This is a genomic window from Ruegeria sp. BI11, assembly GCF_056538005.1.
This window is the reverse complement of sequence record NZ_JBQFSM010000010.1, coordinates 1-186,314: the sequence shown is the minus strand read 5'-3', so window position 1 is coordinate 186,314 and position 186,314 is coordinate 1. Positions and strand designations below refer to the sequence as shown.

The 186,314-nt window shown below is 56.4% G+C and carries 136 protein-coding genes, 1 tRNA gene, 2 pseudogenes and 1 riboswitch; of the genes and pseudogenes, 66 read left to right on the top strand and 73 right to left on the bottom strand.

The window, feature by feature from the left end:
• The 5 genes and pseudogenes from glyA to ACR0DT_RS19310 all read right to left on the bottom strand — a co-directional run.
• Positions 1–184, bottom strand: a pseudogene (gene glyA, locus ACR0DT_RS19330) (serine hydroxymethyltransferase); the annotation flags it as partial.
• 79 nt (positions 185–263) lie between these two features.
• On the bottom strand, positions 264–1,235 hold the full coding sequence (locus ACR0DT_RS19325) for a 2-hydroxyacid dehydrogenase (RefSeq protein ID WP_480712325.1): 972 nt from the start codon (positions 1,233–1,235) through the stop codon (positions 264–266).
• Positions 1,235–2,122 (bottom strand): succinate--CoA ligase subunit alpha, encoded by an 888-nt coding sequence (gene sucD, locus ACR0DT_RS19320; RefSeq protein WP_480712322.1) that lies wholly within the window; start codon positions 2,120–2,122, stop codon positions 1,235–1,237. Before sucD ends, ACR0DT_RS19325 begins: the two co-directional genes overlap by 1 nt.
• Positions 2,122–3,318 (bottom strand): malate--CoA ligase subunit beta, encoded by a 1,197-nt coding sequence (locus ACR0DT_RS19315; protein WP_480712321.1) that lies wholly within the window; start codon positions 3,316–3,318, stop codon positions 2,122–2,124. The genes sucD and ACR0DT_RS19315 overlap by 1 nt, the downstream gene beginning before the upstream one ends.
• 15 nt (positions 3,319–3,333) lie before the next feature.
• A complete protein-coding gene (locus ACR0DT_RS19310; protein WP_480712320.1) occupies positions 3,334–4,575 on the bottom strand; it encodes a pyridoxal-phosphate-dependent aminotransferase family protein in 1,242 nt (413 codons plus the stop codon).
• A 220-nt stretch (positions 4,576–4,795) separates the two neighbouring features.
• Between ACR0DT_RS19310 and ACR0DT_RS19305 the strand changes: the two genes are divergently transcribed.
• From ACR0DT_RS19305 to ACR0DT_RS19285, 5 genes are all read left to right on the top strand, one after another.
• A complete protein-coding gene (locus ACR0DT_RS19305; protein WP_480712319.1) occupies positions 4,796–5,425 on the top strand; it encodes a response regulator transcription factor in 630 nt (209 codons plus the stop codon).
• A gap of 91 nt (positions 5,426–5,516) precedes the next feature.
• Positions 5,517–6,065 (top strand): RNA 2',3'-cyclic phosphodiesterase, encoded by a 549-nt coding sequence (gene thpR, locus ACR0DT_RS19300; protein ID WP_480712318.1) that lies wholly within the window; start codon positions 5,517–5,519, stop codon positions 6,063–6,065.
• Positions 6,066–6,778: 713 nt separating this feature from the next.
• Complete coding sequence (locus tag ACR0DT_RS19295) at positions 6,779–15,982, top strand: beta strand repeat-containing protein (protein WP_480712317.1); 9,204 nt, start codon at positions 6,779–6,781, stop codon at positions 15,980–15,982.
• Between the two features lie 54 nt (positions 15,983–16,036).
• Complete coding sequence (locus tag ACR0DT_RS19290; RefSeq protein WP_480712316.1) at positions 16,037–19,660, top strand: hypothetical protein; 3,624 nt, start codon at positions 16,037–16,039, stop codon at positions 19,658–19,660.
• An 18-nt stretch (positions 19,661–19,678) separates the two neighbouring features.
• On the top strand, positions 19,679–20,158 hold the full coding sequence (locus tag ACR0DT_RS19285; protein WP_480712315.1) for an invasion associated locus B family protein: 480 nt from the start codon (positions 19,679–19,681) through the stop codon (positions 20,156–20,158).
• Between the two features lie 91 nt (positions 20,159–20,249).
• Here ACR0DT_RS19285 and thiC read toward each other — a convergent pair whose 3' ends face one another.
• Complete coding sequence (thiC, locus tag ACR0DT_RS19280; RefSeq protein ID WP_480712314.1) at positions 20,250–22,040, bottom strand: phosphomethylpyrimidine synthase ThiC; 1,791 nt, start codon at positions 22,038–22,040, stop codon at positions 20,250–20,252.
• A gap of 108 nt (positions 22,041–22,148) precedes the next feature.
• Positions 22,149–22,268, bottom strand: a riboswitch (TPP riboswitch).
• A gap of 332 nt (positions 22,269–22,600) precedes the next feature.
• On the opposite strand from thiC, the gene ACR0DT_RS19275 reads away from it, so the two are divergent.
• The 4 genes from ACR0DT_RS19275 (at position 22,601) to ACR0DT_RS19260 (ending at position 27,458) form a co-directional block, all read left to right on the top strand.
• Entirely contained in the window at positions 22,601–23,806 is a 1,206-nt protein-coding gene (locus ACR0DT_RS19275; RefSeq protein WP_480712313.1) for a YcaO-like family protein, read from the top strand.
• Positions 23,803–25,113: a TfuA-like protein gene (locus tag ACR0DT_RS19270; protein ID WP_480712312.1), complete on the top strand. Its 1,311-nt coding sequence runs from the start codon at positions 23,803–23,805 to the stop codon at positions 25,111–25,113. The genes ACR0DT_RS19275 and ACR0DT_RS19270 overlap by 4 nt, the downstream gene beginning before the upstream one ends.
• 43 nt (positions 25,114–25,156) lie before the next feature.
• On the top strand, positions 25,157–26,452 hold the full coding sequence (locus tag ACR0DT_RS19265) for a gluzincin family metallopeptidase (RefSeq protein ID WP_480712311.1): 1,296 nt from the start codon (positions 25,157–25,159) through the stop codon (positions 26,450–26,452).
• Positions 26,453–26,603: 151 nt separating this feature from the next.
• Entirely contained in the window at positions 26,604–27,458 is an 855-nt protein-coding gene (locus tag ACR0DT_RS19260; RefSeq protein ID WP_480712310.1) for a hypothetical protein, read from the top strand.
• A gap of 58 nt (positions 27,459–27,516) precedes the next feature.
• Here the strand turns inward: ACR0DT_RS19260 and ACR0DT_RS19255 are convergent, their stop codons facing one another.
• Both ACR0DT_RS19255 and ACR0DT_RS19250 read right to left on the bottom strand, forming a co-directional pair.
• Complete coding sequence (locus ACR0DT_RS19255) at positions 27,517–29,286, bottom strand: adenylate/guanylate cyclase domain-containing protein (RefSeq protein WP_480712309.1); 1,770 nt, start codon at positions 29,284–29,286, stop codon at positions 27,517–27,519.
• A gap of 92 nt (positions 29,287–29,378) precedes the next feature.
• Positions 29,379–30,023 (bottom strand): GNAT family N-acetyltransferase, encoded by a 645-nt coding sequence (locus tag ACR0DT_RS19250; protein WP_480712308.1) that lies wholly within the window; start codon positions 30,021–30,023, stop codon positions 29,379–29,381.
• Between the two features lie 138 nt (positions 30,024–30,161).
• Here ACR0DT_RS19250 and ACR0DT_RS19245 point away from each other — a divergent pair.
• From ACR0DT_RS19245 to ACR0DT_RS19235, 3 genes and pseudogenes are all read left to right on the top strand, one after another.
• Positions 30,162–30,351 (top strand): annotated as a pseudogene (locus ACR0DT_RS19245) (aldehyde dehydrogenase (NADP(+))); the annotation flags it as partial.
• Positions 30,352–30,466: 115 nt separating this feature from the next.
• Positions 30,467–30,697 (top strand): SDR family oxidoreductase, encoded by a 231-nt coding sequence (locus ACR0DT_RS19240; RefSeq protein ID WP_480712324.1) that lies wholly within the window; start codon positions 30,467–30,469, stop codon positions 30,695–30,697.
• Between the two features lie 18 nt (positions 30,698–30,715).
• Positions 30,716–31,558, top strand: a complete 843-nt coding sequence (locus ACR0DT_RS19235; protein ID WP_480712307.1) for a fumarylacetoacetate hydrolase family protein — start codon at positions 30,716–30,718, stop codon at positions 31,556–31,558.
• Positions 31,559–31,573: 15 nt separating this feature from the next.
• Here the strand turns inward: ACR0DT_RS19235 and phnY are convergent, their stop codons facing one another.
• Entirely contained in the window at positions 31,574–33,034 is a 1,461-nt protein-coding gene (phnY, locus tag ACR0DT_RS19230; RefSeq protein WP_480712306.1) for a phosphonoacetaldehyde dehydrogenase, read from the bottom strand.
• A gap of 165 nt (positions 33,035–33,199) precedes the next feature.
• On the opposite strand from phnY, the gene ACR0DT_RS19225 reads away from it, so the two are divergent.
• Entirely contained in the window at positions 33,200–33,874 is a 675-nt protein-coding gene (locus ACR0DT_RS19225) for a GntR family transcriptional regulator (protein WP_480712305.1), read from the top strand.
• A 6-nt stretch (positions 33,875–33,880) separates the two neighbouring features.
• Here ACR0DT_RS19225 and ACR0DT_RS19220 read toward each other — a convergent pair whose 3' ends face one another.
• From ACR0DT_RS19220 to ACR0DT_RS19190, 7 genes are all read right to left on the bottom strand, one after another.
• Positions 33,881–34,837, bottom strand: coding sequence for an ABC transporter ATP-binding protein (locus ACR0DT_RS19220; RefSeq protein WP_480712304.1), 957 nt, complete (start codon positions 34,835–34,837; stop codon positions 33,881–33,883).
• The gene (locus ACR0DT_RS19215; protein WP_480712303.1) at positions 34,834–35,811 is read right to left on the bottom strand and encodes an ABC transporter ATP-binding protein; all 978 of its coding nucleotides are present in this window, start codon (positions 35,809–35,811) and stop codon (positions 34,834–34,836) included. Before ACR0DT_RS19215 ends, ACR0DT_RS19220 begins: the two co-directional genes overlap by 4 nt.
• A gap of 4 nt (positions 35,812–35,815) precedes the next feature.
• Complete coding sequence (locus ACR0DT_RS19210; protein ID WP_480712302.1) at positions 35,816–36,718, bottom strand: ABC transporter permease subunit; 903 nt, start codon at positions 36,716–36,718, stop codon at positions 35,816–35,818.
• Positions 36,718–37,725, bottom strand: coding sequence for an ABC transporter permease subunit (locus ACR0DT_RS19205; RefSeq protein WP_480712301.1), 1,008 nt, complete (start codon positions 37,723–37,725; stop codon positions 36,718–36,720). The genes ACR0DT_RS19210 and ACR0DT_RS19205 overlap by 1 nt, the downstream gene beginning before the upstream one ends.
• Entirely contained in the window at positions 37,725–38,819 is a 1,095-nt protein-coding gene (locus tag ACR0DT_RS19200; protein ID WP_480712300.1) for a M24 family metallopeptidase, read from the bottom strand. Before ACR0DT_RS19200 ends, ACR0DT_RS19205 begins: the two co-directional genes overlap by 1 nt.
• A 67-nt stretch (positions 38,820–38,886) precedes the next feature.
• Positions 38,887–40,470, bottom strand: a complete 1,584-nt coding sequence (locus ACR0DT_RS19195) for an ABC transporter substrate-binding protein (RefSeq protein WP_480712299.1) — start codon at positions 40,468–40,470, stop codon at positions 38,887–38,889.
• Between the two features lie 293 nt (positions 40,471–40,763).
• Positions 40,764–41,684, bottom strand: a complete 921-nt coding sequence (locus ACR0DT_RS19190) for a LysR family transcriptional regulator (protein ID WP_480712298.1) — start codon at positions 41,682–41,684, stop codon at positions 40,764–40,766.
• Positions 41,685–42,024: 340 nt separating this feature from the next.
• Here ACR0DT_RS19190 and ACR0DT_RS19185 point away from each other — a divergent pair, with 340 nt between their 5' ends.
• Genes ACR0DT_RS19185 through ACR0DT_RS19175 form a run of 3 tightly spaced genes read left to right on the top strand, consistent with a single transcriptional unit; the run spans position 42,025 to position 48,398 of the window.
• Positions 42,025–45,228: a beta strand repeat-containing protein gene (locus ACR0DT_RS19185; protein WP_480712297.1), complete on the top strand. Its 3,204-nt coding sequence runs from the start codon at positions 42,025–42,027 to the stop codon at positions 45,226–45,228.
• A 60-nt stretch (positions 45,229–45,288) separates the two neighbouring features.
• A complete protein-coding gene (locus ACR0DT_RS19180) occupies positions 45,289–47,031 on the top strand; it encodes a type I secretion system permease/ATPase (protein WP_480712296.1) in 1,743 nt (580 codons plus the stop codon).
• Entirely contained in the window at positions 47,028–48,398 is a 1,371-nt protein-coding gene (locus ACR0DT_RS19175) for an HlyD family type I secretion periplasmic adaptor subunit (protein WP_480712295.1), read from the top strand. Before ACR0DT_RS19180 ends, ACR0DT_RS19175 begins: the two co-directional genes overlap by 4 nt.
• 76 nt (positions 48,399–48,474) lie before the next feature.
• On the opposite strand, the gene ACR0DT_RS19170 is transcribed toward ACR0DT_RS19175, so the two are convergent.
• The gene (locus tag ACR0DT_RS19170) at positions 48,475–49,092 is read right to left on the bottom strand and encodes a TetR/AcrR family transcriptional regulator (protein ID WP_480712294.1); all 618 of its coding nucleotides are present in this window, start codon (positions 49,090–49,092) and stop codon (positions 48,475–48,477) included.
• A 183-nt stretch (positions 49,093–49,275) separates the two neighbouring features.
• Between ACR0DT_RS19170 and ACR0DT_RS19165 the strand changes: the two genes are divergently transcribed.
• The 5 genes from ACR0DT_RS19165 (at position 49,276) to ACR0DT_RS19145 (ending at position 53,819) form a co-directional block, all read left to right on the top strand.
• Positions 49,276–50,205: an AEC family transporter gene (locus ACR0DT_RS19165; RefSeq protein ID WP_480712323.1), complete on the top strand. Its 930-nt coding sequence runs from the start codon at positions 49,276–49,278 to the stop codon at positions 50,203–50,205.
• A 101-nt stretch (positions 50,206–50,306) separates the two neighbouring features.
• Positions 50,307–51,140 carry an S-formylglutathione hydrolase gene (gene fghA / locus ACR0DT_RS19160; protein WP_480712293.1) on the top strand — a complete coding sequence of 278 codons (834 nt, stop codon included), beginning with the start codon at positions 50,307–50,309 and terminating at the stop codon, positions 51,138–51,140.
• 3 nt (positions 51,141–51,143) lie between these two features.
• The gene (gene sthA / locus ACR0DT_RS19155) at positions 51,144–52,601 is read left to right on the top strand and encodes a Si-specific NAD(P)(+) transhydrogenase (protein ID WP_480712292.1); all 1,458 of its coding nucleotides are present in this window, start codon (positions 51,144–51,146) and stop codon (positions 52,599–52,601) included.
• Positions 52,598–53,053 (top strand): YaiI/YqxD family protein, encoded by a 456-nt coding sequence (locus ACR0DT_RS19150; RefSeq protein ID WP_480712291.1) that lies wholly within the window; start codon positions 52,598–52,600, stop codon positions 53,051–53,053. The genes sthA and ACR0DT_RS19150 overlap by 4 nt, the downstream gene beginning before the upstream one ends.
• 145 nt (positions 53,054–53,198) lie before the next feature.
• Entirely contained in the window at positions 53,199–53,819 is a 621-nt protein-coding gene (locus tag ACR0DT_RS19145; protein WP_480712290.1) for an HAD family hydrolase, read from the top strand.
• Position 53,820: 1 nt separating this feature from the next.
• Here the strand turns inward: ACR0DT_RS19145 and ACR0DT_RS19140 are convergent, their stop codons facing one another.
• A complete protein-coding gene (locus tag ACR0DT_RS19140) occupies positions 53,821–55,062 on the bottom strand; it encodes an MFS transporter (RefSeq protein ID WP_480712289.1) in 1,242 nt (413 codons plus the stop codon).
• Positions 55,063–55,213: 151 nt separating this feature from the next.
• Between ACR0DT_RS19140 and zapE the strand changes: the two genes are divergently transcribed.
• A complete protein-coding gene (gene zapE / locus ACR0DT_RS19135; RefSeq protein ID WP_480712288.1) occupies positions 55,214–56,272 on the top strand; it encodes a cell division protein ZapE in 1,059 nt (352 codons plus the stop codon).
• Positions 56,273–56,350: 78 nt separating this feature from the next.
• Here the strand turns inward: zapE and ACR0DT_RS19130 are convergent, their stop codons facing one another.
• The 4 genes from ACR0DT_RS19130 to ACR0DT_RS19115 are packed head-to-tail and all read right to left on the bottom strand — an operon-like array spanning position 56,351 to position 62,603.
• On the bottom strand, positions 56,351–57,625 hold the full coding sequence (locus tag ACR0DT_RS19130; protein ID WP_480712287.1) for a bifunctional folylpolyglutamate synthase/dihydrofolate synthase: 1,275 nt from the start codon (positions 57,623–57,625) through the stop codon (positions 56,351–56,353).
• Positions 57,622–58,554 carry an acetyl-CoA carboxylase, carboxyltransferase subunit beta gene (gene accD, locus ACR0DT_RS19125; RefSeq protein WP_480712286.1) on the bottom strand — a complete coding sequence of 311 codons (933 nt, stop codon included), beginning with the start codon at positions 58,552–58,554 and terminating at the stop codon, positions 57,622–57,624. Before accD ends, ACR0DT_RS19130 begins: the two co-directional genes overlap by 4 nt.
• 58 nt (positions 58,555–58,612) lie before the next feature.
• Entirely contained in the window at positions 58,613–59,503 is an 891-nt protein-coding gene (locus tag ACR0DT_RS19120) for a CPBP family intramembrane glutamic endopeptidase (RefSeq protein WP_480712285.1), read from the bottom strand.
• Positions 59,496–62,603, bottom strand: coding sequence for an ABC transporter transmembrane domain-containing protein (locus tag ACR0DT_RS19115; protein WP_480712284.1), 3,108 nt, complete (start codon positions 62,601–62,603; stop codon positions 59,496–59,498). The genes ACR0DT_RS19120 and ACR0DT_RS19115 overlap by 8 nt, the downstream gene beginning before the upstream one ends.
• 242 nt (positions 62,604–62,845) lie before the next feature.
• On the opposite strand from ACR0DT_RS19115, the gene ACR0DT_RS19110 reads away from it, so the two are divergent.
• The 3 genes from ACR0DT_RS19110 to ACR0DT_RS19100 are packed head-to-tail and all read left to right on the top strand — an operon-like array spanning position 62,846 to position 65,578.
• Complete coding sequence (locus ACR0DT_RS19110) at positions 62,846–63,607, top strand: DUF6478 family protein (protein WP_480712283.1); 762 nt, start codon at positions 62,846–62,848, stop codon at positions 63,605–63,607.
• Between the two features lie 11 nt (positions 63,608–63,618).
• Positions 63,619–63,972 carry a hypothetical protein gene (locus ACR0DT_RS19105; protein WP_480712282.1) on the top strand — a complete coding sequence of 118 codons (354 nt, stop codon included), beginning with the start codon at positions 63,619–63,621 and terminating at the stop codon, positions 63,970–63,972.
• 52 nt (positions 63,973–64,024) lie between these two features.
• On the top strand, positions 64,025–65,578 hold the full coding sequence (locus ACR0DT_RS19100; protein ID WP_480712281.1) for an MFS transporter: 1,554 nt from the start codon (positions 64,025–64,027) through the stop codon (positions 65,576–65,578).
• Between the two features lie 43 nt (positions 65,579–65,621).
• Here the strand turns inward: ACR0DT_RS19100 and ACR0DT_RS19095 are convergent, their stop codons facing one another.
• The 7 genes from ACR0DT_RS19095 to ACR0DT_RS19065 all read right to left on the bottom strand — a co-directional run bounded on the left by ACR0DT_RS19095 (position 65,622) and on the right by ACR0DT_RS19065 (position 72,989).
• Positions 65,622–66,962, bottom strand: coding sequence for a S41 family peptidase (locus ACR0DT_RS19095; protein WP_480712280.1), 1,341 nt, complete (start codon positions 66,960–66,962; stop codon positions 65,622–65,624).
• Between the two features lie 6 nt (positions 66,963–66,968).
• Positions 66,969–68,099 carry a murein hydrolase activator EnvC family protein gene (locus tag ACR0DT_RS19090; protein WP_480712279.1) on the bottom strand — a complete coding sequence of 377 codons (1,131 nt, stop codon included), beginning with the start codon at positions 68,097–68,099 and terminating at the stop codon, positions 66,969–66,971.
• Positions 68,096–69,613: a 2,3-bisphosphoglycerate-independent phosphoglycerate mutase gene (gene gpmI, locus ACR0DT_RS19085; protein WP_480712278.1), complete on the bottom strand. Its 1,518-nt coding sequence runs from the start codon at positions 69,611–69,613 to the stop codon at positions 68,096–68,098. The genes ACR0DT_RS19090 and gpmI overlap by 4 nt, the downstream gene beginning before the upstream one ends.
• A gap of 88 nt (positions 69,614–69,701) precedes the next feature.
• Positions 69,702–71,390: a sulfatase-like hydrolase/transferase gene (locus ACR0DT_RS19080; RefSeq protein ID WP_480712277.1), complete on the bottom strand. Its 1,689-nt coding sequence runs from the start codon at positions 71,388–71,390 to the stop codon at positions 69,702–69,704.
• Between the two features lie 64 nt (positions 71,391–71,454).
• Complete coding sequence (gene nqrM / locus ACR0DT_RS19075; protein ID WP_480712276.1) at positions 71,455–71,697, bottom strand: (Na+)-NQR maturation NqrM; 243 nt, start codon at positions 71,695–71,697, stop codon at positions 71,455–71,457.
• Between the two features lie 15 nt (positions 71,698–71,712).
• The gene (locus tag ACR0DT_RS19070; protein ID WP_480712275.1) at positions 71,713–72,738 is read right to left on the bottom strand and encodes an FAD:protein FMN transferase; all 1,026 of its coding nucleotides are present in this window, start codon (positions 72,736–72,738) and stop codon (positions 71,713–71,715) included.
• 65 nt (positions 72,739–72,803) lie between these two features.
• Positions 72,804–72,989, bottom strand: coding sequence for a hypothetical protein (locus ACR0DT_RS19065; RefSeq protein ID WP_058281551.1), 186 nt, complete (start codon positions 72,987–72,989; stop codon positions 72,804–72,806).
• A gap of 123 nt (positions 72,990–73,112) precedes the next feature.
• Here ACR0DT_RS19065 and ACR0DT_RS19060 point away from each other — a divergent pair, with 123 nt between their 5' ends.
• A complete protein-coding gene (locus ACR0DT_RS19060; protein WP_480712274.1) occupies positions 73,113–73,637 on the top strand; it encodes a CBS domain-containing protein in 525 nt (174 codons plus the stop codon).
• A 74-nt stretch (positions 73,638–73,711) separates the two neighbouring features.
• On the opposite strand, the gene nqrF is transcribed toward ACR0DT_RS19060, so the two are convergent.
• From nqrF to ACR0DT_RS19030, 6 genes are read right to left on the bottom strand one after another with little or no spacing between them, the layout of a single operon-like run.
• Entirely contained in the window at positions 73,712–74,935 is a 1,224-nt protein-coding gene (gene nqrF / locus ACR0DT_RS19055) for an NADH:ubiquinone reductase (Na(+)-transporting) subunit F (protein ID WP_480712273.1), read from the bottom strand.
• 10 nt (positions 74,936–74,945) lie between these two features.
• Positions 74,946–75,554 carry an NADH:ubiquinone reductase (Na(+)-transporting) subunit E gene (nqrE, locus tag ACR0DT_RS19050; protein WP_058281554.1) on the bottom strand — a complete coding sequence of 203 codons (609 nt, stop codon included), beginning with the start codon at positions 75,552–75,554 and terminating at the stop codon, positions 74,946–74,948.
• Positions 75,554–76,207, bottom strand: coding sequence for an NADH:ubiquinone reductase (Na(+)-transporting) subunit D (locus ACR0DT_RS19045; RefSeq protein WP_480712272.1), 654 nt, complete (start codon positions 76,205–76,207; stop codon positions 75,554–75,556). Before ACR0DT_RS19045 ends, nqrE begins: the two co-directional genes overlap by 1 nt.
• A complete protein-coding gene (locus tag ACR0DT_RS19040) occupies positions 76,207–77,034 on the bottom strand; it encodes a Na(+)-translocating NADH-quinone reductase subunit C (protein ID WP_480712271.1) in 828 nt (275 codons plus the stop codon). The genes ACR0DT_RS19045 and ACR0DT_RS19040 overlap by 1 nt, the downstream gene beginning before the upstream one ends.
• Positions 77,027–78,235 (bottom strand): NADH:ubiquinone reductase (Na(+)-transporting) subunit B, encoded by a 1,209-nt coding sequence (locus ACR0DT_RS19035; RefSeq protein ID WP_480712270.1) that lies wholly within the window; start codon positions 78,233–78,235, stop codon positions 77,027–77,029. The genes ACR0DT_RS19040 and ACR0DT_RS19035 overlap by 8 nt, the downstream gene beginning before the upstream one ends.
• Positions 78,236–78,240: 5 nt before the next feature.
• On the bottom strand, positions 78,241–79,584 hold the full coding sequence (locus ACR0DT_RS19030; RefSeq protein WP_480712269.1) for a Na(+)-translocating NADH-quinone reductase subunit A: 1,344 nt from the start codon (positions 79,582–79,584) through the stop codon (positions 78,241–78,243).
• A gap of 288 nt (positions 79,585–79,872) precedes the next feature.
• Here ACR0DT_RS19030 and ACR0DT_RS19025 point away from each other — a divergent pair, with 288 nt between their 5' ends.
• Positions 79,873–80,988, top strand: a complete 1,116-nt coding sequence (locus tag ACR0DT_RS19025; RefSeq protein ID WP_480712268.1) for a THUMP domain-containing class I SAM-dependent RNA methyltransferase — start codon at positions 79,873–79,875, stop codon at positions 80,986–80,988.
• Positions 80,989–81,103: 115 nt separating this feature from the next.
• Positions 81,104–81,180 (top strand) — tRNA-Pro (locus ACR0DT_RS19020).
• 217 nt (positions 81,181–81,397) lie between these two features.
• On the opposite strand, the gene ACR0DT_RS19015 is transcribed toward ACR0DT_RS19020, so the two are convergent.
• Both ACR0DT_RS19015 and ACR0DT_RS19010 read right to left on the bottom strand, forming a co-directional pair.
• Positions 81,398–84,598, bottom strand: coding sequence for a DUF3857 domain-containing transglutaminase family protein (locus ACR0DT_RS19015; protein WP_480712267.1), 3,201 nt, complete (start codon positions 84,596–84,598; stop codon positions 81,398–81,400).
• A gap of 458 nt (positions 84,599–85,056) precedes the next feature.
• Positions 85,057–85,590, bottom strand: a complete 534-nt coding sequence (locus ACR0DT_RS19010) for a helix-turn-helix domain-containing protein (RefSeq protein ID WP_480712266.1) — start codon at positions 85,588–85,590, stop codon at positions 85,057–85,059.
• Between the two features lie 195 nt (positions 85,591–85,785).
• Here ACR0DT_RS19010 and ACR0DT_RS19005 point away from each other — a divergent pair, with 195 nt between their 5' ends.
• On the top strand, positions 85,786–86,979 hold the full coding sequence (locus ACR0DT_RS19005; protein WP_480712265.1) for an MFS transporter: 1,194 nt from the start codon (positions 85,786–85,788) through the stop codon (positions 86,977–86,979).
• A gap of 570 nt (positions 86,980–87,549) precedes the next feature.
• On the opposite strand, the gene ACR0DT_RS19000 is transcribed toward ACR0DT_RS19005, so the two are convergent.
• From ACR0DT_RS19000 to ACR0DT_RS18985, 4 genes are all read right to left on the bottom strand, one after another.
• Positions 87,550–88,656 (bottom strand): lyase family protein, encoded by a 1,107-nt coding sequence (locus ACR0DT_RS19000; RefSeq protein ID WP_480712264.1) that lies wholly within the window; start codon positions 88,654–88,656, stop codon positions 87,550–87,552.
• Positions 88,649–90,163 carry a tripartite tricarboxylate transporter permease gene (locus ACR0DT_RS18995; RefSeq protein WP_480712263.1) on the bottom strand — a complete coding sequence of 505 codons (1,515 nt, stop codon included), beginning with the start codon at positions 90,161–90,163 and terminating at the stop codon, positions 88,649–88,651. Before ACR0DT_RS18995 ends, ACR0DT_RS19000 begins: the two co-directional genes overlap by 8 nt.
• A gap of 6 nt (positions 90,164–90,169) precedes the next feature.
• Positions 90,170–90,637, bottom strand: coding sequence for a tripartite tricarboxylate transporter TctB family protein (locus ACR0DT_RS18990; RefSeq protein ID WP_480712262.1), 468 nt, complete (start codon positions 90,635–90,637; stop codon positions 90,170–90,172).
• Positions 90,638–90,704: 67 nt separating this feature from the next.
• The gene (locus ACR0DT_RS18985) at positions 90,705–91,658 is read right to left on the bottom strand and encodes a tripartite tricarboxylate transporter substrate binding protein (protein WP_480712261.1); all 954 of its coding nucleotides are present in this window, start codon (positions 91,656–91,658) and stop codon (positions 90,705–90,707) included.
• A 103-nt stretch (positions 91,659–91,761) separates the two neighbouring features.
• On the opposite strand from ACR0DT_RS18985, the gene ACR0DT_RS18980 reads away from it, so the two are divergent.
• The 3 genes from ACR0DT_RS18980 to ACR0DT_RS18970 all read left to right on the top strand — a co-directional run bounded on the left by ACR0DT_RS18980 (position 91,762) and on the right by ACR0DT_RS18970 (position 96,245).
• Positions 91,762–92,679, top strand: coding sequence for a LysR family transcriptional regulator (locus ACR0DT_RS18980; protein ID WP_480712260.1), 918 nt, complete (start codon positions 91,762–91,764; stop codon positions 92,677–92,679).
• Positions 92,680–93,208: 529 nt separating this feature from the next.
• Entirely contained in the window at positions 93,209–94,939 is a 1,731-nt protein-coding gene (locus ACR0DT_RS18975; protein ID WP_480712259.1) for a type I secretion system permease/ATPase, read from the top strand.
• Positions 94,929–96,245, top strand: a complete 1,317-nt coding sequence (locus ACR0DT_RS18970) for an HlyD family type I secretion periplasmic adaptor subunit (RefSeq protein ID WP_480712258.1) — start codon at positions 94,929–94,931, stop codon at positions 96,243–96,245. The genes ACR0DT_RS18975 and ACR0DT_RS18970 overlap by 11 nt, the downstream gene beginning before the upstream one ends.
• A 12-nt stretch (positions 96,246–96,257) precedes the next feature.
• On the opposite strand, the gene ACR0DT_RS18965 is transcribed toward ACR0DT_RS18970, so the two are convergent.
• Positions 96,258–98,297: a dockerin type I domain-containing protein gene (locus ACR0DT_RS18965; protein WP_480712257.1), complete on the bottom strand. Its 2,040-nt coding sequence runs from the start codon at positions 98,295–98,297 to the stop codon at positions 96,258–96,260.
• 155 nt (positions 98,298–98,452) lie between these two features.
• Here ACR0DT_RS18965 and ACR0DT_RS18960 point away from each other — a divergent pair, with 155 nt between their 5' ends.
• The 5 genes from ACR0DT_RS18960 to ACR0DT_RS18940 all read left to right on the top strand — a co-directional run bounded on the left by ACR0DT_RS18960 (position 98,453) and on the right by ACR0DT_RS18940 (position 108,002).
• Positions 98,453–102,334, top strand: coding sequence for an adhesin (locus ACR0DT_RS18960; protein WP_480712256.1), 3,882 nt, complete (start codon positions 98,453–98,455; stop codon positions 102,332–102,334).
• 60 nt (positions 102,335–102,394) lie between these two features.
• Positions 102,395–103,213 (top strand): SapC family protein, encoded by an 819-nt coding sequence (locus ACR0DT_RS18955; RefSeq protein WP_480712255.1) that lies wholly within the window; start codon positions 102,395–102,397, stop codon positions 103,211–103,213.
• A gap of 106 nt (positions 103,214–103,319) precedes the next feature.
• The gene (locus tag ACR0DT_RS18950) at positions 103,320–104,564 is read left to right on the top strand and encodes a TolC family protein (protein ID WP_480712254.1); all 1,245 of its coding nucleotides are present in this window, start codon (positions 103,320–103,322) and stop codon (positions 104,562–104,564) included.
• Positions 104,561–106,708 carry a type I secretion system permease/ATPase gene (locus ACR0DT_RS18945; protein ID WP_480712253.1) on the top strand — a complete coding sequence of 716 codons (2,148 nt, stop codon included), beginning with the start codon at positions 104,561–104,563 and terminating at the stop codon, positions 106,706–106,708. The genes ACR0DT_RS18950 and ACR0DT_RS18945 overlap by 4 nt, the downstream gene beginning before the upstream one ends.
• The gene (locus ACR0DT_RS18940) at positions 106,692–108,002 is read left to right on the top strand and encodes an HlyD family type I secretion periplasmic adaptor subunit (protein WP_480712252.1); all 1,311 of its coding nucleotides are present in this window, start codon (positions 106,692–106,694) and stop codon (positions 108,000–108,002) included. The genes ACR0DT_RS18945 and ACR0DT_RS18940 overlap by 17 nt, the downstream gene beginning before the upstream one ends.
• Before the next feature lie 71 nt (positions 108,003–108,073).
• Here the strand turns inward: ACR0DT_RS18940 and ACR0DT_RS18935 are convergent, their stop codons facing one another.
• The 4 genes from ACR0DT_RS18935 to ACR0DT_RS18920 all read right to left on the bottom strand — a co-directional run bounded on the left by ACR0DT_RS18935 (position 108,074) and on the right by ACR0DT_RS18920 (position 114,303).
• Positions 108,074–109,840, bottom strand: a complete 1,767-nt coding sequence (locus ACR0DT_RS18935; RefSeq protein ID WP_480712251.1) for an ABC transporter ATP-binding protein — start codon at positions 109,838–109,840, stop codon at positions 108,074–108,076.
• 269 nt (positions 109,841–110,109) lie between these two features.
• A complete protein-coding gene (locus tag ACR0DT_RS18930; protein WP_480712250.1) occupies positions 110,110–110,811 on the bottom strand; it encodes a response regulator transcription factor in 702 nt (233 codons plus the stop codon).
• Entirely contained in the window at positions 110,811–112,712 is a 1,902-nt protein-coding gene (locus ACR0DT_RS18925) for a PAS-domain containing protein (protein WP_480712249.1), read from the bottom strand. Before ACR0DT_RS18925 ends, ACR0DT_RS18930 begins: the two co-directional genes overlap by 1 nt.
• Positions 112,713–112,770: 58 nt before the next feature.
• Positions 112,771–114,303 (bottom strand): sulfatase-like hydrolase/transferase, encoded by a 1,533-nt coding sequence (locus ACR0DT_RS18920; RefSeq protein WP_480712248.1) that lies wholly within the window; start codon positions 114,301–114,303, stop codon positions 112,771–112,773.
• A 262-nt stretch (positions 114,304–114,565) separates the two neighbouring features.
• Between ACR0DT_RS18920 and ACR0DT_RS18915 the strand changes: the two genes are divergently transcribed.
• The 4 genes from ACR0DT_RS18915 to ACR0DT_RS18900 are packed head-to-tail and all read left to right on the top strand — an operon-like array spanning position 114,566 to position 118,476.
• Entirely contained in the window at positions 114,566–115,690 is a 1,125-nt protein-coding gene (locus tag ACR0DT_RS18915; RefSeq protein ID WP_480712247.1) for an ABC transporter permease, read from the top strand.
• Position 115,691: 1 nt separating this feature from the next.
• Complete coding sequence (locus ACR0DT_RS18910; RefSeq protein ID WP_480712246.1) at positions 115,692–116,507, top strand: ABC transporter ATP-binding protein; 816 nt, start codon at positions 115,692–115,694, stop codon at positions 116,505–116,507.
• A 5-nt stretch (positions 116,508–116,512) separates the two neighbouring features.
• A complete protein-coding gene (locus ACR0DT_RS18905) occupies positions 116,513–117,829 on the top strand; it encodes an MlaD family protein (protein WP_480712245.1) in 1,317 nt (438 codons plus the stop codon).
• Complete coding sequence (locus ACR0DT_RS18900) at positions 117,826–118,476, top strand: ABC-type transport auxiliary lipoprotein family protein (RefSeq protein WP_480712244.1); 651 nt, start codon at positions 117,826–117,828, stop codon at positions 118,474–118,476. The genes ACR0DT_RS18905 and ACR0DT_RS18900 overlap by 4 nt, the downstream gene beginning before the upstream one ends.
• Before the next feature lie 43 nt (positions 118,477–118,519).
• On the opposite strand, the gene ACR0DT_RS18895 is transcribed toward ACR0DT_RS18900, so the two are convergent.
• From ACR0DT_RS18895 to ACR0DT_RS18885, 3 genes are all read right to left on the bottom strand, one after another.
• A complete protein-coding gene (locus ACR0DT_RS18895; RefSeq protein ID WP_480712243.1) occupies positions 118,520–120,472 on the bottom strand; it encodes a vWA domain-containing protein in 1,953 nt (650 codons plus the stop codon).
• Positions 120,469–121,008 (bottom strand): RNA polymerase sigma factor, encoded by a 540-nt coding sequence (locus ACR0DT_RS18890; protein WP_480712242.1) that lies wholly within the window; start codon positions 121,006–121,008, stop codon positions 120,469–120,471. The genes ACR0DT_RS18895 and ACR0DT_RS18890 overlap by 4 nt, the downstream gene beginning before the upstream one ends.
• Before the next feature lie 61 nt (positions 121,009–121,069).
• Positions 121,070–122,650 (bottom strand): FMN-binding glutamate synthase family protein, encoded by a 1,581-nt coding sequence (locus ACR0DT_RS18885; RefSeq protein WP_480712241.1) that lies wholly within the window; start codon positions 122,648–122,650, stop codon positions 121,070–121,072.
• Positions 122,651–122,847: 197 nt separating this feature from the next.
• On the opposite strand from ACR0DT_RS18885, the gene ACR0DT_RS18880 reads away from it, so the two are divergent.
• Together ACR0DT_RS18880 and ACR0DT_RS18875 are read left to right on the top strand one after the other, a co-directional pair.
• Positions 122,848–123,255: a fluoride efflux transporter FluC gene (locus ACR0DT_RS18880; RefSeq protein ID WP_480712240.1), complete on the top strand. Its 408-nt coding sequence runs from the start codon at positions 122,848–122,850 to the stop codon at positions 123,253–123,255.
• On the top strand, positions 123,252–123,614 hold the full coding sequence (locus ACR0DT_RS18875) for a fluoride efflux transporter FluC (protein WP_480712239.1): 363 nt from the start codon (positions 123,252–123,254) through the stop codon (positions 123,612–123,614). Before ACR0DT_RS18880 ends, ACR0DT_RS18875 begins: the two co-directional genes overlap by 4 nt.
• On the opposite strand, the gene ACR0DT_RS18870 is transcribed toward ACR0DT_RS18875, so the two are convergent.
• The 6 genes from ACR0DT_RS18870 to ACR0DT_RS18845 are packed head-to-tail and all read right to left on the bottom strand — an operon-like array spanning position 123,611 to position 130,092.
• Positions 123,611–125,134 (bottom strand): DHA2 family efflux MFS transporter permease subunit, encoded by a 1,524-nt coding sequence (locus ACR0DT_RS18870; protein ID WP_480712238.1) that lies wholly within the window; start codon positions 125,132–125,134, stop codon positions 123,611–123,613. The two genes, ACR0DT_RS18875 and ACR0DT_RS18870, sit on opposite strands and share 4 nt — an antisense overlap.
• Positions 125,131–126,114 (bottom strand): HlyD family secretion protein, encoded by a 984-nt coding sequence (locus ACR0DT_RS18865; protein ID WP_480712237.1) that lies wholly within the window; start codon positions 126,112–126,114, stop codon positions 125,131–125,133. The genes ACR0DT_RS18870 and ACR0DT_RS18865 overlap by 4 nt, the downstream gene beginning before the upstream one ends.
• 22 nt (positions 126,115–126,136) lie before the next feature.
• Positions 126,137–126,463, bottom strand: coding sequence for a cytochrome o ubiquinol oxidase subunit IV (locus tag ACR0DT_RS18860; RefSeq protein WP_480712236.1), 327 nt, complete (start codon positions 126,461–126,463; stop codon positions 126,137–126,139).
• Positions 126,456–127,088 carry a cytochrome c oxidase subunit 3 gene (locus ACR0DT_RS18855; protein ID WP_480712235.1) on the bottom strand — a complete coding sequence of 211 codons (633 nt, stop codon included), beginning with the start codon at positions 127,086–127,088 and terminating at the stop codon, positions 126,456–126,458. Before ACR0DT_RS18855 ends, ACR0DT_RS18860 begins: the two co-directional genes overlap by 8 nt.
• The gene (locus tag ACR0DT_RS18850) at positions 127,085–129,169 is read right to left on the bottom strand and encodes a cbb3-type cytochrome c oxidase subunit I (RefSeq protein ID WP_480712234.1); all 2,085 of its coding nucleotides are present in this window, start codon (positions 129,167–129,169) and stop codon (positions 127,085–127,087) included. Before ACR0DT_RS18850 ends, ACR0DT_RS18855 begins: the two co-directional genes overlap by 4 nt.
• Positions 129,166–130,092 carry a cytochrome ubiquinol oxidase subunit II gene (locus ACR0DT_RS18845; protein WP_480712233.1) on the bottom strand — a complete coding sequence of 309 codons (927 nt, stop codon included), beginning with the start codon at positions 130,090–130,092 and terminating at the stop codon, positions 129,166–129,168. Before ACR0DT_RS18845 ends, ACR0DT_RS18850 begins: the two co-directional genes overlap by 4 nt.
• Positions 130,093–130,301: 209 nt before the next feature.
• On the opposite strand from ACR0DT_RS18845, the gene ACR0DT_RS18840 reads away from it, so the two are divergent.
• The 7 genes from ACR0DT_RS18840 to ACR0DT_RS18810 all read left to right on the top strand — a co-directional run bounded on the left by ACR0DT_RS18840 (position 130,302) and on the right by ACR0DT_RS18810 (position 139,780).
• Positions 130,302–131,537 carry a lytic murein transglycosylase gene (locus ACR0DT_RS18840; protein ID WP_480712232.1) on the top strand — a complete coding sequence of 412 codons (1,236 nt, stop codon included), beginning with the start codon at positions 130,302–130,304 and terminating at the stop codon, positions 131,535–131,537.
• Positions 131,538–131,939: 402 nt separating this feature from the next.
• Positions 131,940–133,568, top strand: a complete 1,629-nt coding sequence (locus ACR0DT_RS18835) for a peptide ABC transporter substrate-binding protein (protein ID WP_480712231.1) — start codon at positions 131,940–131,942, stop codon at positions 133,566–133,568.
• Between the two features lie 66 nt (positions 133,569–133,634).
• Positions 133,635–134,558, top strand: coding sequence for an oligopeptide ABC transporter permease OppB (gene oppB / locus ACR0DT_RS18830; protein WP_480712230.1), 924 nt, complete (start codon positions 133,635–133,637; stop codon positions 134,556–134,558).
• Positions 134,559–134,568: 10 nt separating this feature from the next.
• Positions 134,569–135,498 carry an ABC transporter permease subunit gene (locus ACR0DT_RS18825; RefSeq protein ID WP_480712229.1) on the top strand — a complete coding sequence of 310 codons (930 nt, stop codon included), beginning with the start codon at positions 134,569–134,571 and terminating at the stop codon, positions 135,496–135,498.
• Position 135,499: 1 nt separating this feature from the next.
• Positions 135,500–137,305, top strand: coding sequence for an ABC transporter ATP-binding protein (locus tag ACR0DT_RS18820; protein ID WP_480712228.1), 1,806 nt, complete (start codon positions 135,500–135,502; stop codon positions 137,303–137,305).
• A gap of 298 nt (positions 137,306–137,603) precedes the next feature.
• Positions 137,604–138,497 (top strand): UTP--glucose-1-phosphate uridylyltransferase GalU, encoded by an 894-nt coding sequence (gene galU, locus ACR0DT_RS18815; protein WP_480712227.1) that lies wholly within the window; start codon positions 137,604–137,606, stop codon positions 138,495–138,497.
• A gap of 206 nt (positions 138,498–138,703) precedes the next feature.
• On the top strand, positions 138,704–139,780 hold the full coding sequence (locus tag ACR0DT_RS18810; protein WP_480712226.1) for a DUF2793 domain-containing protein: 1,077 nt from the start codon (positions 138,704–138,706) through the stop codon (positions 139,778–139,780).
• 32 nt (positions 139,781–139,812) lie between these two features.
• Here ACR0DT_RS18810 and fcl read toward each other — a convergent pair whose 3' ends face one another.
• The 3 genes from fcl to ACR0DT_RS18795 form a co-directional block, all read right to left on the bottom strand.
• Positions 139,813–140,790, bottom strand: coding sequence for a GDP-L-fucose synthase (fcl, locus tag ACR0DT_RS18805; RefSeq protein WP_480712225.1), 978 nt, complete (start codon positions 140,788–140,790; stop codon positions 139,813–139,815).
• A gap of 10 nt (positions 140,791–140,800) precedes the next feature.
• Positions 140,801–141,925, bottom strand: a complete 1,125-nt coding sequence (gmd, locus tag ACR0DT_RS18800) for a GDP-mannose 4,6-dehydratase (protein ID WP_480712224.1) — start codon at positions 141,923–141,925, stop codon at positions 140,801–140,803.
• Positions 141,926–142,134: 209 nt separating this feature from the next.
• Complete coding sequence (locus ACR0DT_RS18795) at positions 142,135–143,016, bottom strand: phytanoyl-CoA dioxygenase family protein (protein WP_480712223.1); 882 nt, start codon at positions 143,014–143,016, stop codon at positions 142,135–142,137.
• Positions 143,017–143,119: 103 nt separating this feature from the next.
• On the opposite strand from ACR0DT_RS18795, the gene ACR0DT_RS18790 reads away from it, so the two are divergent.
• Positions 143,120–144,010, top strand: a complete 891-nt coding sequence (locus ACR0DT_RS18790) for a LysR family transcriptional regulator (protein WP_480712222.1) — start codon at positions 143,120–143,122, stop codon at positions 144,008–144,010.
• On the opposite strand, the gene ACR0DT_RS18785 is transcribed toward ACR0DT_RS18790, so the two are convergent.
• The 3 genes from ACR0DT_RS18785 to ACR0DT_RS18775 are packed head-to-tail and all read right to left on the bottom strand — an operon-like array spanning position 143,983 to position 146,430.
• Positions 143,983–145,062: a helix-turn-helix domain-containing protein gene (locus tag ACR0DT_RS18785; RefSeq protein ID WP_480712221.1), complete on the bottom strand. Its 1,080-nt coding sequence runs from the start codon at positions 145,060–145,062 to the stop codon at positions 143,983–143,985. The two genes, ACR0DT_RS18790 and ACR0DT_RS18785, sit on opposite strands and share 28 nt — an antisense overlap.
• Before the next feature lie 58 nt (positions 145,063–145,120).
• Positions 145,121–145,861 (bottom strand): hypothetical protein, encoded by a 741-nt coding sequence (locus ACR0DT_RS18780; RefSeq protein WP_480712220.1) that lies wholly within the window; start codon positions 145,859–145,861, stop codon positions 145,121–145,123.
• A complete protein-coding gene (locus ACR0DT_RS18775) occupies positions 145,858–146,430 on the bottom strand; it encodes an RNA polymerase sigma factor (protein ID WP_243470750.1) in 573 nt (190 codons plus the stop codon). The genes ACR0DT_RS18780 and ACR0DT_RS18775 overlap by 4 nt, the downstream gene beginning before the upstream one ends.
• 48 nt (positions 146,431–146,478) lie before the next feature.
• Here ACR0DT_RS18775 and ACR0DT_RS18770 point away from each other — a divergent pair, with 48 nt between their 5' ends.
• The 4 genes from ACR0DT_RS18770 to ACR0DT_RS18755 all read left to right on the top strand — a co-directional run bounded on the left by ACR0DT_RS18770 (position 146,479) and on the right by ACR0DT_RS18755 (position 152,321).
• Complete coding sequence (locus ACR0DT_RS18770; RefSeq protein WP_480712219.1) at positions 146,479–147,417, top strand: c-type cytochrome; 939 nt, start codon at positions 146,479–146,481, stop codon at positions 147,415–147,417.
• Between the two features lie 85 nt (positions 147,418–147,502).
• On the top strand, positions 147,503–148,534 hold the full coding sequence (locus tag ACR0DT_RS18765) for an Ldh family oxidoreductase (protein WP_480712218.1): 1,032 nt from the start codon (positions 147,503–147,505) through the stop codon (positions 148,532–148,534).
• Positions 148,535–148,598: 64 nt separating this feature from the next.
• The gene (locus ACR0DT_RS18760) at positions 148,599–150,902 is read left to right on the top strand and encodes a Tex family protein (RefSeq protein WP_480712217.1); all 2,304 of its coding nucleotides are present in this window, start codon (positions 148,599–148,601) and stop codon (positions 150,900–150,902) included.
• Between the two features lie 504 nt (positions 150,903–151,406).
• Complete coding sequence (locus tag ACR0DT_RS18755) at positions 151,407–152,321, top strand: LysR family transcriptional regulator (protein WP_480712216.1); 915 nt, start codon at positions 151,407–151,409, stop codon at positions 152,319–152,321.
• A 24-nt stretch (positions 152,322–152,345) separates the two neighbouring features.
• Here ACR0DT_RS18755 and xylB read toward each other — a convergent pair whose 3' ends face one another.
• Positions 152,346–153,782 (bottom strand): xylulokinase, encoded by a 1,437-nt coding sequence (gene xylB / locus ACR0DT_RS18750; protein WP_480712215.1) that lies wholly within the window; start codon positions 153,780–153,782, stop codon positions 152,346–152,348.
• 122 nt (positions 153,783–153,904) lie between these two features.
• Here xylB and ACR0DT_RS18745 point away from each other — a divergent pair, with 122 nt between their 5' ends.
• From ACR0DT_RS18745 to ACR0DT_RS18715, 7 genes are all read left to right on the top strand, one after another.
• The gene (locus ACR0DT_RS18745) at positions 153,905–154,930 is read left to right on the top strand and encodes a LacI family DNA-binding transcriptional regulator (protein WP_480712214.1); all 1,026 of its coding nucleotides are present in this window, start codon (positions 153,905–153,907) and stop codon (positions 154,928–154,930) included.
• A gap of 94 nt (positions 154,931–155,024) precedes the next feature.
• Complete coding sequence (locus tag ACR0DT_RS18740) at positions 155,025–156,329, top strand: ABC transporter substrate-binding protein (protein WP_480712213.1); 1,305 nt, start codon at positions 155,025–155,027, stop codon at positions 156,327–156,329.
• Between the two features lie 106 nt (positions 156,330–156,435).
• The gene (locus ACR0DT_RS18735) at positions 156,436–157,302 is read left to right on the top strand and encodes a carbohydrate ABC transporter permease (protein ID WP_170448183.1); all 867 of its coding nucleotides are present in this window, start codon (positions 156,436–156,438) and stop codon (positions 157,300–157,302) included.
• A gap of 12 nt (positions 157,303–157,314) precedes the next feature.
• Positions 157,315–158,145 carry a carbohydrate ABC transporter permease gene (locus ACR0DT_RS18730; protein ID WP_480712212.1) on the top strand — a complete coding sequence of 277 codons (831 nt, stop codon included), beginning with the start codon at positions 157,315–157,317 and terminating at the stop codon, positions 158,143–158,145.
• 12 nt (positions 158,146–158,157) lie between these two features.
• Positions 158,158–159,162, top strand: a complete 1,005-nt coding sequence (locus ACR0DT_RS18725; protein ID WP_480712211.1) for an ABC transporter ATP-binding protein — start codon at positions 158,158–158,160, stop codon at positions 159,160–159,162.
• A complete protein-coding gene (locus ACR0DT_RS18720; RefSeq protein ID WP_480712210.1) occupies positions 159,159–159,932 on the top strand; it encodes an L-iditol 2-dehydrogenase in 774 nt (257 codons plus the stop codon). The genes ACR0DT_RS18725 and ACR0DT_RS18720 overlap by 4 nt, the downstream gene beginning before the upstream one ends.
• Complete coding sequence (locus ACR0DT_RS18715) at positions 159,932–161,428, top strand: mannitol dehydrogenase family protein (RefSeq protein ID WP_480712209.1); 1,497 nt, start codon at positions 159,932–159,934, stop codon at positions 161,426–161,428. Before ACR0DT_RS18720 ends, ACR0DT_RS18715 begins: the two co-directional genes overlap by 1 nt.
• 222 nt (positions 161,429–161,650) lie before the next feature.
• Here ACR0DT_RS18715 and ACR0DT_RS18710 read toward each other — a convergent pair whose 3' ends face one another.
• From ACR0DT_RS18710 to ACR0DT_RS18660, 11 genes are all read right to left on the bottom strand, one after another.
• On the bottom strand, positions 161,651–165,337 hold the full coding sequence (locus ACR0DT_RS18710; protein ID WP_480712208.1) for an AMP-binding protein: 3,687 nt from the start codon (positions 165,335–165,337) through the stop codon (positions 161,651–161,653).
• A gap of 113 nt (positions 165,338–165,450) precedes the next feature.
• On the bottom strand, positions 165,451–166,518 hold the full coding sequence (locus ACR0DT_RS18705) for a polyamine ABC transporter substrate-binding protein (RefSeq protein ID WP_480712207.1): 1,068 nt from the start codon (positions 166,516–166,518) through the stop codon (positions 165,451–165,453).
• A gap of 765 nt (positions 166,519–167,283) precedes the next feature.
• Positions 167,284–168,639: a TRAP transporter large permease gene (locus tag ACR0DT_RS18700; protein ID WP_480712206.1), complete on the bottom strand. Its 1,356-nt coding sequence runs from the start codon at positions 168,637–168,639 to the stop codon at positions 167,284–167,286.
• 1 nt (position 168,640) lies between these two features.
• Positions 168,641–169,159, bottom strand: coding sequence for a TRAP transporter small permease (locus ACR0DT_RS18695; RefSeq protein ID WP_480712205.1), 519 nt, complete (start codon positions 169,157–169,159; stop codon positions 168,641–168,643).
• Positions 169,160–169,162: 3 nt separating this feature from the next.
• Positions 169,163–170,212, bottom strand: a complete 1,050-nt coding sequence (locus ACR0DT_RS18690) for a TRAP transporter substrate-binding protein (RefSeq protein ID WP_480712204.1) — start codon at positions 170,210–170,212, stop codon at positions 169,163–169,165.
• Between the two features lie 321 nt (positions 170,213–170,533).
• The gene (locus tag ACR0DT_RS18685) at positions 170,534–172,258 is read right to left on the bottom strand and encodes a thiamine pyrophosphate-requiring protein (RefSeq protein ID WP_480712203.1); all 1,725 of its coding nucleotides are present in this window, start codon (positions 172,256–172,258) and stop codon (positions 170,534–170,536) included.
• Positions 172,251–172,502 (bottom strand): ketopantoate reductase C-terminal domain-containing protein, encoded by a 252-nt coding sequence (locus ACR0DT_RS18680; protein WP_480712202.1) that lies wholly within the window; start codon positions 172,500–172,502, stop codon positions 172,251–172,253. The genes ACR0DT_RS18685 and ACR0DT_RS18680 overlap by 8 nt, the downstream gene beginning before the upstream one ends.
• Before the next feature lie 258 nt (positions 172,503–172,760).
• Positions 172,761–174,455, bottom strand: coding sequence for a D-lactate dehydrogenase (gene dld / locus ACR0DT_RS18675; protein WP_480712201.1), 1,695 nt, complete (start codon positions 174,453–174,455; stop codon positions 172,761–172,763).
• A gap of 18 nt (positions 174,456–174,473) precedes the next feature.
• Complete coding sequence (locus ACR0DT_RS18670) at positions 174,474–175,625, bottom strand: alpha-hydroxy acid oxidase (protein WP_480712200.1); 1,152 nt, start codon at positions 175,623–175,625, stop codon at positions 174,474–174,476.
• Between the two features lie 12 nt (positions 175,626–175,637).
• Positions 175,638–177,701, bottom strand: coding sequence for a TRAP transporter large permease subunit (locus ACR0DT_RS18665; RefSeq protein ID WP_480712199.1), 2,064 nt, complete (start codon positions 177,699–177,701; stop codon positions 175,638–175,640).
• 118 nt (positions 177,702–177,819) lie between these two features.
• Positions 177,820–178,869 (bottom strand): TRAP transporter substrate-binding protein, encoded by a 1,050-nt coding sequence (locus ACR0DT_RS18660; RefSeq protein WP_480712198.1) that lies wholly within the window; start codon positions 178,867–178,869, stop codon positions 177,820–177,822.
• 333 nt (positions 178,870–179,202) lie between these two features.
• Here ACR0DT_RS18660 and ACR0DT_RS18655 point away from each other — a divergent pair, with 333 nt between their 5' ends.
• The 4 genes from ACR0DT_RS18655 to ACR0DT_RS18640 all read left to right on the top strand — a co-directional run bounded on the left by ACR0DT_RS18655 (position 179,203) and on the right by ACR0DT_RS18640 (position 186,244).
• The gene (locus tag ACR0DT_RS18655; protein WP_480712197.1) at positions 179,203–179,997 is read left to right on the top strand and encodes a FadR/GntR family transcriptional regulator; all 795 of its coding nucleotides are present in this window, start codon (positions 179,203–179,205) and stop codon (positions 179,995–179,997) included.
• A 944-nt stretch (positions 179,998–180,941) separates the two neighbouring features.
• The gene (locus tag ACR0DT_RS18650; RefSeq protein ID WP_480712196.1) at positions 180,942–181,244 is read left to right on the top strand and encodes an SH3 domain-containing protein; all 303 of its coding nucleotides are present in this window, start codon (positions 180,942–180,944) and stop codon (positions 181,242–181,244) included.
• Between the two features lie 297 nt (positions 181,245–181,541).
• Complete coding sequence (locus tag ACR0DT_RS18645) at positions 181,542–184,862, top strand: ATP-binding protein (RefSeq protein WP_480712195.1); 3,321 nt, start codon at positions 181,542–181,544, stop codon at positions 184,860–184,862.
• A gap of 530 nt (positions 184,863–185,392) precedes the next feature.
• Positions 185,393–186,244: a Rossmann-like and DUF2520 domain-containing protein gene (locus ACR0DT_RS18640; protein ID WP_480712194.1), complete on the top strand. Its 852-nt coding sequence runs from the start codon at positions 185,393–185,395 to the stop codon at positions 186,242–186,244.
• Positions 186,245–186,314 lie beyond the last annotated feature (70 nt).

Genomic DNA, 186,314 nt, shown 5'->3' with positions numbered 1-186,314 from the left:
ATTTGTTGGTCATCACCGAGCCCTGCGCCTCCATCACGGCGGCAGAAACGATGTTCTCGGACGCGATCAGCTCGATCTCGTCGCGCTGGCGACCCAGCTCGGATGTGATCGAGCCAAAAAGCTCAGGATCACGCTCGGATAGGGACTGGGTGAAAAAACCGTCTGTACGATGCGGGGCATTCACGGGGCAAATCTCCTGTAGACGAGGGCCGAAGCAGCGGCTGTGGCCGCATCGGCAGTCATTGTTCATAGCGAAAAGGGTGTCAGATCACCCGGTCGCGGGGCTCACGGCCTTGGAAAAAGTCGCTTAGGTTGTCCAGCACGCGGAACCCCATCGCTTCGCGCGCCTCGCGCGTTGCGCTGCCCAGATGTGGAAGCATCACGAGGTTGTCACATTGCAGCAGATCCGGGCTGATGCGGGGCTCGCCGTCGAACACATCCAAAGCTGCGCCACCAATCATTTCAAACATCAGCGCCTGAATCAGGGCACGCTCATCAATGATTTCACCCCGCGCGGTGTTGATCAGGAACGCGTTGGGCTTCATCAGGTCCAGCCGACGTGAATTGATCAGATGACGGTTTGCGGCCCCACCGGGGCAGTGGAGCGAAACGAAATCACACTGTGGCAGCAACTCGTCGATTGTGTCGACCTGCGTTGCGTTGCATTGGGCCAGAACATCGGGCAAAACTTGGCTTCGATTGTAGACAAGAATGTCCATGCCGAACCCGTGATGGGCGCGGCGTGCCATTTCCTGTCCGATACGCCCATACCCGATGATACCCAGCGTTTTACCGCTGACCTTGGTGCCAATCAGATGCGTGGGCCGCCATCCGGTCCAGCCCCCGGCGCGCAGCTCACGCTCGCCCTCGCCGGCACGGCGCGCCACCATCAGCATCAGAGTCATAGCAATATCGGCAGTACATTCGGACAAGACATCCGGTGTATTCGTTACCGTCATACCCAATTCACGCGCTGACGGTTCGCAGATATGGCTGTAGCCGACCCCGTAATTGGCAAGGATCTTGGTTTGCGCGCCGGGCACATCCAATGCCTCAGCGCTGAGTGTATCAGTGACTGTGGGCAGGACGGCATCATAGGTTTTCAATGCCTGTCGGATGTCTGCCGGGGACATTGGCTTGTCCCCGGTATTCAGTACGGCGTTGTAGTTTTCGGCCAGTTGCGCCTCGACGGCGGCAGGCCAGCGACGGGTGACTAAGACCGAAGGTTTGACCATCATGCAGCCTCCATCACACGCGCGATTGTCTCACCAATCACGGCAGGGTTTTCGGCCACGTTCACACCGGCAGCGGACAGGATTTCAACCTTTTCGCTGGCGCTTTCGCCAAAGGCCGAAATGATCGCACCGGCGTGGCCCATAGTGCGGCCTTTCGGAGCAGTCAGGCCCGCAACATAGGCAACCACCGGCTTGGTGATGTGGTCGCGAATATACTCCGCCGCTTCGGCTTCCTGCGGACCGCCGATTTCACCGATCATTGCGATGATGTGGGTATCTTCGTCCTCTTCAAACCGTTGCAGGATATCCTTGAACGAGGACCCGTTGATTGGATCACCGCCGATACCGACGCTGGTCGACACGCCGATCCCACGCTCTTTCAATTGCGCCGCAGCTTCATAGCCCAACGTCCCCGAGCGCCCGATTATGCCCACATGACCAGGCAGATAGATATGGCCGGGCATGATCCCTAGTAGAGCCTTGCCGGGCGAGATTGTACCCGCGCAGTTCGGTCCGGTCAGAACCATGCGCTTTTCTTTCGGGTAGCGGTACATGTATCGTTTGACCCGGATCATGTCCTGCGCGGGAATGCCGTCGGTGATGCAGACGCAATAGCGGATACCGGCATCTGCGGCCTCCATGATTGAGTCAGCAGCGAAGGGAGGCGGCACAAACACAAGGCTCGCATCCGCGCCGGTTGCCTCGACGGCTTGTTTGACCGTGTCAAACACCGGCACACCCTCGACGGTTTCACCGCCTTTACCGGGCACGACGCCGCCTACAACATTGGTCCCATAGCGCAGCATGTCTTTGGTATGGAACCGGGCCATCCGCCCAGTGATACCTTGCACGATGACGCGCGTTTCACGATCGAGAAGAATGCTCATTACACAGCCCTCATCTTGGTGCCTTGAGTAAGGTCGTTTTTCCATGCGCCGACCACGCGTTCGGCGGCTTCGATCAGTGTAGTTGCGCGAATGATGGGAAGGCCCGATTTCGCCAGTATTTTCTGGCCTTCCTCTACGTTCGTGCCCGCAAGGCGCACGACAACCGGAAGGTCGAGATCCAGTTCTTTCAACGCCTGCACAACGCCTTCAGCCACCCAGTCGCAGCGGTTTATGCCCGCAAAGATGTTGACCAGAATGGCCTGCACGTTGTTGTCCGACAAAACCAACCGGAACGCTTTGGCCACACGTTCGGGCGATGCGCCGCCGCCGATGTCGAGGAAGTTTGCGGGCTCGCCCCCGGCCAATTTGATGGTGTCCATCGTAGCCATGGCCAGCCCGGCGCCGTTGACGATACAGCCGATATTTCCGTCCAAACCGACGTAAGATAGCCCACGGTCCGCTGCGCGGCTTTCACGCGGATCTTCCTGGCTTTTGTCCCGGAGTTCAGCGATTTGCGGATGACGGAACAGAGCGTTGTCGTCAAAGCTCATCTTTGCGTCCAGTGCCAACACCCGGTCGTCGCCAGTGATAACCAGCGGATTGATTTCAACCATGGTGGCGTCCAGATCGCTGAAGGCGGCATAGCAACCCTGCAGGGTGCGCACCATCTGCTGCACCAGTTTCGGCTCAAGGCCTAGCTGGAACGCAATTTCGCGTGCCTGGAACTCCTGCAGACCAACCGCAGGTTCAACTATCGACCGGACGATACTGTCCGGGCGGTCGGCCGATATATCCTCGATCTCCATTCCGCCTTCGGACGAGGCAACGATCATCACCCGCTGGCTTGAGCGATCAAGCACGAAACCAAGGTAAATCTCGCGATCAATCGGCACGGCAGATTCGACGTAGACGCGATAGATGCCTTTGCCTTCGGGGCCGGTCTGATGAGTTACCAATTTGCGCCCGAACAGGTCATCGCAGGCCTGATAAATCTCGTTTTCGGTGTTGCACAGCTTGACCCCTCCGGCCTTGCCACGCCCGCCTGCGTGGACCTGCGCCTTGACGATCCACTTGTCACCGCCCAGCTCACGGGCCCGATAGGCCGCTTGTTCCGGGCTGTAGGCAAGTGCACCTGATGGCACGTCGACGCCAAAGTTCGAAAGGATTTCCTTCGCCTGATATTCGTGGATATCCATGTGATCCGCTCCTGTTTATGCAGCGATTGAAGTGCCGTAACGGCTGTCCAACAAAGCTTCGATTGCGTCCTGGTCGACTTCTGCGCCCAACTCGCGCAGAGCCTGGGCGAACAATCGAACAATCTGGCTGATAGCATCTCGGTTGAGTTGGTTGAGAATGCCGATGCGTACCTGCACCGGCGCGCTGAGCGTCGGCCAGAGGCCGAAGCCCTGCGCCCGGCAGTTTTGCACCAATTCCATTTCGCGCCCCGCCAGCTCGGGCGGCAGGTTGAGCACAACAAGGCTGGGCATGTCCGAGGTGACCTGGCATCCCATCTCGGTCACAGCATCCCGCAGGACCTTTTCATGAGTCCGATACGACATCGACCGTCTAGCCAGACCTTCTTGCAGGGTCAGGCGTAGGGATTCATGGAAAGCGGCAACGGCGTATCCTGAATGGGTCCGGTGATAGGTTCCCTTTTCGACGTCCTGTCCGTCGGCGATGCCCCAGTGGCGCGCCTCGAAAATCGGGTTGTGCACATAGGTATAGGCCCCGGTCGTTTTCAGGGTTTCGATATAAGCATCCGTGAAGCTGACTGGCGCATAGGTCAGGGGCAGACAGCACAGGCCTTTCTGCGGACAAGAGGCCCAGCCTGCGACACCCGGATAGTCATCAATCGAAAAGTCATCGACGCCGAGGGATGAGACGGCATCGATCAGCCCCAATGCTCCGTGGCGTTCGCAGGCATCCGAGAAGCCGCGCAGGTCATTAATGCGACCCGACCCGGTTTCCCAATGCGCCATGAAAGCCCATTTGGGTTTGTGCTCTGCCAAAGCGGCCTCGACCATTTCGCCGGTCACAGGCTTGCCATGCGGAACATCGATAACAGTGACACTGGTCGCCTTTGGATCAAGCGGATCGGCGGCGTGTTCTACAGGCGTGGCCGCTTTGATCCGAAGGGTCAGCGCGTCAATGCCGGAAAACGTGCCATTGGTGAAAGCAACCACTGTGTCGCCAGGCATGACGGCCGAGAACATGGTGTCCAGCGCGCTCCAACCGGTACCGGCAACCGCGAAGGTATAGATGTTCTCGGTGCCCCAGATTTTGCGCAGCATGTGCTTGCATTCGACCATCCCGCGCAGGACGTCGCCCTGCATGTGATCGGCGACACCCGCACTAGCAAAGGCACGCAGGACGCGGGCATCGGTATTGCCTGGCCCCGGACCCGCGGCCAGAGTCTCGGGGATCTCAAGCGGTGGGAAAATCTGAAAAGTCATCGTCTGACACCCTCGGCTGTTGAGCGGGCAAAGCGGCCCGTTGTGTTGCATTGCCGAATAGAAAACGCTGGCTTGTCTTGCGACGCAACGTAACTTACTACTGCTTTAGGATGGCTAAAAGTATGGGAAAATACCCACCCATAAATATAAAAATACCGCAGTATACAGAATTTTGACCCACCTAGAAGGGTAGTTTTTGATAAAAACAAGGTAGAAACAGATGGTTGATGCCTCAGGTGTTCCAATTGATGTCATGCTCGCGGACAGCAATCCGCTGGTCCTGTCCGCCATGTCCGAAATCTTCGAACGCGACTCGCGATTCTCTCTTGTGGCGACGTCGGCCACGGCCGAGGGGTTTCTTGGAACCGTGATGCGGGTTCCTGTTCAGGTCGGGGTGATCGACTGGAATTTACCCGTGCTTGGGGCGGCCAAACTGATCGAGGTACTGCGCGAACAGGCCAACGCCCCGCGGCTTGTGGTCTATGGCGATGCGACGGGCGATATACCGCGACTGGCGATGCAAGCCGGGGCCGCGGGCTTTGCCGCCCGGTCCGGCGAGGTCGAGGGCCTGCTGGAAACTTGCGCCAATGTGGCGGCAGGCAAGATGGTTTTTCCGTTTATCGACGTTCGGAAAATGCAACAGGACCCGATTCAAAGTCTGTCCCGCAAAGAACGCGCCATTCTTGAGGCGCTGGCGCAGGGAATGTCGAATCGAGACTTGTCGAAAGAGCTGCAGATTTCGACCAACACCGTCAAATTTCATCTGTCGAACATCTATGAAAAACTGGGCGTGAAGAACAGAACGCAGGCAATCGCCCAATTCTACTCGGCGCGGATCGCCAGAGAATAATCTTGTTCAAGGTGGCCAGTCGTCAATTCGAACCGGTCATGTGTATAGAGAGCAGGACCGACAGCGCTGACCTGGACGGTTAACGTGATGCATGCTTATTAATGAACTGCAAGAGGATCAGTTGCGCTCCTTTGTTGCCATATCGCTCAACCGAGAGGTGAAGATGGCTCTTGAACCTCTGCAGCGCAGTTTGCCTGTTGGACGCCCGGTGCTATCTGAGAACCTGCACCTGACACTGGCATTTTTGGATGATCAGCCCGATCAGGTTTTGGAAGCCCTGCACGATGAACTATTAGTGCTTTCTGCAGACCCATTCTGCATCACCTTTTCTGGGATCGAACGCTTTGGGCGCGTTTTGGCGGTCGGGGTAAAAGACTGCGCTCCACTTTTGACTCTGCATCGCAAGGTGCAGGCTGCAGTTCGCCGGGCCGGGATCGTTTTGCCTCGACGGCGTTTCTGTCCGCATGTCACGATCGCCCGTCTAAAATCTGCTCAACATGAGGTTGTTCAGCCGGATCAGAACCTTTGGCCTGTAGCGGCGTTGCCGGAAATGCAGGTAATCGGTTTGACCCTATACGAATCAACGCTGCGGTACCAAGGGGCCCGGCATCACGCGTTGGCGCACTACTCACTTCTGTAAAGAATCTCGTAATGAGAGTTCGGTGATTGCTAAATATATTTTTGTCCTGAAAATTGCTGTGTCAGCCAATTGGCGCATTGGAAATGTTGCATTTGAGCAATAACAATAACGAAACTGTTAACGAGTGAATTTTAGGAAATTTATCTCCTTTAGCTTGAGCGTATTCTGCCTGAAATGGTGATGGGGTCACGTCGAATTACAGGTTGCTGTTCTTCGGAGCTGCGTCCGATTGCCATGTGTTCTGACTGGGTCGGTTGTGAGGTTCGAGGGTGACGATGAAATCAAATTTACTATGCATGGTCTCATTTTGCGTATTGATTTCAAGTCCTTTGCTTGCCGCGCCAACAGCTGCTTCAAAAGTCGGTGATACCGTCACCAACCCAGTGACCGGTCTTGATACCACCGTAAGCGCTCTGATTGTAGATCCAGCCTCGACGCCGACAGCGGGTACAACCGCCTTTGTGGAAACGGCTGACGGGTATGTTTTTCTCGTTAAAAGTGCAGGCGACACAATCTATAATTCGGACAATCCTCCACTTGCTTTTAGTATTGTCTCAATTAGCGGAACAACGGCCCAAATCAGTAATTCCGGGGCGACGGGAACGTCCAGCCTATCAACACAGCTGACGCTGTCTCAATACAATAGCAACTTCAACAGCTCGGGAACGCCGGGCACCGTGACTCCGCCCGTGAATGTCTCGGGACCCAACGGCGTGAACCAAGTCGTTTACGGAAGCAACGGCAGCAACGGGCGCGACGGAGCGCTGTTTGTACCACCAAGCTCGGGTGGTGATGGTGATGATGGCCCAACGCAGACTCAGTCTTTGTCCAGCAATGTCAACGCGACCAGCAATGTTGGATGGGAGATTGGCAGCGTCGGCGGTGATGGGGGTAACGGCGGTGACTCGTATCTGAGTTTCTGGGATGGACGTGACGGCGGCGATGGCGGCAAGGGCGGTACGGTCAACGCGACGCAGAACTCCAGCAGCACAATCCAGACATCAGGCAGCTATAACGACGGAATTTTTGCGTTTAGCCGTAGTGGTGAGGCCGGAAATGGCGGCAGCGGTTTCGCCGCGCCGGGCGGTGGCACCGGTGGGCACTCGGCCGACGGAGGCAATGTAACAGTCAACCAGAGCGGGTCTATTTCAACGACCGGAGACTCGGCCGATGGCATCTATGCGCTGAGCGTGTCGAACAATGGCGGTAATGGTGGGTCGCAATGGGGATTGGTCGGCGCATCAGGGGACGGCGGCTATGGTGGCAGCGGCGGCACGGTTGTCGTCAACACAACATCAAGCGGTAGCATTCTGACGACAGGCGATTACGCCAACGGCATTTATGCCCAGTCCATTGGAGGTTCGGGCGGGTCAGCGGGGACAAGCGGCAACTTGCTGGTTTCGTTGATCGGTGGCGCGGACAACGGCGGCAACGGCGGTGCGGTTTCGGTCTCGCACGGTGGAGCAATCGAAACGCGGGGTGATTTTGCGCGCGGGATCGTGGCCCAGTCCATTGGCGGCGGTGGCGGTTCGGGGGGTACTGCAGGGGGGCTGGTTGCACTGTCTCTGGGTGGTGTCGGCTCAAACGGCGGTAGCGGGGATACTGTTAGCGTCACGGTTCAAGGTACTGGCACCATTCTGACTTCTGGCGAGGGTGCTGACGGGGTTATGGCACAGTCCATTGGCGGCAGCGGTGGCACGGGTGCGAATTCCTATGGTCTGGTTGCCATCGGCGGCACCGGGTCCCGGGGTGGCACGGGGTCTGCGGTTAGTGTGAAAAATTATGGGAGCATTGTGACCGGAGGCGACGGAGCCCGTGGCATCATTGCTCAATCCATTGGCGGCGGCGGCGGTGATGGCGGATCTTCCGGCGGCATGGTCTCTGTCGGCGGCAACGGCAATGGCGGTGGCAGCGGTTCAACCGTGACTATTGTGAACGACGGCATCATCACCACAACCGGCGACGACGCGATGGGCATCCTGGCCCAGTCTATTGGCGGTGGAGGCGGCAATGGGGGTTCGTCCGGGTCTGTTGGTGCGTTTGTGGGTGTGGCCATCGGTGGCGATGGCGGTGCTGGTGGTACAGGTGGTGACGTCGACGTCACCCTCTCCAATACCGACAGCAGTCAGCCTTCGGCGATCCAGACGTCGGGCGACCGCTCGGCAGGTGTGTTTGCCCAATCCGTTGGTGGCGGAGGCGGCAATGGTGGCGGCGCTGTATCCGTTGCTGTCGGGGCCTTTGGCGCGGCATCGGTTTCGGTCGGCGGAGCGGCAGGCAATGGCGGCGACGGTGGCGACGTAACACTCAGCGGTAGCGGCTCAGCGTCGGTGCAAACCGGTGGGGACGATTCCATTGGCGTCATGCTGCAATCGGTTGGCGGCGGCGGCGGTAACGGCGGTTATGCCGTTTCGGTCGCAGTTTCCGGCGGCCCGGTTTCTGGCTCACTGGCTGTTGGTGTCGGTGGTGACGGTGGCACGGGTGGCAAAGGCGGCGACGTAACCGTCGGCCAGTTCGATGGCAGCGGCGCTGCCACAGTCGCAGGTTTTGAAGGCACGGTTGTTACCACCGGGAACCGCTCGACAGGGATGCTGTTCCAATCGGTTGGTGGTGGCGGTGGCAATGGTGGTCTGGCTGTTGCTGCAACCGGCGGTGCTTCGGCGCTGTTTTCCGGCAATGTCTCGGTTGGGATCGGTGGACAGGCGGGCAGCGCCGGCGACGGAGGGACCGTGCAGGTCTACACCAATGCGGATGTGACCACGACCGGTACAAACTCCAGCGCGATCATTGCGCAATCAGTTGGTGGCGGCGGCGGCAACGGTGGCGGCAGCATCGCTGCTGGCGTAAGTGCCAGTGGTGTTGCGGCGATTGGGATCAATGTTGGCGTTGGTGGAGACGGTGGCGGCGCGGGGATCGGAGGCGATGTGACTCTGGTTGCGGGCGGAACGTCGATTGAGACCAGCGGCGCGTTCTCAAGCGGCGTTGTCGCGCAATCGGTTGGCGGCGGCGGTGGCAATGGCGGTTATAGCATCGGGGCCAGCGCCGATCTTGGCGGTGCGGCAGCGGGGTCTGTCAGCGTGGGTCTTGGCGGTAAATCCGGCGGCGGTGGAGCAGGGGGAGTTGTAACCGCCGAGGTTGATGCAGACGTCACGACGCGTGGAGATGATTCTGGCGCTGTGGTCGTACAATCCATCGGCGGCGGTGGTGGTAATGGCGGCTTCAGTGTAGCGGCAGGTCTGGCCGCGGGGGGCGCAGGGGCCGGGACCATCGATGTGGGCCTTGGCGGTGATGGCGGCAGCGGTGGCGTTGGCGGAACCGTCACAGGTGTCCGCGTCAACGGAGACGTTCGCACCGAGGGTTTGCGGTCCACGGGTGTGGTGATCCAGTCCATCGGTGGTGGTGGAGGTAACGGCGGCTTTAACGTCACCGCAGGTGTTGCCGCGGCGGGTGCCGGGGCCGGAACGATCGGCGTCGGGCTGGGTGGCAATGGCGCCACCGGCGGCGATGGCGGTGTGGTGGAAGGCGAGGTTGCCGGTAACGTCATCACTTTGTCTGACAATTCAAGCGGCGTAGTGTTCCAGTCCATTGGCGGTGGCGGCGGTAATGGCGGGTTCAACGTCACGGCGGGGATCGCCGGAGCAGGTGCGGGCGGCGGGGCCGTCACGGTTGGTCTTGGCGGCGGCGGCTCGGGCGGCGGGATCGGGAAATCGGTCACCGGTACTGTCACCGGCACTGTCACCACGGGCGGGGCAGACTCGACTGCCGTTCTGGCGCAGTCTGTTGGTGGCGGCGGCGGCAATGGCGGATTCAATGTCAGTGCCTCTCTGGCCGGTGCGGGTGTTGGCAGCGGCGCTGTCAGTGTTGGGCTTGGCGGTGACGGCGGCAGCGGCGCAGATGGGGGAACAGTCAACCTGACCACTACCAATTCCATTGTGACTGCTGGTGACCGGTCATCCGGCGTGGTCGCGCAATCCATCGGTGGCGGTGGTGGTAATGGCGGCTTTAATGTCTCTGGCACCGGTGCTGGCGCGGGTGTCGGCTCGGGCGCGGTCAGTGTAGGGCTTGGCGGTACCGGCGATGGTGGCGGTGACGGTGGCGCGGTCACCCTGACATCGGGTGGAACAATCCTCACACAGGGCGATTCAGCCACGGCCTTTCTGGCGCAATCCATCGGTGGCGGTGGTGGCAACGGTGGCTTTAACGTCAGCGCGGCGGTTCAGGGATCGGGCACTGCAGGCGGCGGAGTATCCGTTGGCCTGGGTGGTGACGGCGCAGGCGGGGGAGACGGCAGCACCGTTATCGCCACGTCTAACAATGCGGTGGAAACACGCGGTGACCAGTCCTCGGGCGTTGTGGCGCAATCCATTGGAGGTGGTGGCGGCAATGGCGGTTTCAACGTGGCTCCGGTTCTGTCGGGCGCAGGAACGGCGAGCGGAGCGGTCAGCGTTGGCCTTGGCGGTTCGGGTGATACAGGCGGGCAGGGTGGCAACGTCACTCTGACCTCGAACGGAACCATTCTGACCGACGGGTTTGCCTCAAGCGGTTTCGTAGCTCAGTCCATTGGCGGCGGTGGCGGTAATGGTGGGTTCAACGTCTCTCCGACAGTTTCGGGTGCTGGTACGGGCGCAGGCTCGGTCTCTGTCGGGCTGGGTGGCTCGAGTGCGGGCGGGGGTGACGGCAGCCAGGTCACGGCGAACACCACGGCCAATGTGGTGACCAAAGGCGACGCTTCCGTTGGAATTTTGGCGCAATCCGTCGGCGGCGGTGGCGGCAATGGCGGCTTTAATGTCTCGCCAGCCTTGGCGGGTGCTGGCACCGGCTCGGGTGCGATCAGCGTTGGCCTAGGCGGGTCAGGTGGCAGCGGCGGTACTGGTGGCATCGTCGGCCTGACCGTTGCAAATGATGTTCAAACCGAAGGCGCGCAATCCAGCGCGGTTGTTGTCCAATCTATCGGTGGTGGCGGCGGCAATGGCGGGTTCAATGTCTCGGCCTCCGTGGGCGGTGCGGGGACCGGATCTGGCGCGGCAGCTGTAGGGCTGGGTGGTCGCGGTACTGGTGGCGGCGATGCTTCGGCAGTCACGGCAAAAGTCACAGGGAATTTGGTGACATTGGGCGACACGTCGACCGGCTTGTTGACGCAATCCGTCGGCGGTGGTGGCGGCAATGGAGGCCTGAATGTCTCGGTTGCGATTGCAGCCGCAGGAACAGGGTCGGGCGGTGCATCGGTCGGTCTCGGTGGTGCGTCCGGAACGGGCGGCAACGGTGGTACAGCCGAAGCGACACTGACCGGAGACGTGTCGACTCAAGGAAACGAATCCAGCGGCGTCATCGTGCAGAGCCTTGGCGGCGGCGGTGGCAATGGCGGCATGAATGTGTCGGCAACAGTCACGGTTGCTGGCACCGGCAGCGGCGGTGCATCGGTCGGCCTAGGTGGCAGCGGTGGCGATGGCGGCAACGCGGATACGGCGAATGTTACGGTGGTTGGTAATGTCTCCACAGCAGGCGACAATTCCGGCGGCGTTATGGTGCAATCCGCAGCGGGCGGCGGCGGTAACGGAGGGCTAAATGTCTCGGCTGCCGTGAATATCTCGGGCACCGGTGGCGGCGCGGTTGGCGTTGGTATTGGCGGATCCGGCGGGAGCGGCGGCAAGGCAAGTACGGCCACCGGATCGGTTACGGGCGACATCATCACGGCGGGTGAAAACGCAACCGGCGTTCTGGTGCAATCCGTCGGTGGTGGCGGTGGCAATGGGGGCGTGAACATTTCGGGTGCGCTGAGCATTGCGCGTACTGGTTCGGGTGCTGCAGGTATCGGCGTTGGAGGCTTTGGCGGCAGCGGCGGCACCAGTGGTGTGGTCGACAGTACTTTCGCGGGCAATGTCAGCACTTCGGGCACGCGCTCGGCAGGTATTGTCGCGCAGAGCCTTGGCGGCGGCGGCGGCAATGGCGCCACGAATATCTCTGGTGCAATTTCCGTTGCCAGCAATTTCTCGGGCGGTCTCGGGATCGGCGTTGGTGGATTTGGCGGCAGCGGTGGTGCGGCGGACAGCGTCACGCAGCAGGTCACTGGCAATGTCACCACGACCGGCGATGACTCGGTCGGCATCCTGACGCAGAGCCTGGGTGGCGGCGGCGGCAACGGCGGCACCAACATCTCGGCCGCGTTGTCCCTGTCGCGGACGACGAATGCGGCTGTGGGCATCGGAGTCGGCGGTTTTGGCGGCGGTGGCGCAGATGCTGGTGCACTGGTTCAATCGACCGTTACGGGCGGCGTTGGTACTGCTGGTGACCGCAGTACGGCTGTTCTGACGCAAAGCCTGGGTGGCGGCGGCGGCAATGGCGGCACCAACATATCGGCCTCGCTGGGCATCAGCCAGGAAAACGGCGGTTCGGTCAGTCTGGGCGTGGGTGGCTTTGGCGGTGGGGCTGGCAATGCCGGTGACGTGATCAGTACCTTGCGGTCCAGCACGGACAGCAGCGGCACGACCTCAGTGGTCACGGCGGGTGCGGACAGCATCGGTGTCATGGCCCAATCCGTTGGTGGTGGAGGCGGCAATGGCGGTCTGAACGTCTCGGGTGCTGTGAACCTGACGGGCAAGTCCGGCGCGGCGGTTGCTTTGGGCCTAGGCGGCTTTGGCGGTGGAGGTGGCGATGCCGGAGCGGTGACGCTGGATGTTGAAAGCGACGTCGTGACCGCGGGCGACGGGTCGCATGGCCTGTTCGCGCAGAGCCTTGGCGGCAGTGGCGGCACCGGTGGTGTGAACATTTCGGGTTCACTGGCGCTGACCAAACCCTCGGGATCGGACACGATCTTTTCGGTCGCGGCTGGGGTTGGCGGCTTTGGCGGATCGGGTGGCGACGCCAGCGATGTCGATCTGGACTACACTGGCAACCTGCAAGCGGTGCCAATGGTGCAACAGCCCGACGGCACTTTTGCTGTCGATGAAAGCAAGGGCGCCAGTGGCATTATCGCGCAATCGCTGGGCGGCGGCGGTGGTTACGGCGGCACTAATGTGTCCGGCGGTATCGCGATCAGCGGCAAACCTGGCGCAGGTCAAACGGACAGCAGCAAATCCTATGCCGTTGTCGTAGGTGTGGGCGGGTTTGGTGGCGGTGGTGGTGATGCCGGTGACGTCAATGTCAACATTGGCGCGGGCAGCACAATCATGGCGCACGGAACCGGGCAGTCCGGTCTGCTGGCTCAGTCAGTCGGCGGCGGTGGCGGCAACGGTGGTATGAACGTTTCTGGCGGGATCGTATCCGACAGCTCGCTAATCGTAGGCGTTGGTGGTTTTGCGGGCAATGGAGGTGAAGCAGGCGACGTTACGGTTACGTCACAGGCCGACATCACGGTCACGACGAACCCGGACGATATCTCGATCCCTGACACTACAACTTTTGAAGATAAACTGCGTGATTTCCTGGGCGACACGATCGTTGATCAGACCGAGGAACTGGCCTCGACCTACGGGTTGGAGCGGCTGTTCATCGACATGGGTGTTTTCAACGAAGACAAGCCGGATACCGATGGATCGGCTGGTCTGCTGGCGCAATCCATTGGCGGTGGCGGTGGTAATGGTGGCCTGAACGTTTCAGGCGGTATTGCACTAAGCAAAGACGGCAAGATCCCCTCAGTTACCTTCGGGGTCGGCGGTTTTGGTGGCGACGGCAATGTATCCGGCGATGTAACCGTGGATCATGCGGGCACCATTTCGGTGGCGGGTAACTGGAAACACGGTGTTCTGGCTCAATCCATTGCGGGCGGCGGCGGCAACGGTGCGCTGAATGTGACCGGGCAGCTGAACTATGGCGATTCCAACAATTCTAACGGCAAAACCGATCTGAGCATCGTTGGTGGTCTGGGTGGTCATGGCGGTACGGGCGCAGATTCAGGCAACGTGATTGTCACGCAAACGGGCGATATCTCGACAAACGGCTATCACGCGCGCGGTATCTTTGCCCAAAGCATTGGCGGTGGCGGCGGCACTGGCGGGATTAATGCCACGTTCGTCGGCACCAAGGACAGCTCTCCCATTGCAATGGGTATTGGCGGATTTGGCGGCGGTGGCGGTGATGCTGGTGATGTGACCGTCGCGAGCGGGACTGCGCTAGCGGCAGCAGGCACCATCACGACGGACGGTGTCGGCGCGCACGGGATTGAAGCGTCCAGCATAGGTGGCGGCGGCGGCGACGCTGGGGTCAACGCAGTTGTGGGTATCAGCAAAACAACGGGCAACCAAAGCAACGGTGGCACCGGTGATTCAACCGACCGAAAGACGCCGACCAACACAGGCGTGGATGACTCGGTAATTGCCAATTACAACGCCGTTTTGGATGAGCTTGAGGGTAAGGTTAATCCGGCAGATTCATCTGGGAACAAAACCGGCATGTCGGCCGTGGTTGCTATTGGTGGTGACGCCGGAACCGCGGGAGATGGTGGTACGGTCGATATTGATCACTACGGCGATATCCTCACCAAGCAGGACAGCAGCCACGGGGTATTCGGCCAATCCATTGGCGGCGGCGGTGGTAATGCAGCTCTGAACCTGGCTTTTGCATATGAACTTGCCTCGGACCAAACCAACAAAGGTTTTGGCCTGGCTATAGGCGGCGGGACGGGTGAGGGCGGCATCGGCGGAACAGTCGATGTACGTAATACCGGCAATATCTCTACACTCGGCGCGGATTCCCACGGGCTGTTCGCGCAATCCGTTGGTGGCGGGGGCGGCAATGCGGGCTACAACTCGGCCTCGACATCGGTGGATGGCGGCAACGTCAACATCCAGATCGGCCGAACCGGCGGCACTGGCGGCAGCGGTGGTGATGTTTTTGCCAGCTCTGACGGTATTGTCAGCACTGCTGGCGACCGCTCTTACGGGTTCTTTGCCCAGTCCATCGGGAATGGCGGCGGCAACTCGTCCTCGACCTCTGTCAGCATTGGCACGCCGAAAACCGGCGACAGCAAAGGCAACAAGGCCAGCGTGTCGGTCGGCCTGGCGGGCGGCACGGGCGGCGCAGCGGGTGACGTGACCTCTGTGGTTGCGGGCACCGTAGTCACGCAGGGCGACGACGCGCATGCGGTGTTTGCTCAATCCGTCGGCGGCGGCGGCGGTAATGGTGGCAAGGCCAGCAACTCGGCCGGTGGCGGCATTTCTGCATCACTTTCCATAGGCGGCACCGGAGGGTCCGGAGGCGTTGGTGGCAAGGTCGATGTGACCAGTTCTGCACGGATCGCAACGCTAGGGGAGCGCTCGATCGGACTGCTGGCGCAATCGATTGGCGGCGCAGGGGGTACTGGCGGCATGGTGCAGGCGGGTCAGGGAAATCTTGATACGATCAAATCCATCGTGAACCCATCAACCGTGGGGACGGCAGCCTCGATCAACATCGGAGGCACCGGCGGCGATGGCATGACCTCGGACACAGTGACCGTTGTGAATGATGGCATGATCACCACGGCGGGAACGATGGCGCATGGTATCTATGCGCAATCCGTCGGCGGCGGTGGCGGTATGGGCGGTCTGGTGGAAAATCGTATCATCAACCTGCGCAAAGAGATCGGCAACACAGCGACCATTTCAATTGGTGGAAATGGCGGCACCGGAGCGGTGTCTGCGGCGGTTTCGGTCACCAACCGGAATGTAATCGCAACTACGGGTGAAAAATCCATCGGCATTTATGCGCAATCCGTCGGCGGTGGCGGAGGTGATGCACAACAGGTGCGCAATATCATCCTGGGCCGGTCCTCGGACGGGTCGACGACTAACGCTATTTTGATCGGTGGCACCGGTGGCACTGGCGGGGCAGGTAGCACGGTGACTGTCGCCAACGAAGCGGATGCCACAATCTTGACCGATGGCGCGGAAAGCCACGGTATCTTTGCCCAATCCGTCGGTGGTGGTGGTGGCAATGGCGGCTAAACCATCTCGGTTGACGGGCGTTATGGTGGGGCCGAGGCCAGCACGCGGCGGGCCTTGCAATTCGGTCTTGGTGGCGCGGGTGGCACAGGGGGCACGGGCGGCAACGTCTCGGTCACCAATGCCGGTACAATCGTTACCACCGGGGCGGGTGCGCATGGTATCTTTGCGCAGTCCATCGGTGGTGGTGGCGGCAATGGCGGCAGCTCGATCACGGGGACGGTGCGCCTCAAGACTGGCGACAGCAGTTCTCCGACTGCGCAGCTGAACATTGGTGGTTCAGGTGGCAGCGGCAATGTCGCCGGCAACGTGGTCGTCACCAACAGCGGTGATATTCAGGTTGATGGCACGGGCGCCTATGGCATCTACGCGCAATCTGTCGGCGGTGGCGGCGGCAACGGTGGATTGGCTGTTGCCATGGATGTGAATGACCTTAAGAACACCATGACCGGCAAGTCCTATTCAAAGATCGCCATTGGCGGGTCGGGCGGATCGGGTTCGGATGGCGGAAACGTTACGGTCAACCACACCGGCACCATCATTGTGAACGCTGACAATGGGTTTGGTATCTACGCCCAATCTGTTGGCGGCGGCGGCGGCAACGCCGGCTATTCAGTATCATCCCCGCTGGTCTCGGTGCTAGACTACACGATTTCGCAGGCGCTGGGGGCCCGTGAAGGATCCACCGGTTCGGTGGGCACCGTAACCGTCAATTCGACCGGAGACATTCTGGTCAATGGTACGAACAGCGAAGCCGTATTTGTTCAGTCGGTAAATGGCGGCGGCGGCAACGTTGATACATCGGTCGATTTCACTACGACAACCGCTGGCGCGACCGGCTCGGTCGTTAGCAGCGATATCTCCCTTGGTGGCGATGACGTGTCGGGCATGGTTGGAAACCAGATCACCCAGGCTCATAACGGTAACATCGCCACAACAAGCGACCGGTCGACTGGCCTGTTATTGCAGAGTGTCGGTGGCGGCGGCGGAACTTCTGCAACCACGGTGGACGTTCAGGATGGCGACGGTATCGACATCACCGCGCGGCTGGGAGCGATTAACACGGACGACGCCAGTGGTGGCGATGTGGATGGCAACCGGGCCGGAGATGTTGGCACCGATGGGGCGTTTTCGTCAGCCGGTGCGGCACAGTCCATCGGCGGCGGTGGCGGCAAGCTTGTGCTGAACAGCAACAGCGACGGTGTTGCCGGCATCGAAAAGGCTGCTTCGGTAATCCTGGGCTCCGATCCCAGCTTTAACAACGACGGCGGCGATATCGACCTGTCGTTGGACGGTAACGTTTTCACTAGCGGCGACCGATCCTATGGCCAAAGTGTTCAAAGCATCGGCGCGGGTGGTGGCGAAGTTGTCATCTCGGGTCTTGGGCGTGCAGATGTGATGCTGGGTGCGCAGGACGATTCAACCGGCGACGGTGGCAACGTTAACTTCGCGAATGTTGGAGACATGAGCACCAGTGGGACCGGATCGCATGGTTTCGTCATCCAGAGCATCGGCGGCGGCGGTGGCCTTGTTTCAACTGATATGGAGGCCAGCCGGATCACAGTAAATCTGTCTGCTGCTAATGGCGGTGACGGCGGTAACATCGGGTTTTCGCAGTCAGGCAATATCGTCACGACAGGTGAAAACGCGATCGGTGTTGTGGCGCAGTCGCTGGGCGGCGGCGGTGGCATAGTAGATTCGGTCTTCCGCGGGGCTGCGGGTGGTGCGGGGTCCGGCGGTGCCATCGACATGGCACTGGACGGCAATATCCTGTCGGTCGGCGAAGGTGGCATAGGTGTTTTTGCCCAATCAGAAGGGCGAGACGGCGCGGACGCGATCACGCTTGGGTTTAATGGTGTTGTCATGGGCGGCTCAGGTGAGACGGATGAGGTCGCATCAATTGTTGTGAAGGGCGGCACCGACAATATGCTAACCCTGTCAGAAGACACTCTGCTGATTGCCGGAAACGATCAGTTGGTAAATGGCAGTGACGGCAACGACCAGATCTCACTGTCGGGTGCGGCGCTTGGCAACATGGATCTTGGCACAGGTACCAATGGATTTACCGTTGAAGATGGCGCGGCCTTCTATGCGCTGGATACGGTCAATCTGGGTTCCGGCGGATTTATGCAAGTGAACGGTGATTTCGTCTTGGGGTCAAACCTGGGTCTGGATGGGGATTTGAGCGCAACAGTTCAGGCGAGTGACTTTACCTTTAGCGGAAATGTTAGCCAGACCCTGGGCGTTACCGGAAGCCTGGCCTTTGGTGCTACTGCGACATCAACCTTTGACGTGTATTTCCTGACCTCTGGTGCATCAGGCGGTAGCAGCGATCTGGTCAATGTTACCGGAGACGCCACCATGGGCGGCACACTGGTTCCACAGCTTAATACGCTGGAACGGGCCTTGCCCCTTGTCATCATCAATCCTGATGGAAACGCAGCAGATGCGGGCACAATGATCGAGGACACTGTGGTGCTGGATTATTCCATCGGCCTGAATGGTTCCACCTCTGACGGTAGTTCGATTGATCTGGTGATCACGCCGGATTACTCGACCCAAGGCATGAACGCCAACCAAGCCGCCATTGGTGATTATATAAATCAGGTGCTGAACGGGCAGGGATCGGCTGAACAGGGCCAGTTGTTCGCCTTGATCGGCAATATGCAGTCAGAGGCAGATGTCATTGCTGCAATCGAGAGCCTCTCGACGGCGGACTATGCTGCGGACGCGGTGGATGCCCTTTACGGCACCCGGGTATTCGCGGACACGCTGCACAATTGCGAACGGTTTACCGACTATCAGTTCGGGGATGACCCGCGCAATTGTGTCTGGTTCTCTGGCGGCCGGTCCTTCTACGACCGGGATCAGACCGGCATTTACGAAGAATTGGACATCAACAACACCAACTTCTCGACGGGTGTCCGTCTGCCGGTTGGGGATGAGCTGTTCGCCGGATTTGCTTTGGGTTATGACGAAATGAGCCTGCGGAACGGATCGAATTACAATGCGACCGGTGACCGGTTCAATCTGGGTGCATCGTTGACAAAATATACCGGTGCTTGGGAGTTCGCAGCCCAGCTTTCCGCCGGATGGTCAGAGTATGACACGCTCAGCGCTGGTGGGATCAGTGGCGTGCTGCCCAACGGCCAAGTCGTAAGCACTGTTGGTGTCAGCGAGATCAAGCATAAGATGAACCATCAAAACTTACGGTTCAGCTTCGCCTATGATCACCGGTTCGCAGGTGGCAGTGCGTACCTGCGTCCCGAGGTTGCCGTTGATGCCACGCGACTGGCGACTGAAAGCAATGGTGATGCGACCCTTGCGGGGGTTGTTCTGCAGGACGATAGCGAGATGATCTATTCGTTTACGCCATCGTTGGAGATCGGAACGGAGCAAATCCTGAGTGCCTCGCAGAAACTTCGTGCGAGCCTGCGGGCCGGTGCTATTTTGTCATCGGATGATACCGTATCGGTGACCGCCGGATTCAACGGTGCCAGCTCGGCCGACGGTGGGTTTTCCAACACCAGCTTTATCGGCGACGCTCATGGAGTGGTCTCGGCCCGCTTGGGGCTGTTCGCGCTGGATGATAGCAGCTTTATAAACCTGAGCCTCGATCATATGTTCGGAGACTCGACCAGGGCCCTGCAGGTTGGTCTTGGCCTTGGAATACAATTCTAATCGATGAGGGACAGCAGAATGAAAACGTGGATTTGCGCCTTGGGGGTCACATTGGGCTTGGCACTCCCTATTGCCGCGCAGGAAGGCGAGGCGCCGCCTTGGTCAGTCAATTGCAACAACCTGATCAACGGGTCCGAGTTGATTTGCGAGATGACCCAAAGCATCGTGTTAACCGAAAGTAATCAGCGGCTTACATCCATCGCATTTATCAAGCCCGCAGGTAAGGACGAAATCGAAACCGTGCTGACCTTGCCCTTCGGTTTGCTGTTTTCGGAGAGTCTGGTTGCAAAGGTCGATGATGCCGAGGTCGCCCGTTTGGAGTTTCTGACATGCGAGGCACAAGGTTGTTTTGCCCGTTCACCGGTTTCGCCGGAATGGATGTCGGCGATGCGGGCGGGCAAACAGTTGCAAATCGACGCCACAAACAGGATCGGAGAGCCGATCTCCTTTGGCTTCGATCTGGCCGGATTCAGTAAAGTATCAGATCTATTACCCTGACACTTGGGCAAGTTACAGTCGAACCCGTTGGGTGCAGACTTTTAGAAATGCGTGAAAGCGCGGAGCCGAAAGGATCGGCTCCGCAGCGAGTTCAGTCTTCTACGGGCATATAAAGGTCGCCGCCTTCGCGGAACTTGGCGGCCATCGCTTCCATGCCTTCTTTTTGCGCTTCAGTTCGAATGTCATGGCTAATCCGCATCGAGCAGAATTTCGGCCCGCACATCGAACAGAAATGCGCCACCTTATGTGCCTGCTTAGGCAAGGTTTGATCGTGGAATTCACGCGCCGTTTCAGGGTCTAGGGAAAGGTTGAACTGATCTTCCCAGCGGAATTCAAACCGGGCACGGGACAACGCATCATCGCGGCGTTGCGCGCCCGGCAAACCCTTGGCCAGATCGGCGGCATGAGCGGCAATCTTATAGGTGATAACCCCGGTTTTCACATCATCCCGGTCCGGCAGCCCCAGATGCTCTTTGGGTGTGACGTAGCACAGCATCGCACAGCCAAACCAGCCGATCATCGCCGCACCGATACCACTGGTGATGTGGTCGTATCCCGGCGCGATATCGGTGGTTAGGGGGCCAAGCGTATAAAACGGCGCTTCGTGGCAGCACTCCAATTGCTTGTCCATGTTTTCCTTGATCTTGTGCATGGCCACATGGCCCGGGCCTTCGATCATCACCTGACAATCCTTGGCCCACGCGATTTTGGTCAGCTCACCCAGCGTCTCCAACTCGGCGAATTGAGCTTCGTCATTTGCGTCGGCGATCGAGCCGGGGCGCAGCCCGTCACCCAAGCTGAACGACACGTCATAGGCCCGGCAGATGTCGCAAATCTCGTCGAAATGCTCATACAGGAAGCTTTCCTTGTGGTGATGCAGGCACCACTTTGCCATGATCGACCCGCCGCGCGAAACGATCCCGGTGACCCGTTTCACCGTCATCGGCACCATATGCAGGCGCACGCCCGCGTGGATGGTGAAATAGTCCACGCCCTGTTCGGCCTGTTCGATCAGGGTGTCACGGAACACCTCCCAAGTCAGGTCCTCGGCAATACCGTTTACCTTTTCCAAGGCTTGATACAGAGGCACTGTACCGATGGGAACCGGGCTGTTGCGGATGATCCATTCGCGAGTGTTGTGAATATTACGTCCCGTCGACAGATCCATCACAGTGTCCGCGCCCCAACGGATCGACCAGACCATCTTGTCCACTTCCTCTTCCATCGAAGAGGTCACGGCCGACGTGCCCATATTGGCATTGATCTTGACCAGGAAATTGCGCCCGATGATCATCGGCTCACTTTCTGGGTGGTTAATATTGGCGGGGATAATGGCGCGCCCGGCGGCGACCTCATCACGCACGAATTCCGGAGTCACATAATCGGGAATGCTTGCACCCCAATCATTGCCCTCGCGTTGTTCGGTGACGGCTTCGCGCAGCTGGTTTTCGCGAATGGAAATGAACTCCATTTCCGGAGTGACGATACCAGCGCGGGCATAAGCCAGTTGCGTTACGGCTTTGCCATCCTTTGCACGCAAAGGACGAGGACGTACCGGAAACTCGGGCGTCAATCGGTCGCCTTCAACAAAGCCGTTGTCCTCAGGTTTGATCTGACGACCATCATATTCTTCGACATCTGCCCGTGCTTCGATCCACTTGCGGCGCAGAGGTGCCAGACCCTGCCGAATGTCCGTCATCACCTGCGGGTCAGTATATGGCCCCGAGCTGTCATAGACGGGCAGGGGCGGTTCCCCGGCAGTGGGATGGACCGATATTTCACGCATCGGCACGCGCACGTCCGGGTGCAAAGTACCATCCACATAAATTTTGCGCGAAGCGGGCAGTTCACCCGTGGTGATCTTGGGATTGGGGATATTCATGTTGGTGCTCCTCAAGCAGTTCAACTCAAAAAGACACCAGATGAGTTTTGGCTTGGGGAAACGAGAAGGCGGAAAGCCCTCTGTTCGGAGTGCGCCCACCGGTTCCTTGGCCTGCGCGCCCTAGCTTCCTACGCCAGTATCAACTGGGTCAGGTTCAAAGGGTCGCATCGCCGGGCATTGCCCCGTCAGCCTCTCAGTCCCCTTGGTGGGACTCCCCTGCGTGCTGCAGGTTTAGCTTGAGGTTCGCACTTAAAACAAGCTCAGAATTTCATTTGTTTCAGAGTTTTTTATCAATCCTTGGGCGTTTCGATTGCTCAATTCAGCAACTAACATTTTGGATAAATTTAGGACATTGGATTTAAACCAGTTCTTCATCAAACCATAAAGACGATAAGGATTGTTATGTTAAATTAAAACCCCGGGCCGCGACGGATCCTCTTTAGGTCTGAGCACCACAGCGGTTGACCGATAGGGTTCGATCCATCATCCTGCGTCGTAACAGACTGACCCGGCGAAGTTATTTTTACGTTGCGGTCAAATTTTTCAGCAAGGCCCGTAACATGCCAGATGGATCGCAGAAGCAATATGTGCTGGATACGCATCGGCTGCGCGACCCTGAGCAGACCTTGCAAATTGTTAAGCCATTTCTGAAAGACATGGGCATCACCCGGATTGCAAACCTGACGGGTTTAGACCGGATCGGTTTGCCCACAGTGATGGTCGCCCGACCCAATTCCCGATCAGTTGCGGTGTCTCTGGGCAAAGGGCTGTCACTGCGAGCGGCCGAGGCCTCGGGCGTGATGGAGGCAATTGAATCGTGGCATGCTGAACGGGTTCAACTGCCACAGCGTTTGGCCAGGTATGCCGAACTTGCCAATGAAACGGCGGTGGTCGACGTAGCGGGCTTGCCGTGTGTGACCGGTGGGCGGTTTGATCCGCATGCTAATATTCTGTGGGTGCAGGGACATGATCTGGCTGTCGGTCAGGCATGTTGGGTCCCGCTTGAAATGGTCGATACTGACTATACAAGTGCGCCAGTCGGTGGTCACGCTGCCTTTCCGCGCACCACCAACGGGTTGGCGTCGGGCAACAACGTGATTGAGGCCAGCTGTCACGCCATCTGCGAGTTGATCGAAAGGGATGCCACGACGCTGTGGCACCACCGCGCAGGAGCGCCCCGCCTTGATCCGGATAGTGTTGAGGATCCACGCTGCCGACAAGCCATCGGGATGATTACCGCGGCCGGGTTAGAGATCGGGTTGTGGAACACAACGTCGGATATCGGTATTGCCAGTTTCCGTTGTGTGATTTGCGAAGACGGTGGGCAACCCGGCCATATTGGCATCGGGGATGGCTGCCATCCGGACCGGGCGATCGCCCTACTGCGAGCCCTGACCGAGGCGGCACAAACACGGCTGACCTATATCTCGGGTGCGCGGGATGACCTGGACCCCGAGGAGTTCACCGATCAGGCCAAAACAGATCGGTGCAGCTATGTGCGTGATCTGATTGACAGTGCAGCCGCGGCTCAAAGCTTTGGCGATTGTCCGTCTCATGTCACCGGCTCCTTCGAAGAAGATTTGGAACTGCTGCTGCAGCGACTTGCAGCCGTGGACATCCGTCAGGTGGTAACACTCGATCTGTCGCGTCCTGAAATTGATATCGCCGTGATCCGCGCCGTGATCCCCGGGCTGGAAGCGCCACATGACGAACCGGATTATATTCCCGGTCCACGGGCACAGCGCGTAGTGGAAGGGTTGGCATGACAGCAGTTGTTTTTGTGGGCCCAACTCTGACGCCAAAGGCGGTGACCGAACGTCTGGACGCGACCATCTTGCCACCCGTCCGACAAGGTGATGTCTATCGTGTTGCGCGCGAAAAACCGACCGCAATCGGGATTATTGACGGGTTTTTCGAAGGGGTTCCTTCGGTCTGGCACAAGGAAATCCTCTGGGCGATGGAACAGGGCATTCCGGTCTTTGGCAGTGCAAGTATGGGGGCTTTGCGGGCGGCTGAACTGGCTGACTTCGGAATGATCGGTGTCGGGCAAATCTTCGAGGACTATTACAACGATGTCTTGCAGGATGACGATGAGGTCGCTGTGTTGCACAGCCCCGCTGAACTGGGGTTCAAACCACTCAGCGAACCGATGGTTTCGATCCGCGCAACCGTGAAACAAGCGCAGGCCGAAGGTGTCTTGCCACCAGACACAGCTACCGAGATGCTGCGCAGTTCTAAAACCATGCATTATAGCAAGCGTATCTGGTCAGATATCGTCTCTGCAGCACGGGAAATGCCCGGAATCTCTGAATTCTCTAGTTGGCTGCTAACGGGTCGTATCGACGCCAAGGCAGATGATGCCCTTGCCATGTTGATCCGCATGTCAGAGCATCTGGCCGAGGCGCCTCATCCCGTGCCCGAGGCGACGCGCACCGAACCCACCTTGATGTGGAAATCATTGCGCGCGCGCGTGGATGCTGAGGGCCCAACTGCCGACCGAGCGGTTGTCGACGAGTTGCGACTGACCCCTGCCCTGTACGCGCAATTGAAAGATCGCGCCGCACTGGCTCTGTTGTCGCGCGAGGATGCTACCAGACAGCATCACACTCCCGCGCGCGCTGATCTGATACGGCAGATGGACAATCACAGGGCGGCAGCGGGCCTTTCACGGCGGGCGGACCTGATGGAGTGGATCGAGGCGAATGGCTTGGATCCGGAAAGTTATGAAGCAATGTTGGCCGACGCGGTACGGATTGACGCTGCCATAGTGTCGCGTACTGGTAAGCTAGATGCACAATTGGTGTCAGAACTACGCCGAACCGACCAATATACCGAGTTCCGGGATCGGGCCGTCAGCAAGGCAAAGCAGGCCATCCCGGAAGGCTCATCCGGGGTGAATCGTCTACGTGTACTGATGTGGTATTTTGAATCTCGCCTTGACCAAGAGGTGCCTGATGATCTTGACTCTTACGCAATGGCGCTTGGTCTGACCGGGCGCGATGCGTTTTATGATCTGATAGAAGCCGAGTTTTTGTATTGCCAAAAAAGTGCCGACGCCGGAGCCGCCGAATAGCAGGCCGCCGGAATTGACCGGGCACGACACGGGAGGACGTTTTGTGAACTACCCCGAACAGACCGAAGACGAAGAACCCGGCACCCGATTTTTGCTGTATCCGCAGTCGCCCTTTCTGGAACCAGACGCCCCGCTGGAATTGATCGAGATATCCGCTCCTCAGGGCAGTATTGGTCCCGGACCGTCAGGGCCGCGCATGTACACGGTGAACCCAGTGGGGAAAACCACCCCCTATGGCGCGATCGTGCCGGGGCCGAATGGGCCGGGCATGTATCTGCCGCCCTGGGATGGGTATATTCATCCCCCCGCCATGCCGGATGAGCTCGGCAATTTCATCCATATTGACCCATCGGATCCGGCTTTCGAAGCCGCGCACCTGTACGGTTCGGCCCATTTCACCATGGATGTCTGGCAAGGGTATTTCGACCGTCCGATCCCGTGGCACTTCGCTCGGGATTTTGATCGATTGGAATTGTCGCTGCTTCCGAGCCTCGACAACGCGCATATCGGCTGGGGGTTTCTGGAAACCGGCGGCACGCATGAGCACGGGGATGAATACCGTCCCTACAGTCTGAACTTCGATGTGGTCGCGCATGAGATCGGGCACGCTATCATCTATAGCGTGATCGGGATGCCATCTGATGGGGATTCTTCGGGCGAGTATTACGGGTTTCATGAATCCGCCGCCGATCTGGTGGCCTTGCTGGCGTCACTACATTTCGGTTCGGTGGTAGACGATCTGCTCGAAAATACGCGGGGCAATCTCTATACTTTCAACCGCCTCAGCCGTTTTGCGGAACTGTCGGAAAACGCGCAGATCCGAATTGCTGCAAATGATCGGTCATTGTCGGAATTCGCCGCTGGTTGGTCCAGCGAACACGCCCTTTCCGAACCTCTGACCGGGGCAATGTTTGACGTTTTCGTCGATATCTATCACGAGCGATTGCTGCTGCACGGCTTGATCACCCCCGAAGAAGAGGAACTGTCCGATCAATTGGAAGGCACACCCGAGTACAGCCAGGTAATGCAGGGCATTTTTGACAAGCGATACACCCAGAACCCCGAGGGATTCCGCATTGCTTTGCTTGAGGCGCGCGACTATCTGGGCACCTACTTGGCCGACGCATGGGAAAGGCTGGACGCAGATATGCTGAGCTATTTCGGGGTTGAGAAAGCTCTGCTGACCGTCGACCAAGAGATCACGGGCGGCGCATTCCGTCGTATCATCGAGGGTAATTTCCGCATGCGTGACATCGGACTGACAACGGCCGGCCCACGTGTGCCAGACCCCGATGAAGACAGTCATTCACACTCAGTTCGCACGCAGGTGCCGGATTAATGCCTAAAATCCTTTATTTTTACAATGTTTTATGGCATGCAATCTTGGGATGATTTTTGGAACGTATTTGCTCGAATTATTTGTTCGAGTTCTTTTAAGGGGGGAGATGAGGGCTCTGACTCCATCGATCCCATAGTTGGGAGAATATGAGATGTCAGAATCCTTGCTCAGTTTTTCAGAAGTGTTGTTATTCGGCCGCGAGGTCAGAGACCTTGAAATCAAGCAAGTTAAAGTACGACTGGCAGACGAGATTGGTGCAACTGACAGTCTGCCGACAGGCATTACCCGAGTTGATGGGGTCAAGCTGCGTGACGGTGACCGGATTCTGATCCAAAAGGGTGACACTGAAAACAATGTCTCTGGAATTTATAAGGCCGTAAAACAAGCGGATGACACGTTCAATCTAGAGGACAGAAAGACAGTCGAACTAGATGCCAGTGTTTTTGTAAAGCGCGGCAAGGAGTTCAAACGCACATTTTGGGTCCAAAAGAAAGAGGCGCCCGAACAGCTGTTCAAAGAAAAACGCCAGCGTGGGCAGGGCGTTAACAACTTCATCGGTGACCAGTTTGGCGGCGATGCCCGTTTGGCACGTATTTACGGCTTTGCTTATGAAGGTACGTATTATGAGCTACCTGAACCGACGATTTTTCTGGTGCATGGTGAGGGCGATGATGCGGCGGCTGAAAGCGGCAGCAGCGGCGCTGATGCTCGTGCGCCCTTGGACCCATCGTTAAGCGGTGTCGCCGCAGCAGATTATCAGGTTTCGAACGGCGTAAAGGTCTGGAACTATGACAAGGCCGATTTCACCATCCGAATGGATGTGATGACGGGTCAGTTCGAACAGGTACTGTTGGATATCTATTTCGGCTTTGACAGCCCGGCGATCAGTGGCGCGAAAGTTTCAGGCGCCAAGGTAAGCGGGGCGAAAGTCTCGGGTGCCAAAGTCAGCGGCGCCAAGGTTAGCGGAGCAAAAGTCAGCGGCGCAAAAGCCCGCGGTGGCGATTGAGTCCGAACCTCTATCCAGCAAACAAGGGCGCGCAATGAACGCGCCCTTTTTCTGCCGATCAGAACCCGGCTTTTTTCAGACCTTCAACAAAATGCTGGGTGTCTTCTTCCAGCTTGTCCGGTTGAACAGTTTCCCAACGTGCCAATGAAAAGTTTGGGTGCGCCACACGATGTTTGTCCGCGATCTGGCGGGCCAAATCGATTTGGCCAAGCTGGGCATAGCTTGCGGCCAGCATCCGTTGACCCTCGGTTGGGTTGTTCATCTTGTTGACGACTTCGATGACATCGTCATACCGGCGTAGGTTGTAATACGCGCCCCCCAGATGCCACAGATATTGGTCCGGGAAATATGGGTTCAGGCGCATTGCCTGTTGGAGATGGGTGATTGCCGTTTCATTGTCACCGTAATGCGCCAGCGCGTCGGCAAAGTCTGAATGCATGTCTGCATCATTAGGGTTCAACGCCAAAGCCCGTTTGTAAGACTGCAGCGCGGCGTCATGTTCTTTGCGGTACAAGTGCACATATCCCAACTCACCAAATCCGCGCGCATCAGTCGGGTCCAGTTCGATGGCGCGTTGCGCGAAGGTCAGTGCCTGATCCAGGGCACTTGATGGATCCTCGGACCAGGAATAACGCCAGTCGATATTCATTGTTCGTGATAGGGCGGCGGCGGCACGCGCATAGCGCCCATCTCTTTCAAGTGCGTTCTGATAGAAGTTTTGCGCCTTCCGGTTGTCATTTCTGGTGTATTTAAAGATGTGATGCTGGCCTTGCAGCACAGCGCCATAGGCCTCAAGGTCGGACGGAATCGACTGGACCATCCGTTGCTTCTCATGTGACTCGATCATCACTGCGGTTGCCGCCACGATGCATTCGGTGACCTCGTCCAGAATGTCGAAGATATCGTCGATCTTGCGATCAAATCGCTCGCCCCAAATGGTGCGCTCGGTTGTGGCATCGATCAGTTCCGCCGTGATCCGAATACGGCTGGCCGAACGGCGCACACTGCCTCGCGCGATATATCGGACGTTCAGTTTTTGCGCAGCCTCTTTAGGGGGCATGCCCTGGGTCTTAAAGAAAAAGGACGAGTTCCGCGCGATCACGAACAAATTGCGGAACTTGGACAGATTCATGATGATGTCGTCGGTCAGCCCTTCGGCAATCCAACTGTCGGATTCATCCCCACCTTGGCTACTAAATGGCAGAATGGCCACCGAGGGCGTATCGGGGCGCTCCAGAAGGTTACCAGGCATGTCAGGCCGCATCGTTCCAGCCATGGTGGCGCCCGCAACCTCGCTGCGAACACAATAGGTCGAGATAGGCGAAAGGATATTCTTCAGGTGCTTGGGCCCAAGAAACTCATACCCGTAGCGCAGCCGATTGCACACCTGATCATAAACGGCGGAGCTGACGTAAACCCTTTCGGGTTCTGCAATTTCCTGAAGTCGCGCTGCTATATTTACGTTGTCGCCATGTATGCCGCGATCGTCGATTAGGATTTCGCCGAGATGAACACCGGCCCGAAAATTGATTCGTTGATTTTCGGCGCGATCCTGATTGTGCTGACTGGCGATGCGGTGCAGTTCGACACCGAATTCCACCGCGCTGGTGGCCGTTTCGAACAGGGCCAGAATACCGTCACCGCGCACCTCGACCACCCTGCCCTGAAAGCGCGCGCAGGTTTCTTCGAGTTGATAAATTAACGATTTCAAAGCGTTGTATGTATCCAACTCATTCTCGCTCATCAGACGAGAATACCCGACGACGTCGGCGAACAAAACTGCGCCCAGCTTCTGCGTTATGGAAGGGTTTGGACTCGTGGTGCTCACATTTATAACTCGTCTAAGGGGCTGCGCTCCAACCCAATTATCACCTTATAGCAAAATGGGCTTTTGCGCTCGGAGAGCAATAGCACACCCCGTTAGTCACACTTATCAACCTGTGGTGGCCAAGACCAGCTTGGACACCCGTTTGTCCCAAAGGTCACAACTGTTTCTGGGCTAGTCTCTTTTGCTAGGATCAAACGTTGGCTCATCCAGTCCTGTCTTAGAAGGCCGACCACGATCATGTCATGAAATGTCCCGTCTGCGTACCAGGCTTGTCGCATGCTCCCTTCGACCTGACATCCAAGCCTTTCCACCAGATCGCGACTGATATGATTATCCTGGCGGTAATACGATGTAAGCCGATTCAGACCAAGCTGACGGAATGCAAAATCTGCAACCAGCGCCGTTGCCCTGATTGCAAGTCCCAGCCTCCGCACCGATTTTTCGACAAACATGGCGATAACCGCATCCCGGTTCACCAGGGAAATCGCTTCGAGCCCGACAATTCCCAAGACCTTCCCGCTATCGGACTCGACGACGAACCAGCAATTCCCGTTATTGCCTCTGGCACTGAAAGCCTCGCGCCAGATGTCTTCAGTCTGGGCAAGGTTAAACGGAATCCGCGATGTGCGGTCAAACCTTCCGAGGTCCTCGATATCCTGAAACCAGGGTGTGATGACCTCCAGATCTGCCTTTTCAAGTGGACGCAGCTTGAATACGCTGTGGGGCTTGTCTGGCAATGGATCAACTACCTTTAACTAAAGTCGGAAAAATATACATCCCAGAGACTAACACACATATGCATTAAATATGAAATGAGAAAACAGCCGATCTGCGGATATGTACCGATGGCAGTGACCGCGCGGAATGCGGCCCGCCAGAAACAGGTGGGCCGGTTACTGGCCAATAGCTTTACCACTGGTGTCCAGGTCTGTGACAGCATGGTGGCCCGACCCAGCCTCGAGCAATTTCGGAGCATCTTCCGTTGGCAACCTGTCGACCCGGCGCTTTCTGCGCCCGGTTTACTATCAGAATATCCCCACTGACCTGCTACCAGAAAAACTGTGAGGGCCAATATGATCAACTTCCTGTCGTCGAAGCGATTGTCCGGTAAACTGCATTGATTACTGCTGTGAATCTGAGGATAGGACGGGCCTCGGTCGATCTGGAATAAGTTCCAAGCATCCGGTGCAACGCGATCTGCCCCCGCACGATCGACCGCCCCAACCTGCATAATCGGCTGCGCGCCACGAATGACAATGATCAAGCCATGACCGACTTCATTACGCGCCAACCAATGGGCCAGATCGGAACCGCCGAGGAAATGGCTGTGCTTGCACTTTATCTAGCCAGTGATGCGAGCAAATATACCATGGGACAGCCTTTTGCCAGCGACGGTGACTGGACCATCTGAATTGAAAAGGATCAGAATATGAAGCTGTTACGCTATGGACCTTCTGGCGCTGAAAAGCCCGGCATATTGGATGAAGGCGGTAAAATTCGTGATCTGTCGGAGGTCGCCGATGATATCTCGGGCCCGGTGCTAGGCGACGAGAGTCTGGCACGGCTGCGCGCGCTCGGTCTTGAATCGTTACCTGTTGTTGAAGGTGATCACCGTATCGGAGCTTGCGTGGGGAATGTTGGCAAATTCGTCTGTATCGGCCTGAACTATGCCGATCATGCAGCTGAAAGCGGTTTGGACCTGCCCGCCGAGCCGGTGGTCTTTTTCAAGGCAACCTCCGCGATCATGGGTCCGAACGACACGGTCGAAATCCCGCGCGGTTCGGTCAAAACCGATTGGGAGGTCGAGCTGGGCGTCGTTATTGGCAAGCACACCAAATACGTTTCCGAAGCCGAGGCTTTGGACCATGTGGCCGGGTATTGTGTGATCAATGATGTGTCCGAGCGTGATTTTCAGCTCCACCGCTCGGGTCAATGGGTCAAAGGTAAGTCATCCGACACGTTCGGCCCGATCGGACCTTGGCTGGTGACCCGGGATGAGATCGCCGATCCGCAGAAACTGCCCATGTATCTTGAGGTCAATGGGCACCGCTATCAGGATGGCTCAACCAACACGATGCATTTCAGCGTGGCAACGGTCATCTCACATCTGTCGCAGTTCATGTCGCTGCAGCCGGGGGATGTGATTTCAACTGGGACACCGCCGGGTGTTGGTATGGGACAGAACCCACAGGTCTATCTGAAACCCGGTGACAAAATCGAACTGGGTATCGAAGGGCTTGGGGTGCAGCGTCAGGACGTGGTGCAGGGCTGAGCCCATTTCTGGGCACTACTCCGGCCAGGGCAAGGAATAGGTCTTGACGTTGGTGAAGAACTTCATCGCCTCGATGACCCCTTCCTTGATCCCGTTGCCGCTGTCCTTGATGCCACCAAAAGGCGACATTTCGATCCGGTAACCGGGTTGTTCCCAGATGTTGCAGGTGCCGACATTCAAGCCATTGATATAGGCAATCGCGCGATTCAGATCGTTGGTACACACGCCCGAGGACAGGCCAAACGCGGTCCCGTTCGAGATTTCCATCACTCTGGCGTCATCATCCGGCACGCGGACAATGGGAATGATGGGGCCGAAAGTTTCCTCCATCACCAACTTGCTGGTATGTGGAACCTTGTCGACAACTATCGGCGGCAAAAGCGCGCCCTGACGACCGGGGTGATAAAGTATTTCCGCGCCTTCATCCTGAGCCATGTAAACACGTTTTTCGAACAGTTCCGCGGCCTCGGCATGGATCACGCAGCCCAGTTGCGTTTCCGGGTCCTGCGGATCGCCAAAGCGAATGGACCTGGCCTTTTCAAGAACTAGCGGCACGAATTTCTCTGCAACGCTGTCCTGCACGAGAATACGTTTGATCGCGGTACAACGCTGACCGGAATTGCCCGTGGCTCCTGCCACGGCAATGGCGGCTGCCTTGTCCAGATCGGCGTCGCCTAGGTCGTTCAGAACGATAAGAGGATCGTTGCCACCCAGCTCAAGCGCCTGACGTTTGAAACCTGCTTTTTCAGCAATCATCTTGCCGACAGACACCCCGCCGGTGAAGGTGATGATATCGATGTGTTCATTGGTGACCATCTCATCGCCAATATCCTTCGGCCAGCCGGTGACCACCTGGAACATCTCGGGCGGCAACCCTGCCTCGTACAGGATATCAGCCAGCGTCAGCGCCGTCAGAGGGGTCAATTCGGTTGGTTTGCAGACCATGCAATTGTTGGTGGCAATTGACGGAGCAATCTTGTGGCTAACCATGTTCAGCGGATGGTTGAAGGGCGTGATCGCGCTGATGGCTCTGACTGGCTCACGTTTGGTGAAAATCTTCCGTTCTTTGCCGTTATGGGTCAGATCGCACGAGAATAGCTCACCATCATCCTTCAGCGCCTCAGCAGCGGCGAATTGAAAGACATCCTGCGCCCGCTTGGTTTCGTAAATCGCGTGCTGGTGGCAGATGCCCAGTTCCAGCGTTAGCCATTTCGCCAGATAATCGCGTTTTTCACCGATCAACTCGCCAGCACGCTGCAGAATTTGGCTGCGCTCGTACCGGGTCAGCTTTGGGGTATAGTTCGCGGCGATCTCGAAAGCATTGCGCGCATGTTCGGCAGTGCCCGCGGGCACCGTGCCAATAACCTCGTCGGTATAGGGATAGCGCACAGGCACCGTGGCCTCGGTGAAAACGATCTGCCCCCCGATGCGCATGCCTTCGGTGCGGATGTCGAACGGGTTCATGATTTTGTTCATACTCCAGTGCTGTCAGGAAAACCTTTCTGTTGCCAGTGAATTTCGCACATATAATTGCCGGGAGTCTGTGCGACACCTAATTGTTATCCTTTTCGCAAGGGGCTTGGAAATCAGTCAGTCATTTTGTATTTTGGATACAAGTTTCCAACACCCGAGACGAACCGTATGCCCAGAACGCGCGCGATCCCCCGACAAAGCTTGCCCGACGTCATCACAAACGATCTGCGTGAGCGGATTCTGAGTGGTGAAATGGCCGAAGGCGAAACCATTCGGCAAGAGGCCTTGGCTGAGGACTACGACGTCTCGCGCATGCCGATCCGCGAGGCGTTGAAGCGGCTGGACGCCGAGGGCCTCGTACAATTAACCAACAACCGAGGCGCGGCGGTCACGTCGCATTCTCTGTCCGAGATCGGTGAAATTTTCGACCTGCGTGTCTTGCTGGAGGTTGACCTGTTCAAACGTGCCATTAAGCAGATGACCACAGCCGACTTCGCTGAATGCGAGCGGATTCTGGATGAGATGGAAAAGTCCTATGACGCCTATGATGTTGGCCGGTGGGGCAGTCTGAACAATGAATATCACATGGCGCTCTATGCGGCCGCCAGTCGTGGGTTGAGCAACGAAATCCTGCAGCGAGTCAACGTGCAGTCCGACCGTTACGTCCGCATGCATCTAAGCGTTATGGAACAGCGCGAACCGGCCAAGAAAGACCACCGCGAGCTGCTATCTCTGGCCCGGGCCGGTCAGGTTGAAGACGCATGTGACCTGCTGACCCGGCACATTCAACGCACCAAGGAACAATTGCTGACCATGATTACCACCACGCGCAAAGGCGAATAGGTGCGGTCATTCCAGCGGGTGCAGACATGCCACCTGATGCGTGTCACCGCTCAATTCGGGCGGTGCGGCGCGGCATTCTTCGGTAGCCAGCCAACACCGCTGAGCAAAGGCACAGCCCTTGGGGATATTCATCGGTGATGGCAATTCGCCTTCGAGCTTGATCCGCTCTTTACGCGCTTCGGGATCAGCACGTGGGGTCGTCGACAGTAGTGCCTTAGAATAGGGATGCCGGGGGGCAGCAAACAGCATCTCCTTCGGGGCTTTTTCAACTGCACGGCCCAGATACATGACGATCACATCATCGGCAAAATGCTTCACCACCGACAAGTCGTGCGAGATGAACAGATAGGCAAGATTCAAACGCTCTTGCAACTCGACCAAAAGGTTCAGAATCTGCGATTGAATCGACACATCCAACGCCGAGACCGGCTCGTCCAACACCAGCACCTTAGGGTTCAGCATTAGCGCGCGGGCAATGGCGATGCGCTGACGTTGGCCGCCCGAGAACATGTGCGGATAGCGGTCGTAATGTTCGGGCCTCAAACCAACAAGATCGATCATTTCACGCGCGCGGGCCTCACGATCAGCGGCGGACATTTCGGGGCGGTTGATGATCAGCGGTTCCTGCAGGATCTGCCCGATCCGCTGGCGCGGATTGAGCGAACCATAAGGGTCCTGAAACACGATCTGCACGGTTTCGCGCATTTGCGCCCATTTTGATGGTGTGATGTCTACGCCATCAATGGTCAGGCTGCCCGAGGTCGGTTCCTCGATCATCGTTACCACCCGCGCCAGAGTAGACTTCCCGCAGCCGGACTCACCGACAATGGCAAGTGTCTTGCCGGCTTGCAGGTCGAAATCCACCCCCGATAGGGCTTTGACCGTTGCCGGCTTCGACAGCAACCCGCCTTTGACGGTATAGAATCTGGCCAATGCGCTAGCCTGAACGATGGGGGTGGTCATGCCAGTTCTCCGGCGGTTATCTTTTCAACATAATGGCAACGAGCCTTGCCAAACTCCGCACTGTGCGGGGTTGGCGGTAGAGATCGGCAGAGGTCGTCCGCATATTGGCATCTGGGGCTGAACAGGCAGCCTTTGGGCCGGTCAAACTGGCCGGGCACCACACCAGGAATGGTCGGCAGCAGTTTCGAGGTCGCGCGTTCTGGCAATGCACTCAGCAAAGCCGCCGTGTAGGGGTGGCGCGGGGTGCGGAACAGATCTTTGACCGGCTGTTCCTCGACCTTTTGGCCGGCATATTGCACCTGTACCCGTTCGGCTGTCTCAGCGACCACGCCCATATCGTGCGTGATCAGCACTAGCCCCATCCCCTGTTCGTCACGCAGTCGAACCAGCAGGTCCAGAATCTGCGCCTGAATGGTCACGTCCAGCGCCGTTGTCGGTTCATCCGCGATCAGCAGTTTGGGAGTGCAGGCGATGGCCATGGCGATCATAACGCGCTGATTCATCCCGCCCGACATCTGGTGCGGGAATGTGTTCAGGCGGCTTTCGGGGGCCGGGATGCCTACCTGATCAAACAGTTCGATGGCACGCTGGTGGCGTTCTTTACGGTTCAGGCCCAGATGGATGCGCAGGGCTTCCTTGATCTGGAAACCCACCGTGAAGCAGGGATTGAGCGACGACATCGGCTCCTGAAAGATCATCGCGATGTCTTTGCCAATGATCTTGCGCCGGTCACGGGCTGAGATTTTGGTGAGGTCGATACCCTCAAAACTCAATTGATCGGCGGTGATCGTCGCGGTCCAGGGCAGCAGGCCCATCAACGCCAACATCGACACAGATTTGCCCGAGCCGCTTTCGCCGACGATGGCCATAAGCTCACCCCTGTCGACGGACAGGTCGACGCCATCCACGGCGCGAAACTTGCCCGAAGCGGTGGCGAATTCGACAGTGAGGTTTCGGATGTCCAACAGGCTCATGTCGTCAGCTCCGCTTTAGTTTCGGGTCCAGCGCGTCGCGCAGACCGTCGCCCATCAGGTTGATGGCCAGCACCGTGACAAGGATGGCCAGACCGGGGAATGTCACCACCCACCAGGCGCGCAGAATGAACTCGCGCGCTTCGGCCAGCATGGTGCCCCATTCCGGCGTGGGCGGCTGCGCGCCCATGCCCAGAAAGCCAAGGGCGGCCGCGTCCAGAATAGCGGTTGAGAAAGATAATGCCGCCTGCACGATGATCGGCGCTAGACAATTGGGCAGCACGGTCTTGAACATCAGCCGCGCTTTGCTTGCGCCTGCGACGCGGGCCGAAGTGACATAGTCCTTTTGCCGTTCCGACAAAACTGAGGCTCGGGTCAGACGCACATAGTGCGGTTGAAAAACGATGGCGATGGCGATCATTGCGTTGGTCAGCGAGGGCCCGAGAATGGCCACCAGAACCAGTGCCAGCAACAATGACGGGAATGACAGGATGATATCCATCACCCGCATGATCAGCGTATCGATCCATTTCGGTGCAAAACCTGACAACAGTCCGATGATCACACCCCCGGTGACGGCCACACAGACCACGACGATACCGACAAAAAAGGAATAGCGTGATCCCATGATAAGGCGCGACAGCATATCTCGGCCCAACGGATCGGTGCCCAGCGGAAAAGCCCAGCTGCCGCCCTCTTGCCACGCGGGAGGCTGCAAGATGTGGTTTCGGAACTGTTCTGTCGGATCGTACGGCGCCAGCAGGGGCGCGAATGCCGCGCAGAAAACGAAAGCGGCAAAGACCCATAGGCCCATGACCGCACCGCGGTTTTCACTGAAATAGTACCAGAATTCGCGCATCGCGCTGGGGCGGTCTTCGGTTTTGGGTGGGGTTGCGGATAGTTCAGCCATCACCGCCTCCGGATTTTGGGATTGATGATGCCGTAGAGGACATCGACCAGCAGGTTCACCAGCATGACGATCACAGCAATCATCAACAGACCGCCCTGCACCACCGGGTAGTCACGGCGGAAGATGCTGTCGACCATCCACTTGCCGATGCCCGGCCAACTAAAGATCGTCTCGGTCAGGATCGCCCCGGCCAGCAGAGTGCCAACCGACAGACCGATCACGGTAATGACCGGGATCAACGCATTGCGCAGGGCGTGCAGCCCGTTGATCCGCGACGGAGACAGACCCTTGGCGCGCGCGGTGCGGATGTAATCCTCACCCAAAACTTCAAGCATGGCCGAACGGGTCTGACGTGCGATCACCGCCAGCGGGATGGTGCCCAGAACGATTGTTGGCAGGATCAGGTGTCGTACAGCCGACCCGAACGCCCCCGGCTGCCCTGACAATAGACTGTCTATCAGCATGAAACCGGTGACACTGGGGAAGTAATACAGCAGATCGATCCGGCCCGAGACAGGCGTCCAGCCCAGATTGCCGGAAAACACGATGATCAGCAGCAGCGCCCACCAGAAAATCGGCATGGAATATCCGACCAGCGCCGAGGACATCAACGCCCGATCAAAGAACTTCCCCCGATTCACCGCAGCAATCACCCCTGCAGGCAGCCCCAGCGCCACGGCAAAGATCATAGCGCACAGAGACAGTTCCAGCGTGGCCGGGAATAGTGAAAAGAACTCATCCCACACCGGTTTCTTGGTAACAAAGCTTTCGCCCAGATCACCGTGCAGCACTCCAACAAGATAGTCCCAGTATTGCTGCAGTACTGGTTTATCGAAGCCCAGCTTCTCAACCATCTCCTGATAGCGTTCCTCGGTCATTCCGCGTTCGCCGGCCATAACGATGATGGGATCGCCCGGCAGGACCCGGATGAACATGAAGGAAATCAGCGTCACGCCCAGAAAGGTCGGGATGAACATCCCCAGACGGGTAAGAAAGTAGCCAAACATCAGCGACCTATGATTGTGAGATCTTTGGGAAAGCGGGTCAGCGACCGACAGCCATCCTTGGTAACAAGCACGTCATCTTCTATCCGCACGCCGAAATTGTCCAGATCATAAAGGCCCGGTTCGTTGGTCCAGACCATGCCTGCGCGGACGATCTGGTCATTTCCACGCATGATATACGGTGCCTCGTGCACGTCCCGTCCCAGCCCGTGCCCGGTCTTGGTGCGGATACGGTCGGCATAAGGCGACGCTTCAAGCACACTGATCACCGCATCGTCGATATCGTGCGCAGTCACGCCCGGGCGGCAGGCCTTGAAACCGGTGAGATTGGCGCGCAGAACTGTATCGTAAACCGCCCTGCCCTCATCCGAGACCTCTTTGACAAAAAAGGTCCTGGTGATATCGGCGGCAAACCCGTGTTTGCGGGCACCAAAATCAAACAACAGTGCATCGCCGGGTTTGATCCGGTAATCAGCGCGCGCCTTGCCATGTGGCTGGGCCGAATTATCCCCCGCCGCAACTATAGGTGAAAACGCCAGCGAAGCCGCTCCTTCGGCAAACAACGCTTGAATAAGGGCCTGTTCAATCTGAACCTCGGTCTGACCCACACGCACATCTTCAATGACACGTTGCAGCGCTCGTTCCGAAATATCTATCGCCGCCTGCAGCGCCGCGATGTCTTCATCTGTCTTGATGATACGCAGGCCGGAAATTTCACGTTCGCCATCCACAATGTGTAAGTCCGGCATCGCGCGAGTCAGCGCCTTGGACACAAAGACCCGCATCACCTGTCCTTCCACCGCAAGCGTCGACAACGGCATGTGTGCGGCCAGCGCGGCAAAGGCATCATCATAGCCTGTCTGATCGCGCCAGTCGAAGACAGCGCCATCGAACCCAATCAGAGCCCATGACCCCAATTCCAGATTTGGTACAATCGCTGCCGGAGCGCCCTCGGCCGGGATCACGACCACAAAAGGCCGTTCGTGGCTCATGAAGGGTTTTCTCAAAGCGCGGGTGAAATTCGGGCCGGGCACCAGTGCCACGGCATCGACTGACATGTCCTTTGCCAGTTGACGGTACTCGGACAAATCCGGCATTCAGGCCGACCTCCAGAAAAAGAAAACCGGAGCCACCTTTCGGCAGCTCCGGTCAGTGAGTGGTGATTTATTCGACGCTCACACCATAGAAGATGTGGCCGCCCAGCGGGTGTACCTTGTAGCCCTGCACCTTGTTGCTCATCGGCATGTAAACAACCGAGTGTGCAATGGTGGCCCACGGTGCCTGCTCTTTGAAGATCACCTGAGCGTCTTCATACAGCTTGGTACGCTCGGCCTGATCTGTGCTCTGCTTGGCCTGCAGGATCAGATCTTCGAACGGCTCGTGGCACCATTGTGCGCGGTTGGATGCTTCGCGACCGTCACAGCCCAGCAGCACGGCCAGGAAGTTGTCCGGATCGCCATTGTCACCTGTCCAACCCAGCAGAACCGCACCATCCCGGTTCAGTTCTTTCGAGCGCGACAGATACTCTCCCCATTCATAGGAGACGATCTCAACATTGACACCAACCTTAGCGAAATCCGCTTGGATCAGTTCGGCCATACGGCGCGCATTCGGGTTGTACGGACGCTGAACCGGCATCGCCCAGATCTTCATCGACAGATCGGAAACACCCTCGGCCTCTAGCATCGCCTTGGCTGCTTCGGGATCATAAGCGTCGTCAGTGATGGCATCGTTATAGCCCCACATGGTCGGTGGGATCGGGTTCTTGGCGACCTGGCCCGAACCCTGGAACACCACGTCGATGATGGCGTTCTTGTCGATCGCCATGTTCAGCGCCTTGCGGACGTTCGGATTGTCGAACGGTTCCATGGTGGTGTTGTAGGCCAGATAACCAACGTTCAGGCCTTCCTGCTCCATCATGTTGATGTCGCCGTCATCCTTCATCGCCTGAATATCAGCTGGGTTCGGATATGGCATGATGTGGCATTCGCCGGCCTTAAGCTTCTGATAGCGCACCGACGCATCCGGAGTGATCGCGAAGATCAGGTTTTCCACATCCGCCGGGTCTTTCCAGTAGTCGGCATTCTGGGCATAGCGGATCACGGCGTCTTTCTGATAGGCCACGAACGAGAACGGACCAGTGCCAATGGGTGCGGTGTTCAGCTTTTCAGGTGTGCCTGCTTCCATCATCGCTTCAGCGTATTCGGCCGACAGGATCGAAGCGAAGTCCATCGCCATGTTGGCCACAAACGGCGCTTCGGGCTTGGTCAGAGTGAACTTGACCGTATAGTCATCGACCTTTTCGATGGACTCGACCAGATCCGGCATGCCCATACCTTGGAAGTATTCCCAGGTGCCGCCGGAGACCTGATTGAAAGGGTGCCCTTCGTCCTTTTGACGCATGAACGAAAAGATCACGTCATCGGCGTTAAAGTCGCGGGTCGGGGTAAATTCGTCATTGGAATGGAACTTGACGCCCTGACGCAGTTTGAACGTGTACTCCAGGCCGTCATCGCTGGCTTCGACGCTTTCGGCCAGACCGGGAATGACATTGGTCGTGCCGGTTTCAAACTCGAGCAGACGGTTGTAGATCGGGTGCGAAGACGCATCAAATGTGGTCCCGGCAGTGAACAGGGCCGGATCGAACCCTTCGGGCGATCCTTCAGAGCAATACACCAGAGTGTTTGCCTGTGCTGCGGCGGCCGACAAGGCCATCGCAGCTGTTGCGGCCATCAGTTTCAGTTTCATGTGGGTCTCCCAGAAATGAATTTATTCAGATATGCACGTTGCTCTTTGTGGTCAGAGCATTCCTAGACGACTCGTGTCATAGCGCTATCTCTGCCCAATGTATCCAAAATACAAAATCCATTGTCAACACACTTGCCGGAGCTACGCCGGGCTGTTCTGACAATGCCTTGAATACAGTCTCACGGTGAGAGTTTTTGAGTGTTTCGGCAAGTGCTAATATCCACGACGGATCCACCCGGTGCCTTCAAATCGGACCTGCAGAAACGGTCAATTCATACTTGGTTATTCAGAACTTACTGATGAAATGTCGGGACGACGCCGATCGGTGGGCTTTCCTGAATATAAGCCCCAATGCGATCCAGAAGAGGCCGCCTCGGGCAGCCGGGGCGCGTTGCCGCACCCAAATTGCGTAGATTCCCCGGACCTTCAAACGGAACAAAACATAATGGCCACTTATCCCGCTTGAACTGCTCCGCCGCCAATGCCGAAACGATAGTGCAATCGTCCGAATGACAGATATGACGGCAAATCGTCTCAAACCGCAGCGCGCTCAGGTCGAACCGCTTGCTGGCCCGGTTCGATGGATCAGGGTCCGGCAATCGATCTTCAAGCTCATATCCGAAACTGTGGGGAAGACGGATAAAGTCATGTACCGGCAGGTCCTCTGGTGCGATAGACGGTAACATGCACAGGGGGTGGCCTTCGCGGACCGCAAGAAACAAGGGCTCGGACCAGATAGATGTGAAATCCAATGCTTCACTGTTATTGACCTTAGCTACCAGAGCGACGTCCAGCGTGTGATCTTCGACCATCTGCAGCGTATTGTGCGGTAGGTCCTCAACCATGGTGACGCGCATATTGGGAAAAAGCGCGCTGAAGAGTTCCGAAAAATACTGCGTCAAATAAGGGGCAAGAGTTGGTGTCATGCCGATGTTGTAAGGCACGGCCTCGGGGTCGCGAAACTGGGTCGCGGTGTCGCGGATTTTCTGGGCGTCTTTCAGGATGCGCTCGGCGATACCAATCACGCGGTCGCCACAGGCAGTGGGACGCACTTCGTTATTGAGGCGCAGGAACAAATCAGTGCCCAGTTCCTGTTCCAGCTTTTTCACCTGATTGGACAACGCAGGCTGCGAGACATTGCAGGCCAAGGCTGCCTGACTGAACTGCCCGTGTCTGGCGATGGCGAGCACATATTCCAGGTCTCTGAAGTTCATGGTCGTGAGTCCGTGATGCGTTTCCCAACCCCGTTGGGGATGCTCATTACATACGCCAACCGACGCTTGGTTGCAGGAAATCAGCTTCACAATCACTGACAAAACCGTCAATCGGCGCCATTGAATAGGTTCGCTTGGTAGTGCAAAAATCCGTAACCCGTTGAAATTAAATGCGACAGAAACTCCGAATATCACGCCACCTGTGACTATTTGCGTTGGTTATACCCCCAATTCGCAGGATGAATTTTAGCTGCCCGGCGGTGGTGACTACCCCTTTGCTACGTGGAATGCCCAGACCAACGGGCAGGCCGCATAACGCAAACCCATGATGGAGTCCTCCATGCTGTCCCAATTTATGGAAAGCTTACGCGCACGTCTTTTGACCTCGTCCACTTTGGCGCAAGAGACCAGCCGCGATGGCCAAACCCTTTTGAACAACTTTTTCCAAAGCACGGTTGTCGACGATACCCCGGCCTTTGTGCTGGCCAATGATTTCTCGCGCCTGCTGAACTTTGGCGAGATTGTCACCAACAATGCTGTGGCCGCTGTGCAGGCGCAGGGCGAAGATGTCGATATCTTCAACTTTGCCTCGGGCCGGATCGAGGCAAACAATGGCCCCGAAGTATTGGCCACCGGTGTGCATGTTACCGGCAGCGCCTCGGTCCGCAACTTTGGTGAGATTGCCGGAGAATTTAACGGGGTACAGTTTGCCGGGCCTGACAGTTCGGGTAGCTTGGATAACTTCAGCGGCGGTGTGATTAGCTCCGACAGTCGCGCAGTTGATATTCAGGGGCAGGGCATTGATGTGCGCAACTTTGGCGACATCATTGGCACCGGCGACCAGCGTAACGGCACCATCTACACCAACAGCACGGCAGAGGATGTTTCAATCTCGAACTTCTCGGGCGCCACAATTGATGCCGGTGACGGCAATCAGGGCGCTGGCATCTCGCTGCAAGTCGGTGATGAGGCCGGAGATCGTGTGGAAACTGACGTTTTTAACGGCTTTGGCGCAACCATTCAGGGTCGTGGTCAGGCGGCAGCAAATACAGGTCAGGCCGGCGACGGCATCCGTATTGATGACGGTGCTGAAGGTGCCATTCTTGAAACCGAGATCATCAACAGCGGTCTGATCTCGACCGAAAGCAATCAAGGCACTGCCGCCGGTATTCGCATTGCCAATGGCGCAAATGCCGAAGGTGAGATTCTGAACACCTCGACCGGTGTGATCGAAGGTCCGCGCAATGGTTTGTACATCGGTGAAGGCGAACATGATCTGGACGTGCTGAACTTTGGCATCATCCAATCGGGTAGCCGCGCGGTGAATATCGATGGATCGGGTGTTGATCTGGTCAATGGCGGTGACATTCTGGGTACTGGCGATCAGCGTAACGGTACAATCTACGCCGACGACACCGCGTCTGATTTCTCAATCAACAACCTGGCAACGGGCTCGATCGATGCGGGCGAGGGCAACCAGGGCGCTGGCGTTTCACTTTCCCTGTCCGCCGAAGGCAATGGCGAGATCGAAGTGACCAACGCAGGCTCGATTGCCGGTCGCGGCAACGCAGGCGCCGGTCTGGACACGGCTGGGGACGGTATCCGTCTGGAAGGAGCCAGGCTAGAAGGCGGCGGCTTTGGCCCTGCCCTGTTCACCGGAACTATTGCCAATACCGGTTCGGTGTCGTCCGAGGGCGCAAATGGAACAGTTGGTGCGTTCCGTGCAGTGAACAACGTCAACTTTCAAGGCCAGTTGGTCAATGAAGAAACCGGCGTCTTTGCGGGTGGTCAGAACGGTGTCTACTTTGGCACGGGCGATCATTCGGGCGGCTCGTTCGTCAACCGCGGCACCGTCACCTCAGACAGCCGTGCGCTGAATATCGACGGCGAAGGGCTGGAAGTTGTCAACGAAGGTGACATTCTGGGCACCGGCAACCAGCGCAATGGCACCGTGTACGCAGATGGCACCGCCGACAACTATACCTTTACCAACACCGGTCTGGTTGACGCGGGCGAGGGCAATAACGGCTCTGCAGCCTCGCTGCAAACCGGCGATGTGTCGGGGGATGTGGTCTCGGCCGCTGTCGTGAATGAAGGCACGCTGCAAGGCCGTGGAGACGCCGTAGAAGGCAACCAAGTGGGTGACGGTTTGCGCCTGTTCACCAGCCAAGATGATGCATCCTTTGCCGGAGTTGTCGTCAACGAAGGTCTGATTGCGGGGTCTGAGGACTCGGATGCGGCAGCAGGCCTGCGTGTTGATGGTGGCCTGAACCTTGTTGGTGCGATCCTGAACGAAGGCGAAATCCGCGGCACGGTCAATGCAATCGACGCTTCGGACGCAGGTGCCGTTACCATCGTCAATGACGATGAAGGTGCAATCAACGGCAACGTTCTGCTGAGCGATGGTGACGACATCTTCGTTGATCTGGGTACCACCAATGGCGGCATTTTTGGCGGCGCAGGAGATGACTTACTGATCGCAGGCGATGCCGACAACGTTCTGACCGGCGGTCTGGGCAATGACTTCATCGACGGCGGAGACGGCATCGACACGGCTGACTTCTCGGATCTGGACGTCGCGGTAGAGGTTCGTCTGGACGCCAACGGTAATGGCACTGCCACGCGCGATACCGGATTTAACATCTCGGTCACCGACGCGGCTATCGTTGCGCCGGATCAGTTCGGATCAGATATCCCTGATCCCGCGTGGTTTGTTGCAGAAGCGGCTCTGGGCAACCTGTACTACAACATCCACACTACGGACTTCCCGGCCGGGGAAATCCGCGGGCAATTGCTGGTCGACAGCGACGTGACCGAAAACGGCATCCGAACAGTATCGCTGAGCGGCAGCCTGGATGCATCGCAGGAGCCTGGTCCGACCTCGGACAGCGATGCGACTGGTGAGGCAACCGTGGTCATCACACGAAACCTTGCAACCGGCGAAGTCACCTATTCCAGTGAACTGAGCGTTGTGGGCATCAACGAGGCAGACCTGAACACCCCGATCCCGGGTACTGTTTCGGCGATCCATCTGCACAATGCCCCGGCAGGTGTAAACGGCCCGGTGGTGCAGGACACTCTGGTCGATGCAGGGGCCACGCTGGATGTGAATGCAACCGGAGGCACCGGTGTCATCGGTCAGGACGTCGTCGAAAATCAGTTCGAGACCGACGTATTGCTGTCCATCGAAAACATCATCGGCTCGGATGATGGCGACGGGATCGTTGGCAGCGATTTGTCCAACGAGCTGAATGGCGGAGCGGGCGATGACCTGATCTCGGGCGAAGGTGGCGACGACATCCTGATCGGCGGGCTGGGACGGGACACGTTCTCGTTCGGTGAGAACTTCGGCAATGACGTGATCCAGGACTTTGAGATCGGAAGTGATCAGCTGCAGTTCGGCGAACTCGGCCCCGATTTCGGCGGTCAGGTGAATGTTGCGCAGGATGGCAATGACACCCTGATCACCTTTGGTAACGAAGGTTCGGTCCGTCTGGCTGGCATCAACAGCGCCGACCTGACCGAAGACGACTTCGTCGCCTAAGCGATCCACAGCGGGGCGGTCTTGTGCCGCCCCGTTTGCCAAACCGGAAAGGGCAAACCGATGTTCCAGAATTCTAATCCCGTCAAAACCGCTTGGGGATCGCTGCGCAAAGGCTTTGTTGCGGTCGCGATCTTCAGCCTGTTCCTGAACCTTTTGATGCTGGCGGGGCCACTATACATGCTGCAGGTCTATGACCGTGTTCTGACCAGTCAGAACACAGATACTCTGATCGCCTTGTCCGTTTTATTAGCCGGAGTTTTCATCGTCATCGCCTGCTTGGACCTGATGCGGATGCGCATTTTGGGCCGTCTGGCCGCCCGCTTTGAACTCAGCGTCGGTGCACCCGTCCTGGGTGCCGCCATGCGCCGTCGGGTCCAGGGAGAAGCTGAGGCAGGCGAAAATCTGGTCGAGGACGTGAACGGGTTTCGCGAGTTCATTTCCGGCACCACCCTGACCGCCTTTTTCGACGCACCATGGATTCCAATCTATCTGATGGTACTTTACGTGCTGCACCCGTTTTTGGGCCTGCTGGGCCTAGCCGGAGCGCTGACCCTGACCTTGATGGCGCTGATCAACAACGCCCGGGCACGCGCTCCGATGCAGCAAGCCGCGCAGGCACGAGGACGGTCGGACGCGCTGTTCAAGATCAGTGACAGGAATGCCGAGCTGGTCCACGCGCTGGGTATGAAATCCGATCTGGTGCGCCGCTGGACTGCTCTTCAGACCGACGCCCACCAACACAAAACCCGCGCCGCTGATCGGGTCGCCAGTTTTTCCGTTTTGTCCAAAACAATACGCATGGGTCTGCAATCAGCGGTTCTGGGGATGGGTGCGGCGCTGGCGGTGATCGGCGAGTCCACGGCAGGCGTCATGATCGCGGCCACGATCGTTCTGGCCCGTGCGCTTGCACCGATTGATCAGTTGATCGGGCAGTGGCGCACGTTTCTGGCTGCTCGCGGGTCGTACAGCAAAATCAAACAGTTGACTGAAGACTTTGCCGAAGCCCCGCCAAATCTGAATCTGCCGCGCGCTTTCAAATCCATGGATGTCCGCATCGCGCAGGCGGGCCCTCCACTGGCGATCAATGCCACCATCCGGGCGATTGATTTCAACCTCAAAGCTGGGGACGTTCTGGCTGTGATCGGCCAGAGCGGCTCGGGCAAGACCACGCTGGGCAAGAAGCTGGCGGGTATCTGGCATCCGCAACGTGGTGAGGTTCTGCTGGACGGTAGTCCGATGTCGAAATGGAACCCCGAAGACCTAGGCAAACAGATCGGATACCTGCCGCAGGATGTCGAGCTGTTCGATGGTACGATCCGCGAAAATATCGGCCGTTTCTCGACTGCTATCGACGACGCCGAGGTTCTGCGCGCCGCGCGCGAAGCAGGTGTACACGAATTGGTCAGCGGTTTGCCCGACGGCTACGAAACCCGCATCGGTCGTGGCTTTTTCCTGTCTGGCGGTCAGCGTCAGAGGTTGGCACTAGCCCGCGCGCTCTATGGCGATCCATTCGTTCTGGTTCTGGACGAGCCGAACTCGGATCTGGATGCCGAAGGTGAACAGGCCCTGCGCGATGCGCTGTTGGCCGTGCGGGAACGCGGCGGGATCTCCATTGTCATGACTCACCGCCCCGCCACGCTGCAGGCCGCCAACAAAGTGATGGTGCTGCGCAATGGTACTCAGACCCAGTTCGGTGACAAACAGGACGTTCTGAAAGTCAATCGCCGTAACGTTCTGGACAAGCCAACACAACCGGCCCCGCGCCAGTCAGATGAACCAAAGATCACAGGAGCGGCCCAATGACGGACCTGGTTAAATACTCAACCCCTCGCACTGCCGTGGGATTTCACGACACACAACTGAAGGAGATTTCGGATAGGTCCTCTGGTATCAAGCGATACGTCCTTTTCGGCTTGCTCACCCTAGCGGTTTTTGTCGGGGGCAGCGCCTATTGGGCCTTCGCGTCCAAACTGGACGGGGCCGTGGTTGCGCCCGCTTCCTTCGTCGTCGAAGGCCAACGCAAGACGGTCGAGCATCTGGACGGCGGCATAATCCGCTCCATTCTGGTCACAGACGGGCAATTCGTTCAGGCCGGGCAACCTCTGGTGCAGCTCGACAGCACCGAGATCGACGTGGATCTCAGCGTGCAGGGTAGCCAGCTGGGTGAACTGTCCGTCCGCCGCGCGCGTCTGTTGGCGCAAATGAGTGGGCAGTCCCAGTTTGATGAAGCCACTGCATTGGCCGGGTTCCGGCAAGGTATGGATCGCCTGCATTGGGTGTCACCCTACCTCACCCAGAAACAGCTGTTCGACGCTGAAGCCCGCGCCCGCCAGACCGAAGCGCAGATCAACGCGCAGCGCATTGCGGGCCTGCGCAACCAGATCGTAGGTCTGAACGAACAGCGCCGCGCGACCCGGAACCAGATTGAAATTACGCAGGTTGAGCTGTCCAATCTGGATACCTTGCTCGACAAGGGTCTGGTCGCTGTCACTCGGGTCAGTGCTCGACAGTTCGAGTTAGAACGGCTTGGTGGTGTCGATGCCTCGTTACGCACTCAGATCACACAGGCCGAGGATCAGGTGCAAGAGTTGGAGCTATCCCTGCTCAGCCAGCAAAAGCTGCGCGATGAGGTCATCGCCGGTGAACTGGCCGTTGTTGAGGCGCAGCTTGATCTGGTCCGACCTCAATTCGCGGGTACGCTGGCGCGCCTGAAACGAACGCAGGTTCTGGCCCCGACCAGTGGGCGCGTGGTGAATTTGGAGGTATCGACCAATGGGGGTGTGATCCGTCCAGGTTCCCCAATCATGGATATCGTCCCGGCCGATCAGGCGCTGATCATCGAGGCTCGGGTCAAGACCGGCGACATTGACAAATTGCGCATCGGTCAATCCACGCGCATCCGCCTTTCAGCCTTCGCGCAGGCCGACGTGCCCGAGGCCCTGGGGCATATATTCGACATCTCTGCCGACGCGCTTGAGGATGAACGCACCGGCGAAACCTATTACAAGGCGCGAGTCAAACTGGATGCCGAACAACCGCACGACGTGGCTGCGCTGGACCTGGTGCCCGGCATGCCTGCGGACTTGTTCGTCAATACCGGCGAACGCGCCGTCATAAGCTATTTATCCCAACCGATCAGCGACCGGTTGGCCAAGACCTTTATCGAGTGAGTGCAAACGCCTGCGCCTGAATTTTGGGCGCAGGTAATTCACTTAAATGCCTTACATCGTTGCGTAGTCTGGTCCATCAGACACCGTAGCGCGCCATGAACATGTCGACCGCCTGCAGCGCGATCTCATCAATTTCGGACTGCCTGAAGCCGGTCTGAATGCCCAACGCGGCCTTGGTCCAAACGCGGACCTTGCACAATTCCGAGAATTGCTCGGCAGCGATCTGCAAATCCTCGATGGCCAGCTCACCTTTTTCAACGGCCTTCTCCAGATATTCAACCATATGGCGCTTACCGTTCTGCGGTCCGGACTTGTAGAACGCCATGCCCAATTCGGGGAAACGGTCCCGCTCGGCAACGCAGATGCGAAACACCTGCTGCGCGAAATCGGACACTAGAAAAGCCGTCAGCTGCGTTGCCGTGATCGTCAGAACTTCGCGCGCAGGTTTGGAGTCGTCGATCATCGAAATGACTTTTTCAGCCATAAGCTTGCATTCTGTCTGGGCGACTTCCATGAACAACAATCGCTTGTCAGGAAAATAACTGTAAAGCGTCGCCTTGGACACGCCCGCCGCGCGCGCGATGTCATCAACGCTTGCACCTTCGAACCCATCCGCCATGAAAACTTCTCGGGCACCACGCAATACCTGATCGAATTTGCGGCCCGTGCGAAGTATGGCGGCGGTCTGGGTCATGAGCTCTCCTCGGGTTGGTGTTCCCCTCAAACTATAAACCGATCAGTTCAGATACAATGGTTTTCGTGATTCCGTTCCGTGTCGAGAGGTTAAATCTATTCATATCTGCGTCAGATTTACGTGTCAGCCCGTCTCGGTTTTTCTGGGCTTGCCGCGCGGCTAAACGATGCTAACACTCTGGGCATGGTCGAGATATTTCTGCGCACGCTTCCGTTTTTTGCGATCATCGGCCTGGGGTACTGGGCTGGACGCACCCGTTTTTTCACCGAGGATGCGACAGCCTATCTGACAAAATTCGTGTTCTATTTTGCCCTGTCGGCGATGCTATTCCGTTTTGCAGCAACCCTACCCTTTGCCGATATTTTCAACGGACGGTTGATGCTGGGCTATCTGCTAGGCACCCTTGCCGTTTACATATTGGCAACCGTCGTGGCGTGGACACGCGGACTTGATATTCCCACTGCGGCGGTCGAGGCCCAATGTGCGGCTATCGGCAATGTCGGTTTTCTGGGGTTACCAATGCTGGCATTGTTGCTGTCCGAGGCCGCGATCGGGCCGGTCATGCTGGTTCTGACCGTTGATCTGGTGGTGTTTTCGTCGCTGATCGTGATTTTGATCAACGCGGGCCGCGACGGGCGATTGACCCCGGCAACCTTGCGTTTGATCGGGGTGGGCTTGTTAAAGAACCCCATGATCATCTCTATTTCAGCAGGGCTGCTGTGGTCGGCATTGCAGGTCCCGGTTCCGGTCGCCCTGAATGACTTTCTGACCATTTTGGGCGGGGCGGCCACACCAGGGGCTTTGTTCGCAATCGGAGCTTCTTTGGCGTCCAAATCCGCCGAACGCGTTCAAGTCGCGGCGTGGCTGAGTTTTTGTAAGTTGATCGTTCATCCGGCTTGTGTAGCGGTGGTGCTGGTATGGTTAATGCCGGTGGATGCCTTTTCCGCCACAGTTGCCATTGCCGCAGCGGCGCTGCCGGTGGCAGGAAATGTTTACATGCTGGCGGCCCATTACCGCGTGGCCCCGCACCGAGCATCAGCGGCGATCCTGCTGTCAACAGCGGCCAGTATTCTAACCTTGCCGGTGGTCATCGCCTGGGTCGGGACGCTCTGATCGGGGTCGTTCAAAAAGTTGCGGGCCAAAGTCGCATGGTCTTTACGCGGCGCTCTTGGATCGTTAGCCATAACGCGACCTAAAATTAAGGACTCTGCCAGATGGAAACCCTTTCGGAAAACGCCTGTTTCGGTGGCGTGCAGGGCGTCTACCGCCATGCGTCGTCAGCCTGCCAATGCGACATGACCTTTGGTCTGTTTCTACCCGCCGAAGCCAAAGACGGCCCGGTTCCTGTTCTGTGGTATCTGTCCGGTCTGACATGCACCCATGAAAACGCCATGACCAAGGCTGGCGCGCAGGCCTGGGCGGCTGAACAAGGCATCGCCGTAGTGTTCCCCGACACCTCGCCCCGGGGTGAAGGTGTGGCCGATCACGACGACTACGATCTGGGTCAGGGGGCCGGATTCTACGTGAACGCAACGCAATCCCCATGGGCACCGCATTTTAACATGTGGGACTACGTGGCTGAGGAACTGCCTGCCCTGCTGACGGAAAACTTCGCCATCGACATGGAACGTCAGGCCATCACCGGTCATTCGATGGGCGGCCACGGGGCGCTGACACTGGCAATGAACCTGCCGGGTCGGTTCCGGTCGGTTTCGGCATTTGCGCCGATTTCTAACCCGACTGGTGCGGATTGGGGTCGCAAACAGCTCAGCGCGTATCTGGGCGATGATGAAGCCGGATGGGCCAAGCACGACGCCTCGCTGATGATGAAAGAGGTCGGCTTCGACGGTCCGATCCTGATCGACACTGGTGCCAATGATCAGTTCATCGATCTGCTGCGCCCCGAGGCTCTGGCAAACGCTATTGCTGAACGGCGCCAGCAGGCGACCTATCGTTTGCAGCCGGGCTATGACCACTCGTATTTCTTCGTCTCGACCTTCATGGAAGACCACATCACCTTCCACGCCGAAGCGTTGTACGGAGACTAACGGATGAGCAACTATGACTATGACCTGATCATTATCGGGTCAGGCCCGTCCGGGCGTTCTGCCGCTATTCAGGCAGGTAAACTGAAACGGCGCGTTCTAGTGATCGACCGCAAAGACCGGTTCGGTGGCGTGTCGGTTCATACCGGCACCATCCCTTCGAAAACCCTGCGGGAAACAGTGCTGAACCTGTCCGGCTGGCGCGAGCGCAGCTTTTATGGTCGGTCTTACCGGGTCAAAGATCAGATCCGCGCCGAGGACCTCAAGGCACGCTTGCACATGACGCTGGACCATGAGGTCGACGTGCTGGAGCATCAGTTCAACCGCAACCACGTGGAAACCCTGAACGGGCTGGCCAAATTTGTCGGCCCGCATGAGGTAGAGGTCGCCACCGATGCCGGCGAAACCACGCGCCTGACTGCGGCCAAGTTCCTGATCGCCACGGGGACCAAGACTTACCGCCCGGATTACGTGCCCTTCAACTGCAAAACCGTTGTCGACGGTGATGACTTTCTGGAAATGGCCGAAATTCCGCGCTCACTTGTCGTGATCGGTGCCGGCGTGATCGGCGTCGAATATGCAACGATGTTCTCAGCGCTGGATGTGCGTGTAACCCTGATCGAGCCACGCGAGACGTTCTTGGATTTCATCGACAAGCGGCTGATCCACGATTTCACCCATCAGATCCGCGAAAACGGCGTCGATCTGCGTTTGGGCTCTGCCGTGGAAAAAATCGAGGACGCGGGTGATCACGTCGAGGTTACGCTGGACAACGGGCGCCATGTGCGCGCCGAAATGCTGTTGTTTGCTGCCGGGCGCATGGGAGCAACTTCGGCGCTGAATCTAGACTCTGTCGGGCTGGAAACGGACCATCGCAACCGCCTTAAGGTAGACCGTAAGACCTACCAAACCGCAGTGCCGCACATCTACGCCACCGGTGATGTGATCGGGCACCCGTCGCTGGCCTCAACTTCGCTGCAACAGGGACGCGTGGCGGCCTGTCATGCGCTGGACACCCCCACCCTGCCGGAAAGCCCATGGTACCCATACGGCATCTATTCGGTACCCGAGATCTCCACTTGTGGTATGTCCGAGGAAGAATTGCAGGAACGCGGCATCCCTTATGAAGTCGGCGTGGCGCGGTTCCGTGAGACCTCGCGCGGGCATATCATGGGGTTGGAACACGGCATGCTGAAAATGCTGTTCTCGCTGAAAACCCGTCGGGTGCTGGGCGTGCAGATCGTCGGTGAAGGCGCGACTGAGCTGATACACATCGCGCAGGCGGTGCTGAACCTGAAAGGCACGGTGGATTACTTCGTACAGAACACGTTCAACTATCCGACGTTGGCCGAAGCCTACAAGATCGCCGGTCTGGACGCGTTCAACCGAATGCCGATCCCGGAAGAGTTCAAGGTGCGCAAGAAACCCGCGGAGCCCGCCAAGAAACAGGCCAAGAAGGCGTGACCACGCTGTATGTCGATGGCGATGCCTGCCCTGTAAAAGCCGAGGCCGAGCGGGTGGCTACACGCCACAAGGTACCGATGGCTCTGGTTTCGAATGGTGGGCTGCGGCCATCGGCGAACCCTCTTGTACAGGTTGTCATCGTGTCCGAGGGCGCTGATGAAGCCGACAAGTGGATCGCCGAACGCTGTGGGTCAGGGGATGTGGTGGTGACGTCGGATATCCCTCTGGCGGCCAAATGCGTTGAGGCCGGTGCTCGGGTGTTGCGCCCCAATGGTGAGGCGTTTACGGCGGCCAATATCGGCCAGCAACTGGCGATGCGCGACTTGATGGCGGACCTGCGGGCGGCCAACCCTCTGGGGGTTGGTGGCGGAGGCAAACCCTTTGGCAAGGCGGACCGTTCACGGTTTCTGGATGCATTGGAACGTGAATTGCGCGCGGCGCGGCGCAAGTAGCGTTCCCGCCGGTCGGCGACACATCGAAGATGCGTCTTCTCCCGTTGGGCCGGGCAGCACTGCGCGCTGCGGTTGTGCCTTGTAAAACCGGGCGAGGATTGGTTCAGTCGGGCGGACATAAAGATTCATTCCATAGGGGCGTAAAATGCCGATTGAAGCCGTAATTTTCGACATTGGAAATGTTCTGATCGAATGGCAGCCAGAACGCTATTACGACAAGGTTCTCGGAGAAGAGCGCCGCCGCGCCATGTTCGACGAGGTTGATCTGCACGGGATGAACGATCTGGTCGATCAGGGCCATCACTTCACCGATACGATCTATGACTGGGCCGAGAAATACCCCGAATGGCGCGACGAAATTCGCATGTGGCATGATGAGTGGATCGAATTGGCGACGCCGGAAATCCCTCATTCCGTTCGGCTGCAACGGGCATTGCGGGCCAAAGGCGTGCCAGTTTTTGCCTTGACCAACTTCGGTGTGCAGAATTTCGACTATGCCACCACGATCTATCCGTTCCTGAATGAATTTGACCGGCAATACGTGTCCGGACGAATGAAAACGGTCAAACCGCACGCCCCGATTTATGAGATGGTCGAGGCGGATTGCGGCCTTCCACCCAGCAGTTTGTTGTTTGCCGATGACCGGATCGACAACATCGAAACGGCGCGTGCGCGGCGCTGGCAGACGCATCACTTCACCGGCCCGAAAGGCTGGGCGGATCGGTTAGTGGCCGAAGGTCTGCTGACCCCGGATGAGGCCAAGTAGATCAGGCAGGAACTGGCGTCGCGCTGCGGTTTTCACGGATCGGCAGGTGGACAATGGCGCTGAAGGCGCCAACAGCTACGCCGATCCACCAGACCATTGTGTAATCACCATAGACGTCGTACATCCGGCCGCCCAGCCAAACGCCCAGGAAACCTCCAATCTGGTGGCTGAGGAAGATAAAGCCGTACAGAGTGCCCATGTAACGCAGCCCATACAAATGCGCGACCAGACCCGAGGTCAGCGGCACGGTGGCGAGCCAAAGTGAGCCCATGACGATCGAAAATACGATGACCGACATTGGTGTGATCGGCATAAGGATAAACATCGCAGCCGCCAATGTGCGGGCGGTATAGATCGCCGCCAGCAGATATTTTTTGGGAAAGTGATTGCCGGCCCAGCCGGCCAGCAATGTACCGCCAATATTGGCGAGCCCCACCAGCGAAATCGCCACGGCACCCAAAGCCGAGGTGGTGGTGATACCCAGCGAATGCAGCACGCCGCCGGGTTGGATCGGGCCGCACATTTCGGTCACGAAGGCGGGGAAATGAGCGGTGATGAATGCAAGTTGGTAGCCGCAGCTGAAAAACCCCAGAAAGATCATCGCATAAGAGGGGTCGCGAAAGGCGCGGCCTAGAATCTCGCTCATGCTTTCTTCGAGCTCGGCTTTGGTGACCGGCTGAGGCGCGCGCATGAAGGGCAACGTCAGCACAAGGCCCAGGATCGCGGCCGCAAAGACAAGGAATACCTGTTGCCACGGCAGGAAGCTGAGCAGCCATTCCGCGGTCGGGGCGCCAATCACCTGGCCGAAACTGCCTGCCGCCGTGACGATGGCCAGAGACATAGAGCGGTTCTTATCAGACGACGCACGCCCGACCACTGCCAGCACGACGCCAAATCCGGTGCCCGCAATGCCAAATCCAACCAGCCACGCATACATCTGATGGCCGAACGGCGTAATGGACCAAGCCGACAGCACCATACCTGTCGCGTAGGTCAGCGCGCCTAGGATAATAGCTTTCCTGTCGCCTATTTTCTCGGCCATTGCAGCAAATATCGGCTGCCCAATCCCCCAGGCCAGGTTCTGGATCGCGATGGCCAATGAGAAATCAGTGCGCAACCAGCCAAACTCGCTGGCGATCGGAATCTGGAACACCCCGAACGAGGCGCGCACAGCAAAGCTGACCGTGATGATGATACATCCAACGATCAGAATTGGGTTCAGTAGGCGAGCAGAGTGCGGCATGGAGACCTCTGGGGGTACTGGTTCGGCCGACGTTAGCGGATTCGCCCGACCGGTCAAATCAGCAGATTTGCGGTCACTGATAAGGAAATTTGATGTGTCATGGGAAATGGCTGCTTTTCAAGGCGCAACCCGGACGCTATGGCTCGATCTCATGACGGATCTGATTTCGATTTACGACGCCCGCATTGCCGAGGGCAGCCTGACCCGGGACGATGCGCAAGAGGCCGTTCTACCCCATTTCGAACGTATCCGCGCGGCTTTGTCTGCCCCAGCCAAACGCGGGTTGTTCCGCAAGGCTCCACCTCCGCCAAAAGGGTTGTACTTGTGGGGAGGCGTGGGGCGCGGCAAATCCATGCTGATGGATATGTTTGTCGACGCTCTAGAGGACATTCCCGCGCGGCGCGTGCATTTCCATGCCTTTATGCAGGAAATTCATGCCGGTATGCACAAGGCCCGTCAGGACGGGGTCGAAGATGCGCTGGCCCCTGTTGCGCAGGAGGTTGTGAAGTCGGTCAAACTATTGGCCTTTGACGAAATGCAGATCATCGACATCACCGATGCGATGATCGTCGGGCGTCTGTTTGATATGCTTTATGAGGGCGGCGTCGTAGTTGTGACCACGTCGAACAGGCACCCCGATGATTTGTACAAAGACGGGCTGAACAGGCAGTTATTTTTGCCCTTCATCGCCCGCATCAAGGAGCAGCTTCAGGTGTGGGAGTTGGTGTCGCCCACCGATTACCGCCAGAACCGATTGGAGGGCGCACCGGTTTACTTCACCCCAATCGGACCCGAAGCGCGGCAGAGCATTCGGGACGTCTGGACCGATCTGTCTGGCGGTGCTGCAGAACCGCTGATCTTGCAGGTCAAAGGCCGGTCGGTCGAGCTGCCAGCATTTCGAAACGGCGTAGCGCGGGCCACATTCTACGATCTGTGCGGTCGCATGTTGGGCCCAGCAGATTACCTGGCGATTGCAGAGGAATTGAAGGTTCTGGTGCTGGAGGACATTCCGCGCCTGTCGCGCAACAACTTCAACGAGGCCAAACGGTTCGTCACGCTGATCGATGCCCTGTATGAAGCCAAAGTTCGGTTGATCTGTTCCGCCGCTGCTGAACCCGAGATGCTTTATGTCGAAGGCGAAGGAACGTTCGAGTTTGAACGCACCGCTTCACGCCTGCGGGAAATGCAGGCGCAGGATTGGGGGAAATAGGGGGCTCTGCCTCCGTCGCGCTTTTCACACCTCCCCCCGGATATTTTGGGTCAGATGAAGCCCCTGCGGGCGGAGATTTTAGCCGTTTTCGCGCAAGATGCTGCCGGCCAGATACAGCGAGCCGCAGATCAGAACGCGCGCTTGCGGGTTTTCCTCAACAATTGCCCGCAGAGCGTCGGCAACACTGTCAGCAGTTGTGGCGGGCAGGTTGACTTTAGCGGCGGCTGCGCCGGTATCTTCAGCGCTCAGCGTCGCGGCTTCGCCGGGGATAGAAACGGCGGTCAGGCTTTGGGCCTGTGTCGCAAGCGGCGCGAGATATCCGGTTACATCCTTGGTGTTGAGCATACCGCAGATCATATGCGTCGGACGGTCCGGTAATCTGGCCAAAACATCGGCCAGTGCTATTCCTGCGGCAGCATTGTGACCACCATCCAGCCAAAGTTCGGCTTGCGGTGCGGCCTCGACCAATGGGCCTGTTTTCAGGCGCTGCATACGGGCGGGCCATTCGGCGCGGGTTACGGCGGCCTCATAGGCGTCGTCGCCCATATCAAGGTGCCGCAGAACGGCCAGCGCGGCGCCTGCGTTCTGCAGCTGATGCGCGCCCAGCAGGTTTGGCAACGGCAGGTCGCGCAAACCCGTTTCGTCCTGATAGATCAGGCGTCCGTTTTCCTCGTGCACATGCCAATGCTGACCGTGGATCAACAGTGGCGCACCCAGACGCGCGGCGGTGTATTCGATGACCTCGAGCGCCTCATCCTGTTGCGGGCCGACGATACAGGGCACACCGGGTTTGATAATCCCCGCCTTTTCGGCAGCAATCTTGCCCAGCGTGTCCCCGAGAAACTGTTCATGGTCGATTGAAACAGGTGTGATCACCGTCACGGCCGGTTCGTGTATAACATTCGTGGCGTCCAAACGGCCACCTAAGCCAACCTCAAGCAGCGTGTAATCTGCCTGTGCCCGCGCAAATGCCAGCAAGGCCGCGCAGGTTGTGATCTCAAAATAGGTGATATTCTCGCCATTGTTGGCCGCATAGCATTCATCCAGAACCGCAGTCAGCGCAGGTTCCGAGATCAGCTCTCCGGCCAGCCGGATACGTTCGTGAAACCGTGCAAGATGGGGCGAGGTATAGGCGTGGGCAGACAGCCCTACCCCCTCCAACCCGGCGCGGATCATCGCCTGGGTCGAGCCCTTCCCATTGGTTCCGGCAATGTGGATCACCGGTGGCAGTTTGATTTGCGGGTTGTCCAACGCGGCCAGCAAACGCCAGACACGATCCAAGGTCAGGTCAATGATCTTGGGGTGCAGCGCCATCATCCGATCAAGGATGAGGTCAGACGTTGGGTTGGTCATTTTTCGACCGTTTCCTCGGCCGAGGTTTCGGCCTTGGCCTCTTCGGGCTGAGGCGCGGGCAGATCGCCTTTGACCGCCGGCGGCTGGTTCATAAGCATCCGCGTGATGGTGATCAGCTCATCTCGCATTTCGGTCCGTTTGGTAACGCGGTCCAACATGCCGTGATCCAACAGGTATTCGGCGCGCTGGAACCCTTCGGGCAGTTTTTCACGAATGGTTTGTTCGATCACGCGGGGTCCTGCAAAGCAGATCAGCGCGTTGGGCTCTGAGATATGAACGTCACCCAGCATCGCATAAGACGCGGTAACACCACCGGTGGTGGGATGTGTCAGCACGACGATATAGGGCAGGTTCGCCTCTTTCAGCATTTCGACAGCTACGGTTGTGCGCGGCATTTGCATCAGGCTAAGGATGCCTTCTTGCATCCGGGCGCCCCCTGCGGCCGAGAACAGGATCAGCGGGCGCTTCAGCTTTACCGCCTCTTGCGCGGCGGCGATGATGGCATTGCCGACATACATGCCCATCGACCCGCCCATGAACGAAAAATCCTGCGCCGCAGCCACGATCGGCGTGCGCCCGATTTCGCCCTGAGCGACCAGCATCGCCTCGGCCTCGCCGGTCTTTTTCTGAGCAGCTTTCATGCGGTCCGGGTATTTCTTCTGGTCTCGGAATTGCAGCGGATCGGCGGTTGGTGCCGGAACTTCGACCTCGGTGAAAATGCCGCCATCAAAAAGGTGCGAGAAACGTTCACGTGGGGTGATCGCCATGTGATGATCACATTGCGTGCAGACATTCTGGTTTTCCGCCAGTTCGCGGTGAAACAGCATCGTGCCGCATTCATCGCACTTGTGCCATAGGTTTTCAGGCACTTCCCGGCGCGAGAAGATCGAATTGATCCGGGGGCGGACGTAGTTTGTGATCCAGTTCATGTCGGAACCTTGTTATGCGGCTTTGACGTCAAATAAGACGCTACGGAAGGAAATGCAATCAACGCCTGAGCGCAAGACGCGCAGCTAGCCAGCCGACAGTCATTACGGCGAAATCCACAAACAGCCATTGCCGCATCGCGCCGGTTTCAGTCATGCTGTCTGGCATCAGAAACAGGGCTAGTCCACTAAACGTTTCCGGAAGCGAGATAAAGAGTAACGCGACAGCATTATTCAAAAAGTGCAATGCGATAGCAGGCCCTAGTGTTCCAGACCTAGCAGTCAGATCCGCGGCCAGCACACCGAAGATAAAGGCCCAAACCGCCACCAGCAGCGCGTTTTCACCGGTCACGCCGGGCGCATAGTGACCCGCGGCGAACAAAACTGAAGGCAACCCCATCCAGATCACCGGAGACTGGAACCTGGCCGCTAGGGATTGCTGGATATAGCCACGAAACAGCACTTCTTCGGCGCTCGTTTGAATCAGGACAGCAATCACTGAAACAGGCAGCAAGAGCAACCACGTCGACAGGCTCAGGTTTTGCGTCAGCTCCTCTCCCATCCCGTAAGGTGGAAGGGTTACCATTACCAAACCCAGAATCACCAGAGCCCGTAAAACCCGCCAGAACTGGCGCACAAACAGGCTGCGGGGTCCAAGAATCGCAGACAATGACCGGTGCTGCATCTGCCGTACCGCGATGGCGACGCCCAACGTCAGGAAGCCGAAGCTCAGCAGCAAAACCAGCGTGGCCAAAGGAGAGGTACCGCGCAGAAGGTCCTGCGCCTGCTCCGGCTGAACCAAACCCCCAACAATTGCAAACAAAACGGTATTCAGCGCGACATATAGAACAAGGACAATGCCCAGCCCCACCGCAAGGCGCCACAACTCGGGTCGCGCGCGCGCGTTGCCCACAAGTTGCTCGTGGGCGGAATATGCGTCTGGGTCAGGCATTGTTGCCAGAGCTCTTGCCCTCGATGGAATGTGGTACGTCAGGGAAAACCTCTGACGCATTCTGAACGGTGTTGATCCTGTTGGACAACGTAGTCAGGTAACCTGCAACAGTCTGCAACAACCGAACCGCAACCGAAGCATCACTTTCGATTACGGCGCGCAATTCTTCGGCCCCAATGCGAAGGAATGTACAGTCCGTGGCCGCAGTCAAATCCAGTTGGCGGGTTTCTCCGGTGATGATAGACAGATCGCCGATCAATCGACCCGGTTCGATGATTGATATGGTGCGTGTGCCGCTGCCTTCATCAGTCCAGTCTAGGTTGGCTTGTCCCTTGATACACAGGTAAGCCGCATCAGGTGATTGCCCGCGACAGAAGATCATTTGCCCTTCAGCCGCCTCATACCACTGTGCCGAAAAGGCCAACAGGCGTTGGTTACGCGCATCAAGGCCCGAGAACAGCTCAGTCGAAGAAATAATTTGCAGCTTACGGCTCAAATCGGCTGAGGCACCGTCTTCGGAGTGGGTTTGCGTCCGCGAGACACCGTCAATCCGGCCATCTTTGATCTCGATGAACAGGTCATAGGCCTCGGGATGGGCAAAGTGATCCTCCATGAAGATCATGATTGAGTCGGGCAGCAACTCTCGCAGCCGCAGGCGTGTGCGCAATCGGCTTTGGGAATCGTGGCTGGCCAACGCCTTGTCAAGGATCAGGATGTCGGGGCGTTTGATCCCGGCGCGAGAGAACGCCGCACGCTCCTGGAACACAGTTGGCAAGTTGTTTCCGCCCAGCCCGGTCGGCAGATCGTACATAGTGGACGCGGCCCGACGGCGCAGACCCGCCTCATTTACCGCCTGGGCCACGACATCCTCAATCTCGTCGGCATGGGCACCGGCCATCAGGGACACCCGGCCATAAATCGCGTTTTCCATAACGGTCAGGCGCGGAATGTAGCTGTCAGGAGACAGCGGCACGAACATACCATCCAGCGCCCCACGTAGCCGTTCGGACTGATCTTTGCGGATGGACAGAATCTTGTCTTTGTATTCCTCAGGGAAATCTGGGCCGATTTGCTCGGCGGTCAGCAGGAACGGCAGCGTCAGCAACAAGGCACGCTCGTCCTCGGTGATCCCGTCTTCTCCTTTCGACTTACGTCGATCCTTGATGTCGAGTAGACGGTGATACATGTCCTTGGACATCCCAAGACGCAGGAATAGGGGGTGATCGGTGCCATCACGCCCAAAAGCCTGATCCAACGTCTCCATTACGGCGCTGGCCATAGACATGGCATCATCGGCAAGATCATGCAGCCCAAGCATGTTCTTGAACCGTTGATCATCGGCCAGCGACTCGGGTGTGATGTCACGGGACGGGGTCGCGAATAGCAGGTTGCCACCCAAGGGCACCGCCGGGTTAAAACGGTCCGGGTCGAACCGATAGACGTGCCGATCCAGCCCTTTTTCCCGCAGCTTTTCAGCAATCGTACCCCGCAGGTTGACCACGTCCTGCGCCAGATCGGGATGCAGGTTGGGATCGAACTGCGTGCGCAAAGTGCGACGCAGCATAAGCTCGTCCGTACCCATGGCTTCGACGAGTTGGAACCACCAGGCGCGAATCTCATCGACATTGTCCAGCCCGGCCAACTCGGGATCAATCCATTCATCCGTCAGCGAGTCCGTTGGGTTCCCCGACCGGGCGGCTTCGATCTGCCAGCGGCTTGGCGTTTTGACGGCATCGGCCTCATGCTGAGGATGCGGCCGTAGGGGCATCAACAGATTGTCGCCCAGCGTGCCATCGAACAGATAAGGTCTCGAATAGGCATAGCCAATCCGAGCCGCAATTACGACCTGATGCAGGTCTTTCAAATTGTGACCAGCCATGATCACGTCGCCCTGCACCGGCAAAACTTCACGCGTCAGCAGCTGAGCCAGCGCGTTGCGTTCCGCGGCGTGGGTCGACTGAATCGCAACCCGCGCGCCCTTGGGAATTGTCAGGTCGATATCTTCCAGAATGGTCTTACCGTCATCATCGCGCACGGTGACATTGCGTAGTTCTATATCGCCAGCCAGATGCGGAATAGTCTCGGGCTCACCCACGAATAGTTCTTCGGGGATCATGTTTGACGGTGCAAAGCGTTCGGTCACAACCTCCCACCGCAGGGACATGTCCTGTACCTGATTGTAGTAGGTCAGCAAGTCTTTCCACGGACCGCTGAGATCCTTGTAGGCCCCAAGCGCCGCGACCAGTGCGCCGACTGTTACCTCACCCGTGATCGCCAGATAGCCGCCGACCGAATAGAACAGGAAGGGCGTCATCTGCGTGATCAGATTGTTGAGGAACTTCATAAAGAACTTTTTGTTGTAGATCTTGAACCGGATCTCGAACAAAAGCCCCAAACGATGGCTGAACTGCGCCTGCCGGTATCGCCAGCCGCCATTGGTGCGTAAATCGCTGATACCAGCCGCGCTTTCGCCAATCTCAGAACTGAGGTTGCGCACCTCCTGAATGCGTTCCTTATTCAACAGGTTGATTTGACGCTGCAGCTTTGGGATCAGCCAGGCCTGCAGCGGGATCAACGCGACGCTGGCAAGGCCGAACCAGACGCTCTGCATGAACAGAAAAGTGACGATGGTCATCATCTGCCCGAACTGGAACACCGGCTGCGCGATCGCGTCGCCCATCAACCCGCCCATAGGCTCGGCTTCAGAGGTAATCATCGACACCAACTCGCCCTGGCTGGTGGTGGCGAAATAGGATTTCGGAAACCGCATGGTGCGGTGGATCAGAGTGAACCGCAATCGCCGCAACATACGTTCAGCCAGTACACCTTTCATCGTGTTGATGCGCATTTTCATCAACCCGCTGGCGATCACCGTGGCCAGAAATGCGAAACACAGGATCAACAGGTACTGCACCTGCGTCACAGTATAGCCAAGGATCGTCACCGTATCACTGGGTGCGCCAATGGCTCCGTTGATGATCTGCTTGGGCAATTCAAGCGAGGCATAGAGAAACGGAAACGACAATACCGTCAGAAACAGCAGAACAAGCTGTTGTTTCTTCGAGTGTTTCCATATGAAAGCGAACAGAGTGGGTTCCATACCCCGGCCTTGCCTCAAATCTTTTGGGTGCGTTTTTCGGATGATCCGCTGCAATCAGGTATCAGACGGTACGCACTGACCCGTTTGATTGCAAGAATGGCCGGGCTAACAGGTTTCAACGGGTTTGCCCATCCGCCCCAACAGTCACAAATTCGCGAGATTTGTCCCCCAGTATCGTTTATTCTCCTTTAAACCCTGCGTTGTCTTTGACTAAACAGGGTCACACTCTGAATGATGGGACCATGGGCAGACTTCTGGATCGCTATATTCAACGCCGCGCCGTCGAACGCTGGCGCCAGGCCCTGCGCGGGGCGTCTGTCACGCCCGAACCGCAGCTGCGTCAGCAGCGTGACGATGCACGCAAGCTGCGTACACATTTACAGATGTTGATCCATGAGGCCGACGGTCGTCTGTCCCGACCTAGAATCGGATCAACCCAGTTTCCCAAACCTCTCGGCACCGATTGGTGTTGGCGCCCGGACTTGTGGCGAGGACCGTTGGCGCGTCCGGGGATGGCCTCGGCCCGGCGCAAGTCACAAATAGACCAGCAGGTGACTTTGTTCCACGACTGTTCATTGGCCGAAATTGCGATGCGGCAAACCCGAAATACCCGCGACAAGGATTTGGCAGCGTTTGGACTGATGGTCGAAGTTTTCGGGTTTTCGGGATCCTTCCTATCCCTTTCTGTGGGATTGCCGCACGATGCTGTTCAGGGCTTGACCAAACAACATCTGATGCGGGTCGATACCTTGATCGAGGCCGAGCATTCGCTTGAAGTTTTCGCCCGCCTCAACATCCAACACGGGCCTAATGCAGAACAGGTTTTGCGCAAGTTGGATCTATCTGCACATTCCGCTTCGGTTGATTTCGATCTGGCGCATCTGCCTTTGAACGAGTCGCGGATCGAGAAAATCTGGCTGGACTTGATCTTTGAAAACCCGCAGATGAATCGAATTTCGCTGCGCGATCTGACCTTCTGCCGCCACCACCGCGCCGATTTGTGAGAGGTCCCGCCATGACGCATCCGACACTAAGGCCTATTCGGTTCGAAAACGGTCTTTGGCAAGGGCATCTGCAAACCGACGCGCAGATTGAGGTACTTTACCAGGGAGAACCTTTGGAGGACGTGCGTGTAACGCCTGCAGATGACGGATGGGCGTTGACCGTCCCCGTGCCCCTGGCCGCCCTGTCCGACGGTGTGCATTGCTTTATCATCGTGGACGCCGCCACATCTGAAAAGCTCGGGGATTTCACGATCATCGCGGGCGTTCCGGCGGCGGATGATCTACGCGCCGAAGTCGAGCTGTTGCGCGCGGAACTGGACATGTTGAAACGGGTATTCCGACGGGTGCAGAGCCCGGGCGAGTAATCCACGCCGGGGCAAGTCCCTATCTTTTCAAAACAATTCCGTGCATCCTTGAGTGACCCGCAGCAACCTGGGCAAGCTCATGGACCGCAGCAGTATCGTCAAAGTCATTGCGTTGATGGTAACGGGGTTTGGGATCGGCATAGACTTTACCGGTGCGCTGATCCTGGTTCCGGCCATCGAAAACAGTTTCGACGCCGATATCACCAGCACCCAATGGGTCCTGAACATCTATGCCCTGTTTTTTGCCATGACCATGGTTGCCGGGGGGCGGCTTGGTGACATGTATGGGCATCGCAAGATGATGCTGATCGGCCTGTCGATCTTTTTGTTCTCCTCTGTCATGTGTTTTGTGTCGCCGAGTCTGGATTTCCTGATCGTCTCGCGCGCTTTGCAGGGGATCGGTGCTGGATGTGTCTGGCCCTGTACGCTGGCCTTTGGCGCCACCAAAGTCTCGCGCCCCGAACATCGCGCCCTGATCATGGGGTTGATTCTGGCGGGCGTTACCTGCGGCAACGTCATTGGCCCTCTGATCAGCGGCACGGTGGTCAGTCTGGGGGATTGGCGGCTGTTCTTCCTTGCGAATGTGGTGTTTGCGACCATTTCGATGGTCACTGCCCTAGTGTTGATGCAGCGTGAAACCCAGCATAAACAGGGCGAACATATCGACGTTGCCGGGATGGCGGTTCTGTCTATCGCTGTCCTGCTTTTACTCTACGGGTTGGATGTGGGCGCCGATTGGGGTTGGACGTCGTCACCATTGCTGATGTTGTTCTTTGTCTGCGCTGTGCTGTTTGTCCTATTCCCGCAGGTGGAAAAACGGGTCAAGGAGCCGCTGTTGCTACCGCAGATGATGGCGAACAGAGAGTTCCGCATCACGCTGGGGCTAAACATGTTCAATGTCTCAGCCGCATTCGTGGGGCTGATGTATTTCCCGCAATACATGCAAAAGGTTCTGGGCTGGTCGACCTTGCAGTCCGCCTTCGGGTTGGCTCCTCTGACCGTTCTGCTGGCTGTGGGATCTATCTTGTCGGGTAAGCTATACAACGATTTCGGCCCCAAGCGGCTTTTGTTCTGGGGCTACCTGTGCGCCACCATCGGGGCGGCCAGTGTTGTTGTGATGCCTGCAGGGCTGGGGTATTTCCAGATCCTGCCTGGCATGGCGATGATCGGGCTAGGCGCTACACTGACGGTTGGCCCATCAGGAACCGCAGCTGTTTGCGCGGTAAAACCGGAACGGGCCGGTCTGGTTGGCGGGCTGAGCTTTATGACTCACCTTGTCTATGGTGCCATCTCGGTGGCCTGTGCGACCGCGATCATGTATCTGGCCAGTCTGCGCAGCCTTGGTGAACGTCTGACGGCAGCCGGGATCACCATGTCGGAAGCCGATCAGCGGGCCATTAACGGTGGCACCTTGACCACCTCGTCAGCCCAGGCAGTCATGGAGAAACTAAGCACAGGCGAGACCGAAAAGGTCAAAGCCGCCATTGCCGCAGCCTTTGACACCGGTATGAACATGGCATTCATTTTTGCCACCGTGTCAGTATCCGTCGGTGTCGTATTGGCAATGTTGCTGGATGAGGAAAAGCTGCACAAAGTGGAAAGCTGATCCGCCAAAGAAAAAGGGCCGCCTGTCTGGCGGCCCTGTTCGTTTACTGCGACGGCCCGTTCGGGTTGAAGGCCGACAGTCCCTTCAGGATGTCGATGGCATAGGCCAGTTGATAATCCTCTTCCCGCAGCTCGGCGGTAGCTTCTGCGCGGGCGCGGTCTTCCTCGATCTGACGAATCTCATCTTCGCTGAGGCTGTCATTATTCAGGCTGCCTCGCAGGTCGGCCTCGGACCGGGCAGGACGATTTGAGTCTTCTTCCTCTGTATCCGTTTCTGGGCGCGGTTGTTCGACGATGATGTCGGGGCTGACGCCGAGCGCCTGGATTGACCGACCTGACGGCGTGTAATACCGCGATGTGGTCAGGCGCATGGCCCCATCACCACGCAGGGGCATGACCGTCTGCACCGACCCTTTACCAAAACTCTTGGTACCAACAACGATAGCGCGACGGTGATCCTGCAGAGCACCGGCAACAATTTCGGAGGCCGAGGCCGAACCGCCATTGATCAGAACCACGATCGGCTTGCCTTCCGCCAAGTCGCCAGGCGAGGCGTTGAACCGCTCACCCTCACCCGGATCGCGGCCACGGGTCGAAACAATCTCACCCTCGTTCAGGAAGGCGTCCGACACCTTGATCGCCTGAGTCAACAGACCACCGGGGTTGTTGCGCAGGTCCAGAACAAAGCCGTTGACCTTTTCGATGCCGCCGGCCTCTTCAATCTGTTCATTTAGCCCTTCCTGAAGGTTCGGGAAGGTTTGATCGTTGAAAGTGGTCACACGCAGAACAACGCTAGTGCCTTCTGTGCGGGCGCGTACGGCTGTCAGCTTGATGGTGTCACGAATGATGGTGACATCGAATGGCTCGGGCTCACCCTCACGAACCACGGTAATGACAATCTCGGACCCGACAGGGCCGCGCATCAGGTCCACCGCCTTGTCGAGTGTCAGGCCCAGAATGCTCTCGCCATCCACATGAGTGATGAAATCTCCGGCTTCGATACCTGCCGCATCCGCAGGGGTGTCATCGATGGGAGAAACGACTTTCACAAAGCCCTCTTCCTGCGTGACCTCGATGCCCAGCCCTCCGAACTCACCACGTGTCTGCACACGCATCTGCTCCGCGTCGTCCGGAGACAGATAACTGGAATGCGGATCCAACGAAGTCAGCATCCCGTCAATGGCGGCTTCGATCAGTTCCTCAGGCTCTACCTCTTCGACATATTGGGCGCGGATGCGCTCGAAGATGTCGCCAAACAGGTCTAGCTGCTGATAGACGCTAGCGTTATTCTCGGCCTCTTGCGCCAGCAGGGGGCCTGCAATCTGAGTAGTTGCTACTACACCTGCCACGGTTCCGGCCAAAGCGGCCATCACAAATTTCTTCATACTCGTTTATCCATCCTTGCTGGTCCGAAACCACGATTCCGGGTCCACGGGGCTGTTATCTTGTCTTACCTCTATATAGAGCGTTTCTGACCGGTCAGTTCCAGTGCCATCACTGCTTGTTGACAAAATAGCGCCGATTTCGGGTGTTTCACCAGGCATCAGACCGACCGGAGTGCCCTCTGGGATTACTTGTCCGGGGTTGCCGTAGACCTCTTGCAGGCCCGAAAACACGAATAAAAGTCCGGGCTGAGGCTCTAAAATCACCAGATTCCCCAAATCCAGAAGCGGCCCGCGATAGCGTATCGTAGCCGCTGTCGGCGATGTCACAATTGCGCGGGGTCGGGTGCCCAGCACCACACCGGGGCGCTTGACCCCTGCCGCGTCCGTCTCACCGGCACGGTGCAACAGAACACCCTGCGCAGGCAAGGCAACCTCTCCCTTACGCTGGGAAATATCCGCGTTGGTTTCGGCGATCTCGCCTTCAGAGATCTCTGACAGACCGCTGGCAAACCCCTCCAAAGTCTCGGTGGACGAAATCAGGATTGCCGTTCGAACCGGGTCCTCGACAAAACGCACAGGCAGATTGGTCCGATCTGCTATGGCGGTGCTCAGCTGTGTGCGGGCAGTTTGAACTCCGGTCAGGCCCTCGGTCAGCGTGTCCGCGGCGCTTTGCTGTAGCTGCCGCAGGGTCTGCACCTCTTGCAGGTCATGGGCCAATTCTTGCGCACGAACGTTTAGGCCTGGTGTAACCTCGGATAGCATCATGCCTGCTCGGGCCGAGCCCAGTGGGCCCGAAGGATGCAGCATCAGAACCGGCGGCGCTGTTGTTTCGATGGTCTGCAATACGCCTAGTAACTGCGCGATTTCGTCTTCGCGATTGCGTAATTCCGCGGTCAACTGCGCCTCGCGCGTGGCAGCGCGGCGCAGACCCTCGCGCATGGCCGTCAAACCGGCCTCGTAGGCCTGAATGGTTTCGGTCAGGGCGCGCACGCGGTCGCGGGCACTGTTGGCCTCGGTCAGGGCGACGGAGGCATCTTCCAGCATTTGCGCCGCATTCAGCGCGGCTATGGACGGGTCGGTCTGGGCATGGACCGGCGTCGTAAACAGCAGTGCCAATAGAAGCCCGCGCAAGGTCATGACAGCAAGCTCTTACCGGTCATTTCGGGCGGCTGGTTCAGGCCCATCAACTGCAACAGGGTCGGGGCCAGATCGGACAAGCGTCCGTCACGCAGCGTTGCACCTTCCGGTCCTCCGACCAACGCCACGGGCACCGGGTTGAGCGTATGAGCGGTGTGTGGCCCGCCAGTTTCGGGGTCCACCATCATTTCACAATTGCCGTGGTCAGCCGTGACGATCATTGCACCGCCGGCCTTTTTCAGCGCAGCCACAACCTGCGCCAGGCCCTGATCCACCGCCTCACAGGCTTTGATCGCGGCATTCAGATCGCCCGTATGCCCAACCATATCCGGGTTGGCATAGTTGGTGACGATCAGGTCATATCCGGCCTCAATCGCCTCGACTAATTTTGCGGTTACCGCGGCCGAGGACATCTCGGGCTGTAAATCATATGTCGCCACTTTTGGCGATTTTGGCATAAAGCGGTCTTCGCCCTGTTCCGGCGTTTCCTTGCCCCCGTTGAGAAAAAACGTGACGTGTGGATATTTCTCGGTCTCGGCCAGGCGGAACTGACGCAGCCCTTGTTTGGCGACCCACTCGCCCAGCGTATTCACGATATCGCGCTTGGGGAAGACGGTGGTCATATAGGCGTTGTGGCGGTCCGAATACTCCACCATGCCCAGCAACGCGGACAGATGCGGGCGCGGGCCAGTGTCGAATTCTGCGAAATCTGGCTCACCAATCGCGCGCAGAATCTCACGCGCCCGGTCGGCTCGGAAGTTGAGACAGAAGACACCGTCGCCATCCTTGACGCCATCATAACCGGTCAGAACCGTCGGCACGATAAATTCGTCGGTTTCCGACTGATTATAGGCATGGTCGACCGCACCGTGGGCCGTGGCCGCAGTCCGCCCCTGCCCCTTGATCATCGCCTCATAGGCTTCGCCGACGCGCTCCCAGCGGTTGTCACGGTCCATTGCGAAATAGCGCCCGCTAACCGTCACAACACGCGCGCCTTTGGGCAAACGGTCCTCAAGCTCAGCCATGTAGGTAAAGGTCGATTTAGGAGCGACATCTCGCCCATCGGTGATCGCGTGCAATGCGACGGGAACACCTGCATCGGTAATGGCCTTGGCGGCCGCGATGATGTGATTCAGATGCCCGTGTACTCCGCCGTCCGACACCAACCCCATCAGATGTGCGGTACCGCCCGAGGCTTTTACCTTGTCAATGAAGTCCTGCAAGGCGTCGTTGTTGAAAAACGAGCCGTCTTCGATCGCCAGATCAATTTGCCCCAGATCCATTGCCACGATGCGGCCTGCGCCAATATTTGTATGGCCGACCTCGGAATTGCCCATCTGACCGCTGGGCAGGCCGACATCTGGCCCGTGCGTGATCAGAGTCGCGTGAGGCCCGTTGGCCATGATGGCATCGAACGTCGGGGTATCGGCCAGATACGGCGCGTTGGCCTTGGTGTCCTTTGACAGACCCCACCCATCAAGAATGCACAGGACGACGGGTTTAGGGGCGGTCATTATGGCTCTCCGGATTTCTGCTCTTGGTCGGTCTTTTACCGCCTGACCTTCGGCGGGTGAACCGCCTTTTGGCCTGCAGCGGGCAGAATTAATGCCGGGTCGGTTTATCCTTGTCGATGTATTCGGTGAATGGTCGGGCCTTGCGCCCCCGGTATTTGACTGTCAGCTCCAGCGGAACATCGTTTTCATCGTAAATGCCGATCATGATACCCGTACCCCCGCTTCGGGTTCGCATATCGATCAACTGCTGTTCGGACCGCGTGGTGCGCTGTGACGGGCGGCGCGCCCAGGCAAACAGGTGCTCATACATCTGCGCGATGACATCCGAATGGTCCGCGCTGTCACCTAGATCGATCAGTTCATTGGGATCGTTCTCAAGATCAAACAAGATCGGCCTGTACCCGCCTTCACAGTGAATCAGCTTCCATCTTTCATTGGCGACCATGAACATCACCGCATCGCGAACGGACGCGTTCAGCCTTTGCGCGATGGGGGATGCGGAATAGTCATATTCGCAGATTGCAACATCGCGGGGAATTTTGTCGGACCGACCGTGCAGGATCGGGAACAGGGAATGACCTTCCAGGATATGTCCGGCATCTTCACCACCTGCCACTTCCAGAAAGGTGGGGGCCAAATCAATCGACTCGACCAGCGCATCGCAGGTTGTACCACGCGTAGCGTCTGCTTCGGGTGACGGGTCATAAACAATCAGAGGCATTTTGGTCGAAGCATCGTGAAAGAAGGTTTTTTCACCCATCCAGTGATCGCCCAGAAAATCGCCGTGATCCGAAGTCAGCACAATCATCGTATCGTCCATTCGGCCGGTTTTTTCCATCCAGTCGAACAGGCGACCCATCTGGTCATCCGCCTGTTTGATCAAACCCATGTAAGCCGGGATCACCGCCTCACGGACATCCTGACGTGAAAAGGCCTGTCCGACTTTGGTGTCCATGAAGGCTCTGAGAACGGGGTGTGCATCCTCTCGTTCGGACTCGGACCGGACCACAGGCAGCACATGCTCGGGCCCGTACATCGATGCATAAGGCTCGGGGACCACATAAGGCCAATGTGGCTTGATAAAACTGAGGTGGCAGCACCACGGCCCGTCATTGCCTTCCATGAATTCAATGCCGCGGGTTGTCAGGTATGGCGTTTCACTGTCTTCTTCAGCGATATTTGCAGGCTCGGATGAGTTTTTCAGGAACCAGCCTGATAAAACGTTGCCGTCGGCGTCCAGACCGGAATTGGCAAAGTCATGCCAGGGGTTGTCGCTTTCATATCCTTTGTCCGAGAGGTACTGGTTATATTTCTTTGCCCCGTCCGGATCGTAAAACCCATCCGGTCCCTCAGCGCGCAACCCGTCGTCACGTTCGAATACATCAAAACCGCATTCCGCAACGCGGGCCCCAATGATGCTATCAGGCTCCAACCCCAAACGGGCCATCCCTTCGGCATCGGCGGCCATATGTGTCTTGCCAACCAGCCAGCAGTCCATACCCGCTTTTCGCAGGTGATCCCCTAACGTTATCTCGCCGACTTTCAGGGGGATGTTGTTCCACGACGCCCCATGCGAATGCACGTAACGGCCGGTATAGGTGGACATGCGCGAACTGCCGCAGATCGGAGACTGGATATATGCACGGTCAAACCGGACACCGCGCGCTGCCAGGCGGTCGATATTTGGAGTGTGTAAATGCGGATGGCCGTAGCAACTCAGGTAGTCCCAGCGCAGCTGGTCGAACATGATGAACAGGATGTTTTTTGCCTTAGCCAACGCAGTATCTCCCCGATTGTCGAGGACCTAGTTAGCCAATTTCCAGCCCGCAGCGAAGCGTAATTTACGCTTCGGCCTGCCGTTCCATCTGTTCCAGCATTTTCCTAGCGCGTTTGCACTGCAACTGATCGCGCAGCGGGCTGTTGGGATCGACGTCTTTTTGACAAACTACACATTTATCCGCGCCTGAGATCGCATTCAGACCGCCACAACTGCCCTTGATGGTCTTGCCCATCAGCATGACACCCAGCGACATACCCACCATCACGAGGGCGAGCAGAATAAAGGCCAGAATAAAAGTGCTCATCGTGGTTCCTGCCAGTTAGTTGGTTCCAAGCGCGTCTTTGAACGCAGTGCTGTGCACCGTGATATAGGCTTCTTCGCCGCCTGTCACATCCCGCGAGATGAAATACACGGCAAGTTTATGTTCCTCAGCCAGTTCCAGGCCCTTTTCCTGACCCAGCGCTAGCATCGCGGTCGCCCAGGCATCCGCCATCATCGCATTTTCTGCCAGAACTGTCACCGAGGTGGTCCTATGCGTGATCGGGCGCCCCGTTGTCGGGTCGATAATATGCGAATACCGCACACCGTCCTGTTCGAAGTAATTCTTGTAATCGCCCGAGCTGGCCATGCCCAAATCGCTGACCGACACGATCAGCTGATAGGTCTGCGCCCCAGCCTGCGGCTTTTCAATTCCGATCCGCCAGTCTTCACCCTTGTCGTTCTGCCCTTTGGTGACCAGATCGCCGCCTATTTCGACCAGATAATCCTCGATCCCTGCGTCGCGTAGGGTCTCGCCAACGGCATCGATGCCATAACCCTTGGCAATGGCGGACAGGTTGATCCCAACGCCGGGTTCGGATTTAGCCAGTGTTCCTGCCTCGGTGTCCAATGTTAACAACCGCTTCTGTCCGACGCCATTCAGGGCTTCCAGAACCTCGACATCCGACGGAACCGGGTCCTCTGGCTTGCGTGGACCAAAACCCCACAGTTCGATCAAAGGTCCAAGGGTCACATCGAACGTGCCGCCTGTTTTTTCATGTACGTCATTCGCGGCGGCCATCACCTGAGCGAATTCAGCGGATACTGGCACCGGATCAGTGCTGGTCGCGGCAGAAAAGGTCGAAACTTCGGAATTCGGGTCCCAATTGGACATCTTGGCATTGACTTCGGCCAGAGTCTTTTCGACTTCCACCGCCAGCGCGTTTTCGTCCAGATCCTCGCCAATTGCGGTGATATTGAAGGTCGTTCCCATTGTCTCGCCCGACAGGTGAACCACTTCGGGTTCTTTGTCGAACAGGCAGCCGGACAACAAAGTGGCGAAGGCCAGTACAGGCACAAGACGCATGGGCGGTCTCCTGGAAAATCAGTGCCCGGCATATGCCAGCCACCCCTGTCAGAGTCAAATCAGCATCACAGCTTCAGCGGCAAAAAGCCCAGTACCAGAAGGCCGATTCCCGCAGGCAAACCAAACAGCCAGGCCCGTTTCTGCCATCCCGGCGGTTGTTGTTTCCAGGTCATGCGGAAATTATGGCCGCAAACAACCACCACAAAGAAAATCAAAGCGGCCACCGGTGGGGTAAGATACAGGTCGGTCAAAGGCTTAAGCGTCCTTTTTTGGCGGGGGTTTCTGCCGATGAGCGCAATTGCACCCTATACAGGTCGTTTAGCTGCGCTAAGGTAAAAGGGAAAGACTTTGCAGTACCACGAAGGAGATTGCCCATGGCACCAACCTCTTACCAGGCCCCCAAGCGCGGCGACAAAGCTGACAAGACCACGTACAGCCAATCGACGGAATCAAACCTGTCGCACGCGCAGACCACCGTGGCTAAGCTGATGGAAGGTAAAGGGGATGCGGTGTTTTCGGTCCGCCCGAACGATACGATACATTCGGTGGTCAATACGCTGAAGGAAAAGCATATTGGCGCGGTGCTTGTGACTGACCAGAACGGTGCGCTGCAGGGCATCCTGTCCGAGCGTGACATCGTGCGGCGCATGGCGGATACCCCCGGCCAGACCCTGCCGCAAGCGGTCGAGGATCTGATGACACGTGAAGTTAAAACCTGCACGCCTGACGATCTGCTGGACGATATTCTGAAAACCATGACGGATGGACGTTTCCGCCATATGCCCGTTCTGCGTGACGGCAACCTGTGCGGCGTGATCACCATCGGGGACGTCGTGCATTTCCGCTTGAAAGAGCTGGAATACGAAGCGCTTCGCATGAAACAGATGATCGTCGGCTAACCGGTCTCGGTCTATAGGGTTCACAACCCCACAGCTAAAAAAACCGGCGCTGAATGCGCCGGTTTCTTTGTTTCTTACCCGCCGAAATCGTCAAGCATGATGTCTTCGCGGTCCACGCCCAGATCCAGGAGCATGTTGATGACCGACTGGTTCATGATTGGAGGGCCACACATGTAGAACTCGCAATCCTCAGGCGCGGGGTGGTTCTTGAGGTATTCCTCGAACAGAACGTTGTGGATGAAGCCGGTATAGCCTTTCCAGTCATCCTCGGGCTGCGCATCGGACAGAGCCACGTGCCATTCGAAATTGTCAAATTCCTTGGCCAGTGTGTCAAAATCCTCGACAAAGAACATCTCTTTCTTGGACCGCGCGCCGTACCAGAAGCTGATCTTGCGATCGCGGTTTTCGAGACGTTTGAGCTGGTCAAAAATATGGCTGCGCATCGGCGCCATACCGGCACCACCACCGATAAAGACCATCTCTTTCTGCGTTTCACGGGCGAAGAATTCGCCGAACGGGCCTGAAATGGTGACCTTGTCGCCCCGTTTCAGGTTGAAGATATAGGACGACATCTGACCCGCCGGAATACCTTCGGAACCCGGAGGCGGCGAGGCAACCCGGACGTTCAGCATGATCATGCCTTTCTCATCCGGATAGTTCGCCATCGAATAGGCGCGCTCGATTGGTTCACTCACCACGGATTCGTATTGCCACAGATTGAAGCGATCCCAATCTTCGCGGTATTCCTCTTCGATGTCGAAATCGGTGTATTTCAACTGGTGCGCGGGGGCTTCGATCTGGATGTAACCACCGGCACGAAAGTTAACGTCCTCACCTTCGGGCAGGTCCAGCGTCAGCGCCTTGATGAAGGTTGCCACGTTCTCGTTTGACCGAACAGTGCATTCCCATTTCTTGACACCGAAGACCTCTTCGGGGACTTCAATATCCATGTCCTGCTTGACCGCGACCTGACAGGACAGGCGGTCACCACAGGCGGCTTCACGCTTGGTAATGTGGCTTTCCTCAGTCGGCAGGATCGACCCACCGCCCGAATGCACCTTGACCCGACATTGGGCACAGGTGCCGCCACCACCGCAGGCCGACGGGACAAAGAGCTTCTCAGCCGCCAGCGTTTGCAGCAACTTGCCGCCCGCTGGCACCGAGATAGTTTTCTCGCCGTTGATGGTGATGTTCACATCACCGGTGGATACCAGTCTGGAACGTGCCGCCAGAATGATCGTCACCAGCGCGATAACGATCAGAGTAAAGAGGACGACGCCAAGGCTAAAAGTTTCCATTCGTCCCTCCTTACAGTTTCACGCCCGAGAAGGACATGAAGGCCATTGCCATCAGTCCTGCGGTGATGAAGGTAATCCCCAGACCCTGCAGCCCGTCGGGAATGTCCGAGTATTTCAGCTTTTCGCGTACGCCTGCCATCGCAGTGATCGCCAGCGCCCAGCCAAAGCCCGAAGACAAACCATAAGTCGTGGCCTCGGCAAAGTTATAGTCGCGTTCCACCATGAACAGCGAACCACCCAAAATGGCGCAGTTCACCGTGATCAGCGGCAGGAAGATCCCCAGCGCGTTGTAGAGCGGTGGAAAATACTTATCCAAGATCATCTCGAGAATCTGAACCATCGCCGCAATCACACCGATATACGAGATCAGACCAAGGAAGGTCAGGTCTACATCCGGGAACCCGGCCCAAGCCAGCGCGCCTGGTTTCAGCAGATAAGTCAGCAGCAGGTTGTTGGTGGGCACGGTGATCGCCTGCACCAGCATCACCGAAATACCCAGCCCCAGCGCTGTTGAAATCTTCTTGGAAACGGCGATGAAGGTACACATCCCCAGGAAGAAGCTCAGCGCAAGGTTTTCGACAAAGATGGCCTTTACGGCCAGTGAAATCAGACCTTCCATTAGTGGGCCTCTACCTGCTGAATTTTGTATTCACGTTCTTCCACCTGGTTCGGCTTCCATGTGCGGAAGGCCCAGATGATCAGACCGATGATGAAGAACGCCGATGGCGGCAGCAGCAGCATGCCGTTGGGCACGTACCAGCCACCATTGTTGACGGTTTGCAGAATGGTCACACCGAACAGCGACCCCGCACCGAACAGTTCACGGAAGAAACCGACCAGCAGCAGGATCAGGCCATAGCCCATCCCGTTGCCCATGCCGTCAATGAAAGACGCGACCGGAGGGTTCTTCATTGCAAATGCTTCGGCGCGACCCATCACGATACAGTTGGTGATGATCAGACCGACGAACACCGACAGGGTTTTCGAAATCTCGAAGGCATAAGCCTTGAGAATTTGGTCCACCAGGATCACCAGCGACGCGATGATCACCATCTGCACGATGATCCGGATCGAGCTGGGGATCTGGTTGCGCAGGCAGGAGATGAAGAAGGACGAGAACGAGGTCACAAAGATCACCGCCATCGCCATCACGATCGACACCTGCAGCGACGAAGTCACCGCCAGAGCCGAACAAATACCCAACACCTGCAGGGTGATCGGGTTGTTGTCGACAAGCGGGTCGACCAGCATTTCTTTCTTGGTCTGGGACATCAAATCTCTCCTGCTTGCAGTTTGGCCAGGAACGGAGCGAAGCCCGCATCACCCATCCAGAATTTCACCAGGTTATCGACACCAACCGAGGTCAACGTGGCACCGGCCAAAGCGTCGACATAAAAGTCAGGTCCGGCAGCCGGTTGCGATTTCGCAACGGTAATTTGCAAATCACCCGCGTCATCGCGCAGTTTCTTACCGCTCCACAACGCTTTCCAGCGGGGGTTATCCACCTCGGCACCCAGACCAGGCGTTTCACCATGCTGATAGAATTGCAGGCCGTAGATATCGTTGCCGTTGTTCTCCAGCGCGATAAAGCCATAGAGCGTGGACCATAGGCCATAGCCGTGCAGCGGCAGGATCACCTTGTCCAGATCACCCGCATCATCACGCAGCAGGTAGATCACACGATATTTGGCTTTGCGTCCGATCCCGGCCGGGTCGTTATCCAGCGCAACGCTCAACTCAGGATCGCTTGCGGCTGCGATGTCATCGAAAGTGGCCGGATCAAACTGATCATCGACGAAATTACCGGTGGACAGTTCCACAACATGCGGCTCGAACGCGGCAAATGCCTCGGTCACATTGACGCCGGGTTCATAGACACCCGCCACCTGCAGAACGTTGATCTGCTTGTCCTTCAGCTTGTTCGCCTCTTGCACGGGGCGCAGGCTGACAGCGGCCGAAGACACGACCATCGAGGCGACAAGACAGACGGCGACGGCGATAAAGATCGTCTTGCCGACCGAGTCCGGCGAGGCCGCGAGAAACTTGGCAATCGCGCCCTTCGGTGCCTCGTTATTTTCTGGGGATTGCGTATCAGACATGGCGACGCGCCCTCCGTTTAATGTTGGCCTGAACAACGAAATAGTCGATCAGCGGTGCAAAGACGTTGCCAAACAGAATGGCCAGCATCATGCCTTCGGGGAAAGCCGGATTGATCACACGGATCATCACAACCATGACACCGATTAGCGCACCATAAATGTAACGGCCCAGGTTGGTGTGACTGGCCGAAACTGGTTCGGTTACCATGAAGACCAGCCCGAACGCGTAGCCACCGATGACAAGGTGCCAGTACCACGGCATCGCAAACATCGGGTTGGTATCGGAACCGATCAGATTTAGCAGTAGGGAAAAGACGATCATGCCCCCCAGACAGCCAACGATCAGACGATAGTTCGCGATACGCGTCACCAGCAGGAAGCTCAGCCCGATCAGACAGGCCAGTGTCGAGGTTTCGCCGAAGCTGCCCTGCATAAAGCCCATGAAGGCATTCCACCAAGTCAGACCTTCGGCCGCCAGCGCCTGATAGCCTTCGGATGCGGAAACCGACAGCGCAGTTGCACCTGAAAAGCCGTCAACCGGGGTCCAGACCGTGTCGCCCGACATATTCGCCGGATAGGCAAAATACAGGAAGGCACGCCCGACCAGCGCAGGGTTGAGGAAGTTCTTGCCCGTGCCGCCAAACACTTCTTTGCCGATGACCACACCAAAGATGATGCCCAGAGCCACCTGCCACAAAGGGGCAGATGCGGGCATAATCAGCGTGTAAAGCATTGAAGTTACGAGGAAACCTTCGTTAACCTCATGCCCACGTACGGTGGCGAAGATCACCTCGAAAATACCGCCAGCGACCAGGGTTACGATGTAAATCGGCAGGAAATACATCAAACCGTGCATTACATTCGCGAAGACGCTGGACGGGTCCAGAGAGATGCCGAACGCCTGCAAGATGGCGATGCGCCAGCCGGTGGCCGCATCTGGGCCAAGAGCCGCAATCGCGCTGTTGGCTTGGTAGCCAGTGTTCCACATCCCCCACAGAATACAGGGGATCGTCGCAATCACGACATAGGTCATGATCCGCTTCATATCGATGAAGGACCGCGCGTGCGGGGCGACAGTGGTGACGGTTTTCGGAGTGTAGATAAAGCTTTCCACCATCTCGTAGATGGGGAAATATTTCTCGTACTTGCCGCCCTTGGTAAAGTTCGGCTCAATCCGATCGAAGAAGCTGCGCAAACCCATTTGGATCAGCCCTCCTTTTCAATCTTGGTCAGGCAGTCGCGTAGCGCCAGCCCGTATTCATATTTCGCCGGACAGGCAAAGCCGACAAGGCCCAGATCCTCTTCGTCCAACTCCATCGCTCCCAATGCCTGAGCGCTGTCGGTGTCCATTACCAGCAGCGCGCGCAGCAGCTGCGTCGGCAGATAATCCTGCGGCATCAGACGCTCGAACACACCCGTGGGCACCATCGCGCGGCGGCCGCCATTCAGGTTGCTGGTCAGCTTATACAGCTTATGCGAGAACGCAGACCCCAGCACCGGCTGCACCGAGTATTTCGACGGCATCGGACGAATCCATCCCATCGGAATCTGATCGTGGTCTTCGCGAATGATGCTGATCTGACGCGCGAAACGCCCCAGATAGGCAGTCGGTCCCTCGGCGTGCGTTCCCGACAGGATCGAACCCGAGATAACACGCGGAGTGCCGTCCACGTTGATTTCGTCGTTGGTCAGATCATCAGTCGAAGCACCCATGACAGTGCGGATCAGACGCGGCTGACGCGCACCCGGACCGCTGAGTGCAATTACAATATTCGGGTCCAGATGACCGGACTGCATCAGGCGGCCAATAGCGATCACGTCCTGATAGCCGATGGTCCAGACCTGCTTGTCCCCTGCCAGCGGCTCGAGGAAGTGAATATGCGTTCCGGCCAGACCGGCGGGGTGCGGGCCCGAGAAGGCCGCAGCTTCGACGCCCGACACATCCGCGCCCGGAATGGAATCGCCTTCCTTGTGGCACAGATAGGTCTTGCCCTCGGTCAGCTTGGTGATTGCGGCCAGACCAGCGGCAAAGGCCTCGCCAGCGTCGGCAATGATCACGGCTGCGTCTGCCGCCAGTGGTTCACTGTCCATGGCGGTGACGAAAATAGCAGCAGGCGCTGTCCCCGGAACCGGCATTTTCGAATAGGGCCGCGTGCGGAAGGCAGTCCAGAGACCGGCTGTGCACAATTTTTCGGTCACGCCTTCTGCGCTGTCCGCATTGCCCACGCCCGAGAAATCAATCCCTGTATCGTTAGGGTCCGAAACCTCGATCACAACGCTTTGCAATACTCGGCGCGCGCCGCGATTGACGGCCACGATCTTACCGCTCAGCGGGGCGACCATCATCGCCTCGGGCGCGTCCTTATGGCAGAACAGCGGTGTGCCACGCTGAACTGTGTCACCCTCCTGCACCAGCATGCGCGGCTTCAGGCCAAGGTAATCCCCGCCCAACACCCCAACAGTTTTGAATTCAGGTCCCGGCTGGATGGTTTGATCCGGCGCACCTTGCACCGGCAGTTCCAACCCTTTTTTCAGTTTGAAAGTTTGCATATCGCTACTGTCTTCCAAGCCTCTTTGTCTGCGCCGGCTATCTCAACGCTTTGTCAACGTCGGACAATAACGCGGGATTTTCAAACAGTCGTCGCAAAAGCGTCGAAATGCGTCCAAATTCCGCGGGCATAGTTCTGATTGGGGCTCCTTTACGCGGGGATGATGCTAAAAGCAAACCCGTTGCGGCCAAAATCATACATTGATTTTCACTTTCCCTTGAAATGTTTCCTTTTTAGCCCGCAGAAATTGCTGGTCGCACCCGTTGGTCTTCCGGTGTAAGCACGCCCAATGGAACAGACGCATCATCTTGAGATTTTTCTTGTTGCCACCCCGGGGCTTGAGGCACCGTTACATGCTGAAGCGGTTGAAAAGGGATTTGCCAGTGCCAAAATCGTACCTGGCGGGATAAGCTGCCAGGGCGATTGGCGAGAGGTTTGGCGGGCCAATCTGTGTCTGCGCGGAGCCAACAAGGTGCTGGTCCGGATGGGCAGCTTTCCGGCGGTGCATCTGGCACAGCTCGACAAACGGGCGCGCAAATTCCCCTGGTCCGACTTTCTGCGCCCCGACATCCCGATCAAGGTTGATGCGACAAGCCGGAAATCCCGCATCTACCACGCCGGAGCCGCCCGTCAGCGGGTCGAGACGGCTATCACCGAAACACTTGGCGCTCCAATTTCACCCGACGCCGGGTTGCGTGTACTGCTGCGTATCGCAAAGGATATCTGCACCTTCTCGGTGGATACATCTGGCGAGCCCCTTCATAAGCGCGGCCACAAGACGGCAGTGGCCAAGGCCCCTATGCGCGAGACCATGGCCGCGATGTTTCTGCGCGAATGTGGATTTACAGGGTCCGAACCTGTTCTGGACCCTATGTGCGGCTCGGGCACATTCGTAATAGAAGCAACCGAGATTGCGATGGGCCTGAAACCAGGCCGGTCCCGCCGCTTTGCTTTCGAGGACCTGCATGGCTTCGACTCGCAGGCTTGGACTGAAATGCGCAATGACGGGCCACAGTTTGAATTGGACACTGTCTTTTATGGCTCAGACCGGAATGCAGGGGCCGTAGATGCCGCCAGCAGTAACGCAGAAAGTGCCGGGGTTGACGCTCACATCCGAATTCAGAACCGGTCCGTCAGTGACATCAAGCCACCTTCGGGCCCTGCGGGTCTGGTCATCGTCAACCCACCATATGGTGCGAGGATCGGGGATGAAAAACGCCTGCGTTCCCTTTACGGCAGCCTTGGCAAGGTTCTGAAGTCGCGGTTCAGCGGCTGGCGGGTGGGTATCGTTACTAGCAACCAATCGCTTGCTCGTGCAACGCGACTACCGTTATTGCCCGCAGGGCCGGTTGTCGATCATGGTGGTACAAAAATTCGGCTTTACCGCACCGATCCACTGCCCTGATTACACTGTCAACGGTTGAACTGAAGGCAACGTCCATTGCGCGCGAATTCCTGCGCTAGCCCCCAGAATCCCCCTTGCACATCCAAATCCCTGGGTATAGATCACCCGCCACGGTCGGAGTGTAGCTCAGCCTGGTAGAGCACTGTCTTCGGGAGGCAGGGGTCGGAGGTTCGAATCCTCTCACTCCGACCAATTAAATCAGATACTTATGCTGATTTCTCGACTCTCATAAATCCCCTGTTTTTGTTACGCATAATGGTTTGCGGTAAGATAGCCAATTCCGCGAGCCAGAACCTTAAATTGATGCATATTGCTAAAAAACAAACACTTAGCCTTATAGTCTCCTAAGACTTAGCGGGAACAAAGGCAGAAACCGGGAAACCCCCATTCGAGCAGCAAAGAAGAGCACTTAACCATTTCCCTCTTCTTGTTTGGCTTTTGCAGCAAGCACCTCCGCTCGTATACCTTGCCGGAAGAACGACAGCATTAGCATTGCAACCAAGAAGAAGACTGGAAAAACCATCAACTGCGTCGCGTTCAGACCTAGATAGATCGGTTGATCTTCCACAACTTCAAATAGCCGTTGATGAAGGTAGACATAATAACCGTCGTTATTGTCAACGTAGTTCTCACCCTCTCGCCACGCTGCTTCGTCACCAGGTTTAAGCGTTGTTTCTTTTGTTTTTAAGCTCCATTGGTATGTCCAGGTTGCGCCCGCCACATCCCACTCGCCGCCGGTTTCGAATTGGATAAAGTCATTTTCGAACTCAAGCGCGTTTGGCTCTTCAATTGGGGCCGGAACATTGCGCATAACAACCTTATGAATGTTATGCATCGGAGCGTTTACGCGGGATTGCCCTTCCAGCACCTCATCGTCGTCAAACTCATAGAGCTCGCCCGAAATAGCGTAGCCATAGTGGTTCAATTTGTTCCAAAGGTCTTTTTCCTCAAACCCCTCACGAGGCAACGTGTAACGTTGGACGAGTTTAAAAACATTTGCGTCCAGATCATCCTCAATGATTATCGCCTCCGAGTGTGTGGCTCCGGGAAACCGTTTGGCGTACCACTTTTCGTATTGCTTGCGCCGATCTTCCATGTCCTCGCCGTCATAGCGCCAGCGCATGTTATCCGCTTCCACACCTCGCCACGTATCCGTGACATTGAGCACGGCCGCAATTGGGCCTTCGTCAAGGAACTCATATTCTTGGACGACCTCTCGGGTCGGTTCGTCAGAAAGATACCTCACAACTTCAACAAGCTCAGTACTGTCTTCCGCCAAGGGAAGCCCCCAGGCGAAGTCCCCCAGTGGGATCTCGCGACCCACACCGCCTTGCAGTAGGTCGGTTGCGTCAACGAACCAGTCACCATGCGGATCGCGAACACGGACAATTGCGTGATCGAAGATAAATGGAGAAGGCAACATGCGCGGCAATGCAGGCCCCATGTCGTGGTCCACGAGAACGACGTCGGCCTCAATCTGCAAATGCGCCAGCATGGAAATGAGAAGAAGCGCTTTGTCCTTGCAATCGCCATATGCGCTCAGCCAGACTTCCTCCGGGGATCGGGGTATCCAGCCGCCTTCACCAATTGAAACGCTAAAATACCGGACCCGGTCCTGCACCAAACGCAAGGCTTGGGTCGCGCGCCATTGCGGATCTTCGGACTGTTCCAGCATTTCATCAAGCAACTCGACCAGATCAACCGGCAGCAAATCCGGTCTGGGTTTATAGTCGCTGGTTAGTCCCTGAACGATCTGTGACCAATCCTGAAAGGTCGAGAGTTGCAACCCATCGTTGGAGACATCCCAATCATCCGCAGAGCGTGTGTTTCTGTCGTCGTCTTCTGCCTTTTCCAAGGACCAACGCAAGATCGTCCTGCCAGCAACCTCTTCAAGCTGCACATCGAACTCATCCGTGTGGTTCAGCTCGAATTGCGTTGAAGTGGGCAAATCAATGGACGTGCGCCTCTTTTCCCACCCCCAGTCTCTGACGCCGTCTGAACGATAGTGGAACTGATCCGGGAAAACCGGTGTGGTGGCCGTTGTTGACCAGATCATCTCGACGGTGTCGCCGACACGAAGATCTGCGATCTGACCGAAATACTCAATGTCGCCCAGCATCACACCTGAGTTGAGCTCCGGTTCACGCCGGAGTTCTTCGAACGGCAAGTTGAGTTGGTTTAATACCTTGCCATTTCTGTGTATCTGCAAACGATGAAGAGTGGCGCGTTCAAAATTCGGGTCCACCATCAGCTGCACTTCGCCATAGAGTTCTAGCGTGGACCGATCATGCACGGCAAAGAAGCTCTGCCTGACCCTCTGATACCCACTGTCTTCCACTCTGATCTTATCGTCGTGAATGGGCAGATTAACGGATGTGTCAGCATGCAAAGCCGCTTCTCGATCCCGCAGCGAAACTTCCTCATACCACTCAGGTAGGTTTTTATCGCGCAGCAGTTCCTCTGATGCAGGTTTGGCACCAGCCATATTAAGCAAGCCCAATATGACAAGAAAGACGATGACCCAAATTGCTATGTTGGCAGAAGTGGTTTGCCACCACTTCTTTTTCTCAACTTTCGGAGCCGCCGTGCGTTTGTTGTCTGCCCACAGGCCCAGCCCCTGAGAAACCCTGTAAGCGGAAAGGAGATTTGCCGCAGAGGGTATTTCCGGAACAACATGCAGTTGATCATCCTTCGTCTCGATAATGGTCAGACTATTTTCGTTGTGAACAGCACGAACTGCGGACCAATCGAGGCGCAATCGTTTCCCTTCACGCCAGATTTCAACAGCTGTCTTGTCGCAACTCACTGCTGTCGGACCCCAGTCGAAACCTCGTAAAAGCCCGTGGCGATAGTAATGAAGATGGCGCAGTTTTGGCAGGTAAGGCCAATCATTAACCGTAGATGCGGTCATCGCGATAAATAACAATACGACACCGACTTGGTTGAACAAAGGAAAGCCCGCATCCAATGACTTCCCGGTTAACAAAACAAAGAAGAGAAACACAGAGAGACCCGCGATCCACACGTACGCCAAATAGCTGAAGACTGAGGCCAACCATCCAGGGCATGGAGTGCCCAGTTTTTTGGATAAGCCCTCCAATGCACGAAAGGCCACGGTCGCTGATATATCCTGGTGTTCGGCCATTGCCGGAGCGTTTCTTAGGTCAAAACCTTTCGAGCTTTCTGCTCCCTTTGCCTCTTTCACTTTCTCCACGAGCCGTCGTGCATCTTCATCCGAAGGCAATGGAAGAAAAAACAGCCTGTGGTTCGCTCTTTTCCAAATCACAAACCGACCAACGCGCATCGGTTTGGATACATGCGAAAAGTGCCACGCTTCTTTCTGGTGAGCTTCAACTGCTTCGACATAGTCTTTCTTGACTGTGTACTGCGTTTTGCCGCCACAGAGTTCTGCTGCACTGAGAATTACAGGGGCGCGGCCTTTCCAAACCGCCCACATACCGCCAGCACTCCTTGCGTGTGATCGCGCAAGAAAAAAGCAAAAAAGTGCAAGTGGAATTGGTGCCCAAGGCGTGGATCCCGCAGTGCTCAGGTCCAGTCCGGAATGCCAGATAGCAACAAAGGCTCCCAGAATCTCGGCCAGAAACGTCACGGTCAGGCATCCTACCCCTGCTACCAACAGAAGAAATAGCTTAAACGCTCTGCGAGCATCCAACCGGCACCGCTCAAAACGAACTTCGCTCGTCAGTTCGGTTTCGAGGATCAGTATTGACGAATTGCTTGACGCTGGCACTAACTTCGAATGAATCGCATTCACAATAGTATTTCCCAACAAACTCAATACTCGCCAATAGATTGAACATTCATGGCAAAAATAAGGTGTTGGTGTAGTTCACAGCGACAGCTAACCTTCTAACAATCCGCTGCGAAAGGCGGTTTATGTCAACTCAGAATTGAATGATCACGATCGTCGTTAAGGCATCGGCTGAAACCTACCTCTCAGAGCGAAATTCAAAGACCGGGATGGCGACACATACTGCTTGGATTTGAATTCCTTGCCGAGTGAGCGAGATCAGTAAACGCTGTGAGCTATGCTGCAACTGAGTAACGTCAGTAATGTGGAGGTGTCACTGCCCAGACCAGCACTGTGTCACTGTCGCCGGGATTGTGGTAGCGGTGTGGTCGGGTTGATGCGAAGCGGAAGGAATCCCCCGGCATCAGGTACATAACCTGATCATCAACTGTCACCTCAAGCCTTCCTTCTAGGACATAGCCGCCTTCCTCTCCTTTGTGAGAATAGAGGGTGTCGCCCGAGCTTGCGCCAGGGGCGAAGGTTGTAAGAATCATTTCTAGTTGGCCGCTGAGCGAAGGAGTTAAGAGTTCGTCACGCACGCCCGATTCAAAACGCAGAGCCCGTCTACGCGTGCCGCGCACCACGATGTCACTTTCGGGATCGGCCTCTTCTTCGGGGTCAGGAAAGAACCAGTTGATCCCGACACCCAACGCCTTGCCGATCACATTTAGGCTTCGCACAGAGGGATCAGCATCCTGGCGCTCCAGTTGACTCAGATAGCCCACCGATAAATTTGTCATTTCCGCCAACTGCTTAAGTGTCAATCCTTTTGCCTTGCGCAGCTCGCGCATTCGAGGGCCAACTATTTCCTGGGTCGCTCTTTTGTTCACGGGTCAGATCTCTCGCTAGTAACTTTATCATAATTTTTATTGCAAAATTATGATGTAGCAGTATTTATTTGCGCAATACTAAGATGAAACAAGTGAATTTAGAAGGTAGGGACTTGCGTGGTTTGAGCCTTGCCCCTGTACCGACGGAGCATTCCTGTGTTTAAGAACAATTTCTTCAGGGCCTATGGGTTTTGGCATTGGGGTGAAGGGTTTCAAACCGTCCTTTTCACTTGGTACATGGCGTTTCACGCTGAGTTATCGGCCACCAAGATCGGATTTTATCAGGCACTCGTGCTGTCTCCATTTCTGGTGTTCACCATTTTCGGTGGCACACTGACAGACAGGGTGGGTGCGGGACTGAGTTACATTGTTTCGACCAGTATTTTTGTTGCTATTTTAATATCTTATGGCATTATCGACCAGCAGTTCGGTTTCGTTCCTGGACTGTTTTTTCTGTATTGTATCGGCGCTGGAGTCGTCAGCGCTATTTCTAATCCTGCGATAGATACCTTCATTCCTGACGCCACCGATCAACCGGTTCAGGATAACAGTCTGCTGGCGGCAACGGCGCATAATATCGCGAAACTGACCGGGAATATTTCAGGACTTCTCTTGCCGCTATTGTCGGCAACCGGTGGGTTTGTGGTGAATGGGCTATTAATGGCCATCAGCGTTGTATTCTTACGCGCGCATCGGCGTGCCGGGCACGGGCGCCCGTCCCTTTGCATTGATCAGCCCGACCTGAGACACGGGATTTTTCGACGGATTGTTCTGCATTATAAAAGTTGTCCGGAAAATTTTGATATCCTGCTGTCCAGCGCGTTACTTGGGTTAATTATTGTGCCTGCTGGTTACATTCTTGTTCCGCTTACACTGCGCGACCGGTTTCCCGACTACGGAGACATGATCGCCGTGATTGGCGTTTCCTCGTGGGTCGGGGCAATCTTCGCCACAGCGGCTGCAAAGAGGATATCTTCCCGAATTCTGCGACCCGGTGCTTTGTCTCTCGCGATCTGGGGAACATATGGCGCGGGCATGCTGATATTGATCAGCGTTGGAAGCTTCCCCGCCCTGTGTCTGGTTGTCTTTGTTTTTGGGGGCGTCAAAGTTGGTAAGGCACTAGTTTACGGGAAATACCTTTACAACAGTCCTTTAAGTGACCGTGGCCTGATCGTCGCCGTGGATCAAACTGCCTTTTGGGGGTTGGCGACGTTGGGTACGGCGGGGATGGGGCTGCTGGTGGATCTGATCGGACTGAATTCAACGATTATGTTGACCAGCGGGTGTGTCTTGTTTGGTGTTTTCTCTCTGACCGTCAGAGGAAATTTGTCAGCGATGGTGCCGGCTTAATAAAGCACAATAATACAACGCCTTCCTCAAAGCAGACCTTTGTCGGATTGCAGCTAAAGAGCGCGTTTCAGAGTGCCGCAAGTATGGTGGTGTTTAAAGAAAAAAGGCATTTTTTACCCGTCCGAACGGGAGGGGGTACAAGCCATTCTCGTGTTGTCGTCGGGCGCTATGACAAAGCCTTCGCTTTCCGCCAACCCGGTATAGCTATACCTGAAATCCACCGGTTTCGTTTAACTACGATCCGAACCCGGTTCGATGGGATGATCCTGCGAGCCCCTAAAAGGAGCGAGCAATCTCAGCGTTCAGCTCTGGCAGCCAAACCATCAGCGAAGTTTTGAAAAAAGATTCCAATGTCAAAACTGAAGGTGCAAAGTCGGGCCCTGCCGCGACATTGTCTTTCGATCTGTTCAGGCATTCGCCCAACTCGGAACGCCGGGAAATCGGACAATTCTTGGTGAACCGAAGTACTCCCTCGCCCTGGGTTCTGCTTAACTACGCGCTAACGAAAGACTCCCCGAACCGCAAAAGAAGGCACGGCGCAACGGCCACATTCGAGCCATTGCGCCTTAGTCACTGGTGCATTTGCTGTACAGTCAAATATTTGGCCCTAATCGACCTGTTCATCGCATCCGTATCGAAGGTCAGATTCCGCATCATCCGCTCCGACCATTGCAATGCCCCCGAAGTCAGGAGAAACGTCTCTGGCACCACCACCCATTCGCCAATCCAGACACCACCGGACCGTTCGTGTTCGTGCAGGGTCAGTTCACCAATTTGCTCGGCGCGCTGGCGGCCAAGGCGGGCCACAGCCTCGCCAAATTCCGATGCGCGCTGATTTCGTTTATGGGCCATCGCCGAAGACGCACCTCTGCCTGGTTCGTGTGCCTCAAGGAATTCCCCAATATCGGATGACGAAAGCTGATTAACGTTGTGGGCAATTTTACAAAGGGTACCGCAAAGCGCACCAAGGGCAGTGATGATGTCAGCCATTCCGTCGCGGGCATTCTGCCAATGGGGCTCGACCACACTCAGCCCAAGAGCTGCAGCCATGCCCTGTTTGATCTGCTGACCAGTCCCGTTTTCATAGCCGCGCAAATCGCCGACCGGCCCACCAATCTGGGCGTTCAAGCCGCGCATCGCCGCATCGTTCAGCGCTTGCAAACGGCGTTGCAGTTCCGAGTGCCAAACCATAAGTTTCGTGGCCAGCTGGATCGGCACAGCATGTTGCCCGTTGGTGCGGCCTATCATCATCGTGTCGGGATGAGTGGAAACATGAAGGTCAATGGCCGCAATAACACGGTTCAGTGCGTTCTGAACAAGCTCAAGCCCCAGTTTCATCTGCAAGGCCGTCGCAGTATCCATAACGTCTTGCGTGGTCGCCCTAAAATGCACATACACCGCGTGATCAGGCAGAAGTGCGCGCATCTGTTTTACCAACCCGACAATCGGACGGCCGACCAGCATCATTTCCTCCTGCAATTCGGTTTTATTCAAATCGCAGATAGATAAAGCATTGATCGCCTTCGCAGCCTCGGTGGGGATCAAACCAGCCATTGCCTGATGCTCGGCAAGTACCTGTTCCACCCTGAGCCAGGCCGAAATGACCGTATGTTCTGACCAAATGGACCGCATGTTCGCACTGGAAAAGCAATCCCGGTAGATACCATAATCAAGCATCTCCAAGTTCTCCTTGCGCAATCCGGCGTTCTTTCACGATCCCGCGTATGCGGAACGCCATCGCCGCAAGCCCGACCAACAGAAACGCCAGTGCAATGGGGCGTTCTACAAAGACCAAAGCCCCGCCATCGGACATCAGCAGCGACTGGCGAAAAGTTTCTTCTGCACCCTTGGCCAACACAAAGGAGATAACGAAGGCTGCGACGTTGAAATCGTATTTCCGCATCAGCCATCCAGCGAAACCTGCAACCGTCATGACGGTCACGTCAAACATCGACCCGCGCGCGGAATAGGCGGCAACAAACGAAGTCAGAAAGATCAGCGGGTAAAGCACGTTTGTCGGGATTTTCAGGATCAGTCGCGCGACCTGCGTGGCTCCGAAATAGCCGATTACTCCATAGGCGAGGATACCCAGCATGCCGCAGGCGAACAGTTTATAAACCAGTTCCTTGTCTGTCAGAAATAAGGTCGGGCCAACCTGAATGCCATGGATGAGGAACACACCCAAGAGGATTGCACCAATGGTTGATCCCGGAATTCCAAGCGTCAGCAGCGGTGCCATCGAGGGACCAGATACCGCGTTATTGGCGGCCTCGGGGGCGGCCACCCCTTCCAGCGCGCCCTTGCCCCACATCTCGGGGTTTTTGGCGCGGCGCTTGCCTTCTCCGTATGAGATAAATGCAGCGATGGCTGAACCGAGACCAGGTAGAACACCAATGCCCGCACCAATGAAACCGCCACGGAAGGCGTGCGGCAGGCAGGGTTTATATTCCTCCCATGTCAGGATGTTTCCGTCTGCCTTGCTTTCATTCTCTTTGGTTTCACAGGTGACTTTGCGCCGGTTTTCCAGCTGCGCAAAGACCTCACCCAGAACGAACACACCGATCATCAGCGGCACAAGTCCGATGCCGTTAGACAACTCGAAAGACCCGAACGTATAGCGTTCTTCGCTTGAAATGGGGTCCAGCCCGACCATCGCGATCAGGATACCCACCAAGGCTGACGCCAGTCCTTTGACGATTGAGTTGCCGATGACAGATCCAATCACCACGAAGGCGGCAAAATAGATGGCGAAGGTTTCGGGCGGTCCCAGTTTCAGGGCAATGGCTGCGATGAATCCGACGCCGATGACCAACAAAATGTCCCCCATCAGGTCGCCAATGATGGATGAAATCGTGGCGACCTTCATCGCTTTGCCCGCTTTTCCAGCACGTGCCAGCGGATAGCCATCGATCTGTGTTGCTGCACTAGCCGCGGTACCAGGTGTATTGAACAGGATTGCCGCGATCGACCCGCCATAACGCCCGGATTTTCCGATCACATACAGGAATGCGAGCGCAAATATCGGCGACATATAAAAGGTGATGGGAAGCAGCATAGCAATCGCGGCTGACGCTGTCAGACCGGGTGTGGCCCCAACGATCATGCCAACGACTGCGGCAAGGACAATTGCAAACAGCAGCGTTGGGTCCGTGATAACCGAAAGAAGAGCAGGAAAGATATCCATGGCGGATTACCCCTGAATCCAGCTGAGCAGATCGAAAACCTCGCCATAAGGCGGGTAGACGCCGAGCAGGACAAAAAAGATGAGATGGAAGACCAGCGGGCAAAGGATGACAGACACGGCCAACCCGATCCGGCTGCGCACCCCGAAGAAGTAAAGGACCAGAGGTGCGACAATGGCTGTTGGCAGCAAGTAGCCAAACCAGCGGAACGATTGTTGATAGATCAGGGCGATGATGAACAGAATGATGATCTGCAGGCCCGCTCCGGTATCCTGCTCCTGGCTCACGCCACCCGCCGTCTGACGCGCGGCGCCCACCAGCATCAGGCCCGAGAGAAACAGTAGCGCAACAGCGGCAGAGAACGGCACAATCCCAGCCCATGTATCCCCCGGGGATGCTGCGGGCACTTGCCATGCTCCCCAGATGGCAAAAATCGAAATGAGGGCAAGCACCAAACCTTCAGCATAGGCACGCATGACAATCTTCCCTGTTTCCTACTGGTAGAATTGGACCGGGTGGGATGACCGCCCGGTCCCGACGGTTTTAGTTGGTCAGACTTTGAACCAAGGGGGTGGCGTCCTCTTTCATCGCCGACAACGCCGCCTTGGCATCCGCACCACTCTGATAAACCGGACCAGTCCCGCGTGAGGCGAGAAGTTCGGCAAATTCGGGCTTGGCAGCGATCTGTTCAAGCGCGGCCTCCATTGCGGCGACCGCCTCCGCTGGCGTCCCTTTCGGAGCAAACACGACCACCGGTGAAGACACTGCAGCAAATGGAATACCCAGTTCCCCAAAAGCTGGCACCTCGTTCATAATGCCATCACGTTCCTGACTGTTGACGGCCAGCGCGCGCAGTTGCTCTTCAAAACCAGCCAATTGTTGAACACCCAGAAAGCCAAAATCAGCCTGCTCTCCAATCAGTGCGGCACGGGTCGGCCCGCCCCCTTTGAACGGCACATCCTGCGCTTCGATACCGTTATTGGCCAGAAACCCCATGCCGCCAACGTGATGGAAACCACCGCGACCCGAATGGGCCCACCGCAATTGGCCGGGGTTGGCCTTGGCTGCATCAATTACGTCCTGCACGGATTGAAACGGGCTGTTGACCGGAACCATCAGCGAAGTCTGCAATTGGCCAACCTGTGCTACGAAGTCAAAGCTTTCCAGCGCGTCGATATCGGTGTCGCGTGTCATGGTCGATAGCAGGAACGACCCACCTGAGGTCATCATCATGGTGTACCCGTCTGGACGCGCGCCAACGACTGCATTGGCCCCATTCAAGCCACCCGATCCGGGTTTGTTCACAACAACCACTGGCACGTCCAAAACCCCTTCGGCGGCGGCCGAAATAGCGCGGGCATAAGCATCGGTACCGCCACCGGCCTTGTAGGGAACAACAAGATTGATCGGACGTTTCGGCCAATCTGCGGCAAAGCTTGCAGTGGCGGTGACGGCGACGGCCGCGAATGCAACACTCAGTAGAGTTCTGCGTTTCATGAGTAACCTCCCAATTTCACTTGGGATCAAATTACGCGATATCTTCAATTGTAAAAAATGCAAATATGTTATCTTCTCTTGCAAAAATTGTAAGAGTTAAAAGATGAACATCAAGGCTCTGCGCGCATTTCGCGCCACATTATCAGAAGGGTCCCTTGTTGCCGCCTCTGAGATACTTCATCTCAGCCAACCCGCAGTCAGCCGATTGATCACGGGCCTTGAGGCCGAACTGAAGCTGACGCTGTTTGATCGGAGCGGCCGCAACCTGACGCCAACGCCGGAAGGGTTGGCCTTCTACAAAGAGGCTGGCCGGATTCTCGACAATCTCGACGAAGTGCCACGCATAGCGGCCGAGATCAAAGCAGGGCGCACCGAAACACTGCGTATTGTGACAATGCCCCGAATTGCACAATCCCTGTCTGCCCCTGCGGTGGCTCGGTTCATGAAAGCAAACCCCGACACCAATATTAATCTGGATGTCCGCGCCAGACGCGAGGCGGGAAAATGGCTGGCCGGGCGGGAATACGATATCGGAATTGGGGCATTGCCCGTCGACCACCCCGGCATCGTCACCAAACCCCTTTTCCGAGTGCGGGCGCAGGCGGTATTGCCCGCAGACCACCCTCTTTCTTCTCGGAATCACCTGACAGCGGATGAGATTGCCGGAGAACCCGTCATACGCCTGATGCACGGGTTGTTGTTACGGGATCAGCTCGACGATATCTTCCGTTCGGCAGGTGTGACGCCCAGACAAACCTGCGAAGTCGCCGCCTCTCAACTTGCTTGTGCACTAGTGGCCGAGGGGGCAGGCGTAACGATCGCGGATGAGTTGGTTGCGGCGCAGGTCGCATCGGGGAACCTTGCACTCGTGCCCATGATACCCGAACGTTGGATGACCTTTGGCTTACTCTACCCGGTTTCTGATACACGCTCCAAGGCGTTGCCATTGTTCGAAAAGGCATTGTCCAACATCGTCGGTGAATTGGCGCAGCAGAGCGCCACACTTGAACATAGCCTTTAGAATCCGTCATCAGGGGTCTTGGAACCGATGGCGACCTGCTCCAATAAACTGTGTGACCTCCTAGTGAACAAAAATTGAAGAGCTAGCCAGTTAAAACTCTGACAACCTGCCTTGAGTGTGCCCATGCCAAGATACAAAATCGAACGGCAATTTACTGACTAGATGAACATGCCGTTTGAAGCTGGCGTGCTCTTGGATCAGATCGATCCTGACATCTTTGCTTGATACGCACACACGAGATGGTGCAAGGGCCCAGCGAAGAACCGGATATCGTCTTGCCCATCTAATTGACCGAACGGAATTCCGGCTGATACAATCCTTTTGCGACACGGCGATTGAAACCAGTCTGGCGATGGAAGGAGCGCCCCACCGGCGATACTCCGCCTTGACTGCAAGTAGCTTTTCGCCGATCCAACAAATCATGCATTTTCACCGTTGCGCCATAGTTTAATATACGGCCCACCGAAATCACTCTGGTCTCACAGAGAAACAGTTACCAAAGGCCCTGTACGTGAACATTGAAAACCGCATGACTATGCCGCCCCGCCACGAGCTGCGAACAGTGCGCAATCAGGGCATTGCCTTTTTAGCTCTGGCGTTTCTGTTCAGCATTTTCGTCAACCTACTAATGCTGACCGGGCCTTTGTTCATGCTGCAGGTCTATGATCGAGTATTGGGTTCGCGTGCGGTAGAAACCTTGGCCGCCCTGTTTTTGCTGGTGGCACTGCTATATGGCCTTATGGCGATGCTGGATTTTGCGCGCGGCAGGATCGTGGCCCGATTCGGTGCTCGCTTCCAGTCGCAACTGGATGAACGTGTGTTCGACGCCACCCTGCGCCGATCGCTATTCCCGCAGGCGCGATCCGCACCGGCGATGGCATTGCGGGATCTTGAATCGATCCAGAACCTTTGCTCCTCACCGGTTCTGCTGGCCGTTATGGACATCCCGTGGACCCCAGTGTTTCTGGCAGCAATCTTCCTGTTTCACCCGCTTTTGGGGTGGCTGGCAGTGGCTGGCGGAAGCTTGCTGATCCTGATCGCCCTGCTGAACCAGTGGTTGACCCATCGCAAGGTGGCAGAGGCGCAGAGAGCCTCGGCACAGGCCAACGCTTTTTCAGAACATGCAAGACAAGCCGCCGAAGTGGTGCGGTCACAGGGCATGCAAGAGGACATAACCCAGCGCTGGCAAAAACAGCGAACCAACGCTCTGCGGCAGACCATAGCCGCCAGTGACTGGACGGGCAGCTTTACCTCGCTGACCAAATCGCTTCGGTTGTTCCTGCAATCGGCGATGCTGGCGCTTGGCGCCTTGCTGGTGCTGCGCAACGAATTGACACCAGGGGCGATGATTGCCGGTTCGATTCTGTTGGGACGAGCGCTTGCACCGGTGGAGCAGGCGGTTGGCCAATGGAGCATGGTCGAACGGGCGCGCACCGCCTGGACTTCGTTGAACCGTTTTCTGGATGCGACCCCACCCGAAGCCCCGCGCACCAAGCTACCTGTGCCCGAGGCCCGGCTGACCGCCAAAAGCCTGACCGTCATTCCTCCAGGCGCGAGCAAACCGACGCTACGTAATGTCGCTCTACGACTTGAACCGGGCAAGGCGTTGGGTGTCATCGGCAAAAGTGGATCCGGAAAATCCACTCTGGCCAAGGCGCTTTTGGGCCTGTGGCAACCGGCAGCCGGGGAAATCCGGCTGGGTGGAGCAACCTTGGATCAATACGATCCCGACGATCTGGGACAACATATCGGCTATTTGCCGCAGGAAGTTACACTGTTCAACGGGTCGGTCGCCGAAAACATTGCACGCATGTCGGAAACACCTGACCCCGATGCGGTTGTGGCCGCAGCCAAAATGGCCAACGCGCATGAACTTATCCTGTCCCTGAGCAAAGGGTACGACACCTTCTTGGAGGGCAATGACAGCCAGTTGTCGGGCGGACAAAAGCAACGGATCGCGTTGGCCCGCGCTCTGTATGGAAATCCGGTTCTGTTGATTCTGGATGAACCGAACTCGGCGCTGGATGCCGATGGAACCGAGGCATTGAACGCTGCGGTACGAGGTCTGAAAAAGGCTGGAAAATCTACTATCATCATGACTCACCGCCCGCAGGCGATTTCGGAATGCGATGATCTGGCGGTGGTCGAAAACGGCCAGGTGGTAAAGACCGGCACCCGGGATGAGGTCCTGGCCGCTATGGTGCAAAACGCAGGAGCCATCAAACGGGGCCTCCGACAGGTGAATAAAGATGCAGGATAAGACGGCTCAGGACACGCGCCCGGTATGGCGCATTACGATACCGGCTCTGGTCGGCTGTACGGCTTTGGTGATATTGGTCGGTGGACTTGGTATCTGGTCCGTACAGACGCGTTTGGCAGGGGCCATCATCTCGCAAGGGGTTATCGAGGTACAGAGCAACCGGCAAGTGGTTGAACATCCTGACGGCGGCGTGGTCGGTGAGATTTTTGTTCGCGACGGTGACGCGGTCGCCGATGGCGATATGCTAGTACGTCTCGATGACACGTTCCTGTCATCGGAAAAGACCATCGTCGAAGCCCAACTGTTCGAATTGCTGGCGCGCAGGGCCAGGTTAGAGGCCGAACGCGACGGCGCTGATGCAGAAACTCTGGCGGTTTGGCTGGCTGAAATTCAGAACCAGGAAAATTTCGATCCCGAACTGATTGAAGGCCAGCAACGCCTGTTCGAGGCGCGGCTGAATACCATGAACCAGCAAACCGAACAACTTGGCAAACAGCTGGTTCAGATCGAAAGCGAAATAGAAGGCACCGAAGCGCAGCTTGTTTCTCTGCGGACGCAGGTTGACCTGATACAGAACGAGTTGAAAGATCAGCAGAGTCTGTTTGACCGCGGCCTGACCCCAGCCAGCCGGGTGTCGGCTCTGCAACGGGAAGATGCCAGCCTGACTGGTGAGATTGGCCGTCTGGAAGCCTCGGTCGCACGGTTGTCGGGTCAGATTGCTTCAACCGAAATCGAAATAGTCGAACTGAACGCCACGCGGCGCGAAGAGGCAATTACCGCATTGCGCGATGTGCAGACACAAATCTCGGAACTGGCCGAGCGGCGATTGTCTTTGGATGTGCGCCTGTCACGTTTGGATATTCGCGCACCTGTCGCAGGAACGGTCTATGACAGTCAGGTTTTTGCACTGCAGTCGGTGATTCAGCCCGCAGAACCCATGATGTATGTAGTGCCGCAGGATACGCCACTTTTGGTGGCCGCCCGTGTGGATGCGATCCACGTTGATCAGCTGCATATCGGTCAGCCGGTTTCCTTGCGCTTTCCCGCTTTTAACCAACGCGAAACGCCCGAGATTGACGGACGTGTTGTCACCGTTTCGGCGGATACATTCACCGATGAAGCAACCGGTCAGACATTCTATCGGGCCGAAGTCGCCCCCGAAGACAATCAGGTCGAGCGGTTAAACGGCCAAGCCCTGTTGCCGGGCATGCCAGTGGAAACCATGATCAAGACAGATGAAAGAACGCCTTTGTCCTACCTGATCAAACCCCTCGCCGATTACTTCAACCGGGCATTCCGCGAATAGTGGGCTATGGTCTCAAACCTGCTCGAGGTTGCCCAGAAGGATTGAAGTCATATCGGTGGTGAGCACATTGTCGACCACGGTGACATTCATGCCTGTTTCATAGCTGACATCGTTCGCGGTTATTCCGGAAAGATCAGCATTTTCGTCGAGGAAAACCCACTCTGCTTCATGCGCTGTCGGGAGACCGACTGCCGTCTGCAGGATGACCAGGGCATCCAAGGCATTGACCATTCCATCCTGGGTAATGTCCGCCGCGATCAGGTTTTCCGGTGTGGCAGGACCCCAGGTTGGATCCAGCCCGACCGAGATACGCAGTACCTGCAACGCATCCAGTGCGGTAATTTCATTGCTGGCCGTCGAATAGGTTTTGACGATGTCCAGTTCACCTTCAAATGTCCCCATAGGCAAATTCAGATCAAACCGCCCCTCGTCATCCGCCCTTACGCTGATCGTACCGCCACCGTCAGGCGTAAAACGGATCTCGGCGTCGGACAAAGCGGGGTTCGCAGTTTCCGAGTCGATGGTCACATCGCCCTGAACCCCATCTGAACTGCCCGGATCCAACCCCCCGAAGTCCCCAAAATCGACAGGGATGTGATCCGGTCCACCGAAACCTACCCCGAAAACCTCGGCACTGGTCAATGGGCCTCCGGTCAAAGAGTTCACAACTATGACCTCATTGATATATTCGATCTGCGCGCCCTGCGCAGTGGCCGTGAATGTCAGTTGCCCCGGCGTGCGTAGCAGCGGATAGTCGAACAAATCCAACCGGTCGATCCAAGCCTGAAAACCGTTAATCGTTGTCGGGTCGCTGCCATATTGCATGACAAAAATGTCCGCACCGGCACCCCCATACATGGTAGTTGCCCCAACACCTGCGATCAGAATGTCTTCGCCCTCACCGCCCACAAGGGTTGTTTCAAGAATACTGCCGCTGAGCATATCATTCTGCGCCGTTCCGGTAACCGTTCCGAAGCCATCCCGCACGAAACCCAGATCCGCAATCGAAACACTGAGTTGCGTCAACCCCGCATCCTGCTGTGAACCGACAAGGATCTGCAGCTCATCCCCTACATGGGCAACGCTTAGCGTCTCGACATGCTGCAAACCGCTGTGAATTGTGTCGGCAAAGCTGTCCAGATGCACCAGTTGACCGTCAGGCGTCAGCGTGAACAAGGTGACGCCGTCATCAGCTCCACCTGCGACGACAAACACATGCCCGTCGGCTTCGATAACGGCCAGATCCTGAACTGTTTCGAACCGCGTGTGCAAGGTGTCCAAAACATGGTCTGTGGCGATCAATCGCCCGTCACCCGCGAGCTCCATCACGCTGAGTGAGTTACTGCCCGCCCCCGCTACGACAATCCAGGACTGACCATAAGCCTGCACGACTTCGACCGCCGTTGGCGCCGCAATCCCCAGTGTCGCCAAGGCATCACTGTTGTCGACAACGGCTATTGCACCTGTGTTTTGATTGACATTGTAGGTACTGATCGTGCTGCTGGCCGCATCGGCTGCAATCACAAAGTGATCTGCCCCGGCCTGCAGCACCTGCATCGAATCAGCCTTTCCGGTGATTGACGCCGCCAAGCTCAATGATCCGTCCTCGTTCACAATATAGGTAGCTACCTGCCCCGACGACTCGTGCGCGATGGTCAGGGCATCGCCAAACTGGACAAGGGATGAGATATCTCCGCCCCCAGTCAGCAATCCCGTTTCGTGCAGGGAACCAACAGTCCCGTTTGGGTTCAGGTCGTACCCAACCAAACCGGTCGCCAAACGCACATCCAGTACGAGCTGGTCGTCGCCGGCCAGCGTTACAGGCATACCGAAACTACCAACCTGAAACGTGATGGTTCCACTGAAATATTCCGTGTCCTGCAACTGTGGCAGCGCGCCCTCGACCAGCTTCCAAACTGCAATGCCCCCGCCCGGACCGGTCACGCTGTACAGGTACGTGACGCCATTAAGCGTTTTTAAAGCCGTATCGCCGATACCTGAATCGAGCGCTGCGCTCCCCGTTGCAACCACGCCTTCGAACTGAAGCATCATATCAAATCACCCCACGCCACACCCGGCACAAGCACAGGATGATCCGATGCCCAGTCCGAAACCAAAGCTGGAATGTGGAGAAAACGAGGAGTTCGGCTTCAGTTTAACTCAATTTTTTCTGGTCCGACCGCATGAGTCACCGAAGGGAAAGACAGATGAACAAAACTCGGACCCTTCGGGCGGGCGCGGAAACCACATGTGAGGGCAAGATGACGAAAGAACCTGAATCCAAGAACAATCCAGCCGATGCTCAGTCGAATCTCGAACGCAAGCGAAACATCCGAAAGTGGATCGACGGCAAAATGCGTCGTTGGGTCGGTCGTGGCATTGCCGGTGGGCTTGGGTCGACGATTCTGGCGTTACCCGCCTTGGCGCAGGCCACAATCGAAGAGCTTTACGCCTTCCAGTTCGCGGAAACGATCCCCGGCGTCCGGTCCGTCAAGCTGCTGGACAATGGCGATGTTCTTCTGAAACTGGCGGACGGCCGTAAGATGATTGTCGCCGCTGAAAACGTCCAAGTGTTGGACAGCGGAGCGATCATGATCGCCGAAGGCGCGGTATCTGAGATTGCTCAGTTCAGTCTTGCCGAAGCAGGGGGAGCAGCCGCTGCCGGGGGTCTTAGCGGGGCAACGGCTGCATTAGGCGGTCTTGGCCTGGCTGGCGCCGCAGCCGCAGCCGGCGGCGGAGGCGGCGGCGGAGGCGGCGGGGATGATGACGCCCCGGCGCCAACGCCCAACCATCCGGTTCTTAATCTGGCGGAATCGCAAGGCAACATGCTAAGCAGCGCCCGCATTGGCCTGACCCCACCTGAGGGCACTGAAACTGTCGAGATCACCATCGGTTCGCTCACTAAGGCCGTGACGCCCGCAGACGGCGGGAGCTGGAGCCTATCGTTGACACCAGCCGAAGCCGCCGCCTTACCACAAGGCGTACAAACCGTGACAATCCGCAACCTCGACGCCGAAGGCACGGAATTATCAGTTGAAACGGTCACATTTGCCGTCGACACCATCCCCCCAACCCTAACAATTGCAGGGTTTTCTGACGGGGCGGTAATGAATGCCTCTGAACAAACGACCGATCTGACCGTAACCGGCACCACGAACGCCGAGAACGGGCAAACCGTTGTCGTTACGATCAATGGGCAAACCTATTCTGGCATTGTTTCTGGCGGCCAGTGGAGTGTATCTGTCCCGTCCGCCGACCTGGTGGCCTTACCCGACGACACTACGATTGTCGTAACCGCGGATGTCAACGATCAGGCAGGCAACTCGGCAACACAGGCCGATGCCAGCTTTGATACGGACTTTACCGCCCCAACAATCACACTGGATCCAATCGCAGGCGGATCGATTGAGTTGATTGATGTCAGTACCGATCTGACTCTGACAGGGACAACGACCGCCGTCGACGGTCAGCCGATTACCGTCACGTTTGATGGCCAATCTTATTCAACCACGGCTTTAGGTGGGGCTTGGAGTGTAACAGTCCCAAGCGCCAACCTGAACGAACTTTCCACCGGTGTGCCGGCGGCTGTCAACGTCACGGTTACGGATGCAGCTGGCAATATCTCGGTACCTGCATCGGCATCTGTCCCAGTGGATCTGACAGGCCCATCTGTCGCCATTTCTCCGCTATCCGTCGGCGTGGTTCTGAATGCTGTCGAGGTTGGCTCCGATCTTGCAATCTCCGGTTCAACCACCAGTGTAGAGGACGGCCAACAAGTCACGGTTACCCTGAATGGCCAGACCTACACGGACACGGTTTCGGGCGGCAGCTGGAGCGTGACTGTGCCAGCCGTCGATCTGGCTGCTCTGGCTGAAGGGGGAAACTTTGCGGTAACAGCCGATGTTTCTGACGCCGATGGGCTGGCGGCACCACAGGCCAGTGTACCGCTTGCCAAAGATGTCACGGCACCAACCCTGTCAATTGACAGTTTCTCGGACGGAGCTGTTCTGAACTCGACCGAGCAGGGAACGGACCTGACAATCACAGGATCTACCACAGCTGAGGACGGGCAGCTTGTGACTGTTTCGATGAACGGTCAAACCTATACAGGTGCAGCCTCGGGTGGCGCATGGTCAGTCATCGTTCCTGCGGCGGATCTTGCTGCTTTGTCTGACGGGGTCACCGTGCCAGTCACTGCAGATGTGTCAGACGTTGCGGGAAATCCTGCGATCCAGGCCAGCAACAGCTTTGATACAGACTTTACCGCCCCGTCGGTCAACGTCACGAGCCTGTCGGATGGTGCCGTCATGAATGCCGTGGAACAAGGCACAGACCTGACTGTCAACGGAACTTCTGATGCTGTGGACGGTACGATTGTTACGGTTGAAATCACCCGTCCAGATGGAACTGTAGACGTCACTGGTTCCGCAACGGTCAACAGTGGCACTTGGATCTATACAGCCTCGGCCTCTGATCTGGGCGCGTTGCAGGATGGCGTTGCATATGAAGTGGAAGCCTCGGTTTCCGACACGGCTGGGAACAGTGCGCAAGACACAGCAAATTTCGCCACCGATTTCGCTGCTCCGACGGTTACCCTCGATCCCCTACCAGTTGGAGCCGAACTGGACGTGACCGAACAAGGCAGCGACCTTGCCATTTCGGGAACAACCAGCGCCGAGGATGGCCAAACAGTTTCCGTCACCCTGAACGGCCAAACATATACCGGTACTGCCTCTGGTGGTGTCTGGTCTGCAACCGTGCCCACCAGTGACTTGGCCGCACTTTCGGATAGTACGGGCTATCCAATTTCGGCCAGCGTGAACGATCTGGCCGGAAACCTGGCCACCCCGGCGACGACCACTCTGACCACAGATTTCCGGCCGGTATTAACCCTGAATCCCGTCGGTACAAACGGTGCTGTTTCGGTGGCCGACGCTCAGGCGTCCGGAGTAACTGTGTCGGGCACTTCGGTTGGGCTAAGCATGGGTCAGGCAGTAGATGTTACCCTCAACGGAAATCCGATTGGGTCCGCAACAGTTGGCGGAGATGGCAGCTGGTCTCTGGCTGTGCCGGCCTCGGATTTCTCGGGAACCAGTGCAGGTGATGACCTTGATTTCGCTGCCGATGCTACGGTTTCCGGCGGTCCGGATCCCCTGACCGCAACTGACGATAACACCGCTCATGTACCAGCGGCCTATGTCGTCACGCAGGCCGGAATAGTCGGAAATACGGTAACCTTCGAGATATATGCGGACTCAGATCGGGATATCTCAAGCGGCCTTGCCATGACGGCAGACCTGGGCTTTGACCCATCCGTCGTGACCTTCGATTCCGGTACGGATATCGGCAATGGAGCGTTCGATTTCTTTGTGTCCAACCCGATTGGGGGCACCGTAATCCGCTTTGCTGGCGCTGCGACCACTTTCACGGATCTAAGCCAGCCCCTGGTCACTTTCGAGATGACCGTTGTCGACCCGAACCAGCCAATCGAGCTGACGATCAACACCCCGGATGGCGGTCCAAGTGTCTACCAGATTGGCACAAACGGAGATGACACACTGGTTGCCACCGATGTTGACAATGTCATCCGCGGGCAGGACGGCGACGATATGATTGACGTTTCGGAAGCTGGGCGCGACGTCATCATTTTCGAGGCTGACCCGACCGCAAACGGTGTCGATACGGTAACAGGTTTCACAATTGGTTCAGCGGCTGATGTAGCCGATGCCGTCATGTTCAGCGGCCTAAGCTTCGGAACGCTTCGCGGCGACGGCACCGATGTCGAGACACTGGCCGTTGGTGACGCGATTGGCGCGGATACCGGGGTTATCGGCCTGACATCAGTATTGGGTGATCTGTCTGAACATACCATCGAAACCGCCGTCGAAAACCTTACCGGGGCTCAGGCCGGCGACGAGGTTTACGTGATGGCGACAGATGGAACGGACAGTGTATTGGTCAAGGTCAACTATACAGCTCCGAATTCGGCGTCGGTAGAAACTATGGCGCAGTTCACTGGATTGGATGACCTGAGCAATCTGAGTGCAGACAACTTCCTACACACCGACCCCACCGGGGCATCTGCCTGATCCGCAAAATGGCTGCCGCTTAATCTGAGCGGCAGCTACTTCATTCCACGGGGTAAAAAAATGGCACAGAATGGCCAAGTTCCAGTCACCTTCTCTCGGCATGGGCAGCGATACTGGAGACGTTTCACATCTTACAAGTTCGCGGCCAATCGCGTTGAATGCACGATTGTACTGCAAGAAATTGAACAAGCAGCAGCATCTTTTCCAATTGTATTCAGGAGGACCGTCAGAGGTTTTGAGCCGACGGCTTTGTTGTCCCTGCGTGCGAAGACACCCATTCCCTTCGTATCACAGGACGGGCAATGGCTAGCTGGTTATGTGCCATCGGAATTGCGTTGTTATCCTTTTCTGATCGAACGTATCGACCGAGAGACGGTAGATCAGACACCCTTGTTTCAATTGAATGTGGACGAAGAATCTGGGCTGCTAAGCGACCACCCTAACAATGAGGCCTTTTTTGACGACACAGGTGCCCCTTCACCTGCGCTGCGCGAGGTAAAAGTTTATCTTCAAGCCCGCGCTGCCGCCCAAGAAGCAACGCTAGCCTTGTGTCGCACCATCAATGATATTGTTTCGTTTGAACAAATTACAGCGCACAACGGGATCGCTCTTCCGCCAGACGTTTTTGGAGTTTCGGCCGAGGGGCTCAATTCACTATTGCAGAGTGAAAAACTAAAACTGGTCGATTCCGGCGCGATTTTGTTGATCCACGCGCATCAGATTTCGCTGTCTCATTGCGAGTGGCTGGCGCGGGCTCAACACCAGATTACCCAGCAAAACGCACTGGAAGAATACACGGAAAATTCAGACTTTTCCGGTTTTCTTTCCGCAATAGCCAACGCGCAGAATGACGACTTCCTTGGAACCAGTGGGGTGTGAAACACCTATGCCAATACGTGAACGCAAAGTAAAAATTGCAGCCGCTTTTTGTCTTGCAGTGTTGTCTTCAGCCTGTGCACCAGCCCCCGAACTGACGGGGGTTGAAATGTCGCTTTCCAGCGGCTCGGTGGGTGCCGGTGCCAATGCTCCTTCGCCTCGGCTCGCGCAAAGCGCATTTGGTCAAAAGGTTCGTGCCGCCATCGAATCCAGCCCCGAATTGGCACAAAGTGCAACACGGCTTGAAATCGCTACTGCCAATCAAGACGCGGCCAAAGGGGCTTTTTTGCCGCAATTGTCCGTTGGCATAAACGCCCGGTCCGAGCGCATCGACTCGGACATTGCCGATGTCACCCCCTACCTTCGCATATCACAGCTTGTCTATGATGGAGGTGCGGCGTCGAATGACCTCACCGCCGCGAAGGCCCGCGTGCTCGAAGACCGGGGTGGCCAACTGCAAACTGCTGCCGCAATCGCGCTTTCGGCAATCGAGGCCTATGTAGTAGTGCTCGACAGACGGGAAATTCTAGACATTTCAGCCCGGAACGTCTCGGCACACGAAGATTTGGTTCGCCAGATCACAGAGCGAACTGTTCAAGGAGTGGGATCAAACGCGGACGTGCTGACAGCCCGCTCTCGTATGGCGGATGCGCAGACACGGTTGGCGGATGCTCAAGCTCGGCTTGATCGCGCGGATGCTCAATTCCGCGAATTCTTCGGCACCGCTCCGGGGGTTTTGCCACCTCCTGTAGAGGCCCCCAAATTGGCTCGCACCGATGCTCAGATTGTCATGGACAGCCCTCAGGTTCGGCGGGCGGATGCAGCGCTGTTGTCGGCAAAGGCCGAACAAGCCGCTGCTCAAGCGCGGCGCCAGCCCGACATACGCGTCGCGGCTTTTGCAGATCGGGACGATAGCAACGACGCAAATTACGGCGTTGACTTGTCCTTCAACTACGAGATCGACAGTACCGGACAGCGCCGCGCCGCAATCGCCGCCGCTGAAGCGCAAGTCAAAGAGGCTGAATTCACACGTGAATCTGTGATCCGGGACATTCAACGAGAGTTGGAGTTTATCCGCTCGGACCAGCAAGCTGGCGCGGTGCGATTGCAGGCCGCCCGTATTGCGGTTCAAGCAAACGCCGACAGTGTTGCCGCAGCGCAAGAGCAGTTCACCATAGGGCGGCGCAGCCTGATCGAAATTCTGGACGCGCAAAGAGATTACGTGAACGCGCAAGAAAGGCTGATTTTGGCCGAGCAGAGTTTTTTCCTGACCAACTACGCCGCGCTCAGCCTCACCGGTGACATTCTGGATCTCATAGGGGTGTCACCACTCAAATGGAATGAGGGTCTATGACACAGCTATTGCCAATTTCACGAGAAACTACGCTTTCGCCTTTGGAAACATGTCTGTTGCATGTTGCGGCTCAGATGGATCGACCAATGACAATTGCCACCTTACATGCCGCCCAATCCGGCCCGGGTGGAGAATTGACGCTTCGCGACGCAATCGAGGTGGCACAAAGAGCTGGTTTGCAAACCGGCTATGGCAAACGCAAATTAAGGGACTTCGATACCAGTCTGACACCGGCACTTTTACTGCTGGAGGATGGCAAAACTGTTGTCTACCACGGCCGCTCGTCTGGCGGCCACCTTTTGATTTTTGATCCCGACCTCGGAAATGGTATCGGCGAAGTATCCGAAGACAAACTGCGGCATACATATACAGGTTACGCCATTCTGTTTCGCCGCAACCACCACGATGAGGTTTCAACCAGCGGCAGCACCTATTCCGGGCACTGGTTCTGGTCGGCAATGGCCGCGAACCGATGGTCCTATACGCAGGTGATCCTGGCGGCGGCGCTCGCCAATTTACTTGGCTTGTCGACGTCGATCTTCATCATGGTCGTCTATGATCGGGTTCTGCCGAACGAAGCGACCGAATCTCTGATCGCCCTGACTGCGGGTGTCGGCCTCGCACTGGGGTTTGATTTCCTCTTAAAGCTGTTGCGCGCTGGGTTCATCGATCGCGCCGGTCAAAAGGCCGATATGCTGATGGGGAGGCGCGTGTTTGATCAAGTTTTGAACATCCGAATGAAATCCCGTACCGGCTCGACCGGCGCCATGGCCAGCACCGTTCGCGAGTTCGAAACCCTCCGCGAGTTCTTTACTTCGGCGACCTTGGTCGCACTGGTTGATCTGCCGTTTGTCGCGCTGTTCATTTTTGTCATCTATCTGGTCGGCGGTTCGCTAGCACTAATTCCCGCGCTTGCGGTACCAATCGTTCTGCTGGCTGGAATTGCCGTACAACCGGTGTTGTCACGCCTGGCTGAGAAAAGTTTTTCAGACGGGCAATCCAAGCAATCCGTTCTGGTAGAAACGGTTTCAGGACTTGAAACCATCAAAACAACCGCTGCGGCCAAACAAATGCGAACCCGCTGGGAAAACGCGATACAACGGCAATCTTCTCACGGTATGCGAAGCCGGGCGGTGACACAGTTCGCCTTGAATTTGACCGGGTTTATTCAACAGACGGCACAAGTTTTGATCGTCTTTTACGGTGTATTCCTGATTACGGACGGTCAGGCCAGCATGGGGGCATTGGTCGCCTCGGTCATGCTGACAGGGCGCGCGCTGGCGCCGTTGGGGCAACTGGCCCAGACCCTGACGCGCGTCAATCAGGCTCGAAGTGTCTATCGCAGTCTTAACGCCTTGATGCAGGCCGAAAGTGAAAGGCCGCAAGGGCGCAACTGGGTCAGCCGAAATGGGTTTGAAGGTCGCATTCAGTTCAAAGACGTGCATTTTGTCTATCCCGATCAGACCGAAGACACCTTGTCCGGAGTGTCGTTTACAATTGAGCCTGGTGAGAAAGTCGCGATATTAGGGCCGATTGGGTCCGGGAAAAGTACGGTAGCGCGCCTGCTGCTTGGGCTGTACGAGCCGCGCTCAGGGTCAATTCTGTTGGACGGGGCTGACATCCGTCAGATTGATCCAGGGGATTTGCGCCGAAATATCGGTTCTGTATTGCAGGATATCTGGCTGTTTTCGGGCACCGTACGTGAAAACATAAACAGCGGCACCGTCAGGCCACGGGATCAGGATCTGATCCATGCTGGCAAAGTAGCCGGAGTGGAAGATTTTGTTGCCCACACCCAGAATGGGTATGACCAGAAACTGGCTGAGCGCGGCGAAGGCCTATCCGGCGGTCAACGACAAGCCATTGCGTTAGCCAGAGCGCTGGTTGGGCGACCTCCAGTTCTGTTGCTGGATGAACCGACCAGCGCGATGGATGTAAAAACCGAAGCCGAGGTGATCCACCGCCTCAAACAGGCAACACAAGACACAACGATGGTCATCGTTACACATCGCACCAGCCTACTGGAACTGGTTGACCGCGTTATCGTGATTGAGGGCGGGCGTGTTGGCGCCGACGGACCGAAAAGCTTGCTTGCTGAACACTCCCGAAAAGCAAGGAGGCATCTAAATGTCGCGGCATCCTGACCTTGCCACACTCGCGCGAGAAATGCGCGGACGCTCACCAATACGCGGATCCTTGCTTTTACTGGTGATTGCATGCTGCCTGATCGCGCTGGGTCTGTGGGCTCACCTAACTGAATTGGATGACGTGACCCGCGTTGATGGAAGGATTGTACCTTCGGCGGACATCCAGAAGATCGAAGCCACCGAGCCCGGCGTTCTGCAATCACTAAAAATTCGCGAAGGGCAAGTGGTGGAAAAAGGTGCACTGCTGATGGAGTTCGAAACCACCCAGATTGACAGTCAGCTAAGCCAGGAACAACAGCGCGCATTTGGCTTGATGGCGCGCACTCATCGGTTGCGGGCAGAAATTGACGGAACCGAACTGAGGTTTTCTCCGGAACTGATCAAAGGCGCCCCTGAGGTCGTTCGTTCGGAAACCGCGCTTTATCAAGGGCGACAGTCCGAACTTCACGCTGAAATCGCAATTCTTGAACGACAGCGCCAGCAAAGAAACCAGGAATACGAGGAAGGGTTGGTGGACCGTGTCATCGCCGATCAGACGCTTAAATTGTTGGCCGAAGAACGCGCAATAATGCAGCCGTTAGTGGAAAAACGGATGGAGCCAGCCACGACGCTTTTGACTCTCCGCCGTGGTGAAGCTGAATGGGAAGGCCGAAGAACGCGGGCCGTGGCCGCGACCAACAGGTTAAGAACTGGGCTGGACGAAATAGACGACCGAATCCGCGCCACCCGCAGCAGATTTCGCAGCGCCGCACTGACGGATCTGGCGACGACGACCACAGAACTAGCGGCGTTGCAACCTATCCTGCCGGCACTGCGTAACCGAGCCGACCGGGCACAGGTACGGTCTCCGGTTCGGGGTGTTGTGAACCGGGTGCATCGCAGCACAATCGGGGGGTTGGCTCGCAGCGGCGAGGAATTAATTGAGATCGTACCCCTGAACGACACCTTGCTTGTCGAAGCTTATGTGCGACCGGAGGACATTGCATTTCTGCACTCCGGTCAGCCGGTAAAAGTCAAGATTACAGCATATGATTTCGCCCGCTATGGAGCTTTAACCGGTCAAATCACGCGTATCGGCGCAGACACGATCACGCGATCCGAGCGAAATGACGAAGAGGTTTTCGTTATTGAGATCGAAACCAGTAATTCGATGCTGGATGCCGATGGCCTCGCGGTTGAAATCATACCTGGCATGATTGCAGAGGTCGACATTCTTTCAGGTCGGAAAACGGTTTTAGAATACCTGCTGCAACCTGTTGTAAAAATCAAAGACAGGGCCTTGCGCGAATAAAACGAAACAGATTGGGCAAAACCCGTACGCGACTCTTGGTTTTCGACCATAATATGTGGAACGGGCTGGCTTTAAGATACGGGTTGCTTGAACTGCTGATCAAACAATTTCCGGAACACACCATCCTTTTCGATCAAGGTATCCAAATTTCCTTCTTCGGTGACTTCACCTTCTTGAATGACAATGATCTTGTCTGCTTCAAGCACGGTCGACAATCTGTGGGCGATGACAATCGTCGTGACATTCTCGGTCAGTTTGTCCAGCGCTGTTTTCACAAGTGTCTCGGATTCCGCGTCAAGGGCACTGGTGGCTTCGTCCAGCAACAGGATTTCGGATTTACGCAAAATCGCACGGGCAATGGCCAGCCGCTGTTTTTGTCCCCCGGACAGAAACGCCCCATTTTCACCCACTTGCGTGTCATACCCAAATTCCATTTTGCTGATAAATTCATGGGCATGCGCAGCACGGGCCGCATCGGTCACTTCTTCGTCGGTGGCATCAGGACGCGCAAATCTGAGGTTCTCCATGATGGTGGCCGAGAACAAAAACGTTTCCTGACCGACATAAGAAATTTTTTGGCGCAACGAAGCAAAACTTGCACTCTGCAAATCCTGACCGTCAATTTCGACAGTTCCGCCATCGGGATCATAAAAACGCAGTATCAGGCCGAAGATCGTCGATTTACCGCCGCCGGACTGGCCAACAAGAGCCGTTGTCTTCCCGGCCTCAAATGTCACATTCATATTCGATATGACATTGGGCTTTCCCTTGTACCCAAAACTGAGATCCCTGAGCCGGATTTCGCCCGGGCCTGAGACGAGAGGTTTCGCATCGGGTCGTTCGCGCATCGGTTCTTCTTCATCCAGCAAATCAAACATCATGCCGATCGGAACCAGCGCCGTTTCGATAACAACTCGCATTTTCGACAAACGTTTCGCCGGTTCGTACGCCATCAACAGCGCCGTGATAAAGGACATCAGCTGACCCGCAGTAGTCGGAGCACTTCCGGCGATTCCTATAGTGCTAATTACCAGAACACCCGCAATGGCTAGACCCGCCAGAAACTCCATAAGCGGACTGGCGACCGACTGCAGTTTTGAAATCGAGTTTGCCCGTTTTTCGACCGATTTGATCGCGCCATTCATTCGACCAACCATATGATCTTCGAGCGCAAAGACCTTGATAATTGTAATACCACCGGACGTTTCCTGCAGAACTTTGATGATTTCCGACAGCGCCGCCATCTCGGATCGCATGATTGCGCGAACACGTTTAAGCAGGTAACGCACACTCACCAATGCAACCGGGCCAACAACAAAGAACAGCACCGACAATAAGGGTTGCTGATAGACCATTACGAATACCAGGCCGATCAATGTCAGCAAGTCACGCACAAAACTGGTGACAATGACATTGACCAACCGCCTGGCTGCCTGTGCCCCCTGCGTGACGCGCAGCAACAAGGCTGAGGATTCGGTTCTGGAAAAGAAACCGACACCGCGTTTGATCAGTTTGCCGTAAAGGCGCTCTTGTTGAACAGCGATGATGCGGTTCCCGGCTCGCGCCAAAAAAACCGCCTGAACATATGACGCAACCGCTTTGCCCAAAAACAATGCAATCACCACGAGAGCTACCAGGTAGACCTGTGATCGCATCTCTGGTTCCGTCATCGTGTTGACAATGTTTTCCATCATCCACGCGGTGCCGGCTGTAGTCGCGGCGACCACGACCATGGCAATCATCGCAATCCCATACAGCCAACCCTGATTGCGCAAGCTTTCGCCCAGCAAACGGCCAACATGACCCGACTGCCATTTGGCCAAGGTCTTTTTGATCATTCTACTCTCCAAAACCTTTAGCTGTTCCGATTCCCGGCAGCGTCATGATCTCATCCCGCATTGAACCAGCGACCGCCGGACGGGATGGTGTTAATTATGCGCGGCTAGGCAAATAATCCATAGCCCGCGCACAGATAAAAAAGTGTTGTGACACAGTAAACATCAGGTCTAAGATTTTTCCCTGTCATTCGTGTAGCGATATGGTTTTGCTAAGTTAATCTCAACACAGAACATAAAGTAAGCCCACTTTTCAGTCGTTAATAGGCGTTTTACCGCCACTCAACATCCCCTAGGAATATGTATCCCGCCCCATAGATTGTCTTGATAAGGCGCGGGTTTTTCGGATCTTCCCCCAGCTTAGTACGCAACCGAGAGATGCGCACATCCATGGCCCGGTCAAAGCTATCGCCAGCAGCCCCACCTAGTGCTTCCTGCATCTGTGCCCGGCTGATTAGACGTTTGGGGCTGTCCAGAAACAAACGCAGCACCTCACCCTCGGCATGGCTGAATGGCGTCTCGGCACCGTTGCTGTCTATCAGAACATAGCGGTCAAAATACGCGGTCCAGCCATTGAATTCGGCCACATCCGACTGCGATGCCTGCTGGCGAGGCGATCGCAACCTGGCCCGGATGCGGGCCACGACCTCGGCAGGGTCGAAAGGTTTAGTGATGTAGTCATCCGCCCCAAGCTCCAGCCCGGTCACCCGATCCTGCACCTGCGCCCGGCCCGAAATGATGATCACCGCCGCCCCCTGTTCCAGCGCCAACCGGTGCACAAGCGCTAACCCGTCCGTATCCGGCAAAGACAAGTCGACCAGACACACGTCCGGCGTCACACGTTTTAGCGCAGCTTCGAATTCCCGCGCCCGGGCAAAGCTTTGGGTGCGAAACCCAGCCTCTTCCAACGCATCGGTCAGAACACGGCGGATTTCAGGTTCATCGTCGACAATAGTGACCAGCGGTTGCGTCATCAGGCGGCCTCGGTTCGGATCAGGGCGGAGAGTTGCGCCCGAGTAAACGGTTTGCTCAGGACCGGCGCCAGCGTCAGCGCCTGACGGTGCAGCGGGTCGGAATAGGGCAATGAGGTCATCAGAATACACGCCAGTCCCGGTTTCAACTGCGCCAGAAGATCAAGCCCCGTCCCCTGCCCTTCCAGGCGAATGTCTGACAGAACCAATTCGATATCGTCAATATCTGCCGTCAAAGCCAGTGCTTCATCGACCGAGGTCGCCTCGATCACCGAACAGCCAAGTTCAACCAGCATATCCCGGAACTGTCCACGCAGATCATCGTTGTCTTCGACAAGCAGAACAAGGCCATCCTGTACTGGCGGCGCTGGACGATAAGGCAGGCGCATGGCCACCGAAGCGCCCGAGGGCGTGTTGCGTAGGCTCAGATCTCCGCCAGCCAGCTTCACCGTGTCATAGACCATCGGCAGGCCCAGCCCTGACCCTTTGCTGCCCTTGGTCGTAAAGAAAGGATTCAGTGCTTTTTTCAAACCTTCCTCGGAAAAACCCGGCCCGGTGTCCGTGACTGCAATCTCAATCCAAATCTCACCAATCTTATGCGCGCTGATCGTCACCTGACCAAACCCGCCACAGGCATCGCGCGCGTTCAAAACAAGGTTCAGCAACGCATCCTGTACCATGCCCGGATCCAACATAAGCACCTCATCCGGCAGAGTATTGACTACCGACAGACCCACACCGCGCGGCAGGGATGGTGAGGCGAGGATACGCAGATCTTCCAACAGGCCGCGCATATCTGTCGCTTTAGGTTGGAACGTCCGGTTGCCCGTCATATCCGCGATCCGGTTCAGCAATTGGCCACCCCGACGCGCGGTTTGCTGGGTGGCAGCCACTAACTCGCGCGCATCTGCGGACAAATCCATCTTTTCCAGCCGGGACTGCATCCCCAAGATAATCGTCAGCAGGTTCGAGAAATCATGCGCTAGCCCGCTGGTCATCTGTGCTGCCATGGCTCGGCGTCGTGTCTGTTGCAAGGCTACACGTGCCTGCGTTTCCTCTGTAATGTCGACGGACATCACATAGACTCCGCCCTCTCCATCCGGCGAGAACGACACGCGGATACGGCGGGAATCCTGATCCTCGGTAAACTCGAACACCGAAGTGTCGCCGCCATAGGCTTTGAGTAGGTAAGGTTCGACTCGGGTAAACGCTGCTGCCCCCAGCGCGTCAGAGATATGCATGTCTAAAATTTCTGACGGGCGACCTGGCATGACTGAACTGAGCCGCCGATTGGAATAGTCATACCGGCCGTCCGGATTCAAATGGGCTATATGGGCCGGCATCATCTCGGTCGTCATGCGCGTTCGGGCTTCGATCTCGGTCAGCTGGCGCTTGGCCTCTTCTAGTGCAGTGTTGGTCGCGGCGAGTTTCCGGTTGGCCGCCGAAAGTTCCTCGGCACGGTCCAGCAATTGATCCGACAACTCTTCGGATCGGGCACGTAGCAATGCTTCGGCCTGTTTGGTGTTGGTGATATCGGTATAAACGGAGACCCAGCCACCCTTGGGCAGAGGCGCGCCTTCGACCGAAATAACACACCCATTGGCACGGACACGTTCCATATAATGGGGTTCAAACGTCAGCGCCTGCTGGACCCGCTGATTGACGGCATCATCGACATCATTGACTGCCCCATATTCGCCCTGCGTAACCAGATAACGGATCGTGTCGGCAAATAGGGCACCCGGCTGCACCAGTTCATCCGGCAGGTCGAACATGTCCTGAAAACGCCGGTTGCTGACCACCAGCCGTAACTGGCTGTCATAGATCGACAGAGCCTGACCAATCAGGTTCAGACCCGCGCTGGTCATCAACTTTATCTGTTGCTCGGTAATGTCCAAATTCATCCTCTCCGCGAACCATGCGTAGCATTGGTTCCGTCACAGGTGTAGTGGACAGATTGGTTCAATACCTAGGTTTGGACTTTGCCCCCTCCGGAGTGATGGAATGCAAGGACAACGTATGGTCCATGTTTCGCATCCGATGCCGCAGCATCTGCCGCCCCAGACGCGCCAGATCCGCTGCGTAATCGGGGTTGTTTGCAACATCCTCCAACTCTCCCTTGCCGTCGTGATCGAACAGCAGCGGCGGCAAGTCCGCGGCGAATTCGACCAGAGTAAACCGGTCGTCGCGCAAAATGCTCAGGCATGAGTCGCTGTTGCCCGTTCCCAGTTGCTGCTGCCAAAGCGTAGGGCTTTCCGGCTCTGAAAAATCCAGTTCGCTAAATGAATAATTACGCCAGTCCTCGGGCACCTCTTCACGCAGCAGCGGCAACAGAGACCGACCGTCCATCGCGTTCGGAACCGACTGGCCAACCCATTCAAGGATCGTCGGAATAATATCGACGGATTCGGTCGGCGCGGTAACCACCTTGCCTGCCTGCGCTTCATTACCCGGCAGACGGATCATCAGCGGCGTATGATAAGCCGCGTCATAGACTGTCATCTTGCCCCAGCAATGGCGATCGCCCAGCATCTCACCGTGATCGGCGGTAATCACCAACAAAGTGTCGTCATATTGATCGCTGTCCTTAAGATACTGGATAACTCGACCGATATGATGATCGACTTCGGTGGCCAGCCCCAGATAGACCGAACGGAGGGTCTGGATGTTCTCGATTGTGGGATCAACGCTGTCGAACCCCAGCACGAAATCCGCCGCCGTCTGCTTTTCCATCGTCGGACCAAAGAAGGGATGTATCGCCCGTTCTTCGGCTGCGTCAGAAAGGCCCGCAGGCAGCGGCAAGGACACCGGATCGTACATCCTGTTATATGGCTCCGGAGCCACCAGCGGCGGGTGTGGCCGGATATAGGTCAGATGGGCAAACCAGTTCTGACCTTGCAGCGGGGTAAGACTGTTCAGGAATGTGTCGGTTAGAAAGGCGGTGTCGCTGTCTTCGGCTCGGTACAGGGCCGGGTCATTCAGACGCGGCGCGCCTCCCGTGGGAGAAACCGGTTTGTGGACGTCCCAGTAATCGTCAAAGCTGTACCCTTTCCGCATCAGATGAGATCGCCAAGGATAGGATTCCTCCAACCGCATCTCGACGATCTCCTCAAACCCAGCCATCGAGTTTTCATAGGATTTCAGAACCGGATCACCTGCATCATGCACACGCGGATCTGCCGAAGTGTCGGTGTAACCGAACAACATGGGCAGATAACCGGCCTTGCGCATCTCGGTCGCGATGTTGGGCGTATCATGCCGCAATGGCGTGCCATTGCGGACCGAACGGTGGTTCATCGCGTACTGCCCGGTCAGGATTGAGGCCCGCGAGGGTCCACATGGATTGGTGACCGAGAAATGGCGGTCAAATGTCACGGCCTCATCCATGAACGCCCGCATATTTGGCAGATCGACATGTTCCGCAAGGGCACCGTGCAGGCAATCCGCCCGCAACTGATCAATGATGATGAACAGAACATTTCCCGCGTGCTTCATGACACTTACCTTGATTCCAACGAGGCGCTAACGCAGCGGACTTTGACTTGGTTCTGTGGTCTCGGCAAGCCGTTCATTGCCCAGTTAATTGTGCAGGCTTGATTTGGACTTGCAGGCTATAAACAGTCAAATTTGCAGCAGACGAACTTGGCACCCGTTGGTCGCACCCAAATTGTCACACCCCTGCTATGGTACGGTGGCAAATCTGCAATCCGCGTAGAAATCCGTTGCGGAACAACGTGGTTTGACATCACATACGCCCATGACGCAGCCCACGATACATTCGGACCAGGACGCAAACGGCGTCTGCCTGCGTATATCGGGTGAAATGCTGACCAAATCTCTGGCTTCTGTTGAACAGGCTTTTGCTGCCGTCCAGCCACAAGGCGGCAACATTACATTTGATCTGTCACAGGTTGAAGCGCTGGATACCGGCGGCGCATGGCTGATTGCCGATCTCGCCCGGCGAAACCGGGCTGTAGGCGCCGAGATCCGGTTCGAAGGCCTTAGCCCTGCCCAGTCCGCCCTACTGGATACTGTCGCCAAAAATATACCTGACGATCCGGGTGTCGAAGCTGAGCACCGCAGTTTTATCGACTGGGTCGCCAGCGTTGGACAGCGCACCGCTGGGGCCTGGAAGGACACCCTTTCGATGCTGGGGTTTCTGGGCCTGACTTTGCATCGATTGGCCCGTACCATCGTCAAACCATGGCGACTTCGCAAAGCGGCATTGGTGTCTCAGATGGAAGAAACGGGTTTCCGGGCCATTCCGATCGTTGCCCTGATGGGGTTTCTGATCGGTGTGGTGCTGGCCTTTCAGGGGGCCACCCAGCTGAAACAATTCGGAGCCGAGATTTTTGTGGTCGAGTTGATCTCGATCTCGGTGCTGCGCGAGCTCGGCATCCTGTTGACGGCCATCATTGTTGCGGGCCGATCAGGATCGGCATTCACGGCATCCATCGGCTCGATGAAAGTGCAAGAAGAAATCGACGCCATGCGCACATTGGGTCTGGACCCGATCGAGGTGCTGGTGATCCCGCGCGTCGTTGCGTTGCTGATCATGCTGCCGATCCTGGGCTTCATTGCTGATATGGCCGCCCTGATCGGAGGTGGCTTGATGAGCTGGATCGATCTTGGCATCAGCCCCGGCATGTTCGTGACGCGGTTGAAGGAAAGCACCGGCATTTGGCATTTTGCCATCGGCATGATCAAAGCCCCGTTCTTTGCGGTGGTCATTGGCGTCATCGCCTGTTGGCAGGCAATGCAGGTCAAAGGATCAGCTCAAAGCGTCGGGCAAAGAACAACCGCCTCGGTGGTGCAGGCGATCTTTATGGTGATTGCACTGGACGCGCTGTTTTCGATCTTTTTCTCGGTGCTGGAGGTCTGACATGGACGGTTCCGTGCTTGAAAAGACCTCAGAAACCGGCGCTCAGCGCGAGGCGGTCATCCGCGTGCGCAACCTGACCAACCAGTTCGGGTCGCAGGTGGTGCATCAGAACCTCAACCTGGATGTCTGGCGCGGCGAAGTGCTGGGCATCGTTGGTGGATCGGGCACCGGCAAGTCGGTTCTGCTACGCACGATTGTGGGACTGAACAGACCCGCTGCAGGCAGCATTGAGGTTCTTGGTGTCGACGTCTTGAATGGCCCCGAACAGGAACGCCGCCGCATCGAACGGCATTGGGGCGTGGCTTTTCAAGATGGCGCGCTGTTTTCGTCACTGACCGTTTTGCAAAACGTGATGGCTCCGCTGCGTGAGCATACCGGCCTTAGCGAAAAGCTAATGTGTGCCCTTGGCAACTTGAAAATCAGTCTGGTCGGGCTTCCGGCACTAAGTTGCGGCAAGTTTCCGGCGGAACTTTCGGGCGGCATGCGCAAGCGTGCAGCCCTGGCCCGCGCACTGGCACTGGACCCCGAGATCGTGTTTCTGGACGAACCCACCGCCGGGTTGGACCCAATCGGGGCCGCTGCCTATGACGAACTGATCGGCGAGTTGCAGCACGCACTAGGGCTGACCGTGTTCATGGTCACGCATGATCTCGATAGCCTTTACGCCATTTGCGACCGTGTCGCAGTGCTGGCTGAAAAACGCGTTCTGGTTGAAGGACGGATTGAAGAAATGACCAAAGTCGACCATCCTTGGGTGCAGGAATACTTCACCGGCCCCCGGGCGCGCGCGGCGCAAAAGAAGGGGCAGGACAGGTAGAGGCCATGGAAACCCGAGCGAATTATATCCTGATCGGCGCCTTCACCCTTGCGGGTATTCTTGGTGCATTCGGCTTTTTTCTGTGGCTCGCGAAATTCGAGGTGTCGCGGCAATACGCCTATTACGATGTGCTTTTCGACAATGTGTCGGGCCTGTCCGCCGCCGGCGGCGTCAGTTTCAACGGCCTGCCGGTCGGTCAGGTTATTTCGCTGAATCTGGACGAAGAAGATCCATCCAAAGTGCGGGTCAGGCTGGAGGTCGACGCAGATATTCCCGTCACCGAGAATACGATTGCGCAACTGCAATCGCTGGGCGTGACCGGAGTCAGTTACGTGGAACTGACCGGAGGATCCGCCAGCGACACGCGGTTGCCACAGGACAGCGTGATCAAAAGCAAACGCAGCGCCATTCAATCTTTGTTCGAAGGTGCCCCGAAGGTGTTGGATGAGGCCGTCACTCTGCTGGAAAACCTCAATGCCGTGGTGGATGACAAGAACCGCGAATACGTCAGCGACATTCTCAACAATCTTGCGTCCGCGTCGGGCAAGCTGGAGAAAACGCTCAGCGATTTCGAAAACCTGTCAACAGATCTTGGCGGTGCCGCCAAAAAGCTGGGCGACTTTACGGATCGGCTGGATCAGTTGGCCGATACGGCCGAAACGACCCTGACGACCGGAACCGATACGCTGAAAAGCGTGAAAACCGCATCTGAATCCGCGACGGCGACTCTGGACAGCGCCAAGGTCACAATCGAAACAGCCAACAAGGCAATTCAGGAAGATGTGCGGCCCTTCATCGAACGGGCCACGACGCTGGCTGAGAACCTGAATGGCCTGACCCAAGAGGCCGGGGTTTCATTGGCGACAATCACCGAGACATTCGTAAACGCAAACAAGACTCTGGGATCGATCACCGGCGCGATGGATTTGGCCAAAGGCACCCTGACGTCCGCAGAACGCGCCTTTGACTCGGCCAACAAAGTTATAAACGAAGATATCGGCACCGTAATGAACGATATTCGCACAGCAGCAAACGAAGTGTCCGCCACTGTGAAGAACGTCACCCAACGGATTGACGACATCTCGGCCGATATCCTCAGCGCATCGAAATCCGCATCAGAACTGCTGGGAACCATTGACGGAATTGTCCAAGATAACCGCCGCCAACTGTCCGATTTCATGCGCGTCGGCCTGCCGCAATTCACCCGCTTTATCGAAGAGTCGCAACGACTGGTCATCAGCCTGGATCGTCTGGTGGACAAGGTTGAACGTGACCCCGCGCGTTTCCTTCTTGGAACCCAAGCATCGGAGTTTCGCCAATGATTAGGCAATTTCTTGTGGTTCTCGCCCTTGTGTCTCTGGGAGGGTGCGCGGGTCTGGGAACACTCAGACAGGCATCCAAGCCTAACGATCTGTACCTGCTGACACCCAAAAGCACGTTTTCCACCTCATTACCGCGCATTCAGAAGCAGGTCGTGGTACAGGAACCGACCGCTACTGCGGCCGTCAACACCGATCAAATTGCTATTCAACCCACACCGCTACAGGTCCAGTACCTGCCGCGCGCGCGCTGGGTGGATCGCGCGCCGCTTATTGTTCAGGCACTGCTGGTTGAAAGCTATGAAAACAGCGGCAAGGTGGCCGCCGTTGGCCGATCGACCGTGGGTTTGCGCGCCGATTATGTTATCGTTCCGGACCTGCGGGAATTTCAGGGTCTTGTGATCGCCGGAGAAGGTAGTTCATCGACTATTCGGGTCGAAGTACGAATGAACATCAAGATCATCGATGAATACGAAGACAAAATCATCGCCTCGGACTCTTTCCGGGAATATGTGGTTGCTGCCAGCGATAAGACCCCGGATCTTGTCAAAGCGTTCGATGATGCCCTGGGCAAGACTATGCGGGATGCGGTGGAATGGAGCGTGCGCAAGATCAACACGCACGCCGCCAACAATTCCGATCGGTTTTAGGTCTGGGAAACGGGCGCTATAAAAAAGCGCCCGAATGCCAATTTCAGTGGGATAGCGTTTGGGCCAGTCGCATCAAGGTGATGGCCTCGGCGCGATAGCCAAATGGGTCTTCGCCCTTCGCGCCATTGGCCAGCGTGATTGCATCCGCATAAGACCACGAGCCCAGATATTCTCCGCCGCGCAGCAATTGGCCAAAGCCCGCAATGGCGTATGAGAATAGTACATCTTCTGTCACAGCCCCCTGCCCCGGCAGGATCGGTTGCTCGATCAGTTGGCTTTCCGCAGCACCCGGAGTTTTGTACCGCAATTTGAAGAACCCGATTTCCTCTGAACCGTCGGAAGCAGTCTGTTCTGCATAGCGCAAAGGACCGTTACGAATGGCGTCTGAGCCCACCGGTGTGACTTCGTAAATCGCAGTCACCGTGTGGCCTGCACCAATATCGCCCGCATCCACCCTATCGTTCGAGAAATCCTCGCGCCGCAATGCACGGGTTTCATATCCGATCAGACGGTATTCGGCGATTTGTGACGGGTTGAATTCCACCTGTATCTTGACGTCATTGGCAATCGGAAACAGCGCGCCGGTCAGTTGATCAACCAAAACTTTGCGCGCTTCGCTCAATGTGTCGATATAGGCCGCCTGCCCGTTTCCGTTCTGCGCCAACGCCTGCATGGTCGCGTCATCCAGATTGCCGCGCCCGAACCCCAGAACGCTCAGGAACGTGCCGCTGTCGCGTTTTCGGGCGATGAAATCTTTCAGCGCATCTGGATCAGACAACCCAACGTTGAAATCACCATCGGTGGCCAGAATGACCCGGGTGACTTCATCGTCCACAGTCATCCCTTCGGCCACCTGATAGGCCTGCTGCAGCCCAGCCTGCCCAGCAGTCGAGCCTCCGGCTTCCAACTGGTCCAGCGCATTCAGAATCTTGGTCCGCTCGGACGCCTCTGTTGGCTCCAACACCTGCCCGGCGCTGCCTGCGTAGGTGACAATCGACACCTGATCCTTGGGCCGCAGCTCGGACAGCATCAAGCGGAAGGACTGTTTCAGCAAAGGCAGCTTGTCGGCATTCTGCATCGATCCAGACGTATCAATCAGAAAGACGAGGTTCAGCAGTGGGCGATCTTCAATCTGTGGAAGCGTGCCCTGAATGCCAATATGAACCAGCTGCGTGCCCTCGTTCCACGGGGTCGGGGTCACAGAAATCGTCGGTCGGAATGGCACATCGCCTTCGGGCGCGGGATAGCTATAGGGAAAGTAATTCACCATCTCTTCAACCCGCACTGCGTCTTTTGGTGGAAACTGACCACGCATCAGCGACGACCGGACAATCGAATACGAGGCCGTGTCGACATCGATCGAGAAAGTTGACACCGGATCTTCGCTAGTGACGTTCAACGGATTGGTATCGGTGTTGGCGAAGGCTTCGGTATCCGATTCCGACACGATGTGCATATCTTGTTGCACTGGGTCGGACGCTATCGCCGGGGCGGCTTCGTGTAACGCACCGCCTGCAATCCCTGCTTCGGGTGTCGCGCCCAACCGCTTGCTCTGCTCTGCCGCACGAGGCATTGGTTGCGGAGCATCTGCTAAAAACCCTGAGACCGTTCCTTGTGGCTCCGGAGCAAGTTTCTCTTCTACGACAACTGGGGCCTCAACAACGGGCTCTTCTACCGAATCGCCGTAATCGCCAAAAGACAATCTGCGCTCAGAGTTTTGCGTCTGCGGAAGAATTACCACCAAGGCAACGGCGGCGACGGCGGTTGTCGCGGTCAATGCGCCGCGATGTGTCAGGACGTTCAACATAGATTTCGCTCCTTCTGTCAGGCGGACCATTGGGCCTCGCTTGACAGTCGGACGCATGGCATAGCGCGATCCTTGGGCGTGGGCGAAATTTTTCTGAGCCTGTTCAAGATTTTCCACCCGGCGTTGAGCATTCGGCGCGGGCGTGGCGGCGTTCATCAAGGTTTTGAAATCATCAAGATCGTCTGTCATTGAGCCAGCTCCTCTTGCCGCAGGGCACGCAGGCGTTTGCGGATATCCGACATGCGCCAGGACACTGTGCCTTCGGACACGCCCAGAACTTCGGCAGCCTGAGCATGGGTCATCTCGTCCTCAAGCGTGAGGGCCAAGGTGTCTCGCAATTCTTGTGGCAACGCGCGCATGGCCCGTTGTAGCCAGTCAACGGCTTCGGCGGTTTCCGCTGCTTCGGCCCGGCGCATTTGCTCTACATCGCCCCAGCCCACTGCCGCGCGGCTATGGCTTGCCTGTCGTCGGCGCGCATCTTCAGCGGCGTTAACAACAACCCGGTAAAGCCAGGTGGTAAATTTGGCCTGTGCTCGAAATCCACCAATCTTAATCGGCAGGGCGGCACAGATATCCTGCGTCAGGTCCTCGGCCTGATCACCGCGACCGCATAGCCGAAAGGCCAAACGAAATATCCGGTCGTAGTGGCGCGCAATAAGGGCCGCGAACGCATCCGCGTCCCCCTTTGCGGCCGCTTTGGCCAGATCCTCATCCGATGTTGTCATACGCATCACGATGAGTAAGACGGGCCTGAAAGGTCAATCCTTGGCGACAGATCGAAAAAAATTAGAAATGCTTCGCTGATGCCATTTTCCAATCCGCAGCAAAAGCTTCGGGAGGCGTATCGGTCAGCAAGGAGCCTTCATCGATCAGAGTGTACATTTCTGCATAAGATCGTTCATGCTCATCCGCGTTGCGGCAGCGGATGTCGCTTGGGTGCAGGTCGGACACTTTTTCCTTACCCATGGCACCCAAAAGCTCGCGAAAGCTTTCCAGCGTGGCGTCGTGAAAACGCTGAACCCGCACACGCTTTTGCGGCACGTTCACTGCCCGGCCCCGGATAGGGTCCTGTGTGGCAACGCCTGACGGGCAACGGTTCGTATTGCAATGCAACGCCTGAATGCAGCCCAACGCAAACATCATCGCCCGCGCCGCGTTGCACATGTCGGCACCCAGTGCAAATTTCTCGACCATGTCATATCCCGTGGCCACCTTGCCTGAACAGATGATCCGCATTTTGTCGCGCAGGCCAGCGCCGCGCAGACAGTTGTTGACGAAGATCAGCGCCTCGTTCAGTGGCATGCCCAGTCGATTGGTGAATTCGACCGGGGCAGCGCCCGTGCCGCCTTCGGCACCATCAATGGTGATAAAGTCAGGCAAAATCCCGGTTTCCAACATCGCTTTGCAGATCGCCATGAATTCGGAGGGGCGGCCAATGCACAGCTTGAACCCGACAGGTTTACCGCCCGACATTTCACGCAAATGCTGTACGAAATGCAGCAAACCCGTCGGGCCTTCAAAAGCCGAATGTATAGGCGGAGAAATGACGTCCTGATGCTCGGGCACATGGCGGATTTCGGCGATTTCCTTATCCACTTTGGCCGCAGGCAGCACCCCGCCGTGCGATGGTTTCGCCCCTTGCGACAGTTTGATTTCAATGGCCTTGACCACATCTTTTTGGGCTTTTTCAGCGAATTTATCCTTGTCGAACTCACCTTCGTGCGTGCGGCATCCAAAATAGCCCGTTCCTATCTGCCAGATGATATCGCCACCTTCGGCCAGATGGTACGGGGACAGTCCGCCCTCGCCCGTGTTGTGCGCAAAATCGCCATCCTTCGCACCACCATTCAGGGCGCGGATCGCATTGGCACTGAGTGCTCCAAAACTCATGGCGGATACGTTCAAACGTGACGCGTTGTAAGGCTTGGTACATTGCGGCCCGCCCAGCATTACCCTTTCCTCGCTTTCGGGCACCTCTTTGGGCGCAAGCGAGTGATTGGCTCGATGATAACCAACGGTCATGATATCGTACTGCGTGCCAAAGGCCTGAGTATCCAACTGCCCCTTGGCGCGGGAATAGACCAGGCTGCGAATAATGCGGTTATAGGGACGCCCGCTTTCGTTGGTTTCAACGAAATACTGGCGGATTTCCGGGCTGACAAATTCTAGCATGTACCGGAAATGCCCCAGAACCGGATAATTGTTCAGCACATTATGCTTTGTAGTCAGCATATCGTACAGGCCGACCACGGCGTATGGGATGAGAATGACTAAAAGCCAAAGCGCCGGTGGCCAGTACAGCCCCCACAGCACAGTCAACGGCAAACACACATAGCTGAGAAAGTAATAGAGTCTGCGTACAATCATTTCGTGCTCTCCCAAGGTGCTGCCAAAGTGACTAGTGGCAACCGTGGATCAAATCGACTTTTGATTGCAAGCGTTTGTACTAAAGTTCACGTGATCGGGTGGGATTGTGAAACTGGCGGCTATTAGGGCCACGGTTGATCCCCATTGCACCAATAGGTATGCCGAAACAAAGGTAAAATTGGGCAGGAATTCAGACCGTGACACAGACCCGATCCGCCGTTCGGACCACGGCCACAATGTTCGCTGCCGTTTTCCTAGGTGGTGCCGTGGGTTCCTTGCTGCGTGAGGCATTCTCGGCCCAAATCCCCGGTGTTCCGATAGTGACGGCCACGTTCGGGATCAATATCGTAGCCTGTTTCATACTCGGCTGGCTGTATGCGGTACGGCATCGCGTGAATGCGCACGTGTTGCATCTGGGTGCAGTCGGGTTTTGCGGCGGGCTGTCCACGTTTTCCTCATTTGTGGCTGAACTGGAACGCATGGCGGCTACCCATCTTTGGGCTGCAATTTCGGCTGCTGGCTTGGAAATCGCTGTGGGACTTGCTGCCGCCATCTTGGGTGAGGCCATCGGAAGGCGGCTCCACAGTCCGGGGGCAGCGAAATGACCGAACTGTTCTTGCACGCCATGTTCGGACTAGGTGGCGGTCTGGGCGCAGTGATGCGCCATTGGATCGCCCTGTGGGTCCGGCACGACCTGCCGCTGGCAACCCTGATTGTGAATGTTCTGGGCAGCCTGCTATTGGGTCTATGGATCGGATACCTGGGCGGGCCGGTCGATATGGGCGAGGAAGAAAGACGATTGGTCTTCGGGTTCTGCGGCGGCTTTACCACGTTCTCAAGTTTTGCCTATCAATCGCTGGAGTTGCGGCGACAGCGCACAATTGCGCTGGCTGCGGGAAACATCCTTCTTAGCTTGGTACTGTGTTGGCTTGCCCTGCTGCTGGGTCTGTTCCTAATACGTTAATGTGCGGGAACCGCGCTCTGTGTGCCGGGCTTGGGCGCCCGACAGAAAAACAGCAATGGGATCGTCGCCAAAGCCAGCAAACCCAGATTGTTAAACACAGTCAGATATGAGATCAGTTCGGCTTGCTGGCTGATCGCCTGCCCCAGTATGGCGGCACCTTCGGCGCTGTCAGGCGTCAGACCAAGCGGTTGCAGATAGGCCTGCGCTGCCGGGTTGTAGGGCGTCACATTCTGGCCAAGCACAGCAGTATTTGTCTGCAACCCGCGCACCACCCATGTACCAACCAGAGAAATCCCAACCGACGAACCCAATTGACGCGTCACGTTGAACAGGCCGGACGCTTCATCCTGTCGGGATTTCGAAATGCTCTCGAAGGCCAGGATCGACATGGGTACAAAGACCAGCCCCATGCCCAAGCCGCTGACGGCGCCCGGCCAGGCCAACTCCCAAAACCCCGCATTCATGTTCAGGGCACCCATCATGAAATTGCTTATCGCGGTTAACATCATGCCCAATCCGGCCAGGACGCGCGGATCAAATCGATGCACCAAAACGGCTCCAGTCACCACCATGGACAGGCCCGCCGTAATACCTCGCGGAATGAACAGGTGACCCGAGGCAATAACCGGATAGTCCAGCAGGTTCTGAACGAATGTCGGCAAGATCGCGATACCTCCGAACAGCGAGATCGCAAATCCGGCAATGACCAAATTGCACAGCGCAAAGTTGCGATCCGCAAACAGACGCAGATCAACAACCGGGCGTTTCGTGCTGAGCGCGTGAACTACAAACCCCAACGCGCCCAAGATCGACGCGATCAAAGCCACCTGAATGACACGCGAAGACAGCCAATCTTTGGTTTCGCCCTGATCCAATATGAATTGCAGGCACCCAATACCGATGGCCAGCAAGGCCAAACCTGCCCAGTCGATCCGCACATCTTCGGTTTCATCATCCGGCAACTCTCCGGTCAGCAACAGCAGAGCCATAGCCGCTACGGGAAGGTTGACGAAGAACACCATCCGCCACGAGAAATACTCGGTTAAGATAGCCCCCACCGTCGGCCCCAAAACAGGGGCCACCACGACGCCCAAACCAAATACCGCCATTGCCTGCCCCCGTTTTTCGCGGGGAAAAGCATCAAACAGGATAGATTGAGACAAAGGAATCAGGAACGCACCGAACATGCCCTGCGCCAGCCGGAAGAATACGATAGTCTCGAGGCTCCAGGACAGGCCGCACATGACGGACATGGCGGTAAAACCGGTGATCGCGGTCAGGATCAGCCGCCGCCGTCCAACCCGGCGGGCGACAAAACCGGTCAGCGGCATAACAACCACGGCCGAGACGATATAGCTGGTTAATATCCACGTTGCCTGATCGGTCGTGGCACCGAAAGCCGCCTGAATGTGGGGTAGCGCCACGTTGACGATGGTGCTGTCCAGCACCTCGAGTATGGCGCTGAGCACAACGGCGACAACAATCACCGGATTGACGCGGCTGGCCGCCGGCCCGGTCATTTTTCTGCCTGATCGACGGTCGTGTCCACGGTCACCTTACTGCTACCACCAACGCGTAAGGGCACATCGGTCGGGTCAAGTTCCACACGCACCGAAAAACGGCGGGTAACCTTGACCCAGTTGCCGCTGGCATTTTCAGACGGCAAAAGCGAGAAGGTATCCCCCGAGCCCCGCCCGATCGATGCCACCTTACCTGTCAGCGCGACCCCCGGTAGCATGTCGATCTGAACCGTGACCGGCTGGCCGGGACGAATGCGCGGCAACGCGGTTTCTTTGAAATTCGCATCCACCCACCAATCCGAGGACTCAATAATTGAAAACTGCGGTGCATTGGCGGCAACCGCTGAACCCGGCCGCAGTGTCAGGTTGGCGATCCAGCCATCGGCCGTTGCATAGACGGTGGTCCAATCCAGATCCGCTTGCGCAATCTCAAGCTGCGCGCGGGCAGACAGAACATCATCCTGCTTTGCGGCCAGGCCGCTTTGCAACGCTAAAAGGGCCGATTGGGCGGCGGTCAATCGGGTCGAGGCCTGCGCAAATTCCGTGGTTGCCTGATCCAGTGAAACTTGTGCCACATCCCCATCAGAATATAACGCCTTGGTACGCTCAAAGTTGTTTTTTGCCGTGTCAAACTCCGACTGAGTAGAGTTGACCGCAGCCTCAGCAGCTGTGATCTGGGTAGAATAGGATTGCTCCTGCTGAATAGCGCTGTCCAGATCGGCCTGTGCCTGATCGACGGTTGCCTTGAATTGCGTGTCGTCAATGGTGAACAACAGATCGCCCACTTTGATCGGTTGATTGTCCGTAATCGGCACTTCAGCCACCTGCCCAGTGACCTGTGCGGCCACGTTGATGATATTCGCACCGACATAGGCGTCTTTGGTTGAAGGGTAGCGCTCCTCGTGGCGCCAAAACAGGAACAATCCAGCGGCAATAGCGATCACCATGGTTGCGACGGCGACGGTTTTTGGGGATTTCATACGTCAGACCTCAGGCAATTCACTACATCGGATAGGTGTGCATTCGCACCGCCAGATTGCCCATAATCCAGACAGTCCCCAGAATGATGATCAAAAGAACCATCGTGGAGAACAGGATCAGGTCCAGATCTTCCCGACTACTGCGACGGCGGTCGATATGCAGGAAATAGACCAGTTGCACGATCAGTTGCGCCAGCCCCAGAAGCGCGATGGACAGGTAAACTCCTTTGGTCTCGATGCCGTATTTATAGGCGATCATAAACACCGCCCCTGTTAGCAAAAGCGAGCCGCCATAACCGATTACATAACGCCGACGTTCGCGCCGGTGCATCTCGCTGCGTTTATCCATAGGTCAACCCTCCGAAATAAACGATGGTAATGATCCCGATCCAGATCAGATCGAGAAAGTGCCAGAACAAAGCCAGCCGCACCACGCGAGACATCAGCAGATCAGTTAGGCCAAACATGCGCAACTGAATGCCCAGCACGATCAGCCACAGGCACCCTGCTGCAACGTGCAATCCGTGCAAAGGCACCAAGCCATAAAAAGCCGACAGAAAGCCACTGCGCTGAGGGATGCCGCCCTTTTCGGCCATCGCCATGAAGTCACGTATTTCCAGCACCAAAAAACTGAGCCCCAGAACCAGAGTCACGCAGAACCAAAACACGATCCGCCATCGCGGCAGGTTGTATTTCAACGCCAACATCGCCAGCCCTACGGTCAGGCTGCTGGTCAGCAGGATCATGGTCTGAGCGAAGATGCTGTAGAGGTCAAACAGCTGATGCGGACCGGGCCCGCCGGCCTGAGCGTCGATCATGGTGATGTAGATGGCGAACATCAGGCCGAAATAGACCAGATCGCTCATCAGAAAGACCCAGAAGCCAAATGTGACGACTTCGGCGGCCTCGTCCGCGCTGGCATGCCGTCGCCCGAGGTTCAGCCCCGGATAGCTATGCGTCGGTGCGCGCTTCATGTCACGGCCTCCAGATCAGGGCGGGCAAGACCACGGTTTTCCGGAGCGATTTCATGATCTCGATCCACCGGCGTTGCGCTGCGAACCAGATCCAGCCAAGCTTCGTGCTGTTTGCGAACCTCTTCGGCGGGGATGACCTCTTCGGTATCCAGTCGGAACGTCCAAAGGATGAAGGACAGCAACATCAGCGCAGTCACCAATGCGGCCAGCCACCAGATCCACCAGACCAGTGCGAACATCCAGACACCGCTGAGAACGCACAGGATGAACCCGATGCCGGTATTGCGTGGCATCGAGATATCCTCGTATTCATCAGGTGTTGGGTAGGCTTCCCCCCGTTCCTTTGCGGCGGCAAAGTTATCCCGGTCCGTCACCTGTGGGATGACGGCAAAGTTGTAAGGCGGTGGCGGCGATGGAATTGACCATTCCAACGTGCGCGCATCCCACGGATCGCCGACCGGGACGCGGGTTTTTTCACGATCACGAGTACTGACCCACAATTGGACGATCACCGACAACAACGCCAACAGGATCACCAAGGCACCGATGACGGCGATGATCATATAGGGATGAAAACTGGGGTCTTCCCAACTAAACGACCGGCGCGGCATCCCCATGAGACCAACGAAATAGAGCGGCAGGAAAGTCAGCATGAACCCGACCGTCCACAGCACAACCGTGATGCGGCCCCAATACTCGTTCAGTCGGAACCCGAAAGCTTTGGGAAACCAGTAATTGTATCCGGCCAGCAGACCGAACAGCACGCCCGGAAGCAGAACATTGTGGAAATGCGCCACAAGGAACAGGGTGTTGTGCACCTGATAGTCGACCGTCGGGTTGGCTAGTATCACGCCCGACAAACCGCCAATCACGAACAGCATCAGAAAAGACAAACCATACAGCATCGGAACCGAAAACCGGATGCGGCCGCGATACAAAGTTGCCATCCAGTCATAGACCTTCACCCCGGTCGGAATGGCAATTAGCATGGTGGCGATACCGAACACCGCATTAATCAGCGCACTTTGGCCCATGGTAAAGAAATGGTGCAACCAAACGGTGAAGGACAGCACTGCGATGCACATGGTGGCAATCACCAATGAGTTGTAGCCGTAAAGCCGCTTGGCCGAGAAAGTGGCGAAAACTTCAGAATAAATACCATAGGCAGGCAGAACCAGCAGATAGACCTCGGGGTGGCCGAACAGCCAAAACAGGTTGGCATAGTTCATCATGTTGCCGCCGAGGTCGTTGGTGAAAAAGTGGAAATCCAGATACCGGTCTGCTGCCAGCATCAGCGCGGCCACGCCAAGCGGCGGCATGGCGAAGATGATCAGGATCGAGCTGCTTATGATCGTCCAGCAATACATCGGCAGCCGCATGAATTTCATCCCCGGTGCCCGCAGCTTGTAGATCGTCACGGCAAAGTTGATCCCCGTCAGCGTGGTGCCGATACCCGAGACAACAATGGCCCAGATCCAGTAATCCGGCCCAACACCGGGGTTAAATGCGGCACCAGTATAGGGCGGATAGGCGGTCCAGCCTCCGGTCGAGAAATTGCCCACCACCAGCGACACCATCAGCATCATGCCCGCCGAGACAGTCAGGCCCAGACTGATCTGGTTCATCACTGGAAAGGCCACATCCCGCGCGCCGATCATCAGCGGGATCAGGAAATTCGCGACCCCAAAGACAAAGGGCACGGCGACAAAGAACACCATAATCGTGCCATGGGTGCTGAACAGCTCGGCAAAATGTTCAGCTTCGAGGAACCCATCACCGGGGCCCGCTGCCTGTTGCGCGCGCATGACCACGCCCTCAAGCACGCCCCGCGCCAGCATGACAATCGCAAAGACGATATACATGATGCCGATTTTCTTGTGATCGGCACTTGTCAGCCAGTCGCGCCACAATGGCCCCCAAAGGCGGAACCACGTAAGTGATCCGACCACGACGATTACCCCAACGATCACTACGGCAGCCGCCGCGTTGGCTACGATTTCATTCGCGTTAGGGTCTTGGATCAGACCCGTGATCGGGAAGGCATCCCAGTTCAGGCGGCCAAAGAATCCTGTTTCGGTCATTGCGCGCCCTCTTGCCCGAATTCAGCGGTTCCCGGTTGTTGATCACGTGGCAGTGGTTGCCCACCGTGATAACGGTGCAGAATAGACTGGAACAGATCGCCTTCTCCCAATGTGAAATACAACGCGTTGAGCGGCATCAATGGGGTTCCCAGTGCTGCCTGTACTTCATCCCGATCCGTGCGCATGGCCAGTGTTCGGTAGGTGTCCTCGGTCAGAGGGATGCCATGGGTGCGAACGCTTTCAACCCAGGCTTCAAAATCTTCCGATTGCATCGCCTGAGTCAGAAACTTCTGCTTGGTAAAACCCCGCCCATTATACTGCGTGTTTTCGCCCTGCATCGTCTCGGGCGTGTCGGCCACCAGATGCAGCTGAGTCGTCATCCCCGGCATCGCATATATTTGCCCTGCGAGTGCCGGGATCATAAAAGACTGCATCACCGTATCCGTGGTCAGCGTCATCGCCACTTGCTGTTTGACCGGAATTCCCAGCTCTCCGACCGTGGCGATACCAAGGTCGGGGTAGATGAACAGCCATTTCCAATCGAGGCCAACAACCTGCACGTTCAGCGCGGGGGTCTCGCCGAATGGTGCCGCATAGGGGTCAAGCCTGTGGGTGGCTTTACACAGATAGAACGACAGCAGCGCCACGATCACAACCGGCACGCCCCACATGGCAAATTCCAGCTTTGCCGAAAAATCCCATTTGGGTCGGTACTCTGCCGCGCTCCCCTTTCGCCGCCGGTACCGCAAGGCGATCAGAGGCACCAGAACCAGAACTGGCAACACAGCTATCATGATCAGGACGGTTGCCCGCAGCAAATGGGTTCTCTGAACCGCCGCGATAGGCCCCTGGGGATCCATAAAGCTGTTACTGGCCCATGCCATCTGGGCCGAGGTCGCCACAACCGCGATCAACAGTGCCATTGCTGAAGGTTTTAGTAAGGCCACGCCAGATCGTCCTCTTAAGCCTTCGTTTCGGCCAACTATCAGCAGAGTCACAGATTATCTCAAGGTTTTTTCCAAAACCGCCGATTGTTCCGCACCCCAACTAAACAACTTCAGCATTACGACTACGCAAATCCTCGCCGAGGAGGCGGTTGACTTAACATGCGGGCGGGTGAGACATTTTGGTGATGCGTTGGATTTTTCTCGCCCTCAGCCTTTGGTGCCTTTCCACAAGCGCAAGCGCACAGAACCGCGCGGCGGTCGAACGCCAGTTTCAGGCGTGGCTGCAGGATACGATCTGGCCACAGGCCAAGGCCAAAGGTGTCTCCCGCGCGACCATGCAGCAGGCCTTTGACGGGGTAACACTCAACTGGAAGTTACCCGATCTGGTGCCGCCGGGCGGGTCTGCACAGACGCCCAAACAGCAAAAACAGGCCGAGTTTGGATCGCCTGGCCGATACTTTAATGCCGGTTCCGTCCAAGGTGCGACCGCCACAGGACGACTGATGGCTAAGCGCCACGCCGAGACCCTGGCAATGGTTGAGGCGGAAACCGGCGTTCCCGGACGGGTCCTTCTGGCAATCTGGGGTCGTGAGAGCGGATACGGTCAGGTGCCCATTCGCCATGATGCCTTTCAGGTGTTGGGGACAAAGGGTTTCATGAGCACCCGGTCCGACTATTTCACCGACGAACTGATCGCCGCGCTACAAATTGCCGAAGCCGGGCATGCGCCGCGGGGCACATTGAAAAGCAGCTGGGCCGGTGCGTTGGGTCAACCGCAATTCATGCCCTCAAACTTTTTGACCTATGCGGCGGATGGAAATGGTGACGGGCAGTCCGATATCTGGGGATCACCCGAGGACACGATCGCCTCCATCGGGCATTTTCTGGAGCAACACGGCTGGATCACCGGGCGCGACTGGGGGTTCGAGGTCACGGTTCCGGCCCACATATCCTGTGCTTTGGAAGGGCCGGATCAAGGTCAGTCCATTCAGGACTGGGTCGCTTTGGGGATCACTCGGGTGTCGGGCAAGCCTTTTCCACCACACGAACTGCCGGGCGAGGGGTTTCTGATGATGCCCGCTGGACGCAACGGACCCGCCTTTATCGTTACGCCGAATTTCTACGTGCTTAAAGATTACAACAAAAGCGATCTCTATGCCCTGTTTGTAGGCCACGTCGGTGACCGCATTCAGTATGGCGTCGGGGATTTCAAAGCCCGCTGGGGCAGGATCGACACCCTGTACCGGTCAGATATCGCCGCCATGCAACGGACGCTGGAAAATCTGGGTCATGATGTCGGGGGCGCGGATGGATTGCCGGGGTTCAAGACCCGTCGCTCGATCGGGCGATGGCAACAGGAGACTGGGCGCAGCCCGACCTGCTTTCCCGAAGCCGGCATGAAATCTGCACTGGCACATTAGCGATTCGCTCGTTGATCGAGCGAAATTTAGCGCACCCGGCCCTTCCTTGACGTCAAGTTTGCACAGCGCCTTTCACAAAAATGTCAAGAATGGATGAAGTTTCATTATTAAATTTCCGAACCTACGCCCATTTCGTTCACGATCCACCTGTAGTTGCTTAAATTGTGGGCAGCATCTTTATCCCGAATTGAATTAATGCCACCTTCGGCGGCAGTGAAAGGCGACTTTCGCAAACACGTTCCCGACTGCAAACCGAAAGACTGCGACGCGGTGTTCCTTGCGATCTGAAAAAGCAAAATCCGAACTCGTCCCGGTCTTGATCAGGGTCGGACAAACAAGGTGGCCAGCAGCCATCCTGAATGGATGCGCATGCCGGACCCCCAAAAACGGGAGTAGAAAAACATGAACAAGTATATGCGTACATCTCTGGCGGGGTTGCTGACCTCGACTATGATCACCGGTGCCGCCTTTGCTGCTGGCACCCATCCTACAACCGGCGAAGCGCTGGCGGATGACCAGACCTTTATCTACCGCCTCGGCGATGAACACAGCTCGGTCGACCCGCAGGTTGTCGAAGATACCTATGGGGCCGAAATCACCCGCGACCTGTTCGAAGGTCTGATGAACCAGGACGAAGACGGCAACCTAGTTCCTGGCGTCGCCACCGGTTACACCACCAACGACACCAAGGATGTTTATACCTTTACACTACGCGACAACGCCAAGTGGTCGAATGGCGACCCGGTAACCGCAGGTGATTTTGTCTATGCCTGGAAACGCGCTGTCGATCCCGCCCTGTCCTCGCCCTATGCCTGGTTCATGGAGCTGATGTCGATTGAAAACGCCGCTGAAATTATTGCCGGAAACAAGCCAATTGACGAGCTGGGTGTCAAAGCCATCGACGACCATACCCTCGAAGTCACCCTGAGCGCGCCGCTGCCCTATTTCCCGCAGATGACCACGCACTCCACCACCTTCCCGGCCCCACAGAAAGTGATCGAAGAACACGGCGACGCCTGGACTCGGCCTGAAAACATCGTCTCGAACGGTGCCTATATCTGGACCGAACATCTGCCGCAGGAACGCTCGGTTCGTGAGCGTAACGAACTGTACTGGGACAATGAAAACACGATCCTGGACAAGGTCGTAACGCTGGTCATCAACGACGAAAACGTCGCTTTGACCCGCTACCTGGCTGGCGAACTGGATCGCACCGAAGTTCCTGCAGGGCAGTTTCCCCGCATGAGCCAGGAACACCCGGATCAGGCCATCAGCTTCCCGCGCCTGTGCAACTATTATTACACATTCAACCTGACGGAAGACGGCCCCGAAGCGTTCAAGGACCCCAATGTCCGTCAGGCGCTTTCATTGGCTGTTGATCGCGAGATCATCACCGAAAAAGTCATGGCTGGTGGCCAGCCGCAGGCTTACACCTTCGCGCCCGAAGCGACCGCTGGATTCACGGTCCCCGAGGTCGAGATGGCCTCGATGACTCAGTCCGAGCGGGATGAGCTGGCCAAGGAACTGCTAGCCGGTGCCGGTTACGGCCCGGATAACCCGCTGAGCTTTGAAATGGTCTACAACACCAACGAAGACCATAAAAAGGTCGCCGTGGCGCTGAGCCAGATGTGGAAGCAGAAGCTGGGCGTGAATGTCGAGTTGGCCAACATGGAATGGAAAGTTTTCCTGGAAGAGCGTGGCAACCAGAACTTCGACCTTGCCCGCGGCGCATGGTGTGGCGACTATAACGAAGCCTCCACCTTCCTGGACCTGCTGCAATCGCAATCGGGTTACAACGACGGCAAATACAGCAATGCCCGCGTTGACGAGCTGCTGGCCGAGGCCAAAACCTCGGACGATCCAGCGCCGCTGTACACCGAAGTCGAGCGGATCATCGCACAGGAAACGCCTGTGATCCCGATTTACCACTATGCTGGCGTTTACATGATGGACACCGACGTCGGGAACTGGCCGATCAACAATGTCGAGCAGAACTGGTACTCGAAGAACCTCTACAAACGCGCCGAGTAATCGTCTTTGAACCACGCCCTGTCCCGGATGCAACCGGGGCAGGGCCAATAAACATGGGGGCATGAAATGCTTGCCTATAGTCTGCGGCGACTGTTGGTCGCCATTCCGACGATTCTGTTGCTGATCGTCGCCTGTTTCTTTCTGATGCACTTCGCGCCCGGTGGGCCCTTTACCTCAGAGCGACCTCTTCCACCGGCGGTTCTGGCCAATATCGAAGCCCGCTATGGGTTGGATCAGCCGCTGTGGAAGCAGCTGTGGGATTACCTCTACAATATCGTCGTGCATTTCGATTTCGGCCCGTCCTTCAAGTTCAAGGACCGCGATGTGAATGATATCATCGCACAGGGTTTTCCGATCTCGTTGACTTATGGGTCGTTGTCGTTCCTGGCCGCGACCACCGTGGGCGTCGGTCTGGGGATTGCCGCCGCAATCAAGCACAACAGCTGGATCGACTATTTCGCTGTTGGTCTGGGGATCGCCGCGCAGGCGCTGCCGAACTTCATCATGGGCCCGATCCTGATCCTGACCTTCACCCTGTGGCTGGGTCTGCTGCCCGGTGGCGGCTGGAATGGTGGTCAATGGCAATATCTGATCATGCCCGTCATTGCACTGGCGACCTCGTACATGGGGTCGATTGCGCGGATCACCCGGTCCTCGATGCTAGAGGTTCTGAACTCGAATTTTATCCGCACCGCGCGGGCCAAGGGCCTGCCAACCAGAACCGTAATCTGGCGTCATGCGTTAAAGCCGACCCTTCTGCCTGTTGTGTCCTATCTTGGGCCGGTCTTTGTCTACGTGCTGACCGGTTCGGTCTTTGTCGACATCTACTTCTCGACCGGCGGTCTGGGTCAGGCCTATGTCGGCTCGGCCCTGTCGCGGGACTATGCGGTGCTGTTGGGAGTCACCATCCTTTATGGAGCGCTGACCGTTGTCGTGAACTTGCTGACCGACCTGGCTTATGCCTGGTTCGATCCGAAAATCCGGTACTAAGGGGCTGGCAATGCTTGGAAAATCACAGAAAGCCGCCCAGCTGGCCGACGATGTCACCGACTATACGGTCATTCAGGGGCGCTCGCTATGGCAGGACGCACGGATGCGGTTCGTCCGCAACAAGGCCGCGATGGCCAGCGTGTTGATACTGGCGCTGATCATTCTATTCACAATCATCGGCCCGTATTTCGCCGTTTGGAGCAACGAGGAGATTGACTGGAACGTCATGGGCGACGTGGTCGGTATGGGGATGCCTTCAATCGAGACCGGGCACTATTTCGGCGTTGACGATCTGGGGCGCGACCTTTACAGCCGCGTCATTCAGGCCACCACAACATCGCTGCTGGTCGGGCTGATCGGGGCGGCGACTGCACTGATCGTCGGCACCTGCTATGGTATCGCCGCCGGATATATCGGCGGGCGCACCGACAGCGTCATGATGCGTTTCGTCGACATCCTGCTGGCAATCCCAGCCACGTTGATCGTCATCTTGCTGCTGGTCGTAGCGGGACGATCGTTCTTCATGCTGTTCATCGCACTTGGCGCGGTGGGCTGGCTGACCATGGCGAGGATCGTGCGGGGTCAAACCCTGACCCTGAAGAACCGCGAATTCATTGAGGCCGCCCGCGCCGCCGGTGTCAGCGAGTTCACCATCATGTATCGCCATATCCTGCCCAACCTGCTGGGTGTGGTAATTGTCTATGCCTCCTTGCTGGTGCCGGAAATGATCCTGATGGAAAGCTTCATCTCGTTCCTCGGATTGGGCATTTCGGAACCCTACACCTCGCTCGGCCGTCTGATCGCCGAAGGTGCGGGAACCATGGCTTACGGCACGCTGTGGCAGTTGATGTACCCTCTGACAATCTATGTCGCCATCATCATCTCGATGTTCTTCATCGGCGATGGTTTGCGTGACGCTCTGGACCCGAAGGATCGCTGATATGAGCCTGTTCTCTGTTAAGGACCTGAGCGTCCAGTTCAATACCCCGGACGGTGTCGTCGAGGCCGTCAAAGGCATCAGCTTTGACATCAATCCGGGCGAATGCCTTGGCATCGTGGGCGAAAGCGGGTCGGGCAAAAGTCAGACCTTCATGGCAGCGATGGGGTTGTTGCCGCCTGCCGGGCGGGCCATCGGCTCCGCCACGTTGAACGGCCAGGAAATCCTGAACCTGCCAATCAACAAGCTGAACAAGATCCGTGGCGACGATGTCGGCATGATCTTTCAGGACCCGCTGACCGCGCTGACCCCGCATTTGCGGATCGGTCAGCAAATGCGCGAGGTTCTGCAAGTCCACGAAGGGCTGCAAGGGTCCGCCGCGCGGGCACGTTGCCTGGAATGGCTGGATCGCGTCCGCATCCCCGAGGCAAAGCGACGACTGGACCAGTATCCGCACGAATTATCGGGCGGCATGCGTCAACGCGTGATGATTGCGATGTCGATGCTGTGCAATCCCAAACTGCTGATCGCAGATGAACCGACCACGGCGCTGGACGTTACTGTGCAGGCCGACATTCTAGACCTGATGGTGCGCCTGCAAAAGGACGAAGGCACGGCGATTGCCCTGATCACCCATGACATGGGCGTTGTTGCACGGATGTGCGATCGTATTCAGGTCATGCGTCTGGGACAGTTCGTAGAGGCCGGAGACACACGCGAGATCTTCCGCGCGCCGCAGCACGAATACACCCGTACTCTGCTGGACGCGATGCCGCGGATCGACGCTGGCGACGCGCCCAAGGCTTTGGCCAAGGTCGAGGACCCGCTGCTCAAGGTCGATGACGTCAAGGTCCATTTCCCGATCCATGTGTCAGGTGGGCTGTTTGGGCGCAAGGTGCCGCTGAAGGCCGTGGATGGTGTCAGCTTTGACATCCGCAAGGGTGAAACCCTGGGTGTTGTGGGCGAATCCGGTTGTGGCAAATCCACGTTGGCCCGGGCCGTTCTTCAATTAATCGAGCCCAGCGGTGGTAATGTCAGTTGGCTGGGCCATCCCATTGTCGGGTTGAAACGGGCCGAGCTGAACAAGTACCGCAAGGACTTGCAGATCGTGTTCCAGGATCCTCTGGCCAGCCTTGACCCGCGGATGACAATCTCGGCCTCTATCGCGGAACCGCTCAAGACCTATCGTCCAGATCTGACGGGCCGGGAACGCAAGGAAATGGTCGCCGACATGATGGAGCGGGTTGGATTGAAGGCCAACATGATCAACCGCTACCCGCATGAACTGTCGGGCGGGCAGAACCAGCGAGTCGGCATTGCGCGGGCGATGATCAACAAGCCCAAGCTGATCATCTGTGACGAGGCGGTTTCGGCACTGGACGTGTCCATTCAGGCGCAAATCGTCGAATTGTTGCGTGAATTGCAACAAGAATTCGGCCTTTCGATGATCTTCATCAGCCACGACTTATCGGTGGTTAGGGCGGTCTCGAACCGGATCATGGTTCTGTATCTGGGTCGGATCGTCGAACTGGGGGACGGAGAGGTGATCTGTTCCGAACCGATACACCCCTACACAAAGTCCCTGATCTCGGCAGTTCCAATTCCGGACCCCGATGTCGAACGCAGCCGCCAGAGATTGAAGATTCCTGGCGAACTGCCCTCGCCAATGGACCCCAAGGCCGCATTACGGTTTCTTCCCAGCCGGTTGGCCGCGGGTGAGACCAACTACGTGCCGCAGCTGAGCGAGGTGAAGCCAGATCATTTTGTGGCGGAACACGACCCGCTGGACACCATCATGAACGGGGCCTGACCCCCGCCCCGAAGCCGATCACCTGGCTTTGGGGTCTACCCAAATCGGTGGTACCGTGGCAATCATTCCACCTGACTGGCTTACCGCGGAACGGATGCCTGCTGCTGATTGGAGCAGAATTCCGCAATGTTGCCACTGGCAGAACCTGATCGTTTTGACTCTTATCTCACTGGGTGGCACCATCTTTGTAAAGGATGCGTCGGTTGTTTGTGATCGTTGAAAGTTGGGGCCGAAGCGCCTAAGAGGTCCACGTAATACACAGACTGTCAGACATTGTTTAAGTAAGTTGAGAGGTCAAATGGCACGCAAGGTCACAAAGGCGATCTTCCCCGTTGCAGGGCTTGGTACGCGGTTTCTGCCCGCGACGAAGTCGGTCCCGAAAGAGATCATGACGTTGGTGGACCGGCCACTGGTACAATACGCCATCGACGAGGCACGTGCTGCCGGCATTACAGAATTCATTTTTGTCACTTCGCGCGGCAAGTCCGCACTTGAAGATTATTTCGACCACAATCTGGTGCTTGAGCAAGAGCTGAAATCCAAAGGCAAGGACAAGCTGCTGGAAACCTTGAGCGCTACCAATATGGAAAGTGGCGCGATTGCATACATCCGTCAGCACAAGGCGTTGGGGCTGGGGCACGCGGTCTGGTGCGCCCGTCGTCTGATTGGTGATGAACCCTTTGCGGTTATGTTGCCCGACGATGTGATCGCGGCCGACAAACCTTGCCTGCAGCAGATGGTCGAAGCCTATGAGGAAACCGGCGGCAACATGGTTGCGACCATGGAAGTTCCTGCCGACAAGACCAGCTCGTACGGTGTGCTGGATGTAGGCGACAATATCGGCTCGGTCGTACGTGCACGTGGTATGGTTGAGAAACCCAAACCAGAAGAAGCACCATCGAATTTGGCAGTCATCGGCCGTTATGTTCTGGGGCCCTCGGTGCTGTACAACTTGAACCAAAAGAAGAAGGGCAGCGGTGGTGAGATTCAGCTGACCGATGCCATTGCCGAAGACATTTGCAATGGCGTGCCTGTCTTTGGCTATAAATTCGACGGTCAGCGGTTCGATTGTGGTTCAAAATCCGGGTTCCTGCAGGCCACAGTTGCCTTTGCGCTGGCCCGCGACGACCTGCGCGACGACCTGAGCCAGTACCTGCGCGACATCGTGGCGACTGAGCAGGCCGCTCAGTAACAGCCTCTGAACACATTTCGACCGGGGTTTCCCTCGGTACGGCAATTTCAAAAGCCGGGGCATTAAACGCCCCGGCTTTTTTGATGCTCTGGAATAGTTAGCAATTGGTTTTGCAGGCGTCCGGCAAGGTCACACGAGATTCACCCACACAACGGCAATGTGGCGCGCAATGCAATTGTCGGACCGACAGCCACAGGAGGACGCTCGTGTCACAGAATTCACCCCGATTGAACCTGCCATTTCTGCAACCGTCGCAGGCCCAGAAACATGTCACCCATAACGAGGCGCTGCGGGAACTGGACGTGGTTACCCAATTGAGCGTGACCTCGACCAACGCGTCCACGCCACCAGCCGTTCCGGATCAGGGCGAGGTTCACGCATTGGGGACCGCGCCGACAGGAGACTGGACGGGCCAGGCCGGGATGTTGGCCGCCTGGTTGGACAATGCCTGGCACTTCATTGCGCCCGGCACCGGCTGGCGTGCGTGGGATGAAGGTGCCGAACAGCTGAAGATCTGGGATGGCGGTGCGTGGATCAATCCTCCGACGGTCACGCAGAATTTGGACGGGGTGGGTGTCGCCACTAGCTATGACAGCACAAACCGCTTGTCAGTGCGGTCCCCAGCGACTTTGCTCAGCCATGAAGGCGGCGGGCATCAATTGAAAATCAACAAGGCCAGCGCGGGCGACACCGCGTCGTTACTGTTTCAATCCAATTGGACCGGTCATGCCGAAATGGGGCTGTCGGGCAATACCCACTTTGCCATCAAGGTCTCTGCCGATGGCAACAACTGGACTGACGCCTTAAGCTTTGATCCGGCGACAGGTATAGCAAATGGAGCTGCAATTCAGACCAGCGCCGATGACACCACATCCGGCCGCCTGATGCGGGCTGACTACGGTTACGGCCCGGGCAACCTGTTGGGGTCCGTCTCGGAAACTGGAGGCGTGCCAAGCGGGGCCGTGATCGAACGGGGCTCGAACACTAACGGTAACTACGTGCGATTTGCCGATGGCACGCAAATCTGCACTGTGACCCTGCCTGCAACGGGTTGTACGAACACCGAAGGCGCGCTGTTCGCAAGCGGCGCGGCAATTTGGGACTTCCCGATGGCTTTTGCCACTGGCACAACCGTGTCGGTCAGCGGTGGCGGAGGTGCCAGCTCCCGGTTTATCGGGTTTGACGCCCCGACCGAGTCTCAGGTGGGATACAAGGTTTTGGCCACATCAAACGATGCGACTGCACTGGTGCCAACGGCCGTTGCGATTGGCCGCTGGTTCTGATCTGTCAACTGCCCGGGCTATGGCCCGGGCCGTCACTTGGCCCGCAAATCCGCCGCTGCCTGATCCAGGAACCAAGCATAGGTTTCGCGGATACCGTCCTGCAGCCCAACACGCGCACGCCAGCCCATATCGGCCAGACGGGACACATCCATCAGCTTGCGCATGGTGCCGTCCGGTTTGCTCACGTCCTGAGTGATCTGCCCGGTAAAACCGACTGTTTTGGCCACTAACGCCGCCAGTTCTGCGATCGAGATATCTTCGCCACAACCCACGTTAATGTGGCTCAGCATCGGCTCGGTGTTTGCCTCGTAGACATCACGCGGCAGGTCGAGGACGAACAGCGACGCCTCGGCCATGTCGTCCACATGCAGGAATTCGCGTCGCGGTTTGCCGGTGCCCCAGATCACCACTTCGGCCAGACCGTCTCGCTGCGCTTCGTGAAAGCGTCGGATCAAGGCGGGAAGAACGTGACTGTTTTCGGGGTGGAAGTTGTCTCCCGGACCGTACAGGTTCGTCGGCATGACCGAGCGGTAGTCGACCCCATGCTGCCGGTTATAGCTTTCACACAACTTGATCCCGGCAATCTTGGCCACGGCGTACGGTTCGTTGGTGGGTTCCAGCACACCGGTCAGCAGGGCATCTTCGCGCATCGGTTGCGGTACTGCGCGCGGGTAGATGCAGGAACTACCCAGCTGCAAAAGCTGCTTTACACCGGCGGCAAAAGCCTGATGGATCACGTTACATTCGATCATCAGGTTGTCGTAGATAAAATCCGCCGGATAAGTGTTATTGGCGTGGATACCGCCTACTTTGGCGGCAGCCAAAATCACCACATCCGGACTTTCGGATTGCATGAAATCGCGTACTGCGGCCTGGTCGGTCAGGTCTAGTTCAGCATGGGTGCGGGTGATCAACTCAAGCGCTTCGCCAGTGGCCTGCCGATCCTGCAAACGACGCAGAATTGCGCCACCCACCATGCCGCGGTGACCTGCTACATAGATCTTGCGCATGTCGTGCTCCTCAGCCGTTTTCCAGACTTACCGGCAACTCATAGCCGTGCTCTTTCAACAGCGCATGGCGTTTCGCGGTTTTCAGATCTTCGACAACCATTTCGGCGCACATTTGCTGGACGGTCAGTTCGGGCTCCCAACCCAGCTTGGATTTTGCATTCGACGGATCACCCAACAGCGTTTCCACCTCAGCAGGACGGAAATACTGTGGATCGATACGCATGATCACATCACCAGGTTTCAGAGCCGGAGCATTGCTTCCCTCGATCGACTTGACCGTCGCAATTTCATCCACGCCTTGACCGGAGAATTCCAGCGTGATGCCCAATTCAGCCGCTGACCATTCGATGAACTGACGGACTGAATATTGCACACCTGTCGCAATCACGAAGTCTTCGGGATTGTCCTGCTGCAGCATCAGCCACTGCATCCGGACGTAATCTTTCGCGTGACCCCAATCCCGCAGACTGTCGATATTGCCCATGTACAAACAATCTTCGAGGCCCTGCGCGATATTGGCCAGACCACGAGTGATTTTGCGCGTCACGAAGGTTTCGCCGCGACGTGGACTTTCGTGATTAAACAGGATGCCATTACAGGCATACATGCCATAGGCTTCACGGTAATTGACGGTGATCCAGTAGGAATACAGCTTGGCCACCGCGTAAGGAGAACGCGGGTGGAACGGCGTCGTTTCGCGCTGCGGCGTTTCCTGAACTAGACCATACAGCTCGGACGTAGAGGCCTGATAAAACCGCGTTTTCTTCTCCAGCCCCAAAAAGCGGATCGCTTCCAGCAAGCGTAGGGTCCCAATGGCATCAACGTCGGCCGTGTATTCCGGCGATTCAAAGCTGACTGCCACATGGGACTGCGCCCCAAGGTTGTAGACCTCGTCAGGTTGCACTTCCTGAATGATTCGAGTCAGATTCGACGTGTCGCTCAGATCGCCGTAATGAAGGTGCAATTTTGGATTGGGGTCATGCGGATCCTGATAGATATGATCGATTCGCTGCGTATTGAAGGAAGACGCACGGCGCTTAATTCCATGAACTTCATACCCTTTTTCCAGCAGGAATTCGGCCAGATAAGATCCGTCCTGTCCTGTAATACCTGTAATCAACGCCTTTTTTGTCATCTTATTTTCCCAGGAAATACTGTGTGCATCTTTGCCACCTCAGAAACAGCAAGAAGTAGCAAAATGCAACCCAGCGCACAAAATGACTGAAAAAACAGACGGCTGTTTTCCGCCAGCCTATTGGTTAGAGAAACTGTACGATAACAGTGGTTTTATGGGACGTGCCCTGAGCAGGCCAGTCTGGTCTGCATACGGATCAGGATTGGTGGTCAGGACGTCCCATAGAGCGGCACGTCGCTTTTGGCCCCATCCGCCAGTGCCTTACTTTGATCCCGGCGCACCTGTTCGTATAAGGCCAGCGATTTCTCCGAGAAGGGCGCGCTCGGGGCCTCTACATGGACAAAATTCGACTGTTCGTCCTGACCGCGCGCCAACATCGCATAGTCGCGATCCGCGACCAGTTGCCGGGCGTTAGGGTTGAGATAGCGGATCGCCAATCCAATCCTGCGGTCATCGGAACGGTTTGGGCCCGAACCATGTATGGTCAGCCCGTGGTGCAATGACATTTGCCCAGGGGCAAGTTCGATATTGGTTTTATCCTCGTCCGCGACATCAACGGCAACCTCCTGTCCGCGTGACAGAAGGTTGGTGTCGGAATAGGTGTCGTTGTGCGGCAGGATCGGGTTCTTGTGGCTGCCCTGCACGAAATCCATGCAACCGCTTTCGACCGTAGCCGGGGATAACGCGATCCAGGCTGTAACCTGATCCGGTGTCTCGCCCATGCCCCAATAGGTCAGGTCCTGATGCATACCTACGGTGTGTTCGGTATGGGCCTCTTTGACGAAGAACTCGGCGGACCAGACCATGATGTCCGGCCCCAAAACACCTTCGACAATATCCAGAATCCGCGGATCCTGCGCGACCCTTGCAGCCATCGGTATGACCAGATGCGCATTAACGCGCTTGTAAGTGTTCAACGGCAGGGGCAAATCGGCGGACAGCCAATCCTTTTCAAGCTGTTCAAATTCTGCACGGATTTCGGCGACCTCGACTTGTGAGAAAACCGTCAGAGGGAACAGAAACCCGTCTTCCCAATAATTCGCGGACTGGTTTGCTGTGAGGGCGTGGGGTGAGTTTGCGGATTGCGGCATAGGACACCTCGTAAAAGCTGATCTACGTAGGATAAGCCGGAACACCGCAGGATCAGCGCGCAACCTCTTGCCCGTTAGGATAAGTTCAGCTTAGCCTGTCATCATGTCGTCCCGTATCCCTTCGCTCAACTGGCTGCGCGTATTCGAGGCCGCCGCTCGCACCGAAAGCTTTGCCCGTGCGGCCACGCAGCTGAACATGTCGGCAGCGGCCGTCAGCCAGCAGGTGAAGGCGCTGGAGACAAGGCTGGGTACGCCGCTGTTTCACCGCCATGCCCATGCAGTGACCTTGACCGAAGCCGGTCGGGCCTACCTGCCGTCGGTTCAACAATCATTGCTGATGCTGGAGACCGCCACCACAGGGCTGTTCGGCGAAACCCGCGAACAGCGGCTGTTTGTGCAATCTATTCTGCTTTACGCGCACGGAATTTTGGCCGCTGGGTTACCAAACTTTCACGCGGAGCATCCGAAGATCAGCCTGTCTCTGACCACAGGTAATCTGGTTTCGGATTTCGCCAACCAATTTACCGATTTGCAAATCGTATTCGGCAATCCGACATTCTATGGCACGGAAAGCGATCCGTTGTTGCAGGAGTGCCTGTATCCCGTAGCCCCACCAGATATCGCAGCACAGATACACCACCCTCAGGATCTCTTCCATTTCCCGTTGATCGAGGTCTCGACCCACCGAGCCAGCTGGCTGCATCTGTTCGAAACCCTGCGTCTTCCAACGGGTCAGGCACGGTATTTTTTCGCCGACAATTCCCTGATGGCGGCCGAAATATCGGCCTGTGGCGGTGGCATCGCTTTGGCCCGCGCGCCCGCATCTGACCGAATTATGGAATTATCTGGCCTTGTCCCCTGCCTGCCCGACGTTCAGGTCGCAGGTCATGAAGCCTATCATTTGGTCTATCCATCCCGCGCGGCCCTGCGCCCACCGGCGCGGGCCTTTCGCGAATGGCTGTTGGATCACAACGCGGCGGTCCAGACCCGGTAACGCCCCTGCCCTGTCACCTCGCGGATCAGGCCGCGCCGAGTGAACCGGTCGATATTGCGCTGTACGGCTGCGCGTGACGCTTTCGTCAGCTCTTCGGCCAACGGGGCCGAGACCATAGGCCAGGCGGTCAGAACATCGATCAGCAAAGGCGGAGTTCGGCCACTCAGCCCGCTGGTGGCCTCGCGCGCGCGCTGTTCCCAGGTGCTGACCCGATCAAGATGCATCAGCGCAGCCAATGTCGCCTGCCCTGCCCCTTTGATCCAGGCCGAAAGCTTTTCGTCTACTTCGCCTGCCCCACGCAACGCCCCCGGGCCAGACAGGGCCAGAGGCATGAACATCGCCCCACCCCGCCCCATCGTTGCCGCATGGCGGGCTGCGATAATCGCGGCTTCGGTATCCTGCCCTATACCTTGGGATAGGGCGCGCCAGGCATGAAACCCCATTGCCGCCTGCGTCACCGGGTGCAGACCTTCGGCATTGCGCATCACCTCGGCCAGATCGGCCACCGCCTCGGGGATGTCTTCGATCCCTTGCGCCATGCGATCCAGAAAGGCGGTCAGCCCAATCTCCCACCCGTTCTCGGACGGGCCCGGCCCGGCGGTCAATCGGCGAACGGCCCAACCGGCCCGAAACAAGGCTTGAACGTCATCTCCGGTCGCTCCGATCCGCAGACCGGTCCACAAGGCCAGCCGGTCAACACTGATACGATCCCCGGTCCACCAGCCCAGATCGGACACATCCATCAGCGCCAACCGATGCGTCCACCCATCCGGCCCGGCTCGCAGACGTTCATCCAAAGCACCAAAAATCGCAGCAAGATCGGCCAGTTCAAATGCAAGCTCGTTCTGTGCCGCACGCCAATCCCTTGGATCGAAAAGCAGGCGGCGATCTACTTTTGGAACCGGAGGCAGAAAATCCTCGACCGCTTCTTTATCCTCGGGCGGCAGGAACCATAATTCGTCGTCTTCGGGCGGATCCACGTCATAGATGCTGGGAGGACCAACCGCATCGGCGTCCTCATCCGGGTCAGGGATGACGGGCTTCTTTTTCATACCCGACATACTTCGAGGATTTGCCCTGCTTCACAAGGCGTTTTTGCGCATTACACGTTTAACTAGCGAAACTTGTAGTCAGAAAATCCAGTTGCCCGCTCAGATCGGTTTGCCCGTCGCTGCCAATCAGCATGTAGCCATAGCCGTCCTGTGCCCACGTGGCTGTGGCCAGACCGCTAAGCACGGCCTGTTTCACATCCTTGTTCGGCGCGCCCTCACCCTGTCGGATCACACAAAAGGCAAAGGGCTGGCCCTGTGCGTCGGCAAATACCACCTGAATCAGCGGCTTGCCCTTGAATGACAAGACTTGCGCGCGTTTCAGTTTCATCCCTGGCAAGGCTTCGAGTTCTTCGCGGTTCAGCGACCGACCCAGCTGAGCCTCGGCCTGCGCGAATTGTGCATCCAATGCCTCGGATGAACTGTCCAGCGATGCAATCGTATCCGGCACATAGAGCGACTGATAAATCGCCGCCTGCTGGGCCCAACCCAGCGGCTCGGGCCGTGTGGCCCAGAATGTTGCGGACGCGGCCACAACAGCAACCGCAGCCGCAACGGCCAGCAAACGCAGACCGCCACCGGCAGGCGCAGCCGGGGCCACCGGCTGTGGCAAATCTACCTTGGGCGTTTCCGCTGGCACACGTTCAAAAACCGCCTGCACCACAGGTGCGAACGGGTCCAGCGCCATCAGGCGCTGTTCCAATGCAGGATGAGACTCAACCGCGCTTTCGATCACGCCAGCTTCGGCCTCATCCAGCTTGCCTTCCAGATACGCCATCAGCGTCTCATCGGAAAACTTCATTTGCCACTCCGTCGGACGGCGTCTGCCGCCTCATGCTGCATCACGGTTTTCAGTTTCTGCCGGGCGTTGGACAGCCGGCTCATGATAGTTCCTATCGGCACCTCCAGCAACGCAGCAGCTTCGCGGTAGCTATAGCCCTCCACGAACACAAGCATAACCGTCTCCCGCTGCGCCTCTGGCAGCTGCATCACTTGTGTAAACACTTCAGTAGCGAAAATATTCGTTTCTGAATCGTTTCCGGGTGCAATTAAATCTGCCTCGGGTGTGACGGACAGTGCCTGCGCCTTGCGGACCGAGCGCGCCCGCACCTCATTCAGCCAGATCGAACGGCAAATCGTCATCAGCCAGCTATCCAGCCGGTCGTGCGAAGTGACCTGATGGTGACGCTCTAACGCACGCAGACATGTGGATTGCAGCAGGTCGTCGGCCACGTCAGATGCGCCGGACAGCGCCAGCCCAAACCGCCAGACGCGTTTCGAATGCATTTGGATTGCGCCGCGCACGGCTTGTTCCGAACTAATCTCACCACCCATCGAATAAATCGCGACCTGTGTGTGTTTGCTTTCCACGGACCGGGCCCGCGAGGTCAGGACTGACATAACCTGAGGAGGAAAGAAATGAAACTTCTGTTGAAGGCAGTCACGATTGCGTCGGCAATTGTTGCAACCCCGGCGCTGGCGGACAGCTGGACCCTCGTCCCCGAAGGATCGCATCTGGCCTATGGAACCATCAAGAAGGACACCGTGGGCGAGGTCAATTCCTTCACCAGCCTCAGCGGTCAAGTCAGCCCCGACGGCAAGGCCGAGATTCAGATCGACCTGTCCTCGGTCGAGACCAATATCGACATTCGCAATGAACGGATGATCGAGTATGTGTTTCGCAAAGCAGGCACTGCGGCGCTGACAGCCTCGTTTGACTTGGCAGAAGTCTCGGGGCTAGCCGTCGGTGAGACCACCATTGTCGATGCTGAGGCCATGTTGTCCCTGGTCGGAACGGATGTGGCGTTCGATGCGGAAATGTTTGTTGTGCGCCTGTCCGAGACCTCGGTGATGGTGTCGACCAACGACATGGTGTTCATCAGCACCGAAGACGCGGGCGTGAATGGGGGCGTCGACAAACTGATGGATCTGGCCAGCCTGCCGGGCATCACCCGGACGGTTCCGGTGACGGCCCGGCTGATATTCAACTTGGATGGCGAACAGGCTGCGGTTGCCCCTGCTGCCCCGGTTGACGTCGCCGCCGTGGAAGGAGACATCAAGGCGGGTAAGAAAGTGTTCCGCAAATGCAGCGCCTGCCACAAGCTGGAACAAGACCGACACACCGTGGGCCCATCGCTGCACGGAGTCATTGGCGCCACGGCCGGGCAAGCAGACGGATTCCGGTTTTCCGACCCCCTTCAGCAATCGGGCATAGTCTGGACTGCTGAAACCCTGACCGCGTTCCTGTCTGACCCGCGCGGTACCATCCCCGGCAACAAGATGCAGTTTCCCGGCCTGAAAAAGGACGAGGACATCGCCAATCTAATCGCCTATCTGCAAGCCGAAACAAAAGGCTGATCCCGAACCCGGCGGAAACCGGGTTCCCATTGCCCACTCTGCCACGCTATCCCTTGTCTCAACCACGATGAGGGAGACGCTGGGCATGAGTGAAATGGTCAAATTGACACTGGATGAAATCCGGGACCTCAGCCTTTCTATACTGACCAAATCGGGTTTCGGGTCAGATCATGCCGCAGCTATCGCTAATACGCTGACCACCTGTCAGATTGACGATTGCCAGTCTCACGGACTGTTCCGCCTGTTCATGTGCGCCGACACTATGAAAGCCGGTCAGATCGATGGGCATGCTGAACCCGTACTTGCGAGGTCGGACAACGCTGTTGTTCGGGTAGATGCACAGGGCGGAATATCCCTGTTGGCGTTTGAAAAGGCATTGCCGGCGTTGATCGAGAAAACCCGCACTCACGGAATCGCTGCAATGGCGATCAACCGGTGCTTCCATTTCTCGGCGCTTTGGCCAGAGGTGGAGCGGCTATCCTCGGCTGGTTTAGCGGCGATGGCGATGGTGCCCAGCCATTCCTGGGTTGCCCCTGCCGGGGGAACGCGCGGCAGCCTTGGCACCAACCCGCTGGCTTTCAGCTGGCCGCGCCAGGGCAAAGATCCGTTCACATTTGATTTTGCCACCAGCGCCTTTGCACGCGGAGAAATCGAGCTGTACCGCCGCGCAGGCAAACCCCTGCCCGAAGGCGTAGCCATCGACAAACACGGTAACCCGACCACCGATCCGCAGGCCGCGATGGACGGAGCCATGCTGACCTTTGGCAATTACAAAGGTTCGGCCCTATCGATCATGATCGAACTTCTGGCTGGCCCGTTGATTGATGATCTGACCAGTCTAGAAAGCATGGAATATGCGAATGGCGCGGGCGGCGCGCCCTATCATGGTGAAATCCTGCTGGCCTTCGATCCAGCGCATTTTAGCGGGGGTCGGGTCGACGAGAATGATACCCGCGCCGAACGTCTGTTTGGCGATATCACCGACCAGGGCGCTCGCCTGCCCTCGCAACGACGCTTTGCCGCGCGGGCCCGCAACACTGAACGCGGCTTCGTCGAAATAGCCAAAACCCTGCATGATGACCTGCAGGCTTTGGCCGAACAGGCTCAGGCGCGCTAAAACCTCTTTCCCTTGGCGATGCGGCTGGCTAAGAAGTCCCTCCAGACATATTCAGGAGGCCACCTTGGACCGCATCGCCCGCACCATCGCCACCGAAATCAATGCCCGCCCCGAACAGGTGGGGGCCGCGGTGAAACTGCTGGACGAGGGGGCCACCGTGCCTTTTGTCGCCCGCTACCGCAAAGAGGTAACGGGCGGTCTGGATGACACCCAACTGCGCACCCTGTCTGACCGCCTGACCTATCTGCGCGAACTGGAAGCGCGGCGCGAAACGATCCTTGGCTCGATCAAGGACCAGGGCAAACTGACCGACGATCTGGTCAAGTCCATCGCACAAGCCGATACCAAGGCGCAGTTGGAAGATATCTATCTGCCTTACAAACCCAAGCGCCGCACCAAGGCGATGATCGCGCGAGAAAACGGGTTGGAACCGCTGGCCGATGCTATTCTAGCGGATCGGTCCGCCGACCCCGAAAATTTGGCGCAAGGGTATACTACTGAGGCGGTCCCAACCCCCAAGGACGCACTGAACGGCGCACGGGACATCATCACCGAACGGCTGACCGAAAACGCTGCCCTGCTGGGTGAGTTGCGCAATTTCATGCAGCGTGAGGCCCTGCTGACTTCAAAGGTGATTGACGGCAAGGAGCAGGAAGGCGCGAAGTTCAGCGACTATTTCAGTCATTCGGAACTGTGGGCTAAAACGCCGTCTCATCGCGCGCTAGCGATGCTGCGCGCCTCGAAAGAGGGGATCGTGACGCTGGATATCGCGCCCGAACCCGAAACCGGTGCTGCCCGGGCCGAAGCCATTGTCGCGGCCCACCTGCACACACGTGGTGACGGCCCCGGAGACAAATGGCTTCGCAAAGTGGCTGGTTGGACATGGCGCGTGAAACTGTCCCTGTCGATGATGGTGGAACTGATGGCGGATCTGCGTAGCCGGTCGCAGGACGAAGCGATTAACGTTTTCTCTCGCAATCTTAAAGACTTGCTATTCGCGGCACCAGCGGGAGCAAAGGCAACACTGGGTCTGGACCCGGGTATTCGGACTGGCGTCAAAGCTGCGGTGGTTGATGCTACGGGCAAAGTGGTTGCGACCGATACGCTATATCCCTTTCAACCCAAGAACGATCTGCGCGGCGCGCAGTCCGCCATCCTGAACCTGATCGCCGTACACAAGATTGAACTGGTCGCAATCGGCAATGGCACCGCCAGCCGCGAAACTGAAAAACTGGTGGGTGACACGCTGAAACTGCTGCCCAAAACCGTTTCGGCTCCGACCAAGGTTGTCGTGTCCGAGGCTGGCGCGTCGGTCTATTCCGCTTCGGAACTGGCCGCACGTGAGTTTCCTGATCTTGACGTGTCGCTACGCGGCGCGGTGTCTATCGCCCGTCGCCTGCAGGACCCGTTGGCCGAACTGGTGAAGATCGAACCCAAGTCCATTGGCGTAGGCCAATACCAACATGACGTCGACCAGCACAGGCTGTCTCAATCTCTGGCCTCGGTGATCGAAGATGTGGTGAACGCGGTCGGGGTCGATCTGAACACGGCCTCGGCTCCCCTGCTCTCTCATGTTTCGGGATTGGGCCCCGGACTGGCCGAAGCAATCGTCATGCACCGCGACCTGAATGGCGCATTTCAGTCGCGCAAAGAACTGCTGAAAGTCGCCCGCCTTGGCCCGCGCGCTTATGAACAATGTGCGGGCTTTTTGCGCATTCGGGATGGGGCGGAACCGCTGGACGCATCCTCGGTTCACCCCGAAGCCTACGACGTAGCTCGCCGAGTTGTTTCGGCCTGTGGCCGCGACATCCGTCAGATCATGGGCCACGACGGAGCACTAAAAGGATTGCACGCCGAGCAGTTCGTCGATGACACTTTCGGTCTGCCGACTGTTAGGGACATCTTTTCCGAACTTGAAAAACCGGGGCGAGACCCCCGCCCCAGTTTTGTCACCGCCTCTTTTACAGATGGTGTCGAGGAAATCACTGACCTGAAACCGGGCATGGTTCTGGAAGGTACGGTAACAAACGTCGCCGCGTTCGGCGCTTTTGTGGATATCGGAGTGCATCAGGACGGCCTTGTCCATGTCAGCCAGCTGGCCGACCGCTTCGTCAAAGACCCGCATGAGGTGGTAAAAACCGGGCAGGTTGTCAGGGTCACCGTGGTCGAGGTGGACGTGCCCCGTAAACGGATTGGCCTGACCATGCGCAAAGATGGCGGAACTTCGGCGCGCGAAGATCGGGTAAATCGGGGCCCGAGAAAGAGCTCTAGCCATTCAAAATCCAGAGGCTCGAAACACACAAAACCCGACGGTAATGCACACAACAGTGCATTCGCGGACGCGTTAAAATCAGCAATGAAAAACTGACATGTCGCAAAACTTGTTGAACGGTGAGTGGCGGCCATTAGCTGCCTCGTTTATCCGGCTCACTGACCAAACATCCAAAAGCTGGATGCCGTTGTTTGTGCAGATCAGGCAGCCATCGCGGTTTTCAACAGAGTCTTAAAACTAATTTACAGCCTCAATCGTTGAAAGGCGGGCTTTCGGAAATTGAGGTTCGCTGGCGCAATGCCCGAATGCGAACATGACCGCCGGTTTCCATTGATCGTATCCCCACCAATTTTCTCGGAAAGCGCCCTCCTTCAAGAATAGTTTCAAGCTGAGGGTCGCTCAGTTTATTTTCCGGGTCAAAGATCTTGGTCGCATGCCGATAATTGAAGGTTTCGACAATTTGGGACGGGGCGTTTGGATGAGCGGACCTGTGCGGCTCCAATTGGTGTGTCTTTCATTGAGCCTGAAATAGCGCTTGCAGAAACCGGCAAAGCTGGAGAAAACTAGCTGCAGTATTCGTGTTTTGCACATAATAGAGCCATGGACACCCAAGCCCTTCGCCTTTTTGTGCTTGCTGCGGACAAGCTGAACATCTCGGCTGCGGGCCGCGAATTGGGTTTGGTACCAGCGGTTTCCAGCGCACGGCTTGCCAAACTGGAACACCAACTGGGAGTCGAGCTTCTTCATCGCTCAACGCGCAAGGTTTCACTTTCATTGGAAGGCGCTGAGTTCCTCCCATATGCGCGTGAAATTCTGGCGCAGGAAGATGCAGGCATGGCTGCCTTGGGGTATGGATCGGCAAAAGCCACTGGCACTTTGCGCTTTACCGCGCCCAGTACATTTGCCCAGTTATATATCGCACCGATCCTTGCTAGGTTTCATGATCAGCATCCCGGAGTCATTTTGGACTTGCGCTTGTCGGACACTCAGTTCGACCTGATCGAAGGAAGCTATGACCTTGCGCTTCGCAATGCGCCATTGGTCGACACCAGCCTCAAGGGTAGAAAGCTGGCGGATGATAGGCGTATTTTGTGCGCTGCCCCTCACTATCTGGACGAGCATGGTGAACCCGAAATCCCTGACGAACTGACCAACCACAAACTCATCGCGTTTCGTCATAGCCGGGCGCGAACACTGAAGTCTGCGCGTGGCGCCACCGCATCGTTCGATCCAGGTGCTGCAAAATGTTCACTGATTATGGATGATGGACTCAGTCAAAAGCTCGCAACTGTGGCTGGCGCAGGGATCTCTATGAACTCGCTGTGGAGTGTTCAGGAAGAGCTTGCATCACGTAAACTGAGGCACATCCTCCCTGAATATGAAGCTGCAGAAGAGAACGTTTTGTGGCTCATCTACCCGAAATCGAACGTTCTGTCGCCCAAGGTTCGTGTATTCATGGACTTTCTGATCGCTGAAATTGCCGTGCATCCGCCATGGGAAAATCCGACAACCTAGCCTCTACTCACAGAGTGAGGGCAGCTATTCAACCGAACGCACCGCAGCATAAAGCCTTCGAAAGCGCCTCATTCGCTCGGACAATGCTGCAATGTCAGAGGGCTCGAACCTGTCCGAGGTTGATGGTTGAAGACCGAGATCGTTTCGGCCCAAAGCACCGTCGCCGAAGGCTGCCAGCCGGGCCGCGCCATGGGCCGGGCCGGAATCCGCTCCTTCCGACCGCACAATTGGTTTACCGGTTACCGTTGCGATCAGGCTCAACAACAGATCTGATCGACTGCCGCCTCCGATGGCGGCCAGTTCCGGAAGACTGTCAATCGTGTCACCGAAACTCTGCGCGGCGTCGGCAAAGCAGAAAGCGATTGCCTCCACCACAGAGCGGCAGATATCCGCGCGTGTTGTCGAATCCTCAAGACCAAAGAAACAGGCCCTAATATGAGAATCCCCAAGCGGGCTACGTTCGCCCGTCAGGTAAGGCAGGAAAATCGGCGCGCGATCACCACTGACCGTTTCGGCAAGCGCTACGACTTCGGCGGCGGACAGCCCCAGTTGACTGCCAACCCACGAAATCGGCCTTGCACCATTCAGCATCGCTGCCATCTGATACCAACGGTCGGGCAGTGTATGCGCGAAAGCATGCACATAGTGTTCAGGGTTGGGTTTGTACTTGCGATCTGCCACGAACAACTGGCCAGACGTCCCCAGGGAGATGAAGCCACGCCCTGGTTCGGTCGCGCCCAGAGATATCGCCCCGGTTGCTGCATCTCCTCCTCCGGCCACGACGGGCACCCCGGATTTCAACCCGGTCTCTGCTGCGGCATGTGCTGTAACAGTCCCAACGACAGTGTGACCGTCGAGCACCTGCGGTAGCCATTCGGGTGCTACCTTGGTTGCTTCAGCAATACCGGCATGCCAATTTCGCGAAGCCTGGTCGAGCCACATTGTCCCGGCGGCATCGGACGTGTCGGTTGCCAACTCTCCGTGCAAGCACAGTCCAATATAGTCTTTGGGCAGCAGGATATGGGCAAGTCGGGCATAGTTTCTCGGTTCATGTTTTTTCAGCCATGTGATCTTGGGCGCGGTAAACCCCGGCAAAGGAAGGACACCAGAGATTTGCCCAATCTGTGGTTGGGCTGCGCGCAATTCATCGCACTCACCTACCGCTCTACTGTCATTCCACAGGATTGCCGAGCGGATTGGGCGCAGATCGCCGTCCAACAATACAGCCCCATGCATTTGGCCGGACAGCCCGATGGCTTTCACGCCTGAAAGCGCGATCTGCCCTGAAAGCTTGCCCAAGGCATCTCGCGTCGCCAGCCACCAAAGGTCGGGTTGCTGCTCTGACCAACCAAGTTGCGGCGAAGATGTTTCTATCTCTACTGAAGACGTCGCAATAATTTGATCGACATCTGCGCAGACTACCTTGACCGCTGACGTGCCAATGTCGATTCCGAGATACATTTACAACCCTTGCCTTGCGTCCGAGGCGCGGCACATGTCCGACTATTGATTTTTTAGCGCGCGCAAAGAATATGTAAAGCTATGATAAGATCAAAGGGGCGAAGACCCGCAGGTAGATTGGCATGACCAAGATAAAGAACATGGAAGAGTTCGCCGCCCTCAGCGGAATATCCCGTCCGACGGTTTCGAAATATTTCCACGACCCGGAAAGCGTGCGACCCACAACACGGGCGCGTATCGAAGAAGCGTTAGAGCGTTTTGACTATCGCCCCAATATTTACGCCATAAATCAGAACCGGAAGCTGACCAAAAATATTGGCATCGTCGTGCCCTATCTGGCGGATCCCTTCTTTGCCGAGATCGCGCGGTATCTGGAGCAATCCAGTATCGCCGCCGGGTACCGCCCGTCCCTTTTCAGCTCGCATGGCGAACAAAAGCTAGAAAACGAGATCCTCGACAGCTTGCGATCCTTGAAACCAGCAGGTGTTTTGTTTGCGCCGTTGGGCCGCGCGTCAGACCGATCAGCAATCGAGAAATTCTGCGCTGACGTTCCAACTGTTCTGTTTGACAGTAACCTTGATGGTATGGGCGCAGCCTTTGTCGGTTCGGACAATTTCAGCTTTGTGTCGCAGACGGTGGAATACATGACCCGCACCGGCGAACCGCCTTCGTTCTTTGAAATGCGGACCCCGGCCAACCCGAACGCAAACAAACGGCGCAAGGCCTATATCGACGTCATGGAGCGCCTTGGGTTTGAGCCTCATGTCATCAAGATCGACGGCAAGGGATGGGCTTTTGAAGAGATAGGCCGCCAGGGTGCGCAGAAAATATTGGAAGAGCGTAGCCTGCGCACCGACTCGGTTCTGTGCAGCAATGATCGATTGGCCATCGGCTTTCTGGCGGCTTGCTACGAACAAGGGATTCGGGTGGGTCGGAAGGAAGATTGCACGTTGCGTGTGGCCTCAAATGACGATCACCCCTTTGCAAAGTTTACATGCCCGTCCCTGACAACCGCCGCGCATGATTATGACAATGTAGCCGCGCGCAGTGTCGAGACGTTGTTCGAACTCATTGAAAGTGGTGGGAAATTTGACGAGCGGACGGAAACGCTGTTTCCGGCAAGGCTTGTTTTGCGCGAGTCCGCTTGATTAATATTTTTAACGCGCGTAAAGTTTTTATTGACGCCGCGACAATTTACGAACTACGCTCTCTGCACAGCATCCAAGCTCAGGGAGGACAAGGATGTATCTGAAAAACGCACTTCGTGCGGCGACAGCGTTAACTTTCGTCGCCACGGCAGCAGCCCACGCACAATCCATCACCATTGCGACCGTGAACAACGGCGATATGATCCGGATGCAGGGCTATACCGACAAATTCACCGAGGCGACCGGCATCGACGTCGAATGGGTGACGCTTGAGGAAAACGTGCTGCGCCAGCGCGTGACCACTGACATCACCACCAAAGGTGGCCAGTTCGACATCATGACCATCGGCATGTACGAAACCCCGATCTGGGGTGCCAACGGCTGGCTGGTACCTCTGGAAGGAATGTCGGCTGAATATGATGTGGACGACATCCTGCCGGCGATGCGCAACGGGCTGAGCCATGAGGGTACGTTGTTTGCGGCTCCCTTCTACGGTGAAAGCTCGATGATCATGTATCGCACCGATCTGATGGAAAAAGCAGGTCTGGAAATGCCTGATGCGCCGACCTGGCAGTTCATCCGTGAAGCCGCGGCCGCGATGACAGATCGCGACAACGACATCAACGGTATTTGCTTGCGCGGCAAGGCCGGTTGGGGTGAAGGCGGCGCGTTTATTACCGTGACCGGGAACTCATTTGGTGCGCGCTGGTTCGACGAAGACTGGAAGCCCCAGTTTGATCAACCGGAATGGAATGAGGCGCTGACTTTCTTCGTCGACATGATGAGTGAATCCGGCCCGGCAGGTTACGCCACCAACGGCTTCAATGAAAACCTGTCACTGTTCCAGCAAGGCAAGTGTGGCATGTGGATCGACGCCACTGTAGCGGCATCGTTTGTGACCAATCCTGACGACTCGACTGTGGCCGACAAAGTTGGCTTCGCATTGGCTCCGAATTCGGAAGGCATTGATAAGCGCTCCAACTGGCTCTGGGCATGGGCGCTGGCCATCCCTGCAGGCACCGAACAGGCGGATGCTGCCAAGCAGTTCATCGAATGGGCAACCTCGAAGGACTACATTGAGCTGGTGGCCGAAAACGAAGGCTGGGCCAATGTCCCACCGGGCGCACGTACATCACTGTACGAGAACCCCGAATATCAGAAAGTTCCATTCGCCCAGATGACACTGGACTCGATCCTGTCGGCTAATCCAAATGATCCGACAGTGAAACCGGTACCCTATGTCGGCATCCAGTTCGCGGCAATCCCGGAATTTGCAGGTATTGCTACACAGGTCAGCCAGGAATTCTCGGCAGTCTATGCCGGACAGCAATCCGTTGAAGAGGCGCTTGAAAAAGCGCAGGCCTTTACTGCAGAAGAAATGGAAGCCGCAGGCTACTGAGGACTTCTCCCCGCGGGTGGGCAGAGGTCTGCCCCCCGCCTTACCCTTCCACAATCCACGTTTTTCTCGCAGGCTGGTATGCGCCTGAACAGAGAGGGTTTGCGTCATGGCAACTCAACATTCCCGATCCGTCGCGCGCCTGATGATGGCACCCGCCGTGGTCCTGCTGCTTGGCTGGATGCTCGTGCCGCTGACGATGACACTATACTTTTCCTTCAAGAAATACTTGCCCCTGCGTGGTGGTGATCTCGGCTGGGTCGGGTTCGACAACTACGTCCGGTTCGTCTCGTCCAGTTCGTTCTGGCCTGCGGTTCAGGCGACTTTGGTGATCGTTGGCGGCGTTCTGGTGATCACCGTCATCTTAGGCATCCTGCTGGCGATGCTGTTGGATCAACCGATGTGGGGTCAGGGCGTTGTCCGTATCCTTGTGATTGCACCGTTCTTTGTGATGCCCACTGTCTCTGCACTGGTCTGGAAGAACATGTTCATGGATCCGGTTAACGGCTTACTGGCCCATCTGTGGCGGTTTTTCGGGGCCGAGCCGATCTCGTGGCTTTCCGAGGCATCCATGACCTCGATCATCATGATCGTCTCGTGGCAATGGCTGCCCTTCGCGACGCTGATCCTGCTGACCGCGATCCAGTCGCTTGATAGCGAACAGTTGGAAGCGGCCGAGATGGACGGCGCACCTGTTCTGAAACGCTTTTACCACATCGTCCTGCCGCATCTGAGCCGCGCGATTACCATCGTGATCCTGATCCAGACGATCTTTCTGCTGTCGATCTTCGCCGAAATCTTTGTGACCACCGGCGGCGCGTTCGGCACCCGCACACTCACCTACCTGATCTTCCAGCGTGTGCTGGAAAGCCAGAACGTTGGCCTTGGATCAGCCGGAGGTGTCTACGCCATCATCCTTGCCAATATCGTTGCGATCTTCCTGATGCGCATCGTTGGCAAAAACCTGGACGCGTGAGGAGGTAATATCATGGCCCGCGCCGTCACACCCCGCCGTAAATCGCTGAACACTGCCCTTGCCTGGGCCGTTGGTTTGCTGATCTTTTTCCCGATCCTCTGGACCATCCTGACCAGCTTCAAGACCGAGGCACAGGCGATCGCCAGCCCACCGATCTTTCTGAACTTCAACTGGACGCTTGAGAACTACGCCATCGTGCAGGAACGCTCGGACTACATGCGGTTCCTGTGGAACTCGGTCATCATTGCGGGTGGTTCAACCATTCTGGGCGTGATCATCGCAGTGCCTGCGGCTTGGGCAATGGCCTTCGTGCCCTCGAAACGCACTAAGGACATCCTGCTGTGGATGCTGTCGACCAAGATGCTGCCAGCGGTGGGCGTGCTCTACCCGATCTACCTGCTGTTCATCCGGCTTGGGTTGCTGGACACGCGTGGAGGTTTAGTCGTTGTCCTTATGCTGATCAACCTGCCGATCATCGTCTGGATGCTCTACACCTATTTCCGCGAAATTCCCGGAGAAATTCTGGAAGCCGCGCGGATGGACGGGGCGACACTGAAAGAGGAAATCCTCTATGTTCTGACACCTATGGCCGTTCCGGGTATCGCCTCGACCATATTGCTGAACTTCATCCTGGCCTGGAACGAGGCGTTCTGGACGCTCAACCTGACAGCAGTCGACGCGGCCCCACTGACCGCCTTCATCGCCAGCTATTCCAGCCCTGAAGGCCTGTTCTTTGCCAAGCTCAGCGCGGCCTCGACCATGGCTATTGCGCCAATCCTCATCCTTGGCTGGTTCAGCCAGAAACAACTTGTCCGCGGCCTGACCTTCGGCGCTGTGAAATAAGGAAGACGACTTATGGGACGTATTCAACTCAAATCCGTGACCAAGAGCTTCGGCGACGTACAGGTCATTCCACCGCTGGATCTGACCATCGGAGATGGCGAGTTCACGGTGTTTGTTGGCCCCTCGGGCTGTGGCAAGTCAACTTTGCTGCGCCTGATCGCGGGGCTGGAAGACATCACCTCGGGCTCCATCGACATTGACGGTGCGGATGCCACAGACGTGCCCCCTGCTAAGCGCGGCCTGGCGATGGTGTTTCAATCTTACGCCTTGTACCCGCATATGACGGTGCGCAAGAACATCGCCTTCCCTCTGCGCATGGCCAAGCTGGATCAGGCCGAGATTGACAAGCGCGTCGAAGGCGCGGCGAGCGTCCTGAATCTGACGGATTATCTGGACCGTCGCCCGGGCCAATTGTCAGGTGGGCAACGTCAGCGGGTCGCCATCGGTCGGGCTATCGTGCGTGAACCGGCGGCATTCCTTTTTGACGAACCCCTTTCCAACCTCGACGCGGCACTGCGTGTAGGTATGCGGCTTGAGATCAGCGAACTGCACGAGCGTTTGGCGACCACGATGATCTACGTGACCCACGATCAGGTCGAAGCAATGACGATGGCCGACAAGATCGTTGTGCTTCAGGCTGGTGTCATCGAACAGGTCGGTAGCCCTCTGGAACTGTACCGCACACCGCGCAACCTATTTGTTGCAGGCTTTATCGGTTCACCCAAAATGAACTTTATCGAAGGCGAAGAGGCCGCCAAGCATGACGCCCATACCATCGGCGTGCGCCCTGAACATATCACGGTATCCGATAGCGATGGCTCATGGTCCGGTGTCGTAGGAGTATCCGAACATTTGGGATCCGACACGTTTTTCCATATCCACGAAACCGGCTTGGCCGAAACCATTACCGTCCGTGCGGATGGAGAAGTGGGGTTCCGCCACGGTGATCGTGTCCATCTAACTCCACGCGCCGATGTTATTCACCGGTTTGACGCACAGGGGCTACGCATCGAATGACGCGACTGGTTGGTAAAACCGCTCTAATAACAGGGGCTGCGCGCGGCATCGGCCTGGCCTTTGCCAAAGCCTACGTCGCTGAGGGCGCACGTGTTGCAATAGCTGATATCGACATCACCCGTGCGCGCAACGCCGCAGACGAAATCGGCGACCATACGCTGGCTATCGAGATGGACGTGACCGATCAGTCCAGCATCGATTCTGCCGTTGCACAAACGGTCGCGCATTTCGGAACCATCGACATTCTGATCAACAATGCCGCGATTTTCACCGCCGCCCCTATTACCGAGATCGAGCGCGCTGATTTCAACCGCGTCTTTGACATCAACGTCGCCGGGACCTTGTTCACCCTACAGGCTGTCGCGCAGCACATGATCGCAAACGAGGTCAAAGGTCGCATCATCAACATGGCGTCACAGGCAGGGCGTCGCGGGGAACCTCTGGTAGCGGTCTATTGCGCCAGCAAAGCGGCGGTTGTCTCACTGACGCAATCGGCAGGATTGAACCTGATCCAGCACGGGATCAACGTGAACGCCATCGCACCGGGCGTTGTCGACGGAGAACACTGGGACGGCGTCGACGCCTTTTTTGCCAGACACGAAGGTAAACCCCTGGGCCAGAAAAAGCGAGAAGTGGCCGCGGCTGTTCCCTACGGACGGATGGGTCGCGCCGAAGATCTGATCGGAATGGCGGTGTTTTTGGCCTCGGACGACGCTGAATACATCGTCGCGCAAACCTACAATGTCGATGGCGGAAACTGGATGAGCTGATGAACCCTCTGGCGAACGCAAATCTTCCAATACAGCTGGGTTGTGCTGCCCTCGCAAATCTCCCCGCAGCAGTCAGAAAGCCATCATATGGGCGCGCTGAATTGCGACCGGGCATCGTTCATATTGGCCTTGGAAATTTCCACCGCGCGCATCAAGCTTGGTATATCCACCAATTGATGCAGCAGGGCCTGGCCGATGACTGGGCAATTGTCGGTGCCGGCGTGCGAAATTTTGATGCCGCCATGCGAGAGAAATTATTGGCGCAGGATTGTCTGACGACATTGATCGAACTGGACCCGGATCGAATATCCGCCGAAGTGATTGGTCCCATGATCGACTATTTGCCAATAGAAGTCGGCAACGCGGCTCTGGTTCAGAAAATGACTGATCCGGCCATTCGGATCGTGTCATTGACCGTGACCGAGGGGGGCTATTTTTTAGACGCCAACACCGGTGCGTTCAACACAGGTCACGATGATATTCGCCACGACGCGGCAAACCCCGATCAGCCACGTACGGCTTTTGGTGCGATTGTCGCCGCTCTAAAAAGACGTCGAAAGGATGGCTTGAAACCTTTTACTGCGCTTAGCTGCGATAATCTTCAGGGCAACGGAACGATCCTGCGCAATTGCGTCGTCGGACTGGCGCGATTGTCCGACCCAGATTTAGCCGACTGGATCGAACGGCATGGTGCATTTCCGAATTCAATGGTGGATTGTATTGTACCTGCGACGACCGAACAGGTGATATCGCAATGCCTTGCGCTTGGCATTGATGACCACGCACCCGTCTCGCACGAGAACTTTCGCCAATGGGTGATCGAAGATGATTTCTGCGCTGGACGACCGCCACTCGAACAGGTCGGAGTAACGTTGACGCGAGATGTTCACAGCTATGAAACGATGAAACTGCGCATTTTGAATGGTGGTCACCAACTGCTCGCAAATGTCGGGGAGATTTTGAATGTCCCGACGATTTCAGACTGTATGCAGGACCCCGACATCGTGGCTTTTTTCGAGAAAGTTCAGGCAGATGAGATCCTACCGCATGTCAAAGCGGTTCCCGGAACGACATCAAACAAATATCTCGAGTTGGTCGAGAAGCGATTTGCAAACACTGCAATTCACGACACAACACGCCGGGTCGCTTTCGACGGATCAGCGCGACATCCAGGTTTCCTGCTACCGTCATTGCGCGATGCGCTTACGTCTGGCGCTTCCGCCAACGGGCTCGCGCTGGCCGAAGCGTTCTGGTGCCGGATGTGTGTGGGCATACGCGAAGATGGCTCCGAAATCGCCCCCAACGACCCCCAATGGGAGAACCTAAAAAAAACCGCGCTTGCGTCCAAAGCAGACCCAGAGCTTTGGCTTGAACAAAGCCTCTATTGTGGCGAATTTGGCCGCGGCTCTCAGTTTTCCAAAGCCTTTTCCTATTGGCTGACTGCGATTTGGCAGAACAGTAGCCGGGCAGTGCTAGCTGAATATGTCGCTAACTGATCACAGGTAGACCAAATTCGCGTCACTCAGATTAATCCGTCACGGACACCCCTTGCTTTTCCGACAGTTGAAACTGTGCGGTCCGAGCGCTGCTTCTATAGAAGTGATCCCCCGCTGTGTTGAAGCAAACGAAGGAAACACACGACAAATTAGCAAAAGAGGTCGGTAGAGATTGCCACTCGGCAAATACCTGCACTTCCCAGCGCATTTTGCAAAAGTACTTCATGGTGCCCGGGGCTGCCAATTTTGCACCGAGCCAGAATTTAATTCTTCTGCAAGCTCACGCCAAGTCGCTTTTCCTTGACGATCGAAAACGCTTGCAGGAGGCATTTTTCCAAACTGCTCTTCAATGCTAAGCATGAGTACCAAGCTAAGAATGGAATCCAGAAACGGGTGTGTGGTGTCAGGGTCAAACCTTACACGCGGCACCAACCCCTCGTAGTCTGCGAAGTTTCGCATCACCTCCAGCATTGGGGACAGTGGTTCTTCGGAGAGCGTTGCGACCTCGGGGTGCTGTGTCGACAAAACAGATGTGTCCGCAACCCCATCTTCCAATAACGACCGAAGCCTTTTGCGATCCAATTTCCCGCTTGGCAGGCGCGGCAATTCCTCTGTGTGTATAAATCTCAAAGGGGCGGCGGCAGGGAAGAAGCTTTCGGAAATGGCTTGCCGCAATTCGGTCTCCAGATTGTCGACATCCTTTCGTTTGGTTTCAATGGCAATGGCAACGGCATCTGCTTCGCGAATTTGAGCAACTGTCACAAAAGCCCGTTCGACCCCTGATACATTTTCAGCCGTGTCAGTAACAGCAATCAGCGACAGCCTACGCCCCCGGATGTTTACAACATCGTCAACCCTCCCCAAAACATCCAAACTTCCGTCAGGCAAAATGGTCACCCAATCATCAAGAAGAATGGGCTCTTTAAGCGGATCAATGACCTTCCCACCCGCCAGCAGACTCTTAAAATCACCCAGAGTCCGATCGTATCCGACGCCTTTGATCCGGCCAATCTCGGTAGGTTGCAAGTCTTCACCGTCTGCATTGACTGCTTTTGCACCGGGCAAGAGCATTCCACCCGGAGACCCCTGGTATTTGGCAAAGTCTTCGGCAGAGAGCCTTCCATATGAAATCTCAATAAACTCAGAAGCACCGTAGGTCGCGTTTATTTCAGCCTTGGGAAAACGATTTACAACATCCCGAATAAGACGCGCGCGACTTGGTTCTCCCCAGGGGTAGAAGACAGTCAATCCGGGTAGAAACTCGGGTGAGAAATTGGGGTTTTGCAACATACCGTGCAATACGCTGCACGGCGCGGACAAAGCTGTCGTGGACGTCGCGGCCATAAGGTCGCAAAGCTGTTTCAGATCAGAAAACCCGGTGGTTGGAGGCAAGACAATCGTATGGTTTCCCACAAATGCGGGCAGTGTTTCCAGCGCGGTTGCGGTGTCCCAGCGCACGACTGTCAGCAAGGTTTGCGGCTGATCGTAATCGAACACACGCATCCGAGATGCCATGCCCGCAGCCAGAACAACGCCTTTGGGCTCACCCGAACTGCCAGAGGTGTAAACAACGTAGGCGGGGTTATGAAGATCGAGGGGGGGCAATGCCGGGGCCTCGGCAAAACTCTCTAACAGAAAGTCCAAGGCAACTTCGTCGCAATCGTCGCCGATAATCAGAGCGTTCACATTCTCCAACTCTGGGTTCGAGGCAGTCAAACGACTCCAAAGTGAAAAGGTGACGAGAACCAAATCAGGATCAAATGCTTTCAGGCGGTCGACAAGCTGTTCATCTGCGTCCTCTGGCAAACCGACGCAAAGCAGACTTCCGGTTGCGGTTGAGGCCAGTTGCGCCACAATAGCCGCAGGACTGGCCGGTAGCAGGCACAAAACTCGATGCTGGTCCGAAAAATTACGCCTATGGTCTGTGTGATTTGGGGCCGTATCTTGAAAATGCAGCAGCATGCTGGACATGCGCAAACACAAGCTTGCCAAAGCTCCGTATGTGATAGACCCAGACGCCGTTCGTATGGCGATATGAGACGGGTCATGATTGGAAAGCCAAGATAGCTTACTTTGACGCACCGTGTCGCATTGCATCCAGGTTTCCAAGTCAACCAGTTCGCGCTTTGGCATTGTTCCACCGTAAGCAGCGATCAAATGCCGCTGAACCGGCATTTTCTGTGTCAAAACGAAGCTTCGACAAACTCGCGCCAGTTGCTGGGTAAACCACAACCTCTGGACCAGATTTGAACCCGAACAAGGCGGCGGGTTAAGCGGGACGATGTCAATGACCGGCACCCCACTCTCGTCAATCCATGTAGCAGCAAAGCAAACATCCGCGCCGCTGGAAATAGCGAGTTGTGCAGGAAATCCCGGCAGCTTGCCAGGACGTAAAAGCCACGGCACCAACATTCTTCTGCCCGGCGCTCGTTCTCCGTCGAAATAGACTTGAAGTACCGCCCCCGAGCGTAAATGGTCCAGGTACCGGTTGGAGTAGGAATTGCGTTTTGCCATCCACCGACCCGATAAGGTGATGTCGTAACCTTCGCTGCGCGCCGCAGCCAAAAAGTTCGACGGCTCCATCGGGTCGCCAGCTTCAGGCGCAATCTCGACAAGTGTCTGAACCGGTTTCCCTATTCCCGCCAACGCGACTTGCAAGCGCCTCGAAGAAAAGGACAAATTCTGGGAATGAGGAGAGAGTACTAGGATTCCCTTTGAGTTTTCAGCATTGCTTTTCAACCAGGTTTTCGCCCGACTCGTAAGCGCAGATCCAACGCCGTATCTCACCCCTTGCGATGAAGTTGCATAGTCCTGATCTGCTGGAAAGGCTGTGGGCATAGATTCCGGACCAACCACTCGCACACCCTGGGTTTTCGCCAAGTCAATCAGAGGTTCATTTCCGAACGACGCCACGCCAGTCGCAAGACGTAGCAGCTTGTCGAATAATTGTTTCTTCGCAACATTTTTTTTGGGCGGAGATACTCGACCCGACATCGCGCGAATGAGGGATGCTTCAACATAGTAGGTCTGGTCTTCTGAGATTGCCTCATCCAGTGCTTTGACCAGATGCTTTTCATCGACCCAATGCCAGTGTGAAAATATCACGAAACGCGCCATTGGTGCCAAGGGTAGTGCTGCCGTTATCAACTCGGGTTTGTAACCAGCTTCCAACCCATCGTTCAAAAAAATAATCAAAGATAGTGCGCGCTGTGGATCCTTAGAAACGTCAGAAAGCAACACGTCGATATCTGCAGTGTTCCCTTCTCTTTCGGTTAAGAGGGCATTTACAATCTCTTGGTTTGTTGTTCGCCACTCAGTTTCAGAGAAATACTCAGAGTCCAGATTTCTAGGTGAAGTTTCACTACGGCGATCCGCCAACCTGTGACCGCATTCCGAAATTGGATCTCCAGTCTCTCGCCTGATTATCCGTTTCTGAAGTGGTTTATAAAAGTCGCGCAGCTCGGTCTTATTCTGCTCTAACAATTTACGTGCACTGCCAACTGCACGCAAACCGATAAGGTTTCTAATTCTCTGCGCGATAATATCAGCGCCATCGCCTGGATTGCTGACAATCACCCTGTTCAACTCAGCTTCGTAACTGTCTTTCAATGAAGCCGTTGCATCGTTAATAGCCCGTAACAGATTCCAGCGGGAAACTCTTGCGAGATCCACCTGACGCAGTGATTTCAGAACGACCCGGCCAAGCCTTTTGCGCGGTGCTACGCCGAATAAAAACAGCAGCCAGCCCACCGCGCAAATTTGATTTTGGCGCACCTGATAACTGAAACCTTGGTGGGAAAACTTCGAACGAGGATATTCCAGCGAAGTCTCCGCTTGGTGCTCCAAACCCTTGGAAATAGCACGCAAGACTTTCTTTAAGTTACCCTCACTGCCTTCAATTGGCTTCATGTGTTTCTTCCCGACCCGAAGATCGCGGGTTCGCCGCGATCCCTTTCCCGGGCCTCACTGAGCCGTCAGCCGGGGTCAAATGTATAACAAGCGTTGGCTACGGCTTTCCCGGGCTACAGACCGGATTTAACCCGCGTCCACATGCGTGTCACAAAACGCTGTGTTTCAGAGTCCCAGGGTGTTTTCATATAGAGGTTCTTCATCCCTTCGTCAGAAGGGTAGAGACCCGGATCATTCAGAAACTCTTGCGATGCGAGATTTCCATTTGCATACCAAACATAGTTTGAGATAGCGGCCGCGTTTTTTGGCTCCATCAAGAAGTTAATGAACCTATGAGCAAGTTCCGGGTGAGGCGCATCTTTCGGGATCGCTATCTGGTCAAACCACATTCCCGAACCTTCTCGGAAAGCGCTATACTGAACTACGACCCCGTTTCCTGCTTCTGCAGCACGGCTTCGTGCTTGCAGGGCATCACCTGACCAAGCCATCGAAACGCACACTTCACCGGTTGCAAGGTCCGAGATGTAGCCTGTCGAGTTAAACTTTCTAACATACGGACGGACCGCATTGAGAACCGGTTCAGCTTTTGCAATAACATCGAGATCGCGGGAATTCGGATCCTCTCCGATATAGGTCAGGGCGGCTGGTACAAGCTCGGACGGAGCATCCAGAAAGTTCACACCACAATCGGACAGTTTGGATACGTATTCCGGGTTGAACATCAACTCCATCGTGTCCAAGGGGATTTCGTCACCAAGAGCCTCACGAACTTTCTCGACGTTCACAGCAATGCCCGTCGATCCCCACATATAGTTCACTGAGTAGCTGTTTTCCGGATCGAAAGTCGCGGTTCGTTGTTCGATGGCGTCCCACAAGTTAACGGAATTCGGCAGTTGTTTTTTGTCCAGCGGTTGAAAAACACCGGCTTCAATCTGACGTTGTAAAAAAGTACCCGAGGGAAACACGACGTCATAACCAGAGTTACCCGCGAGCATTTTAGTTTCAAGCACGTCGTTGGAATCGAAATTATCATAGACTACTTCGATCCCAGTTTCGGTTGTGAATTTTTGCAGCAGAGACTCGTCGATGTAGTCCGCCCAATTGTAGACATAGACCTTTTCCTCGGCATATAGCGCAGTTGCGAAGAACAGGGTCATCGACGCCATCAAAATTGGTTTCATTGAGTACTCCTAGGGTGTCCCGACAGGCCGTATAGGGCGCGTTCCATCCGTCTTATGTTCATGAGCTTGAATCAACAAGCGTGAAATGAAGACCAAGCTTCCCTGTGGGATGAGCGGCAAAATTTCGGAACAGCCTTTGGACATATCAATAAGAGGAATGCCTATTGGGGAAGTGTCACAAACTATAGTCCTAGGTGACCAGAGCGCTGGTTCCCGCGTTTGTTGCCATTGGATCGATCACAAACGTGTAGCAACTTGATTGCTTTGAAAGGCTGTCAATTATCCCTAGAGCTTAGATTTGTTCGCCGTGTTCTATAATTTGCTACTCTATATCCTATCATGATTTAGAAAAGACCTGGCCGAACGTGATGTGCGTGTTAACCTCGCTACCTTGAACGGTATCGAAGTCGCAAAAAGATCCTAAATAGGCAGTTCTCTAGCACTAGGACTTCCAGGATTCAGTAATTTGGTGAACTTGCAGGATGGGTGCGTCGAAGCCAAAGGCTATCCTACCCTTTCAATGAACTTGCAACACAACCAATCGAGCGGTTCGGTTCTTCCGATTAGCACTGTTTTCGCGATTTCATAAAAGTACAGCCTAGACGACAGCAGTAGGTGCGTTCTGAACTTAGAGTGCTTATTCTGCGTTTGCTTACAGTTTTTTTGCCTTTTCAACCTACCACTTTTTGATCAACCATTTGCTTAAACGAACAACCGAACGCCGACACTCCCCCAACGGCGCCCGGTTCGAAAAAGCAAGTTCTGCTATCCTGACAAGACCCTCGGCAGCCAAAGCGTAAGGGCCGGGAACGCGATCAACACCCCGACGCGCACAATTTCTGCCCCGAAGAACGGCATCACACCAAGAAACGTATCGCGCATCGGGACATCACGGGATTGCGCCGAGATAATGAAAACATTCATGCCAACCGGCGGTGTGATCAACCCAAGTTCAACGACGATAAGTGCTAATATTCCGAACCAGATTTTGAGGTCTTCTGTGTCCATTCCAAAAGGCGACGTTTCGGCGGTTGCGAAATCTCCACCATTCATCTCAACCAGAACCGGCCAGAAAAATGGCATTGCCAACAGGATCATTGAAAGGCTGTCCATAAGGCAACCAAGAAGGATCAGCGCGAACAGCAACACTAATAGGGTCGTCATCGGAGTCAGGCCAGAATTTGCCATCCACTCTGCCATTGCCTGAGGCACACCGCCCCGAGACATGAAGATCTTCAGAAGTTCGGCCCCGAGTAGGATCAGATAAATCATACCTGCGGTTCGCGCGGTCTCCAAAAGTGCCTCACGTGCGTCCCTAAGCGAAAACTGCCCGCGGACTAGGCCAAATATCGCGACCATGACCACTCCAACTGCGGCTGCTGGAGTGGGATTAAAAAAGCCAAGGTATATCCCGCCAATCACGACGCCGAAAACCAACCCAACAGGCAAAACATTTAAGGTGGCGGCAATCAATTCCTCGCGCGAGGCGCTTTCCCCTTTTGGACCGGATTGTGGTGAAATCAATACGTAAACCAGGATCGTCAGGATGAAGAACAGCACGGCGATCAAACCGGGAATCATAGCTGCCTTGAACATCGTTACAACATTCGCTTCGACAATGATCGCATAGATAATGAGCACGACGGATGGAGGGATCAGAATTCCCAGCACCCCTCCGGCGGCTATCGTACCAGTCCCAAGCTTGGGCGAATAGTTATAGCGTTTCAGCTCTGGTAGCGCGACTCGACCCATTGTCGAAGCAGTGGCCAGCGACGATCCGCAGACCGCACCAAACCCTGCACATGCGGCGATGGCGGACATCGCCACGCCGCCGCGCATCCAACCGAGCCAGGCATTGGCTGCGCGAAACAAATCCGCGCTCAAACCCGAACGCGATGCGATTGCCCCCATGAGCACGAAAAGCGGAACAACGGAAAGATCGTAAACGGAAAACTGCCCGTATGCCAAATCCTTGAGTTGGCTCAGGACAATTGCCGGGCCGTTCAACAGCGCGATTCCAACGCCACCGACTGCAATCATCGAGTAAGCAATGGGAACGCGAATGGCGATCAGGAAAATCAGAACACCCAGGCCCGAAAGACCTATCGTGATGCTGTCCATTTCAATAGACCTCGCTTCTGCGCAGCTTTTGCAGCGCGTCCTTCAGAGTGATCAACGAGGCCACGAAGAGCAGCACAAGCGAAATTAATGCGGGCACGAAAGCCCACCAGATCGGGATTTCGAGGATTCCAGTAAATTCCTCGTATTCGCGATAATCCTGCAGGCCGGCTCCCATGCGCCAGATAAGCAATGCTGAAAACAACAGCGCAATCAGAGCCGCAAAGATGGACATCAGGGCAACGGAAAGGGGGCCGGCACGCATGGTGAAAATGTCAGCCGACACGTTGGCGCCTACAAGTTGGCAGTAAGGCAAGAAACAGAATGCTGCAATTGCCGCCCCCATCTCAGTCAGTTCAAAATCGCCGGGAAATGGTTTCCCGACAATCGCACCAGCCAAAATCGACCAAGCATTCACTAAGACGACAACGATCAGAACAAGCCCGCCGAACAGGGCCCAACCGGTTATGAGAGAGCGGGCGAGGCCGATAAGCCTCGCCTCTTTTTGCGTCGAGCCCCACATTAGTCAGTTCGTCGCCATGTTCTGATTGACAAGTTTCACGGCCTCATCATAGAGCGCCTGACCGTCAATACCCTTTTTATCCATTTCCTCGATCCAACGAACAACCACCGGAGCGACGGCATCTTCGAACTCGGCCCACTCGGCATCGCTCAGTTGCACATGCTCATTGCCAGATTTGGTCGCCACGCCAATTCCAAAGGTCTCTGCGCCATCCCAGATCTCACCTACCTTGGCGTGCCAATCCATATCAGAGTTATCGATGAATATTTGCTGAATGTCTTCGGGCAAGCTGTTCCAGCGGTCTTCATTCATGATGACCGAGAACGATGTAGTGCCAAGGCGTTGACCACCTGGTCCTTCGATCTGGTACTTGGTCTGCTCGTGAATCTTAAGCGGCGGAATGATTTCGAACGGGATCAACGCACCGTCGATCACTTTTTTTGATAAAGCCACCGGAATTTCCCCTACCGAAGTTTTTACCGGATTGGCGCCAAGGGCCTCGATAATCCATGAACCGGTCCGCGATGGAATTCGAATCTTTTTTCCAGCCAGGTCGGATGGCGAGCGCACTTCCTCATCAGCCATATGAATCGCCTGACCGCCATGCACGTGTTGAAACAGAGGAACAACGCCTTTGAAATCCTTACTTAGTTCACCGTCTTCATACATTGTACGCATTGCCTGGTTTACGGCAGCACTGCTGCCTTGATGCACGCCTGGAAGCTCGAATACTTCTGTGCGCGGGAACTGCCCGGCGGCATAAGCATTCACGATCCAAGCGATATCAACAACACCGTCGCGCACCTGTCGTGGCAGCTGAGGTGGCTTTCCACCCAGTGTCATGGATGGGAAAATCTCGATTTTGATACGCCCGTCTGACGCGTCCATGATTTGTTGCGCCCAGGGTTCCAGCATCTGCGCGTGCGCCGGTGCCTTTGGGCTAAGAAAATGGTGAAGCTTGAATTCATAGTCGGCCGCCCAGGCAAATGGTACGGCAAGTGCAGACATCGCTGTGCCCAAAGCGAAATATTTCGCTCGTTTCAGAATACCCATGATCTCCTCCTGATCTACAAATCTAGCAAACACCGCCCCGGGAACAGGCAGTATTCCGTTGAAGCCGTTTTTTGTCGCAACGCATGTTAAGTTGCTCAGAATAATCCTCTGCTTCCGCTTGGCATTATTGTACCCATTAGATTCACCAACAAAATTGAGGATTTTTGACATTTAGTTGCCAAAATAGGCAACTGAATGAACCATATGTCGATACCAATCCTAGTTTCGTAAAAAAACACGCCGCCAAGGAACATAGTTTCGCCACGCTGCAATAAATTGGGTTCGGTCAAAAGCAACCTCCTCTCTCCGGCATACCTGCGTTCACAGTGTCCCGGTACGGGCGATTGCAATATTCAAGAGAACCTGCCGCCTTTCTACGGTCGCAATCCGGATCGCGCGGTCCAACGCTGCTGGTAATTCGTCGCCCGTCTCTACAGTTTCAGTGTAAGCACGGCTTGCCTCAGCTGTTTTAGTGAAATCCGGACTCGGTTGCAGCCGGGTCAGCGGAACGTCATTCGATTTCCCCACCAGACCGTTCTGATATAGCCCTTCGACCGAGTGGTGCACAGCGCCCCATTCTTCATTGTTCAGCACTAGCGTGATGATCGGCAGTCCCATCGCCTCAGCGATCAAGTGGCAGGCCGTGGGGTTGGAGAACATGTAACTACCGTCCCCCATCGTCGCAAAAATCAGACGGTCCGGCTCGGCCAACTGCCCTCCCAATGCTGCGGGTAACCCCCATCCCAGACCACCGGCATGGGGTTCTTGGAAGTAACTGTTGTGGTCTTGCAGGTCGAGCGGCCCAAGCGGCAAGCCGAGCTCGTGGAAAATAGTCGCTTTGCGCCCTTTGATCGCCTTGCCGACACAAAGGCTCACCCAGTCTTTTGACATCGACCCACCAGCACCCTTTTCTGCGATTGCAACAACTTCCTTGCGATTGATTTCTGCGAGATTGGAGATGCTCTTTCGACGGGTCTCGAGACGCCCTTCGTCGCGCGGCAATCTTTTCATCACCGCAATAAGTGCAAGCAACGTATCTGACGTCTCTCCCGCAAGGGTAACATTTGCCTGGAAATTTCGGACAGGCGTGCGCGAAAAAAGCGGATCCGGGCCGAGTTGAATGACTTTCACATCGTCACGAAGGTCAACCTTGTCCGGCCACCACGGGGCCAACGAATTGATGACAAGAACGACATCTGCCTCGGCCAAAAGGTCCTCGGGGTTCTGACCGATGTGCATTGGATGTGCGAGTGGGAGGGATATCTGATTGGCCCAGTAGTGGCTTACCGGCAGCGCCCAATCGGAAACGAAATCTCCGAACGCGTCGAAGGCGTCATATGAACCGGTGCCCCGCTGGCTGATGATGAGGGGATTTTGAGCGTTGGCAAGAAGCTCTGCCGCCTCAGCAAGCGAAGACGGTGCTGGCGCCGTGACCACTGGCAACATGATGGATTGTTGATCCAGCCCTTCGGGCGGCGTCTGCTTGCACAAAACCTCACGCGGCAGGCTCAGATAGACCGGCCCTTTGGGAGTTGAGTTAGATATCGCCCAAGCTCGGTCAAATAGTTCTGAAAGTTGTTCGGGAAACCGCAACTCGTAGTCCCATTTGACCGTTTCACGCACGAGGGCGGTTTGATCGTACATCTCCTGCCCCCACCCGATCGGCACGGTACGGGCTCCGAACCGGTCCTTTTCCATAACCGGCGTGCGCCCCGACATAAGGATCATCGGAATGTGGTCGCAAGATGCGTTGATGGCTCCGGTCGCGCCATTCGACAATCCGACATTGGTGTGGAGCATGACCGACTGGATGCGGCCCGAAATCTGGTAATACCCATGTGCCATACCCATCGCGGCATGTTCATGTGGACACGTAACCGGGATTGGCAAATCAAGTTTCTTCTGGCGCGCTTCGATCAGCCCCTCGATAATAGGAGGGAAATCCGTGCCCGAATTGGCAAAAACATAGTCAATGCCAAGGGCTTTGAGTTTCCTGAATAGGGCGCCGCCTGCTGTTATTGATTGGGTGTTGGCAGGTTTATCCACAGTATTTTGGTTCCTCATGGCGGCCCAAAGAATAAATGGTCACGCGCGCAATCCGGCCTTTGAGCCGGATCAGGGCCGCCAGAGCCGTATTGAGCGGTAACGACACGTTACAGGTTTTTGCCAACCGCGAAACCTCTCCACGCAGGCTGTCGATTTCCGTTGGCGTCTTGCTTCGATATCCTGAAGCATCGACGGATTGTCTTTTTGTATGATGTACCAGCGAAGTTTGTATCTGAACGATCACGGCAGCACGATCGCGGAAATGCGCTCAGTGTTGCCAAGGCCGCCGATGCCATCAACAGCGGGACCCCCAATCTGCGGAAGACGCCATTCGGCATCATCTGCTGCACGTTCAAAACAGTATGGATCTGGAGCAGATCCAGAAGGCAGAACCCGACCTAGTCAAGATACTCTCCGGTCGATTGTAATAGGGATTCTATCTGAATTGGAATCTGAGCTTGAACCCAGATCCAAACCAAACCCCAAACAGATTATCGATCGGTCACCGAAAATCACTTTCGATGTAATTTCGATTTCTAGACATCTTACCGATTCCGGGGTTGAACGAATTGGTCGGATCGCAACATTGGTAGTGTGCTGCCAGATCTGGTTTAGCCTGATACAGATGGCCAACATTGTGCTCGGCAGGGTACTCTGCACCACGTTCATCAAAGATTTTCAGCATCGCCGCCTTGAGCGCCTTGGTGTCCGCACCTTTCTTGACCACGTAGTCCTGATGCATCACATGGCACATGAAGTGGCCATAATAGAGCTTGTGAACCAGTTGATCCTCTATCTCTGGTGGAAGTTTCTCCAACCAGTCCTGATCGTTTCGGCGGAGGGCGACGTCCAAGGCGATGATGTCCTCTACCCCATCTGCATGGATCGCCATGTAGCGAACTGCAGCGCCTGCTGCTGCGAATCGGTGCAAGCCGGCAATCTTCGCTTCCCGTACGGTGCATCTGAAAAAATCTGCGTCGCGACCTTTCAGGAATACAGGCAGCCAATCCGCAGCTTCGTCAATACCGCCGTCTCGCATCTTGAGAATCAGGTGATGTTCATAGCGATCGCGAAACTCCACCATCCGTTTGGGCAGAACACGCGGCCACAGAGACGCAGCTATTTGCATGAACCGGTCTGTGAGGTTTCGCAGAACCGGAATCCGACGTAGGCGGGCGTCTACGGCTCCTTTCATGGCAAAAAACATCGGCAGCCGGTCGGTGCCCAGCTTGTCGATCATGACCACTGTGTCTTTGCCATAGCGTGCGGTGATGTCGAACACCTCGCGCTGCATGTATTCAGCTGAGACTGGCAAAGACTTGAACTCGGACAGGATATGCCGGCGCAAATCGGCCAGATCGTCGGGGTCGTTGGTCCCGATGTAGAAAACCTTCTCGGCATCGTTTTTGGGAAAAGTATCCAGACGCACTGCAAAAACTGCTAGTTTCCCTGCGGAACCCGCAGTTTCAAAGAGCTTGGCCTTGTCTGCGTTGTACCGCGCGGGTGTTTCGGCATCCACATCGCGCACGATCTGCGCGTAGTCGCTGGCCGAGGCGCGTTTGTTCGTGCCCCCCGGATTTCGCTCAAATGTTCCGGCATCTAAATTGGCAAGGATATCCTCGGGCGTTTCGCCCAAATCAATGCCCAGATGATTGACCAGTTCCAGATCGCCTTCCTCGTTGATCCGCGCATAAACGGACAGTTCGGTGTAAACCGGCCCGCGTTCGACCAAAGATCCGCCAGAGTTGTTGCAAACCCCACCGACAATTGACGCACCTATACAGGACGATCCAATCACCGAATGCGGTTCGCGCCCCAGCGGAGTCAGTAGTTTTTCCAACGCGAACAGCGTGGCACCGGGAAAGCTGACGATCTGCTCTCCACCATTCAACGTCACAAGCGTATCCATCCGGCGGGTGTTGATCAGAACAACATCGCGATCGTAGCGGCCCGAGGGGGTCGACCCCTCGGTCAGCCCTGTATTGGCCGCCTGCATAATGACGATCTTATCGGCCGCCACACAGGCCTGAAGTACGCGCCATTGCTCCATTAGGGAACCTGGCTGTATCACGCACAGCGCGTCACCCTCGCCCGAGCGGAAGCCACGCCGAAACCGTTCTGTGGCCTTTTCACCGGTGAGAACGTGACGCGATCCCACGATAGATCGGAATGTCTTGATCAATGCTTCGTTGGTCATGTCACTTCCCCGTCAAAGTTAGGCGTCGCGAAACCGGATATTCCCGCTGTTCAGTTGATCGATGCGTGTCACGCCCATCAGTTTCATGTCCCGTTCGATCTCGGCTCGCATCAACCCCAGCGCGCGCTCAACCCCCGCTTGACCCGCAGCAGCAAGTGGATACAGATAGTGTCGTCCGACTCCCACTGCCTTGGCCCCCAGCGACAACGCCTTGAGCACATGGGTTCCGCGTTGAATGCCGCTGTCCATCATCACATCCAGCCTGTCACCAACCGCATCGACAATCTCGGCCAGTTGATCGAACGGTGTGCGTGAACCATCCAGCTGACGGCCACCGTGATTTGACAGGATAATTCCGGTACATCCGATATCTGCCGCGCGGCGGGCGTCTTCGACGGTCATGATACCTTTGAGGCAGAACTGACCATCCCAGTCTCGCACCATCTGCGCCACGTCTTCCCAGTTCATCGACGGGTCCAGCATATCGGTGAAATACCCACCGATCGAACTGGCACCACCGCCCATATCCACATGCTCTTCCAGTTGCGGCAGGCGGAATTTCTCGTGGGTGACATAGTTGATCCCCCACATCGGCTTGATCGCAAATTGGACCATGCCGCCCAGCGTCAGTCGGAACGGAATCGAGAAGCCGGTGCGCAGATCACGCTCGCGGTTGCCGCCGGTGATGCTGTCGACGGTCAGCATCATGACCTCGACGCCTGCCTCTTTGGCGCGCTGCATCATGGCGGCGTTCAGGCCGCGATCCTTGTGGAAATAGAACTGATAGACCTGCGGATTCTTGTGCTTCTGCCGTAGCTCTTCCAACGAGACGGTGCCCAGCGAGGACACGCCGAACATGGTCCCGTATTTCTCGGCCGCTGCCGCAACGGCGCGTTCCCCCTGATGGTGGAACAGACGCTGCAAGGCGGTGGGTGAGCAATAGACCGGCATTTCCAGTTTTTGCCCCATCACCGTGACAGACATATCCACGTCCTTCACCCCGCGCAGTACCGAGGGCAACAGATCGCAGCGGTCGAACGCATGGGTGTTCTCCCGATAGGTCACCTCATCATCCGCGCCACCGTCGATATAGTTGAAGATGGGGCCCGGCAGCCGCTGTTTGGCCAGCCGCCGGAAGTCGTGGAAGTTATGGCATTGGTTCAGACGCATTGGGGCAGCTCCTTAGTAAGCGACCGAAGGCAGCCAGGTGGCGAGGGTCGGCCACAGGAAGACCAGCGCCAGACCAGTCAGCTGCAGCAGTACGAAGGGGATGATACCCTTGTAGATGTGCATCAGCTTGATCTCGGGCGGGCAGACGCCTTTCAGGTAGAACAGGGCGAAGCCCACCGGCGGTGTCAGGAAGCTGGTTTGCAGCGTCACCGCGACCAGGATCACGAACCACACCAGCGCCGGTTCATCCAGAACGCCAAAGCCTGGAATGTCGATGCCAAGGCCGTTCACGATGGGGCGCATCAGCGGCAGTACGATCAACGTGATCTCGATCCAGTCCAGAACGAAGCCCAGCAGGAAGACGATGAACAGGATGAAGAGAACGGTGCCGTTGGCGCCGAAGCCAGTGGATTGAACAACGTGTTCGATCAGCTCGTCCCCACCCAGTTCCCGCAGGACATACGAGAACACGGTCGCGCCCAGGAAAATCGCGAAGATGTAAGCGGTGGTGTTGAAGGTCGACACCAGCACGTTCCACAGCTTCTTGAAGGTCAGCTTGCGATAGCCCAAGGCCAGCAGGGTCGCACCCAGCGCACCGATGCCCGAGGCTTCGGTCGGTGTGGTCAGACCCGCAAAGATCGAACCCAAAACCGCAAGGATCAGCATCAGGGTCGGGATGACCGCGATCAGCACGTCCTTGACGGCAGCCCAGTCGGGGGCCGTGGCGCCTTCGGGCACGGGGGCCGCGTCGCGCTTTACCAGCGCGAGGATGAAGATGTAGGTCAGGTAGAGGCCACCGATGATCACACCGGGGAAGACCGCAGCCATGAACAGGTCACCCACAGACAGGGCCATCTGGTCGGCCATGATTACCAGCATGATCGACGGCGGGATCAGAATGCCCAGCGTACCCGAAGCCGAAACAACACCGGCAGCCAACGTCGGCTGGTACTTCTGCTGCATCATCGAGGGCAGCGACAGTACACCCAGCAGAACAACGGACGCACCGATGATGCCGGTCGAGGCCGCCAGAATGATACCGATCAGGGTCACCGTGATCGCCAGACCACCGCGAACGGTGCCGAACAGGCGCTGCATCGAGGACATCAGACGTTCGGCCACACCGGATTCGTCCAGCATCAGACCCATGAAAATGAACATCGGCAGGGCGACCAGAACCGCGTTGGACATGGTCGCATAGACCCGGTTCACCACGGCGCCAAGGGTCAGATAATCAAGCCCGGTAAAGGTGCTCTCCAACCCGGTCCACAGCATCAGGTCGTTGTCGAAAAGGTAGGCCAGACCACAATAAGCCACACCCACACCCGCCAGCACCCATGCCACCGGATAGCCGGTGAAGAGCAGAGCGATGAAGGTCAGGAACATCGCGATGACCAGCTTTTCCTCGGTGGTTTCCACCAGGAAGGTCAAGCCGGCGCAAACTGCGGCAAACACGGCCAGAACCAGCAGGATACGACGCAAAGATGCACCTTCGCGCTCTGAGGCCGGTCCATACAAAAGCGCGTGCCCATCGTGGATCAGACGCGCCAGCGCAGCCAGTGCTAGAAGAACAAAGCTGATCGGGATCACCGCCTTGAAAGCCCAGCGGGCAGGCAGGCCGGTTGGGCTGTCCGAGCGTTCATTGACCCGGAAGCTTTCATAGAAGTAATCGTACCCCTGATCGATCATCAGATAGATGAACGGGGTCAGCAGGGTCAGAATACCGATCACCTCGATGACCCGCTGGGCCCGGCGCGACAGTTGCATGTGCAACACGTCTACGCGCACATGGCTATCGGTGATCAGGGCATAGGAAATACCGATCATTGTGACGATGCCGTAGAAATGCCACTGAATCTCATCCAGTTTGGGATAGTTCTGGCTGAACAGGTAGCGCAGCGACACCTGAGCGAATATCGCCCCCATTAGCAGGACATTTGCCCACATGACCACATGGCCAACAGCCTTCACGCTTGCGTCAATCGCAACGGCGATCTTCTGACGGTCAGTCTCGGGGTGCTCCAGGATGCCTTCATAGGCTTCGACCGGATCGGTAAGGTTGTTCTGTGTGGTCATGGTCATACCTCGCTCAGCAGCCCGGCGCGCGGGCAGTGAAAGGTTAGAAATTCCGAAGATCAGGAAATAAGAACCGGAGCGACGGATGCCGCCGCCCCGGTTTCGTCAGCAAGGGAGGTTACTGACGAGGGAGGAACGCGTTCGTTTTCCAGAGGCCGTAGCCTTCCCGGAACTCGTTCATGTCGGCCAGAACCTGAGCAAAGAAAGCGTCGTTGGCAGCTTCTTCAGCAGCAACCTCATCCCAAGTTGCACGGAAGGTCTCCAGCATCTCGGGCGACCATTGTTTGATGGTGACACCGTTGTTTTCGACGTTGTCGATCAGCGCAGCGTGCTGAATGGCTTCTCCTTCGGCAAAGCTGTCCGCCATCGAGGCTTTACAGGCGCTTTCAATGATCGCTTTGTGCTGATCGCTGGTTTCGTTCCAGACATCTTTGTTGATCAGCAGTTCGAAAACAGTGGCCTGCTGATGCCAGCCGGGGAAATAGTTGAATTTCACCAACTTGTGAAAGCCCAAACGCGCGTCGATGGCGGGCATCGAAAATTCGGTTGCGTCGATGGCACCTTTTTCCAGCGCGGGGAAGATTTCACCGCCCGGCAGCAGCGAAGTCGCAACCCCCAGTTTCTGCATCACTTTGCCGCCCAGACCAAAGAAGCGCATCTTCAGACCGTTCAGGTCTTCGGGAGAATTTATCTCGGATGCGAACCAACCCGAGGTCTCAGGCGCAATAATCGCGCAGGGCAGAACTTTGACGTTGAAACCGGCCTGATCATACATCTCTTGATAGAGTGTCAGTCCGTTTCCGTAATACAGCCAGGCCATATACTCGCCCGCCTCGGGGCCGAATGGAACGGCCGAGAACAACGGCGCGGCAGGGATTTTGCCCGCCCAGTACCCAGCAGTGGTGTAACCCGAGTTGATTTTGCCAGTGGATACGGCATCCAGAATTTCAAACGGCGGGACCAGTTTGCCCGGCTCGTATACTTTCATCTTCAGCGTACCACCTGACATCAGGTCCAGCTGTTCGGCAACACGCGGGATTGGCGAGCCCAGGCCCGGCAATTCGGTCGAAAAAGCAATCGGTGTTTTCAGCAGCAGTTTGTCGGCGGCAAGCGCAGGTGCGGCCATCAGGCTGGCAGCCACGGCGAGGCTCGTCAGGGTCTTCTTCATGAAATCTCCTCCAGGATAGGTCTGGGCATTTCCCCAATCAGCGGCGCAGGCTCCTCCAGCGCCCTTCCGGTGGTAAATTAACTTTACCAATAAAAACCAGTCAACAATTTTATTTACCAATGGGTATCTCTAGTGCATCAAATGAAGATATGCAGAGCCAGCTTTGCCAGAAGCGCAAGAAGGTGATGCAAATAGGGAAACGCCTAAATTTTAGCAAAAACAAAATACTAAGATCATATTGCCCGCGATGGGCAGCAGCTTGAGTTTTGATTAAATATGGTTATATTTATTTACCAGTAATCTTTGTTTTGGCGTTGAGCAGAGGTCAGCATCATGAACTCCACAGCAATCTTTGAACCGGTCGGCCACGAATCGCTGGCCGAAGCGGTAGTGGCTCAGATCGAAGACCTGATCGCCTCGGGCGTACTGAAACAGGGCCGTAAACTACCCTCCGAAAGGGATCTGGCCGAGATGCTGCGCGTATCCCGACCAAAACTACGCGAGGCGTTGTCTGCTCTTGAAGAACGCGGCCTGGTGACAACCCAGCATGGTGAAGGGACCTTTATTGCTGCGCTGACTGGACAGGCAATGATGCCAGCGCTGCTGGCGCTCTACGAGCGGCATGAACCGGCCTTTTTTGACTATCTGGAATATCGGCGTGAGCAGGAAGGATTTGCCGCCAGACTGGCCGCGCGCCGCGCGACAAAAGCAGACAAGGAACGAATTGCAGAAATTCTTGAAGAGAATGAACGAGCCTGGCAAGAAAACGACTCGAAGGCATCTCAAGAGGCCGACTTTGCGCTGCACTCTGCGATTGTCGATGCCAGCCAGAATGCGACCTTGATCCATATGATGGCATCGATCTACGAACTCGCGCGCAAAGGTGTGTTTTACAATCGTGACTTTCTAAAAACGATCGACGGCACAGGCGAGAAGCTTTTGCAACAACATCTCGAGTTGGGCCAAGCAGTGATTGAGGGGAACGAGGCTCGCGCTGAAAAGGCTGCCACCGATCATATCGACTTTGTTGAGCAATCGTTCAAACTGGGGCTAGAGAGACGCCGGTTGGAAGCAATGGCCGAAAAGCGTCGGCTGCTGTCGGATCACCGTCTCTTTAAGGCACCGTAAAGTTAATACACTTTGAGAACTGATGTTCCAACGGGTGGTGTTGCCCAAGCTCATGTTTGCAACGCCGTACAAGTGAGCTTTGTCGGAACATTTCTTCCTTCAGAACATGTTGGCAACCTCGATGCCAGCCAAAGTGGAAGACATAGACGAGCACGTTTTCAACCCACACATATGGCGAACTCGCCCTTTACATGTCATCGGTCCTTTTTCACGACACTATTTTCGTATTTGGACCTGAATTTCTTTACCTTGATCAGTCAACGTAACCATTTCTTAAATTTGTGGGTCTCATGAATTTCAGCCTCTTTGGCCCGGTTTTGTCGCCCACTTCGCTGAGAATTTAGTGCTGGTCGAAACTTACAAACATCAGCTGGTAAACTCCGTAGACTGCATGAAAGGACTGACCCCGCCTCCCAACCGACCTTTGGCGCCACACGGGATGAATGCAATCTCAACTGATGATCGCATCTCCAGCACAATCAAGCCTGAACGCTCCGAAACCATTGGGACATTTAGGTCAATGCGGGAATGATTTGAAAATCTGCCTCTCAATTTAGAGGCGCTCAGACACAAGCCGAAGCACAGGGTCATCGGGTGTGCATGAAAGATGTCATGGAACACGACAAGCTACATTTTGAAAAGTTTCGCCGCCCGGACGAGATTGAGGACATCCGCGGCGTGCTTTTGTCAGCGATGAGTAAGATTGAAGCTTAAGTGTGGTCTGATGAGGTTATGTGAATTCCGCTGACCCTCGAATTCGCGCCGACAGCAAACAGCAGCTTTGACGACCGCAACACGACATTCTCACCCGAGAGCCAATGGTAGGTTTGGGCCGTCTTAGAGCTTCCAGAGTCCGCTTCCTGCAAATTTTCCGTTTTCGGGTAGTTTCTCTTGATGCTCCGAACCACTACGGTGGGAGCTGAAGCAATGAGCAGGGTAACGTGATGCGTAGTACAACCTTCATACTATTGGCTGCAATTTTCCTAGGCGCCATCATCGACCCTGATCCTGTAAAGGCGGCCTCGCTTGGACGATACGAGGTTTTTGGCGTTGAAGGCGGAGATATGCTGAAATTGCGTTCAGGGCCTGGAATAGGTTTTAACGTGATTGTTGGTCTTCCAAATGGAACCGCGCTGAGAGTTCACAGCTGCGAACAAACTGGCGGCACCCGTTGGTGCCGCGTTTCTTTGCAACGAGCGCGCGGACTGAAGGGATATGTCTCCTGGGCATATTTGCGTAAAATTTGATCCAGCAGCGGTTAACATGCCACTTTGATGGTGAATATGGACCTGCAGCGAACGTTTCGCGATACCCATTTGATCAATTAATACCAACCCGATACCGGAGAGCTGTCGGCGGGCTCGTGCCACTTCGAGGCAACGAAGCCCTTGACCAAAATTGTTACGCCGTTCTTCATAGAGAGAAAGCAGTTCAGGTGTTCAGAAAAAACTACTGGGTGCACGAAACAGACCAACTAGACCGAGGGATGTACGCTGGTGTGACGCAGATGAAGGCGCTGCGGTGACGGCAAGCAAAACGATCAAATGTCTGAAATCGCACGCTGGTTAAAAAAACATGGTTTGTCTAAGTATGTTGAGGCCTTTTCTGATCACGAAATCGAACCCGGTGATCTTACCGAGTTAACAGACGAAGACCTTATATCAATCGGCCTTCCCTTGGGTCCAAGACGACGCTTCATTAAGGCTGTTCGAGCCGATACAGAAAGGGACTACCGACCTCACAACTCCACACTAGGCCCCGCGATCGTGGCAGAGCGACGGCAACTTACCGTCATGTTTATCGATTTGGTAGGATCAACCGAAATATCCCAGCGCGTCGATCCGGAAGATCTAGCCGAAGTACTTCGGCTGTTCAAAGAAACATGCGCCGCGTCAGTGGCGGCTTTTGATGGTCACATCGCAAGCTATTACGGCGATGGAATTATGGTTTTCTTCGGGTTTCCCCATGCGCACGAAGATGACCCAGAAAGAGCCATTCGTGCAGGTCTGCGCATCATAAAAGAAGTGCCAGATATTCGCACTCATGTGAAACTCAATGTCCGAATTGGTATAGCAACAGGGTTGGTCGTTGTCGGTGACCTGCGTGGCGAAAAAATGTTTGAGGATGGGACGGCAATGGGCGAGACGCCAAATCTGGCCGCACGCCTGCAGGCAATGGCAGATCCAGGCACGCTGATCGTTGCTCCAAATACTCATCATCTGGCGGGTGAAACTTTCGAATATGTTCTCCGGGGCGCATTCAAGCTCAAGGGTTTTTCCCGAGAGGTCGAAGCTTGGCAAGTAACAGGACTGCGAAAAACCATTAGCCGTTTCATGGCTTTAGACGATGCGTTGCTCAAACCTTTGGTTGGTCGCGCCGCAGAATATGTGACCTTGAAAAGTAAATGGGAGTTAACCTGTAGTGGTCAAGGACAGGTTGTTCTCGTGTCGGGAGAACCTGGAATAGGCAAGTCTCGATTGGTAGAAGAATTAAGAAAGTATGTTTCGGACGCGCCGAACGCTCAGATTCGATACCAATGTTCCCCCTACCACTATGCTAGTGCGTTTTATCCTGCCATTCGCCAATTCGAAAATGCTGCTGATCTTCGGTCCGATGATTCAAACGACGTAAAGCTAAAGAAGATTTCTGCCTATCTAGACGACCAGTCCGACCATGCATTGAAGTTGGCCGCATCTCTTCTTTCTGTTCCATTTGAAGAACAATTGGGGCCACTAGAGCTGACACCGCAGCAACTCATGGAGCAAACGTTACAACTGCTAACCAGCAATCTGGCTTCTGAAGCCAAAGAGAAACCAGTGCTGCTTTTGTTTGAAGATGCGCATTGGATTGATCCGACGACTAAGTTGCTGCTGGATCGGATCACGGACCGTATTCGCGACCTTCCGGTACTGGTTGTGATGACATTCAGACCCGAGTTCGACCCAGGTTGGGCGCTGCAATCGAACCTTTCGAAGGTTGTTTTGAAGCAGTTGGATTTTCAACAGGTTAAGTGCATTGTAGACGAAGTTGCCAAAGGCCAGTCGATCTCTGATGAGATGTATAATGTGGTGGCAGCCAGATCTGATGGTGTGCCGCTTTACGTAGAAGAGGTGACAAAAGATCTACTCGAATCTGGAACTTTGACTGAAGGTAGAGATGCTTACTTTGCGGGTGGAACTTCGCCGGCGAACTCTGTTCCCAGAACTTTGCACGATGCGTTAATGGCGCGACTTGATCGCCTGAGCTCTGCCAAGGAAGTGGCCCAGATTGGCGCGGTGATTGGCCCGCAGTTTTCTTATCCATTAATTGCCAAAGTGGTCGGCATTGGCGATCAAGCGCTGCGCGCAGGTTTGACACTCTTGGTGGATGCAGGAATCGTTACAGTTTCAGAAACGGAAGGTCGTGAAACTTTCAGCTACCGCCATGCCCTAATCCGAGACACTGCTTACAACAGCCTATTGAAAAGCGAGCGTCGGGCTTTGCACGCTCGTGTTGCGCAAAAACTTTCCGACAAAGATGCTTATGTTGGCGATGCTAGTCCGGAAATTCTGGCTCACCACTATACGATAGCCGGCATGAGTAAAGAGGCCATGGACTATCGGCATCTCGCAGGTCAACGAGCGATCCAGCGTTCAGCCAATACTGAGGCAAGCACGCAGCTCTCCTTGGCGATCGATCAGTTAAGCAATCTCGACCACAGTGGTGAACGGGACCAAAAAGAAATTGAGATCCTGGTTCTCAAAGCAGGTGTTCTGCGGTCGACTGCTGGAATTGCAGCCGATGAAACCGGTGCCGTCTACGCAAGAATACGCGACCTGTGTGAACGCGTGGACGAAAAAGAACAATTATTCCCAGTATTGAATGGTTTGTATTCCTTTCATTTGGTACGGGCTGAATATGATTTGGCCAGGGACGTTGCAGAACAACTGCTGGATTTGGCGGATTCGTCGGGCGAGACGCAACACCTCATGGTGGCCCATCGGGCTAAGGGTGCAGTACTATTCCATATCGGCGAGCTAGATTCAGCCCACGAGAATTTGGAAAAAGCCCTTAAGCTCTACAATCGAAAAAGAGATGGGCACCTCGCGTTTATTTACGGGTCGGACCATGCTGCGATAACCTCATGCTTTCTTAGCCTGGCCACTTGGATGCGCGGAGACCCCGACAAAGCACTGGAAATTCAGCAACAGGCGGTCGCTGCAGCACAACAGCTTGAGCATGCCCATAGTATAGCGCAGTCCCTGACATACTTGTGCATGCTTCATCTGTTGCGCCGTGAACCCGAAAAAGTAAATGAGGTTGCGACCCAGTTGGAAGAGCTTTCAACCAAGCACTCTTTTACCTTCATGTCCTTGACTGCAAACCTCTGGCGAAGCTGGGTGGATGCCTTTGTTTCGCCAGCTCCGAATACCATCCACGCGTTGCGAAATGCTTCTGAAGCATGGTGGGCCAGCGGCGCAGGAAATTACAAACCTTTCTTTCTCACCTTGATTGCCGAACTCACTTTAAAAACAGGTGATCGGAAAGGCGCCTTGCTTTTATTGGCCGGTGCGCGCGAGCATCAAAGCCGTACAAACGAAAGGTGGGCTCAAGCAGAAACTGACCGAGTTTATGCAATTACGACTTCCGATAGCGGCTTGGCCGAAGTGGAGTTTCGTGAGGCTTTGAATACTGCACGAAAACACCGGGCGAGAATGTTCGAACTTCGTACACTGGTTGATTACACAAGGCATTGCAGAAAATTTGGGCGCGCTCCCATACCTATCTCCGATCTAAGCACAGTCTTAGAGACGGTCGCTGGAGGAAAGCACACAATCGACGTGAGCGATGCCAGTGATTTGCTTGGTGAGGTATCCTCAGGTTAAACCCCAAAAAAACTCGGATTCACGCAGTTGGTTGGCCCGAAACTCATTCTCACAAATCAATATGATGCTGGTCTGCTTGAGAGTTCACAAGACGATTATACTCAAGAGTAGTCTTTCCGAATTTTTCATACCCCGCGCTATAGCGAACAGCAGTTAAGTCGACACAGCGGTTGTTCGTTCAAGACGCGGTAACCCAAGCATTGCAACAGCGTGATGAGAGTCCGCTAAACAGGAAAATCTCTAGATCGTCCTTATTGGGTTGCTGTTAGAAACCACCTGGACGATCTGCCGTCTAACGGAAGAAACAATTGCCAATGCTGAGTTACCCGTATTCTCATACATCCTTGTCGAATTATGGGCCGAAGGAGAGACAACCCCGTATCCACTGTGATCCACCGAACGCCATCGGTTCAAAGTTATGTTATTAACTGATACACCCTGCTCTCACATGATTTCTTCCAGATCACGGTTTTTGAGAAAACCATCTATGTTGAGCGCCCTTCATTTCAGAAGCTTAGGATCACAGGGTTATGAAGCAAACTACAATAAACCTGATCGGTGCAGGTCGGGTCGGGAGGACCTTAATGCACCTGCTGGCCGCAAATCCGAACTACCGGGTTCAGGACGTCCTCAGCGCCAACCACAAGTCCGCCCAAATCGCCGTCGGACGGATCAAGGCCGGACGCGCGGTTGAGCACATTCCAGATTTGCGCCCCGCTGATATTTGGATTCTTGCGGTGCCGGATACTCAGATAGCCGCTGTGGCGTCAGAGCTTTCTAAGAAACTGGCCGGGAAAAAGGCGAAGAGAACATCCGTGGCGTTTCACTGCAGCGGCTTTTTCCCGGCCTCTGAAATGAACCCACTCAGACATTTGAATTGGCAGCTGGCCAGCATTCACCCGGTTATGTCCTTTGCCGACCCTGAGCGCGCGAAAGATCAGTTCAATGGCGCTTTATGCGGAATCGAAGGTGACAGCGCGGCCCTAACAGTCATTCAGCCCATTTTGGAACAATTGGGGGCTGAGTGCTTTGCAATCCGGTCGGACGGCAAAAGCCTCTATCATGCGGCGGCCGTTATCTCGAACAATTTTACCGTTGTCTTACAGGCGATCGCACAAGAAGCTTGGATGAAAGCAGGTGTTGCAAGTGATATTATCGAGCGACTGAATGCCAATCTCATGGAGAGTACAGCAGATAATGTAAATGCCCTAGGGCCGCGAAAAGCTCTTACGGGTCCAGCAGCGCGAGGTGACGAACAGGTAGTCGCCTCTCAGGGCAAAGAGGTCGAGCAATGGCACCCGGCGGCAGGTGAAATCTATCGTATCCTGAGCAGTATGGCTCGCACTCTTAAGACGAGCGGGACTACCGGTTCCGGGTCGTAAAGCCCGCGCTGGTGTTTGGCCCTTATAGGAAAAGCCATAGAATCAGTGTAGCTCCTATTTAGTTTGCATT

Bases quoted from the DNA above. Each gene is read 5' to 3' on its own strand.
- ACR0DT_RS19325 (WP_480712325.1), bottom strand. From the start codon at position 1,235: ATGGTCAAACCTTCGGTCTTAGTCACCCGTCGCTGGCCTGCCGCCGTC.
- sucD (WP_480712322.1), bottom strand. From the start codon at position 2,122: ATGAGCATTCTTCTCGATCGTGAAACGCGCGTCATCGTGCAAGGTATC.
- ACR0DT_RS19315 (WP_480712321.1), bottom strand. From the start codon at position 3,318: ATGGATATCCACGAATATCAGGCGAAGGAAATCCTTTCGAACTTTGGC.
- ACR0DT_RS19310 (WP_480712320.1), bottom strand. From the start codon at position 4,575: ATGACTTTTCAGATTTTCCCACCGCTTGAGATCCCCGAGACTCTGGCC.
- ACR0DT_RS19305 (WP_480712319.1), top strand. From the start codon at position 4,796: ATGGTTGATGCCTCAGGTGTTCCAATTGATGTCATGCTCGCGGACAGC.
- thpR (WP_480712318.1), top strand. From the start codon at position 5,517: ATGCTTATTAATGAACTGCAAGAGGATCAGTTGCGCTCCTTTGTTGCC.
- ACR0DT_RS19285 (WP_480712315.1), top strand. From the start codon at position 19,679: ATGAAAACGTGGATTTGCGCCTTGGGGGTCACATTGGGCTTGGCACTC.
- thiC (WP_480712314.1), bottom strand. From the start codon at position 22,040: ATGAATATCCCCAATCCCAAGATCACCACGGGTGAACTGCCCGCTTCG.
- ACR0DT_RS19275 (WP_480712313.1), top strand. From the start codon at position 22,601: ATGCCAGATGGATCGCAGAAGCAATATGTGCTGGATACGCATCGGCTG.
- ACR0DT_RS19270 (WP_480712312.1), top strand. From the start codon at position 23,803: ATGACAGCAGTTGTTTTTGTGGGCCCAACTCTGACGCCAAAGGCGGTG.
- ACR0DT_RS19260 (WP_480712310.1), top strand. From the start codon at position 26,604: ATGTCAGAATCCTTGCTCAGTTTTTCAGAAGTGTTGTTATTCGGCCGC.
- ACR0DT_RS19235 (WP_480712307.1), top strand. From the start codon at position 30,716: ATGAAGCTGTTACGCTATGGACCTTCTGGCGCTGAAAAGCCCGGCATA.
- phnY (WP_480712306.1), bottom strand. From the start codon at position 33,034: ATGAACAAAATCATGAACCCGTTCGACATCCGCACCGAAGGCATGCGC.
- ACR0DT_RS19225 (WP_480712305.1), top strand. From the start codon at position 33,200: ATGCCCAGAACGCGCGCGATCCCCCGACAAAGCTTGCCCGACGTCATC.
- ACR0DT_RS19220 (WP_480712304.1), bottom strand. From the start codon at position 34,837: ATGACCACCCCCATCGTTCAGGCTAGCGCATTGGCCAGATTCTATACC.
- ACR0DT_RS19215 (WP_480712303.1), bottom strand. From the start codon at position 35,811: ATGAGCCTGTTGGACATCCGAAACCTCACTGTCGAATTCGCCACCGCT.
- ACR0DT_RS19210 (WP_480712302.1), bottom strand. From the start codon at position 36,718: ATGGCTGAACTATCCGCAACCCCACCCAAAACCGAAGACCGCCCCAGC.
- ACR0DT_RS19205 (WP_480712301.1), bottom strand. From the start codon at position 37,725: ATGTTTGGCTACTTTCTTACCCGTCTGGGGATGTTCATCCCGACCTTT.
- ACR0DT_RS19200 (WP_480712300.1), bottom strand. From the start codon at position 38,819: ATGCCGGATTTGTCCGAGTACCGTCAACTGGCAAAGGACATGTCAGTC.
- ACR0DT_RS19195 (WP_480712299.1), bottom strand. From the start codon at position 40,470: ATGAAACTGAAACTGATGGCCGCAACAGCTGCGATGGCCTTGTCGGCC.
- ACR0DT_RS19190 (WP_480712298.1), bottom strand. From the start codon at position 41,684: ATGAACTTCAGAGACCTGGAATATGTGCTCGCCATCGCCAGACACGGG.
- ACR0DT_RS19185 (WP_480712297.1), top strand. From the start codon at position 42,025: ATGCTGTCCCAATTTATGGAAAGCTTACGCGCACGTCTTTTGACCTCG.
- ACR0DT_RS19180 (WP_480712296.1), top strand. From the start codon at position 45,289: ATGTTCCAGAATTCTAATCCCGTCAAAACCGCTTGGGGATCGCTGCGC.
- ACR0DT_RS19175 (WP_480712295.1), top strand. From the start codon at position 47,028: ATGACGGACCTGGTTAAATACTCAACCCCTCGCACTGCCGTGGGATTT.
- ACR0DT_RS19170 (WP_480712294.1), bottom strand. From the start codon at position 49,092: ATGACCCAGACCGCCGCCATACTTCGCACGGGCCGCAAATTCGATCAG.
- ACR0DT_RS19165 (WP_480712323.1), top strand. From the start codon at position 49,276: ATGGTCGAGATATTTCTGCGCACGCTTCCGTTTTTTGCGATCATCGGC.
- fghA (WP_480712293.1), top strand. From the start codon at position 50,307: ATGGAAACCCTTTCGGAAAACGCCTGTTTCGGTGGCGTGCAGGGCGTC.
- sthA (WP_480712292.1), top strand. From the start codon at position 51,144: ATGAGCAACTATGACTATGACCTGATCATTATCGGGTCAGGCCCGTCC.
- ACR0DT_RS19145 (WP_480712290.1), top strand. From the start codon at position 53,199: ATGCCGATTGAAGCCGTAATTTTCGACATTGGAAATGTTCTGATCGAA.
- ACR0DT_RS19140 (WP_480712289.1), bottom strand. From the start codon at position 55,062: ATGCCGCACTCTGCTCGCCTACTGAACCCAATTCTGATCGTTGGATGT.
- zapE (WP_480712288.1), top strand. From the start codon at position 55,214: ATGACGGATCTGATTTCGATTTACGACGCCCGCATTGCCGAGGGCAGC.
- ACR0DT_RS19130 (WP_480712287.1), bottom strand. From the start codon at position 57,625: ATGACCAACCCAACGTCTGACCTCATCCTTGATCGGATGATGGCGCTG.
- accD (WP_480712286.1), bottom strand. From the start codon at position 58,554: ATGAACTGGATCACAAACTACGTCCGCCCCCGGATCAATTCGATCTTC.
- ACR0DT_RS19120 (WP_480712285.1), bottom strand. From the start codon at position 59,503: ATGCCTGACCCAGACGCATATTCCGCCCACGAGCAACTTGTGGGCAAC.
- ACR0DT_RS19115 (WP_480712284.1), bottom strand. From the start codon at position 62,603: ATGGAACCCACTCTGTTCGCTTTCATATGGAAACACTCGAAGAAACAA.
- ACR0DT_RS19110 (WP_480712283.1), top strand. From the start codon at position 62,846: ATGGGCAGACTTCTGGATCGCTATATTCAACGCCGCGCCGTCGAACGC.
- ACR0DT_RS19105 (WP_480712282.1), top strand. From the start codon at position 63,619: ATGACGCATCCGACACTAAGGCCTATTCGGTTCGAAAACGGTCTTTGG.
- ACR0DT_RS19095 (WP_480712280.1), bottom strand. From the start codon at position 66,962: ATGAAGAAATTTGTGATGGCCGCTTTGGCCGGAACCGTGGCAGGTGTA.
- ACR0DT_RS19090 (WP_480712279.1), bottom strand. From the start codon at position 68,099: ATGACCTTGCGCGGGCTTCTATTGGCACTGCTGTTTACGACGCCGGTC.
- gpmI (WP_480712278.1), bottom strand. From the start codon at position 69,613: ATGACCGCCCCTAAACCCGTCGTCCTGTGCATTCTTGATGGGTGGGGT.
- nqrM (WP_480712276.1), bottom strand. From the start codon at position 71,697: ATGAGCACTTTTATTCTGGCCTTTATTCTGCTCGCCCTCGTGATGGTG.
- ACR0DT_RS19070 (WP_480712275.1), bottom strand. From the start codon at position 72,738: ATGCGTCTTGTGCCTGTACTGGCCTTCGCCACTTTGTTGTCCGGCTGC.
- ACR0DT_RS19060 (WP_480712274.1), top strand. From the start codon at position 73,113: ATGGCACCAACCTCTTACCAGGCCCCCAAGCGCGGCGACAAAGCTGAC.
- nqrF (WP_480712273.1), bottom strand. From the start codon at position 74,935: ATGGAAACTTTTAGCCTTGGCGTCGTCCTCTTTACTCTGATCGTTATC.
- nqrE (WP_058281554.1), bottom strand. From the start codon at position 75,554: ATGGAAGGTCTGATTTCACTGGCCGTAAAGGCCATCTTTGTCGAAAAC.
- ACR0DT_RS19045 (WP_480712272.1), bottom strand. From the start codon at position 76,207: ATGTCCCAGACCAAGAAAGAAATGCTGGTCGACCCGCTTGTCGACAAC.
- ACR0DT_RS19040 (WP_480712271.1), bottom strand. From the start codon at position 77,034: ATGTCTGATACGCAATCCCCAGAAAATAACGAGGCACCGAAGGGCGCG.
- ACR0DT_RS19035 (WP_480712270.1), bottom strand. From the start codon at position 78,235: ATGGGTTTGCGCAGCTTCTTCGATCGGATTGAGCCGAACTTTACCAAG.
- ACR0DT_RS19030 (WP_480712269.1), bottom strand. From the start codon at position 79,584: ATGCAAACTTTCAAACTGAAAAAAGGGTTGGAACTGCCGGTGCAAGGT.
- ACR0DT_RS19025 (WP_480712268.1), top strand. From the start codon at position 79,873: ATGGAACAGACGCATCATCTTGAGATTTTTCTTGTTGCCACCCCGGGG.
- ACR0DT_RS19010 (WP_480712266.1), bottom strand. From the start codon at position 85,590: ATGCGCGAGCTGCGCAAGGCAAAAGGATTGACACTTAAGCAGTTGGCG.
- ACR0DT_RS19000 (WP_480712264.1), bottom strand. From the start codon at position 88,656: ATGCTTGATTATGGTATCTACCGGGATTGCTTTTCCAGTGCGAACATG.
- ACR0DT_RS18995 (WP_480712263.1), bottom strand. From the start codon at position 90,163: ATGGATATCTTTCCTGCTCTTCTTTCGGTTATCACGGACCCAACGCTG.
- ACR0DT_RS18990 (WP_480712262.1), bottom strand. From the start codon at position 90,637: ATGCGTGCCTATGCTGAAGGTTTGGTGCTTGCCCTCATTTCGATTTTT.
- ACR0DT_RS18985 (WP_480712261.1), bottom strand. From the start codon at position 91,658: ATGAAACGCAGAACTCTACTGAGTGTTGCATTCGCGGCCGTCGCCGTC.
- ACR0DT_RS18980 (WP_480712260.1), top strand. From the start codon at position 91,762: ATGAACATCAAGGCTCTGCGCGCATTTCGCGCCACATTATCAGAAGGG.
- ACR0DT_RS18975 (WP_480712259.1), top strand. From the start codon at position 93,209: ATGACTATGCCGCCCCGCCACGAGCTGCGAACAGTGCGCAATCAGGGC.
- ACR0DT_RS18970 (WP_480712258.1), top strand. From the start codon at position 94,929: ATGCAGGATAAGACGGCTCAGGACACGCGCCCGGTATGGCGCATTACG.
- ACR0DT_RS18965 (WP_480712257.1), bottom strand. From the start codon at position 98,297: ATGATGCTTCAGTTCGAAGGCGTGGTTGCAACGGGGAGCGCAGCGCTC.
- ACR0DT_RS18960 (WP_480712256.1), top strand. From the start codon at position 98,453: ATGAACAAAACTCGGACCCTTCGGGCGGGCGCGGAAACCACATGTGAG.
- ACR0DT_RS18955 (WP_480712255.1), top strand. From the start codon at position 102,395: ATGGCACAGAATGGCCAAGTTCCAGTCACCTTCTCTCGGCATGGGCAG.
- ACR0DT_RS18950 (WP_480712254.1), top strand. From the start codon at position 103,320: ATGTCGCTTTCCAGCGGCTCGGTGGGTGCCGGTGCCAATGCTCCTTCG.
- ACR0DT_RS18945 (WP_480712253.1), top strand. From the start codon at position 104,561: ATGACACAGCTATTGCCAATTTCACGAGAAACTACGCTTTCGCCTTTG.
- ACR0DT_RS18940 (WP_480712252.1), top strand. From the start codon at position 106,692: ATGTCGCGGCATCCTGACCTTGCCACACTCGCGCGAGAAATGCGCGGA.
- ACR0DT_RS18935 (WP_480712251.1), bottom strand. From the start codon at position 109,840: ATGATCAAAAAGACCTTGGCCAAATGGCAGTCGGGTCATGTTGGCCGT.
- ACR0DT_RS18930 (WP_480712250.1), bottom strand. From the start codon at position 110,811: ATGACGCAACCGCTGGTCACTATTGTCGACGATGAACCTGAAATCCGC.
- ACR0DT_RS18925 (WP_480712249.1), bottom strand. From the start codon at position 112,712: ATGAATTTGGACATTACCGAGCAACAGATAAAGTTGATGACCAGCGCG.
- ACR0DT_RS18920 (WP_480712248.1), bottom strand. From the start codon at position 114,303: ATGAAGCACGCGGGAAATGTTCTGTTCATCATCATTGATCAGTTGCGG.
- ACR0DT_RS18915 (WP_480712247.1), top strand. From the start codon at position 114,566: ATGACGCAGCCCACGATACATTCGGACCAGGACGCAAACGGCGTCTGC.
- ACR0DT_RS18910 (WP_480712246.1), top strand. From the start codon at position 115,692: ATGGACGGTTCCGTGCTTGAAAAGACCTCAGAAACCGGCGCTCAGCGC.
- ACR0DT_RS18905 (WP_480712245.1), top strand. From the start codon at position 116,513: ATGGAAACCCGAGCGAATTATATCCTGATCGGCGCCTTCACCCTTGCG.
- ACR0DT_RS18900 (WP_480712244.1), top strand. From the start codon at position 117,826: ATGATTAGGCAATTTCTTGTGGTTCTCGCCCTTGTGTCTCTGGGAGGG.
- ACR0DT_RS18895 (WP_480712243.1), bottom strand. From the start codon at position 120,472: ATGACAGACGATCTTGATGATTTCAAAACCTTGATGAACGCCGCCACG.
- ACR0DT_RS18890 (WP_480712242.1), bottom strand. From the start codon at position 121,008: ATGACAACATCGGATGAGGATCTGGCCAAAGCGGCCGCAAAGGGGGAC.
- ACR0DT_RS18885 (WP_480712241.1), bottom strand. From the start codon at position 122,650: ATGATTGTACGCAGACTCTATTACTTTCTCAGCTATGTGTGTTTGCCG.
- ACR0DT_RS18875 (WP_480712239.1), top strand. From the start codon at position 123,252: ATGACCGAACTGTTCTTGCACGCCATGTTCGGACTAGGTGGCGGTCTG.
- ACR0DT_RS18870 (WP_480712238.1), bottom strand. From the start codon at position 125,134: ATGACCGGGCCGGCGGCCAGCCGCGTCAATCCGGTGATTGTTGTCGCC.
- ACR0DT_RS18865 (WP_480712237.1), bottom strand. From the start codon at position 126,114: ATGAAATCCCCAAAAACCGTCGCCGTCGCAACCATGGTGATCGCTATT.
- ACR0DT_RS18860 (WP_480712236.1), bottom strand. From the start codon at position 126,463: ATGGATAAACGCAGCGAGATGCACCGGCGCGAACGTCGGCGTTATGTA.
- ACR0DT_RS18855 (WP_480712235.1), bottom strand. From the start codon at position 127,088: ATGAAGCGCGCACCGACGCATAGCTATCCGGGGCTGAACCTCGGGCGA.
- ACR0DT_RS18850 (WP_480712234.1), bottom strand. From the start codon at position 129,169: ATGACCGAAACAGGATTCTTTGGCCGCCTGAACTGGGATGCCTTCCCG.
- ACR0DT_RS18845 (WP_480712233.1), bottom strand. From the start codon at position 130,092: ATGGCACTGTTGATCGCGGTTGTGGCGACCTCGGCCCAGATGGCATGG.
- ACR0DT_RS18840 (WP_480712232.1), top strand. From the start codon at position 130,302: ATGCGTTGGATTTTTCTCGCCCTCAGCCTTTGGTGCCTTTCCACAAGC.
- ACR0DT_RS18835 (WP_480712231.1), top strand. From the start codon at position 131,940: ATGAACAAGTATATGCGTACATCTCTGGCGGGGTTGCTGACCTCGACT.
- oppB (WP_480712230.1), top strand. From the start codon at position 133,635: ATGCTTGCCTATAGTCTGCGGCGACTGTTGGTCGCCATTCCGACGATT.
- ACR0DT_RS18825 (WP_480712229.1), top strand. From the start codon at position 134,569: ATGCTTGGAAAATCACAGAAAGCCGCCCAGCTGGCCGACGATGTCACC.
- ACR0DT_RS18820 (WP_480712228.1), top strand. From the start codon at position 135,500: ATGAGCCTGTTCTCTGTTAAGGACCTGAGCGTCCAGTTCAATACCCCG.
- galU (WP_480712227.1), top strand. From the start codon at position 137,604: ATGGCACGCAAGGTCACAAAGGCGATCTTCCCCGTTGCAGGGCTTGGT.
- fcl (WP_480712225.1), bottom strand. From the start codon at position 140,790: ATGCGCAAGATCTATGTAGCAGGTCACCGCGGCATGGTGGGTGGCGCA.
- gmd (WP_480712224.1), bottom strand. From the start codon at position 141,925: ATGACAAAAAAGGCGTTGATTACAGGTATTACAGGACAGGACGGATCT.
- ACR0DT_RS18795 (WP_480712223.1), bottom strand. From the start codon at position 143,016: ATGCCGCAATCCGCAAACTCACCCCACGCCCTCACAGCAAACCAGTCC.
- ACR0DT_RS18790 (WP_480712222.1), top strand. From the start codon at position 143,120: ATGTCGTCCCGTATCCCTTCGCTCAACTGGCTGCGCGTATTCGAGGCC.
- ACR0DT_RS18785 (WP_480712221.1), bottom strand. From the start codon at position 145,062: ATGAAAAAGAAGCCCGTCATCCCTGACCCGGATGAGGACGCCGATGCG.
- ACR0DT_RS18780 (WP_480712220.1), bottom strand. From the start codon at position 145,861: ATGAAGTTTTCCGATGAGACGCTGATGGCGTATCTGGAAGGCAAGCTG.
- ACR0DT_RS18770 (WP_480712219.1), top strand. From the start codon at position 146,479: ATGAAACTTCTGTTGAAGGCAGTCACGATTGCGTCGGCAATTGTTGCA.
- ACR0DT_RS18765 (WP_480712218.1), top strand. From the start codon at position 147,503: ATGAGTGAAATGGTCAAATTGACACTGGATGAAATCCGGGACCTCAGC.
- ACR0DT_RS18755 (WP_480712216.1), top strand. From the start codon at position 151,407: ATGGACACCCAAGCCCTTCGCCTTTTTGTGCTTGCTGCGGACAAGCTG.
- xylB (WP_480712215.1), bottom strand. From the start codon at position 153,782: ATGTATCTCGGAATCGACATTGGCACGTCAGCGGTCAAGGTAGTCTGC.
- ACR0DT_RS18745 (WP_480712214.1), top strand. From the start codon at position 153,905: ATGACCAAGATAAAGAACATGGAAGAGTTCGCCGCCCTCAGCGGAATA.
- ACR0DT_RS18740 (WP_480712213.1), top strand. From the start codon at position 155,025: ATGTATCTGAAAAACGCACTTCGTGCGGCGACAGCGTTAACTTTCGTC.
- ACR0DT_RS18735 (WP_170448183.1), top strand. From the start codon at position 156,436: ATGGCAACTCAACATTCCCGATCCGTCGCGCGCCTGATGATGGCACCC.
- ACR0DT_RS18730 (WP_480712212.1), top strand. From the start codon at position 157,315: ATGGCCCGCGCCGTCACACCCCGCCGTAAATCGCTGAACACTGCCCTT.
- ACR0DT_RS18725 (WP_480712211.1), top strand. From the start codon at position 158,158: ATGGGACGTATTCAACTCAAATCCGTGACCAAGAGCTTCGGCGACGTA.
- ACR0DT_RS18720 (WP_480712210.1), top strand. From the start codon at position 159,159: ATGACGCGACTGGTTGGTAAAACCGCTCTAATAACAGGGGCTGCGCGC.
- ACR0DT_RS18715 (WP_480712209.1), top strand. From the start codon at position 159,932: ATGAACCCTCTGGCGAACGCAAATCTTCCAATACAGCTGGGTTGTGCT.
- ACR0DT_RS18710 (WP_480712208.1), bottom strand. From the start codon at position 165,337: ATGAAGCCAATTGAAGGCAGTGAGGGTAACTTAAAGAAAGTCTTGCGT.
- ACR0DT_RS18705 (WP_480712207.1), bottom strand. From the start codon at position 166,518: ATGAAACCAATTTTGATGGCGTCGATGACCCTGTTCTTCGCAACTGCG.
- ACR0DT_RS18700 (WP_480712206.1), bottom strand. From the start codon at position 168,639: ATGGACAGCATCACGATAGGTCTTTCGGGCCTGGGTGTTCTGATTTTC.
- ACR0DT_RS18695 (WP_480712205.1), bottom strand. From the start codon at position 169,159: ATGTGGGGCTCGACGCAAAAAGAGGCGAGGCTTATCGGCCTCGCCCGC.
- ACR0DT_RS18690 (WP_480712204.1), bottom strand. From the start codon at position 170,212: ATGGGTATTCTGAAACGAGCGAAATATTTCGCTTTGGGCACAGCGATG.
- dld (WP_480712201.1), bottom strand. From the start codon at position 174,455: ATGACCAACGAAGCATTGATCAAGACATTCCGATCTATCGTGGGATCG.
- ACR0DT_RS18670 (WP_480712200.1), bottom strand. From the start codon at position 175,625: ATGCGTCTGAACCAATGCCATAACTTCCACGACTTCCGGCGGCTGGCC.
- ACR0DT_RS18665 (WP_480712199.1), bottom strand. From the start codon at position 177,701: ATGACCACACAGAACAACCTTACCGATCCGGTCGAAGCCTATGAAGGC.
- ACR0DT_RS18660 (WP_480712198.1), bottom strand. From the start codon at position 178,869: ATGAAGAAGACCCTGACGAGCCTCGCCGTGGCTGCCAGCCTGATGGCC.
- ACR0DT_RS18655 (WP_480712197.1), top strand. From the start codon at position 179,203: ATGAACTCCACAGCAATCTTTGAACCGGTCGGCCACGAATCGCTGGCC.
- ACR0DT_RS18650 (WP_480712196.1), top strand. From the start codon at position 180,942: ATGCGTAGTACAACCTTCATACTATTGGCTGCAATTTTCCTAGGCGCC.
- ACR0DT_RS18645 (WP_480712195.1), top strand. From the start codon at position 181,542: ATGTCTGAAATCGCACGCTGGTTAAAAAAACATGGTTTGTCTAAGTAT.
- ACR0DT_RS18640 (WP_480712194.1), top strand. From the start codon at position 185,393: ATGAAGCAAACTACAATAAACCTGATCGGTGCAGGTCGGGTCGGGAGG.